We start from the raw sequence: 230,686 nt of genomic DNA on the forward strand, positions 1-230,686 counted from the left end.
GTTGAAACTAAAGAACAGTTAGAAAAGCTTAAAGAGTTAGAATGTGATCAAGTACAAGGCTACTATTATAGCAAACCCATAAAAGCTGTAGATTTTGAAAAATATATAGAAGAGAGCATAAGTAACAAAATGAATAATAGTGAGAAAACTTCTTCAAAGGAATATATTAATTTTTGATATTTATGACGTTAAAAAGTTAATAAAAGGGATGCCATAAATTAGGGCATCCCTTAAAGTGTTATTCAAGTTATATAAATGTGGCAACTGAAAAATATCAGGATGAAGATAGTGATTTATTTAAATTTTGACTAGTTCTTTAAGTATAGTAATGTCTTTTATTAGAATTATTTTATTTTCAAAGATTTCGATTATATTTTGGCTTTGGAAATAAGATAATTTTCGACTAACAGTTTCTCTAGTTACTCCTATGAAATTTGCCATGTCCTCACGGGTTAAGGGAAGAGTAATCTCAATTCCTATATCTGTTTTAATACCAAAGGTACTAGAAAGATTTATAAGAAGTGAAGCAAGTCTCACTTCAACGTCTTTAGTTGTAAGTGTTTGAACTAAATTTTCCAGTGAGGCTATTCTGTCATGAGCATATTCTAAAATTTTTATGCTGATTTCAGGATTGGTTTTAATAAGTATATCAAAATCATCTTTATGTATAATACACATATTTGTGGATTCAAGAGCCATTGCATTAAATTTAAAGATATCATTTTTTAGTAAGTTTAAATCACCTAAAAACTCTCCCTCTTTTAAGATATAAAGGATTTGCTCTTTCCCATCTTTAGTATATGTATAAATTTTAATACTTCCATTGTTTATAATAAACAATTTATCAAATAGTTCTCCTTCGGAAAATATAATATCACCTTTTTCAAAGGATTTTTTTGTAATTAAATTTACTACTTTATTAAGGTCATTATCTGAGAGAGACGCAAATAAAGAAACCTTTTTAGCGCAATATTTATGATTACAAGGACAGCAATTATTGCATAAGTTCATATTACACCTCCATAATTTTGTATAATAAAATTATACAATAATTATAATTAAAGTATAGATTAAAACAAAGTATTAATATTATTATAAATATTAATAAACACAGGAGGATAAATAATATGGCTAATATAGAGAATTTAGAAAGGCAACATGTAGAAATAAAGGATTTATTTTTAAAAATCAAGCAAGGTATTAACTCAAACGACATAAAAGTAAATTTAGATGTCTTAGTAAGAAATATAAATACACTTGCAGGTAAATTAAATATCCACATGAATTCAGAGGATAAATTTTTATATCCAGCATTAATTGAAAGTAAAGATCAACAATTAAAAGAAATTGCTAAACAATACAGTGAGGAAATGGGTCATATTCATGTACAATTTAATAACTATAAAAATAAATTTAATACAAGGAGTAAAATTTTAAGTGATACAGACGGATTTTTAAAAGAAAGTAAGGAGATAATAAAATTATTGGAAAATCGAATTTCTAAAGAAGATATGTATTTATATCCTAAAATGAAATCTGTGTAATAGATAGATGAGATTATAGCTCATTAGTGCATAAAAATTTATAAGGAGTGGTTATTATGATTAATAATTTTAATATATCAGATAAAATAGGAGATATTGTTACTATTTTTCCAGGAGCAAGCAATTTATTCTTAGAGTATAGAATAGATTTTTGTTGCGGAGGAAATAGACCATTAACGGAAGCTATAAAAGAGAAAAATATGGATGAAAATAAAATATTGACTTTGTTAAATCAGAAATATAAAGAATTTCAAGAAAAAAATGAAGAATTTACAGATTGGGCAAAGGAAAAACCAAGTAAGCTTATAGATTATATTGTAGGTACACATCATGCATATTTAAAAGAAGAACTACCTAAAATAAGTGAACTTATATTTAAAATATTAAAAGTACATGGTAAAAATCACGAAGAACTTTTTAAGATTCATAAACTATTTAATACTTTAAGAACAGAACTTGAAGCACATTTAATAAAAGAAGAAGAATTTATATTTCCAATTATAAAAGAATATGAAGTAGAAAAAAATAACCAAAATAAACAAAAGGTGTTAAATCTTTTAAATGAGTTAGAAAAAGAACATACTGGGGCAGGCGATATAATTAAAGAGTTAAGGGAAATAACAGAACATTATAATATGCCAGAGGGTGCTTGTAAAACTTTTGAATTAACCTATAAAAAATTAATGGAGTTGGAACAAGATACATTTCAGCATATCCATCTTGAAAATAATATCTTATTCAAAAATATATAATAGTAGTGACATTTTTAAGACCAGTTATACAGTTACTTAGGGTGGAAAAGTAGAATGGGAACTAAGAATTCCTATTTAGTTAGAGATGGAAAAACTGTATTTATAGATACAGTAGGGCTACCATTTGCATATAAATAAGTTGATTTAAAACAGGAATACTTTCGGTTAAGTATTTCTGTTTTTCTTAGAATATACAGAATAAGGAGTAAAGGATGGATAGATATAAAGATAACAGGGAGTTTTTAAAAGCAAATTTTCAAGTGTTAGATAAAATTCAAACGGATAGTCAGAAGGGTCTGCCATTCCCTCTATTTAAGAATTATATTGTTTAAATCTATTTACATAGGTATAATATTACTATAGAAAAAAGAAAAATAATTGATTTTAACATTAGGAGGAAAAATTATGATTAAATTTGAAGGAGACTTTGAAATTCTTGAAAAAGCAATGGTTATTCAAATAGCAAATGAAATAGGGGAAATAGATGAGGATATTGCTGTTGTGAATGAAGTGCAATATATGTTTTCAAAAGAAGGAAAAGATATTGTGGTAAAGAAGATAAATAAAATATTATAGAAAATAAAGTTCTAAACATAAATCTAATATAAGACTTTAAAAAGTCTTTTTAAAGTCAATCATTGCTTATTAGTAAAGTAGTCTCGTACTTAGGAAATAACCTAGGTACAAGGCTTTTTTTATTTCACTAATAAATTATCTTTATCAGATAAATATTTTAATAAAAAAAAATCAAGCCAATATAAAATTATAATAATGTGATATAATAATTTAAAAGGAAATACGATTACATTAAATAAAATAGTTAATTAGGAGGAGAAGATTAAAATGATAAATTTCAATTTTGAAAACTATACAAAACTTATATTTGGTAAGGATAAAGAATTAACTGTTGGACAAGAGGTTAAGAAATTTTCAAACAAAATACTTATGCATTATGGTGGAGGAAGTATAAAAAATAGTGGGCTATATGAAAAAATAGTTACTTCTTTAAAGGAAGCTAATGTAGAATTTATTGAGCTTTCAGGGGTTAAACCTAACCCTCGGTTATCATTAGTAAGAGAAGGAATTAAACTGGTAAGAGAAAATAAAATAGATTTTATTTTAGCAGTAGGTGGCGGAAGTGTAATAGATTCTGCAAAGGCTATATCTCTTGGAGCAAATTATGATGGAGATGTATGGGACTTATTTGAAAAAGGAAAAAACTTTGAAGGTTCATGTGTACCTTTAGGGGTAGTTTTAACTATACCAGCAGCTGGAAGTGAAACAAGTGGTGGAACTGTTATAACTAATGAAGATGGTGGATATAAAAGATCAACAGGAGATAGAACTATGAGACCACAATTTGCAATAATGAACCCTGAATTAACATATACATTACCAGATTATCAAACAGCTTGTGGAGCTTGTGATATGTTTGCTCATATTTTAGAAAGATATTTTACAAATGTAGAAAATGTAGGCTTAACAGATAGACTTTGTGAAGGCGCTATGAAAAATATAATTGAAAATGCTAAGAAGGTATTAGAAAATGGAAATGATTATGCAGCAAGAGCTGAAATAATGTTATCGGGAACTATTGCTCATAATGATTCTTTAAGTATGGGTAGAATTGGAGATTGGGCAAGCCATGATATAGAACATGAGTTAAGTGGAATATATGATATAGCTCATGGTGCAGGCCTTGCTATAATATTCCCAGCTTGGATGAAATATGTTTATAAGCATGATATAAATAGATTTGCTCAATTTGCAAATAGAGTTTTTGATGTAGAAATAGATCTAAAAGATTTAGAAGGAACTGCATTAAAAGGAATAGAAGCTTTAAAGAATTTCTTTAAAGAAATAGGATTACCAGTTACTTTAGAAGATGCTAATATTTCAGATGATAGATTAGAAGAAATGGCAGAAAAAAGAACTGAAAATGGTACAGTTGGAAACTTTGTTAAGTTAAACAAAGAAGATGTACTTAATATTTATAAATTAGCTATTAAATAATAAGGATACAGTACTATGAAACCCACCACAATACAGAAATGTATTGTGGTGGGTTTTTGTGGTTAAAATAAAATAAGAAACTTTTAAAAAATGACTCTAATCACATTTTTTTAATATCTTTAAAAGTATAATAAAATCATAAGTTAAAAGAGAACAAATAATAAAAAGTATTTAAAACAAATTTGTAAAGCTATAGTGCTTATAAATTTTGATTACTGAGGAGGAAATTATAATATGTTTAATTATATAAAAGATGAAAATAGAGGTTTTAAAAATTTAATAAATGGAGAGTGGATTGATGGTATAAGTTCTAACCTTATAGATGTAAATTCACCACTAGATAATTCATTATTAGGTAGAGTTCCAGCTATGACAAAGGAAGATGTAGATTTAGTAATGAAAACTGCTAAAGAGGCTCAAAAGAAGTGGAATAGCGTAACAATAAGTAAAAGAGCGGAAATATTATATAAGGCAGCAGAGCTTTTATTAGAAAATATAGATGAATTAGCAGAAGTTATGATGATGGAAATTGCGAAAGATAGGAAAAGTTGTAAATCAGAAATATCAAGAACAGCAGATTTTATAAAGTTTACAGCGGATACTGCTAAAAACTTAACTGGTGAAAGTATTCCAGGGGATAGCTTCCCAGGGTTTAAGAATAATAAAATATCAATTGTAAAAAGAGAACCGTTAGGAGTTGTACTTGCTATATCACCATTTAATTATCCTATAAATTTAGCAGCTTCTAAAATAGCACCAGCATTAATGGCAGGAAACTCAGTTGTGTTAAAACCTTCAACACAAGGAAGTTTAAGTGGATTACACTTAGCAAGAATTTTTCAACAAGCAGGAGTTCCAAGTGGAGTATTAAATACAATTACAGGAAGAAGTAGTGAAATTGGAGATTATATTACTACTCATAAAGGAATAAATTTTATAAACTTTACAGGTAGTACAGAAGTAGGGAAAAGAATTTCTAAAATTACTAGTATGGTGCCACTTTTAATGGAGTTAGGTGGTAAGGATGCGGCTATAGTTTTAGAGGATGCTGATTTAGAATTAACTGCAAATAATATTATAGCTGGTGCATATTCATATTCAGGACAAAGATGTACAGCGGTAAAGAGAGTTTTAGTAGTAGATAAATTGGCAGATGAATTAGTAAAGAAATTAAAAGAAAAAATAGAGAAGATTACTGTAGGAAATCCATTAGTAAAGGATGCGGATGTTGTACCACTTATTAGCTCTAAAGCAGCAGATTTTGTTTGTGAGTTAATAGAAGATGCAAGGGAAAAGGGAGCAGATTTAGTTATAGGAGGAAATAGAGAAGGTAACTTAATTTACCCAACACTTTTTGATAATGTAACAACAGATATGAGACTTGCATGGGAGGAACCTTTTGGACCAGTACTTCCAATTATAAGAGTTAAGGATATGGATGAAGCTATAGAAATAGCTAATAGATCAGAATATGGACTTCAAAGTTCAATATTTACAGAAAATATTGATAATGCATTTTATGTAGCAGATAAATTAGAGGTGGGAACAGTTCAAGTAAATAATAAAACTGAAAGAGGTCCAGATCATTTTCCATTCTTAGGAGTAAAATCATCAGGTATGGGAACTCAAGGAATAAGATATTCAATTGAATCTATGTCTAGACCTAAGGCTACTGTAATAAATTTAAGAGAAAGATAAATATTATAGCTTAAATGAATAGAAGATGAAGAACTCCCTTGCAGAGGATGTATAGTTATAAACTACTAATACATACTTTTATAAGGGGGTATTTTTATTTGTAATAAAATAATTTAAAATGAAAGAATTTTATTAGGAAAGCTAAATATCATTGAAATCATAAATAATGAGTTGTATTATTGAATGAAGAATATTAGTATTAAATATTAATACAGATTAATTTAAGGTATTTAAAAAAGTAGACTAGTAAATTGGTCTATTATTTTTTGGCAAGAACCTAAAGTTGTGAAGATTCTAATTTAAGGAGGAAGATATTTTGGAAAATAATTATTGTGGTGAAAGATGTTCAACTAGATTATATGCTCAAGAAATACCAATATTTGATTCGCTTTCCTCTGATGAACTAAATAGAGTAGTAGAGATAAGTCAAGATATGTGTCTAAAAAAAGGAGAAACTTTATTTTTAGAAGGAGATTTAGTTTCTAAACTTTTTATAATAAGTGATGGTATAGTGAAAATAACTAAAAATACAGGAGAAGGTAAAGAACAAATAATTAATGTATTAACGGTTGGAGACTTTTTTGGAGAAAGTAATATATTAGGTAATACAATTGAAAGTAATGTATCTGCAATAACTGTTAAAGATACTCAACTATGTACTATTTCTCGAAAAGATTTAGAAGGTATTTTATATGATAACCCATCAATATGTTTAAAACTTCTAGCTGAATTAAGTAAAAGGTTAGTAGAAGTAGAAAATCTAACTAAAAGTTTATCTAGTAATGATCCAGAAGCAAGAATTGGTTGTATGCTTTTAGAATTTGCAGATAAATATGGAAAAGGAAGCAATGGCAAAATAGAAATAGATTTACCGCTAAATAGAGAAGGAATGGCTAATTATTGTGGTATAGCAAGAGAAACATTAAGTAGAAAGCTAACATATTTAGAGAGAGAAGGAATATTAGAGATTATAGGAACAAAGAAGATTGTAATTAAAAATGTAGAATCATTAGAATTATTAATGATATAAGGGAGCTGTTTTAAATGGATAATTATAATTTTATAAATGACTTGTTTAATAAAATAAATGAAGAAAATAAAAATATATCACCAGCTAATATTATGTTAATTGGAAAAACTGGTGTTGGTAAAAGTACATTGATAAATAATATATTTAGGGAAAACTTAGCTGAAACTGGAATAGGAAAACCAGTTACAAAACATTTGAAGAAAATCACTAAGGAAGGAGTTCCTATAAACTTATATGATAGCAGGGGATTAGAATTAAACCCTCTAGTTCAGAAAAGTGTAAGAGCTGATATTAATGCAGAAATAGATAGAATACATAAAAGTCGTGATATTAATTCTGAAAATCTAATACATATTGTATGGTACTGTATTAATGCAGCTTCAAATAGAATAGAGGAATTTGAAATTGAATGGATAAAGGAGTTATCAGGGAAAATACCAGTAATTATAGTATTAACTCAAAATTTTAGTGATAATGCAAAGGAATTAGAAAAATATATTGATAATATGAATTTAAATATAAGAGGTATACAAAGAATATTAGCTGAACCTATAAAATTTGGAACTATAGAATTACCAAGGAATGGACTAGAAGAGCTAGTAGAAAAGACCTATCAGGTTTTGCCGCAAGGAATAAGACGGGCTTTTAATAATGCCCAGAAGGTAGACTTAAAAAAGAAAGTAGACGAAGCTACAAAATGGGCATTAGGATATATAGGTACTTCATTTGGTATAGGATTTTCACCTATTCCATTTTCAGATTCTGCTATATTAATTCCAGGACAGGTTGGAATGTTAGCACATATAACTACGATTTTTGGTGTTAAAGTGGATAAAGATTTGCTTGTAGCAGTATCATCAGGTGTTGGAGGAATTGCAGGGGCAACGATAGCGGGTAAGACTTTAGTTGCAAATATAATAAAGTTTATACCAGGAGCGGGTACAATAATTGGGGGAGTAATAAGTGGCGGTACAGCAAGCGTATTAACTACTGCATTGGCATTTTCATATATAGAAGTTATGAAAAGAGTAGCAGGAAATCAATATGAAGGCAAAGTAACAAAAAATGAAGAGATATCAGAAATGATGTATAATGAATTGAAAAAACATTTCAAAAATAGAAAATAATTCAAAAAATTAACTGCAATAAATGTATAACTAAACTGGTACCTATAGAATGGACAGTTAGAAAAAAAGTGCTAAACATTTATTTAACTGACTCTATTTTATAGGGTCTTTTTTTATTGTAAAATATTTTAAAGGAGGATTGTAGTTATGGGAAGAATCTATTTTACAGATGAACAATTGAAAGATTTATCAGTAAATCCATTTGTAAAAAAAGCTAGTAATAAAGCTATTACTTATACAGATGAATTTAAGGAGTATTATGTTTCTGAATATAATACCGGGAAAATGCCATTAGAAATACTACGGAATGCAGGATTTGATGTTAAGGCTTTAGGAAAACAGAGAGTTGATAATTTATCGCGCCGATTTCTAAGTATGGGAAAACGACAAGAAGGTTTTAGTGACTTAAGGAAGGAAACCTCTGGACGATTAGCTACAAAACATTTGACACCTGATGAACAAATTACACGTCTCAAACATCAAGTTAGATATCTAAAACAAGAAAATGAGTTTCTAAAAAAAATGAATTTTATAAATCGGGAGGCGCAATGGAAGTTCAAGCTAAAACAGAAGAAAAATTCAAAATAATTCAGCAAATGCTTTCACGGAATAATAATTTATTAAATATTAGTTGGCTCTGTGAATATGCAGGGGTATCTAGATCAGGTTATTATAATTGGTTATCTTCTAAAGATCATAGAAATAAAAAAGAGGAAGAAGATAGAAAAGATTTTGAGATTATATTAGCTGCTTATCAGTTTCGTGGATATGACAAAGGTAAACGTGGTATTTACATGAGGCTTCTAAATACTGGGGTACGTATGAACATCAAGAAAATAAGTAGATTGATGAAAAAATTTAATTTAACATGTCCTATTAGAAAAGCAAACCCGTACCGCCGAATGGCAAAGGCCCTAAAAACTAATAATGTTGCTGAAAATTTATTAAATAGAGAATTCACTAACTATGGGGCAAGAATGGTCTTATTAACAGACATTACATATATATCTTATGCCAATAGTCAAAGAGCATATCTTTCAACTATTCTGGATGCTTATACAAAGCAAATTCTAGCATATGTTCTAAGTGAATCTCTAGAAATAGATTTTGTATTAGAAACTGTACATATACTTATTCGTGAACATGGCATTTCTCTGACAAGCGAAACTCTAATTCACTCAGATCAAGGTTGCCATTATACTAGCGTTAAATTTCAAGAGATTATATCAAAGCAAGAAATTAGACAATCGATGTCTCGAAGAGGTAATTGTTGGGACAATGCCCCACAAGAATCCTTCTTCGGACATATGAAAGATGAAATTCACCTTGGAAAATGCAACACATTTAATCTACTGAAACAAGAAACTGATAATTATATTGATTATTACAATAACAATAGATATCAATGGAATTTGGCCAAGCTATCACCAAATAAATACTACGAATATCTAGAAACCGGTGAATATCCGATTAAAATCTAGCTAAACTAATTTTATATATTAATATAATTTAAAGCACTGGTAAATACCTACAAACGGTATAATACCAGTGCTTTCTTGTCATACATCTTCCATGAAAAATATTCCAATTCATTTTTTAGGCGTTTTTTTCTAACTGTCCTTGACATAGGGACCACTTTAAACCTTTATTGCAGTTTTTTGTTGAAATTAATTGGTATTAAATTTTTATCTAGATCAAAATTTATTTAAAATTTTTACACTTTCCTTTTATAAATATTTTAAACTCATTCACTTGTCCTTCATCTAAGCAATTTTTAAATAGGATAATAAACTGATTGGATTTTGTAAAAATAGCATACACATTAGGAGTTTCTGCAAATCTTACAAATATATCATATTTCATATGGGATTTTGCTCCAGTGTCTAAATTATTTACTATCGCACCTGCTTCATCAAAATATACTCTGTAATTAGTTTCACTTTTACCAACAGTTTCTTTCATTCGTTGCATACATGTGTTGTAAACCTTATTGATAATATAAAAATATTCTGCAATAAAAATACCAGCTACCAAAAAGAATATAACTACACGTACTCTACTTATAAAAATGTTTATTAATCCTAATAGAACGCATATAATAACCATTATTTTAATCAAATTCTTTAATTTAGATGGTACTAAATATTTTTTTAATGACTTTACCAGCTCATCATTGATTATTCCGGTAGTTTCAAACATATAAAATTCTCTCCTTTTAAAAAATTGCTAACTAACTTATAATAATTTACATTTGTTCATTAAATTATGTTATATTAGGTGATAATTATAACATAATTTCCAATAAAATGCATGATTATATAAAGACATTATAATAATATACTGCTTAAATAGTATTTATGAAATTATGAACATGCTAGTTTAGATGAACGTTATATGCAACGATTCAAGCGAATAATTGATAGTAAATAATATGAATAAATAGAAACAAATTAAAAAGGCTTATTGTTATTATGAGATTTTTTAATTTGTTTTTTTAGTGGCTAAGGGACATTCAAAGAGTTTTCAAGAAATAATGGTAAAAAAATATATTCTTGATAGATTACTTAATATATAAAACGAAGTATTAAGTGTAGGATGAAAAAATATACTACGCGCAAGCTTGCATGAAGAGAGGAGATAAAATGAAGATAGTAGAGGAGAACTTTATTTTTGAGATAAAGAAGGGTAATGAAAAAGCTTTAGATTATGTTATAGATAATTATGGTTGGATAATTAAATCTATTGTGCAAAAGCATTTATATAGTCTACAAAGTAGCCAAGATGAATGTATAAACGATATACTTTTAGGAATTTGGACTAATATAGATAAATTTGATGTGGAAAGAAGCGAATTTAAAAATTGGTTAGCAGGAATAGCAAAGTATAAGTCTATAGATTATAAAAGAAAGTATTTAAAGCATTTGGAGTATGACAATATAGATGATTTAAATATAAGCGTTGAAGATAGCATTCATGATGAAATTACAGCTAATGAATTAAATGAAGAAACACAAGAATTGCTTAATTGTTTAAAAAAACAAGATAGAGATTTGTTTTTTAAACTTTATGTTGAGGAGCAGGAAATTGATAATATAACGAAAGAAACAGGTATGAAGAGAGATGTTATTTACAATAGGATATCTAGAGGTAAAAATAAAATTAAGACTTTATTTAAAACTATAGAAAGTAGAGGGTAATAGTATGGATGAAAATATATATGATATTTTAAACAATAGTGATATAAACTTAAAAGATTATAAAAAAGAGGAATTTAATGATATTGAAAAAGGAAAAATGAAAAAAAACTTTAGAAATTCAATAAAGAAAAAGAAGAATTATAAAAAAAGTAAAATAGCAGCTACAGTAGCAATAGGGTTAATGGTGGGGTTGTTTGGTACTAATCCTGGAAATCAAGTGTTAGCTAGTATAAATATAATAGGATCTGACATAGCAAGTAGACTGGGAATTGAAAATGATTTGGAAGAGTATAAAACGGTGGTAGATAAATCGGTAACCAATAAGGGAATAACTATGCAATTAAATGAAGTTGTTTTAGATGGAAATGAGTTAATAGTTTCATCAACATTAAAAAGTAATGATAAAAAGATAGATGTACTTGGAATGATTGCAAGTGGAAAGGTATATATAAATGGAAAATCAGTAGGGTTAGCAGCTGGTGGCGGTAGTAAAAAAATAGATGATTATACTGTGGAGCAGGTTATGACTCATACATTAGATGGAAGTAAGTTTAGTGGAGATTTAGATGTTAAAATTCTGTATACAGATGTAAGGTCGGGGGATTCTACTACAAAAGGTACATGGAAATTTGAATTTAAAACAAATGGTGATGAGTTAGTATTAGATACTCAAATAATTGAGATGGATAATAAATTTATACTTGATAATGGAGAGGTTACTATAAAAAAATATACAAGTAATTCAGTAGGTCAAAAGATTTATTATTCAAAGACATCGAAAGGGAATACCTATGATATAAAATTAGTAGGAACAGATGATTTAGGAAATAAAGTTGAATTTTACAGTAGAAATTCATCTGAGGATAAGGGGATGTTAACTAGATATGATTTAGATGGGCCTCTTTCAACTGAAGCAAAATCTTTAACACTTACTGCTTATGCAGTAGAATTTCCAAAAGAAAGTGGAAGAATGAGTGATGATTTTAAACAGGTTGGGGAATCATTTACAATAGAGTTAAATTAGAATTTGTGGAGATTCAAATATATTGTTATTTGTTTAGAGATGATAAATAGAACTGGATTTATAAAATAAATCAAAAAATGACTATAGCTTTTAAGTAAGGTATAGTTTTTTTTGTTTGTATAAGAGATTAAAGAAAAAGATTTTATGGATATATTTTAAAAAGAAGGAATTTAATATATAAATATGTAAAATAATGCGATATTATGATATAATTACAAAGTCGGGGGTTGAAAAAAATTGATTTAGATTTAAAAAATAATATATAAGGAGATAATAAAATGGATAAATTTACAAAGGTTAAAGCTAGAAAAATAGCGTTAATTGCTCATGATAATATGAAGTTAGATTTAATTAATTGGGCTTATAAAAATAAATGTATATTAGAAAATCATACTTTATGTGGTACTGAGAGTACTGCTATATTGCTTGAAGAGAAAATCGGGTTAGATGTAAAGAAATATGAAAGTGGAATGATGGGGGGGGATCAACAAATTAGTACATGTATAGTTAATGGAGAGGTTGATTTTATGATTTACTTTTGGGATCCATTAACATCACAGCCTCATGATTCGGATATAAAAGCACTGCTTAGAATAGCTGTTTTATATAATATACCAGTAGCTATGAATAAATCTTCAGCAGATTGTATATTAAATTCTAATATTATTAAGTCATACTAGAAGTTTTCAAGGAGGTATTAAATGGAGTGGTTAAACACACATGTAATTTACGTAACAATAATATTGATCAATATAATAATAATATTATATTTGTTAATAGATAGAAAAACTATAGATGATCAAAAAGAAATCCTTAAAACTATAATAAACTCTTCACCAGATATTATTGGGTATAAGGATTCAAAAGGCAAATGGGTTGAAGTTAATAAAACTTTGGAAGATATTATTAATGCAAAAGAGCCTATTATAGGAAAGACTGATTTAGATTTAATGAAACTTATTCCAGATAAAGAAGATGAATTTCGTGTATGTTATGAGACAGATAAAAAAATTTGGGAAAATGGAAATATTAAAATAGTAGAGGAAATTTTTAAACTTAGGGATGGAACATATCAAACTTTTGATGTTATAAAGGTACCTTTATATAATATAGATGGAAGCAGAAAAGGAATAGGGGTAATAGGTAGAGATATAACATATAAGAAAAAATCAGAAGAAAATAAAAGAATTTTAAATGAGTTACAACACTATAATGAAATAAGAACAGAGTTTTTTGCAAATTTATCTCATGAACTAAGAACACCACTTACGTTAATTGTATCTGCTCTTAAATTAGTAGAAATATCAAATAATGATTACAATGAATTATCTAAAAATAAAATTAATAAATATATAAAAACAATAAGACAAAATAGTTTTAGGCTAATAAGGTTAATAAATAATTTAATTGATATAACTAAATCTGAAGATGGATATCTAGAGTTGCAGGTATGCAACCATAATATAGTAAGCATAGTAGAGGATATTACGCTATCAATTAAGGATTTTGCAGAAGAAAAAGAAATTAGCCTTATTTTTGATACTAATATAGAAGAAAAATACACTTTTTGTGATAATGATAAAATAGAGAGAATAATATTAAATTTAATGTCTAATGCAATTAAATTTACACCAAAGGGTGGAGAAATTAAGGTTGAAATAGTGGGGAAAAATAGTGGAATACAAATATCGGTAACAGATACAGGGATAGGAATTCCCTTGGAAAATCAAAAGGATGTATTTGAGAGATTTGTACAAGTTGACAAGTCTTTATCAAGAAGTAATGAAGGTAGTGGAATAGGATTGTCCCTTGTCAAATCTTTTGTAGAAATGCATAATGGGAAAATAATAATAGATAGTAGTTATATAGAGGGGACAAGGTTTGTAATAGACTTACCTTGCAACATTATTTGTGAGGAAGTAGAAAAAAAGTGCTTTAAATCAGAAGATTCTAGAATACAAATAATAAATATAGAATTCTCAGATGTATATTCATGAAAAAGTCATAAAATAAACTTCGAAAGAAATAAAAAAATCAGAGTTATATAACACTATGAATTTTTTTACTTTAATTATTTGGAAAAATTAACAATTTATCAATAAATACCGTTAAAAAATAACAAATGTATAAACTTATACAATAATTACCTCTAATAAGAAAATACATATGTATAAAATAGGAATAATGATGTATAATAGTAAAATAATAGCTTTATATTATAAATGTAAAAAAAGGCAATAAGAGGGGGACGAATTTATGAAGAAAAAATTAATTTCAATACTAACTGTAGCGTTAAGTTGTATGTTAGTGCTTGGAGGCTGTGGTGGAAAGGGCAAAACCACAGAAAAGACACCAGCTGAGGTAAAAAGTGGACCAGTTGAGGGCTATGTTAAGGCAACTGATTCATCTAAAAATGTATCTCTTGCAACAGATAGAAAGGATACTTTAGTAATTGGTATTAATGCACCTGAAGGGATATTTAATCCACTTTATTCAGAATCAGCATATGATATCTATATTATGGAAAGTATGTTTACAGGTATGATAGCACCAGATGAAAAAGGGCTACCGGTAGAAGCTTTAGCTGAAAGTTATAAAATATCAGAGGATGGGAAAACTTATTCATTTAAATTAAGAGACGGATTAAAATTTGATGATGGAACACCATTAACAACTGAAGATGTTGCATTTACTTTTACTGCAGGCTGTGATAAAGAATATGATGGTGTTGCAGATTTTGTAAATACAACAAAAATAAAAGGAGCTAAGGCTTATAAAGAAGGTACTGCATCTACTATAGAAGGTATAAAAGTTGTAGATGATAAAAATATTGAATTTACTTTAGAAGAAGTAAATGCGGATGCCATATATGATTTTACAGCACAAATACTTTCAAAAGCATATTATGGTAAAGGCTACACACAAGGACATCTTAATTATATAAAGGATTTACATGCAAAACCTTTAGGTTGCGGAGCTTATAAATTTGTTGAAAATAAACCGGGTCAAGAAGTTGATTTAGTAGCTAATGAAAATTATTATTTAGGAAAAGTTAAAATTCCTAACTTAATTTACAAAGTAACTTCAGAAACTACTAGAATTCAAATGTTACAAACTGGTGAAATTGATATGGATATGGTTACTGTTAACCAAGATAATGTTGGTAAATTGCAAGAAGCAGGGTTCTTAGATCTTCATGTATTCCCAACTAATGGATATGGATATATTGGTTTTAATATGAAAGATGAAAAATTCACTGACGTTAAAGTAAGACAGGCGTTAACATATGGCTTAAACAGAAAAGAAATTGTTGAAGCTGTTTATGCTGGTGGATATGCAGATGTTATAAATGTGCCACAATCAAAAGAATCATGGGCATATAGTAAACCTAAAAATGACTATGAATTTGACAAAGAAAAAGCTGGTAAGTTATTAGATGAAGCTGGTTGGAAAGTTGGATCTGATGGAATAAGAGAAAAGGATGGAAAAAAATTGGAGATAAAATTCACAGCAAGTACACCAAATGATGTAAATGATGCAATTATACCAGTTGCTCAAGCTAACTACCAAGAAATTGGAATTAAATTTGAAGCAGAACAAATGGACTTTAATGCAGTAAGAGAACAAGTAACTAGTGGTAAAGCACAAATGTTCTTTATGGCTTGGGGCTTAACTCCTAAAATAGATAATACAGGAATACTTGGAACGGGTGGAGCTCAAAATAAAACTGGATATTCAAATCCTGAGCTTGATGCATTGTTCTTAAAGGGATTACAAGAAACAGATACAGAAAAAAGAAAAGCGATATATGCAGATGTTTATGAATTAATAAATAAAGAACTTCCATATATATTTATGTATCAAAGAAGAGATATGTGGGCTGTTAATTCAAGAGTTAAAGGATTTGAAAATCAAATAACTCCGTATAAGAATTTCACATACAGTCTTAACAAGTTAACATTAGAATAATTTTAAAATTAATATGCTCAGCCTTAAGGCTGAGCATATTAAATAAAGGGAGGACAAAAGAATGTTTACCTATATTGGAAGAAGACTTCTTCAAATGATCCCTGTTTTACTTGGGGTTTCTATTATTATATTTGTTGTAATTTCTCTTGCACCGGGGGATTATGTTGATGGTAAGGCTGGGTCAAATATGACTGAAGCTAAAAAAATAGAACTTAGAGAAAGTATGGGACTGGATAAGCCTGTACCACAACGATATATTAGTTGGCTTACAAAATCTTTTTCGGGGGATTTTGGATATTCATTAAAATTCCAACAACCAGTTGTAAAGGTTATAGATACTTATGTTTGGAATTCGTTTATATTAGCAATATCCGCATTTATAGCAAGTATAATAATAGCAGTGCCAATAGGAATAGTATCAGCTACAAAACAATATTCATTTGTTGATGGTTTTTTCACGGTTATAGCACTTATAGGAATATCTTTGCCAGCATTTTTCTTAGCACTTATGCTAATAAAAGTATTAGCCTTTGATTTACCTATATTCCCAGTTGGGGGAATGACAAAAACAGGTAGCTCAACAGTTGGAATTAAACATTTCTTTGATGTTATATATCATATGTTATTACCATTTATAGTTTTGACAGTAGTACAAGTTGGTTCTTTAATGAGATATACAAGAACAAGTATGCTTGAGGTTATAAGACAAGATTATATAAGAACAGCAAGGTCAAAAGGGTTAAAGGAATCTGTAGTAATTTATAAACATGCTTTAAGAAATGCTTTAATACCTATAGTTACAATACTTGGACTTTCACTTCCGGGATTATTTGGGGGAGCAATGATTACAGAAACTATTTTTGCTTGGCCTGGAATTGGAAAAGTTGCTTTTGATTGCTTAAATGCTAGAGATTATCCATTTTTAATGGCTTTTAACATGCTTATGGCCATGCTTACCTTAGCGGGAAGTTTAATTGCAGATATTTCTTATGCTTTAGTTGATCCAAGAATAAGACTGAAGTAAGGGGGAGACAAACATGGATATGAAAAAGAAAAAAAATATATATAAAAAAGAAAATAATGAAGTTGAAAAAATTAAAGTTGAGAAGGTACATTCTCCAGAAATGTTAGTTTTAATGAGAGTTAAAAAAAATAAACTAGCTATGGTGGGCTTTGGAATATTAATAATTATGATTTTATTTTGTGTTGTTGGTCCAATTCTAACACCGTATGAACAAGAAACAATGAATTTTGCTATGAAAAAACAACCACCAAGCTTTGCACATTGGTTTGGTACAGATCTTATAGGTAGAGATATTTTAACAAGGCTTATGTATGCAGGTAGAGTATCTTTATTAGTTGGGTTTGTAGCTGTAATTATTGAAATAGCTATAGGTGGAATACTAGGAGCAATTGCTGGATATTATGGTGGAATTGTAGATAGCATAATAATGAGAATTGTTGATATATTTTTATGCATACCATTTTTACCAATACTTATTATATTAGGAGCAATGCTATCTGATCTAGATGTAGATCCTAATAAAAGAATATTTTTTGTTATGTTTATTATAGGTATATTATCTTGGCCAACAATAGCGAGATTAGTAAGAGGTCAAATATTATCACTTAGAGAACAGGAATTTATGCAAGCAGCAGAAGCTCTTGGGTTAACAGATTCTAGAAAAATATTCAAACATTTATTACCAAATGTGGTGCCTTCTATTATAGTTTCAGCAACACTTGGTATTGGTGGAGCAATAATGACTGAATCTGCATTAAGTTATCTTGGAATGGGAGTTGCACCTCCAAATGCTTCTTGGGGAAACATGATACAATCAGTAAATAATTTTGCAGATTTAATGGAAAGACCTTGGCTTTGGGTACCACCAGGTGTTTGTATTTTCTTAACAGTTATGGCGATTAATCTGTTAGGTGATGGGCTAAGAGATGCTCTTGATCCAAAACTAAAGAAGTAGGGGGTTATAACATGAGTGATTTAATAGAATTTAAAAACTTAAAAACATATTTCTACACTGAAGGTGGCACAGTTAAAGCTGTGAATGATGTAAGTTTTAAAATAAAAAAAGGTGAAGTTGTATGTGTAGTTGGAGAATCTGGATGTGGGAAAAGTGTTACTGCAATGAGTCTTATGAGACTTGTAGCTTCTCCAGGGGAAATAGTAGAGGGCGAAATATTATATGAAAATAAAAATCTTTTAACACTGTCAGATTCGGAAATGCGAGCAATTAGAGGAAATGATATCTCTATGATATTCCAAGAACCTATGACATCTTTAAATCCAGTTTTCACAGTAGGAAAACAAATTATGGAATCTATAATAGTGCATCAAAAATTAAAGAAAAAAGAAGCAAGAAAAGCAGCAATAGATATGATTTCATTAGTAGGAATAGCAGATGCAGAAACTATTGTAGATAGATATCCACATGAACTTAGCGGAGGAATGAAACAAAGAATAATGATAGCTATGGCATTATCTTGCAAGCCTAAAGTGTTAATAGCAGATGAGCCAACTACTGCATTAGATGTTACTATTCAAGCACAAATATTAGATCTTATGAGAGATATAAAAGAAAAGTTTAACACTTCAATAATGTTTATAACTCATGATCTTGGAGTTGTTGCAGAAATGGCAGATTATGTTGTTGTTATGTATGCAGGTAAGGTAATTGAAGAGGGACCGGTGAATGTTATTTTCAAAAATCCAATGCATCCATATACTATAGGGTTATTAAAATCTAAACCAATACTAAATAAAGTTCAAGAAAAATTATACTCAATACAAGGACAAGTACCTAGTCCTATTAATATGCCAGATAATTGCTACTTTAATGAAAGATGTGAATTTTGTTTTGATAAGTGCAAAAGTAGTATGCCAACATTGAAATTAGTAGAAGAGAATCACAAGGTTTCTTGTTTTAAATATAAGGAGGGGAAATAGTTAATGAGCGAAACTATATTAAAAGTAGAAGGACTTAAAAAATATTTTCCTATAAAGGGAGGAATTTTTCAAAGAACAATAGGAAATGTAAAGGCTGTTGATGGAGTATCTTTTGAAATTAACAAAGGAGAAACTTTAGGTATTGTTGGTGAATCTGGCTGTGGAAAAAGCACAACTGGAAGAACAATTTTAAGGCTGCTTGAAAAAACAGAGGGAAGCGTAATATATAAAGGTAGAGATCTTGATGAATTAAGTAAAAAAGAATTAAGACATTTAAGAACTGATATGCAGATAGTCTTTCAAGATCCATATTCATCACTTAACCCAAGGCTTACCCTTGGAGAAAGTATTGGAGAAGCTGCAATACATCATGGTTTAGTTTCAAAAGGCGAATCAAGGGATTTAGTTCTTGAAACTATGAGAATTTGTGGGTTATCAGATTATCAAATAGATAGATATCCTCATGAATTTTCAGGTGGACAAAGACAAAGAATTGGTATAGCAAGAGCTCTTATTTTAAACCCCGGTTTTGTAGTGGCAGATGAACCTGTATCTGCGCTGGATGTATCTATACAAGCTCAAATAATAAATCTTTTATCTGATTTGCAGCAAAAAAAAGAACTTACTTATTTGTTTATATCACATGATTTAGGTGTAGTTGAACATTTAAGTACTAAGGTTGGAGTAATGTATTTAGGTTCTATGGTTGAACTGGCACCTAAAGGAGAAATATATAAAAATCCACTTCATCCTTATACTCAGGCATTATTTTCAGCAATACCGGTACCAGATCCAACTTTAAAAAAGAGTAGAATTATATTGACAGGGGATATTCCAAGCCCTTCAAATCCTCCAAAGGGATGTAAATTCCATACTAGATGCTCTTATGCAAAGGAAATTTGCAAAGAAGAGATTCCAGAATATAAATGTGTAGGTAGTGACCATTTTGTTGCTTGCCATTTAGTATAAAACATAGTTATCACAAAAGAATAACAAGTCAAGATGTTGTTTAGTTTATACCTTGATTTGTTATTTATTTTACAAAGATATTTAGATAATGTGATACATTGTACATAATTAAGGGAGAGGATATAATTGTTTAGGTTTGATGATAAAAAAGAAGAACTAAAAACAAGGCAAAGGGAATTAATGAGAAATGTTAAAATGGGTGAAAAACCTAAATTTAAAGATTTGTTATCTATAATGATTGCTCAGTACGTAATTATTTTACCGGTAGCGTTTATAGGAATTATAATATTCTTTTTAGTGATAAAAGGTATATTATATTTTTGGGGATCATAAGAAATAAAAAATAAAAGTAAAAAATATATTGCTTTATGTAAATAGAATGATATAATTAAGAAATAAGATAGTTGAGCAAAGGCGTTCAATAGTAACCTTTAAGGGGTTCTGTTGCACGCCTTTTTACTATAAAATTTTAAGGGGGATTTATATTATGGCTAAGTATTCAAAGGAAGATATTATAAAATTAGTTGAGGAAAATGGAATTAAGTTTATTAGGCTTCAATTTACAGATATTTTTGGGGCATTAAAAAACATTGCAATAACAGATAAACAATTAGGAAAGGCATTGGATAATCAGTGTATGTTTGATGGATCTTCAATTGAAGGTTTTGCTAGAATTGAAGAATCAGACATGTATCTAAGACCAGATTTAAATAGCTTTGTAATTTTTCCATGGAGACCACAACAAGGAAAAGTTGCAAGATTAATATGTGATGTATATAGACCAGATGGAACTCCATTTGAAGGTGATCCAAGATATATATTGAAAAAAGCTTTAATAGAAGCAGAAAAATTAGGTTATACTATGAATGTAGGACCAGAATGTGAATTCTTCTTATTTAATACTGATGAAAATGGAGAACCAACAACTATAACAAATGATAATGCTGGATATTTTGATTTAAATCCAATAGATTTAGGAGAAAATGCAAGAAGAGATATGTCTCTTATTTTAGAAGAAATGGGATTTGAAATAGAAGCATCTCATCATGAAGTAGCACCAGGACAAAATGAAATAGATTTTAAATATGGGGATGCATTAACTACTGCAGACAATATAATGACTTTCAAATTAGTTGTTAAAACAGTAGCGCAAAGACATGGGTTACATGCAACATTTATGCCAAAACCTGTATTTGGAATAAATGGATCTGGTATGCATATAAATGTTTCATTAAACAAGGATGGGAAAAATGCTTTTGTTGATGTAAATGATGAAAATGGATTAAGCAAAATTGCTTATAATTTCATAGCTGGAATGATGAATAATATAAAAGGTATGTCAGCTATTACAAATCCATTAGTTAATTCATACAAAAGATTAGTACCTGGATATGAGGCACCTGTTTATATAGCTTGGTCTGGAAAAAATAGAAGTCCACTAGTTAGAGTGCCTGCTTCAAGAGGAGCTGGAACTAGAGTGGAACTAAGATGTCCAGATCCTAGTGCAAATCCTTATTTAGTATTAGCTTGTTTATTATCAGCAGGGCTAGAAGCTATAAAAAATAATTCAGTTCCACCAGCTAGTGTTGAAAAAAATATATTTGAAATGACTGAAGCAGAAAGAGAAGCAGATGGAATTGAAAGTTTGCCAGGAACTTTAGAAGAAGCAATTGCATATATGAGAGATAACAAGCTTGTACGTGAAACTTTAGGAGCGCATACTTTTGATAAATATGTAGACGCTAAACAGTCAGAATGGGATGATTATAAAACTAGAGTTCATGAGTGGGAAGTAGAAAAATATTTAAAACAATATTAAGTTTGATTGGATGGGGTTTATATGAGGGCTAATCAAGTTGTGATGGTAGCATTAAATAATTTAGAAAAAGCAGAAAAAATTAGAGATATGCTATGTACCGAAGGCTATGAGGTTGTAGCGGTATGTACATCAGGAAGTGAGTTAATAAGAAGAGCATTAATATATGATGAGTGTTTAATCTTAATAGGCTATAACTTAGTAGATATGAATATAAATGAAGTATATAATGCTTTATCAGAAACCTGTAGCTTCCTTGCACTTGTAAATGAACCATATAAATCTTTTGTACAAGAAAGTACAGATATGTTCTGTATAAGTAATCCAATAAACAAAGTAGTGCTTGGAAATGCAATAGATATGATATTTCAAGGTCAAAAGAAATTGCATAAACTTAAGGAAAAAGTTGAAAGTTTAGAATGTAAAATTGAGGAAAGAAAGAATATAGAAAAAGCAAAAGGAATCCTTATGGAGACAATGGGGTTATCGGAAAATGAAGCCTTTAAATATATTCAAAAAACCAGTATGATGACTGGTCGTAAAATGGATGAAGTAGCTAAGGAAATAATATAACATTAGTTATGATATAATATGAATTAAGATCAATAATACATGTTATTATTGATCTTAATTTATCTTAGGTATCTTCAAAAAAATAAATAGTCAATATTAATAGGATATTTTTTTAGATATCCTATATTTTTAAAATACCCAAATAGGGAAGGGGGATATTATATGAAAAATAATGGGTTATATAACAGTTCTTTTGAGCATGATGCTTGCGGAATTGGAGCAATAGCAAATATTAAAGGCATAAAATCACATAAAGTAATAGAGGATTGTTTAAACATACTAGAAAATTTAGAACATAGAGGTGGTATGGGTGCCGAGGATAATATAGGAGATGGAGCAGGGATATTGTTTCAGATACCACATAGGTTTTTTAAGGAAGAGGGACAAAAACTTGGTATAATTATTCCAGGTGAAGGAGAATATGCTGTTGGTATGTTCTTTTTATCTACTAAAAAAATAATTAGAGATGAGAGTAAAACCTTAGTTGAGGCTATTGTAAGAGAAGAAGGACTAGAATTATTAGCTTGGAGAAAAGTTCCTATAGACAAAAATAATTTAGGACAGGGTGCTATAGATGTTATGCCTTATTTCCTTCAACCAATTATAGGAAAACCAAGTAATATTAATAAAGGTATTGATTTTGAAAGAAAATTATACTTGTTAAGAAGAAGAATAGAAAAGGCAGTAGATAAAAATTCTTATTTAAATAAGGATACTTTCTATATTGCATCTCTTTCCTCAAAAACTATAGTTTATAAAGGAATGCTATTATCTACTCAACTTAGGAGTTTTTATATAGATTTAAAAAGTGCTAAATTAGAATCAGCTATTGCACTTGTGCATTCAAGATATAGTACAAATACTTTCCCAAGTTGGGAAAGAGCACATCCTAATAGATATATGATTCATAATGGAGAAATTAATACCTTAAGAGGTAATGTAAATAGAGTTTATTCAAGAGAAGCCGGGCTTGTTTCTGAAGTTTTAGGAGATGATCTTCAAAAAGTACTTCCAATTATAAATAAAGAAGGTTCAGATTCTGCAATTTTAGATAATACTTTAGAGTTTTTAACTATGAATGGTAGAGACTTAACTAGAGCAGTAATGATGTTAGTTCCAGAACCTTGGGTTAAATCTAAGTCAATGAAACCATCAAGAAAAGCATTTTATGAATATAATGCAACATTAATGGAACCTTGGGATGGACCATCTGCAATAGTATTTACTGACGGTGAAAAACTAGGCGCAGTACTGGATAGAAACGGGCTTAGACCAGCTAGATATTACGTTACAGAAGATGGGCATTTGATTTTAGCATCAGAAGTTGGAGCTTTAGATATAAGAAATGAAGAAATAAAATATAAGGGAAGATTAACCCCAGGTAAAATGTTAATTGTTGATACTAAGACAGGTGAGTTAATTGATGATGAGGAATTAAAAGAAAAGTATGAGTCAGAAAATCCTTATAGTGAGTGGCTAGAAGATGGACTTGTAACTTTGGATAAACTTCCTTGTAATGAAGGTGAAGTATTATCATTAAATAAGGAAAATAGAAGTAGACTTGAAAGAGTATTTGGATATGGTTATGAAGATTTAAAAAACAATATATTGAAAATGGCAGAATCAGCAGAAGAGCCTTTAGTGGCGATGGGTATAGATTCTCCAATTGCAATTTTATCTAAAGATAGTCAACCTCTATTTAACTATTTTAAACAATTATTTGCACAAGTAACTAATCCACCAATAGATGCAATAAGAGAAGAAATAGTTACAGCTACAAATGTTTATTTAGGAACAGAAGGAAATGTATTAAGTGATTCAAAAACTAATTGTAATCAAATTAGATTGGATAATCCAATTATTTCTGATGAAGAATTAGCTAAAATAAAGGGAATAAAAAGAGATGGGTTTAAAGTTAAGGTATTAAAAACATTATTTAATAAAAATAATGGAAAAGATTCTTTAGAAAATTCATTAGAGAAATTATTTATTGAGGCAGATAAAGCCTATGAAGAAGGCTTTAATATATTTATTTTAAGTGATAGGGAAGTAGATGAAGAAAATTTACCAATTCCATCACTATTAGCCCTTGCAGGGTTACATCATCATTTAGTTAAAAAAGGTATGAGAACTAGAGTAGCAATTATAGTAGAAAGTGGAGAACCAAGAGAAATTCATCATTTTGCTACATTGCTAGGATATGGAGCTTGTGCAATTAATCCATATTTAGCATACTCAGCTATAGAGGAATTAATAGAAGTAGAATTATTAGATTTAGATTATAAACAGGGAGTTTATAATTTTAACAAAGCTATATTAAAGGGAATTGTTAAGATATTATCTAAAATGGGTATATCTACAGTTCAATCTTATCAAGGAGCTCAAATGTTTGAAGCTTTAGGAATAAGCACAGAGGTAATAGATAAATACTTTACTAATACTATTACCAGAATTGGAGGAATAGGTTTAAGTGAAATTCAAGATGAATGCTTGAAAAATCATAAAGAAGCCTTTAATAAGCATATTGTTAATTATGACTTTAGTTTAGATTCTCTTGGAACAGATAAAGTTAGAAGTGGAAAAGAAGAACATCTATATAATCCTTTAGTAATTCATAAGTTACAAGAAGCTACAAAAAATGGAGATTATAAGTTGTTTAAGGAATATACTGCTCTTTTAAATAGGGAAGAGAGTCATTTAAACTTAAGAGGGCTTATGGAATTCAACTATACTGATTATGCAGTTTCTTTAGATGAGGTTGAATCGGTTGAATCTATTGTTAAAAGATTTAAAACTGGAGCTATGTCTTATGGATCAATTTCAAAAGAGGCTCATGAAGCATTAGCAATAGCTATGAATAGAATTGGTGGGAAATCTAACACTGGTGAAGGTGGAGAAGATGCTCTTAGATGGATTGCTGATGAAAATGGTGATTTAAGAAGATCATCAATAAAACAAATAGCATCAGGTAGATTTGGAGTAACTTCAGAATATCTAGTTAATGCAGATGAACTTCAAATAAAAGTTGCTCAAGGGGCAAAACCAGGAGAAGGTGGGCAATTGCCTGCAAGTAAGGTATATCCATGGATTGCTAAAACAAGGAAATCAACTGCAGGGGTTGGGCTTATATCACCACCACCACATCATGATATTTATTCAATTGAAGATTTAGCACAATTAATTTATGATCTTAAAAATGCTAATTTAAAGGCAAGAGTGTCTGTTAAACTAGTTTCAGAAACTGGAGTTGGAACAATTGCAGCAGGAGTTGCTAAGGGTGGAGCTGATGTAATTGTAATATCCGGGTATGATGGAGGAACAGGTGCAGCACCAAGAACTTCTGTTAAACATGCAGGAATTCCATGGGAAATTGGCCTTGCAGAAGCTCAACAAACATTAATTATGAATGGGCTAAGGGAAAGGGTTGTACTTGAAACAGATGGTAAACTTATGTCTGGACGGGATGTTGCTATAGCTACATTACTTGGAGCAGAGGAGTTTGCATTTGCAACAGCACCTTTAGTTGCATTAGGTTGTGTAATGATGAGAGTTTGTAATTTAGATACTTGTCCTGTAGGAATAGCTACTCAAAATTCAGAACTTAGAAAAAGATTTAAAGGGAAACCAGAATATGTTGTGAATTTCATGTACTTCGTTGCTGAAGAACTTAGAGAATACATGGCGAAACTTGGATTTAGGAATCTAGATGAAATGGTAGGTAGAATAGATAAACTGAAACAAAAGGAAGATTTATCAGGAAGCAAAATAAGCAAGGTTAATTTAAGTTCAATTTTTAATGAATCACAATTTGAAGGTAGTAAAGGCTTAAGGTTTAATAAAGAGAAAAAATATAATCATAAATTAGATGAAGTTATAGATAGTACTCTTTTCTTATCTAAAGCTAAAACTGCTTTAGATTCTGGAGAAAAAGTGAAGTTTGAAATAGATATAACAAATACAAATAGAACTCTTGGAACAATATTAGGCTCTGAAATAACAAGAATATATAAATCAAATGGTTTAGCAGAAGACACTATTAGAATTAAATGTAATGGTGCAGGTGGTCAAAGCTTTGGGGCGTTTATACCAAGTGGATTAACTCTGCAGGTTGAAGGTGATTCAAATGATTACTTAGGTAAAGGCCTATCAGGTGGAAAAATTATAGTTTATGTTCCAAGTAACTGTAACTTAGTTGCAGAGGAGAATATAATTATAGGAAATGTAGCTCTTTATGGAGCAACTTCAGGAAAAATATTGATAAATGGTATTGCAGGAGAAAGATTTGCTGTAAGAAACTCTGGAGCTATAGCTGTAGTTGAAGGGCTTGGAGATCATGGCCTTGAATATATGACTGGTGGAAAAATTGTTGTACTTGGAGAAGTTGGAGTAAACTTTGCAGCAGGTATGAGTGGTGGAATAGCTTATGTACTTGATGAATTTGATACATTTAAAAATAAGGTAAATGAAGAAATGGTATTTGTAGAAACATTAGAAGAAGATGACGTTAAGAGTCTTAAATGTTTAATTGAAGAGCATGTTAATGAAACAAAATCAGCAAAGGGAACTAGAATATTAGAAAACTTTGATGAGGTAGTACTAAGATTTAAGAAGGTTATTCCTAAAGATTATAAACGTATGATTAAAATACTTGAGCAAAAGCAAAAAGAAGGGTTAGAAGGCGACGTAGCATTACTTGCAGCATTTGTTGAAAAAACTAAAACTAATAAATAAGGAGGCGTTAATTCATGGGTAAAACAACAGGTTTTCTAGAGTTTGAAAGAAGAGAGGGTGAAAGCGAAAAACCTTTAGATAGATTAAAGCATTGGAATGAGTTTAATAGCCTTCTTTCAAAAGGTGAACAAGAAAATCAAGGGGCAAGATGTATGGATTGTGGAGTTCCATTTTGCCAATCAGGAATTATGATTAATGGAATGGCATCGGGATGTCCTATAAATAATTTAATTCCAGAATGGAATGATTTAATATATAGAGGTAAATGGAAACTCGCTTTAAGCAGATTACTTAAGACAAATAATTTTCCAGAGTTTACAGGTAGGGTTTGTCCTGCACCTTGTGAATCTGCCTGCACAGTAGGTATTAATGCCCCTTCGGTTACCATAAAAGAAAATGAGAAATCTATTATAGATAGAGGATTTGAAGAAGGATTAATAAAGGCAAATCCTCCAACTAATAGAACTGGGAAAAAAGTTGCGGTAATAGGATCGGGACCTTCAGGCCTTGCAGCAGCAGATAGTTTAAATAAAAATGGACATTTGGTAACTGTTTTTGAAAGAGATGATAGAATTGGTGGATTGTTAATGTATGGAATACCAAATATGAAACTTGATAAAAGAGTTATAGATAGAAGAGTTAACTTATTAAAAGAAGAAGGTATAGAATTTGCTATAAATACAAATGTAGGGAAGAACTATCCAGTAAGAAAAGTATTAACTGATTATGATGCAGTGGTTTTAGCTACAGGTTCTTCAAAACCAAGGGATTTAAAAGAAGAGGGAAGAGAAATAAAAGGAATCTATTATGCAGTAGATTTCTTAAAGGCTAATACTAAAAGCTTACTTGATTCAAATTTTCAAGATAAAAAATATATAGATGTAAAGGATAAAAAAGTAATTATAATTGGTGGTGGAGACACAGGTACAGATTGTGTTGCAACATCTCTAAGACATGGGGCTACATCAATAATGCAATTAGAAATAATGGATGAAATGCCAAATGAAAGAGCTTTAAATAACCCTTGGCCACAATGGGCAAGAATTTCTAAAACTGATTATGGACAAAAAGAATTTATTGAGTTAAATGGTGAAGATCCTAGAAAATACTGCAAAAGTGTAAAGAAATTTATAGGAGACTCAGAAGGGAATTTAAAGGCTGTAGTAACAGTGAATATGGAATGGAGAAGTGATGATACAGGTAGATTTACTTGCACAGAGGTAGAAGGATCGGAAAAAACAGTAGAAGCCGATATTGTATTACTAGCAATGGGATTTATAGGGACAGAAGATTATATAAAAGATGCTTTTGAAGTTCATTTAGATAATAGAGGAAATATTATTGGTGAATATGGTGATTTTAGAACTAATAGAGAAAAAATATTTACAGCTGGAGATGCAAGGCGTGGTCAATCATTAGTAGTTTGGGCAATTAATGAAGGTCGTGCAGTTGCAGATGTTGTTAATAATTATCTTGAAGAGAATAAGGAAGTGCCAAATAAATAATTAAAGGATTATAAAACAAAAAAAGTGGTGAAAGCCACTTTTTATTTCTAAAATAGTAAATCAGTAGTATAGATATAAGAAAAATGGTAAATTGAAAAGGCGAATGTTAATTTCAAATTTTTATAAAATTTCAGCTATGTAAAGGTTATTGCATAAGTTAAATGAAAAAAATAAACAAATATTCGTTTTTGGGGTTGGAATTTATCTTTAAATGTTGTAATATAGTTCATGGAATTATAATTAAGGTATCTTAAAAAATGCCTAAAACAGGAAAGAGGTAAATAAATGAAAAAATCAGATAAGGCTAATAAAATTTTAGATAATTATTTTGGGTTAACAAAGAATGGCACAAATGTGAAAACAGAAATGCTTGCAGGGCTAACTACATTTATGACAATGGCATATATACTAATAGTTAACCCAGCGATATTATCAGCTGCTGGAATGGATAGTGGAGCGGTATTTACAGCAACAGCTATTTCAGCAGTAATTTCAACTCTTATAATGGGATTATATGCAAAATTACCATTTGCACAAGCTCCAGGAATGGGATTAAATGCATTTTTTGCATTTACCATAGTAGTTACAATGGGATATTCTTTTAAATTTGCATTAACAGCAGTATTTTTAGAGGGTATTATATTTATTTTATTAACTCTATTTAATATTCGTGAAGCAATTGTTGATTCAATCCCTTCAAATATTAAAAAAGCAATATCAGTTGGTATTGGTTTATTAATTGCTCTTATAGGGCTTGAAGGAGCAGGTGTAGTAGTACAAGGCAGTGGAACTATATTAACCCTTGGAGATATAACTAAAGGGCCTGCGTTACTTGCTATAGTTGGTATAATAATTACTGGAATATTAATGGCTATGAATGTTAAAGGTGCATTATTCTTTGGAATGATAGCAACAGCAATTATTGGAATGCCAATGGGAATTACTCCTATGCCACAAAGACTTATGAGTATGCCACCATCAATAGATTCAGTATTTATGAAATTTGAATGGAATAATATTTTCTCTCTAGATATGCTTGTAGTATTATTTACATTACTATTTATGGATATGTTTGATACTATAGGAACTTTAGTTGGAGTTACTACAAAAGCAAAAATGCTTGATGAAAATGGGAAAGTTCCAAACATTAAAAAAGCATTACTTTCAGATGCAATTGGAACAACTGTTGGAGCATGTCTTGGCACAAGCACAGTAAGTACTTTTGTAGAAAGTGCAGCAGGAGTTGCAGAAGGTGGAAGAACAGGGTTAACAGCAGTTTCTACAGCTATAATGTTTGCACTTGCATTATTCTTTGCTCCAGTGTTTGGTATTATAACACCAGCAGTAACAGCTTCGGCATTAGTTTTAGTTGGGTTATTTATGTTAGAACCAATTAAAGAAATAGATCTTACAGATTGGACAGAAGCGCTTCCGGCATTTTTAACAATAATAATGATGCCGCTGTCATATAGTATTTCAGATGGTATTGTATTTGGAGTTGTATCGTATATATTGTTAAAATTATTTACTGGAAAAAGAAAAGACATAAGTATTACTACGGTAATACTAGGGCTTGTATTTATACTTAAATTTATTATTTAGATATTTATTAGAAATTAATAATAATAAAAAATAAAGGGATATATCGAAATTGATTTTAATATATCCAGAAATGAAAAGTGGATTCTTAGGAATCCACTTTTTGCGTATACTTTATTCCTTGGGGTAGATATATGCTTTTTCTATTTAACGTGATAAAGCGGTAAATGTGAATATAATAACAATTTTCGGGACAATATAGCAATATGGTAGAGGCAAGTTAAAAAAAATTAATAATTAATAAAAAAAAATTAAAATAATTAAAAAAATGATAAATAAAGAATAGTCTGACAAAAATGGAAGTTGTCGAAAGGTAAAAAAATTGGTAAAATAAGAATAGAAATAATTTTATATTTATTTACGTAAAAGTAGACTATTAGGAGGAATTATATATGGATGATCAAGCAAAAAAAATTAGGTGGTACAACCTCGCCTTAATGGCCTTCGTATCAGTTTGGGGATTTGGTAATGTTGTTAACAACTTTGCAAATCAAGGATTAACTGTAATTGTATCATGGGTATTAATTATTGCATTATATTTTGTTCCTTATGCATTAATGGTTGGTGAACTTGGATCAACTTTTAAAGATAGTAATGGTGGAGTAAGCTCATGGATAAGAGAAACTATGGGGCCTACACTTGCTTACTTTGCAGGATGGACTTATTGGGTAGTACATGTACCGTATTTAGCACAAAAACCGCAATCGGTTTTAATAGGAATAGGTTGGATTTTCAATCAAAATGGAAATTTGGTAAATGACATGAAACCACTTACAGCTCAGATGATAGCATTAGCTATATTCTTAGGATTCTTATGGATAGCTTCAAGAGGAGTAACTTCACTTAAGAAAATAGGAACAGTTGCAGGAATATCAGTATTTGTTATGTCTATGTTATACATTGTTTTAATGGTAACAGCTCCAGCAATAAGAGGAATAACTCCAGCAACAACTGATATTACATTTAAAACTATAATGCCAGAGTTTAACTTTGCATATTTTACAACACTTTCAATGCTAGTGTTCGCAGTTGGAGGATGTGAAAAAATTTCTCCTTATGTAAACAGTATGAATAAACCAAGTAAAGAATTCCCAAAGGGAATGATAGTTTTAGCAATAATGGTTGCTATTTCAGCATTACTTGGATCAATAGCAATGGGAATGATGTTTGATGCAAATAATATACCAAAAGATTTAATGATGAATGGTCAATATTATGCATTCCAAACACTCGGAGAATATTATGGAGTAGGAAACTTCTTCTTAGTAATTTATGCATTATCTAACGTATTAGCTCAAGTTTCAGCATTAGTATTTTCAATAGATGCGCCTCTAAAGATTTTACTTGGAGATGCAGATAAAAACTTTATACCAGATGGATTAACTAAAGTAAATAAACATGGCGCTCATATTAATGGATATTTAATGACAGCAGTACTTGTTGGTATATTAATAATAGTTCCAGCACTTGGAATTGGTGATATGAATTCACTATTTAAGTGGTTATTAAAACTTAATTCAGTGGTAATGCCATTAAGATATCTTTGGGTGTTCTTAGCATTCGTAATGGTTAAGAAAGCCTCAGATAAATTCCACTCAGATTATAAATTCCTAAAGAATGATAAACTAGCGTTAGGCGTTGGAGTTTGGTGCTTCATATTTACAGCATTTGCTTGTATTATGGGTATGTTCCCAACTGGAATAGAAACATTTACTAAGGAGTGGTGGTTCCAAATAACACTTAATGTTGGAACACCATTTGTATTAGTAGGACTTGGACTTATATTACCACAAATTGCAAAGGGTAATAAACAAGCTTAAGGCATCTTTTTGAAGATACCTAACATAATAAAAGAACTGTTTTTCTTAGGAAGAGCAGTTCTTTTATTATAAAATAACAGAATTTAATCAAAGTTATTAATAAACTCTTAATAAAATATAGTTTATCACTTATTGCATTTTAAAAAATAATGTTGTATAATTGGGGAATAGAAACAAAGGTCCTTAAAACAATAAAATTAAAAAAATGAGTATAGGATGGGAGATTGACTATGAATAATACATTTAAAACAATTATATATATGGTATTAGGATTTATGGTAGTGTCGTTAGTTGCAAGCTTATTTTTAAGCGCTTTACCTTGGATGTTATTAATAGGAGCAATACTTTTCGTGTATTTTAAAATTAAAGGGTATTTTATTCAAAAGAAAAGAGGATATTCAAGTAATAGCTATCAAAAAACATATGATTCAAATGATAAATCACAATATTCAACTGGAAATGTACAGGATGAAGATGAAGTTTCAGATGTTATAGATGTTGATTATAAGGATGTAGAATAAAATATAACAATAAGACATTTGCATTTTTAGAAGCAAATGTCTTATTTGCTTTTCTATATTAAATATTAAAAACTTAATTTTTTTTAAGAAGCTTAAAAATTCAGAATAACAATGTTTTTGAAGATAATTAATGTAATAAATCAATTTAAATGATGAGGTGATAATAATTATGAATTTTAGAAAATTGAAAATATTTTATGAAACTGCTTTATGTTTAAATATGACAAAGGTTGCTAGAGATATGTATATAAGTCAACCATCTATAAGCCAAAGTATTCATGAATTAGAAAATGAAGTTGGAGTAAAACTATTTGATAGAATAGGGAAAAAGTTATTTTTAACAGGTGAAGGAGAGTTGTTTTTAAATTATACAAGAAGAATACTTAATCTTTATGATGAAGGAATGAAAACATTAAATGATTATGCACATAATTCTATAGGTAGAATTACAATAGGGGCTAGTACAACTATTGGAATTTATATTTTGCCAGATATTATAAAATCTTTTTCAGAGAAATATAAGGATATAGAAATATCTATAATAATAGAGAACACTACTAATATTAAAAACTTAATATTACAGAATAAAGTAGATTTTGCATATGTAGAAGGTGAAGTAAAATCAAGAGAAATAAATATAGAAAAAATTTGGGAAGATGAATTAGTATTTATCTGTGGAAATGATCATAAATGGAAAAATATTAACGTAATTAAAGCTGATGACTTAAGTGGTGAAAAGCTAATTATGAGGGAATATGGCAGTGGTAGCAGAGAAATAATAGAAAATTATTTGAAAAGCAAAGAAATTAATTACGATATATTTTTAGAACTTGGAAATACAGAAGCTATAAAGAAGACTGTAGAAGCTAATTTAGGAATAGGGTGTGTTTCTGAGAAATGTATAGAAGAAAAACTTAGATATGGGGATTTAAATTGTTTTAGGTTAGAAGGGAGAAAAATAAAAAGAGAATTGCTCCTTATAACTCATAAGGATAAGTTTATTTCAAATAATATGAAAGAATTTATTGAATTTTCAAAATATAACTAATAAGGTACTTCAAAAAATAATAGCTCAGAATAATGAGCTATTATTTTTTATGCATATAATTAAAAACCTATTGAACATATAAAAAAATGATATTTTACCTTTTAGCAATAAACAAATATAATTAAGTAAGAAAGTGAAAAAGTTCCTTTAGAGATTATATAAGATTTTAATAAAAGTAAAGAGAATACATAGGGACGGTGATTATATGCAAACAAAAATACAAAAGATAGCTCCAGGATTATTTATTTGTTTAATAATTGGAATTATATCAGAAATATTAGGAAAGCAGTTTTCGACTATTGGAGCAGCTACCTTTGCAATATTTATTGGAATATTAGCTGGAAACACTATTTTTCATAAAAAAGTATTTGACTTAGGCACTAAATTTGCAGAAAAAAATTTATTGAATTATTCAATTATTTTAATGGGGGCAAATTTAAATATAATGGAAATAGCAGCATTAGGATTAAATGGAGTAACCTTTATAGTTATTCAAATGACTTTAACAATATTAGTTGCATATTTCATAGGTAGGAAGCTTGGCTTTAACAAGAAGTTTTCGTTGCTAATGGCTTCAGGTAATGCAATATGTGGTTCCTCAGCCATTGGAGCAACAGCTCCAGTTATAGAAGCAGATGAATCAGATAAAGTAATATCTATAACAATAGTAAATGTTGTAGGAACAATATTAATGGTGTTATTACCTTTAATAACATCAGCACTTTATAATAACTCAGTTTTAGAAAGCTCAGCTATGATGGGTGGAGTTTTACAATCTGTTGGACAAGTTATTGGGTCAGCTAAATTCATAGGGGAAGATATAGTTAGGATGGCAACAGTATTTAAAATTATAAGAATTATACTTTTAGTTGCAGTTGTAATTATATTCTCTAAAATAGATGTTAATGAAGATGTGAAAAGTAAAAAAAATAATAGTTCTAAAAATGAAAAAGAAGTTAGTGTTGGCATTCCATGGTATATAACTGGTTTTTTCATAGTTAGTATAATTTACACTTTAGGATTAGTTCCGGGAGTGTTATCATCCTTATTTAAATGGATAAGTGGGAACTTTGAAATTATAGCTCTAGCAGGGATAGGTATGAGAGTTAAGATAAAAGACTTAATAAACGAAGGTCCTATGGCTATGCTTTATGGGGGAATAGTAGCAGTTTGCCAAATAGTATTTGCAATAGTACTTATTAAAATATTAATATAGAAAAAATGTGTATAAGGCAATTTCAAAACAAGAACATGAATGAAAATAAAATAAACTTGCAAAATAAAAGCTAAATCTTAAAAAAAGATTTAGCTTTTATTATTTTATTAAACCATAAAGTGTATAAAAACGGGTTAAGTAATGGGGTATATAGGGCTGGATTAATAAAGATAATATATTTATTAAATTAAAAAATGAATAATATATAAAAAAATAATTCAAAAAGTTATTAAATAGAGAAAATTTTCAATATTTTAAATTGATATTAAATGGCTGATAAGTTATAATGTTGATAATAAATTAAAAAAACAATATTAGGGGGGCATAATTTTGAAAAAGATAAAAATGATTAATCCATTAGTTGAAATGGATGGAGATGAAATGACAAGAATACTATGGGGCATGATTAAGGATGAACTATTAAATCCGTTCATTGATTTGAGGACAGAGTATTATGACTTGGGGCTTGAATATAGAAATGAGACTAATGACAAAGTAACAGTAGAATCAGCAGAAGCAATTAAAAAATATGGGGTAGGAGTAAAGTGTGCAACTATAACTCCAAATGCAGACAGAATGAAAGAATATGATTTAAAAGAAATATGGAAAAGTCCTAATGGGACTATTCGAGCTATTTTAGATGGGACAGTGTTTAGAGCCCCAATTACTGTAGATTCAATTAAACCTTATGTTAGAAATTGGGAAAAGCCTATAACAATTGCAAGACATGCTTATGGTGATATATATAAAGATGTAGAAATGAAAATTGAAGGCAAAGGAAAAGTAGAACTAGTTTTTACACCTGAAAATGGAGAAGAAAAAAGAGAACTAATCCATAACTTTACAGAAAGTGGTGTAGTTCTTGGTATGCATAACTTAAATAAATCTATTGAAAGTTTTGCAAGAAGTTGCTTTAATTTTGCATTAGATATAAAGCAAGATTTATGGTTTGCCACTAAGGATACTATTTCAAAAAAATATGATCACACATTTAAAGATATATTTAATGACATGTATTTAGCAGAATATGATGAAAAATTTAAAAAGATGGGAATTGAATATTTTTATACGTTAATAGATGATGCTGTAGCAAGAGTTATAAAATCAGAAGGTGGAATGATTTGGGCTTGTAAAAATTATGATGGAGATGTTATGAGCGATATGGTAGCAACTGCTTTTGGATCACTTGCAATGATGACATCAGTACTTGTTTCACCAGAAGGGAATTATGAGTACGAAGCAGCGCATGGAACAGTTCAAAGACATTATTATAATCATTTAAAAGGACAAGAAACTTCAACAAATTCAATTGCAACAATATTTGCTTGGTCTGGTGCTTTAAGAAAAAGAGGAGAACTTGATAATCTTAAAGAATTAGTTAACTTTGCAAATAAATTGGAAGAAGCATCTCTTCAAACTATTAATGAAGGTGTAATGACTAAGGATTTAGCATTAATATCATCACTTGAAAATAAAACGATAGCAAATAGTAGTGATTTTATTAAAGCTATAAGAGTTAGGTTAGAGAAGTTAGTATAAGGGAACTTCACATAATATAAAAAAAATTAAAATGAGATTATATTATATTAAAGGACTTTAAATCAAACAATAGATAAAGTTGCCAGCATAAAAAACTAGTTTAAGCTAAAAATACTAAGGTAAGGGACTGAAGAAAAATAGATTAGTTATTTTTTAAAAATCCCTAAGTATTAAAGTTTAAAGGAGTGTTTTAAATGGCTGATAAGGATAAACATAAGAGAAACAAAAAAGTGGGACAAAAGACTAAGGCAGAACTTAGAAAAATGAAAGTAGAAACTGCTGATGAAGTTGGATATTCAAAAGAATCAACTAAACTAGGTAAGGATAAACCAAGAAGTGAAGATGATAAACATAAAGTAACTAAAGCATAAAAATATTAGTATCTAAACCTCACGACTAGCCTTGGGCAAAGACGTGGGGTTTTAAATTTGAAAATATATTAGGCATATTCAAAAAGATAACCTATTAATATTAGTATCGTTTATTATATTAGAGGTTTATATAGAAAATTTAGTTAAAATATGTAATAATCATAATAGGACATGCTAATTAAAATTTTATTTAGGGAGATGAAAGAAATGAGTAAGTTTAAAGAAACAAAAAGTTTTGATTATCCTATTGAAGATGTTTTTAAAGGTTTTATAAAAATTACAAAAAGAGAATTTCCAAAGTTTAATGAGAAAAATCCTATAGGGATTAAACATAGTAGAGTAGTTAAGGATAATGGCAATAGAAAATTAAAAATGTTAATGGAAATAACTAAATTTGAAAAAAATAAGGTTTATGAAATAACAAGTAAAATAAATAATGATAGATATATATCAAGATATACTTTTAATAAAGTAAATGAAGAAAAAACTACGGTTATGCTAGAAGAAGAACAGCATGTTAAAGATTTTATGTCAAAGATTGTAGTTATAATTCAAAGTTTTTTAGGAACAAATAAAATTAAGAAAAAAATAACTAGAATGTCAACTGGAGTTACAGAAGAAATAGAATTAATGAAAAGTAAGATGGAAAAAAATGCGAAGAAATATTAAGGAAGCTTTAAAAAATAACCACTTAGAATTTTTGATTGGTTATTTTTTTAGATACCTAAGATGATTATAAGAATAAGAAAAAGCTAGGGAATTTATTAATTTCCTAGCTTTAGAGAGGTTTAATAATTTTTTTATGTATTAAAAAGCCCAGTTTCCATTTTTAAATATTGTTACAGAATCTTTATTTTTGATAATACCTGTTATTTCTAAATCATCAGTACCTATCATAAAGTCAACATGAATTATAGAATTATTTACATTGTTTTTAGCTAATTCTTCATCAGTCATTTCAGTTCCGCCAGCTAAGCAACAAGGGTAAGCTTTTCCAAAAGCAAAATGACAAGCTGCATTTTCATCAAATAAGGTATTGTAGAATACTATACCTGAGTTTGAAATTGGAGAATCCATAGGCACTAATGCTACTTCACCAAGATATTTTGCACTTTCATCACTATCTAAAAGTTGTTTAAGTACATCGCCCCCTTCCTTAGCACTGAAATCTATAACTTTACCATCCTTAAAAGTAAGTGAAAAGTCATTAATTAAATTTCCACCATAACTTAAGGGTTTTGATGATACAACTGTTCCATTAACACCATCTCTTTTTGGCAGTGTAAATACTTCTTCTGTTGGCATATTTGCATTAAACTCTATGCCGGAAGTGCTTTTCTCACCTCCACCAAGCCATAAATGGCCTGTCGGTAATTCAACAGTTAAATTTGTGCCCTTATTGTTTTTGTAATGTAATGTTTCAAAAGAGTTTTTGTTTAAAAATGATATTTTTTGATTTAGATTTTTATTATGATTAACCCAAGCTTCAACAGGATCTTCGGTATCAACACGAACTACACTGAAAATAACACTCCAAAGCTTTTCCATAGCTTCTTCAATAGTTAACTCGGGGAAAATTTTCGATGCCCAAGCTTCTGAAGGAACTGAAAGTACACACCAACGAACTTTATTAGACATTGCCTTTTTATAATATTCTTTTAATGCTAATTGTTTTGCTTTTTGAGTGGCTGCAATTTTTTCAACTGGAACACCTTTAAAGGCATCTGGGTCAGATGAGGATATTGAAATAAAGTTTGCACCGTCTCTTGCATAGGAATTATAAGATTCAGAAACCCAATTAGGAACATCTGATAAAGTTTCGATTGAACTATTATTTAAAATTATTTTTTGCATTTTTTGATCATTGTAATGAACAACTACATTTTTAGCACCCTCTTTGTAAGCGGCTGTTGCAATGGCTCTTGCAAACTCAGAGCAGTCTATTGGAGAATTAATAACTAAAGTATCATGAGTTTGAATATTAACTCCCATTTTAACAGCTAATGTAGCATATTTTTTTAACATTTGATTTTCACTCATTTAGTTCACCTCTTATTTTTAGTCGCTTTCAAAAAAATAGATTAACTTAATAGTCTATTTTATAAAAAAGTGCCTTTTTTATATAGTATTAATTTTCTCACACTTAATAAAGTGTGTCTAGTAGATCTCAAACATTATTTTCCTTGTATATAGGTATTATTATTAATATAATAGTAATACTTACTTAGAAAGTTTCAAAAAATATTAGTCAGATTATGGCTTGTTATTTTTTGTAAGATACCTTAGAGAATAAGCCATATTAATATTAATACTTAAATTAATATGCAAAAACAAAAGATTAGGAAAGAGGTGTATTGCATGTTTAATTTATTAACTACATTAGTAGATAATAATAGAATATATGGAAAACAAGGAAAGTTAGCTTCTTATATACCATCACTTTTAGAGGCTGACCCAGAACATTTAGGAATATGTATTGTTGAACTAAATAGTGGAAGAGAGTTTCATGCAGGAGATTGTGATACAAAGTTCACTATACAAAGTATTTCAAAAGTGGTAAGTTTGATTTTAGCATTAAGTGATAATGGTAGAGAAAATGTATTTAAAAAAGTTAATGTGGAACCAACGGGGATGGGTTTTAACTCAATAATTAACCTTGAAGTTAGAAATAAAAAGATACCTTACAACCCGATGATAAATGCAGGTGCAATTGTAACTACTTCACTTATTTATGGAGAAAGCAAAGAAGAAAAATTTGAAAGAATAATAGAATTTTTAAGAAGAGCTACAAATAATCAAAACATAAGTATAAATGAAGAAGTTTATGAATGTGAAAAAATTACTGGAGATAGAAATAGATCATTAGCATATTTTATGAAAAGTAATAAGGTTTTAGAGGGTAATGTTGAAGAAATTTTAGACCTTTATTTTAGACAATGTTCAATTGAAGTAACAGCTCGTGATTTAGCTAGATTTGGGGCTGTTCTTGCAAATGATGGGTTAGCTCCTTGGAACGGTCAAAGATTAATGTCTAGGGATGTTTGTAGAATAGCAAAAACTATTATGGTTACTTGTGGAATGTATGATGCCTCAGGAGAATTTGCAGTGAAAGTTGGAATACCAGCAAAATCTGGTGTTGGTGGAGGAATTTTAGCCACAGTACCTAGAAGTTATGGAATTGGAATATATGGACCCTCATTAGATAAAAAGGGAAATAGTATAGCGGGACTTAGACTTATTAAAGATTTATCAGATGAGTTAGATTTAAGTATATTTTAATACTAAAAAGTTAATATTTATTAATGTATATCAAGATAAATAGTAGTGTGGTAGTATTTATTTCATATAACTAAATGAATAATGATTTTTATAGTTATAAATAGTATAATTAAATTAAATACACTAAACATTGGAGGAAAAAATGGAAAGATTACTTATTTTAGATTCGAACAGTCTTTTAAATAGAGCTTTTTTTGCAATCCCACCACTTACAACAAGTGAAGGGGTAAATACAAATGCAGTTTATGGATTTTTCAATATGTTGTTTAAGATTAAGGAAGAATTAAAACCAGATTACATAGTTGCAACTTTTGATAGAAAGGCGCCAACATTTAGACATAAAGAATTTGATGAATATAAAGCTGGAAGAAAAAAAATGGCTCCAGAACTTGCGGAGCAATTTCCATTAGTTAAGGAGATACTTTCATTATTATCCATTACTATTCATGAAATAGATGGATTTGAGGCAGATGATATAATAGGTTCCCTTGCAAAGAATGCAGAGGAAAATGGAATAGAAGTGTTTATAGTAACAGGAGATAAGGATGCTCTTCAATTAGCATCAGAAAATATAAATGTAGTTATAACTAAAAAAGGTGTAAGTGAAACAGCAATTTATGACTACAAAACTTTTGTAGAAGAATTTGGAGTAACACCAAATCAATTTATTGATGTTAAAGGGTTAATGGGTGATAAATCTGATAATATACCAGGAGTTCCAGGAATAGGAGAAAAAACTGCCTTTAAGTTAATTCAAACTTATGGTTCTGTGGAAGAGGTATTAAATAATATAGATAATATTAGTGGTAAAAAACTTAAAGAGAATTTGGAAATTTATAGAGAACAAGCAATTTTCAGTAAAAAGTTAGCTACTATAATGACAGAAGTTCCTATAGATTTTGATTTTGATGAAATTAAAAGTCAACAAGAGTACAATAGGGAAAAACTTATAAAGTTATTATTTAAACTTCAATTAAAAACATTAATACCTAAATTACCAGAATCAAATAAAGAAGAAAAAGAAGAAGTTATTATAGATGTAAAAGAAGTTAACACGCTTCAAGAATTAAATGATGTAATAAATAATTTAAATGAAAGAAGTTACATTACTTATGAAATAAGTAATGCCTCTAAATACTCAGAAATAAACTTAGATAATATGATGATTTATGATGGCGAAATAGTTTCTTCAATTAATATGAAAGAAATAATTGAAGAAAATAAAGATGGAAGCATGCTAGCTTTAAAAAACTTTATGGAAAATGAAAAAATATTTAAAGTAATAAATGATGGTAAAAATTTAGTTACAGTATTAAATAAAATGGGAATAAGCATAAAAAGTTTTGATTTTGATACTGCAATTGCAGCTTATCTTATAGATTCTGCAAAATCAAGTTATCCAATAATAACTCTTGTAAATGAATATCTAGGAGAAGAAATTACAGGAGAAGGTATTTCTTTAAAGGGTAACATTGTAATTAAAATGAAGGACTTATATGAAGTTTTAAAGAATAGGATAAAAGATGAAGATATGGATGAGTTATATTACACAATTGAACATCCATTAATATTTGTTCTGTCATCTATGGAGACTTTAGGATTTAATATTAATAAAAATAAATTAGATGAATTATCTGTTATTTTTAAAGAAGAGATAAAGAGAACAGAAAAAGAAATTTTTGCATTATCAGAGGAAGAGTTTAATATAAGTTCACCAAAACAACTTGCAAAAATATTGTTTGAAAAGTTAGATTTACCTGTAATTAAAAAAACTAAAACTGGATATTCAACAAATGCAGAGGTTTTAGAAAAATTACAGGATAAACATGAAATAATTCCTAAAATAACTTATTATAGAACTATAACAAAATTAAACTCAACATATGTTGAAGGATTAAAAAATGTAATTGATAAAGATGGATGTATACATTCAAGTTTTAATCAAACTGTAACAACTACAGGAAGATTATCAAGTACAGAACCAAACCTTCAAAATATTCCAATTAGACAAGAAATGGGAAGAGAAATTAGAAAAGTATTTATTCCTATGTCAGAGGGGGATATATTATTATCTTGTGATTATTCTCAAATAGAGCTTAGAGTTCTTGCTCATATGGCAGAAGAGACTAATATGATTGATGCTTTTAAACATCATACTGATATTCATACTAAAACTGCTTCAGAAGTGTTTAAAGTGCCTATAAATGAAGTTACATCAATAATGAGAAGCAGAGCAAAAGCTGTTAACTTTGGTATTGTTTATGGAATAAGCGATTTTAGTTTATCACAAGATTTAAAAATAACTAAAAAAGAAGCTTCAGAATATATGGAAATATACTTTGAAAGATATCCGAAAATAAAAGGTTTCTTAGATACAGTAATGGAAGAGGCTAAAGATTTAGGTTATGTTTTAACACTTCTAAACAGAAGAAGATTTATTCCTGAAATAAAATCTTCAAATAGAATAGTTAAGGCTCTTGGAGAAAGGCTTGCAATGAATGCACCAATTCAAGGTAGTGCTGCAGATATAATTAAACTTGCTATGGTTAATGTGTATAACACATTAAATAGTAGAAACTTAAAAAGTACAATGATACTACAGGTTCATGATGAACTTATTTTAAATGTAAAAGCAGATGAACTTGAAGAAGTTAAAAAATTAGTTAAAGAGGAAATGGAAGCGGTACTAAAACTTTCAGTGCCGTTAGATGTAGATATGAATTTAGGAAAAACATGGTATGAAGCTAAATAAGGGGGCTTAATTAGATGATTAAAATAGGGTTAACTGGAGGAATTGGATCAGGTAAAAGTACAGTATCTAAAATATTAAAAGATAATGGGTTTTCTATTATAGATGCAGATATTATAGCAAAAGATGTGCTTTTAAATTTTCCTGAAATTCTTGAAAAAGTTAAAATTGAATTTGGTTCAGGATTTTTTGACTGGAGAGGGGACTTTAGACGTAAGGAATTTGGAAATCATATATTTAGATTCCCAAAGGAAAGAAAAAAATACGAAGCTATAATCATGCCCTATATAAAAAAAGAAATTTATGAGGCGTTAAATAAAGAAAAAAAATTAAAGAAGAAACTAGTTATCTTAGATGCACCAACATTAGTAGAAAATAATTTGCAAGATGAAATGGATTATATAATAGTTGTTTGGGTAGATAATAATACTCAAGTTCAAAGAATAAAGCTTAGAGATAGGCTTTCAAGAGATGAGGCAATAAATAGAATTAATTCTCAATTGTCATTAGATACTAAAAAATCATTTGCAGATATGATTATTGATAATAATAAAGAGTTGGTAGCGACAAAAGAACAAGTAGATGGCTTAGTAGATTTTTTAAAGAAAATTTGTTAGCAAGGAGACGTTATGAAGTTTAGACGAATTTTGATAATTTTAATAGCATTAGTTATAACTTATTTTTCATTAACATTTATAATGAAAGAATATGTTTTCCCTTATAAATACAGTGAATATGTAGATAAATTTAGTGAAGAATATGACATAGATCCATTACTAGTATTATCGGTAATTAAAACAGAAAGTGATTTTAAAGAAGATGCTTTGTCTATTAGAGAGGCAAAAGGTCTTATGCAAATTATGGATAAAACGGGGGAGTGGGCAGGAAAAGAAATAGGAATGAATTATTTTCTTCCTAATATGCTATTTGATCCAAAGATTAATATAAGAATGGGTTGTTGGTATTTAGCAAATTTAGAAAGTGAATTTACAGATTTAGATTTAGTAATAGCAGCTTATAATGGCGGTAGTGGGCATGTGAAGGAGTGGCTGGAAAATAAAGAATATTCTAAGGATGGTAAAAAATTAGATTATATACCTTTTCCAGAAACTAAGAAGTATGTAGATAAGGTGAAAACTAATTATAGTATTTATAAATATCTATATAGTAAAGATTAGGCATGCAAAAAATAGACCTATATAATTTATTAGAAATATTATGAAAAATAAGTCCTGTGGCAATGGCCACAGGATTTATTTTTATAAGGCACTTTAAGATGTACCTTGATCTATTATTTTTGTTAAACATCTAAATTTAATTTGAATATTGCTGTTACCCATTCATTTGTCTGATGCTTTTCTAGTAAAGTAAATCCATAATTTTTAATTTTTTCTTCCATGGAGTCATAGCTCCATGTTACAAGACCAGATACTAGTATTTTACCATTTGATGATAAATGAGATTTTATGAAGTCCATAAACATTATAGTTTCTTCACCGCCAATGTTTATGTATATCCAATCATATTCATCTTTAACAGTAACTTCGTTAGATAAAGCATCACCTACTAAAACTTCTATGTTGTATAACCCATTAAGAGAAGCATTTAATTCAACTTCATCTTTTACATCTCTAATATCTAATGCAGTAACACTAGATGCCCCTACAATAGCTGATGCTATTGATAAGATACCAGAGCCAGTCCCTATATCTAAAACAGTTTTATCATTTAAATTTAAGGTGTTAAGTAATACTTTAAGTATATCTTGAGTAGTTTCATGAAGTCCTGTACCAAAAGCCCCTTGAGGAATAAAACAAATTTTGTTCTTATTTGGGAAGTCTTCAGAAACACCTGCTAAAACCCAATTATCATCTATATGTACAGCTGGAAATTCATAAGTTGAATAATCATAATTTATTTCTTCAATGTTTACAATTTTACTATTAAGTAAAGTAGAAACTTGTGTTTTAAAACCTTCAAGATCCTTAGACTCTCCTTCAAAAGATACCTTAAAATCAATTATTTCATTTTCCTTCTCTAAATAACCATATCCGAAATCATCTGTTGTTATTTCAAGTGGAGTTTCATAAAAAGTATTGAAAATATCATTAATTTGTAGTAATTCTATTTTTTCATCTAATTCATTTGAATTAATTTTATAAGTTAGTACGTACATTTATATCCCCCTTATTAATGCATATAGGTAATATTTAATTTGCTATTATTCATTATAATACAAAAAAAAATTAAGTCAATGGACAACCCTGTTGTTAAGTTAAGGAAACTAAATTCTGGATTTTTTCTTCTTTGAAGGGAAAGATTTTTTACCAGATTTAACAGTTGTATTTGAATTTTTAGGCTTTGTTTTTTTTGAATTTATAGTAGCCTGTTTGTTTATATTATTTGTAGAAGACTTTTCAGTTACATTTTTTATAAGTTTATCTTTGCTCAAAATAGATTTATCTTCTTTTAATTTAGGTTTTGCAACAGAGAAACCAAAGCTTCCAATAGCATTTTTACTCATTGGATAATATTCACCATGACAATAGGTAATTAAATCACCTTTTTCAAAATGTAGTTTTCCCTTTTCGTCCATAAGATTTTCATTAATATGAGATCCTATAACTTCAGCTACAAACATATCATGAGTTCCAAGTGCAGTTATACTTTTAACCTTGCATTCTATTGCAACAGGACATTCATCTATATAAGCTGCATTTACATGAGTTCCTTCTTTCATGGTAAATCCCATTTCTTTAATTTTATCGAATTTTCTACCAGGTTTAACTCCGCAATAATCAACAGCATTAACTATTTTTTGACAAGGCATATTTATTATAAATTCCATACTTTCTTTTATATATTCATAAGATAACCTCTCAGGTCTAATAGATATTGAAACCATAGGTGGTTTTGTACAAATAGTTCCCCCCCAGGCGATGGTAAAAACATTATCTTTTCCTTCTTTATTTCTTGAAGTAATTAAAACAACAGGTACTGGATTTAAAACCACACTACCTTTAAAATCAACTTTATTCATATTATTCTCCTTGCGAGTGAACTAAAATAAAATAACAAGTTAAATATTCTAAGAATATTTTGTGTTAAGTGAAGACCCATAACTCAAAACAAACCCAAATATTACTAGTTATTTTTAAAAGCTCCCTAAGTATATTTAATAAAAATTATATCATAATATGATTATTTTTGTTAGGTATGTTATTATAAATTATTAATTGAATTTTTTATGGAAATTATTGCTTTTTAGATATCTATTAAGTTTTAATATAAAAATACGAAAAATATTTATGATAATATTATAAAAGGGGAGAAATGGTAATGTTAAATAAAGATGGTATTAAGATTAAAAAAGTTAAAAAATTAAAAACTAAGATTTTTTCATTAATGATCATTGTTACATTAATTCCGATTCTACTTATTTACTTTGGTTTATATGCAGTTTTTTCAAAACAAGTTAGTGATGAGTTTATAGTAGAAGGTGATAATTTATCATTAGTAGCTAGTGACAACATAAATAATAAATTGATGGGTATTGAAAGAACACTTAAGGCGTTAGACTCGTATACAACAATTGATAGTGCTAAAAAAATATTGCGAATTTAAAGGATAACAATAAAGATTTACTTAATGGTATATTTGTATCAAATGAAAATAAATTTATTGTGTACCCTGAGGATGATATAAGCAAGGATATAAATTTCACAGAACATGACTGGTATGTTAATGCTGCTAAAGCTCCAGAATCTGTTTATATAAGTGAAGTATATAATGATGTTGTAACAAAAAAGCCAGTTTTAACTATGTCAAAAGCAGTTGTTAAAGATGGACAAGTTAAAGGTGTTGTTTCAGTAGATTTAGATTTAGCTTCTATTTCAGAAGAAATTTCTAAAATAACCTTTAAAAATGGTGGAGGAATAGTTTTATTAGATAAGAATTCGACTGTTATAAGCCATGGAAATAAGGAACTTATTGGTCAAAATTATAAAGATATAAGTTCTACTGGTTTAGAAAATGAAAATAAAGAAAATGGGCTAATGAAGTACTCTGTAGAAAATGAAAAACTTGTAACATATTATACAGATATTACAGAGTTGAAATTAAAAATATTAATTGAAAAAACTAATAAAGATTATAATGAAATATTAAATACAAATAGGTTAACATGTATTATAGCAAGTATTATAGCTCTTATAATAATTATTATACTTGTACAATTATTTTCTAAAGCTATAGATGTGGCAGTGAGGAAAATTAAAGAAGATACATTAAAAGCAGCTAAAGGTGATTTTACAGGAATTCTTGAGGTTAATACTGGTGATGAATTAGAAGAACTTGCGAGTAGCTTTAATGATATGAAAGAAAATGTAGCTGATTTAATAAATGATGCATACGTATCAATTAGTGAGGTTAATTCTTCATCAACAAATTTAGCTACTATGAGCGAAGAAGTAGCAGCGTCTATGGGGCAGGTAGCATCTACAATAGAAGAAATTACAAAAGGAAGTATGCAATCAGCAAGTAGTCTAGAAAATTTATCAACAGATATGGATGAAGTTTCATCATCAATAGATAATATTAACAATGAAATACAACAAGTTAATAATGAAGGTGTAAAGACTAAAGGGTTAAGTGAAGATGGGGTTAAAATAATATCACTGGTTAAGGAAAAATCAAATCAAACTAAAATATCAACTAATAATGTAAATGAAGAAGTTTTACTAGTATCAGTAAGCGTTCAAAAAATAGCTAAAATGAATGAAACTATTGCTCAAATTACAGAACAAACTAATCTTTTAGCGTTAAATGCAGCTATTGAAGCAGCCAGGGCTGGAGAGTCAGGAAGAGGTTTTGCAGTAGTAGCTGATGAAATAAGAAAACTTGCTGAAGAAACATCAAAGTCTGCAAAAGAAATTGATGGAGTTATAAAAGAGGTAATGGATAAGGTTATTATAGCTGTTGAAAGTGTTTCAGAAGCTACAGTATCTGTTATGGAGCAAGAAGAATCAGTTAATAAAGCTGAAGAAATATTTAAAGAAATTATTAGTTCTATATTAACAGTAAGCAATAAGGTCGAAAATATAACAATAGATATTAAGGCTCTTGATAAAGGCAAAGATAATATAATAGAACAAATACACAATTTATCTTCTGTAGGTGAACAAACAGCAGCAGGATCAGAAGAAGTATCAGCATCTTGCGAAGAGGTTGCAACAGCTACAGATGAGATTGCATCAAGTTCTACATTGCTTAAACAATTAGCTGAAATTTTAGAAGAGAAAATTTTACAATTTAAATTTAAAAAATAGATAAAATTTAATTAAGAAATCTTCAAAAAATAAAAAGTGCCCTAGGGCACTTTTTATTTAATATCTATTTCTTTTTCTATTTCGCTTTCTCTTTCTCATATTAATTATTCGTGAAATAAGAAGGAGTAATACTGTTATAATTACTATAATAAGCAATATAGCTAAATAGAAAGTTAAGTTTGATTTTAGTAAGTCTGATGCAGAAACTTTTACAGTTCCTTTAACTTCTTCTGTGTGACCTATTGTTGTAAATGTTAATGGTACTTCGGTGCCACCAGTAACTTGCCAAGCGTTTTTATCTTCAGCTTTATAAGAAATATCAGCTGTTTTATCATTTAAATCATTCTTATAATAATTTACATCTTGAGATAAAACTATTGGAGCAGTAATCTTTTTAGAAGGACCAAAGAATCTAAATAATTTATATTCTAAATCAACAGTTCCAACTTCCTCGTTAGATTTTTTATATATTTCTTTTTGTGCGTCGTAACCGTATTTAGCAATTGCAGAGGTGTCATGAAATACATTCATACCATCAGCCCCATATTCTGATCCTAAAACAACAGTAACTAATTGTCTGCCATCTTGTTCATAGTATCCAACAAAGCAATGACCTGCTAGCTCTTCAGTTCCAGTTTTTCCACCTATATTACCATCTATACCAAGGTTTTTATTTCTAGTTTCAAGGGGTACTGGTGAACCTGTTATATTTATTGAAGCAGGAGTAGTTTTTGGTGCTAGTGTTTCTCTAACCCAATCATTTTTAAATGCTTCTTTTGCTATGACAGCTAAGTCATAAGCTGTTGTATAATTAGCATCTGTAACTTGTTTATTTGGATTTAAGGATTCTAATCCGTTTGGATTAATGAAATTAGTATCTTTTAGCCCAAGTTCTTTCACTCTTTCATTCATTAAAGATACGAAGCTTTCTACATTTCCAGATACTGAGTCTGCAATCATATAAGCAGTATCGTTTGCTGAGTATATAAGAAGTGCTTCCATAACATCATCAGCAGTTAATGTTTCTCCAATATTAATTTTTTTATATTTTGCAAGGTTTACACCACCATCTTGAGTTGCAGCAGATGCTGTAAATGGAATCTTATCTGTCTTTGCTTTGCTTTCTGCAAATAATAATCCTGTTAATAATTTTGTTGTACTTGCAAGAGAACTCTTCACATCTGCATTTTTAGAATAAATAACTTCGCCTGTTCCAAGGTCCATAGTTAGTGCCGACTGACCAGTTACATTTGGAGCGGGCACATTATTCGTTTCTGCAGTAACCTTATTAGCTAGTGGTGCTAATAAAGATATGGAAAGAGCTAGTGCTAATGATTTAAGTATGTTTGTTTTTTTCAAGTTCATCTCCCCATCTCTATATAAAATTTTACGCCCAAAGGGCATATGGTATGTTATAGTATAACACTTACTTTACATAATAACAATATTCATAAGAATCCTATTTTACTTGGTACAGAGCTGAAAGAATCTGACTAGTTATTTTTTGAAAATCTCTTATTTTATTTAAGCTATAAAAGTGGATGAATTTACTATTATATTAAAAGAAATTAAGGGGCAGAATACTAGTATATAAGTAAAGGAAAATAATTATTTGAAAAGGGAGGTTTGAAAATGAAAAAAAACAAGGGATTTTTAGTTATCCTTACATTGGTTTTAATATTAAGTTGCATAATTTCTAAACCAAGTTATGGAGCAGAAATAGGAAAAGATAAAAAAACGGTTTATTTAACTTTTGATGATGGGGAATCTACTGCATTAACAAATGAAATAATTAAAGTTCTTGAGAAAAATAATATAAAAGCTACTTTTTTTGTTGAAGGAAATAATGAGAGAACAAACAGCGGAGTAATAAAAAAAATAAATGAAAGTGGAATGAGTATAATACCACATATAGATACACATGAATATAATAAAATTTATTCTAGCGCTAATAGTTACTTTGATGATTTGAAAAACTGTGAAAATACTATTTTGAGTTTAACTGGAAAATCAAATTCAAAATTTATAAGAATTCCAGGTGGTTCAGATAATACAATAGATAGTCCTAATGTACTAGCTGAAATTAAAAGCAATATAATTAATAGTAATAAATATTATATAGATTGGACAGTAGATACACAAACTACACAAACAAATATAGATTTTATAGAATCTCATATTAGAGAGTGTGGAGGTTTATATAAAGTTGAAGTAGTATTAATGCATGATTTGCAAAATAAAGTAGCAACAGTTAAATCACTTCAAAATACTATAGATTTCTATAAGGAAAAAGGATATGAGTTTAAAAATTTAGATAATATAGAAGAATGTGAAATTAATTATCTTAAAGATATAAGAGTTATTAATAAAAAGTAGAAATTACGGAACTTCAAAAAAATAACTAGTCAAGATGCATTATAAAAAACTCCTCCCTGTAATTTTTAATACAAATTACAGGGAGGAGTTTTTTTATTTAAACGTCACTAAGATACATGAGTAGTCTCTATTTGTTTTTTGATATGCTTAGGAATCTCAAAGAAACAGACCAGAGTCGGACTACTTATTTTTTGAAGATCCATTAAGTCTATTAATCATAACTTCCTTAGCTTTTAACTCTAAAGTGTCATCTAAAGAAGCTAAAGTAACTTCACCATATTTCTTATCTAAAGCGATTTTCAAGAATCTGTCAGCAAGTTCTGGATTCTTTGCTAGTAGAGAACCGTGAAAATATGTGCAAAATGTATTTTTATAAACACAACCTTCGTATCCATCACTACCATTGTTTCCAAAACCATGCAGGCATTTACCAAAAGGCTTTAAGTCATTTATAAAGGTTTTACCAGAATGGTTCTCAAAACCTACATAGGTTTCATTAAACTCCTTGTTAAAGATAACAGTGTTACCTATAAAACGTGTATCTCCAGCTTCTGTATAAATATCTAAAATACTTAAACCTTCAATTTTTTCACCACTTGGTAATGTATAGTATTTACCAAGAAGTTGATAACCGCCACATATTGCAAGCAACATTTTACCTTCTTCAATATATTTTTCGAGTTCGTTTTTTTTATTTGTTTTTAAATCATCAGATACTATTGATTGCTCAAAGTCTTGACCACCACCAAAGAATACTATATCAGTTTCTTCTTTATTAAAGTTATCATTTAACGAAACATCAATTATATTAACTTTTATGCCTCTAGCCAAAGCTCTATGTTTAAGTATTAGTATATTACCAACATCACCATAAACATTAAGAAGATCAGGATATAGGTGACAAATATTTAATTCCATATTAAAACCTCCTTACCAAAGTTTTTTGATATAACCCTTTGAATAAAGGTGTTTTCTAAAGTTAATCATAGCAGTATAAGTTGCTAAAACATAAATTTTATCACTTTTACTAGTTTTGATTTTTTCAGTTAACTCTTCAAAGGTTTCTTCTAATATAAATAGATCAGGATTTAAACCTGCAACTTTTAATCTAACTGCCATATCATAACATCTCATTCCAGAGATAAGAACTTCATTAATATCTAAAGTATGAAGTTTTTCAAAATCAACATCCCATATCCATGATACATCACGGCCATCAGCATAATTATCGTTTAATAGGAATGCTGCTCCAAATGAATCTTTATTTAAACATAGCGTATCTAAAGCTTGATTATATCCAGCAGGATTTTTAACAAGAATAATCTTTACATCCTTACCATCAATATTTAAAATTTCTTGTCTACCAAAGCTTGAACTTTGATTTTCTAAAGATGATTTAATAACACTATCTTTAATTCCAAGTTCTTTTGTAATTGCATAGGCGTTTAATGCATTATATATGTTATAAACTCCTGATTGGCTTATTAAAATTTCTAAATCACCAAATTTTACAGTAGAACTTTCTGGTGTAAGATCTAAAATTTCATCTACAGAATATTTAAGTTCTGCTCTTTTATAACCACAGCCTGGACAATGAAAATCACCTAAATGATTATAAGTAATGTAGTTGTAGCTATATGGAGATTTACAGAACTTGCAAAATTTTGCGTCTGCATTAACTTCTATAGTTTTATTCTCATTTAATATTGCATTGAAGCCATAAAAAACAGTAGGGTTAGGTAATTTTAAATCACCAAGTAAAGATTCGTCACCATTAAGCACAAGAGTAGAAGATGGAACTTTTGGTAGACCTTCTAAAATCTTAGTTAAGGTAGTATAAACTTCACCATATCTGTCAAGTTGATCACGGAATAGATTAGTTACTGTAATAACTTCTGGAGTTATGTGATCTGTAATATATTTTACATTAGCTTCGTCAACTTCAATAATTGCATAAGTATCTTTAACTTTATTAAAGAAACTATAATTATCTATGAAAGTTGTAACAATACCAGAATAAAGGTTAGCACCTGTATTATTTGTAATAACCTTGTGTCCATCCTCTTTTACTATGTTATAAATCATACTTGTAGTTGTAGTTTTACCGTTAGTACCTGTAACTAAAACTACTTTATATCCTTTTGAGACCTTAGCTAATATGTTTTTATCTAGTTTTAATGCAACGTGGCCAGGAAAAGTTGTTCCACCTTTTAGCAAGGTTTTTGTTAGAAAAATTGTAAATTTTGAAACGATAATACTTAAAATTGATTTAATACTAATTGTCTTCACCACCTTAATAGTACTCAACATCTTTAGTTTATTATACAATGCCTAAGATGCCTTCCTAAATATTATCTACAATAATATTTAGTGTTAATCATTTATATAAAATAAAATATAAAATCTAATCAATAGTATATCATAAAGTTTAAAAGTAACCAATTAGCTAATAGTCAAATTTTATTCTTTCAGCTCCATAAATTGACAATGTAAAGCTTTAAGAGCATAATATTGATAATAATATTGATGAATGGAGATGAAGAAATTATGAAACAGTTTAGTTTTATAGATTCAGAAGGGTTAAATATTAGTTGTTATAAGTGGGTTCCAGATAACGAAGAGGTTAAGGGCGTAGTGCAAATTGCTCATGGAATGGCAGAAACAGTATTAAGGTATGATGAATTTGCAAAGAAGATATGCGATGCAGGATATATAGTTTATGCTCATGATCATAGAGGACATGGGGGAACAGCAATATCAAAGGAACTTTTAGGATACATAGCAGAGGTAGATGGGTTCAATTGGATGGTAAAGGATATTAAAGAATTGACAGATATAATAAAAAAAGAAAATCCAGGAAAAAGAGTAATATTATTTGGACACAGTATGGGATCTTTTCTAAGCCAAAGATATGCAGAACTTTATGGAAATGAAATAGATGCACTTATTCTTTCAGGAACTAATGGAAAACCAAAGAATTATACAAAGGTTGGTTTAACTGTTGCAAAAATAGAAATGCAAATAAGAGGAAGAAAAGCGAAAAGTACATTAATGGACAAACTTTCTTTTGGTGATTTTAATAGTAAGTTTAAAAATACAAGAACAGGTTTTGATTGGTTATGTTCAGTTGAAGAAGAAGTGGACAAGTATATAAAGAATGAATATTGTGGATTTATTTGCACTACATCTTTTTACTATGATTTAGTAAAGGGTCTTTGGAAAATTCATGATGAAAAAAACTTGAAGGCAATACCAAAAGAACTTCCAATATATATATTTGCAGGAGATAAAGATCCAGTAGGATATGAAGGAAAAGGAATTGTGAATCTTTATGAAACCTATAAAAGCCTAAATATAAAAGATGTAGAATATAAATTATATAAAGACGGCAGACATGAAATGTTAAATGAACACAATAAACAGGTAGTTATGGATGATGTTATAAAATGGATAGATAAAAAAATTAAGTGGTAGTATTATCTTGTTTTAAGGATAATAGAAGCTGTTGCTGAGCTGCAATAATAAGCATTAAAGATCCTGTTCCTACAAGAAAATTTCCAAGAACATTTATTTCATTAGCATCTTTATCCTTAGAAAGTGAAATAGCTACTGCATTTGATAAAAGTAGTAAATCTTCTGGGCTTAAATTATCTAAACATATCATTAAATAATACACTCCTATTTAAGAAAGAATAATTGTTAAAAGTTCAATTAATATATAATATGATAAGTCTATAGAGATTATGAGTATTTATAATTTGCTACTTATTTATTAGAGGGAATTTAGTTAGCTAGTAAACTATTGCTATAAGAAAATAAATGGTATAATAATATGAAAATAAAATTGATAACATTTTAGTTAGGTAGCCGAAAGAAAATAATAAGTGAAATTTTGAAAATTAGTCATGAAAGTAAATATATTTTGTTAAGTAGAGAGGGAGAACCTATGAGAAGAGTAGAAAAAAAAGATTTTGAAGTTTTATTTAAATGGAGAAATGATGAGGATGTAATAAAGAATTCCAGAGAAGGTAAAGGTAAAAATTTAGAGGAATTTACTAAGTGGTTTGAAAGTGAAATGAATAATAAATTTTCTTATATGTTTATATTAGAAAATAAAAACGAATATATAGGACAAATAAACTTTGAAATAGTAAAAGGGGAAAGTGTTATAAATTACTCAGTGGAAAAGAATTTTAGAAACAGGGGATTTGGAAAGGAACTAGTAAAATATATAGAAGAATTTATATATGATAATTTAGAAGAAGTTAAAAAAATAGCTGCATATATAAATACTAGCAATACTTCATCAATAAAAATTTTTGAAAGCTTAGGATATACTAGAGAAATAGATGGAAAATATTTCGTTAAACTAGTGAAATGATAGGTAGGTATTTATAAAAAAATATTTTGCAAATAAATTAATATTTTTTTGGTAAGATATTATCAAAAACAGGGAAAGATAAAGTATAAAACTAATGACAAAGTTAAATCTAAGTTAAATAAGTTGAAAAATAGTGAATAAATGTTAAATAGTGAGTATAATTAAATCTATTACATTTAGGTATGATAATTTATTTTAAAATATTATTTTGGAGTGATTCTATGAAGTTGGAATGGAAAATGAAAGAAAAGAAATTTAGTGAAGTACAAATACTAGCATTGGGATTTGTTGTATTAATTTTCACAGGAGGGCTAGTATTAACTTTACCTATATCATCTGCAAGTGGAGAATGGACAAATTTTTTAGATTCATTGTTTACGGCTACATCAGCATCTTGTGTTACGGGACTTGTAACGCTAGATACTGGAACCCATTGGAGTTTGTTTGGTCAAACTGTTATAATGCTTCTTATTGAAGTTGGTGGATTAGGGTTCATGTCGTTTGCAACATTTTTTGCTATTTTATTAGGTAAAAGAATTACTTTAAAAAATAGATTAATTATGCAAGAGGCTATGAATACTTTTAGTATTCAAGGACTTGTTAAAATGGTTAAATATGTTTTAATGTTTACATTTGCAATACAATTATTTGGAGCATTACTTTTATCAAGTCAGCTAATACCAGAGTTTGGATTTGCAAAAGGGCTGTTTTATAGTGTGTTTCATTCAATATCAACATTTTGTAATGCAGGTTTTGATTTGTTTGGTAATTTTACTAGCTTAACAGGCTATTATAATAATCCAGTAATTCTATTAACAATTGGTGCTTTAATAGTTATTGGAGGATTAGGATTTACTGTTTTAATTGAAATTTATAATTATAATGGTAAAAAAAAGTTCTCTATACATACTAAAGTAGTTTTATTAATGACTACAATATTAATTGTTGGTGGAGCAATTAGTATATTTTTATTAGAATATACTAATCCAGAAACGCTAGCACCAATGGGATTTAGAGATAAGGTTGTAAACTCAGTTCTTGCTTCAATAACGCCAAGAACTGCTGGGGTTAATAGTATATCAACTGATGGAATGACATTAGGCGGAAAATTTTTAACTATTCTACTTATGTTTATTGGAGGCTCTCCAGGATCAACTGCTGGGGGTTTAAAAACGTCAACATTTGGTATAATAATATTTACAGTTATTTCTGTTGTTAAAGGAAGAGAAGATACAGAAATTTTTGGAAGAAGATTTTCTAAAGAATTAGTATATAAAGCTTTTGCTCTATTATTTATAGGTATGACACTTGTAATGGCAGTAACTATGATGTTAACAATAACAGAACCAGGTGAATCATTTATTTCACTTTTATATGAGGCGACATCTGCTTTTGGAACTGTAGGATTAACAATGGGCGTAACTACAAGATTAAGTAGTGCAGGGAAATGCATAATAATTGTTATGATGTATTTAGGCAGAGTTGGACCACTTACAGTAGCGCTGGCTTTAACACATAAACATAAAAAATCTAGATATAAATATCCAGAAGGAAAAGTACTAATAGGTTAAAAATAGATAAGTGTTTTAAAAAAAATATCTTCAAAAACCGTACACTTAAAATTGTGTGCGGTTTTTTTTATAGTTTAGATAAAATAATAAAAAGGTATAAATGTATAATTTTACAATATGTGTGTAATGAAAAATTAAGTTTGTAGATAAAGAAATGGTTTTCATAATAAAAAAAGGATAAATAATTAATAATTATAAAAAAACCATTAGAAATAATAACCAAAGTTGTGTACAATTAAAGATAGATAAGCAAAATGCAACAAATTATAATTTAAAGAATATATATAGAAGTTATAATGAGTTTTTACAGAAGGAGTAAAAAAGAATGAAATTAATATTAAAATATTTAAAGAAATATAAATTGCTTGTTTTATTAAATGTAATATCAGTATTTGGATTTGCATTAGTTGAACTTGGAATACCAACTATAATGGCTAAGGTAATTGATATAGGAATAGTTAATCAGGATATATCCTATATAAAACGAAGTGGACTTATAATAGTAGTAATTTCGATAGTAGGAGTTATGGGAACCATATTACTTGGATATTGTTCTTCAAAGATTTCTAGTAGTATAACACGGGATATTAGAGATGATATATTTGAAAAAACACAAGAGTTTTCTCATAGTGAATATGATAAATTTGGAATATCATCAATGATTACTAGAACAACTAATGATGCTTTCCAATTATTACAGTTTACAAACACACTTCTAAGATTAGGATTACTTACACCAGTTATGTTTACTGTTAGTTTAGTAATGATTCTTAGAACAAGTTTACCTCTATCTATAGTATTAGCGGTAACAATACCATTTATATTAATTGGGGTAGTAGTTATAGCTAAAATTTCTCATCCATTATCAGAAACACAACAAACAAGTTTAGATAGATTAAACAGAATATCAAGAGAAAATTTAACTGGTATAAGGGTAATTAGGGCCTTTGGAAATGATAATCATGAAAAAGAAAGATTTGCAGAAACTAATAATAATTATACAGATGTTTCTAAAAAGATACATAAACTTATGGCAGTTTCTCAACCAAGTTTCTTTTTCTTGTTAAATTTAGCGATTATAGCTATATTTTGGGTCTCAAGTAAAATGATAAATACAGGAAGTTTACAAGTTGGACAATTAGTTGCATTTATAGAATATTTATTTCATGCAATGTTTTCTATTATGTTGTTTTCAATGGTATTTATTATGTATCCAAAAGCACAGGTTTCAGCTAATAGAATTCAAGAATTGTTAGATGCTAATCCTCTTATTAAGAATCCTAAAAATGGTGTTAAAGATACAAAGATAAAAGGTGAAGTAGAATTTGAAAATGTTACATTTACTTATCCAGATGGGGAAGTACCTGTACTTAAAAATATATCCTTTAAAGCGAAAAAAGGAGAAACAATTGCATTTATAGGAAGTACTGGTAGTGGGAAAAGTACCCTTATTAATTTGATTCCAAGGTTTTATGATGTTACAGAAGGTAGTATCAAAATAGATAAAGTAGATGTTAGGGATTATGACTTGAAATCATTACGTAAAAAGATTGGATTTATACCTCAAAAAACATTGTTATTTGCAGGTAGTATAGGTAACAATATTAAGTTTGGGAAAAGAAGCGCAAGTAAAGAAGAAATGGAGCATTCCGCAAAGGTAGCGCAAGCTTATGACTTTATTACACATAAACCTAAAAGATTTGATGAATTAATAAGTGAAGGTGGAGCTAATGTATCGGGAGGTCAAAAGCAAAGACTTTCTATTGCAAGAGCATTAGTTAGAAGACCAGAAATATATATCTTTGATGATAGTTTTTCGGCCTTAGATTTTAAAACAGATGCAACACTTCGCGCTAAGTTAAAAGAAGAAACATCAAATTCAGTAGTTTTAATAGTTGCTCAAAGAATAGGGTCTATTATGGATGCTGATAAAATTATAGTTTTAAATGAAGGCGAAGTAGTGGGAATAGGTATTCATAAGGAATTATTAAAAACTTGTGAAATATATCATGAAATTGCATCATCTCAACTTACAGAGGAGGAACTTGCACAATGAAAGAAATAAAAAAGACAATAAGAGATCTTGCTCCTTTTGTAAAACCTTATAAAGTACCATTTATGGTTGCTATTTTATTTGTAATAACAGCAGCTGTTTTTACGGCTATCGCACCAAGAACAGAAGGACTTATTATAACTCAACTTACAAAAGATGTACTTAATATTGGAAAAGGGATTGAAGGTGCATCTGTAAACTTTAGTTACATTATAAAAGTATTAATCTTATTATCAGGTGTATATATATTTAGTGCAACATCAACATATATAGCAAGTTTTTTATTAACTAATGCTATTCAAAACACCATGAGAGATTTAAGAAATGCTACTTCAGATAAAATCAGAAGACTTCCAATAAGTTATTTTGATAAAAATAGTTATGGAGATGTATTAAGTCGTATTACAAATGATGTAGATACAATTTCTAATGCGCTTCAACAAAGTTTTGTTCAAGTAGTAAACTCGGTGTTATCTGTAACACTAGCACTTACAATGATGTTTATAATTAATGTAAAAATGGCATTTTTAGCAATGCTTATAATACCAATAAGTTATTTTGTATCTAGATTTATAGTTGGTAAATCACAAAACTTATTTGAAAAACAACAAAAAGCTTTAGGGAAATTAAATGGTAAAGTTCAAGAAATGTACACTGGATTTAACGAAATAAAATTATATGGTAAACAAGAGGATTCTATAAGGGACTTTAAAGAAGTAAATGAAGAACTTCTTGAAAATGGGTTTAAAGCTCAATTTATATCAAGCATAATGTCACCACTAGTATCTCTTGTAAGTTATTTGGGAATTGCAGCAATTGGAGTTGTTGGAGCAATTAATGTTATTGCTGGAACAATTACAGTTGGTAATCTTCAAGCGTTTATACGTTATATATGGCAAATAAATCAACCTCTAAGTCAAGTAACGCAATTATCATCGGCAATACAATCAGCATTTGCAGCAGTTCACCGTGTATTTGAAATATTAGAGGAAGAAGAAGAAACACCAGATAAAGAAAATTCAATTAAACTAGAAAATCCAAAAGGAAATGTTGCTTTTGAACATGTTAAGTTTGGATATGGAGAAGATAAAACTTTAATACATGATTTAAGTGCAGAAGTTAAAAGTGGGCAGATGGTTGCAATAGTTGGGCCAACTGGAGCGGGTAAAACCACACTAATAAATCTATTAATGAGATTCTATGATATTCAAGGCGGAGCTATAAAAATAGATGGAGTAGACACTAGAGATATGACTCGTGAGGGTTTACGATCAATCTTTGGAATGGTTCTTCAAGATACTTGGTTATATAATGGAACCATTCAAGATAATATAGAATACGGTAGATTTGGAGCAGCTAAAGAAGAAATAGTAGCAGCTGCAAAAGTTGCTAATGTTCATCACTTTATCAAAACACTTCCAGATGGATACAATATGTTCCTAAACGAAGAAGCTTCAAATATATCACAAGGAGAAAAACAACTGCTAACAATAGCAAGAGCTATAATATCCGATCCTGCAATACTAATACTAGATGAAGCAACAAGTTCAGTAGATACAAGACTTGAACTACTACTTCAAAAAGCTATGAAAAATATAATGAAAGGCAGAACAAGCTTCGTTATAGCACATAGACTTTCAACAATACGTAATGCAGATTTAATTCTAGTAATGGATGAAGGAAATATTATAGAACAAGGAAACCACGAAGAACTAATGAAAAAAGGTGGTTTCTACGAGAATCTATATAATAGCCAGTTTGGAGATAAAGAAGAAGATTAAGGCATCTCCAAATATATTTAGAAATAAGCCAATGATATAAAAATATCATTGGCTTATTTTATAATATTTTATATAAGGCATAGTAAAATAAATACAAAAGAACTTATAGATAATGATTTTGAGGAAGCATCAGATGTTTTTAAGCTTTATAGGAATGCTTAGAAATAAATATTTAGATAGAGAAGTAGGTCGTGATTATACTTTTAAATCAGTTATATTAGTAGGAGTATATGATGTGAAAACATTAAAATTAAAGCTAAGACAATTAGAAGAATCTAAATATAATTCACCGTGGAATATAGTTATTGATTTTAATGTTGATATGAGCTTTTCGGAAAAGAAATTTCAACAATGTTAGAAGAATATTCAAAAATCAGTAAGATTATATTAGAAGAAAAAAATACTTTGTTTGATTCATTAATAAAAAAACTAGAAAATTATGAAGAATTATATAAGTATATAGAAGATATATTAGGGAAAGGTAGATGTATCAAATAAGATATTTAAAGAATTAATATATAATTATATGGTATCAAAATTAGAAAATACCTATAGCAAAATGGACGGATATAATTTTAAAGATCAGTTTCTACAACCAAATGGAGGCTTAGATATCGAAAAGATACTTAAAAGGTTCCAACAATTTATGAAAGAACAATAATCATTAGATATTAATGATTTAGATAAGGGATATTTAATTGTATTTAATTTCAATAAGGGAAAAGAATTTAAAGAAGAAAGATTACAAGTTAAAGGTAAGGATATTTTTGAGGTTTTTGTTTAAATGGATGTAAGATTTGTTAAAAAGAAAAAAAATTGTTAAAAAAATAACCTTATCTATTGATAATTATTATTAACTAATATATAATTGAATCATAGTAAAAGGATAAGAATTAAATAAGAAATAAGATGCGTTTAGCAAATATTAAATTAAAACTAAAAGGGAGATGAAGGTAATGATAAAAACTAAAACAAATAAAATTTCTATAATTGGTGCAGGGTTTGTAGGATCTGCTACAGCTTTTGCTTTAATGCAAGATGGAATTGCTTCGGAAATTGTTATTGTTGATATAAATAAAGATAAGGCTGAAGGGGAAGCTATGGATTTAGCTCATGGAGCAGCCTTTGTGAAATCAGTTGATATTAAAGCTGGGGATTACGCAGATACTAAAGATTCGGATATTGTAATAATCACTGCAGGTATAGGTCAAAAACCAGGTGAAACAAGGTTAGATATTATAAATAAAAATCTAAAGGTATTTAAATCAATAGTACCTGAAGTTGTTAAATATAGCCCGAATTCTATATTGCTTGTAGTTTCTAACCCTGTAGATATTTTAACTTACATAACTTATAAATTATCGGGTTTCCCTAAGGAAAGAGTTATTGGCTCAGGTACAGTATTAGACACTTCAAGATTAAAATATATGCTATCAGAGCATTTTGATATTGATGCTAGAAATGTACACACTTATATTATTGGTGAACATGGAGATTCCGAAATTACAGCATGGAGTTTAACTAATATTGCAGGTATGGATGCTGATAGTTATTGTCAAACTACTTGCACAAAATGTGATGGTAGCTTTAAAAAGCAAATACCAGAGCAAGTTAAAGATGCTGCTTATGACATAATTAATAGGAAGGGATATACAAATTATGCAATAGCATTAGCTGTTACAAGAATTACAGAAGCAATACTAAGAGATGAAAATTCAATTCTAACAGTTTCATCATTATTTAATGGACAATATGGTATTGAAGATTTATATCTTGCAATTCCTACTATAGTAAACAGAAGCGGTGCAAGAAGAATACTTGATGTTAAATTAGCTAAGGATGAAGAAGAAAAGCTAGTTGAGTCAGCTAAAATACTAAAAGAACATTTATCAAAATCAGAAATCAAATAGAAATCTAAAAACCTAGAAATAATTAAATTTCTAGGTTTTTGATAAATACAGGTAGTTATTTATCAACCTATAAACCAGTACAGAAGCTTTAGTACAGGTTCTTTAAAAGCAAAAACTACTTCTATGAATATTAAGAGTATAACTATAATTTCTAATTCAGTAGCTTTTTTTGAATGACTTAAGTTTGCAAAAACTTCAGTAGTGTTTAAAAGTGCACTAAATTTATCATTAAGATTTTCATATCTATCATTAAGCTCAAAAAGATCCGCAAGATCATCAAAAAGCATCTTTGCTTCTTCATTTTTCCAAGCTACAGCAGGTTTATCAAGTAGCATAATATAAGAAATTGTATTATTTTTAAGAGAAAGTATATGTCCTATTATAGTGGCAGCTTCTCTTTCTTTTATACTTAGCTTTCCCTTTTTTAAAGACTCAGTTACTTTTTCAACTTCATCAAAAATAACATCTATTCTTTTTTCTATGGTTTCAAGCGCTACAGATTTAGCTAAAACTAGGGCAGTAATATCTAAATGATAGACTTCTATATTCTTTAAAAATAAATCGTCATAGGTTAACTCCATTTTTTCTTCTTCGTGGTTTAATAATCTATATTCATCAATACAATTATATTTAATTTCATTATTAACATTTTTAAAGCTACCTTCTATAGCTTTGATAGTTTTTAAAAATGATTCTATTTCCTCGTCACTATAATTAACAAAGACAGCAGAACCAAAATGATAGAGATAAATCACTTGGGTGTCATTGCTTTTTATTATTAAGGGTTCTTCCCATTTTATTTTTTTATTTATATTATAGTGTTTTGATATAACACTTATATTAAATTCACCACAAACAGACATGGCTTTAAAGTTGAAATTACTCATAGTATATCACTCCTAATAATATCTAGTGTTGACTAAGGGACAGAGGTTTATTCGTCATATTTTATTCGTAAAGACCATATTGAAAGATAACAATTCAATATTGGATGAATATAAAATTATGGATTTAAGCATAATGAAAAAAACGGGGTAAATTACCCCGTCAAAAATTTTCTATAAATATTAATAAATAAATGTAGAGATATTTTAAAAAATAATAAGCTAATATACTAAACTTTTGCTTGAGGAGTGAAAACTCTTGTTGCTAATTCATCATCTAACATATAAAGAGCAGCGGGGTTTCCTTCAACTCTCCTAAGTTTCTTGATTAATGAATTAAAAGTATTTTCTTCTTCAACTTGCTCATCTATGAACCATTTTAATAGGCTAATAGTAGAATGTTCTCTTTCATCATTAGCTATATCAGCTAGGTTATAAATCTTTTTAGTTACTATTTGTTCATGCTCATAACCGGTTTGAAAAACATCTAATAGGTTTTCATATTTTATTTGTGGTTGAGGAATAGTTTCAAGTTTAACCTCACCATTTTTTTGGAATATATATTCATAAAATTTTAGGGCGTGGGAAAGTTCTTCTTGAGCTTGAACTCTAAAGAAGTTAGCAAAACCACTTAAGTCAATTGATTCTGTATAAGCAGCCATTGCTAAATAAGTATATGATGAGTAGAATTCAAAGTTAACTTGATCATTTAAAACTTTTAATAAATTTTCACTTAACATAAAGTTTTCCTCCTAAAAGTAAATTAAACTATTGTTAATAACTATTATAAAATTAATAGTTATATAATTTAAATTATTCTATAATAAGTATTAAACAAAAGTCTTTATATAAATATTATAATAGTTGTTATAAAAATAAGCAAATTATGAAAAAAAATAACTATTCTTGAAAGGTATTAACAACTTAATTTTATTTTATAAGGACGTCTTGCTATATTAATAATAAACTAATATTAGAACATTATATATAAGGAAAAATATGATGAAATTATAAAATAATAACTAAACATATATTTACAAACAAGTAAAAAGTATATATACTTAGAAATAAATACAGATATTATAATTAGTTTAATTAAAATTATTTTAATATGTGTATAAGGATAATTATAATATAAAAAGGAGGGAAGGTTACGTATTATAAAAATATTAAATATATTTATATAATCTAAGGGGGAAGTACTAGTGAAAAATAAAAAGACCAAACAAATAAGTTGGCTTTTAGTTTTGTCAATGACTTTTGTAAATGTTTTCTCAACAACTGTTCCAGTTTTTGCAGCAGAGGTTGAAGATGAGGTATTGTTATTTCAAGGTTTTGATGAATTACCTAATGTGCCAGCTGGATGGACTTTGAATTTAGGTTTAACAGGAGATAAGCCTAGTGATAAGCCTTATAATTCTGTTACAGGAGGAAGTGTAAAAGCACCTTCATTAGCTATAAAAGGGACAAAAGCTAATGCAATCATTACTCCAACTATAAAAAATGAAGTTGATAGAAAAGCTTCATTTTGGGTAATGGGAAATCCTACAAACAATACGATACCTATGAGTTCAGTGTTGAAAATTCAGGGAATGACAGAGGGAATGACAGTAGAACAAGGAGAAGATTTAAAGGAAATAATTATTTCTAATAATACTCCACAAAAAATAGAAATAGCTTTCCCTAAAAAATATTCTAAAATGAAATTTTCTTACCAAAAAGTTGGTGGAAACATCGCACTTGATGACTTTAAAGTTGTAACAGCAAAAACATTTGAGGTTGTAGAAGTACAAGCAGTAAAATTAGATAAGACTATTGCAGCAATAGAAGCTGGTCAAGAGTCTTTAATTGGTCGTACGTTAGAGCCTGCCAATACTACTCAAACTTCATTAAAATGGACATCTTCAGACCCAACTGTATTAACTGTTGATAATGGAAAAATAAAGGGAATAAAACCAGGAGAAGCTACAGTTACAGTTGAGTCAATAGATAAGCCTACAGTTAAGGATGAAGTTAAGATTGTAGTTAATAAGGCTCAAGATAAAACAGGTCCAGAGGTTATTGAAAAAGCACCAACTGGAAGTTTGAAAAATATTAAGAGACCTGAAATTAGTGGAAAATTTATTGATGAATCAGGAATTGATTTGAAATCATTAAGTATATTCTTAAATGAAAAGGATATCACTAAGGATTGTACTGTAAATGAAAGTGGATTTAAGTTTTTACCTAAAGAAGACTTAAGTGATGCTAGCCATAAGGTAAGTATTAGGCTTGCAGATAAACTTGGAAATAAAACAGATGATAGTTGGAATTTTAGTTTAGGAATAGAAGGGAAAAATCTTTATTTTGGACAATTACATTCACATACAAACCTTTCAGATGGAACAGGAACAATAGATGAAGCCTATGAGTATGCAAAAAATAATGCTAAGGTAGATTTTTTAGCGGTAACTGATCATTCAAATTGGTTTGATAATGATGTAAAGGCAAATATAAACGATGGATCAGCAAGTGCTAAGTGGACTCAAGGTCAAGAAGCTGCAAAGGCACATACTGAAGATGGAAAATTCATAGGTATTTATGGCTATGAAATGACTTGGTCAAAATCTACTGGTGGATGGGGGCATATGAATACCTTCAATACAAAAGGTTTTGAAACAAGAACTAATAGTAAGATGGACTTAAAAACATATTACGATACTATAGGGAAGGTTCCAGAATCTATAAGCCAATTAAATCATCCTGGAAAAACATTTGGGGATTTTGGAGATTTTGCATTTTATTCAAAAGCAGCAGATAAGGTAGTAACGTTAATAGAAGTTGGTAATGGAGAGGGCCCTATTAGAGGTAGTGGATATTTTCCAAGTTTTGAATATTACACAAGAGCTTTAGATAAAGGCTGGCATGTAGCACCTACAAATAATCAAGATAACCATAAGGGTAGATGGGGAAATGCTAATTCAGCTAAGACTGTAATAGAAGCACCTTCATTAAATAGAGATGATTTATATCAATCAATGAGAGATATGAAGGTTTATGCTACAGAAGATGAAAATCTTAAGATTGATATGACAGTAAATGATAGTCCTATGGGAACTGTTTTAAAAGGAGCAACAAACTTAAACTTTAAAATAAATGCAAAGGATATTGAGGCTAATGATAAAATAGCTAAAATATCTATTATATCAAATGGTGGGGTTGTTGTTACTTCAAAGGAATTTGATACTTCAGATGCAACATGGAACTTTGACTTAAAACCTGAGAATTCTTATTACTATGTAAAGGTTGAAGAAAAGGATAAAGATATAGCTGTAACAGCACCAGTATGGACTGGAGAGAATACAGCAGTTGGGCTTACAACATTAGAGGCTGATTCAGAAAGATCAATATTAAATGAAGAGGTTCAATTAAAAGCATCATTATTTAATAATGATACTAAAGATTATAATGATGTTAAAGTAGAGTATTTCCTATCACAAAATGATAAGGAAGAAAAACTAGGAGACGTAGTTATTGCAAATTTAGGCGCAGGAAAAACTGAATTAGTTAACTACAAATGGACTCCAAACAAAACTGGTGATTATACTATCACAGCAAAAACATCTTTATTAGTAAATGGAGAAACTAAAAACTTTTTACTTAGCACTAAACATTCAGTAGTAAATAGTGCTGATCTTATTAAAGTAATGGTTGATGGTTCAAAACAAAATGACTATGTAGATGGAAAATATAAAAATATGATGACAGGATTTAAATCCATGATAGAAAAAAATGGTGGACAATATCTTTTAAATAAGGATGTAATAACAGAAAAAACATTAGAAAATATTAAGCTTTTTGTTATAACCGATCCACAAGGCACTGAATTTAAAGATAAAACAACAGGTAAAATAACTCTTTCACCACAAAAATATTCTGAAGCTGAAATAAAAGCTATAAAGAATTTTGTTGATAAGGGCGGAAATCTACTTATATCTGGAAAAGCAGATTATGGTGATGGAATAGGAGAATATAGTAATGATAAACAATTAAATCCTATATTAGAAGCCGTAGGTGCAAATTTAAGAATGAATGATGATCAAGTTATAGATGAGGTTACTTTTAGTAATCAAACATTTAGATTAGCATTTACTAAGTTTAATCCAAGTAAATATGGAATAACAAAGGACATACCAGAAGCACAAAAGTATAGTTTTTATAGTGGGTGTTCTGTTATAACAAAGAAAGATGCAGATAAATCAAAGGTTGAATTTTTAGTATCTGGACATGATACTACTAAAAATTCAGATGCAGATAAGGCTGGAGATGCTGAAATCACTGAGCCAGGAAAAGTGAATGTTCTAGGAGCAGAAGAACTTGCAAATGGTTCTAGAATTATGGTTGCGGGATCATCATTCTTCTCAGACTATGAAGTAACTGGTGATGATGTTAATGCAAATGTTAAAATAGCTGAAAACTCATTAAAATGGTTAGCTCCACAAAAAAAGGCTGAAAAGATATCTATAAAACAATTTAGAGATATTGCAGATAAAGAAAAAGGCCAAAAGTACACTATAGAAGGAACTGTAACATCTCAATCAGAGGCTGTTGCACCAAAAAATTCTTTCTTTGAAGTAATATATATTCAAGACGAAACAGCAGGGATAACAGTGTTTGGAGTTTCTAAAACACCGTTACAAGTTGGACAAAAAGTTAGAATTACTGGAATTACGGGATCTTATGAAAACGATTTACAAATAGCTATAGGTAATGAAACTGATGATTTAGAAATAATAGATAATGATATTAAACCAATAGATCCTAAGGTAATGACTACAAAGGATACTATGCTAAAGAGTAATGAAGGGTTATTAGTTAAAACTGTTGGTAAGGTAGAAAAAATTGTAGGTGATAGTCTATATATTAATGATGGTACAGGACTTGCAAGAGTACATCTTAATGGCTATATTTGGGATGGAAAAGATGAAAGTAAAAAGGGTAAATGGGATCAAAATATTAAGGTTGGTGACCAAGTTTCAGCCATTGGATTTGCAGCAGTAGATCCTGAAGGAAATAGAATAAGAGTTAGGAATTCTGGCGAAATAGTTAAGGAAAAGGATACTAAACCAGTTGATCCAACTAAGCCGGTTGATCCAACTAAACCAGTTGATCCAACTAAACCAGTTGATCCAACTAAACCAGTTGATCCAACTAAGCCAGTTGATCCAACTAAACCAGTTGATCCAACTAAGCCAGTTGAGCCAACTAAACCAGTTAATCCAACTAGACCAGTTGAGCCAACTAAACCAGTTGACACAACTAAACAAGGATATAAAGAAACTGTAAGCAATGGAACTAAGATATTAGTAATAAGTAAAATAGATAAAAAAGATGCGGAAAATGTTATAGATTGTAAAGTAGACTCAAATACTGAAGAAGTAGTAGTTGTGATTGAAGATATACAAGCTATAAAAGAAGGAAAAGGATCTATACTAGTTAACATTGGAAATATAGAAATAAATCTTCCATTTGCAACTATTGATAAGGATTTATTAGTTCCAGGATCAAAAGTAATATTGAAAAATAAGGTTATAGATAATCCTGATATAGTTAAAAACTTAAAAGGCGTTAAAAAAGTATATAGCTTTGATCTTGTTATAAAAGATGGAGACAAAGAAACTGCTATTCATAACTTTAAAGATGGATTTGCAGAAATTACAATTGCATTAAGTGATGATGAATTAAAAGGATTAAATAAAGATAATCTTACAGTATTCTATTACAACGAAGAAACTAAGAAATTTGAAATTATGGAAACAAGAGTAGTTGGTAATAAAGTTATATTTAAAACAAATCACTTCTCACAATATGTAATAGCTGAAAAACAAGATGGTAACAGTTTATTACCTATGACAGGAGGAGTAAATACAACTAATATTATTTTATTAGCACTTGCACTTATTGGAATAGGAGCATTTGCTATTAGAAGAAAAAAAATTCAAGTATAAGGGCTCTGAAAGAAAATAACTAAAGTAAATAGAGCAGAAATTTCTGCTCTATTTTTCAAAAATTAAAAGGAGGAAACCATGAAAAACTTAAAGAACTATTTACCAATAATAGTTGTAACAATAGTCTCAGTAATAATTGTAGCTATATCAAGTTCTATATATGATGGTGGATTCTTAAATGATAAGATGAAAAAAAATGTTTCTTATGAAAAAGCTATTGTGAAAAGCATTCAATCTGAAAAAATGCAAAATGATACAAAGCTAGATTATATAGAGGTTGGTACACAAGATATTTCCTTGGAAATTCAAAGTGGAGAATATAAGGGACAAATATATAATGTGAGAAACTCTGTTAGTAGATTATATAATATGAAAGTAAAGAGCGGATCTGAAGTTGTGGTTACTGTAGCTAAGGAAGATGGACAAATTAAAGATATTTCATTGTATACCCATAAAAAAGATACAGTAATGATAACGTTAATAGTTATATTTGCAATTCTAATAGTAGTAATTGGAAAAATGAAGGGATTAAAGTCGTTAGTAGCATTAATATTTACCTTCATAAATATAATTTATCTTATGGTACCATTAATGTTTAGAGGGGTTAGTCCAATATTAGCAGCTATTTTAGTTTCATTAGTGATAACGATTGTTACATTGTATCTTTTGAATGGTAATAGCAAAAAGACATATGGAGCAATTGCTGGAACCATGATTGGTATAATAACAGCTGGGATAATTGCATATATAGCTGGTAACTTATCTAATTTATCAGGTATTAATATGGAAAATACTGAAAATATACTTTATGTAGCAGAAAATTCAGCGTTAAAAGTTAATGGACTTATGTTTGCTGGTATTTTAATTGCGTCACTTGGAGCTATTATGGATGTTGCCATATCTATAGCCTCATCCCTTAGTGAAATATATGAAATAAATTCAAAGCTTACTGCTAAGGATTTATTTAAATCGGGCATGAATATAGGAAAAGATATGCTAGGAACCATGTCAAATACATTAATACTAGCCTTTGCAGGTGGAAGTTTAAGTCTTATTATACTTTTATCTTCTGCAAATATGAATTCACTTCAACTTTTAAATTTAGATGTATTATGTACTGAAGTAATACAAGGGATTAGTGGGAGTATTGGAATAGTTTTAACTGTGCCTTGTACAGCATACATATGTGCAAAACTATTTAAAATATCCTTAAAAAAATAATGAAAATAGAGGTAAAAGATAATAAAGTGATTTTTTCACCTTATTAAAATCTTGAACCTCTATTTTTATGCAGAAAAATAAATATATAAATATTTTTAATTTTATTTCATAGATAATTTGCTATAATTAAAAATGAATAAAATATAATAAGGAATGATTAAATGAGCTTAGAAAAGAAAATTACAAAATTAGTAGTAGGAATATTTATAGCAGTTGTGTTAGTTATAAGTGTTTTTTCACTAGCTGTTATAAATTCTAATTTGACAACTGCATTAAGTAAAAGGCTTACTGATACTGCTTTTGTTATAGCTGCAAATCCAATAATACAGGAAGAACTTTCAAAGGGAACAGATCCTACATATTTAAAAGTGCAAAACTTTGTAGAGAGAATGAGACTAAAGATAGATTTATTATTTATAAGTGTAATAGATATGAATAGCGTTAGATATTCTCATCCTATACCAGATAATATTGGAAGAAAATTTTTAGGTGGGGATGAAAAAAGAGTAATATCAACAGGAGAAGTTTATGTTACAGAGAGTCATGGACATTTAGGAAATTCTATAAGAGCGTTTGCACCAGTATATAAGGATGGGGTACAGGTTGGAGCCGTAGCTGTGGGCATATTAAAAAGAGATTTAAGAGAAGAAGTAAGAGAGTATTTCTTTGAATTAATACCTGTATTTTTAATATCGTTACTTATTATAATATTTTTAGCAAAAAAGCTAGCGAAGAATATTAAAAATGATATTTATGGGTTGGAACCGGAAGATATAGCAATTCAGTTAAGAGAGAAAGAATCTATTATAAATAATATGGAAGAGGGCTTAATAGCAGTAAATAATTTAGGACAAGTAACTGTTATTAATAAAAAGGCTCTTAATATGCTAAGAATAAAAGATGAAAGGGATATAGATGAAAAAATAATTAGTTTATTAAATAAAGCAATTTATAGAAGAAGTAGAATATTTAATAAAGAAATAAGACTTAGTGAAGACATTATTATTATGGCTAATTTTTATAGTATAGTAGGAGAATATGGGACTGTAGTAGGAGCTATTGCCAGTCTTCAGGATTTTACTAAGGTACGTAACATGGCAGAGGAATTGACAGGGGTAAAAGAACTAACATGGAACTTAAGGGCTCAAAATCATGAATTTATGAATAAACTACATACTATTGCAGGGTTAATTCAATTAGAAGAAAATGATAAAGCAATAGAATACATATTTGCAACAACAGAAAAAAGAGGACTGATTACAGATAATTTAAGCAAAATAAAGGAACCATCAATTCAAGGATTATTATTTTCAAAATATAATAGAGCAGATGAAATGAAAATAAAATTTGAGATAGATGAGAAATCCTATTTAAATAACATAAATAATAATGTGAAAGTTCAAGAATTGCTAACGGTTATAGGAAATATTATAGAAAATTCAATTGAAGAACTAAGAGTACAAAATGATGGCTGGATATATTGTGGTATATTTGAGGAAGAGAAAATTAAAATAGTGGTTAAAAATAATGGTAGAAAAATAGATGAAGATACTAAGAAAAAAATATTTGAAAGAGGTTATAGTACGAAGGGTGAAGGTAGAGGGTTTGGATTATATAATATAAAAACTATCGTAAATAATTTAGGCGGAGAGCTTAGATTAACTTCAGATGAAATAACAGTATGGGAAATTATAGTTTAAAGATAGTTAGGGGAGCTGAATGTATGATTAAAGTTATTATAGTAGAAGATGATCCTATGGTAAGAGAAATAAATATTAAGTTTTTAAGTAAGGTAGATGGATTTCAAGTTGTAGGAGAAGCTAGTAATATTGAAGGAGCCAAAAGTATTATTAATAATATAGAAGCAAACTTAATATTATTAGATGTTTTTTTGCCAGATGGAAAAGGTTTGGATTTGTTGAAATGGATTAGACTAAATGAAATACAAGTAGATACAATTTTAGTAACAGCAGATAAGGGAAGAACATCCGTTGATGAGGCCTTTAAATATGGAGCGGTAGATTATCTTATAAAACCATTTAAATATGAAAGATTTAAAGAAGCTTTATCAAAATATAGAGAAAGATTTAATAGATTTAAAAAACTAGATAGTCTAGATCAAGAAATTATAGATGAGTATATTTTTAAAACAGTCCCTGGTAATAAGTTGCAAAAACAGGATGAAGTAGAGATAAATAAGGGCTTGAATATAAAAACATATAATAAAATAGTACAGTTTATGAAAGGTAATAAAGAAGCAAAGTTAACAGCAGAGGAAATTGCAAATGGGAGTGGACTTGCAAGGGTAACAGCAAGACGGTATTTAGAAAAAATGGGAGAAGAGGGAAAAGTAGATATTGTTCAAGAATACGGAAGAATAGGAAGACCCACTAATTTTTATATAATAAAATAAAAATAGATCAGAAATTTAGAGGCCACTGAAAAATTCTTGTTTTTCAGTGGCCTTGAATTTTATTAGTTATTTTTTGAAGCCCTCCTTAGACCAAAAAGACCAAAATAAACAATAAGACCATAATATTGATTGTTTAAAAATTAACGAATATACTATGGGCATAAGCAACAGTATAAAAATTTGGTCTATATGGTCTAAGTCACTTTTGAAAAAATAATATACTGATTTACTAGTATATTATTGTTTTAGAGTGCCTAAAACAAATTAATAATATTAATTAGGAGGATACATTTATGAAAAAGAAAATTTTAGCGTTAGTAATGACAGTTGCAATACTTGTACCAACAGCATTAATTGGTTGTGGTAGCAAGACAGAAACTGCAGATATTGTAATTATAGGAGCAGGTGGTGCTGGTTTATCAGCAGCGGTTCAAGCAAAACAAGATGGATTAGAAAATGTTGTTCTTTTAGAAAAAATGCCGATGGTTGGCGGAAACACTAATAGAGCTACTGGTGGATTAAATGCAGCAGAAACTCCACAACAAAAGGCTAAGAATATAGAAGATTCAGTAGAAGTTATGATAGAAGATACTATGAAGGGTGGATATGAAAAAAATAACCCTGAATTAGTTAAAAAATTAGCTAATGAAGCTAAGGATTCTGTTAAGTGGTTAACAGATTTAGGCGCAGATTTATCAGATGTTGGTAAAATGGCAGGAGCTACAAATTACAGAACTCATAGACCTACAGGTGGGGCTGCAGTAGGAGCACATCTAGTTGATACTTTAAAGATAGCAGCAGAAAAAGAAAATGTAGATTTAAGATTATGGAATGATGCTAAGGAAATAGTTTTAGATAAAGAAGGAAATGTTTCAGGAATCAAAGTAACTAATAAAGATGGTAAAGAATACACTATAAAAACTAAAGCTGTAGTTTTAACAGCTGGTGGGTTCTCAGCTAATCAAGAAATGGTTGTTAAAAACAATCCAGAACTAAAAGGATTTGCAACAACTAACCATAATGGTGCCACTGGTGATGGTATTATTTTAGGAGAAAAAGCAGGTGCTTCACTAGTTGACATGGTAGAAATACAAACTCATCCAACTGTTGTACCAGAAAAGGCAGTAATGGTAACAGAAGCTGTAAGAGGTAATGGTGCAATACTTATAAATAAAGATAGTAAAAGATTCACAAGTGAATTATTAACAAGAGACGTTGTTTCAAAGGCTATATTAGAACAAAAAGATGGCGTAGCATATTTATTCTTTGATGATGGTTTAAGAAAAAGCTTAAAGGCTACAGAAGAATATTTTAATATGGGATTAGTTACAGAGGGGAATACAGTAGAAGAATTAGCAGAAAAATTATCATTAGATAAAGCTACAATGGCTGAAACAGTAAAAAAATATAATGATGCAGTAGTAGCTAAAAATGATTCAGAATTTAAAAGAGATGACCTTCCAAGACAATTAAACGAAGGTAAGGTTTATGCAATACTTGTAACACCAGCAGTTCATCACACAATGGGTGGATTAAAGATAAATACTAATGCAGAAGTATTAAACACAGAAAACAATGTAATTCCAGGATTATTTGCAGCAGGAGAAGTTACTGGAGGCGTACACGGTGGTAACAGATTAGGTGGAAATGCTTTAGCAGATATAGTTACATTTGGTAGAACAGCAGGAAAGAATGCAACAGAATTTGTAAAATAGTAACATTTAAATATTAGAATAGAGATAATATAACTAGGAGTGATTTAATATGAAGAAGATAACTACAATATTAGCAACTATAGCAATATCAGCATCTATGTTAGTTGGATGTGGTGGTGGAAAATATAATGATGGTACTTATACTGGAGAGGGACAAGGTGCTTCAGGGAAAATAAAAGTTGAAGTAACAGTTCAAAAGGGTAAAATAGCAGATATAAAATTAGTTGAACATAATGAAACTAAAACATTAGTTGATGGAGTTAAGGATAACGTAATTCCAGAAATAATAAAAAAACAATCAGTTGAAGGTGTAGAAGCTGTATCAGGAGCTACAAATTCATCAAAGGGAGTAATAGAAGCTGTTAATAAAGCAATAGAAACAGCAGTAAAATAGGGAAAAAAATTTACTATGCCTATAATGGATTTTAAAAAATCTGTTATAGGCATTTTCATATTAATATTTAGTATATATATTAAATATATGATATAATATATATACTAAATATATAAAACAATGGGCAAATTTAGAGAAATCTAGAGGCGCAAAGCTAAAGGGGCTAAGGGATTTAAAACTATGCCAGCCAGTTGCTAAAGGACTTTTTGCAAGGACTTTATAATAGATATAAACCTATGTAAATATGTTTTTAGAATTACCCTTTATTTTTAATAAGGGGTAATTTTTTATTTTTATAAGAGATATATGAGCTTAGTCTTACTTTAGATAATAAATAACTAAAATAAATTATAAATTTTAAGGGGTATGGTATCTAATGAGTAATTTAAGGGGGAGAAAAAAATCAATAATAGTAATATCAATACTTATAATAGTAATATTTAAAGTATTAGTAGCTAGGAACTTTAAGGGTGAAGTAAATAGCGAAGTAATTAAAAATAACTTAAAAATAAGAATAAATGAATGTAAGTTTGTTTATGAGAATATGGAGGAAAGTGAAGAGAAATATAAAAAATTACTTGAAAGAGAGGAAGAATCATTTAAAAAAGGTGTATATTCCTCAGCGTTAGTACAATTTTATATAATGAAAAATGATGATGAAAAAATCATTAAATATGGGAAGGAAGCAGTGGAAAACTATAATAAAGTTAAAGGCGGAGAATATTATTCAATTGATGAGAAAGAAAATTTAGCATGGGCCCTGTTTAAAACAGGTGAATATTCAGAAAGTTTGCAAAAAACAAGTGAATTGCTTCAAATAATTACTTCAAGTGGCAATGAAATTTTAACAACTGATGAACTTAAAGATACAGAAGCACTTGTATATTCAATGCTTTTATGTATATATTCGAAATTGGGAATATTTGATAAAGCAGAACTTTATTATAATAAGCTATGTGAAATAGAATTAACTCCTCAGTTACAAGCTTCAAAAGGCGATAAAATAGCTATGAGTAAAACTATATATGCAGAAGAAATTAGTGATTTAGATTTAATGAAAAAGTATGCAGAAGAATGTTATGAAATACGCTTAATGTATGATAAAGAAAAGGGCAATAAATCAGCAGATTCAGTAATTTTAAATTTAGCAATTGCTAATGTAAAGCTTGGTGAATTTGAAGTAGCTATTAAACAGATAAAAAAATCTGAAGAGTTTTTTATTAGTGTTGGTGATTCTTATGGAATAAGTAACACATATTTTGTTTATGCACAATATTATGCGAAAGTAAACCAAAATGAATTAGCAATAGAATATTATAAAAAAACAATTAACTTATATAATGAATTAGAAGATTATTATAACTTACAACATAGTGTTTATGAATTTATAAAATTTTTAAAAGAGAATGATAAAAAAGAAGACATTAATAAATACTATGAGATTTTTTATGATATATCAAAGAAAATAAGTGAAAGTAAAGATATAAACGAATTATTATCACAAATTATTAATAAAAATTATGAGTTAAATAATAACGCATTAGAGCTTTTAGAGAATGAATCAAAATCAGATAAAAGGAATATAATTATAGGAGGTATAGTGATAATTGTACTTAGTGCAATGGTTATAAGAATGGATTTTCTAATTAAAAAGAAAGATGAAAGTGAAAAGATACTGGAAAAAGTAGCAAATACTGATTATTTAACTGAAATTAATACTAGAGCTTATGGAGAAAAACTTATTTTAGATGAAATAAATAAAAATAACAAATTTTCTATGGCTATAATAGATATAGATAACTTTAAAAATATAAATGATAGCTATGGGCACATTTTTGGAGATGTTATATTAAAAAAAATCGCAAAAAAACTAAAAGAAAGCATAGATAGTAAGGATATTATTGCTAGGTTTGGCGGAGAGGAATTTATAATAGCATTTGTAGGTAAAGATAAGGATGAAGCAAAAGAAATATTAGATGAAATAAGAATAGATGTTAATAACATAATATTTGAACATAATGTGAAGGCTTCATTTAGTGCAGGTATTGAAGAGTGGGATAAAATAAGTTTTGACTCAGTTATAAAAAAAGCAGATGAATTACTTTATAAAGCAAAAAGAGAAGGAAAAAATAAGGTTGTTAATAGATAATTATTATTTATATTGTAATAAAGACTAGAGGAATTATTCTTCTAGTCTTTATTACTTTTTATATATTAAAACTCAGTTATTGTTTATTAATAGGAGGAATAAATAATAATATTTTAAAAAAATTAGAGCGTAATATTACTTATTACTTTAATAAGTAGAAAAATAAATAATTAAACTTTAAAATTAAAGTAAAAATACATTGAAATTAAAGTGATGGGAATGTAAAATAATAGTTGAAAGGTTTACAACAAGGGGGAGTTAATATGAAAAGAAGAAAATGTGAAGACTTATTAGTTCAGTTTAAAGGTGATAATATAAAATTAAAATCGGAAAAATTAAATTTTATAGTTAGTGATAGAAGAGATGTATATAACATAACAGCACCATTTAATATTGATAGTGAAATCGCTATAGCTGGAAGAGTTGAAGCTAGAGATTCTGAACATTCAAGGATAATGTTCTTTAAAGAAGTTGACAAGGCGTGGAGAGTAATTGAAGGAGCTCCAGTTTTTGATTTGCAAGACCCATTTGTAACAAAAATAGGCGGAGAGTTAGTTTTAGGTGGAGTAGAAATTTACGAGACTGGAAATGTAGAAGTGCCAATATGTTATAGAACTGTATTTTTAAAAGGTGAATCCTTAAACACATTAAAAAGATTTGCAGTTGGACCAGATAAAATGAAGGATATAAGATTACTGGAATTACAGGATAAAAGAATATTAGTATTTACAAGACCCCAAGGAGAGATTGGTGGTAGAGGTACCGTAGGTTATTTTATTATAGAAGATTTAAAAGAACTTACAATAGAAAATATAAAAAATGCAAAGCTTTTAGATGATATGTTCTACAAAGAAGAGTGGGGTGGGGCAAATGAACTGCATTTACTTGAAGGCGGTAATATAGGAATTTTGGCTCATATAGCTAAATTTGATGAGGCAGGCAATAGACACTATTATTCATCAGTATTTACATTTAATTATGAAACTTTAGAGTATAGCGAGATGAAATTAATTGCAATAAGAGATAATTTTGAAGCAGGTGCAGCAAAGAGATCAGATTTAATAGATGTAATATTTAGTGGAGGATTAATAAGAATGGAAAATGGACAAGCAGAACTTTACTGCGGAGTAAGTGATGCAGAAGCTCATAAAATATTAATTACAGATCCTTTTAAATTTTAATAAGATAAATAATAAGGGAGGAATTTAAAATGAGAAACAAGAAAATAGTTGCGTTGGGAATGAGTTTCTTAATTGGAACATCGTTATTAGTTGGATGTGGTAGTTCAAATAATGGAGGAAGTTCAAAGGGGAAAGAAGCTGGAACTCTAGTCATTAATGGGGACTATGTAGTTCCACCAGCAGCTCATGGTAATCCGTTTATAGGAGGATTTGTAAATGGAATTGAGCCATATATGCAAGATAACCTGTTTGTATATTCACCATTTCCAACAGGTGAATTTAAATCTCACTTAGGAGAAAGCTATACATTTGAGAATGGAGTTTTAACACTTAATTTAAAAGACGGATTAAGGTGGAGTGATGGAACTCCATTAACTACTAAAGATGTTGAAACTACTTTCTATATGAATATTGGTAGAAGACAAGTTTGGGAATTTTTAGATAATATAGAGATTGTAAATGATACTGTTATGAAGTTTAACTTTAAAACAGAAAGTCCATTAATAGTAAATATGGCTTTTGATATTAAAGTTAATGCACCAACAGCAGTATATGATAAATGGGCAGAAAAATATAAAGAAATAGCAATGACAGGAAGAGAATATCATGAGGAAACATTAACATTCTGGTATTCAGAAGAGTCTAATAAAAAATTGCAAGACCTAAATATTCAATTAGAAGAATTTAAGCCAACAGTAGAAGAAAGTATTTGTTCCGGTCCGTTTAGTGTGAAAACAATTACAACTTCGGAAGCTTTATTAGTTAAAAATGAAAATTATCGTGAAAAATTAGATATTGAAAGATTAAGAATTATGAGAGTAGTTACTCCAGAAACAGCTGCAACAGCTATGTTAGATGGAACATTAGATATTCATAGTGGCGGAATTGTTAGAGATGTAGAAGATCAAATTAAAGAAGGTTTAGAAACATATAAAGCACAATATGTTTCAGAGTTTAGTCAAATGTCAGTTGTGTTTAATACTCAAAAATATCCTGCAAACGTAAAAGAATTTAGGCAAGCTATGGCTTATCTTATTAATAGAAAAGAAATAATGCCATTAACAGAACCTGGGAGCTTACAAAGTGAAACTACATTAACAGGACTTCCAGTTACGCTGCAAGAAAGCTGGGGATTAAGAGATTTTGCTAAAAATGAATTAACAGATTACTCATTTGATCCTAAAAAGGCAGAAGATTTATTAAAATCGATTGGTTGGAAGAAAAATAATGAGGGTACATGGATGAATGAAAAAAATGAAGTTGTAAACTTTGAATTAGCTGTTAATAATGGATGGGGTTCAGCTATGTTACCAGGTGAAGCAATTTCAACAAGAATTAAAGAGTTTGGATTAGATGTACGATTTAAACCAATGGAAGGTTCAGCATTTAACGATTATTTTACTAAAAAAGAGCATACTTTAATTATCGAATTCGCTCCAACAGGAAATGTATTATATGCACATCCATATGGAAGCTATGAAGCAATTTACAGATCAAGGCCATTTTTAATGGGATTAGAACCGAACGAAGATGGAAATATAATTGTTGAATCAGAAGGTGAAAAAGTAAATATAACAAATCTAGTTAAAAAGTTATTTACAGCTAAAGGTGACGAAGTACAAGAAATTACTAAAAAATTAATGAAAATAACTAATGATGAAGCATATTTTATTCCTTATTTAGAAAAAGGATTCCCAATAAGAACTCTAAAAAATAGTGTTACTTTAGGTTTTGAAAATGATGAAGTAATAAAAGATCTTAGATACTCAGGGGTGGGAGAAAACTTATTTGCAACTTTAATAAAAGAAAAGACTATTACTTTAGATAAATAATACCACTTTATGCAAATAATACTCAAGGTGCATTATACATATTATAAGGTACCTTGTTTTTAGGAGGATTCTTATGAAAAAGAAGATTTTAATGTTATGTTTAACTGTTATATTTGCAGTTATAGCAACATTTTTTATAATAGAGCTTATGCCAGGAGATCCTGTAGATGTATTAGCTAGAGAAATGGTTAGTACACAAGGAGTACCTTATGAAGAGGCGTATAAAAGGGCTGTTATGCAGTTGAATTACGATCCTAATATTCCTTTAACTGAAAGAATTTTAGATTTTGGTCAAGGAATAATAAAAGGAGAATTAGGACAATCACTAAAGTTTAAAACAGATGTCAAAGATATAGTAATATCAGCACTCCCGTGGACATTGTTAGTAACTGGTATTTCAACAATACTAGCATTTACAGTAGGTATAAGTATTGGTATGTTTACGGCTTGGAAAAGAAGCAAAAAATTGAATTTACTATTAGATACTTCAGCATCGGTGTTAGGTGCTATACCAGAATATATAGTTGGTTTTTTCTTAATATTAATATTTGCAGTAAATTTAAAAATGCTACCATCTAAAGGTGCATATTCTACAATGGTTGATATTGGATTTAATATGGGATTTGTGGTAGATGTTGCAAAACATGCTATTTTACCAATATTAGCATTTTTTATTGTTAGCGTAGTTAATTGGATAGTAAACATGAGAGCAACAGCAGTTGGAATATTAGGCGAAGATTATATTCAATATGCAAGAGCCAGAGGGATAAGTAAGAGAAAAATAGTTTTCAAATATGTGGGTAGGAATGCAATGCTACCAATGATTACATCATTAGCAAGTACTTTTGGATTATTAGTAGGCGGATCACCTCTTATAGAAAATTTATTTTCTTATCCAGGGGTTGGTTATTACTTAAATAATGCAACTGCAAATAGAGATATTACTTTAATGCAGGGGATGTTCTTTGTAATAATAATAACAGTTATTTTATGTAATTTCTTAGTAGAATTATTATATGGTTTTGTAGACCCTCGTCTAAGAAGAAAGGGGAGATCATAAATGAAAAATAAGTTAAACTCGGCAATGGAAGGAATGGTAAATTTTGCGAGAGTAATATTTACAAATAAACAAGCAACTTTTGGAGCTGTTATATTAACTGTTTTTATACTAATGGCAATATTAGGACCGGTGATGTTAACACCGGATAAGGCTAACTATGCAAATAGATTACAAGGATCTTCGTTACAACATTTGTTAGGTACGGATTTTGCAGGAAAAGATACCTTGAAGCAATTTATATTAGGTTCTAGAGAGGTTTTAACAATAGCTCTTTATGCAGGTGTTTTTACATTAAGTATTGGAATTGTAGTGGGAATTACATCAGGATTGATTGGGGGAATAGTTGATGATGTATTAATGATGATAACTAATGTGGTACAGACAATACCAAATTTCCCAGTATTAATGGTTATGTCATTAATAATAAATACTGATAATGCATTATCTTTTGGGTTGATATTAAGTGTATGGTCTTGGTCGGGTTTAGCAAGAGCAATAAGATCACAAACATTAGCTTTAAGGAATAAAGATTTTATTGAAGCAAGTAGAATTTTAGGTATGAGTAAGGTTTATATTATTGTAAATGATATTTTGCCAAATATTATTTCATATATAGCAGTTAACTTTATTATGATAATGAAATCATCGATACTAGCAAGTGTTGGATTAATGGTATTAGGATTAGCTCCGTTTAAAGGAGAACATTGGGGAATAATGCTAGATATGGCTCTAAATAAAACAGGAGCATTATTTGGTTCAAAAGCAATGATATACTTATTAACACCAATTGTAGGGATTGTTTTATTCCAATTAGGATGTTTTATGTTTAGTAAAGGGTTAGAAGATGCATTTGATCCAAGGGTAAGAACGACTATAGCGAGAAAAAGAAAAATTATAAAAACTAAAGTAATGGAAGCTTAGAGGTGGAAATATGGAAAAGTTATTAGAATGTAAAAATATAACAGTTGAATTTGATGTTAAGTATTTTAATGAAGATAAAATTTTAAAAGCAGTGGATAACGTTAACTTAGATATTTATAAAGGTGAAATGTTAGGGATAATAGGTGAAAGTGGAAGTGGTAAATCAACTTTAGCTTCAGCCATATTAAATTTAGTAAGAGAACCAGGTAGAATATCTACTGGAGAGGTAGTTTACTTTAATGGAGTGAATTTATTATCCCTTTCAGAAAATGAATATAATAAATATAGATGGAAAGATATATCAACAGTATTTCAAGCAGCTCAAAATGCTCTTAATCCAATAATAACTATAAAAGAACATTTTGTTGAAACATATATTACACATGTGCATAAAGTGTCTAATGAAGTTATGATGAAACGCATAAAAGAATTGTTAGACTTTGTTAGATTAGATGAAAAAGTTTTAGACTCATATCCATTTGAATTAAGTGGGGGAATGAAACAACGTGTATTAATAGCCTTAAGCTTATTACTTGAACCAAAGTTAATAATATTAGATGAACCGACTACAGCATTAGATGTAATAACACAGTGGTACATATTAGAGATATTAAGAAAAATAAATAAAGAAAAAGGAATTTCTATAGTATTCCTAACTCATGATATTTCAATAATAGGATCTATGGTTGATAGAATAGCGGTAATGTATGCAGGTGAACTTGTAGAAGTTGGAGATGTTTTAGAAGTATATGAAACACCAAAGCATCCATATACTAAGGCTCTATTATATGCAATACCATCATTACATGATGATATAACTACAAGAAAATCTATAAAAGGTGCTCCTATTAATATGTTAGATTTAAAAAATGAATGTAGATTTAAAAGTAGATGTATTTATATGAACAAAGTTGGATGTAGTGGCACAGATGAGAATAGTAAAGAACTTATAAGGATTAATGATAATCATTATAGTAGATGCAAGTACTGGGAGGAGATTTAAAGTGAGTAGTTTAATAAAAATAGAGGGATTAAGTAAAAGCTTTGGAGAAAAAAAAGAACAAGTTAAAGTACTGAAGGATATTAATTTAGAAATTAAAGAAGGTGAAATATTAGTTGTAGTAGGAGAAAGTGGTTGTGGTAAAACTACGCTTGGAAAGCTTATAGCTGATGTTCATAAACCAACAGAAGGGGAAATATATTATAAAGGATCAGATATAAACAAGCTAAAAAGAGCGGGATATAAAGATTTTAGAATGGCAGTTCAGATGGTACATCAAGATTCCTTTGCAGCATTAAATCCTAATAAAAATATTTTTGAATCATTAAGTGCTCCTATATTAAAGCATAAGATTGCTAAATCAAATCAGGAAGCCTTAGAACTATGTTCAGAATATCTAGAGGAAGTAGGATTAACTCCGGTAGATCAATTTTTATATAAATACCCACATCAATTAAGCGGAGGACAAAGACAAAGAATATTACTTGCAAGAGCGTTGCTGGTAAAACCTAAGCTTATAGTCGCAGACGAGCCAGTATCCATGGTAGATGTATCATTAAGAATTTCATTATTAGATTTAATGGCAAGTGTGAACAAAAAATATGGAGTTTCTTTTGTCTATATAACTCATGATTTAGCTACAGCAAGATACATAGCTAATAATGGGAGAGTTATGGTTATGTATTTAGGGTCAGTTGTAGAATTAAACAATATAAATGATGCAATAACAAATCCGAGACATCCATACTTTAAGGCTTTATTAAAAGCAGTTCCAGTTGCTAATCCAAGAAATAAAAATATGATTGCTAACTTACCATTAAAGACAATGGATATTCCAAATCTTAAAAATCTACCAAATGGATGTAAGTTTAATCCAAGATGCATTTATGCTAATGAATTATGTGAGATAGAAGAACCAACGTTAAGAAAAATTGGAGATGGGTTTGTTGCATGTCATCATGCTGAAACTATTGAAGATGATAAATAAGGAGTGTTAAAGATGAAATTTGCTAAGAGAAGTGAAATGAATCCATTATTAAAGCCAAGTGATGTAAAACCAAGTAGAGATGATTTTAAAGTGGACGGTGTATTTAATTGTGGAGTTTGTAAATATAAGGATGAGTATATTCTGTTGTGTAGAGTTTCAGAGTCCGTAAAAGTAAATACTGAAGATGAAGTCAAAATACCAATAGTAGTTAATAGAGATGGGAAAGATATAATTGAGATTTTTTCTTTTAATAAAAAGGTGGATATTAAGTATGATTATTCAGATTCACGTTCTTTATGGATCGAAGATGAAAAAGGTAGAAAGAAAATAGCATACTTAACTTCATTATCACATATAAGAATTGCAAGGTCTAAAGATGGCGAAAACTTTAAAATAGATAATGAGGCATTTATTAAACCTATAGCGTTAGAAGAGGAATGGGGAATAGAGGATCCAAGAATAACTAAAATAGAAGATATATATTATATAAATTATACATCAGTTACTAGAAATGGGGCAGCAACTTCATTGGTTTCTACAAATGATTTTAAATCTTATGAAAGACATGGAATTATATTTGCTCCTGAAAATAAGGATGTAACTATATTTCCAAAACAGATAAACGGAAAATATATTGCCTTTAATAGGCCGGTTCCATCTGCAATTGGTGGAGCTGATATGTGGCTTGCAGAATCACCTGATTTAGTACATTGGGGAAAACAAAAACATTTTTATGGGGTTTCAAATGAAAATTCATGGGAAAACGGAAGAGTTGGGGGGGGAGCAGTACCTTTCTTAACAGAAAAGGGATGGGTGAAAATTTATCATGCAGCAGATAAAAATGATAGATACTGCCTTGGAGCATTCTTATTGGATAGAGATGATCCAAGTAAAATATTAGCTAAAACTAATAAAGCTATTTTAGAACCAGAGGAAGCTTATGAAAGAGAAGGCTTTTTTGGAAATGTAATCTTTACTTGTGGATGCCTATTTGAAGATGGAATTGTTAAGATATATTATGGAGCAGCAGACGATAAAGTTTGTAGAGCTGATATAAAAATAGAGGATATCTTCACTTTGATGGAGAAATAATACAAAAGGCTATTGGTTAATTATATTAGCTAAGAGCCTTTTGGTATATATTAGGGAGGGAGATTATGTATGGCTAAAATAACAATGAAGGAAATTGCAGATAAGCTTAATATATCAATTAATGCTGTGTCACTTGCTCTTAATAATAAGGCTGGAGTTAGTGAGGAAACAAGGAAATTAGTATTAGGGGTAGCGGAAGAAATTGGATATTTAGAAAAATCATCTAAATTTATTCAATCATATGCTAGTAAAAATATATGTGTATTAATAAGAAAATTATATTTTGAAGATAGTTATTTTTACTCTAAAATAATGATGGGAATAGTAGAGGAATCAAGAAAAAATGGTTATGATATTCTAACTTGTATGATAAATGAAAATGAAAAAAATATTCCTGGTTGTATAGAAAATAAAAAGGTATGTGGAATAATTGTAATTGGAGCAATAGAAGATGAATATTTGGTAACACTTAAGGAATATAGAATACCCGTAGTTTTAGTTGATCATACTTCTCTTTTAGAGAGTACGGATAGTATTTTAACTGATAATAAGCTTGGTAGTTTTAAAATAACAAAACTACTTTTTGATAAGGGATATAGAAATATTGGTTTCTTTGGAGATTTAAATTATTCGTTAAGCATTAAGGAAAGATTTTTTGGGTATCAAGAAGCTATAAAGAAGGCTTTGGAGATTGATATAAATGGTAATAATGCTATCACAGAATACATTGAGGAGCTTTCGATATTATGCAATTTAGAAACTCATATTATAAATCAAGACCATAAAAAAATACAAGAAATTATAAAATCTATGTATAAATTACCAGAAGCCTTTGTATGTTCAAATGATAATGCTGCAATTCTTTTAATTAATTCATTAAAAGAATTAGGCTATGCTATTCCAAAAGATATGGCAATAGTTGGATTTGATGATATAGCACTAAGTTCACTTGTTGTTCCTAAAATAACTACAGTAAGAGTTCAAAAAGATCTTATGGGTAGAAAAGCTGTAAAGAGATTATTGTGGAGATTAGATCATAAAAGTGATCAAAATGAAAATATAGTAATGAGTGTTGATATAGTTGAAAGAGATTCAATTGCTATTAAATAATAGTATAATTAATTTAGGAATTTAAAAAAATAATAGACTGACAAATTAGTCTATTATTTTTTTGAAGATGCTTTAGGTAAAGGAGTTAATAAATATGGATAAAAAGTGGTGGAAGGAAAGTGTATTTTATGAAATATACATGCCAAGCTTTAAGGATGGGAATAATGATGGAATAGGGGATTTTAAAGGTATAACATCTAAGCTTAGCTATTTAAGCGAACTGGGGATTAAAGGAATTTGGCTTACTCCGTTTTATCCATCACCGAAAGTTGATAATGGGTATGATATATCAGATTATTATAATATTGATAAAGACTATGGTACATTAGATGATTTTAAAGAATTTATAAAAAAGGCACACGGTTTAGGGATAAAAGTAATAATTGATATGATTTTAAATCATACATCAAGTGAACATCCGTGGTTTAAAGAATCAAGGAGTTCTAAGGATAATGAGAAAAGAGATTTTTATATATGGAGGAAGGAAAAAATTAATAATTGGGAGTCATTCTTTGGGGGGGAGGCTTGGGAAATTGATGATGTAACAAAGGAATATTACTATCATGCATTTGCTAAGGAACAGGTAGACTTAAATTGGACAAATCCCAATGTTTATAAAGCTATGAAAGATGTACTTAAATATTGGATTGATTTGGGGATAGACGGATTTAGGCTTGATGTAATTAATTTTTTGAAAGTAAATAAGAATTTAAATAAAGATAATCCTTATGATCAAAAAGGTGAACAAATACATATATATGATAAAGACCAAGAAGGTATTATAGAGGTTATAGAAACTCTTGTTAAAGATATAAGGGAAATGAAAGAAGATGTTTTTATTGTAGGTGAAGTTGGGTCAGAAGAATTAAGTGAGTTGAAAAACTATTCGGGAAAGGAATTATTAGATGTTGTATTTAACTTTAATTTAGGAAGTATGAATAAGTTTTCAATAGAAAAGATATATAAAGAAATTAAATTAATGAATATGAAATATGAATCAGATCAAATACCAACAATATTCTTTAATAGTCATGATATGGGACGAAGTACTTCAAGATTTAATAAAAATAAAGAAAGCAAGGGAATAGAGAAGGCTGTGGCAGCATTATTATTAACTTCTTATGGTGTTCCATTTATGTATTTTGGAGAAGAAATAGGAATGCAGGATTTAGTTTGTTTTGATATAAATAAAATGAATGATATTCAAGGTATTACTAAATATAATATAGAAATTTTAAATAAAAAAACAAAAGAAGTAGCTTTAGTAAGTGCCAATAAAAGTTCTAGAGATAAATCTAGGAGTCCCATGCAATGGGATAATTCAAAGTTTTACGGGTTTAGTGATAGTTTACCTTGGATAAATATAGATGATAGAAAAGATGAAGCATCAGTAGAGAATTGCTATAATAGTAAAGGTAGCTTACTAAAGGTGTATCAAGAATTAATCAAAATAAGAAATAATAATCCATGTTTATTATATGGAACGTATAGAAGGATTTCCCTTATAGAGGATGTACTAATTTTAGAGAGAACGCTTAATGCTGAAATTATTAGAATAACAATAAACTTTAGCTCTAATGAATATAAAGAAAGTTTTGTTGGAAAAGTACTATATTGTAGTAAAAGTTACAAAAAAGAGGTAAAATTAAAACAATTTGATTTTTCCATTACAAATATAGCAATAAAATAAGAATTTAATGGGGGTATTTATGAAAATTACTATTGTATACGGAACAAACTATGGTACGTCTGAAAAGGTTGCTAATATTCTTAAAGATAAATTAAAGGGGCAAGTCACTCTTGTAAATATTAAAACCTCACCTAACGTAGATTTAAGTAAAATAGATAAGCTTATAATTGGAGGATCAATTAAAATTGGACAAATACCTAAAGAGTTGAAAAGATGGATAAACAATAATTTATCTGAGATTATAGCTAAAAAACCTTACTTATATATGTGTGCAGGAGAAGAAGATGAGGAAAAGTTAAAAGCAATATGGGAAATGAATTATCCGAAAAAAATATTAGAAAGTGCAGTATGTAAAACCTTTGTTGGAGGAGAGATGGACATTACTAAGTTAAATTTCTTTATGAAGACATTATTGAAAATAGTTAAAGGTAAATTAGAAAGTAGCTCTAATTTAAAAGATGATTCTATAGAAAATTTATCTAATTTAATAAACAGTAAATAGTATTTAGAGGGTCTTAGTCAGACGAAAAAAATAAGAAAAATAAGAATAGGTTTCATAATTAACGGATTAACTATATAATCTTATATATAAATAAAAAAGAGGTGTTTACAATAGTTAAACAATTAGTAACAAATGATATAAAAGAATATTTTTATAGTGTAAATTATCCAAGTTATGAAAAAGATTTATGTAATATAGAAATGAAATCTTTATTTAATAAGATCCCAGAAAATAAATATATTTTCTCGCATCATTATGTGGACCCATCAAGAAGTCCTTTTGTAAAAGAAAGTATATCAGTAATATATTCAGAAGATACATTAGAAGATATAGTGAAAAAAATTGTAGATAATAAATTAGCTTATGATGACTTTAAGGTGTGTTATATAAAAATTGAAGGTGGAGACATTGGATATAAGGAAAGACTTAGGAGTGTACGAGAAATAGGATTAGTTGTTATAGGAGAATCAGAAATGTATAAGCCCAAAGTTACCCTTGGAGTAACTAATGTTGATGGCAAATGGATATTTGGAATATACGAAAAAAATAACTGTGAATGGTATAATCATGAGAAAAAGCCTTATTCATATTCTAATTCATTAACTTTAAGAATGTCTAGATCATTAGTTAACATAGCGGTAGGTAATGATTTAAACTGTAGCATAATTGATCCTTGTTGTGGAATTGGTACAGTCGTTATAGAAGCACTTTCAATGGGACTTAACATTAAAGGTTATGAAATTAATAAAAGTATTTCTAATAATGCTAAGAAAAATTTAGAGTTTCTAAATTTTGAAGAAGTTATAACAACAGGGGACATGCATACTATAGAAGAGAAATTTGATATAGCTATTGTAGATATTCCTTATGGAATATTTACACATACAACCCTTAAAGAGCAGACAGATATTATAAAAACTGCACGAAGAATTGCAGACAAGGTTATTATTGTTACATTTGAAGAAATGGATGATTTAATAATTTCATCTGGATTTAATATTGTTGATAAATGTACGTTAGCTAAGGGAACTTTTATAAGATACATAAATATATGTAATTAGAATAGTGCATTAAAAGTTATTATTACTTTTAATGCACTATTTTTTTATCTAGTATAAGTAGAATATTAAAAATTAAAGTTGAATTTAAGCTGGACTTAAGTTAAAATATCTAAAATGCAATTAAAAAATTACATTTTAGAGTATAGAGAGAGAGGTATGATAAAATGGAAGCGATAAAATGGTTTATTGATGTGTTTATGCATTTAGATATATATTTGGAGGGAATCATAAATACTTATGGAATGTTAACGTATGTATTGTTATTTCTAATAATATTCTGTGAAACAGGATTAGTAATTACTCCTATTTTACCAGGTGATTCTTTAATTTTTGCAGCAGCAGCATTTGCAGGTCTTGGAGTTTTGAACATATTTATCTTAATAGGAGTAGTTGTAGTAGCAGCTATATTAGGAGATGCAGTTAATTATATTATAGGAAATAAATTGGGTGATAAACTGATAAATAATAGAAATAGATTTATTAAAAAATCATATATAGACAAAACACATTCTTTTTATGACAAGTACGGTGGTAAAACAATTATAATTGCAAGGTTTATTCCAATAGTGCGTACTTTTGCACCATTTGTTGCTGGCGTTACTAATATGAAATATAAGGAATTCTTATTATTTAACGCAATTGGTGGTGTGTTTTGGGGGTTATTAGTATCTGGAGTAGGATATTTCTTTGGAAATATTAAATTTGTACAAGAAAACTTTACAATAGTAGTATTGGGAATTATATTTGTATCTATTTTACCAGCTATAGTAGAAGTGGTTAAACATAAGATGTCTAAAAATACTGAAGTTTAAAATTTATATTAATAAGGTAAGAAAACCCCATGTACAAGTAAAGTACACGGGGTTTGTAATATTGATACTAATTTAAGGCATTTACAGAAAAATAAACCAATCCAATTCGACAGTCTATTTGATGCCTTGATTAATTATTTTTCAAGTGCCTTAAATTAAAATAAGCTATTGACATTAACCCTACGTAAAGGGATATAGTTATATTATAAGGAGGTGACAGCGTGGAATATACGGTGCAAAAATTAGGAAAGTTAGCAGGTATTAGTACTAGAACCCTTAGGTATTACCATGAAATAGATATTCTAAGACCAGCAAGAATTAATTCATCAGGATATCGTATTTATGGTCAAGCAGAAGTTGATATGTTGCAGCAAATATTATTTTATAGAGAGCTTGGACTAGGATTAAATGATATAAAAAATATAATAAATGAACCGACCTTTGATGGAGGAAATGCATTAGTAGAACATCGCAGGAAGCTCCTAGAAAAAAGAGAACAATTAGATTTGTTAATAGCTAATGTTGATAAAACTATAGTTTCTCAAAGTGGAGGGATTAATATGAAAAATAAAGAGAAATTTGAGGGATTTAAAGAAAAAATGATTTCGGATAATGAAAAGAAATATGGGAGTGAAATACGTAGCAAATATGGTGATGATGCTGTAAATAAATCAAATCAAAAAATAAAAGGTATGACGCAAGAGCAACATGATGAAGTTACAAGACTTGAAGAGGAGATTACTTTAAATCTTAATGAAGCTTTTAAAACTGGAAATCCAGAGAGTGAAATTGCTCAGAGGGTAGCAGAGCTGCATAAAAAATGGTTGTGTTATTATTGGGGAACTTATAGCAAAGAAGCTCATGCAAATATTGCACAAATGTATGTATGTGATGAAAGGTTTACAGCTTATTATGATAAAGAAAATCCAGGCGCAGCTGAATTTTTAAGAGATACAATTTTAATTTATACAGGAATGAATCAATCATAAATTAATCAAATAAAATAAGGAATATTTATTGTTCCATAAAGGATTGAATTTTTAACATGAGGATAAATAAACTTTTAAGTAATATGGGTTTTTGTTCAAGAAAAGAAGCTAGTAGATTTATTGAAGATAATAGAGTAATAGTAAATGGAGAACTTTGCATACAGGGGCAATGGGTAGAGGAAGATGATGTTGTTTTTATTGATAATGAACTTATTACTCCTAAGGAAAAAATTTATATTGCATTAAATAAACCCGTAGGGATTACTTGTACAGCAGAAAAGACAGTGCAAAATAACATAATTAGTTTTATGAATTATAAGGACTATATATTTCCTGTAGGCAGACTAGATAAAGAATCTCAAGGATTAATATTAATGACAAATGATGGAGACCTAGCAAATAAAATTTTAGAATCAGAAAATGAACATGAAAAAGAATATATAGTAACTGTTAATAAGCCTTTTGATGATGAATTTATAAAAGGAATGGCTGAGGGAGTAAACATTCTTGGAACTTTAACAAGAGTTTGCAAAGTTACTAGAGTTAATGAGGATACTTTTAAAATTATTTTAACGCAAGGACTTAATAAACAAATTCGTAGAATGAGTAAAGTTTTTGGATATACTGTTATAGGTCTTAATCGTATTAGAATTATGAATATAAAAATTAATGGTATAGAAAATGGTAAGTGGAGAAATCTTACAGAGGAAGAAGTATTAGAACTTAGAAAGTGCTAATACAAAGATTTCATTATCTTAAAGGACATGTATCTGTGAGTCAAGTAGCTATTTTTTTTGAAGATTTTTTAATAGGAAATGAAAGTAGCATATCTGAAAAGGTTGAAAATAGAATATCATAAATATGGAATTAGATGAGCTATATATTTTTATAGACTTTTCGATACTGCTACTATGCAATTAAAATAAAAATATAGAAAATATAGGAAATATATTGACAAAATACAATAATATACAATATACTAAGATAGTAGTTTGAAATATAAAAATTACAAAAATAGTAAGGAGGTAGGATTATGTTGGATTTAATGTTTGGAATTAAAAGAACAAACAATAAAAATAAAAAATTATATAATATGAGAAATATTTATAGCCCTATCTCAATAGTAGAGTATAAAGCTAATTAGCTTTAGGTTTTATTATAATTTAGCTTTTGAAAAAACAAAGGTTATGGGCTATTGCTCATGACCTTTTATTATTTTATATTTTAAGATGTATATTAAGTGATTCTTGGCTTTAGATGGAATTTACTTGAAATGAAAATATACTCTTTAATATAGTTTAAGGTCATGGTGAATCCATGACCTTTTTTGATTCTAAGTAGAAAATAGGTTGTTTCAAAAAAATGACTTATAGAAGTAAACAGAATAAAGAGGGGGAAGAACGTATGTTTAGAGTATTAAAATATGTCTTAAGACATAAGGTTAGTTTGATAATTGGAAGCTTATCTATGATATTAATAATTGGGATAGATTTATGTGTACCATATCTTCAAAAAATATTTTTAGATGAAGGTATTACAGGTGGAGATACCACTGTTATTATACCAATTATAGTAGCTTTTTTATTAATATCAATAGTGAAAGCTATACTTGGGTATTTAAAAGAGTATCTTTATGATATTACTAGTAGTGAAGTTCACGCTGAATTAAAGAAAGATATTTTCAACCATATTCAAGGGTTAGAATTTAAATATTTTGATGAAATGAATACTGGAGAGCTAATGACAAGAATTGGGGAAGATGCAGAAAATATATGGCAAACAATTGGATTTGGATTAAGGTTGTTTGTAGAGAATATATTATATTTTGTTTTATCTACAGTAATTCTTTTTTATCTTAATTGGAAATTAGCATTAGCTTGTGTTGTAATTATGATACCAATAGGATTTATTGCAATTAAACTTGAAAAAAAGTTTGGTGAGTGCTATGGAAAAATAAGTGATAAAACAGCAGAAATAAATACTACTGCTCAAGAAAATATAGCAGGGGTTAGGCTAGTTAAAGCCTTTGCAAGAGAAAAACATGAAGTAACAAAGTTTTTGAAAATGAATAGATCTTATTATGATTTAAATATTCAACAAGCAAAGATTGTAGGAAAATATTTTCCACCTATAGAATTTTTAACAAATATATCTCTTGTAATAATGATAATTTTAGGTGGTTATTTTGTAATAAATGAAGAAATTACATTAGGAGTGTTAGTGGCTTTTAGTGGATACATTTGGAACTTAATTTGGCCAATGAGAATGCTTGGATATTTAACAGATATTTTATCAAGAAATTCAGCATCAGCTAAAAAAATATTTGCCATAATAGATAGAGAATCAAAAGTTGTAAGTAAAAAAGATGGATATGAGCCAAAAAGTATTAAAGGTGAAATAGAGTTTAAAAATGTAACATTTAAATATAATGATATAGATGTTCTAAAAGATATAAATCTTATTGTGCCTAGTGGAAGTACAGTGGCTATTATGGGTACAACTGGTTCTGGAAAATCTACTTTGATAAATTTGATTGGAAGGTATTATGATGTATACAAGGGTGAGGTTTTAGTTGATAAGGTAAATGTTAAAGATTATAACTTAAACATGCTAAGAAGCCATATGGCAATTGTTCCTCAAGATACATTTCTTTTCTCAGATTCTATAATAAATAATATTAAATTTAGTAGTGATAAAGCTAGTGAAGAAGATGTGATTAATATTTGCAGAGCAGCTTGTTGTTTAGATTTTATAGAAAATCTTGAAGAGGGTTTTAATTCAGAAATAGGAGAAAGAGGTCTTGGATTATCGGGAGGACAAAAACAAAGAATAGCGATTGCAAGAGCACTGCTTAGAGATGCATCACTGTTAATTTTAGATGATTCAACATCTGCATTAGATACAGAAACGGAACAAGTTCTATTAACTAATTTAAATAATAGAGAAAAGAATTGTACAACATTTATTATAGCTCATAGAATTTCAGCAGTGAAAAATGCGGATATAATAATATATATTGAAGATGGGCAAATAAAGGAAAAAGGGAATCATAAAGAGTTGCTTCAAAAAAAGGGAGCATATTATGATATATATTGTGAACAATTTAAGGATTTTGAGACAATAGAAAAAGAGGTGATATAATGGGTAAAAATACAATGAATTCAGATGAAAAAATCACAAGAAGAAGCAAAGGTGAACTTATAAAAAGGCTTTCAGTATATCTTAAGCCGTATAAATTGAAATCAATAGTAGTAATATTTTTAATGTTATTTGTAATACTTTGTGGAGTAATAAACCCATACTTGTTAAAAATTGCTATAGATAGCAATGTAGCTAATAATGATATAAGAGGACTACTTAAAATTGGGTTCTTATTAGTAGTTATTAATTTAATATCTTGGGTAATTTCAAGAATAAGATGGAAAATGATATCTGAAATAACAAATAATATATTAGTTAATATAAGACATGAACTATATTCGCATATACAAAAACTCTCTTTTGATTTTTTTGATAATAGACCTGTAGGGAAAATATTAGCAAGGGTAGTTGGGGATGTTAATACTCTTAAGAACCTATTTGATCAAAGTATTCAATCTTTAATACCAGAATTATTAAATTTAGTTTTTGTAGCTATAGTAATGCTTATATTAAATGTGAAACTAGCACTTGCTTGTATAACATTACTTCCATTTTTAGCTTTGGCTATGTTTGTAATAGAAACATATTCAAGAAGAAGATGGGAAGTGTATAGAAACAAACGTTCAAATTTAAATGCATTTACTCATGAAGAATTCTCAGGGGTTAAAGTAGTTCAATCTTTTGCTAAAGAAGATTACACAGAAGAAAAATTTGCAGAATTAGTTAAAGATCAACAAAAATCATTTAATAGAGCTGTAAGACTTAATGATTTATTTTGGCCATTAGTTGAATTATCTTGGGGAATGGGAATTGTAATAGTCTTTGCAGTGGGATATAAATTAATTCTTAGTGGAGAAATACAAATAGGTACATTAATTGCATTTTCTATGTACACGGGAATGTTTTGGAGACCTATAATGAATTTATCTAACTTTTATAATACTTTAATAACAAACTTTTCAGCAGCAGATAGAATATTTGATATTTTAGATATAAATCCAGATATTGAGAATGTTGAAGGTGCAGAAAAGATGTCTGAAATTAAAGGGGATGTTGAATTTAAAAATGTAGCTTTTTCTTATAATAAGAATTCAGAAGTTTTAAGAAATATTAACTTTAAAGTTAGTTCAGGGGAAAAGATAGCCTTAGTAGGTAGTACAGGGGCTGGGAAGTCTACAATAGTTTCTTTATTAAGTAGATTTTATGATGTAACTTCTGGTGAAATTTTAGTAGATAATAAAAATATAAAAAATGTTAATTTAGAGTCTTATAGAAGCCAAATGGGAATAATGCTTCAAGATACATTTCTATTTTCATCAACTATTATGGAAAATATAAGATATGGAAGGCTTGATGCTACTGATGAAGAAGTTATTTTAGCGGCAAAAGCCGTGAATGCCCATGAGTTTATAAGTAAATTAGAAAATGGATATAACACTGAGGTTAATGAAAGAGGCTCAAGGTTATCATTAGGTCAAAGACAACTAGTTTCATTTGCTAGAGCACTTTTAGCTAACCCAAGAATATTAATACTTGATGAAGCAACTTCTAATATTGATACTCAAACTGAGAAATTAGTTCAAAGGGGAATAGAGAAATTACTACAAGGGAGAACCTCTTTTGTTATCGCTCATAGATTATCAACTATAAGAGATTGCGATAAAATAATGGTTGTAGAAGATGGTGAAATTGTAGAAGCCGGAAGCCATAATGAATTGTTAGAAAAGAAAGAACTATACTATAATCTTTATATGGCTCAATATAAATTTTTAAATGAAGGAGCTTAAAGTATAGTAAAATAAAGTTTAGCACTCATATTATTTAAATATGAGTGCTTTATTTTTTTAGTTGAGAATAATAAAACAATTGATACATATAATTAAACATAATAAAAAAAATGAAGACTAAGGAGAGATTTTATATGAGTATATATGTATTAATTGATTATGTTGAAGAATGTTTTAATAGAGGTGTTGAGCCAACATTTGAAGGATTACATAACTTTAAAAAAAATAATTATTAATAAATTATAAAAATAAATAGAGTTAAGTCACTTGAAAAAAATAACAAACTAGCAAGTTGGTTTATTATTTTTTCCAATTGCCTAAAATAAAATACCTAAGCCTACTATATTTAATAGTAGGCTTAGGTATTTTTTTATGTTTTAAAATAGTAGTACAAAATATTTCTATTATTTACAAGTAGAATTTAAGGTTATTATAAAGAAAATTAGAGAAAATAGTAATGTATATAAGATATATACGGAAATATATCAAAGAAAACAAGCTATCATAATAGTTGTTTTTAAGAAGAATTAAAGAAAGGAGTATTAATAATATGGGAAAAAAACTTTTTGGCGTTTTACAAAGAATAGGTAAAGCTTTAATGTTACCAGTTGCATTATTACCAGCAGCAGGGCTATTACTTGGGATTGGTACAATGTTTCAAAATCCAGATTTTTTAGTAAGAGTTCCAGCATTGGGAGCAGATTGGTTTCAAACTGTAGCCACAATAATGGCACAATCAGGGGATGTTATTTTTGGTAATCTACCTCTGATTTTTGCAGTTGGCGTAGCTATTGGATTAAGTGATGGAGATGGAGTTGCGGGGCTTGCAGCAATAGTTGGGTTTCTAATTTTAAGTGTAACTATGGGTATAGCGGCAGGTGTTACTGCAGACGTAGTTAAAGGAAACCCAATGTATGCAATGGTACTTGGAATTCCAACACTGCAAACGGGGGTATTTGGTGGTATTATTATAGGTATTATTGCTTCGGCATTATATAAGAGGTTTTATACTATTGAATTACCGGCATTTTTAGGATTCTTTGCAGGTAAAAGATTTGTACCAATTGTAACAGCAGCATCAGCAGTTATATTGGGAGTGGCTATGACATTTATATGGCCACCAATTCAAAATGCATTGTTAGGTTTTTCAAGGAGTATGATAGATACAAATCAAACATTGGCAGCATTTATATTTGGATTAATTGAAAGAGCATTAATTCCATTTGGATTACATCATATTTGGTATAATCCATTCTGGTATCAATTTGGAGAATACACAAATAAGGCAGGACAATTAATTCTTGGAGATCAAAACATATTTATGGCTCAATTAAGGGATGGAGTACCATTTACAGCAGGTACATTTATGACAGGTAAATTCCCTTTTATGATGTTTGGGTTGCCAGCAGCAGCAGCAGCTATGTACAGTGAAGCGAAAACAGAAAATAAAAAAGTTGCAGCTGGAATATTATTCTCAGCAGCATTAACTTCGTTTCTAACAGGAATTACAGAACCGATAGAGTTTGCATTCCTATTTGTTGCACCTTTATTATTTGCAGTTCATTGTGTATTTGCAGGGCTATCATTTATGATAATGCAAATATTAAACGTAAAAATAGGGCTAACTTTCTCCGGAGGTATAATAGATTATGTTCTATTTGGAGTAATTCCAAATAGAACAAGATGGTGGCTTGTTATACCAGTAGGACTTGTATTTGCGGTACTTTATTATTTCGGATTTAGGTTCTTTATTAGGAAGTTCAATTTAGCAACTCCTGGTAGAGAAGATGTATTAGAAGATGATACTATTGAAGATACAATAAAAAATTCTTTAGCAGTTAATGTTCTTGCAGCTTTAGGGGGAAAAGAAAATATTAATAATTTAGACGCTTGCATTACCAGACTTAGAGTTATAGTAAATGATAAGGATAAAGTTAATAAAGATAGGCTTAAAAAACTTGGAGCTGCTGGAGTTATGGAAATTGGGAATAATATTCAAGCGATATTTGGTCCAAAATCAGATATTCTAAAGGGTCAAATTAAGGATGTTATGTCAGGAAAAACACCAGTTATTTTGGCAGAAGATATAGTAACATACAAAGAACAAGCAAATAAAGGACTTGAAAAAATTCCAAGTGATATAATAGCACCTTTAACAGGAAGAATAGTGAAACTAGAAGAAGTTCCAGATAAGGTGTTTGCAGAAAAAATCATGGGTGATGGTTTTGCTATTGAACCAAAAGATAACATAGTAGTGGCACCAGTAGATGGAGAGATAGCGATACTGTTTCCAACAAAACATGCAATTGGTATGGTAACAGCTGAAGGATTAGAACTATTAATTCATGTTGGTATAGATACAGTTAAATTAAATGGAGAAGGATTTAAGGCTTTTGTAAAACAAGGAGATAAAGTAAAAGCTGGAGATAAACTTTTGGAAGTTGATTTTAAGATGATTAAAGAAAAGGTGCCATCTATTATCACTCCAATAGTATTTTCAAATTTAAATGAAAATCAAGTTGTTCAGATAAATTTAGGAGATGTAAAAGCTGGAAAAGATGTGGCATGTATTCTAAGAACTAAAAAGTAGACTAGAGAGACAGGTTATTTTAGAAATTTAAAAAGAATAACAAGTAAATGATTAAATATATTAACATATTAGATTGATATTTTTTTTAATATACCTTATATAATTGAATAAGTAAGTAAGATAGAGTGCTAATTTTATAAATAGCACTCTATTTTTAATTATATATATATATAATTAAAAAAAATGTCGAAAATCTTCATTTTATATAGAAAATAAGGTAAAATATACAATGAGGGGGGAGTTATGGATACAGAATGCGATGGATATAAAATTCATTATCAAGAAAAATGTGAATTTATAAAAAGTATATTTGCCTGGAATTTATTTTTGATAGCTGTTATTATGCTTTTTATAAAAAAATGGGAATTATATAATATGATTCTACAAGTTATAAAGTTGTTAGTTGTTATAACTTTATTAATATTTATAACTCATAGCGATAATATAAATCCAAAACCTATACAAAAAATTGTTAAAATTAATATTATAATAATGATAAGTGTATTTGTGTTGCAACTTGTTCCCTTAGTGGATTTGAACTTAATAAACTATTTATTAAGTTTTTCAGCTGAAAATAATAATGTGGATCAGGGGAGTATTTATATATATATACTTTATTATATATTATCTAAATATAAATATAAAAATAGTAGATCAATTATAATTGAATATAAAATAATTCTAACTATTATAATATTGTTAAATTTATTAAGTAACTTTTGGTTTAAAAATAATATAACTATTTTAATAGTTTATAATGTTATTGTAGAAATAATGTTATTTATGGCCATGAAAAATACTTTTAAAGAGAAATTAATAATAAATAAAAAAATAAATATATTTAAAGTCAATATTATAGTTTGCTTTATTTGCGTTAATGCAATGAAGATATTAAAAGTTTTTAATTTTAATATACTATATTCATTTGTAGAGGCAATAAAATTTGCTGTATTCATAGTATTTATAACAGAAATAATAAATAATATAGCTAAAAATATGTATAGTTTTATTTTTAAAGATATACATAGTATAAATAAAAGATTAGAAGAAATTAATTATGAGATAATAATTAGAAATGAAGAATTAGAAAAATCTGAAATAGAGATGGAGAAAAAGCAAAAAAAATATAGAAATCTTTTAAATTCATTATCTAAAGCTATAATAATAGTAAGTACAGCGAATAATAGAATTATGTATTGTAATGCTGATTTTCAGAAGTTAATAGAGGTTAATAATATTAGAAAGATATTAAATAAAAAAATACAAAATGTTGTTAACCTATATTTTAATTATGAAGATTTAAATAATCTTAATAGAGAGGAGTTGTATTTTGGAAATACCATTTTAAATAGTGGAAAGCAATTAGAAATAAGATTAAGTAATTATAGTAAAAACAAAGAAGAGATTACAATGATTTTTGAAGATATAACGGAAAAAATAAAAATAGAAAAAATCAAAGATGAAATAGAAAGAAAAAAAATTAATGATAATATTAAAAAGAATTTTTTATCAAATGTATCTCATGATTTTAAAATACCAATAAATGTAATATATTCAGCTACACAATTAGAAAATTTACTAATTATAAATAATGATATTGAAGGTGTTAAAAAGTATAACTCAATATCAAAACAAAATTGTTTAACTCTAATAAAGTTAACTAACAATATAATAGATATAAGTAAAATAAGTTCTGAATATGTAAATCCAATACTGACATTAGGAAATATAGTAGAATTCATAGAGGATAGAGTAGCTTCATTAGTAGAATATGCAAAACTAAAAAAAATAAATATTATATTTGATACATATGAAGAGGAAGTATATATGAAATACGATGGAGAACTTATGGAAAGGATAATATTAAATTTAGTTTCAAATGCTATAAAATTCACTCCAGAGCAGGGATATATTAATATATCAGTAAATAATAATGAAAAAAATATATTTATAAGTGTAGAAGACACGGGTAGTGGAATGGATGAAAAGTTTGCAAAACAAGCATTTGATAAATATTCTATGAAACTACAAGCATCATATGCAAATGTGCAAGGGACGGGGGTTGGATTATATGTAGTATATAATTTAGTTAATTTACAAAAAGGAGAAATTTGGGTTGATAGTAAACTTGGAAAGGGAAGTAAATTTACTATGAAATTTTGTAAGGAGTAATTTTATGGAATTACATAAAAAAACTGTGAAAAGGGACAAGGTTTTAGATAAGGGGCTATTAAATAATTTATGGATACTTGTAATTATAATGTTATCGATTGTATATTTTAAAGGAGAATCAAAAAATGATTTTAGTACCTTAATAAAAATAATATGTGCTACATTGGCATTATTGATAAGTATAATAGTTTATTCTAAAATACCTAATATAAAAAATGATTTTGTTAAATATATAGGAATAGGCTTTTTATATTTAGGAATTATTAATTTTGTTGAGATATTTTTAAAGGCAACTAATGTATCATCCAGTCTACAATTAAAAGTAAGCATTACTATTAGTTGGTTTGAGTTTGTAATTATAATATATTCAGTAATATTATATAAAAAAAAATTGGGGTTTTTATTAAGCAATATTATTTTTTTAGGAAGTCTAGTTATATTATTTATACTATCAGACGTTATAATAGAAAAGAAAATCATAGAATATTTAAGTAGTGAATATAGGTATGTAATAATTATATCGATTATATGTTTAACTATAGTTACTATAGGGTTAATATTAAGAGATAAAGATATAATATATAAGGAAGACAAGCGGTGGTTAGTTAAAATAACATTATTTATTCCCGTTTACAATATGAAAAAATGTTTAGGAATTGTTTTAGTTACAGATATAAGTTATCTACAAAATATATGCAGAGTAATAATTTATTGGTTAGCATATAGATATGTAGAAAAAAAGTTGTTAAGTAATAGTTATAGAGAGACTTTAGATAAGCTTATAATTATTCAAAAAACTAGAAAATCTATGAATAATAGCTTAATGAAAAAAGAGAGACGGTTAAGAGAATCTAGAATGAATATTAAAAAGAGTGAACAAAGGTATGAAGAGATAATAGAAAGTATATCTGATGGAATATTAATTTTTGAAAATAATATTTTAATGTATATAAATGAAAATGGACGAGAATATGTATTTAATGAATTAACTGGAGAAGTTATAAAAAAAGAATTAAAATATATATTGAAATTATTAACAAATATAGTGATAGAAGAGCATAAAATAAATGAAGGATTTATTAAGGATTTTATTATTGCAAATAAAGAAAAAGAGGAAATAAATATTACTTTAACCTTGAAAAATACAAGTGATACAGGAAAGGTATTGCTAATTAGTAATACAACGGGATTAGATGAACTGCAACAACTTAGACAAAAGCGAGATAAAGCAAAGGATATGGAAACTATTAAAGATGAATTTTATTCTAATATATCTCATGAATTAAGAACTCCGATTAATGTTATTAATTCAGGGTTGCAATTAAATAATCTAATGCTTAATGATAATAAATTAGAGAAAATGATTCAAAATAATAATATTATTAGACGAAATTGTTTAAGGCTTATAAGGACTGCAAATAATTTTATAGATACTAATAGGATATCAGAAGGTTTTTTGGAACCTAATATAAAAGTATATAATATTGTTGGTATTGTTGAAGCGGTAGTTTTAGCCTGTAATAAATATATGATTTTAATGGATAATAAATTAGTATTTGATACGGATTTAGAAGAGATATACATAGCATGTGATAAGGGACATATTGAAAGAATAATGTTAAATATACTTTCAAATTCTTTAAAATATGGTAAAGTTGGCGGCAATATTGATGTTATAATCAAAAGTGGTAGGCGTGGAGTTAGAATTTTTGTTAGAAACGATGCACCACCAATTCCTGAAGAAAAAAAGAAAATTATTTTTGAAAAATTTACCAAATTAGATAGTTCTTTAGCAAGACCATCAGAGGGAAGTGGACTTGGTTTATACCTTACTAAGAAACTAGTTGAATTAAATGAAGGAACTATACAAATGAATTCCAATGTTAAAAGTGGGAATATGTTTGATATAAGATTTCCTTTTAAATTTTCAGGAGAACCTTGGGAGGTTAAGTTAGATAATAATGAACAAAATTTACAAGAAAAAGTTAATATAGAATTCTCTGACATATATTTCAATTAGGAATAAGGGAGACAAATGAAAATAATAAGACAATATGCATACTCTGCAAAGTGTTAACATATATATGTGTTAAGGTATCTAAAAAACAATTAGTCTATGCCTATGTAAAGGTTATGGTGATAAGGCGTAAGCCAAAACAGACCAAAATATGACTAGTTATTTTTAAAAAGATCCATTGTTGAGGTGAAGTATGAAAAAAGAAAATAAAGATAAAGTAAAAATACCTAAAGTACCAAGGCCCCTTAAGAAAAAAAGAAAGTTTAATATATTTAAAGTAAATGGAGAATTTAAAATAATTCCCCTTTTAATAAATATTTTAATTCCTGTTTTAGGTGGATTTGTTGTAGGATATTTAAATAGGAATACAATAGATACATATGAAATGTTAAAAAAACCATTTTTTACTCCAACAGCAATAGTTTTTCCCATAGTTTGGACAATACTTTATATATTAATGGGAATTGCAGCTTATAGAATATTTATGAGAAACAAGCAAGGAGCAGATGATAAGGGGGGGTATTTCTTTTATTTACTACAGTTAATGATTAATTTTCTGTGGAGCTTTATATTTTTTACATTTAGGTTATATGGAATTTCATTTATAGTACTTATAATTTTACTTGTTCTCATATTAATAACTTTTATAAAGTTTATAAAAGTTGATAAAATAGCAGGACTTTTACTAATACCATATTTAATATGGGTAGCATATGCTGGAGTATTAAACTTTTTTATCTGGGTTCTTAATGAAATGTAGGAAAAAATATAGTATAATAAAGTAAGCCTTCTTTTTAGAAGGTTTATTTTATTGTTCAGAGCGAATGGGGGTAAGTGCTAATGAAAAAAGTTATAATCGCAGAAAAACCTTCTGTTGCCAAAAATATTGCAGATGCTTTTAAAATTAAGAATAGAAAAGATGGATATTTTGAAGGTGAGGAATATTTAATTACTTGGGCCTTTGGTCATTTATTACAATTATTTGATGCTAAAGATTATGATGAAAGTATGAAGGGGTGGAGAATGGATAAGTTTCCATTTATTCCTGAAGACTTTAAATATAAAATAAAGCAAGATAGTAGCAATAGAGCTACTGTAGATAAAGGTGCAGAAAAACAATTAAATATTATAAAAGGGTTAATTGATAGAAATGATGTAGATGGAATAATTTCTGCAACAGATTTTGACCGTGAAGGGCAAGTTATTTCAGATGAATTATTTATACATTATGAAGTAAAGAAACCTATATACAGAATACTTCTTAATGAGTGGACTGAAGATGAGGTTAAAAAGGGCATGGCAAATTTAAAGCCTAATAGTGAAATGCAACCACTTCAAGATGCCGGAATTGGAAGACAATTAGCAGATTGGATTATAGGGATTAATTTAACTTCTGTTGCCACATTAAGATATGGATTTGGAGATAATAAAATAATAAATATTGGAAGAGTTTTGCTTCCAACATTAAAAATTATTTATGATAGAGATAAAGAAATAGAAAATTTTGAAGCAACTACATATTATAAATTATCAGTTAATTTTAAGTCTAAAAGTAATATAGAATTTGAAAGTTTATATTACGAAAAGAATAGTGAAAAATTTGATGAAAAAGAATATCTAACTTTAATTAGCAAGGAGCTAAAAGAAAAAAGCGGAGTAGTCATTGATAAAGAAATAGAAAAAAAGAGAGAATATCCATCAGCACTATTTAACCTTTCAAATTTACAGGGTTACATAACAAGCAAATATAAAGGATGGACTTCAGATAAGGTTCTTAAAGTAGCACAAGTACTATATGAAAAGAAATTTATAACATATCCAAGAACTGCAAGTGTTGTTTTAGATGAGAGTTTAGAAGACAAAGCTAAAAAGGTTTTAAACACCTTAAAGAAGGGGTTACCTTATGAGGATCAAATTAAGTTTGTAAAAACAAAAAGAGTTTTTGATAGTTCTAAGGTTGAGAGTCATAGTGCTATTACTCCAACTTATGTTAAACCAAATAATTTAAGCAAAGAAGAAGATCAAGTATATACTGCTATTAAAAATAGATTTATAATGCAATTTATGCCTGTGGCAGAGTTTGAAGAAACTAAAATAGTATTAAAGGTTCATAATGAAAAAATACCAGGTGAATTTATAGCAAAAGGTAAGGTTCAGATAGTAGAGGGATGGAGAGTAGTTGAAAAAATAGAAACTAAAGATACTATATTACCTTTAGTAGAAAAAAATGAAAGCCTTTTAGTTACAAATAGTAAAGTAAACACAGTAACTAAGAAACCACCTAAAAATCATACTGAAAAAACATTGCTTAGAGTTATGGAAACCTGTGGTAAGAGTTTTAAGGATGGAGAAGATTCAGATTCAGAAGAAATGATGAATGCTATATTAAGTGGATTTAGTATAGGAACTCCAGCAACTAGAGCAGAAACAATAAAGAAACTTAATGATATAGGATATATAAACACAAAAGGGAAAAATTTAATTACTACAGAACTAGGTAGAACAATAGTAGAGATTTTTCCAGCAAAAGAACTTTTAGATTTAGAATATACAGGTAGACTTGAAAAGACATTATCTGATATAGAAAGAGGTAAGTTTAAGAAAGAAGATTTTATGAACTTAATATGTGAATTTACAAGAAGTTCTGTTGAAGCAATAAAAAATGATAATTCACTACTTCATAAATTTAAAGTAGAACTGCCAAAAGGTACAGAAGAAATAGGGAAGTGTCCAATTTGCCAAAATTCTGTTATAGAAGGCGAAAAAAGTTTTGGATGCTCTAATTGGAAAAACGGATGTAAATATACCATTTGGAAAGATGATAAGTATATAACTTCATTTAATAAAACGGTAACCAAAGAAATGGTTGAGTTACTTTTAAAAAATGGAAAAGTAGGATTTAGAAATTTAAAAAGTAAAAAGGGAAATACCTTTAGTGCATATTTTAGGTATGAGAAAAATGAAGAAAGTGGATACTTTAATTGGAAAATAGAATTTATACAATAAAAAAACTTAGGCGCTTGAAAGAAAATATCTAAGTAAGGAATCTGAAAATAAATAAGACTAGAAGTTAGAGAAATCTAACTTCTAGTCTTATTTTTATTCTACAGATTTAGTAGCTTCAACTGATTCTATATTTTCAGTAGAATTAGTAGTTTCAACTGATTGTGTTGCTTGAACAGTTTCAACATATTGAACTGATCCTCCAAATAATTTAATTGGTTTTATTTGAATGTTAAATTCTCTTTCATAAACTCTAATTGCTGCAACTTCTTTGTTGTTTGCGATACAAACACAGCTTCCGAAGCCATAGCCTCTAGCACATCTTCCAGCTCTATGTAGATAATCATTTGCACTAACAGGGAAATCAAGATTAAATACATGAGTAATTCCTGGAATATCTAGACCTCTTGCTGATAAATCAGAAGAAACTAATATTTTAATTCTGCCGGATCTAAAGCTTTCAAGAGCTCTTTGTCTTTCTTCCTTTGAAACATGAGAAGAAATATTAAAAGCTGCTCTATCGTGATAATTTAATTTTTGTGTAACAATTTCTAATTCAGTACTGTTATTAACAAAAACAATTGATTTTTCTGCATTTGCAGCAGCTAGTAACTTTCTAAGTGTATCAAACTTATCTCTTCTATCTGCAACAATATATGCATGATTAATGTTTGGGTTAAGTGATGCTGTGCCTTCAGCTTTAAAAACAGCAGGTTCCTTCATTAATAAAGTAGCTAGCTCTAAAGTCTTTTGGCTTACAGTTGCTGAAAATATCATTAATTGTCTATCTCTCATTGTAGTTTTTATTATATCTTGGATTACTTGAGAATTATTTTTATCAAGTAAATTATCAGCTTCATCTATAACAATAGTTTTAATAGTATGGGCTGTTATTTTTTTCTTTCGTATAAGATCTAAGACTCTACCTGGAGAACCAACAATTATATGAGGTTTAGTATCTCTAATTTTTTTAATTTGTTTATCGATATTTACATCACCAATAATACTTAATGTAGTAACTGGCATCCCTGAGTTTTCTGCAAGTAACTTAACTTCAGCTTCAATTTGCATAACAAGCTCATGAGTTGGAGCTAAAATTAATGCTTGCATTTCTCTTTTTTCTGTATTGACTTTTTCAAATATAGGTGTAAGAAAAGCTAGAGTTTTACCGCTACCTGTATGGGATTCTGCAATAACATCTCTATTTTCTAAAGCAGCTGGAATAGCTAAAGTTTGAATATCTGTTGGGATGGTTATTCCTTGCTTTTCTAATCCGTTTATTAAGTTTTGATTTAAATTTAAATCTTTAAATGAAGTATTCATATATTTCTCCTTTGTTTTGAATTATTATAATACTCATAGTATCTTTAATTATAACCTTAAAAACACCTTTTACGCTAGTTAAAATTTATTTTGCAAAAAAAGGTAAGATGTTCATAAGTTTAAAGCATAAAGGTGCTAAGAATACTGTTGTAAGACCTGCAATGCCAATTGAAAGTGAACTCATTGCACCTTCTGTTTCCCCAAGTTCTAGTGCTTTTGTTGTTCCAACTGCATGAGCGGCAGTACCTATTGAAATACCAACAGCTATTTTGTTTTTAATTTTAAATAGTTTGCAAATTGATGGTCCAACTACTGCACCTACAATACCTGAAATAATAATTGAAAGAACAGTTACAGGAACAAGTCCTCCTAGTTGATTTGTTATTTCTATTCCTATTGGAGTAGTGACGGATTTTGCAAGTAGAGATATTGTTAATATATTTTTAAGTCCGAAAATAAAGCAAAGAAATATTGCAGAGATAATTCCAACTAAGCTTCCTATTAAAACACCTATAATTATAGGTAAAAAATTTTCTTTTAAAAGGTTAATTTGTTTATAAAGTGGAACTGCAAGAATTACTGTAGCAGGTCCTAAAAACATATTAATAAATTTAGCACCACTATTATATTTATCAACATCTACGTTAAATATTACTAGGAAAGTAATTATCATTAAGATAGAAATTAACAATGGATTGAAAAGTGGGAATTTAGTTTTTTTAGAAATATATAAACCACATTCAAAAGCTAATAGGGAAATTACAATTCCGAAGAATAGGTTGTCTGTTAAAATATTCATTAATTATCACTTCTTCCTAATTTAGATTTATTACTACGGTTAACTAGGCATTGAACTATTAATCCTGTAACTGCAATTATAATTGATGTTGAAATAATACAAATAAGCAATATTTGTATTAAACTAGATTTAATAATATCAAAAGATGTTAAAAGACCAACTCCGGCTGGGATAAAGAAAAAAGCAAGGTGATCTAAAAAAAATGATGATATTGTTTCTATTTTTTCAAGTTTAATAATATTACTGCATAATAGTGTTAATAATATAATCATACCTATAATATTACCTGGAACAGGTAAACTTAAACCCTTTGAAATGATTTCTCCTATTAGATAAATAGACAGAATAATAAGTGCTTCTCTAAAAATTTTCATAAAAAATATCCTCCTTAGTATTATATACTAATTTAGCACTTTTTCTTTTAATAGTAAATGATAGATAAATAAATTATGTTAAGTAATCATTTACTATTTATTAAATATTAGAATTGCTTCAAAAAATGAATTTTTAATTAGATAAACATAGTGAAGTTAATAGAAAGTTTATAAAAACACGTACGTTAGATAAAAGTACGTGTTTTTTGCATACTTAAGAATGGACAACGTTTTATATAGCAAATTAGCTTAAATTTATAGTAGTGAGGAAATATCGATTTTTATAACATTTTAAGTAGTAAAAACATAGTATGAGTAATATAAACAATTTATTACACGAAAGTGGTAGGAGGAAAGTGTGAAAAAAAAATTAACTAAAATAACTGCAGTTATAGCGCTTATTGGAGTGTTAACTATGAGCTTTATATCCTGTACTAAAGATAAAAGTGGAGAATTAACGAAGGTTAAGTTAAATGAAGTTGTTCGTTCTGTATTTTATGCTCCAATGTATGCAGCAATAAATAAAGGCTTCTTTGAAGAAGAAGGACTAGAAATTTATCTTTCAACTGGACAGGGTGCTGATAAAACTATGCAACAAGTACTAAGTAAAAATGCAGATATTGGTTTTTGTGGACCAGAACAAGTAATTTATATAAATAATCAAGGTAGAGAAGATTATCCAGTTTTATTTGCAAAGTTAACTCAAAGAGATGGAGCATTTTTAGTTGGAAGAACTGAAGAATCGGATTTTAAATTTGAATCTTTAAAAGGTAAAGAACTAATTGGGGGAAGGCCTGGTGGGATGCCACAAATGTCTTTTGAATATGTATTAAAACAACATGGATTAAATCCCAAAACGGATGTTAACTTAGTTACTAATTTAGATTTTACAGCAACAGCAGGTGCTTTTAAAGCTGGAACTGGCGAATACGTTACTTTGTTTGAGCCTACAGCTTCAATGCTTGAAAAAGAGGGCACTGGTAAAATAGTAGCATCGATTGGAGATGAGGTAGGAGAACTTCCTTATACATGTTTCTTCTCAAGTAAATCTTACATGGATGAAAATCCACAAATAATTGAAAAGTTCACAAAAGCTATTTATAAAGGGCAACAATGGGTTATTGAAAATAGCAACGAAGAAATCGCAGATGCAATAATAGAATATTTCCCGGGAACTGAAAAAGATATTATAGTAAAGGTTATTTCAAATTATAAAGAAATTAATGCATTAGCAACTGAGCCAAGAATTGAAGAAGAAAAAATTAGTAAGTTAATGGATATTATAGAAAGTTATGATGAAAAATTAATTCCAAAAAGACCATCCTTTGAAAAAATAGTTGATAATAGCTTTGCAGATAAAGCTACTAAAAATAAATAATATTAAATTAGGCATTTAAAAAATAATGAGTAAAAATACATGCATATTTTTGAAGGTGCCTTAAGGCTAAGCCTTTCCTACATTAGGGAGATGAAAGAAAATAGATAAGAATCTAATTAGTTGTTTTTTGAATCTCCCTTAGTTACATACAATATAGAAAGGTGGTGTAAAATTTGAGTTTAATAGAAATAGAAAATATTAATTTAATATATCATTCTCTCAAGGGAGAAACAGAAGCAATTAAAAATTTAAGCTTTTCCATTGAAAAAGGGGAATTTGTAAGTATTATAGGTCCATCAGGTTGTGGTAAATCTACTTTGTTAAACATTATAAGTGGTCTTTTAACTCCATCAAGTGGGAAAATAATTTATAATGATGAAAATGTAAAGAATAGATTAGATAAAATGGGATATATGTTTCAAAAGGATTATTTATTTGATTGGTTAACAGTTTGGCAGAATGTTCTACTTGGTCTTAAAATTAAAAAAGTATTAACTAGGGAAAATATAAAGAGGGCAGATGAACTATTAACTAATTATGACTTAGCTAAATTTAAAGGTCATAAGCCAGCAGAATTATCTGGTGGGATGCGGCAAAGAGTAGCTTTAATTAGAACTCTTGCTTTAAACCCAGAAGTATTACTTTTAGATGAGCCTTTTTCAGCTTTAGATTATCAAACTAGACTAAAAGTTTGCGATGAAGTAAGTGAAATTATTAAAAAGGAAGGTAAAACAGCAATAATGGTAACCCATGATTTAGGGGAAGCCATAGCAATATCTAGTAGAGTGATTTGTTTAACAAGTAGACCTGCTGAAATTAAAAAAGACATAGATATAAAATTCGAAAATATAAATGCAACTCCATTTGGAAAAAGGAAAGAGCCTGAGTTTAATAAGTACTTTAATGAACTATGGAAGGAGCTTGATAATTATAATGGGTAAAGAACAAGAAGCTTATATAAAAAGTGTTAAAAGAGAAAAAATAAAACTTACAGTTTTTAGAGTGACTATTTTAGCGGTGTTTATAATTTTATGGGAAGTTGCAGCAAGAACTTCTTTAATAGATCCATTTCTTACTTCAAGTCCTACAAGAATAGTTAATTCATTCATGAAGTTTGCACAAGAAGGAACTATAGTAAATCATATATTGGTTACTTGTTATGAAACTATAATTGGATTTACATTGGGAACAGTACTTGGAACAGGTATAGCTATAGTTTTATGGTCCTGTCCATTTACTGCAAAAGTATTAGATCCATATTTAGTTGTTTTAAATGCATTACCTAAAATAGCACTTGCTCCAATTGTTATATTTTGGGTAGGGAATGGAACAACTGCAATAATTGTTATTACATTATTAATTTCTATAGTAACAACAATTATAAGTATCCTTACTGGGTTTAATGAAGTGGATAAAGGCAAAATATTGTTAATGAAGACTTTTCAAGCAAAAAAATATCAAACATTAAAATATCTTGTAGTTCCAGCAACAATACCTGTTTTAATATCTGCACTTAAAATAAATGTAGGATTATCTTGGGTTGGAGTAATAATGGGGGAATTTTTAGTTGCAAGAGAAGGTCTTGGATTTTTAATTGTGTATGGAGGACAAATATCTCAATTAGATATGGTTATGATGAGCATAGTTATATTATCGTTTATAGCATTTATTATGTATAAGTTAGTTGCAATATTAGAACAAAAGGTAGTAGACAAGAATTGATTAAGAATATTTATTAAAACCATTACAAAACTTATGTTATTTATAGTATAATACTGTATAAGTGGAAATTATACTAATAATATAGGGGAGTGATAGGTATGGGGAAAAAAATTGAGCTGAAGAAGTATCTAACTTTAGATTATATATTTGCAGCAATATGTATTATAGTTTTTGTAATTGAGCCAATTCTTGGTGGGATGTTTATGTGGGGGTATTGGATTTACTTAATGGTAGCACATCGTGATTTCTTATGTGGATTCATGGGTAACCTTGGAGTAAGCAATAATCATCCAAATAAAGCAGTAAGTTGGTACAAAACTGCAGCTAAAGTAACTAATTCAAAAGTGAAATATATAAGAAGTTATGTATATTGCGAAATTAAATATGGTTATGTTGAGGATGCAGATAGAGTTTTAAATAAAATTCTTAAAAGAAGAGAAAAATACAAACCATTTAAGGGACAAGACTTAGTTGACATTCAAATGATTAAATCTTTGATTGAATGGAAAAAAGGTGACGTAACTAAAGCAATTGAAATTTTAGAAGTACCTTTTGAAAAAGATAAAAGTAATACTTTATATACAACAATAGCTTATATGAAGACTATTAAAGGCGATATAGCTGAAAGTTTAGAATTTTCAAAGGAAGCTTATGATAAATTTGAAGAGGATATTCTAGTAAAATCAATTTATGCTATAAATCTTTATAAAAATGGTCAAAAAGAAGATGCAGGAGCTATTTTTGAAGCTTTAGCTAAAGGTCTTTCTAATATTCCGGATACTTTATATTTCTATTCTTTACTGTTAATAGAAAGAGGAGAAAATGAAGAAGCGATTGTAATGCTGAAAAAAGCCATGAGACTACTAAAAACGACTATTATAACAATTGTAGAACCGGAAGATTACGTAGAACTTTTAAAAAAGTTAGAAAATCAAGAAGTTCAGGAAGCTATTCAATTACAAGCTTAATATGATATAAGGGAGCTTGGAAAAAATAACAAGTCAAGATGCGATGTATATTTTATACTACAATAGCAGATTGACTTGTTATTTTTTTGAGAATAAATAGTTTTAATTAAGCCGAGTTTTATGGAGTTATATTAATAAAAATAGTGTTAAATAGTATTTTTTAGTAAATAAGAAAGAAATCATAATTGTAAAAGTAAAATATATTTGATACAATAAATAATTAAGTGAAAGTTTTAAGTAAAATCGAGTAGGGAGCTAAGGAGGTAGGTATGGATAAATTTAAATTAATTATTAAGAGAATAGGGAGTAAGGTAAAAGCATGCTATAATGTGGGTTGTAAGAAATCACCATATATAGAACCGACTTTAATAATATTCGGATCTTTATTAGTAGTGTTAGTTATACTGGTATCAATTAAAGGTGCATTAAATGGAGATGTTACTACTATTGAAGCTAATCAAGCAGAAGTAGCATTTTATAATAATAATTATGAACAAGCTATAATAGAATATGAAAAGTTACAAGAGGGTGAAAAATGGCCATTTTGGCAGGTGAAGATTGCAGAAATACATTCAATTAAAGGTGAAATTGAAAAGTCTAATGAATTATTAAGAAAGGCAACGCTTAAGAGAAATAAAATTTTATCAAGTAAGGATAGAAAAAAGTATGAAACTCAAGATAAAGAATTTATTAATTCTGTAGTATTTACATATTTTATGAATGAAGAATATGAACAAGCATTAAGTCTTGGAGAACAATTTATAAAAGATAATGGAAAAGATAAGACATTAATGAGAACTATGTACACTATTTATATGGTAGATGGACAAAAAGATAAAGCTAAAGAAATGATAGATAATTATGAAGTACATAATGAATCTGCATATGACTTAGCTTTGATAGCTAAAATGAATATGTTAAGTGATAATTGGGATGATGGTTTTAAGTTATTAAATGAAGCTTTTAATAAAGATAAAAATGAAATAAAGGTCTTTGATGTTATAACTCAATTTGCAGCTTATGATAGGGATGGAATATTAACTAAGTTAACAGAACTAGTTAATGATAATCCAGAGGAACTAAGTTATAAAATGTGGTTAGCGAAGGTTTACTCAATGTTACCTGAAACTACAAATCTTGCAAATGATATTATAGAAGAAATTAAAAATGAAGATGTGGGAGAAATTCCACTTAAGGTTATGATGTCAACTGTATATAAAAATACGGGAAATGAATTAGAAGCAAATTCTATTTTAGAAAATATTATAAATAATGATAAAAATTCATATGCTGGTTACCATATTGCTGCATGGCAAAGTTTTGAATCTGAAAACTATGATAAAGCTTTTGAACTTTGTAAAAAGAGTATATTAGCCAATAAAGATTACCCTGATAATTATGGATTTCTAATGCCAAAAATAATGATGGCTAAAGAAAAAAACAAAACATCCGAAGGTTACTTTATAACAGCTCTTCAAAAAGAACCATTTAACTACAATATAATGATTAAAATTGCAGAATATTATGAGGGCAACTCTATAGATAATGAAAAATCCAGAAGATATTATAAGTTAGCAGCAGCAATGAATCCTAATGATTCTGAAATATATTATAATTTAGCAACATTAGATTTGTTAGATAAAAATATAGATAGTGCAATAAAATATTTAAATAAGGCAATAGAAATAAATGGAGCTGTTTCTAAATATCACAGAACACTTGGAACTATCTATCTAAACCAAGGGCAAAATGATAAGGCTATTGAAAGTATAAGAATTGCTTATGGGGAGGATAAAAGTGATGCATTAACTTTAAATAATGCAGGCTGTTATTATATTTCAATAGAAGGGGATATAGAAAGAGGTATGGATAATATCAAAGGTGCTTATGAGGGGATAAATAATAGTATGGATGAAGAAACAAAAAATACAATAATAAAAAATTATCATAAAGCAAAGACTTTATATGATGAATATAACATAGGAAATGAAGCAAAATTAATAGTTCCAGAGTTTTCATTTTTTGATTAGGCAACTGAAATAAAATAACAAGTCAAGAGAGACTAAAACATGACTTGTTATTTTTAGAAAGATATTTTATATTACTTAAGACTTCTATTATTTTAGAAGTCTAAAAAAGGGGAATAAATTTATGAGAAAAAAAGGTAAAGCTTTAAAAATCATTATATTATTAACAATATTAATAATAGTAGGGGTATTTTTTATAAATAATAGAAATAAACCTAAATTGGAAATTAAAGTATGGAATAATATTTATAATGAGAATAATATCAATATGTATTATGGAGAAAAAAAAGATGCTAAAGTAAAGGCATTAGATAATGTTTATAAAGCAAATGAATTAGTATCAACTGAAGAAGGTGAAGTAAGTAAAGTACTAAAGGTTATTGATATTGTAAATACCGTGGTAGAGTTTGATGATGTTTCAGATTCAAAGGGAATTAATGCTTTTGATATATTACAAGAAAAAGCTAAGCTTAAGAAGGTATCACAAAGGGATATGGCAATAATAACTAGAGATTTACTTTTAACAATAGATATAAAAGCTAGAGTTGGAAAATTTGAAAAAGTAAAGAAAGGCTCTGATGAAGAAGCAAGTTATTATGTGGTTGAATACTGGTCTAATGAAAATAGTAAATGGGTAATGATAGACTTTAGGAATAGAGGATATATAGAAAAGGACGGAATACCATGTAGCTCTATAGAAATAATGACAAAACTAGATAAAAGTATGGTATACAAAGGAAATACAAAGAGTAAAGAATACATAAAAGATTTAAAAAAGGTATTAGATACATATACTATAAATATAGATAACTCTATTGAAATGAAAAAAAGCAATAGCTATATTACATATATAAAAGATAAGGGAAATATAAATATAAAATTAAATAATAGCTATATTCCACCAACAATATTTACAGAAAATGAGGAACTGTTTAAAAAAGATCCAATGGATACTAAAATTGGAGTAGATGAAAAAGCATATATTATTTTAATGAAAAAAGAAAATAATAAAGAAGATAGCGAAGTGAAATCTGAAAACTATATTGTTGGTGGGTTTAAAGATGGAAAGATAATGAATAAATACTATATAAGAGAAAATAATGGAGAATTTAAAGAAGTTGAAAAATACTATGAGCTACAATTAGTAAATGGAGCTAATATTATAGAACTATCAATAGATGGAGCAAATATAATAAGCTCTATTGAAATAGAGTATGTAGAAGAAAAAAGTAAATAATGGATGGACAGTATATAATATTAAATGTATAATTATATATGTTTTAAAAATACCTAATTAATTTGAAAGAGAGGTTTTTAATATATGGGATTAGATTTAATTTATATACTTAAAGCTATATTTATAGCTATAGTAGAAGGGTTAACAGAATTTGTACCTGTATCATCAACAGGACATATGATATTATTTGGAAGTTTAATAGGTTTTCATAATGGGGGGCCTGGGGCTCAAGAATTTGCATCTATGTTTGAAGTTGTTATACAATTAGGAGCAATTTTAGCAGTTGTAGTTTTATATTGGAAAAAGCTGAGTGGAGCTATATCTGAATTTTTCATTTTTATATTTACAGGCGGAAAAAAAGGACAAACGGGATTTAAATTTGGAATTAACGTAATAATAGCATCAATGCCAGCACTTATTATGGGATTATTATTTTATAAGTCTATAAAATCACTATTTAAACCTTCAGCGGTAGTTGTTGGGTTTATAGTTGGGGGTATATTATTATTAGTTATAGAAAATAGATTTAGAAATAAAACATCAAAAAGTGGTAAGAAACCGACAGTAGATGTTTTTGATCTAACTCCAATGCAATCTTTAAAAGTTGGATGTTTCCAAGTTTTGGCTATGTGGCCAGGGATGTCAAGAAGTGCTTCAACAATAATGGGAGGATGGATTTCAGGAATATCAACTCCAGTAGCAGCTGAGTTTTCGTTTTTCCTAGCAATACCAGCTATGATAGGTTCGTCAGGTTTAGATTTATTTAAATTTGATTATTCAATTATGAACCCAACTTATGCAGTAGCATTAATTTCAGGTTTTGTAGTTGCATTTATAGTTTCACTTGTAGTTATGGAAATGTTCATAAGCTACTTACAGAAGAAGCCAATGAGAATATTTGCTATTTACAGGATTATTGCAGGTATAGTTTTATTAGGGTTATCACTAACCGGAATAGTAACACTTACAATGTAAGTTATTTTCAAATCACTAAATTATAAATAAGGTTTCGCATTTTATGCGAAACCTTATTTGCTATCTATTGGGCAAATTACCAAAAATTAAAAAAAGATAAATAAAAAGTGGAATCTACTTTTCACTTTTAAATCTTTATGATATCATATATTAGAAGAGTTAATCAAAATTTTTGAAAGCAATTGCATTAGGTTGTCGAAAAATATTATCTTTTAATAGAGAAAATAGACAGAAAATTTAAAAGATAAAATTAATTCGAAAAACTTTTATATTGGGTAAAGGGGGAATTCTGAAATGACACAAAAAATTAAAAAAATAGCCTTATTAACAGGTGGTGGTGACTGTCCAGGACTAAACGCAGTAATTAGAGCAATAACAAAAACAGCAATAGTAAATTATGGCATGGAAGTTATTGGTTATAAATTTGGTTATAGAGGATTATATAATAATGATTATGTTTCTCTAACTCTTGATAGCGTATCTGGAATACTTCATAGAGGTGGAACTATTTTATATAGTTCAAATAAAGATAATTTATTTGATTATCAAGTAGAAGAAAATGGAGTTAAGATTAAGAAAAATGTATCGGATATAGCAGTTGAAAATATGAAAAAAGAAGGCGTTGATGTTTTAATTGTCATAGGCGGAGATGGAACCTTAACTTCGGCTAGAGATTTTGCGCGAATGGGCGTTAAAGTTATAGGGGTCCCTAAAACAATTGATAATGATTTAGCTTCAACAGATGTAACATTTGGATTTAACACAGCAATTGATGTTGCAACAGAAGCTTTAGATAGACTGCATACTACAGCAGAATCACATCATAGAATTATGCTTTGTGAAGTTATGGGAAGAAATGCAGGTTGGATAGCTTTAGAATCAGGTATTGCAGGTGCAGCTAATGTTATTCTTTTACCTGAAATACCATATGATATAAATAAAATTGTAAAAAAAATTAAAGATAGAGAAGACAATGGCAGAGAATTTAGTATAATAGTTGTTTCTGAAGGAGCAAAACCTAAAAATGGGGAAGTTGTAGTTTCTAAAATTGTAGCTGATAGCCCAGATCCAATAAGACTTGGGGGAATAGGTAACAAGCTTGCAGATGACTTAGAAAAATTAATGCCAGAGAAAGAAGTAAGATGTACAGTGCTTGGTCATATCCAAAGAGGTGGAAACACTTCAACCTTTGATAGAATATTATCAACAAGATATGGGGTAGGTGCTGTAGAATTAATAAATGAAGGTAAGTTTGGACAAATGGTTTGTCTAAAGGGAAATGAACTTTCAAGCGATAGTTTAGAAAATGTTATAGGTCAAAAGTCTAAATTAGTTGATCCAGAAGGCGAGTTAGTTAAAATAGCTAAGAAAATAGGAATTTCATTTGCAGATTAATATAATAAATCAAAAGAGAATTACGTTAGTAGTTCTCTTTTTTTTAGGCGTTTGCAAAAAAAACAAGAAGAAAAGGTGATGTGAATGTTGATTTATTATTCTTTTAAGATAACCTAAGTAGAGTGTTAGAAATTATAAAATATAGATTTAAAGTATTAATAAAAAATTTTTGCTAATACTTCAAAATTTTCTGACAATATGATATAATTTAATTACAGAGAGAGTATGAGATAAAAATTGGAGGGTATTATTATGAAAGAAATAAAAAGATACTTAGAATCAAGAATAGGAACTTACGGATTTTTCTTTGAAGATTTAAAGAGTGGCTTTATTTATGGATATAATGAAAACGTTCAAATGGTAGCAGCAGGATGTATGAAATTACCTATATCTATTTCTTTAATAAAAGCTGTTGAAAATGGCAAAGTAGATTTTATGGATAAAATTAAAATTAATGGGGAAGATAAAGTTTACGGAACAGGGATAATTCATGAGTTTAACGAAAGAGAATACACTGTATTTGAACTTTTAGTTGCCATGCTGATTCAAAGTGATAATACCGCTACAAATAAGATTATTGATATAGTTAGTATTAAGCAAATAAATGAAGATCTTAAGGAAATGGGACTTAGGAATACAATTTTAAATAGAAAAACAACTGATGAAAGAAACAATAATAGTGATATTGAAAATATAACTACAGCTAGTGATTTATCGAAAATATGGAGACATTTATATAAGGCTTCATATTTAAATAAAGAAAATAGTGAGATGTTAGTTGATATATTAACAAGACAACAAATTAAAAATAAATTAGCACTTTATATTCCAGATGATTTAAAGTATGAGATTTCAAGTAAAACAGGAGATAAAAAAGGAGTGGAAAATGATACTGCATTAATTAGGCTTTCGAAAGGCACATTTACCTTTAGTGTGTTATCAACTAATATACCAAATAGCGTGTATGGAACTGTTACTCTTGCCAAGTGCGGGAAAATGATGTGGGATAATATAATGAATAATTGGCATTAATTTACATTGACAATAAATGATAGAAATGTTATTCTTACAAAAATAGAATAGCCTTTAAGTTAATACGAGATATTAACAAGGAAGTTACATTAATGAGATACCGTTGTAATTATTATGCCTTCCTTTAAATAGGGAGGCATTTTTTTTATAAATAAAATTAAATCGGGATGTGACTTGTTATTTTTTTAAGCCTTTATACCTTTAAAGTTAACACCGCGATGTTAAAAAGGAGAGATGAAAATGATAAATAAACATTTAATAGACCCAATGGATTTTTCAATTTATGAATTAGATGAAATATTTAAATTGGCGCAGGAAATAATTGCAGAGCCAAAAAGATTCTCGCATATGTGTGATGGGAAAATACTCGCAGCATTATTTTATGAGCCTAGCACAAGAACAAGATTTAGTTTTGAAGCAGCTATGATGAGACTTGGTGGAAATATTCTTGGATTTTCAGAACCAAATTCAAGTTCAGCGTCAAAGGGAGAAACACTAGCAGACACAATTAAAATGGTATCTATATATGCAGATGTAATTGCAATGAGACATCCAAAAGAAGGATCGGCAAGGGTTGCTAGTAAATATTCATCAGTACCAGTTATAAATGCAGGAGATGGTGGACACCAACATCCAACTCAAACATTAACAGACCTATTAACTATAAAAATCTTAAAGAAAAAGTTAACTGGTCATACGATAGGTATTTGTGGAGATTTAAAATATGGTAGAACAGTACATTCCTTAATAAAAGCAATGTCAAGATATGAAAATATAAAATTCATATTAATATCACCAAAAGAATTAAAGATACCAGAGTATATTAAAGAAGAGATATTAAGTAAAAATAACATAGAGTTTAAAGAAGTTGAAAGGCTAGAAGAAGTTATAGGTGAGCTTGATATTTTGTATATGACAAGAATACAAAAAGAAAGGTTCTTTAATGAAGAAGAATACTTAAGACTTAAAGATAGTTATATATTAGACCTGGAAAAAATGAGTGTGGCTAAAGACGATATGATAGTTATGCACCCACTTCCAAGAGTAAATGAAATAGCAATGGAAGTAGATTATGATAGTAGAGCAGCTTATTTTAAACAAGCAGAGTATGGAATGTATGTAAGAATGGCTTTAATAGTAAAACTTCTGGGGGTGATGTAATTGCTAGAAATAACAAGTATAAAAAATGGGTTGGTTATAGATCATATAGAAGCTGGAATGGGAGTTAAAATATTTAGATACTTAAATCTAGATAAAAGGTGTAACCAGGTTGCATTAATAATAAATGCAGAGAGTAAAAGACTTGGAAAAAAGGACATAATAAAAATAGAAGATTGCATGGATATAGATTATACAATACTTAGTCTTTTATCACCAAACATTACTATAAATGAAGTGAGAAATGAAAAAAGAACTAAAAAGATTAAACCTGAGTTGCCAAAGATAGTTGAAAATATTTTGAAATGTAATAATCCAAGATGTATTACAGGGAATGAAAAATATGTGGCACATACATTTAAACTAGTTAATTGTGAAAAAGGTACTTATAGGTGTGAATATTGTGATCATATAATGAAATTATCAGAAGTCATAAGCTAAAGAGGTGTAAAAATGAATTTACTTATTAAAAATGCACAAATTGTAGATTGCATTCAAAATTTCCTTGGAGATATTTATATTGAAAATGGAATAATAAATGAAATAGGAAAATCATTATCTAAAGAAGGGGTAAAAGTTATAGATGCAAAAGGATTAACTTTAATGCCTTCATTTATAGACACACATGCTCATTTTAGAGAACCAGGCTTAACTTATAAGGAAGATATAGAAACAGCATCTAGAGCAGCTTTAAGAGGTGGATATACAGGGGCTTGTTTAATGGCAAATACAGTTCCTATATGTTCAAATAAAGAAGTTCTAGAAAATGTTAGAAATAGAGTGAAGGAATTGAACCTGATAGATGTACACCAATGCATATCTGTAACAAAAGGTTTTGAGGGACGAGATTTAACACATTTAGATCAGTTTAAAGATGACAGAGGAATTAAAGCAATATCAGATGATGGTGTTGGAGTAATGGATTCTGGGATAATGTTTAAAGCAATGGAAAAGGCTAAGGAAAACAATTGGATAATAATGTCTCATGCAGAAGATCATAAATTTTCAAAAATAGATATGAGACTAGCAGAGAATATGATGACACTTAGAGATATAGCTTTAGCAAAGGAAACAGGAGCAAGACTTCATATGTGCCACGTAAGCACAAAAGAAGCAATAGAATATATTACTGAAGCTAAAAAAGAATATCAGAATATTACTTGCGAAGTAACACCACATCATATTTACTTAACCACAAAGGAAAGTAATTATAGAGTGAATCCTCCTATAAGAGAAAGACAAGATGTAGATTCAATAATTAAAGCAATTAAACTTGGGTTTGTAGATTGTATTGGAACAGATCATGCACCACATACAGAGAAAGATAAGGAAAAGGGGTCGCCGGGAATGGTTGGACTTGAAACAGCGTTTCCTATCTGTTATACAGCATTAGTTAAATCAGGTGTAATAAATTTAAATAAATTAAGTGAAATAATGTCTAAGAAGACAGCTGAAATACTCGGAATGAATAAGGGTAAAATTAGTATAGGAATGGATGGGGATTTGGTTCTATTAGATTTAGATAAAAAGATTAAGGTTAATTCATCAAAATTTCATTCCAAGGGAAAAAACACTCCTTTTGAAGGTATGGAATTTTATGGGGAAGTAGTTTCTACAATTAAGGGCGGAAGAATTTTATATAAAAGATAGGAGTGTTTATTATGAAAATAAATATAATTGATAAACTATTTGCTAGAGTTGAAGAAAGAGGGGTGGTATGTCTTGGTCTTGATACAGCACTTGAATACATACCAGCACATGTTTTTGAAGGAAGATGTGAAGAAGAAGCAATATTTCAATTTAATAAAGAAATTATAGATGCAACATTAGATGTAGTAGCTTGTTTCAAAGTTCAAATAGCATATTATGAAGCGTTAGGATTAAAAGGACTTATGGCATATAGTAAAACTTTAGCGTACCTTAGAGAAAAGGACGCTATAATTGTAGCAGATATAAAAAGGGGAGATATTGCAGCAACCGCAACGCAATATGCAAAGGCTCACTTTGAAGGGGATTTTGAAGCAGATTTCATAACATTAAGCCCATATATGGGGATGGATAGTATAGAGCCCTACCTTCCTTATATGGAAACTGGCAGCAAAGGAGTTTTCTCGTTAGTTAGAACTTCAAATAAAGGTGCAGAAGATATAGAAAACTTGGACACAATAGATGGAAGAAAGGTTTATACAATAGTTGGGGATAAGCTTACAGAAATGAGTAAACATATGATTGCAGATTGTGGATATTCACCAATTGGTGGAGTTATAGGATGTACTCATGTTGAGGAAGGCAGAGAAATAAGAAAAAGATTTAATAATATGTTCTTTTTAATACCAGGATACGGAGCTCAAGGTGGAAAAGCTTGCGATGTAGCAATGTATTTAAATAATGGAAATGGTGGAGTAGTAAATTCTTCAAGAGGAATACTTCTAGCTTATAAAAAAGAAGGAAGAGATAAAGAATTTGCTCTTTGTGCAAGAGAAGAATCAATTAGAATGAGAGATGAGATTAAATCAGCAGTTGAATCAATTTCAAGAAATAACTAGAAATTATTAATTGATGTGAAATTTTACACCCCAGGGGTGGTAAAAGGGGGAACTTATAATGATGAACTATAATAAGGCTAGAGTTATTTTAAATCAAGAAATATCAGATGGAATTTTCAAATTAGTAGTTGAAGATAAAAATGAAATTAAAGCAGGACAATTCTATATGTTAAAGATTAATGGATCAACACTTCTTCCAAGACCAATAAGCATATGCGAAAAAGGAATTGAAACAATAACATTCCTTTATGCAGTTGTTGGAAACGGAACTAGAGAATATGCAAAACTTGTAGAAGGTGACTATATTAATTTAATAGGTCCTCTTGGAAATGGATTTAATATAGAAGAAGATTTAGGGAAAGTTGCTTTAGTATGTGGTGGAATTGGTACAGCTCCAATGTTAGAGCTTGCTAAAAAATTAAGAGAGAAAGATAAGAATAGTAAAATAGATCTTTATGCAGGGTTTAGAGATAATATATACTTAATTGATGAAATAAAAGAATATGTAAATAAAGCTTATGTAAGCACGAACACAGGAAAGCATGGACATAAAGGTTTTGTGACAGACTTGTTAAAAGCAGAAGAATACGATACAATCCTTTGCTGTGGACCAGAAGTTATGATGAAGAAAGTAGTTGAAATATGCAAAGAGAAAAATGTTAAAGTATATGTTTCAATGGAAAAACATATGGCTTGTGGAGTTGGAGCTTGTTTAGTATGCACATGTAAAACAAAAGATGGTAATAAGAGAACTTGCAAAGATGGACCTGTATTTGATGGGGCTTATGTAGAATTTTAGGTATATTAATTGAAATGACTAGTTAACATGTAGTTTATTTTGGGCTTTGGGTTGGTATTTTTCAAATGACTTAGGTACAGGAAAGAATCTACCTAGTTATTTTTTCAAACTACCTTAATAAATAGAAGGGGGGCAATTGTTGTGTTAAAAGTAAATATAAATGGCGTATACTTTAAAAATCCGGTAATTGGAGCCTCGGGAACTTTTGGGTTTGGAGCCGAATATAATAAGTTTTATGATGTAGGAATACTTGGAGGAATATCATCAAAAGGGTTAACTTTAAATCAAAGGGATGGTAATGATGGGATAAGAGTTTATGAAACACCATCAGGAATGATGAATTCTGTTGGGCTGCAAAACCCAGGAATTGATGGGTTTATAAAAAATGAACTTCCTAATATGAGAAAGCTTGGAACTAATATAATTGCAAATGTTGGTGGCGGTTGCATTGAAGATTATATAACTGCAATAGAGAAGTTAAGAGGAACAGATATTGATATGATAGAACTTAATATATCATGTCCAAATGTAAAATCGGGTGGAATGGCATTTGGAATAAAAGGTAACGTAGCTTATGATATTGTAAAAGAAATTAAAGCTATGGCAGATAAACCTCTTATGGTTAAGCTTTCACCAAATGCTGAGGATATTGTAAATATGGCATTAATGTGTGAAAAAGCAGGAGCTGATTCCATTTCATTAATAAATACATTAAAAGGTTTTGCAATAGATCCATATAAAAGAAAGCCTATATTCAATAATATTTATGCAGGTCTATCAGGGCCGGCAGTTAAACCAATAGCTTTAAGAATGGTTCATGAAGTAGCAAAAGCTGTTAACATTCCAGTTATAGGGCTAGGTGGAATTTCAACTGGTATAGATGCTATAGAATTTATGATGGCTGGAGCTACTGCAGTGCAAATTGGAACAATAAATTTTTCGAATCCAATGGCAGGAAAAGAAATTATAGCAGAAATGGAAGCTTTCTGTAAATCGCAAGGAATTAAAAATATAAATGAAATAATTGGATGTGTTTAATAGTTATATTTAGGATTATATTAAAAGATAAAGATATTTAAAAAATAACTAGTCAAATATATTATATAGAATATATATATAAATAATTCGAATTTTAGGAGGATATTATTATGGTAGTTGAAATATTAAAAGAGGTGGAAGCATTACTTGAAGGTCACTTCTTATTATCATCAGGAAAACATTCAAATGGATATTGCCAATGTGCAAAGGTTCTACAACATCCAGATAAAGCTGAAAAAGTATTAAGGGTTGTTTGTGAAAAGTTAAAGGATATAGATTTTGATATAGTTGTTGGGCCAGCTATGGGTGGCGTTATAGTGGCTTATGAAGTTGGTAGACAACTTGGAAAACCTGCTATATTCACAGAAAGAGAAAATGGCGTTATGACATTAAGAAGAGGGTTTGAAATAAAACCAGGTCAAAGAGTCATAATAACAGAAGATGTTGTAACTACAGGAAAATCATTTAAAGAAGCTGCAAAGGTTATAGAAGATTTAGGTGGTATTGTAGTAGCTGTAGCATGTTTAGCAGATAGAACACCTGGTAATGTATGTGATTATCCAATGTATAGCTCAGTTAAATTAGAAATAGATACATATGATGCTGATAATTGTGCTTTATGCAAAGAAGGAACTCCATATATTAAACCTGGTAGTAGAAATATTAAATAAGTTAAATTTTAAATTACTTAATAAATAAAAGGTAAGTACATTTTATTATGTACTTACCTTTTATTTTAGGTATTTACTTTTAGCGAGATAGTACATATGGTAGAATAAAATATACATAATTTAAGTGTAAAATTAATATATGTACTATTTAATGGATTTTTTTAATTATATTAATTAAAAAGTGTTTTATAGTATTATAAGTTTAAAAGGTGGAGATTAAAATTAAATTTAAAAATTTAAAACTAAACAGTATTCGTAGTAAATTAGTTATTAGCTTGGTAGGAATTTGTGTGATTCCACTAATGATAACAGGATTTGGGTCATACACTCAGTCAAAATCAATTCTTAGCAAAAAATTGACTGTCACAAGTACACAAACACTTACGGAAATAAATAATGGATTATCTGATTATTTTAATGGATTTTCTAATATGATTTCAATAGCAGCAAATAATTATAATATCGTGAATGTTGATACAGATGATAATATCAAATATATACCTGAAGTATTAAAAGGCTCAAAAGAAAGTAACAAAGATATACTTGCTGTGTATTATGGAAGTGTTTCAGGTAAATATGCTAATTATCCTGTTGAAAAAATGCCTGACAATTTTAAAGCAAATACAAGGCCTTGGTATAAACAAGCTTTAGAGAATAAAGGTAAAGTTGTAATAACTGCTCCGTATAAAGATGTTATAACTGGAAATAATGTTGTTTCATTTATAAAAACGGTAGAAAAAAATGGACAAGTAGTTGGAGTTGTGGGAATGGATTGCACATTAACTACACTTGCAGAGCGAATAGCTACAAAAAAGATAGGTAATACAGGATATGTGTTTATTTCTGATGTATCAGGTAATATTCTAGCTCACCCACAAGAGGAGCTTATTAATACAGATACAGCATCTAAATTATCTTTTTGGGATAAAGCAAAATCACAGGATAGTGGTTTTATTAATTATAATGATGATGGTGAGAAAAAGTTTGGAGTATATGAAACAAATGAATTAACAGGTTGGAAGTTAGTGGCCACATTAGATGAAAGTGAACTATCTAGTGATACAAAGTCTATATTGAAAACAACATTATTAATAATATTAATAATGGGATTAATTTCAGTAGCTTTATCATTGTTATTAAGTAAGGGAATAGCTCATAATATACAAAAATTAAAAGAAGTATTTAATAAGGCTTCAAATGGAGACTTAACGGTGTCTATAACCGCTTCAACAAAAGATGAATTTGAAGATTTAGCTATATCATTTAACTTAATGATAAAAAATATATCAGAGCTTATGCATAGTGTTACAAAGTCATCTAAAACGGTATTAGAAACATCGGAAAATCTTGCAAGTAGGTCACAGGAAGTAACAGCTTCTATAAATGAAGTTGCAAATGCAATAGAACAAGTTGCCATAGGTTCAACTGAGCAGGCTCAAAATGCTCAAAATGGTGCTTCTCAAATGGATGACTTATCAAACAGATTAGATAAAATTAGTATCAACTCTAATGAAATGGACAAAATTTCAAGCAATACTAAAGAATTAGGATCAAAAGGATTATCAATGATAAACACCTTAATTGAGAAATCAAATAAAACTAAGACAGCTACTACAGAAGTTAACGAGATAGTGCAAGATATGAATGAAAGCACTAAGCAAATAAATGAGATATCTGAAACAATAGCCAATATAACAGCGCAAACTAATCTTTTATCATTAAATGCAAGTATTGAATCTGCACGTGCAGGTGAAGCAGGTAGAGGATTTGCTGTAGTTGCAGAAGAGATAAGAAAACTTGCTGACCAATCAAAAATTTCAACAGAAGAAATAAAGATAATTATAGCAAGCATACAGAAAAAATCAGACTTAGCGGTAGAGGCTATTAGATCCACTGAGACTGTAGTGAATGAACAGGACTTAGCTGTAGGTCAAACTCAAGAGATATTTAGTGAGATTTTAAAAGCAATTGAAATAATGATTACTAAAGTTGATGAAGTAAAAATATCTATTATTGATATAAATGAGAAAAAACAATCTACAATATCAGAAATTGAAAATATTTCAGCTATATCTGAAGAAACAGCCGCCTCTTCAGAAGAAGTTAATGCTTCAACAGAAGAAATAACAGCTGCAATGGAAGAGTTTGCAAAAGATTCAAGTGAACTTCAAATATTAGCAGAGAAGTTAGGGACTGAAATAAATAAATTTAAAATTAATTAAGGCACTTGAAAATAAATAATAGACCAAAGATGCGACGAATATTTTGTGTAAGACAAGGAAGTAAATCCGCAGATACTGGGGCTATCTAAGGATTTAATGACGCAGTATTACACAAAATAGGCTAGCATACTGGTTTATTATTTATTTGATTGTGCCTAATATAGGAACAAGAAAGCAAATCCATTTCTTATTTTCCTTAAAAGAGACATCCTAGCAATAATATACTTATACATAATCATATTTAATTACTATAAGTAATTTTAGTAATATATCTTCAAAAAAATAATATTAATATATATTAAAAACTTTATATTAATGATAAAATATTGTAGTATAGTAAGTAGTACAAGTTAAATGATTATGAATATAAGATATTAATTTTATATTTAAATCAATAGGAGGAAAATAAATGAAGGGTAAAAAGAAAATTATAGCATTTACTTTGCTTATAATATCATTACTTATAGCTATAGGGTTTACTATAGTTTCGCTTTTGGACAATAAAGCAAAAGAAGTAAAGGTAGCAAAAAGATTTGTTGAGAAACTTCAAAAAATGGATATTATTGATACGAAATTAAATGTAGAAAAAATAGAATTTAAATCAGTGGATAAAGTAATAAATAAAAATTCTAAAACGCAATATATAGTAGTAGGAGAAAATTTAGGAATAAATTTAGATAGTAAATATGTTGTTACTGGATTTTCTGAAAAAGTGAAAGAAGATATATCTCCGGATTCAATTATTGATAAAGATAATGCGAAAATATTAGCTGAGGAATATGTTAGCAAAATTACTAATGAAAAATTTGAATTTAAGGAAGTAAGAGAAGTTAAAGAGGAAGGAAAAAAGTCTAATACATATACTATAGCTTTTTATAAATATGTTAAAGACTACCCATGTTATGATAACGAAATAGTAGTTAATATTAATAGAACTTCAGGTAAATTACAAAGTTATACAAATCAAAGTATTAATAAAGTTAAATATAATATTAAAAAAAATATTGATTTAGAAGAAGCTAAAAATATTTCAATAGAATATTTTAGTAAATTAAATATTAAATCGCAAATAGTTAAGGAACCATTACTTTCAGTTACATTAAGAGTAGATGGAGAATTTGAATTATCATATGTAGTAGATCTTAATGTTATAACTAATGATGGTAAAATAGACAAGTATAAGTTATTTATAAATGCAGAGTCAGGAGAAGTTGTTAATAGAACATCAGAGTTAATACAAGATTCAACAAGCAATTAAAAAAAGCGCCTAAGCGCTTTTTTTTTTGTTATATTTAATATTTATTCAAATACTTTATCTTGCCATTCTTCAACTTCTGGTCCAAGTTCTGGTATTGATGAAGCGTAGAATATAGGATCTTTTATACCAGATTTTTTTTGCTTATTATAGTCATTAAGAGCCTTGATGGCAATGTTACTAAGTAATACTATGGCTATTAAGTTTGTAATTGCCATAAGCCCCATAAATAAATCAGCTAGGTTCCAAACGATATCCACACTTGCAATTGAACCGAAAAATACCATAAGCCCTACAATAACTCTATAAATTTGCAAATAAATTTTCTTTTTAGTTATAAATTGGATATTACATTCTCCATAGTAGTAGTTACCAACTATTGAGCTAAAGGCAAATAGTAATATACATACGGATATAAATATTCCACCCCATGAACCAACTTGGGAACTTAAGGCTGCTTGAGTAAGTTCAATACCTTTAATTTTACCATCAAGAGGTACACCAGATAATATAATTATAAAAGCAGTACAACTACATATTATTAATGTATCTGTAAATACTCCAAGTGTTTGTATAAAACCTTGTTTAACAGGGTGAGATACTGTAGCTGTTGCTGCTGCATTTGGTGCAGAACCCATACCAGCTTCATTTGAGAATAGACCTCTCTTAATACCCTGCATTAAGGCTGCTCCCATACCACCACCAACTAATTGATTTATGCCAAAAGCATTTTCAAAAATCAATGCTATTACTCTAGGAATTTCAGTAAAGTTTTTAAATACTACAAATAGTGCTACTAAAATATATGCTATAGCCATTATTGGGACTAAAACACTAGAAACTTTAGCAATTCTATTAACTCCACCAAATATAATAAAAAGAGTAAGTGCAGTAATAATTAAACCAATTGAGGTTCTATTTATTCCAAAAGAATCATTAAATGCAAGTGTAATTGTATTTGCTTGAACTGAGTTAAATACAAGTCCAAATGATATTATAATAAGTACAGAGAATAAAACTCCCATCCATCTTTTCTTTAGCCCTTTTTCCATATAGTAAGCAGGACCACCTCTAAAAGAACCGTTATCCTTTACTTTATAGATTTGAGCTAAAGTAGATTCTATAAAACTTGATGCGGCTCCAATTAATGCAATTAACCACATCCAGAAAATTGCTCCAGGACCACCAATAGCAAGGGCGGTAGCAATACCAGCTAAATTACCAGTCCCAACTCTAGAAGCTGTACTAATACAAAAGGCTTCGAAAGATGATATAGAATTTTTATCGGTATCTTTACCTCCTGCATCACCTAATAATCTAAACATCTCTTTAATGTTTCTAAATTGTACAAATTTAGTTCTAAAGGTAAAGTAAATACCTGTTGTTATTAGCATACCTATTAATATATAAGTCCATATAAAATTATTTGCTTCCATAATTAATTTGTTTAAAAAATCCATTATTATCCTCCTTGTTCTTCTTAAGTAAATTATTTCATAATTATACTTTGTATAGTTTACAATAATCATATAATATTTGCAAGTAAAAAAAAACTAGTTTCATATTTTGAAGTTGTCACTTGCTGAATAACTAGTGATAGTATGAAACTAGCTTATATTAAAAGTTGATATATGAATTTTATTATAAGTATTTATGCAATAATAAAGAAGGTAAGAAAAAAATAGAAGCCAAAAGTGAAGTGTAAATTCACTTTTGGCTTCTAAGGGAGTTTCAAAAAATGCTAGGCAGATTATGGTCTGTTTTATTTCAGCAACTTAAGGTGCTAACTACCAGTTACTGTTATAATTTTTTGTTTAGTAATTGTTTTATTCTTACTATCTGTAACAGAGTAGTTAACTTTGTATGAGCCAGGGGCGGTTGTATCAACAGTTCCGCTTATAGTAATCTTACTTGTTAAATCTCCATCTTCTTTATCAGTTGCAGTTACTCCAACTATTGGATCAAAAGTTTCTCCAACTTTAATTGATCTATCAGCAATACCATTAAGTTCTGGCGCTGAGTTCCCATTAGATTGATCAGGTTTTGGAACATCTGGCTTGGGAGCTTCAGGTTTTGGAGCTTCTGATTTTGAATCATCCCTTTGTGTTGGAAGAGTGTATTTATAATCAGAAGCGGCTGAACTAGCATTTGGCTTCCTTATAAATACTCTGTCTTCTATAAGCCACTTTGGAGTATTGTCACTAGCAAGTTTATTGTTGCTTTTATTAACCTTAGCAGTAACATGAATATCACATACTGCAGTTGGTTCAGTTCCAGCTATAAACATTTCAGTGGTTACTCTTCCTCTAGGGTCATGGCTACAAAGATTAGTAGGTTTCTTTCCAGAATCTTTACATACACTTGCAGTAACTATTCCATCTGGTTTTTCTATTTCAGTTACTTCAAGGCCCTCATGGGCTGGAGCCATAATTTGGGCCCATAGCTTACCTGCGGCACTACTATAACCATTCATTTTATATTTATTATCATATCCTACCCATACAGAAGCTGAGTAATAAGGGGTTAGCCCTGAGAACCACCAATCTGTAGTAGAATCAGATGTTCCAGTTTTACCTGAAATAGGCATAGTATTGCTAAATTTAGCAAAGCGTCCATCAGCTTTATCAACTGGTCCTTTTAAAATATCATACATTATATATGCTGCTTGTGGAGAAAATACAGGGATTTGTTCTGAGTTACTTTCAAGTAAAACCTTACCTGTAGAATCTTCTACTTTTGTATAGAATACTGGTTCACTACGATTACCGTTATTTCCAAAGGTTCCAAAAGCAGAGGCTAAGATAAGTGGATTTCCACCATCTAAATCATCAGCTGCATTGTTCTGTTCTCCAAGGGCTAAGGCAGCAATTGAACTAGCAGAGGCTGCATTATATTTTATCCCAAGTTTTTCACCATAGGCAAGGCCCGTTTTTAAACCAATAGTATGTTCTGTAATAACAGAAGCAATATTTTTAGACCAAGTTATAGCATCACGAGAGGAAATAAAACCGTCTAATTTATAATCATAATTATGAGGATCCCATCCTGGCTGATATTGGTTAGCAATAGATGTAGGCAAAGGTGAATCATCTATTGGGGTAGCTGCTGTCATTATTTTAGTGTCGATAGCAGGGCCATAAACAGTTAAAGGCTTAGTGTTAGAAGCTATTGGTCTAAGTGCATCACTAGCTCTGTTTAAAGAGTGCGCTGGCTGAGTGCCTCTGCCACCAATTAATGCTTTAACATAACCAGTTCTATAATCCATAACAACAGCGGATGATTGAAGAAGTGGAACGCCATTTGCATCAAATGCATCAACACCACCATTATCATTATTTGCAATGTTTGATCTTTCGTTTAAAATATTTTGAGTACTATCTTGTAGTTTTTTATCCATAGTTGTATGGATTTTCAAACCACCGTTTAGCATAAGTTTTGAGACTTCATCGTCAGTATATTTATATTTTTGTTTCAAATCTTTTTTGACTTGTTCAACTGCAGGTAAAACAAACCATTCATATTTTAATCTATAATCTACTACAGTTTGTGAGAAAACAAATTTATTTTCATTAACCTCTGCATAAGCAACATTATATTCTTCTAATGTTATAAATTTTAAGTCTCTCATTTTCATAAGAACAGTTTTAGTTCTATCTAAATATTCTACTGGGTCTGCAATATTATTTTCATTATATGCACTATAGAAAGATGGGGCTTGAGTTATACCAGCAATATATGCAGATTCTATTAAAGTTAAATCTTTAGCAGATTTATCAAAGTAATATTTTGCGGCTTCCTCAACACCATAGACTTTTCCACCAAGTGGAATAGTGTTTAAATATTGAGATAAAATTTGATCTTTAGAAAGCTTCTTCTCAAGTTTTAAAGCAAGATAAATTTCTTTAACCTTTCTGTTAATAGATACTTCATTAGTTAAAACAGTATTTTTAATTACTTGTTGAGTAAGCGTTGAAGCTCCGTGAAGATTTTTATTACCATTAACTATATTTATAACATCACGGTAGGCAGCACCTAAAATTCTTTTAATATCGATACCTTTATGTTTATAAAAACGTTCATCTTCAATAGCGATATAAGCATTTTTCAGATTATTTGGCATAGCCGCTATGTCTATTTTGGTTCTTATTTCTTCTGTGGGAAGATTATCAATTAAATTTCCACTACTGTCTAGTAATATAGATTGCTCACTTAAGTTAGCAATAGCATTTACATCAAGTTCAGGAGAAGTTTTTATAATTGCAAAAACATATCCAAGAGCTACAGTAACAGTAAGTATTCCTACTATAAAAATTATCAAAAACATTTTCTTTAGAAATTTCATAAATTTGGATTGTTTTTTATTTTTTTTAGAGCTGGATATATTAGTATTATTTTTTAAGTCAGTTTTTATATTTTTAACATTAGCTTGGCTTTTTTCTTGGTTGAAATTTTTTTTGTCCGCCATTTGTTCCTCCCTTTAAAAAAATAATAAATGGATATAAATATGATATAATATAAAACATTATATCATATTTATATTAAGAGTAAAATAATAACTATTAAAGGTGACTATGAACTATTATACTAAAAAACCTAAAATTCGACTAAAAATTAAACATAAATCTTTTATATTGGTTATTATTACCATTTTGATTCTTTTTAATTCAATTTTATACTTTTTTGATAAAAGTATTTTACCAGCAATATTACAAATTGCTGAAACTAAGATGACATCAGAGGCGACTAAAATTATTAACGAAACTTCTTTGAAAGTCTATTCAAATGATTTTGATTACTCTGACATAATTTTAATAGAAAAGGATAACTTGGGAAATATTACAATGGTGAGAGCTGATACTGTGAAGTTAAATTATTTAGCAGCACAGTTAATGCTAGAAAGTAATAAAAGATTAGAGGAATTAGAAGAGATTGGGATAAAAGTTCCAGTTGGGTATATTACAAAGCAATCAGTAATTTATAATTTGGGACCTAAAGTCACTGTAAGAATGGAACAGATAGGAAATGTTGAAAGTCATTATGAATCTATATTTGAAAGTGCAGGAATAAATCAAACAAGACATAAAATATATTTAAATGTAAAAATGAAGTTGAAAGTTATAGTGCCACTAAATATTAAAGAAATAGAAGTAACATCTCAAATACCAATATCAGAAACAATAATAGTTGGACAAATACCAGATACATCAATTGATTTAGGAAATAATAAAAAATAGAAAACCTAAAAAAGCCTAAGAATTTGAAAAAATAACTAGTTATTTTCTGGTTTATTTTGCGCTATGATTTATCATGGAAACCTGTGAATAGCTAACTATTCACAGGTTTTGGTTCCACACCTAGCAGAAAATATACTCAAAATATTTAATTTGTTATTTTTTTCAGATCCATTAGTTATCTTGCCAGTTAAATACATAAGGGATATTTCTATAGAAACCCTCATAATCTAATCCGTAACCAACTACAAATAAATCTTCAATTTCAAAGCAACAATAGTCAGGTTTTATGTCAACCTTTCTTCTTGAGGGCTTATCCAGTAAAACACAACTCTTAACTGATGCAGCTCCAAGATTTTTAACATGGTTTATAACGTAATCCATAGTTGTACCAGTGTCAACTATATCATCAACTATTAAAACGTCCCATCCTTTAATGTCGTCTGGAATATCATTTATAATTTCTATAGTTCCAGTACTTGTTTCAGAATCGCCATAGCTTGAAGTTGTCATAAATCCAACTTTAGCCTTGCAGTCAAGTTCACGGAATAAATCAGCTCCAAATATAAAGCTTCCTCTTAATAAAGGAAGAACATAAAGTTTTTTACCTTTAAAATCTTCTGTTATAATTTTACCGATTTCTGCAGTTCTAGTTTTGATTTGATCTTCTGTGAAAAGTATATTACGTTTTTTGTTTTCCATAAATTAAACCTCCATTTAGTTTGCCTTATTTACTTTTTTGTATTAATAGTATAAAATTATATGAAAGTTGTCAAGATAAAGATAATGAGGTGAAGTTATGATATATGGAAATGTAGATGGAGTTAAGAATTCATTCTTAGAAGAATTAGAGAATTTATATAAGGTTAAAAATCCAAAAGATGAGATGTGTAGCGTTGAAGTAATTGAAACAATTTCAAGAGTGTCATCAATTATTGAAAGAGAAGTAAGTATTGCTATAGATAGAAGAGGAAAGGTGGTATCAGTAGCTGTTGGAGATTCAACATCAGTTGAAATACCAATGCTTGATATAAGAGAAAAAAGATTATCAGGAGTTAGAATAATACATACCCATCCAAATGGATTTTGTAATTTTTCAGCTTTAGATTTAACAGCTTTAATAAAGCTAAAGTTAGATGCAATAATGGCTATAGGAGTATACAAAGGTAAGATAATAGACTTTGCTGTAGGTATGATAACAATAAATAATGATGTTTTAGATTATGAAGAACAAAGTAATCTTTCAATGGAAGAAGTTTTATCAGAGAATATCATTCATAAGATACAATATATTGAAAGTCTTATAAGAGAAAAAGATATTATAGAAGATGATGGTGAAAGAGCTATTTTAGTTGGTTCAGACACTAAAGAAAGTTTAGAAGAATTAAAAGAATTAACTAAAGCTTGTGAAATACCAGTTTTAGAAATGATATTTCAAAGTAGAAATAAAATTGATCCAGCATTTTATATAGGAAAAGGAAAAGTTTTAGAAATAGCAAGTTTAAGACAAACAGAAAGAGCAAATGTAATTATATTTGATGATGAACTATCAGGGTCACAAGTAAGAAACCTAGAAGCTGCACTTGGAGCTAAGGTAATTGATAGAACTACGTTAATACTTGAGATATTTGCAAGAAGAGCTAAAACAAGAGAAGCTAAAATTCAAGTAGAGCTAGCTCAACTTAAATATAGAATGAGTAGGCTTCAAGGCCTTGGGACAATGCTTTCAAGAACTGGTGGAGGTATTGGAACAAAAGGACCTGGAGAAAAGAAATTAGAGACAGATAGAAGAACTATAAGAGAAACTGTTTATGATTTAAATGATCAGTTAAAGAAAATTAAAAAGGTTAGGGAAACACAAAGAGAAAAAAGAAATAAAGAAAGTATTCCAAGAGTATCACTAGTTGGTTATACTAACTCTGGAAAATCTACTTTAAGAAATAATCTTTGTGATATTGCAGCTCAAAAAGATATTCAAGGAAAAGAAAAGGTATTTGAAGCAGATATGTTATTTGCAACATTAGATACTACAACTAGAGCAATTACATTAAGCAATAAAGGAATAATTACATTAACTGATACAGTTGGTTTTGTTAGAAAGCTTCCTCATGATTTAATAGAAGCATTTAAATCAACATTAGAAGAAGTTATATTCTCAGATCTTTTATGCCATGTTGTAGATACATCTTCAGAATATGCACTAGAACAAATAGAAGCTGTTGAAGGTGTACTTGAAGAACTTGGAACAAAAGAAAAAAAGACAATGTTAGTATTAAATAAAATAGATATAGCTACAGAAGAACAAAAAAAACTTATATACGAAAATGTTAAAGATTATGAAATAATAGAAATATCAGCAATGGAAGGTTGGAATTTAGAAAAGTTATTAAGCTTAATAGAAGAGAACTTACCTTATAAATTTAAAAAATGTGAATATTTAATTCCTTATGATAGAAGTGATATATCTTCTTACCTTCATAGAAATGGAAGAATTTTAGAAGAAGAATATAAAGATAATGGAACTTATATGAAGGTTGAAGTAGATGATGAAATATATAATAAATCAAAGGAATTTGTAACTAATATAATAAATGTATAATTAAATTCAAAAAAAAGACATTAAATAGATTTATGAAAAATCTATTTAATGTCTTTTTAATATTCATATATAATAACTAGTTATTTTGAAAAGTATCTCTAAATCATGGATAGAGGTAGATGTTGAAGGAAATACTATTTTAATGAAGAGGTGATTTATTAAAATGATGAAAAAAATTAAAATTGAAGGTATGAGTACAGGGATTAGCGTAAATAATGTTAAGGATGTTTTAGCATCATTAAATAATTCGGGAAATATACAAGTAAGTTTAGAAGGAAAATATGGAATGGTTGGAACTTTATCTTCAAATCAAGAAATAAAAGAGAAAATTGAATATGAAGGTTACAATGTAGTAAGTATAGAAAATATGTAAACAAAAATTAAATTGGTTATTTAAAGAAACTCCCTTATGAAAAAGCACAGAATAAAATAATTCTGTGCTTTTTTTAGTCGTATTCTAAATCATAAATAAGTTTTAATATTTAAGAATATAATAAATAGTGGAAGATTAGTGAAAAAGTATGTATAATTGTAATAATACAATTAGTGTAAGGGAGGATTCTGAATGGCAAGAGCTATAATAGATTATCAAAAGGCATTTTTGGAAATTACTGAGGGACTAAAGAAAAACAGTAATATATTAGCTATATTTATTTTTGGAAGTATGGTGACTGGAGATTTGTGGGAAGGCTCAGATATAGATTTGTTTGTAATTTGTAATGATGAATTTCATGAAGTAAGAGATGTTTACACAGAAATTTTAACAATTCCAGTTCATTCAAAGTTTATAAGTAAAAGATCTTTTATAGAAGCATATAAAGGTGAGGGTATAAAGGGGACAATAAAGAATACATTAATATCATCTAAATTAATATTCTCAAAAGATGATGATATTTCAAATATAGATAGCAATACGCGTTATTCAATAAATCTAGATAGAAAAAAATGGAATTTGGTTTACCTAGGTAATTTACTTAAGGACATAGGGGTATGCAAAAAATATTTGCATAATGGCGGGATTTATACCTCTTATGAAGTTTTAATAAGGGTTCTAGATAATTTCTCAAAGCTTTATTTAAATATGAAAGGATACATAGTTAGTAAAGATTCATTAAAGATGGCTTGCAATTTAAGTGATAGTTTTGAGAGTTTAATAGGCGAATTGTTTACAAGTCCGGTAAATAAAGAAATGATTGAAAAAGCATTAGTGTTTATAGAAAATTATTTAAATTACACTATAAAGGATACTGTAGATCCACTTTCAGAATTTTTAGAATCTAAGGAGGAATATTTAAGTTCTTATGAAATTGAAAGAGATGATTTATTTGTTAATTTTAATATAAAAATTGAGTATATATTAAAATATTTATATAAAAAAGATTTAGTAAATAGAGAATTTAGAGATTTTAAAGATCCTTTTGGCAATAAATTAAGTGAAGAAAGTGTATATTCATATAAAGGTTTTTAGTGATTTGAAAACCTTAAAATATTTTTTGAAAAGTGAATTGATTAATTTGTATGGGGTGAATTGATGGAAGAAAAATTTTTAATAACCTTTGAAGAAGAAGTTCCTAAATATATTCAAATTGCAAATAATATAAAAAAACTAATAGATAATAAAGAGATAAAAGATGGTGAAAAATTACCAACTATAAGAGCATTAGCAAAAGTTATAGGGGTGAATAATGTTACTATTGTTAATACTTATAAAAAATTAAAGAATGAGGGGTATGCCTTTCAGAAGGTAGGATCAGGAACCTTTGCAAAAAGAAAGGATATAGTCCCTATATTCAATAGGGAATACTCTAAATATTTTAAAAAGATAAAACAAGATGAACTTTTTAATATAATAGATTTTGCAGGAGAAACTCAATCAGAAGTATATTTTCCTATAGAGGAGTTTAAATCAATTATAAATATGGTTTTAGATAGGGATGGAGCAAATGCTTTAATAATGCAGGAACCTCTTGGATATGAGGAACTTAGAAAAACCATAAATAAAGAATTTTGGAAAAATAGACTTAGTATTGAGAACATACTAATAGTGTCAGGAGCTCAACAAGGAATAGATATTGCGTCAAAAGCAATAATTAATATTAATGATAATGTAATTGTTGAAAAACCAACCTATGGGGGAGCACTTTCGGTTTTTAAGTGGAGAAGAGCAAATATATTTGAAGTGAATCTCGAAGAAGATGGAATAGATATTGTTGCCTTTGAGGAAATTTTAAAGAAGAATAAGATAAGATGCTTTTATACTATGAGTTATTTCCATAACCCAACAGGGATAAGCTATAGTAAAGAAAAGAAGTTAAAACTTTTAGAGTTAGCAGAAAAATATGATTTTTATATTATAGAAGATGATTATCTTTCAGAGCTGATTTATGAAAGCGAAATAGTTCATGAGCCTTTTAAAAAACTTGATAAAAATGATAGAGTACTTTATATTAAGAGTTTTTCTAAAATATTTTTGCCAGGAATAAGACTTGGGTATATAATTACACCAGATATTTTTAGAGAGTCACTTCAAAATTCAAAAATAAATACAGATATTGCAACTTCAACACTAATGCAAAGAGCATTAGAACTTTATATTAAAGAAGGTTACTTTAAAGGCCATATTGGCTTTTTAAAAGATGAATATAAAAAAAGATATGAATTAATGGGAGAGTTAATTAAACAGGAATTAGGAGAGTTTGTAAGGTTTATTGATCCTAAAGGTGGGCTAAATTTTTATCTTTCATTAAAAGAAAAAAATATAACCTCTAAAAGCTTATTTTACAAATTAAAAAGCAAAGGTGTTTATATCACCCCAGGGGTAATATTTTATAGGTATCCAAAAGATGGTGATTATTCATTTAGAATAGGGTTTGCTCAAGTAAATGAGGAGAAAATAAAGCAAGGGATAAATTTAATTAGAGAGGAGTTAAGTTAAGTGGCTTATCTAACTATAAGAGAATTTGGAGAAGATGAATTTATAGAAAAGAAATCTCGGTTTATAGGATATGCAAAGAGGTGTGAAACTGAAGACGAGGCAAAAGCTTTTGTTGCAGAAATAAAGAGTAAACATAAGCAAGCAAGACATAACTGCTTTGCATATACAGTAGGTGAAAATATGGGCATTCAAAGATATAGTGATGATGGCGAACCTCAAGGAACAGCAGGAATACCAATACTAGAAGTTATGAAAAAAAGTAATGTTACAGATTGTGCAATAGTAGTAACTAGATATTATGGCGGAATACTTCTTGGAACAGGAGGACTTACAAGAGCTTACACTAAAGGATCATCTATTGCACTAAAAGCTGGTGGAGTAGTTGAAAAAATAGATGGAGCAAGGCTTTCATTCCATATGGAATATGATATGCTTGGGAAAATACAATATATTTGTGGTCAAAACCTTTGGCATATAGAGGAAGTAGAATACTCAGATAAAGTAATAGTACATGTTTTAGCAGAAGAAAACCAAATAGAAGAAATAGAAAAAAAGATGATAGAAGTTTCAAGTGGTAAAATAGAAACTAGTAAAAGTGAAGAGGGGATATATTTTAAAGAAGAAAATAGATTATTTAAAGGGATATAGAGTATAAGGAACATTTAAAAAAATAAGTAGTCAGATTCTTTAAGATGCCTAATTGAAAACTGTAAACGGTTATGTTATAATTTTATATATTAATTAGAATATATAATTATATATTTAGAGTGGGGATTTAGCTCCTTTAGGAGTGAATAAAAATTTATATTAAATGTTGGGAGGGCGTACAAATGTCAGGACATTCAAAATGGAAAAACATTGCAGGCAAAAAAGGTAAAGCAGATGCTCAAAGAGGGAAAATATTTACTAAAATAGGTAGAGAAATAATTGTTGCAGCTAAAAGTGGGGGCCCTCAGCCAGAGGATAATCCACGTTTAAGAGATGCAATTTCAAAGGCAAAATCAGCTAATATGCCAAATGATAATATAGAAAGAGCAATTAAGAAAGCAACTGGAGAACTAGCTAATGTTGATTATCTTGAAATAGTATATGAAGGGTATGGACCAGCAGGAATTGCAGTTATAGTTGAAACTTTAACTGATAACAAAAACAGATCAGCAGGTAGTGTAAGAAATGCATTTACAAAAGGTTTTGGAAATATGGGAACGCCAGGTTGCGTAAGTTTTATGTTCCAAGAAAAAGGACAAATTATTATAGAAAAAGAAGATAAAGATGAAGATGAATTAATGATGCTTGCCTTAGATTCAGGAGCAGAAGACTTTGAATCAGAAGATGAAGTATTTATAGTAACAACTTCACCAGAAGATTTTGGAGCAGTAAGAGAAGCCTTAGAAGGTGCTGGAATACAGTTCCTTGAAGCGTCAGTAACAAAAATTCCAGACGTTATGACTGAAATAGATGAAGAGGCAGCTAAGAAATTTCAAAAGATGTTAAATTTACTTGATGAGGATGAGGATGTTCAAGAAGTTTATCATAATGCTGAATTCCCTGAAGGTTGGGATGAGTAAGAAGTAACACTTGAGGTCAAAATATCTTAAAACCACAATGGAGTATTTTACTTTATTGTGGTTTTTTATTGTAGCACCAAAATAGAAAAAAGAATCTGTAACTTAATGAGTTACAGATTCTTTTTGTTTTTTATGTATGTAGTAATGAATTTAAATCATTTGTTATAAGTGATAATTCTTCTATGAAATTTTTAGCGTCTTTAGTATCAACTAAGTAGTTTTCTACTGTTGCATAAGTTTCCTCAGAATTTGCAAGAGTTTCTTCAGAAACAGCAGATAAATTAATTATTGATTTAGTAATTTCTTCATTAGATTTTAATGTGCTATTAATCTTATTATTTATTAAATTGATATTATCACTTAAGCTATCTAATGTTGATGATAACATATTTATTTTATTTTCAGTAGCACCTATAAGTGATACTGATTCGGTATTGGTTTTTGATAATGAATCTATTTCATTAAATACAAAGTCTACCTCTTTGTCTAGTTGAATTAAAATATTGCTAATATCAATAGTAGATTCTTTGCTTTGATCCGCTAACTTCCGTATTTCAGAGGCAACTATGGAAAAACCTCTACCAGCCTCACCTGCTCTTGCCGCTTCAATAGCCGCGTTTAATGATAAAAGATTAGTTTTTTCTGAAATAGATGAAATTATAGATATAATACCTAACACTTCTTTAGATTTATCCTTTAAATTCTGGAAAACATAAGTTAAAGAATTGTTTTTTTCATTAACCTCATTAGATTTTTTGGATAAAATTGTAATGGTTTCTAATGTGTTATTAAAGATTTCTTTACTTTGCATTGAATAATTTTTAATATCATTTGATAAGGTAGCAGTTTCATTAATCTGATTTTGTATTGAATCTGAGGATTTTTTTTGGTTATCAATATTGCCAGCAGTAGATTCACAGCCATTAGAAATTTCACTAATAGCAAGATGTATAGTAGCAGAACTAGATTCAATAGAATTAATAGAGTTACTTAAACATTCAGTATTAGTATTTAAAAGTTCAACAGCTCTTTGAATTTCAAAGAAAGTTTTTTCTTGTTCAATTTTTGCAATGGTTACTTTTTCTGATTCTATATTAACAGAAGTTCTAATGCTTTCAGAGAATTTTGTTACGCTATATACAGTATATATAACAAGTAAAACTACAACTGTTTCCAAAAAAATCATAGAAGAATTATCTTTATTTATATGGGTTATTGTCCAAATACTTATTAAGATTAGTGTTCCTATCGACATTCTTCTTTGAAAATTTAAATCTAAGTAAGTACTTGAAATTATTAATAGTGGGGCTATAAGTAATGGTGCAATAATTGTGTTTGAATAAAATAATAGTATTGAATATGCAATAGCAAAAGGAGTAGCGCATATACGACGTATAAAAATATTGCTTTCATCCTGTTTATGTTTAATAGTTGAAATTATAACTGGAATAATCATAAGAAAAATTGCTGAAATACCAGGTTCTATGGATATTGTGACTCTTTTAAGCATGCTTAATAAACCTATTGTATATGTAATAGCTAATATCCAAGAAAGTTTTATAAAGTTTTTATTTGTTTTAATTAATATAATTTGTTCGTTCATAATTTACCTCCAATATTTTAGATATTAATACTTTCGATAGGAATAGCCAAAACTTTATGGCTTATAAGAATTAAATAAATAATGACTAAAAAGTGGTAAAAACATAGCAATAGTAGGAGGGAAAAGATTAATATTTCAATTTAATGTCAGTATATATATTTACACCGGAATAGATTAAAAGTATAATTAGAATATATTAGTACAATTAGGAGGAGTTATGAAAGGCTTAATTAAAATTATAATTTTTATAATAGTAATAGTAATAGTATTTATAGGGATTTTTATGAAGAGTACATCTAAAAATTCTACTTATGCTAATGAGAAAGAAACACAAGCTGAGAAAGATAAAAATACTAAAGAAGATAATATAAAAGATCAAGAAAACGAAGCTAATAAAGAAGCCATGAAGATAGCGGAAATAAATAAAGAAGCTATGAATAAAAAAGAGAAAATTAAGTATGTAAATCTAACTCCGGGAGAAGTCTATATACCAATTCTTATGTATCATTCTATTTCAGATAGTGATAGTAAAAATAATTTATTGATCCCAGTAGCGCAATTTACTGCGGAAATGAGTTGGTTAAAAAAAGAAGGCTTTACACCTATGTTAATGGGTGAGGTTATTTCAGCTTTGAAAAGTGGAAAGGTACCTAAAAGACCAGTTGCGATTACCTTTGATGATGGATATGCAGATAATTATACAGCTGGGTATAAAGCTTTAATTGATAATAATATGAAAGCTACATTTTTTATAATAACTGATACAACAGATGTTGATTCTTCGTATATGAGCTCGGTAATGCTTAAAGAAATGGCTAGCAAAGGTATGGGAATAGAAAATCATACATCAAAACATATGGAGTTAAATAAATTAAGTAGAGCTGATAAAGTAAATATTATTAAAGCAGGAAAGGATTCCTTAAAAGCAAAGTGTGGGGTAGATAGTAAATATCTTTGTTACCCTGTTGGGAGATATGATGATGAAACAATACAGGTGGCAAAGGAATTAGGGCTAGAAGGTGCAGTGACAACAGAGGGTGGGCTGGCTAATATTAAAAATGGTGAGTTTGCATTAAAAAGAATAAGAATGTCACCTATGAAATTAGAAAATTTTAAAGCTATATTTGAAAGTTTTATGACAAATAATTAAGGGATATTCAAAAAAAATAATAAGCCAATACAATAGTTTGTTTTTTTCTTGATTTATTATTTTTTTAGATAAAGGAGAATTTAATTATGAATAATAATTTATTGAAAATAGAGAACCTAAAGACTATGGTAGAGGAAAAAGAAATATTAAAGGGATTAAACCTTGAAATAAATAAAGGCGAAATACATGTAATAATGGAACCAAATGGAGCAGGAAAGTCAACACTAGCAAATGCTCTAATGGCTCATCCAAGATATAGACAAGTTAATAGAGAAATTATATTTGATGGAGAAAATATAAATAATCTTAAAAATGATGAAAGAGCAAGACGTGAATTGTTTTTATCTTTCCAATACCCAGAAGAAATACCTGGGATAACTGTTGAAAATTTTTGAAAAACTGCAAAAAATTTAATTGATGGAAACTTACTTAAGTTTTTAAAATTCAGTAAAGACTTAAAACCAAATATGGAAGATTTAAAAATTAATACAGAATATGAAAAAAGATATTTAAATGTAGGTTCCTCAGGTGGAGAAAAAAAGAAAAATGAAATACTACAAATGCTTATGTTAAAACCTAAACTTGCAATATTAGATGAAACGGATTCGGGTTTAGACGTAGATGCTATAAAAATAGTTTCACAAGGAATTAAGATGTTTTCAAATGAAGAAACAGCGGTACTTATTATTACTCATAATACAAAAATATTAGAAAACTTAAAGCTAGATTATGTTCATATTTTAGTAGATGGGAAAATGGTTAAAACTAGTAATAGCACATTAGAAACTGAAATAGAAGAAAGTGGATATGAATCTTATAAAAATAATTAATTTATATAATTGGAGGTGAAGAAGTATGGAAATGAAAAAAAAAGACTAATGTTGATGAAGATTATGATGTCCAAGAAGTTTATCATAATGCATAATTCCCAGAAGGCTTTGATGAATAATCCTCTTAAATTAAGTAAAGTTTTATTAATTATGGATACCTTCTTATCAATTTAAATATTGATAAGAAGGTATTTTTATTATAAAAAATAATTGGTTATTAACAAAAATTAAATTACATAATCATAATTTTGTGTAACAAAATTATGATTATGTAATATTATATATTAAGACAAAATATTAATCTAAATGCATAAGGAGAGATTTTAATATGGAAGAAAATATGAAAAGAAATGGGTGTAGAGATCATCAAGGTCCAAATCTTTGTGATAGAAAAGTTAAAGAATGTGATATAGAAAGTATTTGTTGTGATGATTTTGTTAAGGAACAATTTAGTTTAAGAACAATAGCTACAAATACTGTTGTAATAGCTTATCAATCAACTGGTGGTAATATTGCACGTGGAACAGTAAAAGTACAAAATTTATCATCAAATACTTCTATAAATTTTACAGTAGCTGGTCCAAGCACCATAAATATAGTTGTAGCACCAAACCAAGAAGCTGCAATTACTGCAGCTGATTTAACTTCAGTAAGAGTTCAATCAATTGTACCAGGTAGTTTAGCGGGAGTAAAACTTTGCTTTGATTTACAAGTAGCTTCCCTTGGAGATTAATGAATCTATATAAAATTTAATATTATTCTGGGCAGAGCTTTCATCTCTGCCTTTTATATTAAGATATATATTAAACCTATTAATGAATTTAAATCATTTGTAAGTGTTACTAATTTATCTATATGACTTTTATATTTCTTATGTATTACTGTAGATATTATAAGCGGAGTAAACATAAGTAAGCCTACGAAAATTCCAGGTATTAAGGCAATAGTACCATTTCTAAGCATTAATTAAAATTATAATTTTTTTAACAATGATAGTGTTATTATCTGGGAGGATATTTATGAAGGTTACCTCTAAAAACTCTACTTACTATGCTAATGGAGGATGTTGTTAAGTCTTTAAAGACCGGAAATATACCTAAAAGACCAGTAGCTATTACTTTTGATGACGGTTATGCAGATAATTATACAGCTGGATTTAAAGCTTTAATGAATAATAATATGAAAGCTACATTTTTTATAATTACAGATAAAACAGATGTAGACTCATGGTATATGAATTCAACTATGCTTAAAGAAATGTTAAGCAAGGGTATGGGAATAGAAAATCATACATCAAAACATCAAGAATTAAATAAATTAAGTAGGGATAATGAAAGTAAGTATTATTAAAGAAGGAAAAGATTTTCTAAAAGGAAAATGTGGTGTACATAGTAAATATCTTTGTTATACTGTTGGGAGATATGATGATGAAACAATACAGGTGGCAAAGGAATTAGGACTAGAAGGCGCAGTTGCAACAGAATGTGGATTAGCTAATATAAAAACAGGCGAATTTAAATTAAAAAGAATAAGAATGTCTCCAATGGAAATAGAGAATTTTAAGGAGATATTTAAAAGTTTTATGCTCTAAGGAACATACTGAAAAGTAGAATTATCGGATAGATGATAGAAGAATTTAATAGTAGATTTAAATACCTCCAATTATTAGAGCCACTAATAATTGGAGGTATTTTTAATATTTATAAATATTGAAAACTAATTAGTAAATATATACCTATTATTCGATGAAATTATAAATACTTTAGTGGTTGTAATTAATATAATAGTAGTTTTATAGAAAAACACAAATAATTAATAGCTATCACTTAATAATAATTATTTTTGTTTAAAATCATTAAAATAATACTTTACTTAATCCTTAGTATTATGCTAAGATATAAATAAAGAAAGCCGAGTGAAGTAGTCGGGATAGTTTTAGATAAGGGAGCGATTAATTATGAATAATAATTTATTAAAAATAGAGAACTTAAAAACAAAGGTAGAGGAAAAAGAAATATTAAAGGGGTTAAACCTTGAAATAAATAAAGGCGAAATACATGTAATAATGGGACCAAATGGAGCAGGAAAGTCAACCTTAGCAAATGCTCTAATGGCTCATCCAAGATATAGACAAGTTAATGGAGAAATTATATTTGATGGAGAAAATATAAATAATCTTAAAACTGATGAAAGAGCAAGACGTGGATTATTTTTATCTTTCCAATATCCAGAAGAAATACCTGGAATTACAGTGGAGAACTTTTTAAAAACTGCTAAAAATTCAATTGATGGAAATTTACTTAAGTTCTTAAAATTCAGTAAAGATTTAAAAACAAATATGGAAGATTTAAAAATTAATACAGAATATGCAAAGAGATACTTAAATGTAGGTTTCTCAGGTGGAGAAAAGAAGAAAAATGAAATACTGCAAATGCTTATGTTAAAACCTAAACTTGCAATATTAGATGAAACAGATTCAGGATTAGATGTAGATGCTATTAAAATAGTTTCACAAGGTATTAAAATATTTTCAAATGAAGAAACAGCTGTATTAATTATTACTCATAATACAAAAATATTAGAAAACTTAAAGCCAGACTATGTTCATATTTTAGTAGATGGAAAAATAGTTAAAACTGGAGGTAGTACATTAGCAGATGAAATAGAAAAAAATGGATACGAATCATATAAAAATAATTAATTTATAAATTGGAGGTGAAAAAGTATGGAAATGAAAAAAAGAACAGAAGTTGATGAAATGGATAGAGGTATATATGACGTTAAAAATGAAGATACCTTTAGTTTTAAAACTGAAAAGGGATTAAATAAAGAAACTGTAGAAACTATATCTAAGGAGAAAAATGAACCTTTATGGATGAGAGAATTTAGATTAAAGTCCTTAGAAGTTTATAATAAAATAGCAATGCCATCATGGGGTCCAAATTTAGATGATCTTGATATGGATAATATAGTAACTTACGTACGGCCTAAAACAAAATTAGCTGAAAAATGGGATGATGTTCCAGATGATATAAAGAAAACTTTTGATCTACTTGGAATACCAGAAGCTGAAAAGAAATCTTTAGCAGGTGTTGGAGCTCAATACGATTCAGAGGTAGTTTATCATAGTATAAGAGAAGATTTAGTTAAACAAGGTGTAATATATACTGATATGGAAAGTGCGGTAAGAGATTATGAAGATATTGTAAAAGAATATTTTATGAAATGTGTTACACCAAATGATCATAAATTTGCAGCCCTGCATGGAGCAGTTTGGTCTGGAGGATCATTTGTATATATCCCTAAAGGTGTTGAAGTGGATATTCCTTTGCAATCATACTTTAGATTAAATTCACCAGGAGCTGGACAATTTGAACATACACTAATAATAGTAGACGAAGGAGCTAAACTTCACTTTATAGAAGGATGCTCTGCACCAAAATATAACACTACAAATTTACATGCCGGATGCGTTGAGCTTTTTGTAAAAGAAGGAGCAACTTTAAGATATAGTACAATAGAAAACTGGTCTAAAAATATGATGAATTTAAATACTAAAAGAGCTTTAGTAGATAAAAATGCAACAATAGAGTGGGTGTCAGGTTCATTTGGATCTAAAGTATCCATGTTATACCCAATGAGCATATTAAGAGGCGAAGGGGCTAGAGTTGAATTTACAGGAGTTTCTTTTGCAGGAAGTGGACAAAACTTAGATACAGGAGCAAAGGTTATTCATGCAGCACCTTATACTTCTTCAACAATTAATTCAAAATCAATTTCAAAAAATGGTGGAAAAGCAACTTATAGAGGTGTGGTTAAAGTAAATCCAAATGCTCATCACTCAAAATCTATGGTTTCTTGCGAATCTTTAATGCTTGATAATATATCATCATCAGATACAATACCAGTTATTGATTTAATGAATGATAATATTGAAATTGGACATGAAGCTAAAATAGGAAGAATTAGTGATGATGCTATTTTCTATTTAATGACTAGAGGAATAAGCGAAGAAGAAGCAAAATCTATGATGGTAAGAGGGTTTGTTGAACCTATATCAAAGGAATTACCATTAGAATATGCAGTAGAAATGAACAATTTAATTAAACTTGAATTAGAAGGAAGTATAGGATAGGGGTGAAGGATATGAATAAGATACAATTTAATAATTTAAATAAAACTCCTGTAAGAACAAAATCATGGCTTAAAGTAAATGATGTAAGCCTTGGTGATTATGAAATGCCGGAAATAAAAGCTTTTAACAATGTGGAGTTTATTAATGCAGATTCAAAGGTCGTTAGTATAGAAAAATTAAAAAGAGAAGATATATTTCCTTTAAATAAAAAATTTATCTATGGGGCAAGTGAAGAACTTGTAAACCAAGGAGAAAAGGAATTTAATGAAGGATATTTAATAAAGATAGAAAAGAACTCAAAGGTTATTGAACCTATAATAATTGAATTTAATATGGATAGTGAAAATAAAACTTTAGTTGATAATATAATTATTGTAGCAGAAGAAAATTCTAAAAGTAAAATAGTTCTTAAATATAAATCAATGGATAATAGCGAAGGATATCATAATGGAGTTTGCAAAATATTTGCTGAAAATAACAGTGAAGTACAAGTTATTAAGGTTAATTTACTAAATAAAAGTAGTGCTAATTTTGATTCGACTTTAGCAGATATAAGCTATGGAGGTTTAGTTGATTTTGTATCTATAGATCTTGGTGGAAAATATAGTGTAACAAATTATCATGGAGATTTAATTGAAGAAAACGCAAAATCTACATTATCTTCAATATATTTAGGTGAAGATAAAAAAGTTATAGATATGAATTATGTTATGACTCATAGAGGGAGAAGAACTAATTCAGAAATAATAACTAAAGGTGCTTTAAATCATGAAGCTAGCAAAATATTTAGAGGAACTTTAGATTTTAAAAAAGGAGCATCTAAAAGTGTTGGGGCAGAAGATGAATATTGCATGATGCTGTCACCTAAGGTTAAAGCAAAGGCATTACCATTATTACTTTGCGCAGAAGACGATGTTTCAGGACAACATGCTGCATCTTCAGGAAAAATAGATGAGGATAAACTTTTCTACTTAATGACAAGAGGAATAAGCTATGATGATGCAAGAAGAGTAATAATTGAAGCTTCATTTAATCCTATAATAGATAAAATAAAAGATGACTGTATTAAAGATGAAATACTAATTGAAATTAAGGAGAGGTTAGCAAATGGAAACTAGAGATTACTCCAAAGATTTCAAAACTTTAAATATAGAAGTAAATGGGAATAGATTAGTTTATTTAGATAGTGCAGCAACAACTCAAAAACCAAATGTAGTTATAGAAGCTATTAAAAATTATTATGAAAATATTAATGCAAACCCTCATAGAGGAGCTTATTATTTAAGTGTTGAAGCTACAAAAGCTTATGAAGAATCAAGAGAAACTGTTAAGTGTTTTATTAATGCGAAAACTTCAAAAGAAGTAATTTTCACTAAAAATGCAACAGAAGCCTTTAATCTTTTAGCTTTTTCATATGGAATGGATAGTGTTAAGGCTGGAGATGAAATTGTTATATCTATTGCAGAGCATCATTCAAACCTTATACCCTGGCAACGAGTTGCAAAAGCTAAAGGTGCAACACTTAAATATATGTACACAAATGAATTTGGAGAATTAACACTTGATGAAATTAAAAGCAAAATTACTGAGAAAACAAAAATAGTAAGTGTAGCTCAAGTATCCAATGCTTTAGGAACAATAAATAACATAAAAGAAATTATAGATTATGCACATTCAAAGGGTTCTATAGTTATAGTAGATGCAGCTCAAAGTATCCCACATATGAAAGTAGATGTACAAGAGTTAGATGTAGATTTCTTAGTGTTTTCTGGACACAAACTTTTAGCACCAATGGGAATTGGAGTGCTATTTGGAAAAGAAGAATTACTACAAAAAATGCCGCCATTTATGTTAGGTGGAGATATGGTTGAATATGTATATGAGCAAGAAGCGACTTTTGATGAGTTACCTTTTAAATTTGAAGGTGGAACCCAAAATGTTGAAGCTGCAATTGGGCTTAAAGTAGCTATAGATTATTTAGAAGAAATAGGTATGGAAACTATTGCTAAAATAGAAAAAGAACTTATGACTTATGCTATGGATGAAATTAAAAAGCTTCCTTATGTAACAGTTTATGGGCCAAGTAAAATAGAAAATAGAAGTGGAGTAATATCCTTTGAAATAGAGGGAGTTCACCCACATGATGTTGCATCAATATTTGATAGTCATGGAGTAGCAATTAGAGCTGGAAATCATTGTGCTCAACCTCTTATGAGATATATGGGTATAAATTCAACTTGTAGAGCTAGTTTTTATCTTTATAATAAAAAAGAAGATGTAGACAAATTAATAGAAGTAATAAAAAGTACCTATAATATGTTTTCAAAATGGAGGTAAGTTAAATGGATTTAAATTCAATATACACAGAACTTATAATGGAGCACAGTTCATCAAAGCATAATAGAAGAAGCTTAGAGAATCCAAATGTATGTGAAAAAGGTCATAATCCAAGTTGTGGAGATGAGATATCATTAGAATTAAAATTTAATGGAGATATTATCGAGGATATGGCATTTACAGGCCAAGGTTGTGCTATATCACAAGCATCAACATCTATTATGATAGATTTAATAAAGGGAAAAAATAAAGAAGAAGCAATGAAACTAGTAGAAACTTTTATTGGAATGATAAAAAGAGAAATAACAGATGATGAGACGCTGGAAGTTTTAGAAGATGCATTTGTATTTAAAAATATATCAAATATGCCAGCTAGAGTTAAATGTGCAGTAATTGCATGGCATACTTTAAAAGAAGCTATTAAATAAGTTTAGAATGCTTTCAATGTAGATATACTCATGAATGAGTAACTATATTGAAAGCATTTTTTTTTGTAGCATAATAAGAAGAAAAAATATAAATATAAACATAAAGAGAAAAAATAAGAAAATATTAAGAAATTGTTAAGGATATATTTGGATAAATACTTTATAATATACATATAAAGTTAAAAAAATGTAACTTAGGGGGATTAAAAGTGAAGAAATTTATTGAAAAAAATTTATTTACTGCTTTAACATTAATTTTAGCCTTGGCTTTAGTTTTTCCAGCCTTAAATGTTAGTGCAAAAAATAAAGAGATAGGAAAATATGAAGTTAAAGTTAGTTATGGTATTGATGGAAAATATAGAGCTATGAAATTTGTACCAGTTACTGTTGACATGAAAAGTTTAGAAAAAGATTTTAAAGGTGAGATAGAAATAAGAGTGCCTAGTAGACTTCCAGGATCATATGATTCATATAGCAGGTCAGTAAATATAGCTAAAGGTGAAAGTGGCCAGGCAATAATTCCAGTTAGGATGCCTGAAACTGACAGTAAATTTACAGTGAATATTATGGAAGATGGTAAAAGTGTCTTAGAACAAAAAATAATTTTTTCAAATGGTAGAGTAAGCGAAGGGAATTTATTTGCAGGCGTGCTTACAGATGATTTTACTTCTCTTGGATATTTAAGTTATGTTAATTATGGTGATATACAAAGTGGGAGAACCGGTGCTTTAGATACGGTTAAGTTAGATATTGATAACATAGGGGATAATCATTTAAATATAGATGGGTTAGATTTAATATTTATTAATAATTTTAATATGGGTAATTTTAGTGAGGAAAATTATAAAAGTTTAAATGCTTGGGTAAATAAAGGTGGAACTTTAATTATTGGTGCTGGTGTTAATGAAAGCAAGACAGTTAAAATAATTGATAAATCTTTACTGGAGATTAAATCAAATGGAACTTCAAATAAAAGTGTAAAACTAGTAAATGACAGCTTGGATTTAACATTATCAAGTTTAGAAATTAAAAATTCAAAGGTTAAGATTGGAAGTCAAGGACAGGAACTAGTTTACTCTGTAGAAAAGGGAAAAGGAGAAATATTAGTTACTACTTTTGATTTAGGAACAGAACCTTTAATATCTTCAAAAGATGCATCAGAAATCTGGAATAAGCTTTTAGTTAGTAGTTTTGGTGATATGAGAGATAAATATAAGAATGGTGGTATGAACTACAATTATCAAACAGAAAATTTAATTAAAAATATTCCAGTAGATAAAGTGGTAAATGTTTTGACTTTAGCTATAATAATTGCAATATATGCTTTAACTATTGGAATAGTTCTATATATAGTACTTAAAAAAATGAAAAAGAGAGATTTGATTTGGGTGGCAGTTCCAACACTTGCAGTAGGATTCGCTCTAGTTATATATTTAACTGGAAGTTCTACAAGAGTTAATGATTTAATAGTTAATCAAGTAAATATTATTGATATAAATAAAGATGGAAAAGGTCAAGTGAAGGGATGTGTAGGGGTTGGAACTAAATATAAAGATGATGTCACTATAGAAAAGCCACAAAATATAGTAATGAATTTTATGGATGCTAGTAATGGTTATTATGGAATGCCAGAAGAACAAGTGTTAGATAAATTAAGAGTTAAAACTGCGTATAAAAATAATAATTCCTACTTTGAATTCAAAGATAGTAATGCTCTTGAAATGAAACAATTTGAAATATCTGGGAAAGAAGAAATTTTACCAAAAATAGAATCTACCTTTAATTATGATGGTGGAAACCTAAATGGAAAAATTAAAAATAATTTAGATAGTAATATAAATAAATTAATACTAGTATCAGGAGAAAATGTTTGGGATTTGGGAACTGTAAAAAAAGGTGAAGAATTAAGTATAGATAAATTGGAAATATCTAAAGCGTCAGGAGTTAGTATGTATGGAGATGAACTCGCAAGCAAATATGTAGATGTAAAGTATAATAAAAAAGGTGATGTTAGATCAGAAGAATTTAAAAATATTACTAGGTATGGAAATGTACTTCAAATGTTAAGTAGTGAAATTATATTTAATGCGGAATCTAAATTAATAGCAATAACAGATATGGAAGTAGATTATGGAATTGAGTTTGGTAAAAAGACTTTATCTAAGTATGATACTACAGTTTTAGTGCAGGGGTCAGAAATCGATTTTAAAGATAAGGATGGAAATACAAATTTCCCTCAAGGGTATTTTAAAGGTGTAGTTGAAAGTACTGCAGGAAGTGCTAATGAAGATAAGCATAGTGGACTGATTTATGGTGATGGTGAAATGATTTATAGTTTTAAAGTAAATGATGAAACTACAATTTTAAATATAAATGTTAATAAATCAGAAAGTAGATATGGAAATCAAGGAAATAAAGGTAGTGCAGAATATTATGTTTATAATTATAAAAACAGTGAGTATGAAAAAATTGCCTTGGATTCTTCAAAGGAAATTACTTTATCAAATGAAATAGATTACTCAGTTGATAATAAAATAAAAGTAAAGGTAGTTCTTAAGGATGCTACAGAAGGCCAAATTCCTAAGTTAACTATTAAGGGGAAGGTGAAATAATGCTAGTTATTAAAGATCTTGAAAAGTCTTATGGTAAATTTAAGGCTCTAAATAAATTGAATTTAGAAATTAAAAAAGGCGAAATATTTGGGTTTATAGGTCCAAATGGGGCTGGGAAAAGTACAACAATGAAAATAATATCAGGATTACTTTCACCAGATAGTGGCGAAGTTTATGTAGATGGCATTGATGCTATTAAGAATAATAAAGCTTTAAAAGATAAAATAGGATATATGCCAGATTTTTTTGGTGTATATGACAATTTAAAAGCTATAGAGTATTTAGAGTTCTATGCCTCTATTTATGGAATTGTAGGCATTGATGCGAGAAAACTTGGAATGGATTTATTAGAACTTGTAAACCTTCAAGATAAATATGATTGCAATGTTGATGGGTTATCAAGAGGAATGAAGCAAAGGCTATGTTTAGCTAGATGCTTAGTGCACAATCCTGAACTTCTAATATTAGATGAACCAGCATCGGGTATGGATCCAAGAGCGAGATTTGAAATGAAGGGAATTCTTAAAAATCTTAAAGACATGGGGAAAACAATAATAGTTTCATCTCATATACTTCCAGAACTTGGTGAAATTTGTACTAATATTGGAATAGTTAAAAATGGAACAGTGGTATGTCATGGAACTGTTGATGAAATAATGTCAAGAGCAGCAGGCTTATCTCCATATATTATTACAGTTATGGATAATGTAGAAAAAGCTATTGAATCATTAAGAGAAATTCCAGAAGTTGGAGAAATTTCAGTGGATGGAAATAAAATAACTGCAAATATATCTGGTGGAGATAAAGAAGGAAAAGACCTTTTAAAAGCTTTAGTTCTTAAAGATGTATCTGTAATAGGCTATGCTAGGGCAGTTGGAAACCTAGAGGATGTATTTATTCAAATAACTGAAGATGATAATAATTAAAGGGGTGAAAAATTATGAGAATAAATCCAGTTTTAAGAAATGAAAGTAAACTAGCAGCTAGGACTCCAAAGTTTACAATATTACTATTTATATATATAGCTATATTATCAGCAGGGGTATTAGTGTTTTATAACTTATATTCAGAAACATTTTATGCAAATGGATTAGATTTACAAAGTTCGGTAATGCTATATTTTGGAATGGCTATTGGGCAAGCAGTATTATTAATGTTTATAGTACCTGCATTAACATCGACAGCTATATGTTCAGAAAGAGAAAAACAAACTTTAGATATGCTATTATCAAGTAAACTAACACCGTTTCAAATAATAATTGGTAAACTATCATCATCTTCAATTAAGGTAATAATGCTTATAATATGCACTATGCCTATTTATGTAGTTTGCGGATTAACAGGTGGAATAAGAATATCTAATATAATACAATTAATAATGTTCTTTGCAGTGACTACAATTTTTGTGGGTTCGATTGGTGTATTTATATCAACCTACACAAAAACTTCAAAAGTTGCAACAGCCTTAACTTATGCATTAGTGTTATTTATATTTATAGGAACATTAATAATTGCATTTATAATTTTAATGGTTGAAGGAATGAAAGGTAATGGAGCAGATCCAGGGATACCATGGATAGTTTACTTAAGTCCTGCAACAGGGTTTATGAGTATGCTTAGTAATCAAGTTGGTATGGTAGGCCAAATGGGTTATATGGTGCCTAGTATGGATATTTCAAAATATGCAGAATATATATCAATAGCAATTCAATTAGGATTAAGTGTTGTATTTATATATTTATCAGTAATTAAACTAAATCCATTAAATACAAAAAGAAATTTAAAGATTTTTAAAAGAAAAAAATCATAAAGGGGTAAGAGTATGAATTCTTTAGATAAAGCTATTTCAAGTTTTGTAGATAAGGCATCTAAAAGAATAAAGGTAAATTTCTTACTGAATTTGAGCATAGTGGGATTAAAACTCCTACTATGCTTAAGTCTTTGTTTATTATTAATTTCATTATTTATTACAATTCCATATATAGAGGAAATTTTAATAATAATAGTTGTAATTGGAATGATTGCTACTTTGATTTATGGGTTTATTAAAGCACCAAATAAAAGTAGAGTTGCATTAATTGTAGATTCAAAAGGGCTAAAGGAAAGGGTTACTACTTCCTTAGAATTAATTGGAGAAGAGGATAATATTTCAGTGGCTCAAAAAGAAGATACGATAAATGCTATTAAAAACTATAATTTGAAAGATAATCTAAAAATAAAATCTGATAGAAAACAGCTATATTTAATAGTTGGATTAATTGCTATGTGTTTTATGACTTCAATAATACCTACAGTAGCAAAAAAAAATGCAGATAATATTAAAGAATTTAATAAATATAAAAGTGAAGTTGTTAAAAAAATAGATAAAGAAATGAAAGAAGTAGATAAACTTGAAAATCTTGATGAAGAGGAAAAGAAAGAGATTAAAAAGATTTTAGAAGATGCTAAAAAGGAATTAAAAGAGGGCACTAAAAAAGCAGAGCTTAATAAAACTTTAGAAAGATTAGAGAAGAAATTAGATGATAAAAAAGAAAAAGTAAAAAGTGAGGAAGGAAAAAAATCATTAGATGAAGTTAAGAAGAATTTATTAGAGGATTTTAATAAAAAGAAAGAAGAAGAAGCAAAAAAAGATTTAAATAAAATAGTAAATGAGTTAACTAAAAAGGAAGAAAGTAAAAAATTAGCAGAAGCTTTAATGTCTGATAATAAAGATGAGATTGCAAAGGCTTTAGGTGAAATGAAAAAGTCACTATCTAAAATGAGTAGCGCACAAAAAAGTAAATTATCTAATTCATTAAAAAATGCCGCTCAAAACATGTCAGATGAAGATTTGGCAAAAGCTTTAGAAGAAGCTTCAGATTCAGTTTTGGATGGAGACCTTAATGAGGAAGATTTAGAAAAAGCATTAGCTTCACTTAAGAAAAGTTCGCAAAAAGGGAAAAAGCCTGCTGAAGGTAAACAACCAGGAGCAGGAGCAGGAGCAGGCGAGGGTGAAGGAAGTGGTTCGGGTCAAGGCAAAGGTCAAGGTCAAGGAAGTGGAGCAGGTGGAGGCTGGAATACTGGAAGTACAAATGGCACAGAAAAAGAGTCTGAGAAAAAAAGTGGAGAACAGATTTTTATTCCAGGTAGAGATGTGGGAACTGATGGTAATTTAACAGGAAATAAAAATGAAAATGGTGACACTCAGCAGGTTGAAACTAAAACTGGATTAAACTTAGATGGGTCAAAAGCAAATTATGATAAAGTTATTGGTGACTATACAAATAGTGCATTAGAAGGTGCAAATAATAGTAATTTGCCAGAAAGTTTAAAAGACTTAATAAAAGAGTATTTTGAAGGGTTGAATTAGTGCTTGTGTTTAGATCTCACATATAGAATATAAAAAAATACTGACTTGTTATTTAGATTTACAAGAGATATTAGATGGGAGGAATAATAATGGATATAAATGAAAACATGTTAAAAGAAGTTGCAGAAAAAATAAGGAAATGTGAAGAGGAAATTGGAAAAGGAATTATAGGACAAAAAGAGGTTATAAGAAATGTTTTAGTTGCAATTTTTGCAGATGGAAATGTTCTTTTAGAAGGTATGCCTGGAATGGGTAAAACACAGCTTGTTAAAACTATAGGACGTGTTTTAAACCTTGATTTTGCAAGAATTCAATTTACACCAGATTTAATGCCTGCAGATGTTGTTGGAACAAATTTAGTAGTTAAAGAAAATAATAATACTGTATTTAAATTTGAGAAGGGACCTATATTTACAAATCTTTTACTTGCAGATGAAATAAATAGAGCAACTCCAAAAACACAATCTGCTCTTTTGGAAGCTATGGGAGAAAAAACAGTAACAGTTGGAAAAACAACTTATGAAATGTCAAAACCATTTATGGTTCTTGCAACTCAAAATCCAATAGAACAAGAGGGGACATATCCCTTACCGGAAGCTCAATTAGATAGATTTTTATTTAAAATAAATGTGGATTTCCCAAATTTAAATGAGCTTAAAGCTATTATGGATTTAACTTTAAGTAATAACAAAGTTGAAATAAAGAACGTTTTAGAAGGTAGTGAAATTTTAGAAATTAGAGAAATAATTAGAGAAGTTAAAATCGCAGATGCTGTTAAAGAGTTTGCACTTAAATTAATTCTTGGAACTCACCCTGAAATAGAAGATGGACATGACCTTGCAAAACAATATGTGGAAGCTGGAGCAAGCCCAAGAGCGGCACAAGGAATAATAAGTGGAGCTAAAGTTTTAGCAGTTATGGATGGTAGGTTTAATGTTTCTTTTGATGACATAAAAGCACTTTCATACCCAATTTTAAAACATAGAATAATACTAAATTTTGATGCAATAACAGAAGGTATAACAGAGGAAAGTATTATAGATAAAATACTAGAAGACTTAAAGGTTGTGTAAAAAATGAGTGTGAAAATATTTAATGAGGACTTCTTTAAAAAGCTAAACAAAATTAATATGCATATTAATTTTAAACTTTCAAGTGGAACCCAGGGAGGAAGAAAATCTAAAGCTAAAGGAGTTTCTGTTGAATTTTCAGATTATAGAGAATATGCAGCTGGTGACGATTTTAGAAGAATTGATTGGAATGCCTATGGAAGGTTTGATAAGTTTTTTATAAAGGTATTTATGGAAGAGAGAGAAGGTGTGTTTAATTTCTTTATAGATAAAAGTAAATCTATGGATTATGGTGAAGTAAACAAAAAAGATACAGCACTAAAAGTAGTTGGAGCTTTAAGTTATATTGCACTAAATAATTTAGATAGAGTAAATATAAATACAATGGAAAGTGGGACTGTTAAATCTTTAAAAAGTGCTACAGGAAATAAGGGGTTTCAAAGAATATTAAAAGAACTAGAGTCTATGGAATTTGATGGATCTACAGATTTATCTCAAAGTATTAAAAAAAGAAATTTAAACTCAAGAGGAATATCAATTGTAGTTTCAGATTTTCTAAATAATAATGGACTAGAAACTTTAGAAGAGGGACTTAAATATTTAGCTTTTAAAAAGCAAGAAATTATATTAGTTCAAATATTAGCAGAAGAAGAGATAAACCCACAGTTTAATAATGAAATAACATTTATAGATTCTGAAACTAATGAAAACTTAAAAATGAGTTTAACACCAAGTATAATTAAAGATTACAAAAATTCTTTAAAGAAATATAACAAAGAAATAGAATCTTTAGTGAAAAAATATGGGGGAAAGCTTATAAGTGTAAGCTCATCTAAATCTATAGAAGAAATAATATTAAATGATTTTAGCAAAAAAAGAGTACTTTATTAGGGGAGGAATTGATTTATGGGATTTACAAGTCTTTGGCCATTATTTTTATTAATAACAGTTCCTCTACTTATAATGCTTTATATATTGAAGAGGAAATATAAAGAAGAAGTTATATCTTCATCTTTATTATGGAAAGAAGTTTATAAAAACACTAGAGCCACTACACCTTGGGAAAAGTTTAGAAAAAATATAATGTTTTTATTGCAATTATTAATATTACTACTAATAATATTTGCATTAATGAAACCATTTTTAAAGTTTGGTGGAGAAAGTTATAAAAATGTAATTATAGTTCTAGATAACACTGCAAGTATGAGTACAATTTATAATGAAAAAACTAGACTTGAAAATGGTAAAGATTTAGCAAAAGAATTTTTAAATTCTGCAAAAGATGGGACAAATGCTTATATAGTTAACTTTGATGGAAGTGGAAATTTATTATTAAGCGGAGAACCTAGCAAAGATATATCCACTGAAACGATTAATAAAATAACACAAAGTTATGGTTCTGGTGATATAAATGATGTTGTATCTTTAGTTAAGGCTGTTGGAGAAGGTATTGGAGAAGAATACGAAACATTAATATTTACAGATAAAGATGTTAGCTTAGGTGATGTAAATGGGAAGGTAGTTTCGCTGGGGAACATTGGAAGCAATGGATCTGTAGATAATATATCACATAAAGTTATTGGAGAAAACATGAAAATTATAGCTACAGTTTCAAATAGAGGAACTGGAAGTTATGAAGGAGATTTTTCACTTTATAATGGAGATGATCTAATAAAGGTTGAAACTTTATCTTTAGCAGAAGGTGAAAAGAAAACTTTAAGTTTTGAGTTAGAACAATTTAAAGGAGAATATTTAAAGGGAGAGCTTTCAAGAAAAGATATAAATTTAGAAGATAATTTATATTATCATGTTATAGGTAATACAAAAATAAAAAGAGTATTAATCGTAACTACAGAAAATGTATTTTTAGAAAAAGCTTTTGGTAGCATTCAAAATACAGAAGTATTTAAAACTAATGATGTATCAAACTTAAGTGAGGGAGATAATTACGATCTTTATGTATTTGATAATGTTAAACCAGAGGTGATGCCAAGCAAAGGAAGTATCTTATTTATTAATCCAACTTCAAATAATTTTTTCAAGGTTTTAGAAGGTGGAGAAATAGGAGAGGCAACAGCAGTGCCGGGAGAATTATCAAGTTACTTAGAATCAATAAAATTCACATTATCTAAATATGGTAAATTAGAAGTACCTTATTGGGGTAGAGGATTTTTATCTGTAGATGAAAGTGCAATTGGATTTAAAGGCGAATTTGAAGGAAGACAAATAGCAGCATTAACCTTTGATCTTCATAATAGTGATTTAGCTTTAAAAAAAGAGTTCCCAATTTTAATATATGAATTAGGAGAAGATTTAATTTCCAGTGGAATGCTTTATAAAAGTAATTTTAAATGTGGCGAAAAAGTTGTAGCTAAGGGACGTTCTTTAGATGAAGAACTTAAAGTAACTTATCCAAATGGAGAAGTATTAGCCATAAAATCTGGAGATGAAATAAAAGAAGAAAAGAATTTAGGATTATATAAATTAAACTTAGGGGAAGAAAAAGAATTGTTTTCAGTAAACTTCCCAAGTGAAAAAGAAAGTAATACAAATTCGGAAGTAGCAGGTGAAACAGAAAGCTTAAGTAAGGTAAAGGGTGACTTAAAAAGAGGAATAAACATTGAACCTTTTATAATACTTTTAGCAATGTTGATAGTAGGTTATGAATGGGTTATGTATAAAAGAGGAAATTAGGAGGTAGGTTATATGAATTTAGAAATAGGAAACTTATATGCTTTAATATTAATTCCGATAATTTTTGCCTTTATGTATTCTACCTTTAAGAAACATAAACCAGCAAGCAAAAATGACTGGGTAATATTAATAAGCAGAATAATAATATTTACACTTTTAGTAGGCGCTTTTACAAATATTAGTTTAAATTTTAAGGGAAGAAATGTTTCAACAGTATTTATATTAGATGTATCAGAAAGTATGGGAGATTTTAAGGAATCGGGAGAGTTATTTATAAATAATGCCTTAAAAGAAATACCAAAGGGAAATAAATCAGGAGTTGTTATTTTTGGAGATAACTCTAAAATAGATAAAGTTTTAAATAAGAAAAAAGAATACAAATCAATAAATGAAAACCCAGTAGTTAGTGCAACTAATATACAAGAGGCTGTAGAATCGTCATTAGCTTTATTTAAAAAAGGAACTTCAAAAAGAATAGTTTTAATAACTGATGGTGAAGAAAATCAAGGGGACATTTTAAAAGCTATTCCTCTTATAAATGAACAAAATATAGATTTTAAAATAAATAAAGTAACTACTAAAGCTGGAGATGAAGTTTACGTTGATAATGTAAAAGTTCCAGATAATATTTCAGTTGGAGAGGAATTTTCAGTTCAAATAGATCTGCAATCAAATTATGCAGCAAAGGCAAAACTTATACTGTTTTCAGGAAGAGATAAAGTAGGAGAACAGGATGTTCAAATACAAAAAGGTAAAAATGCTTTTGTATTTAAAGATAAGCAAACAAGTGGAGGCTTTAAAGGATATAGGGTTTTAATCGAAGCTGAAGGTGATACTTCGAAAATAAATAATGAATTTAGTGCTTTTACTAATGTAGTAGATAAGCCTACAATTTTATTAATTAACGGAAAGCTTGGAGAATCAGAAGCTTTAGAAAAAATTCTAAGTGAAGCTGGAGCAAATGTAAAGAAAATAGGGTCAAAGTCAGCACCAATGAAGTTAAATGAATTTTTAGAGTATAAAACAATTATTTTAAATAATGTTCATAAAGATGATTTGAATAATGGATTTATGGATAATGTAGAAACTTATGTTAAAGATTATGGTGGGGGGGTTGTATCCTTTGGTGGAGAAGAAGCTTATGCACTTGGAGGTTATAAAGATACCTCATTAGAAAAAGTTTTACCAGTCAATATGGATAAAACAGGAAAAAATGAAGTCCCAGGAATAAGTTTAAACTTAATTATTGATAAATCAGGAAGCATGAGTGGAGAAGCTGGCGGTGTAAGTAAATTAACACTTGCAAAAGAAGCTGCAATGAAAGCTTTAGAAAATTTAAGAGAAGTTGATGAAATATCTCTTATAGCATTTGATGATACATTTGAAGAAGTTGTACCACTTCAAAAAGTAGGAGATAAAAATGCTATAAAAGAAAAAATATCAGGAATTCAAATAAGAGGAGGTACATCTATATATCCAGCTTTAGATGCAGGCTATAAGATTCAAAAAGAAAGTAATGCGAAAATTAAGCATACAATTCTTTTAACAGATGGAGAAGATGGAATGCCATATGCAGCTTATGCAGAACTTTTAGCTGGGTTTAATTCAAGTAATATAACACTTTCAACAGTAGCAGTAGGAGAAGGTGCAAACCAAACACTTTTAGGAGACCTTGCAACTGTAGGAAAAGGGAGAAGTTATTATACAGATATGTACACTGATATTCCTAGAATATTTGCAAAAGAAGTACTACTATCTGCAGGTACTTATATAATAAATGAAGAATTTACACCAAGTATTTTAAGTAACCATGAAATTTTGTCGGGAGTAAAAACTTCAGAAGGAATCCCAAGCTTATTTGGATATATAGGAACATCAATAAAAGAAGATGCTATAGAAATATTAAGATCAAATCATGATGAGCCAATACTCGCTGCAAGGCAATATGGTCTTGGAAAAACAGTATCTTGGACATCCGATATAAGTGGACAATGGAGTAGAAACTACTTAACTTGGGAGTATGGAGCTCAATTAGTTAAGAACATGATTTTCTATACAATACCACAATATGGAGAAGAGGGAAGACTTAGTGTAACACAAGAAGGAAATGAAGCGAAAGTTGAGTTCTACAATGATAAAATTAGTAAAGATGCTAAAGTTAAGGGTTTATACAATGGAGAAAATGATAAAAAAGGAGACTTTGAATTAACGCAAACACAGCCAGGTAAATTTGAAGCAAATATTCCATTAGAAGATTTAGGATTTTATAATTTTAGCATAAGAGAAGAAGAAGAGGGTACAGTTAAAAACAACTATAAAGGGGGATTTGCACTTCAATACTCACAAGAATTTAAATTTAATAACAATGTACAAAAACTAGATACTGTAGTAAAAGAAACAAAAGGGTCATTTATAAACAAACCAGAAGAAGTGTTTACAGGAGATTTAGAAAAAGAATATAATAAAATTAACACAGTAACACCACTTCTAGTAATTAGCATTATTTTATTTATGTTAGATATAGCTTATAGAAGATTGAATTTAGACTTTAGCAAATACTTTAGAAATAGAAAGAAAAACAAATCTAAAGTTTATAAAGAGAAGACTAAGAAAAAAAGCATGAATAAAGAAGCAAGTATAAATGAAGATTTAAAGATAAAAACTGAAGAGGCTATAGACTTAGAAGTTAATGAGCATACGCCTAGAAAAAATAATAAAAAATATAAGAAGCAAGATAATAATGTAACTATAGATAGTGAGAAAATTGGAAAGAAAGAGACACTAAATACAGGAATGCTTTTAAAGAAAAAGAGTGATAGAAAAAAAATATAAGGGAGGGAGTGAGCTGAAAGAAAATAGCGAGTCAAAGATTTTGACTTGCTATTTTAAAAAAGCTCTATTATATGACTATAAAAAAAATATCCTTATTAATTATTTTTTCAATAATTATATTGAATATAGCTGGTTGTAGTAGTAAAAGTTCTAATGACTTATCTAAAAATGAAGAAAATATTCAAGAAGAGCAAAAGGTTGTAGAGGAAATACCAGAAGTAATAACTTCATTTGTGGCTCTTGGCAAAATATATACTTCAAGCAAAAATTTAAGTGAAGTTAAAGCAAATACAGATATTTATGATGATCAACTTTCAAAATCATATGTTCCTGGGGAATATAAAGAATTAGATTTTGCTAATGATTTATTATATGCTTATGTAAATCAAAATCAAGAAATTTATAATAACTTAATATCCTTTGATGAAAAAAGTGAATCAGGAATAGCACCTATAACAGCAGAGGATAAAATTAAATTGCAAAGTGATTTGAAATATTTAAGAGAGCAAATGAAACTATTAGATGGTGAAACTATGGTATTAAAATTAGATAAGGTAACTTATAGGGGAAAAAGTTCTAAAACAAATAAGGGAGCATCCTTTAAAATAAGAGTTGCAATATCAGCTGCTGGTGATTATAGCGCTGCTTGGAATTCATATAACGTTGAAGTATATGAAGAGGGAAACAAGTTAGTCGCTCACTTATTTTAGAACGTTATTTAATTAGAGATTTTAAAGAATATTACTAGTTATTTTTAAAAAGCTTTCTTAATAACAAATTATTTGGAAAAAATTAAAAGTAGAATTTTATATCAGAAAAATTCAAAAGATAATATTTCTACATATTGTAACAAATGGTATAATATAAAGAAAGAAAGTAAAGAGGAGCATATAGTTTATGAAAAATGAGGATTTACCTGTTGGATTATTTAATGGAACAGTCGCTACTACAAATGGATTATATAGTATAAAAGATATAGATCTTGATACTGCTAAAAGATATATAAAACAAAAGGGTTTCATATCAGCAATTGGTCATGAAGCTACGGCAGAAATTATGTCGGATTTATTTGGAATGAATATTCCAATGAATAGAATTCAATTTCATCAACAAATAGGACAGATTGGCATTGTTTTTAAATTAAATGAAAGACCGCCTGAAGGAGAAGTATTAGATAGAGCAGAGCTTGAACGAGTAGGCTATTGCTTGAAGATTATGGAAAGATTTGAATAAGCAGATAATTAAACATAAAAAACAACCTTCAATATAATAACTGAAGGCTGTTTTTATGTGTGAAAATTTATTTGTTAGTGATTAAATAAATATATTATTTAAGGTAGATATTGAACTTCAATTTTATATACTTTACTTGTTTCTTTAGAAATAAAAATAGATATTTCTTGTAGAACAGTTTTAGTATAAGTATAAGAAATATAGCTTGGATCATCTTCTTTAACAACTTCTAAATTAGAGAAAGCAGATTCCACATCCTGCTGAGTAGAACCAACTTTTATACCTTTAGGCAATTCTATAGGCAATTTAGTATCAGTGTCATTTGAAATAAAAGATGTGACTAAACAGTTTTTATAACTAGTTGAAGTATCTAGTTCATTATATAAATTCGTATCTAATGAAATATTACCTTTTCTTAAGATAAACCCAAAGGCTGTATCTTTAGCATCTATTTTTTCGTAAGGAGCACTCTCAATTACCCAACCATCTTTTTCAAGTTCAGCAAATGGAACAGGTACATTATATAAAACACCATCGTATTTAACATTAAAACTTAGTAAATCATCAGTTAGTTCCTTAGGAACTTTATAGGTTGATGATTTACTAATTGATTCATTAGAATTAGCAGATTCAGATGAATTAGTTTTATCTGGTGAATCATTAAAATTTCTTAAATCAATTTGTGAAACCTTGTTTGTTTCAATATCTATCATGATATCAATAGTTTTATAAGTATTAACTTCGTAAGTGAACTTTGTATAAAGTTCAGATTCATAAGAATCAGTAGGTTCTCCGTATGCTGAAAGCACCTCTTCTTTTGAGCTTCCTAAAGTTATGCCTTTAGGTAAAACTAGTTTTAATCCATTTTCTGCATAATATTCATCTATAGCAATACCACCAACTATACATTTATCAGCTGATTGTACGTTTTCGCTAGAGTTAAATATATATGAATTTATTTCTTTATCTCCATTTTTCAGTATTGTTCCTAATGTGTGTTGAGAAGGTTCTAGATTAATTAAGTCAGCTTCTTTAATTACCCAACCGTTTTTTTCTAATTCTGAAAATGCAATAGGTAGATTATAATCTACACCATTTAATACTATTTCAAAACTATATAAATCATCTGATTTTGGTGAAGATATTTTATCCGAATTGACATCTTCTTGAATAAGTTTTTTATCTTGAATATCTTTATTAGTTTCGCCTTTAGAACATGAAAATAGTGATACGCTAGTAACTAAGCATAATATTAATAATAATTTTTTCATTTTATTCTCCTTTTATAGTTCTAATAATTTTTATTAAATAGAATTAATTTATATATGTATATAGTTGCTTAAGAAATATATCCAACAGATATTAACATAAAATAGGTAAACAATACAATGTTTTTAAATAAAAGGGAGTAATAGAGGTGAAATTTACTCCTATATTTTTTATGGCTCACTTAAATATATGAAGTAATTAATTTTTTTAAAAAACTTTATAAACTTTTTTAGTTACTAATAATAAATTTTAATTTTTATAATTAGTATTATTTATGTTGTTGTAAATAATATAATTTTAATTGTATTATTTAGTTATATTATTTACTTTCTTGTTTTGAAAACACCCTCAATGTGTTTTCAAAATACCCCTTGTTTATTTTCATAATAATTAATTTAACTTTACATAATACTTAAATTTAATAAGCCAAAAAAATATATAACCTATATTTATTTCTTCTACGACCTTGGATGTCGCTGGTTTTAAAAGCAAACGTATTTTCAGTTAAGAGTAACTGCGACTTGGTGGAAATAGTAAGAAACAAATAACACTTTAATAATATCCACATGCTATATTTTACATAAATTCAAATGTTTTTAATGCGAGTGCATCTTTTTTAGAGCGTCTTGTTTAATAGAAATTGCTTTTATTTCCTTAATAATAAAGAAGATTTTATGTATTTAGCACAGTCTAAAAAGATATTTTAAAGAAGTAATTATCTAAAATATGAATAGGAAATATTACATCTTGAGAAAATTATATTCAGCTATAAGTAAATATAGTATTTACAGTAGCATAGTTTATAATGTATAATCAATATAGGCTGAATTCAGCAAACAAAAGTTGTGAATTAGATAATGATTTACGCTAATGTAGGGAGGGATATAGAATGTCAGAAATTAAAGTTGGAGCAAATGAAACAATAGAAAGTGCATTAAGAAGATTCAAGAAAAACTGTGCAATGACAGGAATTCTTGCTGATTTTAAGAAAAATGAGCACTATGAAAAGCCAAGTGTTAAAAAGAAAAAGAAATCAGAAGCTGCTAGAAAAAGAAAGTTTAAATAGTAGTTGGCTATAGAAAACTAAAGCTATACAAAAAAGGGTGTCGATTTTATCGACACCCTTTTGTATTTTTAAATATGTTAGCTAAAGGTATGGATAAGATATATATATTTCAGAAATATTAGATTATAGTATAGTTATTTAGTTATTTAGTTATTATATAAGTCAGAGCAATATAGAATGGTTCAATAAATTCACAAATATTGTATTGAAAGTAAGGGTAGAGTATAATTAGAGTAAATGAACCATCAAATAAGCCAGAGCATAGCATGATAATAAAAGAAAATTAAAAATAATAGGCTAATATTGAGGGTGTAAAAGGGGTTTTAAAATGAGTAAAAGTGTTATAGTTTATAAATCTAAGTATGGTAGTACAAAAGTTTATGCTCAGTGGATAGCTAAGAAATTAGAAGCTGATATTTATGAGGTTAATGAAGTTAAAGTGGATAAACTACTAGAATATAATAATATTATATTTGGAGGCGGTCTTTATGCTGGGGGCATAGGTGGCTCAGCCATAATTTCTAAGAATTTTCATAAGTTGAAAAATAAAAATATTATTGTATTTACAGTTGGATTATCACCTACTGAAGATAAGAGTATTTTTAAACCGGCAATAGATAAAAATTTTTCTGCAGATATACAAAGAGAAATTACTTTTTTTCACTTAAGAGGTCGAATTGATTATAAAAAGTTAAGTTTAATACACAGAGTAATGATGGCAATGCTAAAGTTAGGAATTGCTAAAAAGAAACCAGAAGAACTATCAGATGATGATAAGCTTATGTTAAAAACATATGGTGATAAAATTGATTTTATTAATATAAATACGGCTACAAAAATAATAGAATATGTAAAAAATATAAAATAAAGTAACTTTTAACAAGGAAAAAGTGATGAGCTTAAAATTAAATCATAGTTAATTTGCTCATTTTATCCATTAGATATTTTAAAGAAAAAGTTTGAATTATGTAAAGTATTGGTAATTGAATTGTAATAATAAAATTGAAGGGTGATTATGAATAGATATATAAAGCATAAGAGAAACTATAATAATAGATAATATGTAAAGAAAGAAGGTTGTCTTTTATGGATGATATAATGAAGGATGCATATAAAATAGCTGACAGATATGAGGTTATTCTTAAAGGAAATATAAAGATAAATGGTGATGTTAATTGTTTAGTATTTGCACATTACTGTGAAGATACATTATTTTACAAACATTTATTTAAAGTATCCAAAGATATTTTAAAGGTTAATAGAAAATCTAAAAACAACCTTAAGGAAATAAAAGAGTTAATAAAAATATCAGGATATAAAAAGGTTTGGACTAAAGGCGTCTTTTCAGTTTACGGTGACCTACGTCCTTTAGCAGTTGAAGCTAAATTGGGAACGTGGGGAAACAATGGGATTATTGAAAATGAAGAATATGGATCTAATTTTCTGATATCTGCTATATTTTATAAGTAGACTTATATGAGATGTAGTTAATTAATTGAGCAAACGTATCATTCAAGCTATATTATTTACGCTCTTGTTTTCATAATACCTGAATTTGATTAACATTTATAGAATAGGTCATAAATATTCCCTATATTAATATTTTATGTTAATATATAATTGTAAAGGTTTTCCAATTATATTATTATATTTAGGGAGGTATGAGTAGGGATGGATGAAGAAAAAGGGGAATATAAAGAAAGTGCACAGGCAGTACAAAATAAAAGGAAACTAGTTAAAGTAGTTGTGATAGTAAATAGTGTTTTACTTATAGCTGTTATAGGATTTTTTGCTTATAATTTATTTAATAAAAATTTTGGGTCTGTAAATGAGGCTGCCAAAGAAACGTTAAGTGAAATTAAAGATATAGAAAGTAAGGAAGAACAAAAACAGATTGTTAAAGATTATGATTTTGTACATCAGATGAGTAACAATTTAATTGTTTCATCTGATGGAGTTAAATGGGGACAACAAGCGGTAACTTTAGAAAATATTGATTTAGGAATTGAGATGTTGAAAAATGATTCATATATAGTTTCAGAATTAAATAGGTGGAAAAAAGGAGAATTTAAAAATTCTGTTGAAATACATAATTATTGTTGGAGAATTCTTGAAGGAAATGTAGGGAAAGCAAAAGGTCTTTCTCAAGAAGGCATTGATGTAGCCTTAAAAGCTATAAAAAAAGAATAAATAGGAAATTATAATAGAGAGTATATGAGAGTATTATGAAGTAAAGATAATATAGTTATTTTATATAGATATATATGCTTATAAATGAATGTAGCCATAATGTATATATACCCATATAATTATATTAAAGTTAAAATCTATGATAAGAGATAGTAGTTAATGGAGTTTAGTTCCAGCGAATTTGGGTAGGTGTGAGCCAAATACTGTAGCCATTAATGAATGGGTCTTTGAGATGATATTCCGAAAATTTTGTAGGGATATACGGAAAGTCTACCGTTAAAAGGACAGGATATCGATTTTAAAAAGTCTGTATCTTATTGAGAATATGTACATGGGTGGCATAACGAAATTTTACATTTCGTCCTATAAAGGGCGAGGTGTTTTTTATTGTTTAAAAATGCTTAGTTATGCTATAAAAAATTAATGTATATATATAATATGGGTGGCAACACGAGTCATTTCGTCCCATTATCTAATGCATAGCTATTGGATAATGGGTTGGAGTGGCTTTTTTTTCGCATTAAATGGTTAGTTTGAAGATCCTGTAGAGTAAAATAAAAAAATTAATTAAGAAAGTGAGGAAAATAATATGAATGGAAAATTTAATGGGTTTGGTGGACAATATGTACCAGAAAAACTAATGAATGCATTAATAGAATTAGAAAAAGAATTTTATAAAGCTAGCAAAGATGAGGTGTTTATGGAAGAATACAGATATTATCTTAAGGATTATGTAGGGAGACCAACATCTTTATATTATGCGGATAATATGAGTAAAACCCTAGGTTGTGCAAAGATATATTTAAAAAGAGAAGATTTAAATCATACAGGAGCTCATAAAATAAATAATGCATTAGGACAAGTGTTATTAGCAAAAAGAATGGGTAAAAAGAAAATAATAGCAGAAACAGGAGCAGGTCAACATGGAGTAGCAACTGCAACAGTAGCTGCAAAGTTTAATATGCAATGCGAAGTTTTTATGGGAGAAGAGGACATGCATAGACAGTCTCTTAATGTTAAGAAAATGGAAATGCTAGGAGCTAAGGTTACAGCAGTTACAAGTGGTTCAAAAACTTTAAGTAATGCTGTAGACGAAGCCATAAGCAGTTGGGTTGCAAATGTGGAAGATGCTTTTTATATAATTGGATCAGTAGTTGGGCCGCATCCGTATCCGACAATGGTTAGAGATTTTCAAAGAGTAATAGGAGATGAAGCAAGAAAACAAGTTTTAGATAGAGAGGGGAGATTGCCTGATTATATATTAGCTCCAGTTGGTGGTGGAAGTAATTCAATGGGAATATTTTATCCATTTATAGAAGATAAAAATGTGAAATTAATTGGAGTTGAAGCTGGGGGGCTTGGGGTTGAAACAGCTTATCATGCAGCAACTATGGAAAAGGGCAAAAAAGGAATAATTCATGGAATGATGACTTATGTGTTAAGAGATGAAGCTGGAGACGTATTACCAGTGTATTCAATATCAGCTGGTCTTGATTATCCAGGAGTTGGACCAGAACATGCTTATTTAAGAGATGTAAGTAGAACGAGCTATGTATCTATAACAGATAAAGAAGCAATAGAAGGATTTCATTTCATAACAAAAGAGGAGGGCATAATCCCAGCTTTAGAATCAGCGCATGCAATAGCTTATGCTATGAAGTTAGCACCTATTTTAGATAAGGATAAAATTATTATTGTGAATTTATCAGGTCGTGGAGATAAAGATATGGACACTATAATTGAATTCGATAAATTATCTTCAAATAATGATTAATCAAAATGAACAACAGATTATAAAATTATTTTGTAGGTAATTAATATAAAATACCAAGTTTAGGACTACTAAACTTGGTATTTTGTTTATTATAATAAATGAATTATTATTTATAAGCATTTTTTATAATTTCTATTGTTTCATCTAAAGATAAAGTATATCTATCTAAAGTGAAAAGTCCACCCATTGTATTTCTTGCATTTTCAGCTATTTTAGGTATTTCATCTTCTTTAATTCCAAAGTCAGACATTTTTAAAGCTTCAACATTACAATTTTTTATTAATTTTTTCAAAGCGATAATAAATGAATGGGGACGTTTGTGTTCAGGTAATGAATCTACGTCTTCCCCCATTGCTTTAGCCATATCAATAAATTTTTCAGCAACTTTATCTTCGAAGAAGCTATAATAACTCTCGCATAGCATAATAAGCCCCGCTCCATGAGGCAATTCTGGATGATAAGCACTTAATGCATGCTCCATAGAATGTTCAGATGTACAACTAGAGGTGGATTCTACCATTCCGGATAGGGTATTCGCTAAGGCTACATTTGTACGAGCGGTTATGTTTTCACCATTTTTAACAGCTTTGGATAAGTTTTGTGAAATTAATTCAATACTTTTTAATGCAAATATATCACTTAAAGGAGTCGATATATTTGCTATATATCCTTCGGTTGCATGGAATAATGCATCAAAACCTTGGTAAGCAGTTAAATGTGGAGGAATAGAAGTCATAAGCTCAGGATCAACTATGGATAAAATAGGGAATGTATCTTCGATTCCAAAGCCTATTTTTTCATTAGTATCTTCTTTAGTTATAACGGTCCAAGGATCAGCTTCAGTGCCAGTACCGGCAGTTGTAGTAATTGCAACTATAGGTAAGGCTTTCTTAGAAACAGTCTTATTACCTCCGCTACCACCGGAAATATAATCCCAATAATTGCCTGGGTTTGTAGCCATTACAGCAATGCTTTTAGCAGCGTCTATACTACTACCACCACCAAGTCCAACTACAAAATCGCAGCATTCCCTTTTAGCCATGGAAGCGCCCTCCATTACACTTAATAAGACAGGGTTTGGGAGTATTTTATCAAAGACTAAGCTTTGAACACCATTTTCTTTAAGTAAACATTGAACTTTATCTAAATAACCATATTTTCTCATGGAATTACCGCCAGAAATTACGATTAGTGCCTTGGTGCCAGGTAATTTTACCTTTGATAATTCATTTAGTTTACCAGGACCAAAAAGTATTTTTGTAGGAATAAAATATTGAAAATCCATTGATATACCTCCATGTATTTATTTTTTAGAATTAATCCTATATAAATTAGTTTAGACTAAAAAGTAGAATATTATAATCAATAAGGTTATAAAAATAAAAATACCCATTAACTTTTATTAATTTAAAAAGTTAATGGGTATTTATTAAGACAGTTTAAAAATAACAATACAATAGCTAGTCTATTTTAAATGTTGACTTGTTATTTTTTGAATCTCTAATAATCTTTATAATCTTTGTGTTCTTCTTTTTCTAGCTTTTTTTCTTTGCATCTGTTTACAATAGTCGAAATTAATAAACAAATTGATCCTAAAATAATGATTGCATAGATTAAAATAATAAGGAGTATAATAAAAAACATGTGAGGAACAACTACTCGATTACAACGGCAGTACCGTAAGCAACCATTTCACAAGATCCAGGTGTGATGGAAGATGACATAAGTCTCATTGCAACAATGGCATTTGCACCTTTTGCAGTAGCATCATCAACCATTCTTCCAATAGCAATTTGCCTAGCTTCAGTTAGCATTTCAGTGTAGCCAGTCATTTCTCCTCCAACAAGGTTTTTAAAACTAGCACCGATATCTTTCCCTATATGTTTACACCTAACAGTACCACCTTTTACAAGTCCCTTAACTTCTATAATTTCCTTTCCGGGAAAAGTTTCAGTAGTTAAAATTAACATAATATACCTCCTAAAATTTGTATGTTTAAATATTATCATAATAAAACTTGAAATTCAATTAAATTTCAAGTTTTACAGTATATTTGTTTGAAAGAAATATAGCAGTTTATTAAGTTTGCTACATATTATTATAGAAGTTCTATTACAATAAATAGTAAAGGGTATTGAAAAAAATGTATAGAATATTAAAAATTACAAAGAATAAACAATAAAGAATAAAAGTATGGTTTAATAGGGGATTTATATTAAATTATTGAATAACTGATAAAAAACACAATATATATTTTAAATTATGACAATTTATGATATATTAAATACTATATAATTTAGGCATATTAAAATAAAATTTTACTTAGGATGAGGAGGAAATGTACATGAAAAAAAATGAATATGGTTTATTTACTACCGTAGGTATGATTGTAGGAGTTGTTATTGGATCAGGAATATTTTTTAAGAGTGATAACATACTTGTCGCAACAAATGGAAGTATAGCACTTGGTGTGCTATTATTTTGTATTGCTGCAATCGGAATTGTATTTGGAAGTCTTACAATTTCAGAACTTGCAGCAAGAAGCAGTAAAGCTGGTGGGATAATAACATATGCAGAAGAATCATATAATAAATCTATTGCATGTGCACTTGGGTGGTTTCATACTTTTTTATATTATCCAACTATAATTGCAGTAATTTCTTGGGTTTCAGGAATATATATATGCATGTTATTTGGATTTAATAGTACACTAGAGATGCAAATTTTAATTGGATTATTTATAATGACTATTACATATATAATGAATATATTATCAGCAAAGCTTGGTGGGATTTTTCAAAATGCATCAACTATAATTAAAATAATTCCATTAATAGTAATCGCAATTGCAGGAACATTATTTGGAGAGACAAGTACAGTTATACTAAGTGATATAACTAGTATGAAATCATTTGGATGGATAGCAGCTATAGCTCCAATCGCATTTTCATTTGATGGATGGATAATGGCAACATCAATAGGTCATGAAGTTAAAGATTCTAAAAGAAACTTACCGAAAGCACTAGTTATGGCGCCTTTATTTATACTTGCAATTTATTTATTATATTTTGTAGGGATTAGTATGTATATTGGAACAGAAACTATAATGAACCTTGGAGATGCTCATGTAGCATTAGTGGCAAATAATTTATTTGGACCATTTGGTGCTAAGATAATACTTACATTTGTAGTTATATCAATACTTGGAGCAGTTAATGGTGTTATAATGGGACACACTAGATTACCATATTCTTTAGCAATTAGAGGTATGTTCCCTAAATATAAAACATTTTCGAAAGTAAATGATAAGATTGGAATGCCTGTACAATCTTCTATTATTGCATTTTTAATATCATTAATTTGGTTATTAGCCCATTATATAATTTTAAAATCAAAAATACTTAATAACTCAGATATATCAGAAATATCAATTACAATTAATTATTTATTATACATAATTTTATATTTTAAGGTGTTTAAAATGGGTATAAGCGGTGAAATTAAAGGCCTATGGAGAGGAAAGCTAAATCCGATTTTAGCAACCGTTGGTTCATTAATAATTTTAGCTGGAAGTATCCAAAATTCATTGTTTTGGGTTTATGCAAGTATATCACTAAGTGTACTTATTGCAGCTATTCTATTTTGGAAATATCAAGAAAAGGATATAAATATAGAATAATAAAAAAAGGTTGACAACAATTTAGTATCATGATAAAATATATTTTGTTAAGAGGAAACACAGCCGTTTCTCACCTTACGGCATTATGCTTAGTTAGGTAATTATTTTAAAATGTAACTGAATTAATTTCAGTTAAATATAGAATAATGGGGACGGCGGAAGCTGTCCCCATTATGTTGTGTTTTTATTTAAAAAATTTATGGAGGTGGAACATATTAGTAAAAAATTTATTTGTAACGATGACATAAGAGAGAGAGAAATTAGAGTTATAGGTCATGATGGAAGCCAATTAGGAATAATGGCAACTAATGATGCTCAAGAAATTGCAGATGAAAAAGACTGTGATTTGGTAATGATTTCTCCAACTGCTAAACCGCCAGTATGTAGAATAATGGATTTAGGTAAGCATATCTATGAGCAAGCAAAGAAAGACAAAGACGCAAAGAAAAGTCAAAAAGTAGTTGTTCTTAAAGAAATCAGATGTAGTCTGAATATTGAAGAAAACGACATTACTATTAAGGCTAAAAATGCTAGAAAATTCCTACTAGATGGGGATAAGGTTAAAATCACTGTTAGGTTCAAAGGTAGAGAAGCTACACTTGGCCATATGGGTAAAAAAATTCTTGAAAACTTCTTTGAAAAGTTAGAAGATATTTGCATAATTGAAAAATATCCAAGACAAGAAGGTAGAAACATGACAATGATTGTAGGCCCTAAAAAAGCATAATCTGAGAGGAGGATTATTATCATGCCAAAAATGAAAACGCACAAAGGTGCAGCAAAAAGATTTAAGAAAACAGGTACAGGTAGACTTAAGAGAGCTAAAGCTTTCAAGAGCCATATCTTAACTAAGAAAAGTTCAAAGAGAAAGAGAAACTTAAGAAAATCTGCTTTAGTTTCAACAACTCAAGAAAAAACAATGAAGAAATTATTACCATATCTATAAAATAGATATGTATATAGGAGGAATTGAAACATGGCAAGAGTTAAAAGAGCCGTCAACAGTCGTAAAAACCATAAAAAGGTTTTAAAAGCTGCAAAAGGTTATTATGGTGGAAAAAGTAGACTATTCAAAACTGCTAATGAATCAGTAATTAGAGCTTTAAGAAACGCATACGTGGGTAGAAGATTAAAGAAGAGAGATTTCAGAAGTTTATGGATAGCTAGAATAAACGCTGCTACAAGAATTAATGATCTTTCATACTCAAAATTCATGAACGGAATGAAGTTAGCTAATATAGATATCAACAGAAAAATGTTATCAGAAATAGCTATAAATGATCCAAAGGCATTTGCTGACTTAGTAGAAGTTGCAAAAAGCCACATAAGTAAATAACATATTAATGTCACCGAAAGGTGGCATTTTTTTGCGTTTGAAATTATTTATATATTTCCATAAAAAACTATGTACATATTTTCCAAAATAGGATATAATATTTTATAGGTAGTATCGGAGTGCGATATAACGTATAACGATGTTGTGTGTGAGGTGATGTTATGTCAAAGGAAGCTATACAGTTTCTGCCATTAACTGAAACAACTTATTTAATTTTATGTTCGCTAAGTAGGCCTTTACATGGGTATGGCATTATGCAACAGGTTTCTGATGTTACAGAAGGAAGAATTCTACTTGCACCTGGAACTCTTTATGGTGCATTAAGTAAATTAAGCAAGGATAATTTAATTTCAACTGTGAGCTCAGTAATAGATGAGGATAAAAAGAAAAACTATATTTTAAGTACTTTAGGTAGTGAAGTAGTTAAATTAGAATTAGTGAGATTGGAGAAACTTTTAAGAGAGTCTAAAATATTATTGGGGGTAAATGAAAGTGAGTGATTTAAAAAGAGTTTTTAAATTATTTTATATTTTTGACATTCACAAAGAAGAAGAATGGCTAAATGAAATGGTAAATAAGGGGCTTCATTTTAAAAATGTAAAGTTCTTATGCTTATATACCTTTAAAAAAGATACATGTGAAGATGTAATATACAGAATAGATTTTAAAGAAAAAATATATGATAAAGAGGAATATTATAAGCTTTATAGAGAATATGGATTTGAATATATAAGCAAGATGAGGTATTTCAACTACTTTAAATACACCGGTGAAAAAGAAAATTACAAGAGTATAGAATTGTATAATAATCCTACAGAAGAACTAAAATGGCTAAAAAAATATCATTATTTGATTTTAGGTTGCTTTATGTTCGAACTTGTAATTCTAACAAATATGATTATAGGAAAGCTTAATGATAATTCTATATCTATTTTCCCAATATTATTAATTGGATTGTTTTGTATATTAATTTTGTTTACAACTACTAAATTTTCACTATCAATTAATAGACTAAAAAAAATTGTAAAAAAAACAGGCGAAGCAGAATACTAATAAAACAATTCAATAATGGATGTATTAAAATGTGAAATTGAAGTGCACTCTACATTGAATTGGATTAGTTTAAATATATTAATAAATGAGGGGGATAAAAATGGCTTTAACAGTTACAAATTTAAATAAAAATTACGGAGAAAATAAAGTTGTAGATAAATTAAGTTTTTCAATTGATAAACCAGGAGTTTTTGGGTTACTTGGAACTAATGGTGCAGGTAAGACAACTACTATCCGTATGATACTTGGAATGATTAATAAAGATGGGGGAACAGTTACGTGGAATGGAGAAAATTACACTCCTAATACAGTTTCAACAGGATATCTTGCAGAGGAACGTGGAATTTATGCTAAATTCTCAATTATAGATCAGTTGGTTTATTTTGGAGAACTTAAAGGGATGTCTAAGGCTGATGCTATAAAAAGTATTGATTATTGGCTTGAAAGATTAGAAGCAACGGAGTATAAAAATAAAAAAGCAGACCAACTATCAAAAGGAAATCAACAAAAAATACAATTTATTGCAGCCCTTATTTCTAATCCATCATTATTAATTTTAGATGAGCCATTAAGTGGATTGGATCCTGTTAATACAGATCTTTTTAAAGAAGTTATTAAAGAGCAGATTGGTAAGGGTAAATATATTATAATGTCTAGCCATCAAATGAATACAATAGAAGAGTTTTGCGAAAATCTTTTAATATTAAATAAAGGAAAAACAATATTACAAGGTAATCTAAAAGAGATTAAAAAAGGCTATGGAAGAAACAGGTTATTAGTTAGATGTGATGAAGATATTAAACATTTAATAAAGGAATGTAATATGGAAATTGAAAGTGAAAATGCTGAGGAAATAAATTTAATGGTGAAAAGCCAAGAGGAAGTTAATAGGTTATTAAAAAGAATAACTGATGAAAATATATCTCTTGTAAAATTTGAATTAAGAGAGCCAAGTTTACATGAAATATTCATAGAAAAGGTTGGTGGACAATAATGGATTTGAGAAAATTTTGGAAAGTTGTTAAGTTTACAATAACGCAGCAAGTAAAAGGGAAATCTTTTAAAGTATCAACAATTATTATTTTATTAGCAGTAGCTATTATGACGTCTTTAGTTAATATTATTCCAGCTATACAAGACAAAAAAGCTAATAATAAAGAAATTGTTAATAGTGAAGAAACAGAATTTAAAATTAATACTGCATATTATAATGATAATTCAGGATTAAATATAGATATTTCAAATGATATTAAAAATTCTTTTAAAGATTTAGACCTTGTAAATACATCAGATAGTAAGGAAATTGCAAGCAAAAAGCTTAAAGATACTGAAGAAAATATGGTATATATTTTTGTATCTAAAGGTGAACTTGGATATTCAGTAGAACTTCTAAAGCCTGGTAATGATAAAATTGTAAAGGCTGATGCTAAAGTGCTAGTAGAGGCAGTTTCATCTTCTTTAGATGCTGGTAGATTAATAGGAGCAGGTGTAAACCCTGAAGCATTGCAAAATGTTATGGCATCGATTGGAACTGATATTTTAGAGGCTAAAGATGCAACAATTACAATGGAAGAAAGAATAATGAAGACTATATTACCAATGGTTGCGTGCTTTTTATTATTCTATATTATCTACTTTTATGGATATTGGGTTGCAAATTCAATAGTAGCAGAAAAAACATCAAGAGTAATGGAACTTTTGCTTACATCAACAAAAGCTATGGAACTTTTGGTAGGGAAATGTGTAGGAATGGGATTGTTAGCAATTTCACAATTTGCAACTATAATATTAACAGTGATTCTATCGTTAAAAATAAGTGGGCAACTTGCACAAAAATTAATTTTTGAGGGTGCAAAAGCTATAGATATTACAGGTATAATAGCTAAAATACCACTTATGCAAATGATAGCTGTTATAGTATTCTTTATACTAGGATATGTATTATATTCAATTTTAAATGCATTAGTTGGGGCTACGGTTAGTAAGTTAGAAGATTTACAGATGGCCATGATGCCTGTAACTTTAGTTGGTATATTTGGTTTTTACTTAGCGTATGCAGCGGTAATAGCACATGGTAGTAAAGCTGTTGCAACAGCAGCTGCATATATACCTTTTTCATCACCATTTTATATTCCATCAGCAATTTTAGCTGGTAATGCAGAAATGTCACAAATAATAATTGGATTAATAATATTAATAGTTACAATTGTGTTATTAATGTTATTTACAGTAAGAGTATATTCAGTAGTGATATTGCACACAGGAAATAGAGTAAAAATAAAAGATTTAATATCAATTTTTACAAAAGAACAATAAGATATAAATTTAATAATATTTATATTGTAAAAGAATATAATAAATATAAAATCTCTGGAACGTAATGTTATCTAGGGTAAAATATTTATAATCAAACTACTAAAAAGGTATTACATTTTAATATGTAGTACCTTTTTTATTGTTGTTATGTATAAATATCTATGGTGTTATACATAATAATATAATCAAACTATAAGTACAGGAGGATATATATGAAGTATGTTCAGGTATCTTCAAAAACATATAGGGATAATACAGGAAGGAGCATAGACGTTCCTACTCTTCTAGTTGAGTATAATGGAGAGATAATACTTTTTGAACAATTACACAGATATCAAATAAAGAATCGTAGTAAAAGCAGAACTTGGCATAAGAAGTTAGTGCAAGCTGTTGGACTATTGCTTGATTATATGGAAGCTAATCAGAAATGTTATTCTTCTGCAAAAGAATTCTTTGATACATTTACGGAGTCTGTTTATTCAGGAACAATAAATGAAGAAGGTTTAGACCCTTCGGGACTTTATTGGTTACCTAAAAGAGTTAAAACAGCAAATATGCTTTTATATGCTTTAGATGGGTTATCAGATTGGTTATATGAAGAATATGGAGCTGTTCAATTAAACCCATGGAGAAAAGCAACAAGATATGAAGAACGACTTAACTGGATGGCACAGATCAACAAAAGTCAGAATTCATTTCTAGGGCATTTAGATGATGTTCATGAAATGTCTGAAACTGTAAAATCAGTTCGCAATGCTGTTAGAAGAAGAAAACCACACTCATCAAAAGGGGATACAAAAGACTTCCCTGAAAATAAAATACATGAGCTACTATGGGAAGGGTTTAAGAATACAAGAAAGAACTATGAATTAGACCTTGTTGACCGCTATAAATGGCGTGATATTGCCATTACTATACTGATGCATGGCGGTGGACTTAGACATAGCGAAGTATTTCATTTATGGGTGCAGGATGTATTCCTTGACCCTGAAGACCCAAATCTTGCTGTGGTAAGAATCTATCACCCAAGCGAAGGAAAAGCCCCGCAGGATTTCAAGAGCCCTACTACTGGTAAATATATAACAGACAGAGAAAGCTATTTGCTATTAAAATATGGTTTGCTTCCACGCAATATGTATTCCGCACAGGGTAAACGATTTGCAGGGTGGAAAGAGCCAAGACTTGATAACGATGAAGATAAATACATGCATGTTTACTGGTTGTCAAAGGAATGGGGATACATCTTTATGTATGCATGGAAAATGTATATGGCAAAAAGGTTAAGAGATGGCATTAAGGATACTCACCCATTTGCCTTTGTCTCACATTCGCCTAAAACACTAGGAGAAATGATGTCACTTAGGAGTCAGAGGGAGTCTCACGAAAAAGCGGTTGAAAAGATTGATTTGATAGTCGGAAAGAACTATGGCACTACTTTACACGGACATAGACACGCATATGGTCAAAGACTTAAAAATGCCAATATAGATGACCGCATCAAGCAAGTTGCCATGCACCACAAATCCATAGAGTCTCATAAAGTATACACAGAGCCAACAGTTGCAGATGTTACAGCTTCACTAAATAATGCCACTACATCTTTGGATAATGGTTGTGTACTTCCAATGCAGACTGAGATTGATGCATGGATGAATGAAGAAACTAAACAGCAGAATAGATACAGATATAGGAGAAAATAAATGGGAAGAAAAACTTATGATAATTTATTCAAGTATAAAATGATTGAGGAACTTTGCAATGGGAAATCACCCACTGAGATTGAGCGAGAATATGATGTTAAAAATTGTACTGTCATAAAATGGATCCGAGATTTCATTGAAAACGGAGCTTTTAATGATAATGCATTATCGCCAAAAGAAAATCTGAGGCTTGAACACTTAAAGGAAAAAACAAAGAAAAGAGAACTTGAGTTAAGACAGCATGGAACTAGCACGGGTGAAAGTCTTGAATGGCTTTTAGAATATGATTTTGAATTAAAGGAATGGAAAGAATATGCCGAGGAATGGATAAAAACGGTTGTAAGAAGTAAAGATGTAGCACTTGCAAGTCTATCAAACTTCTTTAAGAAATATGCTGTTCCCTATAACATCACTAGGTCTGTGCAGGAGTTCATTTCAAGAGAATATGACTCCAAAAATTTTTACGAGATTATTTATGGGGAAGCAGGCTCACAATCCTCTGCTTTAAAAAGAGCAAAAAAGATTATTGCTTTCATTGACTGGGTCATTGAGGAGAAGTTTTCAGTTGAAGATGATTTAGGAAACAAACTTACTCCAGCAGAATTTGAAAATCCTCTAACAAAATATTTACCAGACTCTGTAAAATCATCTCAACGTAATGAATCAGATAAGAATGTATTGCCTTATAAATATATTAAAGACCTTCGTAATATACTCGGCCCTCTAAATGCAACCTGCTTTAAAGACTTGAAATTTGCACAAGATGCATGCGATTCAAAATCAGGTGGTGATTGGTTCATTGTTGATAAGTCTGTTATTGATAAAAATGATCCAGACTGTGTTTACAGATTCAGAAAAACTTCCAAGTATGAAAAGACAATTAAAGGGCTTTCTGATGAAGTATATGAGATGTGGTTTCCTGGGACTACTGTGGCACTTTTGACAAAACTCCTTCTTCCTTTGAGAACTTATCAGGTACGTATGCTTGACAGTGGAGAAATGGATACTTATAAGCATGTGCAGACTATGCGAAATGTGGCTGGAGAATGGATTAAGAATGAGTCACATTTAAGTCGGGGTACAGAAAGAAATCCTTTTGAAAGAGGAGTTCTTCGTAAATTCAAAGACAAAACAACACAGCTTGAAATGACAGGTTTTTTTATCAATACGAATAAAACAGCAGACATCAACAAAGAGGAATCCGATAAAGGTTATGACATTCCTTGGCAGTACGAAGAAGCACAATACTGGCTTGCAAAGCTTAGGGACTGGCAGATGAAGTACAATCCTATTTCTCAACCTGCAAAATGGACAGAAATGACAGCAAATCACTTAGGAAGCTCAAAAGATGTGAGGATTTTAAAACAAATGGGGAAAATCACATTTCTTTTCAGAAATCCAAATTCAATAGGACAGGAACACTTGCCAATAGTAGTAAAAGGATTGGACACTTTTTGGTATAAGACACTTCAAAAGCTTGAGGAGCAGCTTAAAGAAAATGCATCATCCGAAGAAGAAAGAACATTAAAATTTGTGCATCCAGACAGTAACAAAAAGACTTATTATCCCCTTCATTCACTCAGGGTATCACTTATAACTGCCTATGCTCTTGAAGGTGGAGTTCCAATGCCTATTCTTTCAAAGGCTATCGCAGGTCACGCAAGACTCATTATGACTCTTTATTATACAAAAGCAGGTATTTCATATGTTACAGATACAATGAATCAGGCTGAAAAGAGCATCCTTGAAAATGATAAAGAAGCTTTTAATAGATTTATTAGAGATGCAAAGTATGAACAGTTAGAAACAAGTGTAGCTGCCAATGACCCAATAGCTTATCAGGCGGTAATCAATGCTCAAAAATCAGGTGCAAGTATTGTTATAAGTGATAAAGGAATTTGTCCTAAAGGCTGTTTTGGATGCGATTCAGGTGGCACATATGTTAATGATGATACGGATAAACTCACTTACGGTATTGTTCCAGGTTTTCCAGAGCAGAACTGTGTCAGATGTAGATGGTTCGTAACTAGTCCCGCTTTTCTTCCAGGCTTAGTGCATCATTTTAATACCATAGGCTACAATATGGGAGAAACAGGAAAACGAGTGATTAAATATCAGCATGATATAGAACTTTTAGAGAATGAAAAATATGAATGTGAACTTAATGGAACCATATTTACAAAACATCATGAATTGCTTAAATATGAGCAGTTCTATGCACAGGAGATACAGAAGAATGATAAGCTAGCAAACGATTATAATGCCACTCTTCGTCTTATTGATAAGAGCATGAAGATAATCAAAGAACCTTCTTCTAATGATGGATTTCAGCTTGTTACTGTAGGTTCTATATCAGATGTTGAAATTTCTATTAATAACGTTGAACATAAACTTGAACAGCTTCAAATCATCTGTAATGGGGCGGAACTGTTTCCTGAAACAGATGCAAGCAAGGCAGTTCTTCAAAGGTCTCAAATCATAGATTTAACATTTAAAAATAACAATAAAATGCCCGTTATGTTCTCATTAACAGAAGAAGAACAGCTTATTGCAGGAAATCAATTCATGAGGCTTTTGATTAGTCGTGCAGGTAGTTTAAAAGATGCTATTCCTTATGCAATCGGGCGTAAGGAACTTGAAGAAATCGGGTTTGAGAATGAGTTTGTTGATGAACTTAAATCTGTGACTATAAATAGTAATGTATTAATATTAGATAATTCTACTATTGATGAAGAATAATTTATGTATTGGAGGATATATGATAGAAATGCATCCAGATGAACTGTTCTCAAAGTTTTACGAGAACGCTTCCACAAGGAAAAAGAAAACACTAGAACTCATACATAACGCCTGTAAAAAACAGTCTGAGTCTGACATAAAAGATTTTTCCATTGGCACTATAGCCAAACTGATAGCAGATGATGGCGGTCTAAGTGAACAGGCACTTAGAAACAAAAATGCCGAAGATTACAGAGTTTTGATAAGCCAGTGGGCTGAATACTATAAAGCTACCACTAAAAAGCCTAAAAAAGAAAAGACATCAACAGTAAACGATGATATCTTAGCAAGTATCTCCGAACCAACAACAAAGGCACTGGTTGGTATGCTTATGTCAGAGAATAAAAAGCTCAAAAGAGAAAACTCTCTGCTTAAGGAACAAACAACCTTAACGATTGATATGCGTCCTATAAACGATATAAGCAGAAATAAGGATGTTGTTATAGTGGAGCCTTCTTACAATCTAACAGATACCGAAGTAGATGCTCTGAGAAATGCCATATCAAACGAATTTATGAACCATCAAGGATGGACTACCGATAATTATGGCAGAGTAAAAGAAAACGGCATTCAGGTATATAAGGCAGGATATGTAACTGCCATTCAAAAAATTCTTAATGAAATATAAAAATTTACATAGCCTTGAATCCTTTTTAAAAAGGGTTTAGGCTATTTTTTTCATTAAAAAAAACATAAAATTCACACATTAAGAATATAAATATTATCTATACCTCAATGATAATTTATTGTTTATCAAATTCATCTAATGATTTCTCTTTCCTAACATAGTTATACAGGGTGTTTTTACTGATACCACACATAGTACATATATCATTAATGCTTAACTTCTTATCCTCATAAAGGATCAACGCTCTTTGTATGTTGACATTATCCACTTTAGGTCTACCACCAACCTTGCCACGCTTCCTAGCTGATTCTAAGCCCTCTTTTGTCCTGGAGGATATTAATTCCCTTTCAAGCTGACTTAACCCACTCATAACCGTTAATAAGAATGTAGAGTATGGATTGCTATTTGTTGTATCTAACCATGTATCTTTTAAGCTTTTTATCGAAGCTCCTTTTTCTTTTATTTCATCAACCAAACCTAGCAAATCCTTGCTACTCCTTGATATTCTTGTTATATCAACAACAACTACAATATCATTACTTTCAAGTTCTTCTAGCATCTTTTTAAGCATGGGTCTATCCTTTGATGTGCCAGAGTATTTTTCAACATACATATTTCTTTTAGGTATTCCATATTCTTTTAATTGATCTACTTGCCTATCTAAATTTTGGTCTTTTTTGCTAACTCTAGCATAACCAATCAATGCCATAAATTCAGCCTCCTATTACAAAATAAAAGTACAAATAACCATTGTTTTGCTAGGTATTTGTACTATATTTATTGTACTTCTTTTTCTACTTTTCTATCCACCTAAATACTAGGCTGAGCTAATATTGTTACTACCAATCATTAAAGTACAAAAAACGAACGTTTATGGCACCAAAGAGAAAAATAAAAACAAGAGAATTATACTCTTGCTATAGCATATTAATTTTTATGAATGTAATCTTTTGCAAACAAGGAAGATGTTCTACACATTTATGCTTATATGCATATTTATATTTTGTATTTTGTAACTTAGTATATCTATTTCGCACAAATTGTATATAAAATCAGTAAGTTAATAGCCATTCTCTTAAAGAGAATGGCAAAAATATAAATATTTTATTTTAGAACACTATTTTACTGATGGTGCATAACATGTATTAGTTAGATTTTAAATTTAACTATAATTTAAAGGAGATTGATAAAATGTCTTGTAATAAAAACAATTGTATTAGAATGGTATTTTCTATGACAAATGAAATAAATAACAGTGTTGTTGCTTTTATTCGCGATAACATGGGAACTTTATCTTGTCCAAAAGCTTTTAGAACAGGCGGAAATGGGACAGGCTTGCAACAAGCAGATCCTCTTGGCTCTCAAGGATCAATTGCTTTATCCTCTAACGGTAAATTTCTCTTTGTGGTTAACGCTGGCAGTAATAATATAAGTAGTTTTCGCGTATTTCAAGGTGGCCTTTCTCTTATTGAAGTAGTCCCATCAGGTGGTATTTTTCCTAACAGTTTAACTATAAATAACCACAATCTTTATGTAACAAATTCCGGTAACCAACCTCAATTTGCCGCTAATGTTACTGGATTTCATATTGATTCTGATGGGCATCTTTGTTTTATAAACGGCTCTCAAAGACCTTTGAGTTCCAGTAATGCTCAATCAAGATGTATTGTTTCAAGTCCTTGTAATAATAAACTTGTTGTAAGTGAAGCTGTTACAAATAATCTCAGTGTTTACAACGTAGATTGCTATGGAAGGCTAACTGGTCCAACTGTAACTCCTTCTAATGGTGTAGGTCCTTTTGGCTCAGCTTATCTTAATAATAATCTTCTGGTAGTTAGTGAAGTAGGTACAAATGCATTATCTTCATATAGGGTTATGAATAATGGAGATCTTGATGTTATTAGTGGTTCTGTCTTAAATAATCAAGCAGCCACTTGTTGGGTTTCAGTTGATCCTGATGAGCATTATGCTTATACCTCTAACGCTGGTAATGGAACAATAACTCAATATCGTATTATGCATGGAGGAATTCTTACTGTTGTAGAAACTATACCAAGTACACCTAATACAACAGGAACTCCAATTGATAGTAGAATAGATATGTGTGGCAGAAACTTTTATGTTTTAAATGGTAGAGAAGGCTCAATCAGTGTGTTTAAAATTGATAATAATGGGCATTTAGTTCTATTACAGATTTACAGAGATACAAAATTACCACAAATTGGTGCACAAGGAATGGCAGTACTCTAAATATCAATAAATTATGATTTTTAAATGCATGTATAGTTTGAAGATAGTAAGATACAAATTAAGTATTAAAATGTTCATTTTTTGTAAGTATATTAATACTAGGAACAATTTTTTAAATTTAACCTCATTAAGTTGATATAGTTAAAAAAGTTAGTGTATTATCTACTTAATGAGGTGATTTTTGATTAAACAATAAAAACATTTAGGGGTAGCATACGCAAAAATGATATTTCGTACGCTAAGAGAAATATCACTCCAAAAAAGTAATTATTTTACTTTTAGAGTTAGTAGAATAGATTTTTTGAAAATTTAAAGTTTTATTGGCCAATGTAATCTTTTAGTTAAAATCATACATTCGTAAAAACAGCATAAAGCGTTGATATATAAAGGCTTATAGTAGATTCAACTAAAGCCTTTTTTCTTATTATGTATTTGAATGTATTGTTTCGTATGCTATATTGTAAATATAGTACATTAAATTTGTGACCTTTAGGACACTTTTTAGGAGTGAATTTATGATAGTAGAACCCATAAACGATAAAAAGAAGATAAATGATTTTCTTACTTTTCTAAAAGGAAAGAATGAAAGGGACTGGCTTATGGCCAAGTTCCGGTTAAACACTGGACTTAGAATAAGCGATGTAGTTAAGGTGAAGGTAAGTGATATTCTAACGGAAAAGTTTAATTTCAAAGATTATTTTGTGCTGCAGGAGCAAAAGACAAATAAAGAAAAGAAGATAAAGCTAAATGACAGCATTAAAACAGCGTTAAACACCTATATAAAACAAAATAAGCTTGGACATAATAATTATATCTTTAGAAGTAGAAAGGGCTTAAATAAGCATATAACTGTTACACAAGCCTATAGATTATTAAAAAATGCAGCTGTAAGCATAGGTATAGAAAATTTTGGTACCCATTCTTTAAGAAAGACCTGGGGTTATTGGACCTACAAAGTAAGTAGATATAATATAGGGTTAATTATGGACACATTCAATCACAGTAGCCAGAAGATCACATTAAGATACATAGGAATAGATCAGGGGGCTAAGGATGAACTTTATAGCTTAGTTCAATTTTAACAAAGGAGTAATTTTTATATGATTTTAAACAGAAGAGAGTTGCTTACTCAGCAACAAAGAGAAGAACTTGTAAGTATTCCATTTGAAAAAGATGAACATCAAATGAGTGTATTTTATATGTTATCAATTGATGATATTGAAATAATAAATAACCACAGAAAAGATTTTAACAAATTAGGATTTGCTCTGCAACTAGCTTTGCTTAGATATCCAGGCTGTTCTATATCTAACATAAAAAATATTCCTTATTCAATTGTTAAATATATTGCGGATCAATTAGATTTAGAGCCTGAGGTATTTAATTTGTATGCTGAAAGGGATACTACAAAACGAGAACACTTAGAAGAAATATGCATTGAATATGGATAAAAAAATTTCTCAAAGGATGAAGATAAATTCCTATTTGAGGAAATCTTAAATTATGCTATGGAAAATGATAATTCAACTTTTCTCATAAAAAAGGCTTTAGAAATATTAAAGAAAGCTAAAATAATTTTTCCTGCTATGATAACTATAGAAAGTATTGTTTGGTTTGCTCGTGAAAATGCTGATAACATTACATTTAAATCTTTAACAGAAAATATGACCTTAGAGCAAAAAATCGTCTTGATACTATACTAACGCCAATGAATGATACGATAACAACATATTTATCATGGATAAAAAGTGCTCCATTAAATCCTTCGTCCAAAACATTTAAAGAAATAATTGAAAGAATAAACTACATAAAAAGTCTTCAAATAAATATTGATATAAAATTAATACATCCAAACAAATTACGCTATCTATCGAGACTTGGGTATAAATATGATGCATATGCATTACGGCGTTTTGAGGAAATTAAGAGATATTCGATACTGGTAGTTTTTCTAACTGATTTAAATGGAGAATTAATTGATCAAGCTATTCAAGTACACTCAAAGCTTATGATTTCACTACATTCTAAAGGATTAAAGCTTAGGGATGAACTAAATGTAAAAAGTTCAAAATCCGCAAATGAAATAATGCAGCTTCATGTTAAACTTGTAAAAGCTATAGATACTGCCCTTTCAGAAAAGAAAGATATTTCAAAAGAGTTAGAAAATCTAGGAAAATGGGAAATATTCAAAGAATATGCATATAGTGCTGAAAAAATAATACGTCCATTGAATAACGATTATCTTGATTTGCTAGATAGTAGTTTTGGTAATTTAAGAAAATACTCTCCAATTCTCTTTAAAAATTTAGAATTTCATCCATCAAATAATTCTACAGCCTTAATAAATGCTGTTAATGTCATAAAAGATATGAATGATAACAACAAACGGAAAATTCCTGACGATGCTCCTATAGAGTTTATTTCAAAACGCTGGAAAAATCATGTATGTAATGAAGATGGCACAATAAATAAACGGTATTACGAAATGGCAGTTCTTACAGAATTAAATAATGCAATTCATTCGGGTGACATATGGATCAGTGATAGTAAGCGGCATAAAAATATAAACGAATATCTTATTAGCGATGAAGACTGGAAGAGTTCCTGCTTAAAGAATGAAGCAGGTATTTCTGTAAGTTTATCAATAGATGAATATTTAAAAGAACGACAAGAAACGTTATTAGACAAGTTACAATATGTATCAAAAAATGTTAAAAATCTTGAAGATGTAAGTATTGATGGAGGTAAAATTTCACTAAAAAGATTGGAAAAAAATGTTTCAGAAGAATCTGAAAAGTTTAATTCTATGATTTATGGAATGATTCCTAAAATAAGTCTTCCTGAATTGCTTTTAGAGGTCTCAGAATGGACTCATTTCGAACAGCATTTAACCCATGCTACAGATAAGCCTCCTAAAAATGATGAAATACCTATATTGATGGCAGCAATAATGGCTCTTGGTACAAATATAGGAGTTCAAAAAATGGCAGATTCAACATCATATATTACCTATGCTCAAATGGCAAATATATCAGAATGGAGACTCCATGATGATGCTTTAAAAAAAGCACAAGCTACTCTTGTAAACTACCAACACCATCTTGACCTATCACAGTATTTTGGAGATGGCACCACTTCATCCTCAGATGGTATGCGTGTTGAAGTTGGAGTTTCCTCAATTTATGCTGATAAGAATCCACACTATGGAATAGGCAAGGGACTTACTATGTATCGTCATGTAAGTAACCAATATTCTGCTTATAGTATAGATGTAATTACTACTAATTCAAGGAATTCGCTATACTTGCTTGATGGTATATTGGGACATGAATCTGAGCTTCAAATAGAGGAACATTATACTGATACAGCTGGATACACAGATCAAGTATTCGGATTATTTCATTTATTTGGAATTAGATTTGCTCCAAGAATAAGAGATTTATCAGAATGTGTTTTGTTTTTATTTAATGATACTGAGGAGTTCTATAAAACGATTAAAGATATTGTTAAAGGGCGTATAAATGTTAAATCAATAACTGATGATTATGAATCTGTATTAAAATTAGCTCATTCAATATTTATAGGTAAAGTTTCAGCATCCTTAATCCTAGAAAAATTAGGTTCCTACTCAAGAAAAAATAGTATGGCAAAAGCTTTAAGGGAAATGGGTAAAATAGAAAAAACAATGTTTATATTGGAATATATATCGGATAAAAACTTTAGAAGACGCATTCAAAGAGGACTAAATAAAGGAGAAGCTATGAATGCCCTGGCAAGAGCTATTTTCTTTGGTAAATTTGGAGAATTTAGAAGAAGAGCTTTACAAGAACAACTGCAAAGTGCCAGTGCTTTAAATATTATAATCAATGCAATAACAATTTGGAATTGTGTTTATTTAAATAAAGCTATTGATCATCTAAAGTGTAATAGCGGATTTGACGAAAGTCTCTTAAATAATATATCACCACTTGGATGGAAGCATATAAATTTTTTAGGCGAGTATAAATTTAATTTAAATCAAAATGGAAACTTAAAGGAACTAAATCTTTAAATAAAGCACTTTAAACCCTAAAATATTGCATTTATGGGGCTGCATTTCTCTTAGCGTACGAAATATCATTTTCGCGTACGCTACCCCATTATCTCGAAAAAAGATTGAGTTAATGGATGTATTTTAATGCTAGAAATAAAAAAAGTTTGATTGTAAAGTTTGATTATATATAATCAAACTCAAAGCCTTTAAATATAAGATGTAAATTTATTTGATTATACTTTTTACCCTATATTACCTAAAGTTCCGGAGATTTTTTCTGCGTATTAATATAATAGTAATCAGTGATTTTACTTTTGAAAAAATTGTAATAAATATTAAAAATAATGTTATAATTATTATATAATGTGAAATTAAGTAATAAATAAATTAATGATTGGGGTTAAATAATGAATTTTAAAATTTTAAAAGATAAAAACTTTTCACTTTTAATGTTTGGGAAAATAACATCACTAGTAGGTAGTTCAATGCAGACATTTGCATTATCCCTATTTGTCCTTGCAACAACAGGGTCAGCTACAAAATTTGCATCAATACTTGCAGTTACAATGATTCCACAGTTAATACTTGGGCCATTTGCAGGCGTTTTTGTTGATTGGTTTGATAGAAAGAAAATAATAATTAGCCTAGACATATTAAGTGGTGTGGTAGTATCAATTTTTGCAGTAATATATTTTATAACTGGACAAATGCCAATAGGATATATTTATATTTTAGCAATAACTCTTTCACTTATTTCAACACTATTTCAACCAACTATCCAAACAATTATTCCAACAATAACTAAAAAAGATGATTTAATAGAAGTGAATTCAATAAATTCACTTATAATGTCTCTTGGAAATGTGTTAGCACCATTGCTTGCGGGGATACTTTATGGGCTAGTTGGATTAAAAATTATATTTGTTATAAATGCAATAAGTTTCTTTGTTTCAGCATTCTCAGAGTGCTTCCTAAAAATTCCGAAAACAAACAACATGAAAGAGAAACCATCGTTGAACTTGTTTTGGAAAGATTTTTCTGATGGAATAAAGTTTTCAGTAAAAAACAAATCTATTTTAGCAATAACAACTTTAGCTATGATGCTAAATTTTGCACTTGGGTCTTTTACAATAGGTACAGTATATATATGTAAAAGGATTTTAGTAGTTTCAGACTTTCAATTCGGATTAGCAGAATCAGTTGGTGTAGTAGCAATGATTATAGCAAGTTTTACAACGAGTTATTTGGGAAAAAAGTATTCAGTGGGAAAGAATATTTATCAAAGCCTGTTAGCAGTAGGAATAATAACTACACTTTTTTCAGTGGTAATCTTTGGTCCATTTAAAGATAGCTTTGCAAGTAACCTTCCACCATATAGTCTTCTTCTGGTAATAATATCTTTATTATGTTTATTTATTGGAATAGCAAATATATTTATAGGAACACTTTTTCAAAAAATTGTACCACTAGATTACATGGGGAGGGTTGGAACAGTTTTAGGAACTATTTCTATGGCGGCAATACCTCTTAGTAGTATGATTTTTGGAATATTATTTGATATAATGCCAGCAACTATAATATTCCCGATATCAGGAATTATGGTTATAATACCGGTATTGTTATATAAAAAAGTTTTGTTATCAGTAGAAACTGGAAAATGTGAAGATAAAGAAATAGAGGGGGTTATTGGGTAAGGAATTAAGCACTGTAAGGAGGAGTTTGATGATTGAAAATATTATATTTTCAAAAATTATAGTAGATGATTATGAAAAATTAACTGATATTATGACTAGGGCTTTTAATGAGGATACAAGTATGCATACAAAGCTAAAAGAAGATGGACCAAAAGGTTATAATGATGGAAGCTTAATTAAGAAATTAAATGAAAATATTAAAAATACTAGTATGGAAATACTTTATAAAAATGAAGTTGTAGGTGCTTATACAATTTATGAAGAGGATAATGAGATATTTTATTTAGATATGTTATTTATAGATCCTAATTATAAAAATAAAAGTTTAGGTAAGTTAACATGGCAACATGTTGAGGAGACTTATAGAACGGCTAAAAAATGGAGCGTTGAAACACCTGAATACTCAAAGCGGAATCATTATTTTTATAGTGAAAAATGTAGCTTTATATTAACTGGAGAAAAAACATATGGAGATGGAGAAAAATCATATGTTTTTGAAAAACAATTTTAATATCAGTTAAAAAATCGCAAATATTATTTGAAAAATACTTTATACCAATGCATCTAGATATTGTTCCAAGATTTAAAATTATTAACTCTAAAATATCTATGAGTGAACTGAGCAACCAAATAAAAAAGTGGGTGATTTAATATGAAGAAAAATATAAATGTTATATTCTTTGACTTGTTCTTTACACTTGTAACACCAAAATATAATGATTTAAGAAATGAAAATGATGTGCTAAAAATAACAAGAGAGGAGTGGGAAATCCATGCAGAAGATAATGAATTATATGAAAAAAGAGCAATAGGTAAAGAAAAAATTCCTATAAAGATAATTGAAAGTATTATTAAAAAAATGGGAATGAAAGTTAGTGACTGTGATAAAAATGAAGTTTTAAGATTAAGAGAAGAGAGATTTAAAAAATCTATAATTGAAGTAGATTTTAGTATTATTGATGTTCTTTTAAATTTAAAGAAAAATGGGAAAAAGGTATGTTTGATAAGTAATGCAGATATAATTGATGTAAAGCATTGGGAAAACTCACCACTATATAACTTATTTGACGGCGCAATATTTTCATATGAAGTAGGATATATAAAACCTCAAATTGAAATTTATAATATCGCACTTAACAGAATGAAAGCCAAACCAGAAGAATGTATTTTTATTGGAGATGGTGGTTCTGATGAATTAAAAGGTGCAAAAGAGTTAGGTATAAAGACTATATTGACAAGTTATTTATTAAAAAGGAATGAAAAACAACTTAACACACTAAAGAAATTTGCAGATTACTATATTGAAGATTTCCAAGAAATTAAAAATTTATTGATTTAACAAAATGATAATAAAAATATATAGGTAATGAGCAAGAGTCGTATTCTACGTAATGTTTTAGAAGCTTTATTTGATAGAATAGCTATTTTAAAAGGTGGAAAAATTTTAGGGTTATTAATTTAAAATACATCAAAGTTAACTGACACTAGGAATATTTTTAAATTCGTTGATATGGGGACAATTTATTATTGTACAAGAATTCATATGTGGGATAAAAGTAACAACGAAAATAATACCAAAAGTTATTGCATCAATTGGGGTTGGGATTCTTTATAGTATAACAGGTAATATTATAGTTCCAATGATTGCACCTGGATTAGAAATACGGCTTGATCACTGGATAAAACAGAATTTTAGCTAAGTAAAACAGTCTGTTAAATGGAGGAAAAATAGAAATGGATATGATTGAGAATATAAAAGAAGATATTAAAATAAGATGTGAAGGTCCAAATGTTTTTTTGGTATTGGGAGTTATGAGCATGTTGAAAGTGTAGCAAATAATGCTGTTGAACTTGTCAACATATATCAAGCAGATGTTGAAATATGTGAGGTTGCAGGGTGGTTACATGATATAGCTTCAATTACAGATTACAAGATGTACGAAAATCATCATATACATGGTGAAAATATGGCTGAGGAAATCCTAAAATCATATAATTACCCAGAAGATAAAATTGAGTTAGTTAAATTGTACATATTGAATCACCGTGGAAGTGTATTAAAAGAAAAAACAACTAAGGAAGAAATATGCGTTAGTGATGCTGATGCCATTTCTCATTATGATACATTGCCATCACTATTTTATTTGGCATTTGTTCAAAGAAAGCTGAATATTGATGATGGAGTGGAGTTTGTTAAAAGTAAACTTGAAAGAAGCTATAATAAAATGTCTCAAGAAAGCAAGGAATATTATAAAACTAAAAAAGATTTGGTTCAATCTATCTTAAGCTAATGAGCAATATTTTCTAGAACATATATATAGTAAGAACTAGGGCTGGAAAATTCAGAAAAATATTATAAAGGAAATGGTGAAGTATGAAAGAATTTGATATGTTAAAATTTGAGTTATTAGAAGAGAAGGATATAGAAATATTAACACCAATTATGGAGAAATCTTTTGATGAAGATGCAAGAATACATCTTAATGAGCCAAAAGGTGGACCACCAGGGTATGATAATGGTGATTTTCTGCGAGAATATGGATTAAGTAAAGAGTCTACTTCATACAAAATATCATTAGATGGACAGGCGATAGGTTGCATAATATTATGGATAAATAATGAAACTAAAATTAATTTTTTAGGCAATATTTTTATTGATGTGAGTCTTCAAAATAAGGGGATTGGAAAAAGAGTTTGGAGATTTATAGAAGAAGAATATCCAAATACAATTAAATGGTGTACAGATACTCCAGGTTTCTCAAAAAGGAACCATAATTTTTATGTGAACAAGTGTGGGTTTCATATTGTAAGAATTGAAAATCCTATGGATAAATATGAATGTAGTTATATTATGGAGAAGGAAATTAATCCAAAATATTAAAAAATATGGTTAATAAATAGTTTAAGGTACACGATATATAGGAGTGATTATCATGAAAAATAAAGGATATCTAATATTTGGAGTTTCGTTAAGCATAGTATCCTTAATATTAGTATTTATAGGAGCTATATTAAATATAGTAGTATGTATTATAAGCTTGATTTGTCTTTTTATTGGGATATTAATAGTTATGCATTGGAGTACTGTTGGTTATATGTGGGTCTGTGACAAGTGTGGAGAAAAATTTAGAATAACACTAAAAGAAAATATTATAGGGGTTAATTCTGGAGTTAATTATAAAAATTTATATTGCCCTAAATGTAATAAGAAAACCATGTGTAAGGGGATAGTATATAAGAATTAATAAAAAATACTAGGATAGATAGTATGTTGATTTAAAAAAATTATCTGAATGATATTAATTATAATGTAGAATAGGCGGAGCGTAGAGATGGATAATTGGTTTACTATTGAAAAAATTGATGATATGACATTTGCCATAAGTGAATATGGACATTGGGAAAAAGTACACTCCTATCTTTTAATTGGAACTAAATATGCACTTTTAATAGACACTGGGTTAGGTATAGGAAATATAAAAAATGAAGTTGATAAATTAACTAGTCTACCAGTTAAAGTCATTACTACTCATTGTCACTGGGATCATATAGGCGGGCATAAATATTTTAAAGATATTTATATACATGAGGATGATGCAGAGTGGCTTAAAAGAGGGCTACCAATACCAATTGAAGTAATAAGAAATAGCATAGTTAAGGAGCCGTTTAGTAAAGAAACACCTGAAAAGTTTGATATAAAAAAATATACCGTTTATAAAGATGAATCAACGAAAATATTGAAGGATAATTATATTATAGATATTGGTTCAAGAAAAGTAAAAGTATTACATACTCCAGGACATTCACCAGGGCATATTTGTCTCTTTGAGGAAGAAAAAGGTTACTTATACACTGGGGATTTAATATATCTAGGAACACTTTATGCATTTTATCCAAGTACAAATCCTATAGAATTTAAAAAATCTATAGAGAAAATATGTTGCTTGAATAATATAACAAAAATTTTACCAGGTCATAATGAGTTAGACTTAAAGTTAGATATTATAAGGCAAATTCAAAATTCGTTTATATTAATAGAAAAAAATAATTTATTAGAACATGGCAGTGGAACTTTTGATTTTGGAGATTTTAGAATACAATTATAGAGGATATAGGAGGATGAGGTTATATTGGTATATTACTTAAGGTTTTAATTAGTTAGGGATTGTTAGAAAATTTATAATGAGAGGGGATGTATTATGAAAACTTTAGTAATATATAAATCACAAACGGGTTTTACAAAGAAATATGCGAAGTGGATTGCAGAAGGCTTAACAGCCGATATTATTAATGTATCTGAAATGAATAATGATAGGCTACAAAACTACGATACCATTATTTATGGAGGGGGATTATATGCTGGTGGCATAAGTGGAATAAAAGCTATAACTAAAAATATTGATAAAATTAAGGATAAAAGAATTATAGTTTTTGCTACAGGAGTATGTCCAGGAAGAGATGAAGAGTTAGAACAAGTAAAAAAAACAAACTTTACTGAGTATCAAGAAAGATATATTAAGTTCTTCTATTTACGAGGAGGATTTAATTATCAAAAACTTAATGTTATTAATAAGATACTTATGTCATTACTAAAATTGAAATTGAAGACTAAAAAGGATTTAACTCCTGACGAACGTGGAATGTTAGCAGTATATGATAAGCCTATTGATTTCACAAATAAGAAAAATATATGCAAATTAATTGACTATGTTACTTTGGATTCTTAATACATCACTCAGTAGCCTTTAATTTAATACAAATGGACTTTTCAAAAAATTAGTAAACTGTGCTTAAATTTAAAAGTACAGTTTATTAATTTTTATCTGCTAAAAGTATTATTAGCTACTGAGGGTAGGTTGTTTAAATTATATTAATTGGATATAATTGAACTACTCTCTACTTTAGAAGTAGGAGTTTATCAAAAGTAAAGAGGAATTCAGAATTTAGCACGGAATAGTTAAAAATTAATAGAAAAATTAGTATTTTTAAAAAAATGTATAATATATAGAAATTTATATTGATAATATGGAGGGAACTATGGAAAAGGTAATGATAAAAAATTGTAAAGTTGAATCAGATAAATTACAGAATATAATTTCAATTGGTGTATTTGGAAGCTATCATGAAAATTGCTTTAATAAAGATCGAAGTGATATAGATATTATGGTTCTTTCATCGATAGAATTAGAATTAGATGATGAATTTGAAATAGAAGATTACTTGCAAGTTATATTATCAGAATACTTTTGCCATGATAATATACATTATACTTTTATAAGTGGATTTAGTTATCCATTTAGCGAGTTGTTTATAATAAGTAAGGATAAAATAATTTTTAAAGAGGAAGATTATTTAGAATATGTACTGGGATATTCGTCTTTTAAAAGAGATCGGGAAAATCTTGAAATAATAAGAGAACAAAACTTAAAGGATTTGGAGGGTTATAGAAATGGTATATTATAAATATAAAAAGGAAAAGTTAGAAGAAAAGTTCTTGGAAAGTAAGGTGTTTCTAGAGAAAATTAGAGAATGTATAAAGAGGAACATTGATGGTGAGGATGATATAATTGATGAAGCTATGATATCATATTTTAATTCTTTTTGTGAATTTATAATTGATATGTGTGAAACTTATTTAGTTTCAACAGAAAACTATGTTCCAAATAAATCAGGTCCAGATATTATAGAATTATCAAGTGATTTTGGATTTATTTCCTGTAAAGATTCAAAAAAACTACAAAATATAGTAAAGTTAAGAAATAGATATACTCATGATTATTATCAAAGAAAACTAGCGAGGGAAAGAATTTTAAAGTTATGTAGAACAGATTTAACAACACTAGAGATGTTTTTAGAGATTTCATCTGAGAAAATAATATTAGTTTTGGGATAAAGTTTGAATTAACCCGCTGAAAAAAGCAGTTAAATTTATATAGAATTATTTTAAAAGGGAGGTGTGAAATGATAAGAAGCACTATATACACAATGATTGCAATTTTTATTGCTTTATTACTAAAAGGGATTACTTACGAAGTTGGAGGTTTTAATTTTGCTAATGCACCATTATTTTCTTTGTATTTTGTATATGATTGTATTATTTTAGTTGCTTATGGGGTAACAATTGAATATGTTATACAAAAAATAAGGGCTAATAAAGATAAAAAACGACGAAAGGATGGATAAAATGACAACTAGACCTATATTAAGCAGTAGGTTAGATAGTGAGACATTTAAAGCATATTATTATTTAAAAGAAGAGTTGGTGTTGTTTTGTAAAGAAGTAGGACTGCAATCAACTGGAGGGAAAGAGTCATTAACAGAACGAATTTATTGCTTTTTGGATACTGGTAAAAAATTAAGGGTTACAAATAATAAGAAAGTAACAGTTGATATTGGTAAAATCACATTGGAGAGTGTTATTGAAGAAAATTTTGTATGTTCAGAGAAACATAGAGCTTTCTTTAAAGAGGTTATTGGAAGTGGATTTTCATTTAATGTGATATTTCAAAAATGGTTAAAATCTAATACAGGAAAAACATATTCAAGAGCTGTGGATGCCTACTATAATATACAAGAGGAAAAGAAAGTAGTGGCAACAAAAATTGACAGTCAATTTGAATATAACACTTATATTAGAGATTTTTTTAATGATAATAAAGGAAAATTATTATCAGATGCTATTAAATGTTGGAAATATAAAAAGAGGTTACAAGGGCATAATAGATATGAGACAAAAGATTTATTAGTATTGGATTTAGACATTATAAAATAAATAATCAAGGATAATAGGCTGCTATTTATTTTATGATGCCTTATTTTAGTGATATAGAAAAAATAGATATATAGGAGGAGTTCTAATGATAGTTTTTGCACATAGAGGGGCAAGTTCAGATTATCCTGAAAACACAATTTTAGCTTTTGAAAAAGCAATAGAAATAGGGGCTACTGGTTTAGAACTTGATGTTCACAAAAGTCGCGATAATAAATTAGTTATAATTCATGATGAGGACATTGAACGTACTTTTAAGGGAAAAGGACAAGTTTGTAATTTTACATTAAAAGAGCTTAGAAAATTTAAAAATAGAAAAGTTATGTTTAGTGAAAATAGTAAATGTGGAATTCCAACATTAGAAGAGGTTCTTGAATTAATTAAGGATGAAATAGAAATAGTACTTAATATAGAGTTGAAAACAGATGTTATTAGCTATAATGAAATTGAAGATGATGTAATAAAATTAGTAGAAAAATATAATATGGAAAATAGGATTATATTATCTAGTTTTAATCATGAATCAATTAGAAAGTGTAAACAAATAAATCATAATATAAAAACTGGAATGTTATATTATGAGGTTTGTGATGCAATAAAAATGGCGAAAAAAATTAATGCAGACGCAATTCATCCAAATGCACAATTAGTTACAAAAGAACTTATTGAGGAATGTCATAAAAACAACATAAAAGTTAACTCATATACTGTTAATTCACCTATTGCTATGAGAAAGTTTGTGGAGTGGAACATAGATGGCATGTTTACAGATTCTCCAGAACTTTTACTAGAAGTTGTAGAATAAATCTAAATAAACAAATAAAGCACTAGTAGAACTTAATTATACCTAAGTATTAGGGTGGTTATTTTATACTAGTGCTTTTATTAGTTCTCTAATGTTTTTTTTGAGTTCCCTAAGTTCTTGAATCAAATTTATTAGAACATTTTTTACATGTTACTACAATCTTTCCTCTTTTCCTTGGTAATCTTAGTTTCTGCTTACAGCTTGGACATTTGATTATTTTATATTTCCTCTTTTGAGCCATAGAAAGTTTAATTTGATTAATAGCTACTGATAAACTATTTAAATCTAGGTTTGGTACAGAACTAGGTAATTTTTTTCCAAATTTACCTAAAAGTTTATTTGCATAGCTAGTAAATTTATTAAGTTCCATTTTTCTTCTATAAATATCTTTAGAAAAAGCTCTATAAATAGCGAAAAATAAAAGTGCTAATCCTAGATATTTAGTAAAATCCCAAATGCTAAATATACTACTTAGCAATATTAGGAAAACTGAAAACATATCAAAACCATATGTGTTTTTAAAGAAATTCATATTATCACTCCTCATCTATTCATCTTTGTGTTTAATAATATTATAACGGACAATTAAGAAAGTGTATAGAAGATAAATATTAATTGTTTATGTCAACTTTTTTGTAAATAAGCATAGGATAAATAAAGAAATAAAAGTAGGTGATAAAATATTGGGTATAAAAGAAATGATGATAAAAAGATTTTTAAGATTCAAAATAATTAGAGATCTCCCAGGTCAATTAGTAATAAGGTTTGACAATAATACAAACATACAAAGTGAGGGTGAACAGTATGAAAGTCTATTAGTTAAAGGGGTAAAACTATTAGATGGAATAAATGATTTGCAGTTTGACTATAGTAGAAATCTCATTGGCATAAGCTATGATATAAAAAAATTACAAACAAAAAAGGTATTAGCTTGGATACAAATTATAATGGATACGCTAGTAGACAATTTTAGTTTTATAAAAGATAATTGGGAAAGAAATTCAAACGTAGTTGTGAATAAAATTGAAAGTCAATTAAAAACTAAGAAACAAAACCTGTATAAATAGATTGACAGATATATGAAATTAAGATATTATAAAATAAATACATTGAAGAAGGAAAGTAATTATTGTTTAAGATTACAGAGAAGAAGATTAGCTGAGAGCTTCTATCAAGAATATTAATGAAGTGCCCTTTGGAGTAGGATGTTCGAAATTTTTAGTAGAGCATTTGCGGATCGCCGCTTACAGCGAAATGGTATGTTTGTACCAATATTCAATGGGATAATTTTATCCCGCATAGAGTGGAATAACGAAGTTTAGCTTTGTCTCTTTTAATAGAGGCAGAGCTTTTTTTATTTACACAAATTTCAAAAGAGGAGTGAGAGCATGGATTGGAGTTTTATTATTAAAAATGTACCTATATATATTGAGGCAACTATTTTAACGCTAACATTAGCAGCCCTTGGAATAATATTGTCAATAGTTATTGGGGTAATATGCAGTAATATAATTTATTTTAAAGTTAGGGTTTTGGGAGTGTTAGCAAAGGGATATATAGAAGTTTCAAGAAATACGCCATTATTAATTCAATTATTCTTTTTATATTATGGGTTAACTAAGCTTGGAGTGAAAATTACAGGATTTACCTGTGGAGTTATAGGACTATCATTTTTAGGCGGAAGTTATATGGCAGAAAGTTTTAGGGGAGGGCTTGAGGCAGTACCTAAATCACAAATAGAATCAGGGATAAGTTTAGGATTATCAAAGTTTCAAGTTTTTAGATATATAATAATTCCACAAGCTTTTTCAATAGCAATACCTTCAATAGGAGCAAATTGTTTATTTTTGTTAAAAGAAACTTCCATAGTTGGTGCTATAGCAATAGCAGATTTAATGTTTGTAGCTAAGGATTTAATAGGAATGTATTATAAAACAAAAGAAGCTCTATTTATGCTAGTTATTGCATATTTAATAATTTTATTGCCAATGTCTATATTAATAACTTGGCTAGAGAGGAGGTCAAGAAATGCTGAATACGGATTATAGAGTTATATTTGAAGGAAATAATTTAATGAGATTACTTGAAGGGTTATTTGTAACAGCGAGAATAGCTTTTATATCAGTAATAATTGCTTGTATTTTAGGCTTAGTATTTGGAGTAGTAATGACATCAAAATCTAAAGTAGTTAAGATTATTTCAAAAATATACCTAGAAACAATTAGAATAATACCAATTTTAGTTTGGTTATTTATAGTTTACTTTGGAGTTGCTAGTGCTTTTAATCTTAATTTAAATGGCGAGGTAGTTTCTATAGTAGTATTCTCTCTATGGGGAATAGCTGAAATGGGAGATATAGTTAGAGGTGCAATAACATCAATACCAAAACACCAAGAAGAAGCAGCTCTTGCACTTGGATTAAATAAAATTAATATTTATATATATGTGTTAATACCACAAGCGGTTAGACGGATTATTCCAGGGGGCATTAATTTAGCTACTAGAATGATAAAGACAACTTCATTAGTAGTATTAATTGGAGTTGTAGAAGTAGTTAAAGTTGGTCAACAAATAATAGAGGTTTCATTATTAAAAGCACCAACAGCATCATTTTGGGTATATGGATTTATATTTATACTTTACTTTATAATATGTTATCCACTTTCGGCTTTATCTAGAAAACTAGAGCAAAAGTGGGTAGGGTAATTAGCAAAATTGGGAGGAATAGTTATGGAAAACGAGATTTTATTAAAAATAGATAATTTGAAAAAAAATTACGATAATATTACAGCTTTAGAAGATATTAATTTAGAAGTTCATAAAGGAGAGGTTTTAGTAATACTTGGACCTTCAGGTTGTGGTAAAAGTACCTTTTTAAGATGCTTAAATGGTTTAGAAGAAATAAAGGAAGGAACTATAACTTTTGGAAACAAAGGAATAATAGGAAAAGATGTTAAATGGGAAGAGGTTAGAGGGGAAATAGGAATGGTATTTCAAAGCTATGAATTATTTCCACATATGAATGTTATAGATAATATTTTACTTGGGCCTATGAAAGCTCAAAAGAGAGATAAAAAAGAAGTAGAAAAGCAAGGCGAGGAGCTATTAAAAAGAATAGGACTAGAAGATAGAAAAAAATCTTTTCCAAGACAATTATCTGGAGGACAAAAACAAAGAATAGCTATAGTACGAGCCTTGTGTATGAACCCTAAGGTAATGTTGTTTGATGAAATTACAGCAGCCTTAGATCCGGAAATGGTAAGAGAAGTATTAGATGTAATGCTTGAACTTGCAAAGAATGGTATGACTATGATTATAGTTACTCATGAAATGCAATTTGCTAAAGAAGTAGCAGATAGAATTGTATTTATGGATAAAGGGAAAATATGCGAAATATCAAATCCAAATGAGTTTTTTGAAAATCCAAAATCAGAAAGAGCAAAACAATTTCTAAATATATTTAAATATAAGGTATAAAATAAGTAAATACAATCCGTCTAGAATATGCTAGACGAGATATTATAAGGGGGAAAATAAAATGAAATTAATTAAAAAAGTATCATCATTATTAGTAATATTAACAGTTGGAGTTGGGGTTTTTGTAGGATGTGGAAATAAAAGTTCTGAAAAAAGTGCAATAGATATTATTAAAGAACGTGGAACAATTAAAGTTGGAGTATTTAGTGATAAGCCACCTTTTGGATACGTAGATGCTAATGGGGAAAATCAAGGTTATGATGTGTTTATAGCTAAAAAATTAGCGAAAGATTTACTTGGAGATGAATCAAAGGTAGAATTTGTGCTTGTAGAAGCTGCGAGTAGAGTAGAGTTTTTGCAATCAAATAAGGTTGATTTAATATTAGCAAACTTCACAGTGACTCCAGAAAGACGTGAAGTAGTAGATTTTGCAAATCCTTATATGAAGGTTGCATTAGGAATTGTATCACAAGATGGAACAAAAGTAACTTCAATAGACCAATTGAAGGGGCAAAAAGTTATAGTTAATAAGGGAACAACAGCTGATGCATACTTTACAAAAAACTATCCAGATATAGAATTAGTAAAGTTTGACCATAACACAGAAGCTTTTGAAGCATTAAAAGATAATAGGGGAGCTGCGCTAGCTCATGATAATACATTATTGTTTGCATGGGCAAGAGAAAATGCAGGATATACAGTTGGAATATCATCATTAGGAGAGGAAGATACAATAGCGCCAGCTGTTAAAAAAGGAAATGAAGAATTATTACAATGGGTAAATGCAGAAATAAAATCATTAGGGCAAAATGGTACTATAAGAGAAGCTTATAATGAAACCTTATTACCAGCCTATGGAGATACAGTGAAAATAGAAGATGTAATAATAGAGTAATTATAGTAGAGAAGTTTTATTAATAATTAATATGGAATATTTTTAATAATTAATAAATTAGTATATAATGATAGTAGAAAAGTTTCAAATGATTAAGGGAAATTTAAATAAATAGAAAGTTAGTATATTTATTTGAATTTCCCTAAACTAAAGAAATAACTATGGAATGGAGATTTTAATTATGGAAAGACAAGATGTTAAAATTAAAAATATTACTACTATTGCAGATACACCTTATTTAAAGATGTATAATGCAGAATATACTAATAAGTTTGGGGCTACTAAGAATTGGTCTATTGCATCTAGAAAGCCTTTAGAAACTATTGAAAATATATTTTTTAATGGTGAAGAAGGTAAAATAGATGCTGTTATAATAGTAGCAACTCATATAGATGAAAATAAATTAGTGGTGATAAAGCAATTTAGGGTTCCTCTAAATGATTATGTTTACGAAATTCCAGCAGGGCTTATAGATGCTGGTGAAGAGTTTGAAACAACTGTAAGACGTGAATTAAAAGAGGAAACAGGTCTTGATTTAGTCAAAATTGATTATGAAAAAACTAAATCAAAGTTATATATATCAACAGGAATGACAGATGAATCAGTAGCATTAGTTTATTGCGATTGTAATGGAGAAATATCTGATGATGACTTAGAAGATGATGAGGATATTGAAGTTAAGTTAGTTTCTAAGGAAGAGGCTAAAGAAATAATAGCATCAAGTGAAAAAATAGATATTAAAGCATTGCTTGTAATACAAAATTTTCTTGCTATATAGTTTTTAAAAAACCTTCAACTTGGAGGTTTTTTTTCTTAAAATAAAATTAATGAACTTTGAAAAAGAAAGTCTTAGAAATTTTAGAAGAGATATGAATATTTAATATAAGTTGTGGAAAGATATTAAATATAAAAAAATAATTATATGAATGATAGCTATTTACAAATAATGATTATTATTTTATAATAAAATTACAAACTAACTAATGATTGGAGATAAAATAATGAGTAATGATAAAGTAGTATGTATTTGCAAAAATATAACAGAAGGAATTATAATTGAATCGATAAAAAGTGGTGCTAAATCTTTAGACCAAGTTAAAGAAAAGACAGGGGCAGCTACTGGTGGATGTAAAGGTGCAAGATGTGGAAAGAGAATAATTGAATTAATACAAGAAAATAAATAATTTAAAAAGCTCTTATAAGTAAAATGTAAAAAACTAGTAGAATCATCCTTTACTAGTTTTTTTTGTATATATATTTATATTTTAAAAAAGAAATATTAAAAAATAACAAGCTAATTTGATGGTCTATTTAAACTATAGTTACTCAATTAAAAGCATTATTTTACTTTATGAAAAAAATATATTATATTATAGATATCAATAAGAGAGCTTCAAAAAATAACTAGTTATTTTCTTTTAGCTCTATAAAAATTAATAGTACATAAGAATAGGAGCATTTTAATGAGAAAATTTAAAAAAGTATATATAGAAATAACAAATATATGTAACTTGAATTGTAATTTTTGTCCTAAAACAGGAAGAAAGTTAGAATTTATGGAGGAAGAAGCATTTGAACATGTTTTAAAAAGTGTAAAACCATATACAGATCATATATATTTTCATTTAATGGGAGAACCTTTATTAAATCCAAAGTTAGGAAGGTTTTTAGAAATAAGTAATGAATATGGGTTAAAGGTTAATATAACAACTAATGGAACTTTAATAAAAAATGCGAGGGAGGTATTACTATCGTCACCTGCATTAAGGCAGGTAAATATGTCACTTCATAGCTTTGAAGCTAATGAAGATGATGTTGATTTTGATGAATACATAGATAATATTATTGAATTTGTAAAAGAAGCAAGAGATAATACTAATATAATTACATCTATGAGACTATGGAATTTAGATACAAGACATAAGGCTAGTAATTCATTAAATAAAAATATATTTAAAATACTAGAAGAAAAATTTGAACTTAATTATGATTTAAAAGAGACTTTTACAGAAAAGAATAGCACAAAACTATTTAAAGACGTATATTTAAGTATGGCAGAAAAATTTGAATGGCCAAACATAAATATTGCCCCTTCAAATGAAAGAATGTTTTGTTATGGGCTAAGAGACCAATTTGGAATATTAGTTGATGGAACAGTTGTACCTTGTTGCTTAGATAGTGAAGGAAATATGAATCTTGGGAATATATTTGAAACAGAATTAGAAGAAATATTAGAATCTAAAAGAGCTAGTGATATATATGATGGTTTCTCAAGAAGAACAGCAGTAGAAGATCTATGCAAAACTTGTGGATATGTAAATAAGAAAAGATAAGGCATTTTCAAAAAAATAATAAGCCGATATGTAGAACCCATTGACTTGTTATTTTTGCAAATGACTAAAAAGGAGTTATAAATGCAGTTATTCGTATCAGATTTAGATGGAACATTATTAAATACAGATAGAGAAATATCAGTATACTCTAAAAATGAATTAAACAAGTTAATAGACAGAGGTGTTAATTTTACAATAGCAACAGCAAGAACACCTGCAACAGTAGTCGATATATTAGAAGGACTTAATCTTAAGCTTCCGATTACCCTTATGAATGGAGTTTTGATTTATAATGTAAATGCTAGAAAGTACATAGACATTAAAGAAATAGAAAAACATTTAGTTGAAGATATAATTAATATATTTGAAGAGTTTAATAAGCAAGTATTTATTTATGCAATAAAAAACAATCATTTATTTGTATATCACAAAGAACTTATTAATAAATATGAACAAAAATACTTTGATGAGAGGTGCAATAAATCATTAAAAACTTTTGTGAAAGTTGATAGCTATAAAGATGCGTTAAAAGATTCTAAAGTAATTAATTTTGTAATTTTAGATGATTTTAATAGAGTTAACAAAATTCATGACAAAGTAAGTAATATAAAAGGACTAATTGCAGAATATCACAAAGATATATACGGGGAAGGTCATTATTTTTATGAAGTATATAGCGATAAAGCATCTAAAGCAAATGGTGTTAAATACTTGCAAAGATATGTAGATAGCAAAGAAATTATATCATTTGGAGACAATTTAAATGATATTCCTATGTTTGAGATTTCAACAGAATGTTATGCTATGGGAAATGCAGTAGAGAAATTAAAGGGAATTGCAACAGCTACTATAGGTGATAATAATAGCGATTCAGTTGCAATATTTATAAAAGATAGAATTTTAAAAAAATAGAAAATAAAAAGATAGGTAGATAACTATATATTAGATGGAGGAAAAAATGAAATATATTTATAATTTAGCTTTCAAAATGGCAGTATCAGCTACGATAGCATTAATAATAGCTGAATTGTTAAATTTAGATTATGCAACAGTAGCAGCAGTGATTGCAATTTTGAGCATTCAAGATACTAGAAAAAAAGCCTTGGTTATTGGTAAAAATAGAGTTTTAGCATGTTTAATAGGACTAGCACTATCAATAATTATATACAACTTTATAGGTCATAATTCAATAGGGTTTGGAGTATTTTTAATAATATTTATACCATTAACTTCAAAATTAAAAGTAGAAGAGGGTATGATAGCTACTGTAGTATTATCAACTCACCTTTTAGTAGCGAGTAATATTACTTTAATTATGTTGAAAAACGAACTGCTTTTAATGTTTATTGGGATAGGTATAGCATCAATAGCTAATTTATTTATGCCATCTCTTGAAGATAGTTTTAAAGATGATAGAGAACAAATTGAAAATAGTTTTAGGATTATAATTTCAAGAATGAGTAAATCTTTAATTACTCATTCAGTAGATATTTACGAACAAAAACTAATGGATGAAATAGAAGAAAATCTTAAAGAAAGTAAAAATAGAGCTTATAAAATTGTTAACAACAATTTCTTTAATAGAAGTTCATATTATATAGATTATATAAATATGAGAATAAATCAATTTGATATAATTAAAAAAATGAGAATTCATTTTGAAAAATTTTATATGTCATTTGAACAAACAAAATTAATAGCTGAGTTTACAAATAATGTAGCAGAGAATATAACAGAAGATAATGACTGTAAGGAACTTATGAAAAAGGTTTTACTACTAAGAGAAGAATTTAAGGGAATGGAACTTCCTAAATCTAGAGATGAATTTGAAAATAGAGCGCAATTGTTACAATTCTTAAATGATATTGAAGAGTTCCTAAACCTGAAAAGAAACTTTGCAATAACTTATATAGACAATGAAAATAAGACTTTAGAATAGTGATTTTTACTACTCTAAAGCCTTTTTATTATATTTAAGTATAGTGTATTTTAGTTAGCTTGGGGGTCAACAGCTGAATCCTTAGAAGCTAAGGATTTAAACCAATCACCTATGCCACTTAAGAAATCACCAATACCATCTAGTGCTTTTTGAAAAAAACCACTGTCAGATAGCTGGGTACCTGCTTTATCAAGTGCAGTAGATAGTTGATCAGTAAGATTGTTAAGAGTATCTTTTACTTTACTATAATCTATATTAAGATCTTTTATATCTACCATTAAATTTGTAACATTCTCTTTTTGAGTATCAGATAAAGGGATTTTATAATCTTTAGTAACATCCTGTACTATAGAAGAAACTTCTTCTTCGGTTTTAGGAGCCTTTTTAATTACTGCTGTTTTAACATCGTTAATTACTGCAGCAGCTTCATCAAAACCTATTTCATCAGCTAAAGTAGAGGTAGTTTCAATTTCTTTTTGAGCTGTTTTCTTATTTTTTAAAGATAATTCTTTTCCTTGAATAGCTTCAAAGCCTTTTAATATACCTGATAGGGCAGAAGTACCAGTTACCGGGAAAGGAGAACTAGCTTTAACTTCAGCATTAGTAACACCAGAGGTCAAAAGAGCGTTTGAAAGCATTAAACCTGTTACTTCAGTTAGGTTTTTAGCATCAACTACAATTCCATTATCATTTTTCAATTTTACATAAGAAGAAGAATAGCAACCTCCTTGATAATTAGATTTATCATTAGGATCTAATCCAAGTTGTTTTATAATATCTTCGTTAGTTATTCTATCTATGCTTACGTTATCAGAAGAAACACCAAATCCCTTTAACATTTCTTGCTCTTGAGCATCTGTTAAGTCAGTTCCAAAAGTTACTCTTTCTTTATTTTCAGCTTGTACATTTAAGGTAAAACCAGAAAAAATAAAAATAAAAAGAGTAAGTGTTGATATAATTCGCTTTTTCATATAAAAATTCTCCTTTTAAAAGTTAGGCATTTTTTGAAGATGCCTTATAATTATATTGTACTTTAATATTATTAATTAAACTACTCAAATATTATAGTTTTAAGAATAAATTAAGAAATTCTTATAATGGTGAAATAAAATATAATTTAGTTATAATTATTGTTATTAAATGGTAAAATATAAAGAGAATAATTAAGAGGAGTGGTTTATTATTAATAATTATGATGAGAAGCTTCAAGAGAATAAAAATAAAATAATGGAAAATATAGAATACGGCAGAAGTGTTGGAATTAATAAAATATCAGCAATTTTTGCTATAGAAGATGAAGATAAAGAAGCTTTAGAGAAAGAATTAATAAATTGGTTAATATTAGAAGGCTACAAAGTTTCATTGATTCAAGATGAAATGAAGATATTAGTTATAGAATTAACATGATGTAGACTTTGAAATTTTTTTTGAAGTGACTATTTACACTACAATAGGTAGTAATAGGATACAGTGTAAGTTTATAATGGATATGTGTAAATGTACTACGGATTAAGGTGGATAAAGTAGAGAATAATAAGGTTATAAAGGAACATCAAAAAACAATATGAAAAGTAGGTGAAGATTAATGGAGAAAAAATATGTAAAGAAAAGTAAAGAAAAATTAAAAGAAGAACTTTTAAAAATTGAATATAAGGTAACACAAGAAAGTTTTACAGAACCACCTTTTGATAATAAATATTGGAATTCTTTCGAAGAAGGATTATATGTAGATATCACTACAGGTGAACCTTTATTTATCTCCACTGATAAATTCGAATCTGGTTGTGGATGGCCTTCATTTTCAAAACCAATTGAAAAAACAGCAGTTAAAGAAAAGAGAGATACAAGCTTTGGAATCCATAGAACAGAGGTAAGAGGTAGAAACTCTGAAAGTCATTTAGGACATGTGTTTTGTGATGGACCAGAAGAATTGGGAGGTTTAAGATATTGTATAAATTCTGCAGCATTAAGATTTATACATTTTGAAAATTTAGAAGAAGAAGGATATGAAAAATACTTAGAATTATTTGGGGTTTTGGACGTTTGAAGAAGAGGTTATGCTTGTAGCATAACCTCTTTATTTATGTGTTTGAAAAAATAACAAATCAAGGTGAAATCTATATTTTTAAAGACCACTTACATATAATTTAGAAAATCTGAATATTCAACTTGAATAATATCATGTTTATTTGTATTTTGTACATTAGGAACATGATCAGGATTTTCTGATTTTTCTATAGGAATAGTTAAAATAAATGATGTTCCTTCATTTATTTTGCTTTCTACTTTAATTGTACCATTATGCATTTCAATCATAGATTTACAAAGAGCGAGCCCTATACCACTACCTTCGCTTTTGTTATAGGTAGGGCCATCTACTTGTCTAAATCTCTTGAAAATAATATCAAATTGATCTTCTGCAATTCCAATACCTGTATCAGTAATAATAACAGTAACACAAGTTATATTATCTAAAACAGTAACTGTAATTGTTCCACTTGGAGGTGTAAATTTTAAAGCATTAGATAATAGGTTAAGAATTATACGTTCTATTTTATCGCTATCAACAGGTAAAATTATTTCTTCCACATTTGTATCAAAAATTAAATTTATTTCTTTTTTTTCAGCATAGGCAACTGAACTTAATGTTACTTCTTCAATAACCTCAACAATATTAATTGAAGTTTTATTTATTGTAAAATAGCCAGAATCTATTTTTGTGATATCAATTATATTATTAACAAGTCGCAGAAGTCTAAAACTATTACCTTTTAAATATTTAGTTTTTTCTTTTGCTCTATCGCTGTTGTATATTATTTCTCCATTCTCAGAATAAACATCAAATAATTGTATAGTACTTATTATTATATTAAGGGGAGTTCTTAGTTCGTGAGATACATTTGCAATAAAATTAGTTTTAATAAAATCTAGTTTTTGTCGTTCTTTAAGAGCTTTTCTTTTAAAACAATTTATAACTATACAAATAATTAATAGAAAGAATGTAATAATAGCTACAAAAGATAAAATTCGAATTTTTCTTTTGCTATAGTTAGACTCGGTATTACCTGTATTATAGTAAACTGTTTTATAAAATTTGTTAGGGAACTTATATAAAGATTGGAGTTCTTCGTTGATAAAGAGTATAGGCCCTTTATTAACTGGATTAATGCCTAAAGTACTTATTGATAGAGTACCCTTTAATATGCTAGATGCATAATCTCCAAGTTTAGTGCCAATAGAAAAACCATCATACATATAAGCTCCAATATTAAATCTAGTGCCAAAGGTTTTAAAGCCTCCATAAGTTGGATTAGATGTTTTAGAAAAAATTTTTTCAAGTGAACCATAAGGTGTACTATATCTACCTAAATCGTTTTCTGAATACTTTAACCTTATAGGCGAATAAACTATGTTAAGAGAGTGTTCCTTTGTTAAAGGTGGAATTGAATCATAAGATTGACCTGCATCTACAACATTATAATATAAAGTGTTATTTGGATCAGATAATTTTTTGTTTATATATTCTTCTATTTTATCAAAAAAATAAGTATCTCTTATAGCTTTACTTATTAAAAAATTTATTTGAGTAGTATCCTTATGTTGAATAAGTATAGTATCTAAAAATTCTTCTAAGTTATAAGGCGCAAAAATACCGCCCATATTAGGGCCTATAGGAATAGGATTATCTCCTTCATATCCAAATAAAATTGGGGTAGAGCCAAAGAGCTCAACACCATATTTTTCAAAGAAAGAAGCGGAGTTAGCATCTAGGCAAACGACTAATTTTATATTGTTTTTACTATCTCTAATTAAAGCTTTAATATTTGCTATGATTTCATCATCAGATAAACCTATTGTACTATTTTCGAAAATTTTATAGTTAGGTAAATTATCTTCAATAGATAAACTAAGACCTTCAAATAAAGAACTATGAAAATCAGTCTTATTACATGAATTCATAACAAGAATATTATTGGATGGAATTGCATCAGATACATATTTATTATTATATAAATTAGTATTAGCAAATGATGATATATTAAATGAAAAAGTAATTAAAATTGATAAACAAAATATTAGTAAAAGCTTCTTTATATTAATCATAATTCCTCCGAATGAAATAGTATATAGATATGATATAATTTAAACAACCGAATGTCAATAAATAGATAAAAAACCCTAAATTTGAAATAATATAGAATGGAAATATTCTTAAATTAAAAATGTTTAATCTACTTGATAAAAAATATCCCAAAAAAAAACAAAGAACAAAATTTAATATAGTTTAATCCTTTTAAGTGGTGTAAAATAATATTAATATAATTTAGTCATTTTAAAAAATAAGAAATCAGGTTTAGATATATATTTTTAAAAATGTCTTAAGGTTAGGGAGTGAGGAAAGTGGTTAATATAATGACAGGTAAATATTGATAATTATGATAAATGGAGCTTTTGGAGTAGGCAAAACCTCTGTTGGCAAAAAGTTAATTGATAAAATACCAAATAGTATGATTTATGATCCTGAAGAAGTTGGTTTTATGCTGAAAAATATTATTATAGATAATGTAAAAAAAGACAAAGAATTAACTGATGACTTTCAAGATTTAGAAATATGGAGGAAATTAGTTGTTGAGATAGGTGGAGAATTAATACTTAAATATAAGAAGAACTTAATAGTTCCAATGACAATAAGGAAAAAAGAATATTTAAATTATATATATAATGGATTTAAAGCCTTAGATGGTCAAGTGTACCATTATTGCTTAACAGCATCGTTAGATGAAGTGTATAAAAGACTTTTAAATCGAGGAGATAATATAGGCTCATGGCCATATAAACAAGGTGAAAGTTGTGTTGAATTATTTAAAGAAAGTTTTTTCAAACATCATATTAATACAGAAAATAAGAGCATTGATGAAGTAGTAGAAATAATATTACAGAAAACATCACAGTTTACAGATAAATATTTTTTAGATGAGTTTTTAGGAGAAAGAACTTATACAATAAAAGCTGATAATTTAGATTTAACAGCACTAAATTCAGCTCATCAAAGAATAAAGAATATAGTGAGGAAAAAACCTTGTTGTGAAGTCATAATAAAAATTAATCCTTTAATTATTCAACAACAATTAGATATAGGAGATTTAAATAAATATTTACAATATACAAAATATATACAAAGTGATCACGTTGAAGTTAATAAATTAATAAAAAAAATAATAAAAGATGAAAAGCAGGAAAATATCATTGTTAAGAAAGCATTGAATTTTACAAGAAATATAAAAAATAATGAAGACTTGCTTAAAAGAATCCATAATGGGGAAACTTTTGGAGAAAGTGTAACAGAAACAATAAGAAAGGGAACGGGAACCTGCTTTGAATGTACAAATGTTTTTATTGCTATAATGAGAAATATTGGTATTCCGTGCAAGTTTATTCTAGGTAAAATATCAGCGGAAAACTATCATTCATGGGCAGAAGTATTTATTGAGGAGCAAGGGTGGATTCCTGTTGAAACTCAAAACTATACGAATGATGATATAGAAAATTGGTATTTGGGAATAACGAATAAACATGTTAAAATATTTGAAGGATTAGATTATGATGATATAAATATTAGAATAAATGATATGCAAATAGAAATCAAATCAATAGGGCAGATTTAATTTTAAAGGAATTTTTAAAAATCATAGTCCATTATCAAAGTAATACTTGTAGACTGAACATATGAAAAAAGTGTTTAGTCTATGAGTTTTTTTATGTTCTTTTTTTTAGAAAATTGAAATAATAATAGTGTAAGAAGTTATTATTTTCTAAAAGTGCTATACTAAATATAGAACTTTCAAGGTATTGTAGAGAAAATGGATTATGAGCTGAAGAAGTCAATAAGATTAAAATCAATAAAATTGAGTAATCACAAGCTTTAAAGAGTTACTGTGAGAGCTAAATGTGTTATGGGGGAGAAAATAATATGAAAGTAGTAATTATGACGGATTCTTGTTGTGATTTACCAATAAGTTTTGTAAGAGAAAATAAGATTGAGGTAATGCCTTTAATAGTTAACATAAAAGGAGAAGATATTCCTGATGATTTAGGCGAAACATTAGAGAATAAGGAGTTCTATAATGCACTAAGGGGGGGAGAACTAACATCTACAGCTTGCGCAAATACTTTTGAATATATTAAAAGTTTTAAAAAACATGTAGAAAAAGGTGACGCAGTTATTTATATAGGTTTTTCATCTAGATTAAGTGGATGTATAAATAGCGCTAGTGTTGCAAGAGAGACAGTTCTAGAAGAATATAAAGATGCGGATATTACCGTAATAGATTCCAAAAGCGCATCATTAGGTCTTGGATTAATTGTACATTATGGATGCAATTTATTAAATAGAGGATATACAAAAGAAAAAATAGTAGAATGGATTGAAGAAAATAAACTTAAAGTTAATCATTGGTTTACAGTTGATGATTTAAATCATTTAAAGAGGGGTGGAAGAGTTTCTCAAACAGCAGCAACAGTTGGAACTGTTTTGCACATAAAGCCTATAATGAATGTAAATAATGATGGAAAGCTTATTCCTATTTCAAAAGTTAAAGGGCGAAAAAAATCGATTAGAACTTTAGCTGAGATAGTTAAAGAAAGAATTATAGAGTCAGAAAAGCAAGTAATATTTATAAGTCATGGAGATTGTATTGAAGAGGCTGAACATTTAAAGAACTTATTATTAGAAGAAAATAAAGTTAAAGATATTATTATTAATCCTGTAGGACCTGTTATAGGTTCACATTCAGGACCTGGAACTTTAGCTGTGTTCTTTATTGGAGAAGAAAGATAGTTATTTTTTTGAAGATGCCTTGAGAGATAAAAAAGTTATTATAAGAGAAATCTTATAATAACTTTTTTTATTTATACTGATTAAAAAGACTATGAAAGGGAAGAATATGGATAAGGAGTGATGGAAATGAATAGTATAGAAAATAATAACAACAATAATAATGAAAAAAAACCAGTAGATAAAAATAGAATGGCAAAAGTGTTATCAGCTATAGCTTTTTTAGCAATACTTTTTTGTGGAACTTATTTTATCACTGATTATTTTAATAGTCCAAGTAAAACAAGTGCTGAAGATGATGAAAGTGGAAAGGTTGTTCTTAATCAAACACCTCAAGCTTTAAAAGACGATACAATAGTTATATTAAAAACTAAAGATAATATTGATAGTGAAAAAAAAATATCTGAATTAAAAGCTGAATTAGGATTAACTGGTGAAGTTACAAAGGAATCTTTAGCGAAAGCTTTAAAAACTAAAGGATATAGCGGTGGTGAAATAAACGAAGATAAACTAGTTTTTAATAGACAAAGTGAACATGTTTTAATTCCAAATAAATTTTATTTAGGTGAAAAGGATGGGATGCTAGCTATATTTAAAACAGATGAGAATGGTAAGCCAAATGATATTTATGTGGGTGAAGCTCCTATAAATATTCTTCCAGAAGTAAATCAGCAATCATTAAGAAATTTTGAAAAATATTATGATACTGAAGAAGAAGCACATATGAGGTTAACCGCATATACATCATAGAAAAAGGTTTGAATTCAGTATAAATGAAGATGTACAAATTCAATATAATAAAGAAACAGAGGAATCTAATGTTAAAAGTAGAATTCTCTGTTTTTGTCATATTTAAGGTATAAATATTTTAAGTTAGTAATATTAATTTTTACCAAGTTACATTTGGAGTAAACTAAAAGAAAAAAGGGAATAAATAAAATGTAAAAAGATTTCATTTATTGAGGAGGAATTATTATGAGCCTAAGTCCATATAATGAATTTATTTTAGTTATGCCAAGTGGAGCCGCAAAAGGGTTTAATGATTTAGATTTAGCGAAAGCATGTATAAATCTATATTATGAAAATAAAATTAAAGAGTATTCTAAGGAAGAAGAATATAATGATTCACAAGAAATGGTTGGTGAAACTAGGTTAAACATTTGTCAACACTTAGGAGTGGAGGAAGGCGAATGTATAGTTTATTATTTAGAAGATTTTTTAGAGAAGCTAAGAGAAGAATTGGTTTTTGATGAAGAAAAAGAAGAAGTTATATCTAAACTATTAAAAGAAAAAATAGATTTTAATATATATAATTTAGGATTAGATGTAATTTTACATGATGTGAAAACTGTTGATATGATAGAACCTTTTGGAGAAATGTAAAAGTGAAATTATGATTAATGGATTTGAAAGAAAATAACAAGACAGCTTGACTTGTTATTTTTTTCTTTTTCTTTAAATCACTAATTTTGTAATGGTTGAATTATTTGGGGTATAATGATAAAATATAGTGTAGATTTACTTTGAACAGTGGAGGAAAAATAGTATGTATGAATATATAAAAGGAAAGTATATAGGTATAAATAAAGATTATGTAATTGTTGAAAATAATAGATTTGGATATAAAATTTTTACTTCAGGAGCAACAATGTCCTCCATGCCTAAAATTGGAGAAGATGTTTTATTATATCTTGAACAAATAGTAAGAGAAGATTTTATAGGTCTTTATGGGTTTGATTCAAAAGAGGAACTTCAGATGTTTAAAATGCTTATAGGGATTAATGGGGTTGGAGCTAAAGCAACTTTATCATTATTATCAATAAGTAGAATAAATAATTTAAAATATTCAATACTGATGGGTGATGAAAAACATCTTTGCAGAGCTCCAGGAATAGGAAAGAAAACAGCTGGTAGAATTATTTTAGAGCTTAAAGATAAATTAAAACCAGATGAATTAGTTGAAGGCGTGGAAGGCTTTGAGAATATAGATGCAAGTTATGCAAGCGTTATAAGCGAAGTTTTAGGAGCATTACTTGCACTTGGATATTCAGAAAAAGAAGCAGAAAATGCTTTAAAGAAGGTTGATAAGACTGAAACATTGGAGAGTATGATTAAAAGTTGTCTTAAAGTTTTAATGGGATAGGGGTGAGTTATGGAACGAATTATAACCCAATCAGAAATACTAGATGATGTAAATAATGAATTAAGTTTAAGACCTCAGAGATTAAGTGAATATATAGGACAAGATAAAGTTAAAGAAAGATTGAATATATTTATACAAGCTGCAAAAACAAGGGGAGAAGCTTTAGATCATGCCCTTTTATATGGACCACCAGGCCTTGGGAAAACAACTCTTGCAAATATTATCGCAAAAGAAATGGGTGGAGAACTTAAAATAACCTCAGGGCCTGCAATCGAAAGAGCAGGAGATTTAGCAGCTATACTTACAACGTTAAAAGATAATGATGTTTTATTTATAGATGAAATTCATAGGTTAAACAGAAGTATTGAAGAAATACTATATCCTGCAATGGAAGATTATGTGCTAGATATAGTTATTGGTAAAGGTGCAGCAGCTAAATCTATTAGATTAGACCTATCAAAGTTTACTTTAATAGGGGCAACTACTAGAATTGGAATGTTAACAGCCCCTTTAAGAGATAGATTTGGCGTTTTATGTGATATGCAATACTATACAGATGATCAATTAAAAGAAATAATTATTAGATCTTCATTTGTTCTAGGATGTGATATTACAGAAGAGGGTGCTATTGAAATAGCAAGAAGATCAAGAGGAACTCCAAGAATTGCAAATAGACTTCTAAAAAGAGTGAGGGATTATGCTCAAGTTTATTCAGAGTCATTAATTAGCTTTAAAGAAGCAAAAGCAGCTTTAGAAATGCTAGAAGTTGATGCAGAGGGATTTGATAGAGTTGATAATAAAATTTTAGAATCTATTATAGATAATTTCAATGGAGGTCCTGTTGGGATAGAAACATTATCTTATTTTATAGGCGAGGAACTGGGAACTCTAGAGGATGTTTATGAGCCGTATCTTCTTCAAAAAGGTTTTATAATAAGAACATCAAGAGGGAGAGTGGCAACAGATAAGGCTTATGAGCATTTAGGAAAAATAAAAAGTAAAAAGATAGAAACACAAGAAAACTTTTTTGAAAGTTAGGAGAGAGTAAATATGAAAGTAAGCGATTTTGATTTTGAGCTACCTCAAGAATTAATAGCTCAACATCCATTAGAAAAAAGAGATTCTTCAAGATTAATGGTTTTAGATAAAAAGACTGGAGAGTTAAATCATAAAAGTTTCCATGATATTTTAGAATATTTAGGTTGTGGAGATACTCTAGTATTAAATAATACTAGAGTAATGCCGGCAAGATTAATAGGCGAAAAGGAAGAAACAGGTTCCAAAATAGAATTTCTTCTTCTGAAAAGAATAGAAGGAGATAAATGGGAATGTCTTGCAAAGCCAGGTAAGAGAGCTAAAATAGGGCAAAGGTTCATATTTGGAGATGGCAAGCTTAAATGCGTGGTTGTAGATATAGTTGAAGAAGGAAATAGAATAATAGAATTTTCTTATGAGGGTATATTTGAACAAGTTTTAGATGAACTTGGGGAAATGCCACTTCCTCCATATATAACAGAGAGGCTAGAGGATAGAGAAAGATATCAAACTGTTTATTCTAAAGAAGAGGGATCAGCGGCTGCGCCAACAGCTGGGTTACACTTTACCCAGGAACTATTAAAAGAAATTAAAGCTAAAGGTGTTAATATAGCTTATTTAACACTGCATGTAGGTCTTGGAACTTTTAGACCAGTAAAGGTTGAAAGTACAGATGATCATGTAATGCATTCAGAATTTTATTCCTTAACAAAAGAAGATGCTGATTTAATTAATGATACAAAAAGAAAAGGAAATAGAGTTATTTCTGTTGGGACAACTTCTACAAGAACATTAGAAACTATTGGTGACGAAAATGGATTTGTAAAAGAAGATAGTGGATGGACTAATATATTTATATATCCAGGTTATAAATTTAAAGTAATAGATGCACTAATTACAAATTTCCATTTGCCAGAATCAACATTAATAATGTTAGTTTCTGCATTGTCAACTAAGGAAAATGTTATGAATGCATATAATGAAGCAGTAAAGGAAAAATATAGATTCTTCTCTTTTGGAGATTCAATGTTTATACAATAGTTAATCATCTGAAAAAATAATAGACCAATTTTCTAGTCTATTATTTTTTCAAGTGCTAAAATACAAAAGGAAGTGAAGTTTTTGAGTAAAAAGAGATATACATTATTAAAAAAAGAAGGAAAAGCAAGAAGAGGTAGATTTGAAACACCTCATGGAACTATAGAAACACCAGTATTTATGAATGTTGGTACACTGGCAGTTATAAAAGGTGCGGTATCATCAATGGATTTAAAGGAAATAGGATGCCAAGTTGAACTTTCAAATACTTATCATCTTCATTTAAGACCATCAGATGAAGTTGTTTATAAGCTAGGTGGATTACATAAATTTATGAATTGGGATAGACCAATATTAACAGATTCAGGTGGATTCCAAGTTTTCTCACTTGCAGGAATGAGAAAGATAAAAGAAGAAGGTGTTTATTTCTCATCTCATATAGATGGTAGGAAAATATTTATGGGACCAGAAGAAAGTATGCAAATACAAAGTAATTTAGCATCAAGTATAGCTATGGCTTTTGATGAGTGTATTCCAAATCCATCAACTAGAGATTATGTAGAAAAATCAGTAGAAAGAACTACAAGATGGCTTGAAAGATGTAAAGTGGAAATAGATAGATTAAACGAACTTCCACAAACTATAAATAAAGAACAAATGCTATTTGGGATCAACCAAGGTGGATGTTATGATGATATAAGGATAGAACATGCTAAAACTATTACTAAAATGGATTTAGATGGGTATGCAATTGGAGGCCTTGCAGTTGGTGAAACACACGAAGAAATGTACAAAGTAATTGATGCTGTTGTACCGCATCTTCCAGAAGATAAACCAATATATTTAATGGGTGTTGGTCTTCCAAGTAATATTTTAGAAGCTGTTGAAAGAGGTGTAGATTTCTTTGACTGTGTATTACCTGCAAGAAACGGAAGGCATGGGCAGGTATTCACTAAGAATGGAAAAATAAACTTAAGGAACGCTAAATTTCAATTAGATGCAACTCCTATAGATGAAGGTTGTGAATGCCCTGCATGTAAGCACTATACAAGAGCTTACATAAGACATATGTTTGTAGCAAAAGAAATGCTTGCAATGAGACTATGTGTTCTGCATAACTTATATTTCTATAACAAATTAATGGAAGATATAAGAGCGGCTTTAGATAATGGTTGCTTTAAGCAATTTAAGGCGCAAAAATTAAAAGAATGGGATGGCAGAGCTTAAGGAATTTGAAAGTAAGTTCTATTGTTTAAAATAATTGACAATACTATGTAAGTAATATAACATTAATTAAGCATTGTAAAATAAGGAATTTGAAAAAACTAGTCAAAGATTCTTAATGATCTTTGGACTAAACAAGGAAGGGAAGGGTTCATATATGGATTTAAAGTTAATAACAACCTTTGTACCAATTGTATTAATGTTCGGGCTTATGTATTTATTACTTATACTACCTGAAAAAAAGAGAACAAAAAAATATAATGAAATGATGTCATCATTAAAAGTTAATGATGAAGTTTTAACAAGAGGCGGAATAATGGGTAGAATAGTAACTTGTGAAGAGACTTATTTTGTTATAGAAACAAGTACAGCAAGAACAAAATTAAAGATTTCAAAGAATGGAATAGCAAGTAAAATAAATAAAGATGTAGAATAAGAATAATACCTCTAGATACCTCATAAAATGAAGTGTCGGGGGTGTTTTTTTATGGAAATAAAAGATTTTTCAAAAAATATTATTAAAGGAGTGCTATATGCACTTGTTATATCAATTGTATTTAATTTAATATTTTCTATTGTTATGACTAAAGTTGATTTTAGTGAAACTGTATTAAATGTAATTTACGTTGTAATATCATGTGTAGCTTTAGTTATCGGAGCAATTGTTGCAGCAAAATCTCAAGGTAGTAAAGGGTGGATGATTGGGCTCACAGTTGGAACTATTTATTACATAGCTTTATACCTAATATATATTCTTTTTGGTGGGGAGGCTCATCTTGGTATGTATGAATTCTATAGATTTCTAATGTCTATAGGGGTTGGAACTTTAGCTGGTATGCTTGGTATTAATTTATAATTTAGACATCTTAAAAAAATAAGAAGTTAAGAACTTGAAAATTAAGTTCTTAACTTCTTATTTTTTAGGCCTTTTTTTAGAAATATGTGTATAGGTTGCGATAATACTACAATAAAATTTTTAATTTTTACAATGAGTATTGAAATTAGTTAACATAAGTAATATAATTTATAGTGAAAACGTAACAGAGGGGGAAGACAATGAAAGCACAAAGCAAACATAAACATAAACGTAAAAGCGCAATAATATTTATACTATGTGTCGTTGCTATATTTTCATTAGCATTTATAGGCTTCAAGGGGTTTAAAATAGCAGGATATGAGTTCAAATCATTTGATAAGGTAATAACAAAGGGCTTGGATCTTCAAGGTGGAGTTTCTGTACTTATGGAAATTAAAGATGAAGATGTGAAAAAAGAAGATTTAGAAAAGACAAGACAATTGTTAGCGCTTAGAGTTAACAAGCTTGGAGTATCAGAAACAACTGTTACAACAGAAGGTCAAAAAAGAATAAGAGTAGATATTCCAGGAGCTTTCGATTCAAGTGATATAGTTAAGAATTTAACTAAATCCGGAAAATTAGAATTTAAAGATTCAGAAGGTAGTGTTGTTTTAGAAGGTAAAGATGTATCAAAAGCAACAGCTATATTAGATAATCAAACAAATAAACCTGTTATATCTTTAGAATTAAATGATGACGGAAAAGGAAAGTTTGCAGAAGCAACAGGAAATAATATAGGAAAGAAAATTACAATATTTATGGATGAAGACGAAATATCAAGTCCAGTAGTTGAATCAAAAATTGCAGATGGAAAAGCGATTATATCAGGAAGTGAAAATCTTAAAGAGGCTCAAAATACAGCAAGCCTTATTAATTCAGGAGCACTTCCAGTTGCCCTAGAATCTGTATCAGTTAAAAATGTAGGAGCTCAGCTTGGTGCAGAAGCATTACCAAATGCATTGAAAGCAGGTGCTGTAGGTATAGCACTAATCTTCATGTTTATGATAGCGTATTACAGAGTACCAGGATTAATAGCAAGTATTGCATTAGTAGCATATGTTACTTTAGTATTATTAATATTTGTAGAAGTAGGGGCAACACTAACATTACCAGGTATTGCAGGGTTCTTGTTAACCATTGGTATGGCAGTAGATGCGAATGTATTAATATTTGAAAGAACCAAAGAAGAATTATCTAAAGGTATATCAATAAAAAGTGCAATTAAAAAAGGTTTTGAAAATGCAGCATCATCAATTATAGATTCAAATGTAACTACAATAATAGCAGCACTTGTTTTATATTTTGTAGGAACAGGAGCAGTTAAAGGTTTCGCAGCAACTTTAATGATAGGTGTATTTGTAAGTATGTTTACAGCGTTAGTAATTACAAAAAAACTAATTAACTTATCAGTTGAAATGGGATTCTTAAAAAATATTTCTCAATTTAGAGTTAAAGGGGGATCTAAAGATGCTTAGAATAATAGAAAAGACTAAAATATGGTTTGCATTCTCCCTTATAATTATAGTAATAGGACTAGGATTTATTTTTACTAGAGGTCTTAACTTTGGAATAGACTTTAAGGGCGGTACACAAGTTGTAGTGGAAATGGAAAAAGACTTTGATAAAGAAGAAGCTGATGTAATAGTTAAAAAATATGCAGAAGATGCATCAACTAATAAAATAGAAAAAACTCAATATGAAATAAAATCTAAAGATTTACCAACAGAAAAGGTTTCAGAATTATTTTCAGAATTAAAAAAGACTTATAATTTAGAAGGAACTACACCACTTTCAGAAGGTTCAATTGGTGCATCAGTTGGTAAGGAATTAACTAGAAATTCATTAGTTGCACTAGGAATAGCATGTATAGCTATGCTAATATATATTCAAATTAGATTTGAAATGAATTATGGTATTGCTGCACTTGTAGCATTAGTACATGATGTGTTAATTACATTAAGCGTATTTGCCATATTTTATATTCCAGTTAATACACCATTTATAGCAGCTATATTAACTATAATTGGTTATTCAATAAACGATACTATAGTTATTTTTGATAGAATGAGAGAAAATTCTAAAAATATGAGAAGATCTACGCCAGAAGTAATTGCTAACGTAAGTTTAACTCAAACAATGGGCCGATCAATTAATACTACATTAACAACATTATTTTCTATAGTAGCTGTTAATATATTTGTGCCTACAGTAAGAGAATTCTCATTCCCATTAGTTATAGGTATTGCCTTTGGAGCATATTCTTCAATATTTATTGCATCACCAGTATGGGTTATTTTAAAGAAAAAAGTAAAAAAGAAAAATGTGGTTGAAACAGCTTAATGTAGATAAGGGAGCTAAAAGTTGTGAAGTTCCCCTAATTAAAAGAAGATATTTTAAGCTTGGAAGCTCGCTATAATGTTAAACCTCCATAATAATTTGGAGGTTTACTATTTTTCTAAAGAAAACATTTGAAAGATGTAACTTTATACATTATAATATACCTGTTTTCTTATTTTATGGAGGAGTTTATCATGCGCAAGTTTTGGGAGAGTATTTATAGTCCAAATTATATAACCGGATATAATCCCTTTATACTTAAGGGGATGAACAAAGCAATTGAACGTATGGTAAAAGCAATAAATAACAGAGAAAAAATAGTTATTTATGGTGTGCCTGACGTAGATGGAATATGTGCAATATCGTCATTAATTTTAGTTTTAAGGTATTTAAATGCAGATATAGAATACATAATTCATGATAATAGCCAAAAAAACTCTGGAATAACGTCTAAAGATATAATTAATAATGTTGATTTTTTAGGGGGCCAGCTTTTAATTACCCTAGGAATAGGCCTTAGTTCCATAGAAGAGGAGTCTCTTTGCAACGAACTTGGTATAGAATTAATGGTTTTGGATAATAAAAATATTAAAGAAAATCATAATTACATATATATAAATCCAAATCAAAAGGGTTGCCAATACAGATATAAAAATTTATCAGTAAGTGGTTTAACTTTTAAACTAATGCAAGCAATTGCAATATACTATAATATTAAAAGTATTAACAAATACTTGGATTTAATATTAATAGGAGCACAGTGGGCAGAGGTTCCTTTAAAAGGTGAAAATGGAGTTATATTAAAAGAAGGCAGAAAGTTTTTAATAAATACAAATAATTATGGTTTAAGAGCAATAATGGAATATTACTCTATAATAGAAATGGATAATGAATGTATATTAAAGATAATTGAGGTTATTACACCTATAATTAATGCAGTCAGAATGATGGATAATGCTCGTATTATTATTGAATTATTAACTACTGATAAAAAAGAAAGAGCAGAGCAAATAACGAAATATTTAAACCAATCAAAGATAACTATATAATTTAATTATATAGTTTCTAATTTCTAATAGATGGAGGAATTAATATGGATTTAAAAGATAAGATAAGAATAATTGATGGGTTTCCAAAACCAGGAATAAGCTTTAAAGATATTAGTACTGTAATTGCTGATGGAGAGGCTTTAAGATATTCTATAGATGAAATAGTTAAACACTTACAGGACAAAAAAATTGATTTAATAGTTGGACCAGAAGCGAGAGGGTTTATTTATGGAGTGCCAGTTGCTTATGCAATGGGAATTGGATTTGTTCCAGTAAGAAAGCCAGGTAAGTTACCAGGTGAAACAGTTTCAGTAAAATATGAACTTGAGTACGGCAGCGATGAATTACAAATACACAAAGATGCAATTAAAAAAGGTCAAAGAGTTGCTATTGTAGATGATTTGTTAGCAACTGGTGGAACAATAGAAGCTGTGGCGAGACTTGTTGAAATGGTTGGAGGAGAAGTTGTTACATTAGATTTCGCAATAGAATTAACAGAGTTAAATGGAAGAGGAAAGCTTGGAAGTTATGAAATAATGTCATTAGTACAATATGATATCTAATATTAGACATTTTTTAATAAAAAATCCTAAGAATCTTTCAGTTGTTATTTTTTAAGGATGACTTATTGAAAATACTAACTAAATAGGATATAATTAAGGAAAATGGCTGGTTTTTTAACCAGCCTTTGATTTTAGAATTTTAATGTATCCAAAGGAGAGTAGTCCATAATGATAGAGAACCTGCTTGAAAAAATAAAAGAAAATTGTAACAATGTTGATATTAGTGTTGTTAAGAGTGCCTGTGACCTGGCAACGGAAGCTCATAATGAGCAAAGGCGTGAATCAGGAGAACCTTATGTTATACATCCAATAGATGTTGCCACCATACTCGCAGAAATGGGTATGGATACTAGTACGATAGTAGCAGGGTTACTACATGATGTTATTGAGGACACTCACTATACTTATGAAGACATAAGTGAAATGTTTAATGAAGAAGTAGCTAATCTAGTTCAAGGTGTTACAAAGCTTGGAGAGATAGAATATAAGACAAAAGAAGAACAACAAGCGGATAATGTGAGGAAAATGCTTCTTGCTATGGCTAAAGATATAAGAGTTATTATTATTAAGCTAGCAGATAGATTACATAATATGAGAACACTTAAATTTATGACCGAAGAAAAGCAAAAGCAAAAGGCGAAGGAAACATTAGATATTTATGCGCCGCTGGCACATAGACTTGGGATGTCTAGAATTAAATGGGAACTTGAAGATCTTTCTTTTAGATATTTACATGAAGAAGAATATTATGATTTAGTAAAACAAATAGCAGAAAAAAGAGTAGAAAGAGAAAGTTACATAGAAGATATTACAAAAGATTTATACAATAGATTAGAAGATTCAGGAGTAGATTCGGACATAGAAGGAAGACCAAAGCATTTTTATAGTATTTACAAAAAGATGGTTAGTAAAAATAAGAGCATAGAACAAATATTTGATTTAACTGCAATAAGAATTTTAGTTAATTCAGTAAAGGATTGTTATGGTGTGTTAGGTATTGTACATACAATTTACAAACCTATTCCTGGACGATTTAAAGATTATATTGCTATGCCAAAACAAAATATGTACCAATCATTGCACACTACTGTTATAGGGCCACAAGGAAAAACTTTTGAAATACAAATAAGAACCTTTGAAATGCATAAAACAGCTGAGTATGGTATTGCAGCCCATTGGAAGTATAAAGAAGGTGATACTCATGAGGATAAAGATAAAGATAAGGGCTTTGGAAATAAACTCGTTTGGCTTAGAGATATGCTTGAATGGCAAAAAGAAACCTCAGATGCAGAGGAGTTTATAGAAGGATTTAAAATAGATTTATTCACAGATGAGATTTTCTTATTTACTCCTAAAGGGGTTGTCTTAAATCTGCCAAATGGAGGAACTCCAATTGACTTTGCATATATAATACATACTGATGTAGGAAATAGATGTGTTGGAGCAAAGGTTAATGGGAAAATAGTTCCCTTAGACTATAAACTTAAAACTGGTGAAATAGTTGAAATTTTAACAGCGAAAACAGCAAAAGGTCCTAATATGGATTGGTTAAATATTGCGAAGAGTAATCAAGCTAAAAGTAAAATTAGACAATGGTTTAAAAAGCTTAAAAAGGAAGAAAATCTTTGCAAGGGTAAAGAAATTTTTGAAAAAGAGCTTAAAAAGCAAGGTGTAATTTATTCGGAAATTTCAAAAGGCGAAGTTTATGAGAGAATAATAAAAAGAAATAACATTCATAGTATGGATGATTTATATTCAACAATAGGAGTTGGATTATTATCTGCATCAACTTATATTTCAAAATTGAAAGAAGATAATATAGTTGAAAAAGAAAAGCCAACGCAAGAAGAAGTAATTAAAACTATTGATGAACATATATCAAAAAATGAAAAAGATACTAAAACTAACAATTATGGTATTACAGTTAAAGGACTAAATAACCTTATGGTTAGATTTGCAAGGTGTTGCAATCCAGTACCAGGTGATAATATAGAAGGTTATATTACAAAAGGTCGAGGAATATCTGTTCATAGAAAAGATTGTAGTAACCTTAAAGCCTTAATTGAATATGATAAGGAAAAAGTTGTAGATGTATCTTGGGGAACACAACAAGGCGCAGGGTATGTAGCTGAAATACAAGTTGAAGCAGAAGATAGAATGGGAATATTATCTGATATTATGATGATAATAACAGAGACAAAGCTACATTTAAATGCTTTAAATGCAAAATCATCAAAGGGAAATATTGCAGTTGTAAATATAAAGATTAAAATAAATACTGTAGAGCAACTTAAAGAAATTATTAAAAAAATAAGAAGATTAAATGGTGTCATAGATGTTTATAGAATGAACAATTAGATATTGAAAGTAAGAAGACTTTTAATTTTAGGAGGATATTATGATTATAAAGGTAATACCAGCAGGCCCACTACAGACTAATTGTTATATAGTAATGGATGAAAAAGTAAAAGAAGCTATAGTTTTAGATCCAGGTCAAGATCCAGATTTGATAATTAGAGAAATAGAGTCTCTTAATTGTAAAGTTTCAGCTATTTTATTAACTCATGCTCATGCAGATCATGATGATGGCGTTGTTGATGTTAAAAATAAATATAATGTGCCAGTTTATATGAATAGAGAAGAAGAAAAATATATGGATTTAGATAGTTCTGTATATGGCAAATTACCTAAAATATATGATTTTATAGAAGATGGAGATATATTAAAGGTTGGAGACCTGGATATTAAGTGTATCCATACTCCAGGTCACACTAAAGGTGGGATGTGCTTCTTAATAGAAGACAAAGTCTTTACAGGTGATACTTTATTCCAAGGTTCTATTGGAAGAACAGATTTTATAGGTGGAGATTTTGACGAAATAATAAAAAGTATAAATGAAAAGCTTCTTATTCTTGAAAATAATGTAGAAGTTTATCCAGGTCATGGACCAAAATCTACAATAATATTTGAAAGAACGAGAAATCCTTTCCTAGCATAAGGAGAAAAAATGGAAATTAAAATTACTTTAAATGATTTAAAATATAGATATGATGTATATCAAATGTTTAATATTTATTATCCACTTCATGAATTGAAATTTTTAGAGGATGGAGAATACTTTGTAAATATAAATAAAGAAACAATAGATTTTAGATATAAAGATTTATATAGTGAAGTTAAAATTAGTGAAAACTTAAAAGAAGATATAAAAAAGTTGATTTTTTTAAGCTTAAGAAATATTACAGGGGATCAATACCCATGGGGAATACTTGTGGGGATAAGACCTTCTAAAATTGCACTTAAGTACTTAGAAGAGGGCAAAACAGAAGAAGAAATAGTAGATTTATTTAATAATAAACATTTAGCTTCAGAAGAAAAGGCAAAACTTTGCATTGAAGTTGCTAAAGCTGAAGAGCATTTTGTAAATAGAGATGAAAAGAGTATTGCAATTTATATTGGAATGGCATTTTGTCCAACAAGATGTTTTTATTGTTCATTTGCAGCTAACCCAATAGGGGGAAATAAAAAGCTAGTTAATCCATACTTAGAAGCTTTAATTTATGAAATTAAAGAAATTAAAAAATATGTAGACGAGAGAAATCTTAAAATTGAAAGTGTTTATTTTGGAGGGGGAACTCCAACTGCTGTGAACAATGAAGAGTTCGAAAATATTATGAATGAAATTTTTAATGCTTTTGTTAAGGATAGAAATCTTTTAGAATTTACAGTAGAATGTGGTAGACCAGATAGTATAAGTAGAGAAAAGCTTCTTTCTATGAAAAAGTATAACACTACGAGAATAAGCATTAACCCTCAAACAATGAAAGATGAAACATTATCTATGATAGGAAGAGGACATAATTCGCAAGATGTTATAGATAAGTTTAATTTAGCTAGGGAACTTGGATTTAATGATATTAATATGGACATGATTA

At 28.7% G+C, this 230,686-nt stretch carries 204 protein-coding genes, 3 pseudogenes, 1 riboswitch and 2 other annotated features (2 of these 210 cut by a window edge); of the genes and pseudogenes, 182 read left to right on the forward strand and 25 right to left on the reverse strand.

Features of this window, described 5'->3' with window-relative positions; translation table 11 throughout:
- Positions 1–177, forward strand: the 3' portion of a protein-coding gene (locus tag J1C67_RS12840; protein ID WP_167867502.1) for a putative bifunctional diguanylate cyclase/phosphodiesterase. It extends 2,202 nt beyond the left edge of the window; the window shows 177 of its 2,379 coding nt (coding positions 2,203–2,379); its start codon lies beyond the left edge, outside the window; its stop codon occupies positions 175–177.
- Between the two features lie 120 nt (positions 178–297).
- Here J1C67_RS12840 and J1C67_RS12845 read toward each other — a convergent pair whose 3' ends face one another.
- Positions 298–1,011: a Crp/Fnr family transcriptional regulator gene (locus tag J1C67_RS12845; protein WP_167867503.1), complete on the reverse strand. Its 714-nt coding sequence runs from the start codon at positions 1,009–1,011 to the stop codon at positions 298–300.
- 116 nt (positions 1,012–1,127) lie between these two features.
- Here J1C67_RS12845 and J1C67_RS12850 point away from each other — a divergent pair, with 116 nt between their 5' ends.
- From J1C67_RS12850 to J1C67_RS12890, 9 genes are all read left to right on the forward strand, one after another.
- The gene (locus J1C67_RS12850) at positions 1,128–1,544 is read left to right on the forward strand and encodes a hemerythrin domain-containing protein (protein WP_167867504.1); all 417 of its coding nucleotides are present in this window, start codon (positions 1,128–1,130) and stop codon (positions 1,542–1,544) included.
- 56 nt (positions 1,545–1,600) lie between these two features.
- Positions 1,601–2,296: an iron-sulfur cluster repair di-iron protein gene (gene ric / locus J1C67_RS12855; RefSeq protein WP_167867505.1), complete on the forward strand. Its 696-nt coding sequence runs from the start codon at positions 1,601–1,603 to the stop codon at positions 2,294–2,296.
- 405 nt (positions 2,297–2,701) lie between these two features.
- On the forward strand, positions 2,702–2,872 hold the full coding sequence (locus tag J1C67_RS12860) for a hypothetical protein (protein ID WP_167867506.1): 171 nt from the start codon (positions 2,702–2,704) through the stop codon (positions 2,870–2,872).
- A gap of 267 nt (positions 2,873–3,139) precedes the next feature.
- Complete coding sequence (locus J1C67_RS12865) at positions 3,140–4,309, forward strand: iron-containing alcohol dehydrogenase (RefSeq protein WP_167867507.1); 1,170 nt, start codon at positions 3,140–3,142, stop codon at positions 4,307–4,309.
- 234 nt (positions 4,310–4,543) lie between these two features.
- The gene (locus J1C67_RS12870; protein WP_167867508.1) at positions 4,544–6,007 is read left to right on the forward strand and encodes an NADP-dependent glyceraldehyde-3-phosphate dehydrogenase; all 1,464 of its coding nucleotides are present in this window, start codon (positions 4,544–4,546) and stop codon (positions 6,005–6,007) included.
- 316 nt (positions 6,008–6,323) lie between these two features.
- Positions 6,324–7,037: a Crp/Fnr family transcriptional regulator gene (locus tag J1C67_RS12875; RefSeq protein ID WP_167867509.1), complete on the forward strand. Its 714-nt coding sequence runs from the start codon at positions 6,324–6,326 to the stop codon at positions 7,035–7,037.
- A gap of 14 nt (positions 7,038–7,051) precedes the next feature.
- Complete coding sequence (locus J1C67_RS12880) at positions 7,052–8,164, forward strand: GTPase (RefSeq protein WP_167867510.1); 1,113 nt, start codon at positions 7,052–7,054, stop codon at positions 8,162–8,164.
- 147 nt (positions 8,165–8,311) lie between these two features.
- Complete coding sequence (locus J1C67_RS12885; protein ID WP_167867717.1) at positions 8,312–8,752, forward strand: HTH domain-containing protein; 441 nt, start codon at positions 8,312–8,314, stop codon at positions 8,750–8,752.
- Positions 8,713–9,645 (forward strand): IS3 family transposase, encoded by a 933-nt coding sequence (locus J1C67_RS12890; RefSeq protein ID WP_207253499.1) that lies wholly within the window; start codon positions 8,713–8,715, stop codon positions 9,643–9,645. The genes J1C67_RS12885 and J1C67_RS12890 overlap by 40 nt, the downstream gene beginning before the upstream one ends.
- 220 nt (positions 9,646–9,865) lie before the next feature.
- Here the strand turns inward: J1C67_RS12890 and J1C67_RS12895 are convergent, their stop codons facing one another.
- A complete protein-coding gene (locus J1C67_RS12895) occupies positions 9,866–10,363 on the reverse strand; it encodes a YcxB family protein (RefSeq protein WP_167867163.1) in 498 nt (165 codons plus the stop codon).
- 443 nt (positions 10,364–10,806) lie between these two features.
- Here J1C67_RS12895 and J1C67_RS12900 point away from each other — a divergent pair, with 443 nt between their 5' ends.
- The 22 genes from J1C67_RS12900 to J1C67_RS13005 all read left to right on the forward strand — a co-directional run bounded on the left by J1C67_RS12900 (position 10,807) and on the right by J1C67_RS13005 (position 37,693).
- Positions 10,807–11,361 (forward strand): sigma-70 family RNA polymerase sigma factor, encoded by a 555-nt coding sequence (locus tag J1C67_RS12900; RefSeq protein WP_167867162.1) that lies wholly within the window; start codon positions 10,807–10,809, stop codon positions 11,359–11,361.
- Between the two features lie 4 nt (positions 11,362–11,365).
- Positions 11,366–12,385: a DUF4179 domain-containing protein gene (locus J1C67_RS12905; RefSeq protein WP_167867161.1), complete on the forward strand. Its 1,020-nt coding sequence runs from the start codon at positions 11,366–11,368 to the stop codon at positions 12,383–12,385.
- Between the two features lie 278 nt (positions 12,386–12,663).
- On the forward strand, positions 12,664–13,065 hold the full coding sequence (locus J1C67_RS12910; protein ID WP_167867160.1) for a methylglyoxal synthase: 402 nt from the start codon (positions 12,664–12,666) through the stop codon (positions 13,063–13,065).
- A gap of 21 nt (positions 13,066–13,086) precedes the next feature.
- Entirely contained in the window at positions 13,087–14,382 is a 1,296-nt protein-coding gene (locus J1C67_RS12915; RefSeq protein WP_167867159.1) for a sensor histidine kinase, read from the forward strand.
- A gap of 259 nt (positions 14,383–14,641) precedes the next feature.
- Entirely contained in the window at positions 14,642–16,354 is a 1,713-nt protein-coding gene (locus J1C67_RS12920) for an ABC transporter substrate-binding protein (RefSeq protein WP_167867158.1), read from the forward strand.
- Between the two features lie 61 nt (positions 16,355–16,415).
- Entirely contained in the window at positions 16,416–17,378 is a 963-nt protein-coding gene (locus J1C67_RS12925) for an ABC transporter permease (RefSeq protein ID WP_167867157.1), read from the forward strand.
- A gap of 13 nt (positions 17,379–17,391) precedes the next feature.
- The gene (gene opp4C / locus J1C67_RS12930) at positions 17,392–18,333 is read left to right on the forward strand and encodes an oligopeptide ABC transporter permease (protein ID WP_243176822.1); all 942 of its coding nucleotides are present in this window, start codon (positions 17,392–17,394) and stop codon (positions 18,331–18,333) included.
- A gap of 11 nt (positions 18,334–18,344) precedes the next feature.
- Positions 18,345–19,316, forward strand: coding sequence for an ABC transporter ATP-binding protein (locus J1C67_RS12935; RefSeq protein ID WP_089965316.1), 972 nt, complete (start codon positions 18,345–18,347; stop codon positions 19,314–19,316).
- Positions 19,317–19,319: 3 nt separating this feature from the next.
- Positions 19,320–20,285, forward strand: coding sequence for an ABC transporter ATP-binding protein (locus J1C67_RS12940; protein ID WP_167867156.1), 966 nt, complete (start codon positions 19,320–19,322; stop codon positions 20,283–20,285).
- A 126-nt stretch (positions 20,286–20,411) separates the two neighbouring features.
- Positions 20,412–20,618, forward strand: a complete 207-nt coding sequence (locus J1C67_RS12945) for a hypothetical protein (protein WP_089965320.1) — start codon at positions 20,412–20,414, stop codon at positions 20,616–20,618.
- A gap of 154 nt (positions 20,619–20,772) precedes the next feature.
- On the forward strand, positions 20,773–22,104 hold the full coding sequence (gene glnA / locus J1C67_RS12950; RefSeq protein ID WP_167867155.1) for a type I glutamate--ammonia ligase: 1,332 nt from the start codon (positions 20,773–20,775) through the stop codon (positions 22,102–22,104).
- A gap of 21 nt (positions 22,105–22,125) precedes the next feature.
- Positions 22,126–22,674 (forward strand): ANTAR domain-containing response regulator, encoded by a 549-nt coding sequence (locus tag J1C67_RS12955; protein WP_167867154.1) that lies wholly within the window; start codon positions 22,126–22,128, stop codon positions 22,672–22,674.
- Positions 22,675–22,836: 162 nt separating this feature from the next.
- On the forward strand, positions 22,837–27,405 hold the full coding sequence (gene gltB / locus J1C67_RS12960) for a glutamate synthase large subunit (RefSeq protein WP_167867153.1): 4,569 nt from the start codon (positions 22,837–22,839) through the stop codon (positions 27,403–27,405).
- A gap of 14 nt (positions 27,406–27,419) precedes the next feature.
- Positions 27,420–28,910: a glutamate synthase subunit beta gene (locus J1C67_RS12965; protein ID WP_089965328.1), complete on the forward strand. Its 1,491-nt coding sequence runs from the start codon at positions 27,420–27,422 to the stop codon at positions 28,908–28,910.
- A gap of 366 nt (positions 28,911–29,276) precedes the next feature.
- Complete coding sequence (locus J1C67_RS12970; RefSeq protein WP_423738894.1) at positions 29,277–30,512, forward strand: NCS2 family permease; 1,236 nt, start codon at positions 29,277–29,279, stop codon at positions 30,510–30,512.
- 389 nt (positions 30,513–30,901) lie between these two features.
- A complete protein-coding gene (locus J1C67_RS12975) occupies positions 30,902–32,329 on the forward strand; it encodes an amino acid permease (protein WP_167867151.1) in 1,428 nt (475 codons plus the stop codon).
- A gap of 230 nt (positions 32,330–32,559) precedes the next feature.
- Complete coding sequence (locus J1C67_RS12980; RefSeq protein WP_167867150.1) at positions 32,560–32,850, forward strand: hypothetical protein; 291 nt, start codon at positions 32,560–32,562, stop codon at positions 32,848–32,850.
- A gap of 169 nt (positions 32,851–33,019) precedes the next feature.
- Positions 33,020–33,898, forward strand: coding sequence for a LysR family transcriptional regulator (locus J1C67_RS12985; protein WP_167867149.1), 879 nt, complete (start codon positions 33,020–33,022; stop codon positions 33,896–33,898).
- Positions 33,899–34,103: 205 nt separating this feature from the next.
- Positions 34,104–35,114: a YeiH family protein gene (locus J1C67_RS12990; protein WP_167867148.1), complete on the forward strand. Its 1,011-nt coding sequence runs from the start codon at positions 34,104–34,106 to the stop codon at positions 35,112–35,114.
- A gap of 330 nt (positions 35,115–35,444) precedes the next feature.
- On the forward strand, positions 35,445–36,653 hold the full coding sequence (locus J1C67_RS12995) for an NADP-dependent isocitrate dehydrogenase (RefSeq protein WP_167867147.1): 1,209 nt from the start codon (positions 35,445–35,447) through the stop codon (positions 36,651–36,653).
- A 194-nt stretch (positions 36,654–36,847) separates the two neighbouring features.
- Complete coding sequence (locus J1C67_RS13000; RefSeq protein ID WP_167867146.1) at positions 36,848–37,024, forward strand: small, acid-soluble spore protein, alpha/beta type; 177 nt, start codon at positions 36,848–36,850, stop codon at positions 37,022–37,024.
- A 207-nt stretch (positions 37,025–37,231) separates the two neighbouring features.
- Positions 37,232–37,693 (forward strand): DUF3284 domain-containing protein, encoded by a 462-nt coding sequence (locus tag J1C67_RS13005; RefSeq protein WP_167867145.1) that lies wholly within the window; start codon positions 37,232–37,234, stop codon positions 37,691–37,693.
- Between the two features lie 138 nt (positions 37,694–37,831).
- Here the strand turns inward: J1C67_RS13005 and J1C67_RS13010 are convergent, their stop codons facing one another.
- A complete protein-coding gene (locus J1C67_RS13010) occupies positions 37,832–39,064 on the reverse strand; it encodes an aminopeptidase (protein ID WP_167867144.1) in 1,233 nt (410 codons plus the stop codon).
- Between the two features lie 318 nt (positions 39,065–39,382).
- On the opposite strand from J1C67_RS13010, the gene glsA reads away from it, so the two are divergent.
- The 4 genes from glsA to J1C67_RS13030 all read left to right on the forward strand — a co-directional run bounded on the left by glsA (position 39,383) and on the right by J1C67_RS13030 (position 44,230).
- Positions 39,383–40,303 carry a glutaminase A gene (gene glsA / locus J1C67_RS13015; protein ID WP_167867143.1) on the forward strand — a complete coding sequence of 307 codons (921 nt, stop codon included), beginning with the start codon at positions 39,383–39,385 and terminating at the stop codon, positions 40,301–40,303.
- Between the two features lie 142 nt (positions 40,304–40,445).
- Positions 40,446–43,055 (forward strand): DNA polymerase I, encoded by a 2,610-nt coding sequence (gene polA, locus J1C67_RS13020; protein WP_167867142.1) that lies wholly within the window; start codon positions 40,446–40,448, stop codon positions 43,053–43,055.
- A 14-nt stretch (positions 43,056–43,069) separates the two neighbouring features.
- Complete coding sequence (gene coaE / locus J1C67_RS13025; protein WP_167867141.1) at positions 43,070–43,669, forward strand: dephospho-CoA kinase; 600 nt, start codon at positions 43,070–43,072, stop codon at positions 43,667–43,669.
- A gap of 12 nt (positions 43,670–43,681) precedes the next feature.
- Positions 43,682–44,230 (forward strand): lytic transglycosylase domain-containing protein, encoded by a 549-nt coding sequence (locus J1C67_RS13030; protein WP_167867140.1) that lies wholly within the window; start codon positions 43,682–43,684, stop codon positions 44,228–44,230.
- 122 nt (positions 44,231–44,352) lie between these two features.
- On the opposite strand, the gene J1C67_RS13035 is transcribed toward J1C67_RS13030, so the two are convergent.
- Positions 44,353–45,228: a 50S ribosomal protein L11 methyltransferase gene (locus J1C67_RS13035; RefSeq protein ID WP_167867139.1), complete on the reverse strand. Its 876-nt coding sequence runs from the start codon at positions 45,226–45,228 to the stop codon at positions 44,353–44,355.
- A 108-nt stretch (positions 45,229–45,336) separates the two neighbouring features.
- Positions 45,337–46,092: a flavin reductase family protein gene (locus J1C67_RS13040; RefSeq protein ID WP_167867138.1), complete on the reverse strand. Its 756-nt coding sequence runs from the start codon at positions 46,090–46,092 to the stop codon at positions 45,337–45,339.
- Positions 46,093–46,391: 299 nt separating this feature from the next.
- On the opposite strand from J1C67_RS13040, the gene J1C67_RS13045 reads away from it, so the two are divergent.
- Positions 46,392–46,676 carry a hypothetical protein gene (locus J1C67_RS13045; RefSeq protein ID WP_167867137.1) on the forward strand — a complete coding sequence of 95 codons (285 nt, stop codon included), beginning with the start codon at positions 46,392–46,394 and terminating at the stop codon, positions 46,674–46,676.
- Positions 46,664–48,379 (forward strand): methyl-accepting chemotaxis protein, encoded by a 1,716-nt coding sequence (locus J1C67_RS13050; protein ID WP_280526561.1) that lies wholly within the window; start codon positions 46,664–46,666, stop codon positions 48,377–48,379. Before J1C67_RS13045 ends, J1C67_RS13050 begins: the two co-directional genes overlap by 13 nt.
- 57 nt (positions 48,380–48,436) lie before the next feature.
- On the opposite strand, the gene J1C67_RS13055 is transcribed toward J1C67_RS13050, so the two are convergent.
- On the reverse strand, positions 48,437–49,738 hold the full coding sequence (locus J1C67_RS13055) for a D-alanyl-D-alanine carboxypeptidase family protein (protein ID WP_167867135.1): 1,302 nt from the start codon (positions 49,736–49,738) through the stop codon (positions 48,437–48,439).
- Positions 49,739–50,011: 273 nt separating this feature from the next.
- On the opposite strand from J1C67_RS13055, the gene J1C67_RS13060 reads away from it, so the two are divergent.
- A complete protein-coding gene (locus tag J1C67_RS13060) occupies positions 50,012–50,755 on the forward strand; it encodes a polysaccharide deacetylase family protein (RefSeq protein ID WP_167867134.1) in 744 nt (247 codons plus the stop codon).
- A gap of 180 nt (positions 50,756–50,935) precedes the next feature.
- Here J1C67_RS13060 and J1C67_RS13065 read toward each other — a convergent pair whose 3' ends face one another.
- Positions 50,936–51,673: a type 1 glutamine amidotransferase gene (locus J1C67_RS13065; RefSeq protein ID WP_089965372.1), complete on the reverse strand. Its 738-nt coding sequence runs from the start codon at positions 51,671–51,673 to the stop codon at positions 50,936–50,938.
- 12 nt (positions 51,674–51,685) lie between these two features.
- Positions 51,686–53,044: a Mur ligase family protein gene (locus J1C67_RS13070; protein WP_089966500.1), complete on the reverse strand. Its 1,359-nt coding sequence runs from the start codon at positions 53,042–53,044 to the stop codon at positions 51,686–51,688.
- A gap of 258 nt (positions 53,045–53,302) precedes the next feature.
- Between J1C67_RS13070 and J1C67_RS13075 the strand changes: the two genes are divergently transcribed.
- Positions 53,303–54,229 (forward strand): alpha/beta hydrolase, encoded by a 927-nt coding sequence (locus J1C67_RS13075; protein ID WP_167867171.1) that lies wholly within the window; start codon positions 53,303–53,305, stop codon positions 54,227–54,229.
- Here J1C67_RS13075 and J1C67_RS13080 read toward each other — a convergent pair.
- Positions 54,219–54,419, reverse strand: coding sequence for a hypothetical protein (locus tag J1C67_RS13080; protein WP_089965374.1), 201 nt, complete (start codon positions 54,417–54,419; stop codon positions 54,219–54,221). The genes J1C67_RS13075 and J1C67_RS13080 overlap by 11 nt on opposite strands.
- Before the next feature lie 282 nt (positions 54,420–54,701).
- On the opposite strand from J1C67_RS13080, the gene J1C67_RS13085 reads away from it, so the two are divergent.
- From J1C67_RS13085 to J1C67_RS13115, 6 genes and pseudogenes are all read left to right on the forward strand, one after another.
- Positions 54,702–55,136: a GNAT family N-acetyltransferase gene (locus J1C67_RS13085; RefSeq protein WP_167867133.1), complete on the forward strand. Its 435-nt coding sequence runs from the start codon at positions 54,702–54,704 to the stop codon at positions 55,134–55,136.
- A 221-nt stretch (positions 55,137–55,357) separates the two neighbouring features.
- The gene (locus J1C67_RS13090) at positions 55,358–56,707 is read left to right on the forward strand and encodes a TrkH family potassium uptake protein (protein ID WP_089965379.1); all 1,350 of its coding nucleotides are present in this window, start codon (positions 55,358–55,360) and stop codon (positions 56,705–56,707) included.
- A gap of 325 nt (positions 56,708–57,032) precedes the next feature.
- A complete protein-coding gene (locus J1C67_RS13095; protein ID WP_167867132.1) occupies positions 57,033–58,763 on the forward strand; it encodes an ABC transporter ATP-binding protein in 1,731 nt (576 codons plus the stop codon).
- Complete coding sequence (locus J1C67_RS13100; protein WP_167867131.1) at positions 58,760–60,541, forward strand: ABC transporter ATP-binding protein; 1,782 nt, start codon at positions 58,760–58,762, stop codon at positions 60,539–60,541. Before J1C67_RS13095 ends, J1C67_RS13100 begins: the two co-directional genes overlap by 4 nt.
- 127 nt (positions 60,542–60,668) lie before the next feature.
- Positions 60,669–61,121, forward strand: a pseudogene (locus tag J1C67_RS19975) (AAA family ATPase); the annotation flags it as partial.
- A gap of 376 nt (positions 61,122–61,497) precedes the next feature.
- Positions 61,498–62,451, forward strand: coding sequence for an L-lactate dehydrogenase (locus tag J1C67_RS13115; RefSeq protein ID WP_089965390.1), 954 nt, complete (start codon positions 61,498–61,500; stop codon positions 62,449–62,451).
- Positions 62,452–62,513: 62 nt separating this feature from the next.
- Here J1C67_RS13115 and J1C67_RS13120 read toward each other — a convergent pair whose 3' ends face one another.
- The gene (locus J1C67_RS13120) at positions 62,514–63,338 is read right to left on the reverse strand and encodes an RMD1 family protein (protein ID WP_167867130.1); all 825 of its coding nucleotides are present in this window, start codon (positions 63,336–63,338) and stop codon (positions 62,514–62,516) included.
- A gap of 227 nt (positions 63,339–63,565) precedes the next feature.
- A complete protein-coding gene (locus J1C67_RS13125; protein WP_167867129.1) occupies positions 63,566–64,075 on the reverse strand; it encodes a ferritin in 510 nt (169 codons plus the stop codon).
- A 465-nt stretch (positions 64,076–64,540) separates the two neighbouring features.
- On the opposite strand from J1C67_RS13125, the gene J1C67_RS19725 reads away from it, so the two are divergent.
- The 28 genes from J1C67_RS19725 (at position 64,541) to J1C67_RS13265 (ending at position 106,165) form a co-directional block, all read left to right on the forward strand.
- Positions 64,541–69,322, forward strand: coding sequence for a CehA/McbA family metallohydrolase (locus J1C67_RS19725; RefSeq protein WP_167867128.1), 4,782 nt, complete (start codon positions 64,541–64,543; stop codon positions 69,320–69,322).
- A 78-nt stretch (positions 69,323–69,400) separates the two neighbouring features.
- The gene (locus tag J1C67_RS13135) at positions 69,401–70,543 is read left to right on the forward strand and encodes a YibE/F family protein (RefSeq protein ID WP_089965401.1); all 1,143 of its coding nucleotides are present in this window, start codon (positions 69,401–69,403) and stop codon (positions 70,541–70,543) included.
- Positions 70,544–70,704: 161 nt separating this feature from the next.
- Entirely contained in the window at positions 70,705–72,243 is a 1,539-nt protein-coding gene (locus tag J1C67_RS13140; protein WP_167867127.1) for an ATP-binding protein, read from the forward strand.
- Between the two features lie 23 nt (positions 72,244–72,266).
- Entirely contained in the window at positions 72,267–72,956 is a 690-nt protein-coding gene (locus J1C67_RS13145) for a response regulator (RefSeq protein ID WP_167867126.1), read from the forward strand.
- Positions 72,957–73,249: 293 nt separating this feature from the next.
- Positions 73,250–74,671, forward strand: a complete 1,422-nt coding sequence (locus J1C67_RS13150) for a flavocytochrome c (RefSeq protein WP_167867125.1) — start codon at positions 73,250–73,252, stop codon at positions 74,669–74,671.
- A gap of 49 nt (positions 74,672–74,720) precedes the next feature.
- On the forward strand, positions 74,721–75,065 hold the full coding sequence (locus J1C67_RS13155; RefSeq protein ID WP_089965407.1) for an FMN-binding protein: 345 nt from the start codon (positions 74,721–74,723) through the stop codon (positions 75,063–75,065).
- 113 nt (positions 75,066–75,178) lie between these two features.
- Positions 75,179–75,264: riboswitch (cyclic di-GMP riboswitch) on the forward strand.
- A gap of 177 nt (positions 75,265–75,441) precedes the next feature.
- Positions 75,442–77,214, forward strand: coding sequence for a tetratricopeptide repeat-containing diguanylate cyclase (locus J1C67_RS13160; protein WP_167867124.1), 1,773 nt, complete (start codon positions 75,442–75,444; stop codon positions 77,212–77,214).
- Between the two features lie 263 nt (positions 77,215–77,477).
- Positions 77,478–78,395 (forward strand): DUF1861 family protein, encoded by a 918-nt coding sequence (locus tag J1C67_RS13165; protein ID WP_167867123.1) that lies wholly within the window; start codon positions 77,478–77,480, stop codon positions 78,393–78,395.
- Positions 78,396–78,424: 29 nt separating this feature from the next.
- Entirely contained in the window at positions 78,425–80,227 is a 1,803-nt protein-coding gene (locus tag J1C67_RS13170) for an ABC transporter substrate-binding protein (RefSeq protein ID WP_167867122.1), read from the forward strand.
- Between the two features lie 73 nt (positions 80,228–80,300).
- Positions 80,301–81,287, forward strand: a complete 987-nt coding sequence (locus J1C67_RS13175) for an ABC transporter permease (RefSeq protein WP_185169188.1) — start codon at positions 80,301–80,303, stop codon at positions 81,285–81,287.
- Complete coding sequence (locus J1C67_RS13180) at positions 81,288–82,208, forward strand: ABC transporter permease (protein WP_207253509.1); 921 nt, start codon at positions 81,288–81,290, stop codon at positions 82,206–82,208.
- Between the two features lie 10 nt (positions 82,209–82,218).
- The gene (locus J1C67_RS13185; RefSeq protein WP_167867121.1) at positions 82,219–83,211 is read left to right on the forward strand and encodes an ABC transporter ATP-binding protein; all 993 of its coding nucleotides are present in this window, start codon (positions 82,219–82,221) and stop codon (positions 83,209–83,211) included.
- 1 nt (position 83,212) lies between these two features.
- Positions 83,213–84,196: an ABC transporter ATP-binding protein gene (locus tag J1C67_RS13190; RefSeq protein ID WP_244980249.1), complete on the forward strand. Its 984-nt coding sequence runs from the start codon at positions 83,213–83,215 to the stop codon at positions 84,194–84,196.
- Positions 84,197–84,208: 12 nt separating this feature from the next.
- Complete coding sequence (locus J1C67_RS13195) at positions 84,209–85,288, forward strand: glycoside hydrolase family 130 protein (protein WP_167867119.1); 1,080 nt, start codon at positions 84,209–84,211, stop codon at positions 85,286–85,288.
- 69 nt (positions 85,289–85,357) lie between these two features.
- On the forward strand, positions 85,358–86,398 hold the full coding sequence (locus tag J1C67_RS13200; RefSeq protein WP_167867118.1) for a LacI family DNA-binding transcriptional regulator: 1,041 nt from the start codon (positions 85,358–85,360) through the stop codon (positions 86,396–86,398).
- Between the two features lie 94 nt (positions 86,399–86,492).
- Positions 86,493–88,088, forward strand: a complete 1,596-nt coding sequence (locus tag J1C67_RS13205) for an alpha-glucosidase (protein WP_167867117.1) — start codon at positions 86,493–86,495, stop codon at positions 88,086–88,088.
- Between the two features lie 19 nt (positions 88,089–88,107).
- Positions 88,108–88,590, forward strand: coding sequence for a flavodoxin domain-containing protein (locus J1C67_RS13210; protein WP_167867116.1), 483 nt, complete (start codon positions 88,108–88,110; stop codon positions 88,588–88,590).
- 101 nt (positions 88,591–88,691) lie between these two features.
- On the forward strand, positions 88,692–89,651 hold the full coding sequence (locus tag J1C67_RS13215; RefSeq protein ID WP_244980250.1) for a TRM11 family SAM-dependent methyltransferase: 960 nt from the start codon (positions 88,692–88,694) through the stop codon (positions 89,649–89,651).
- 164 nt (positions 89,652–89,815) lie between these two features.
- Complete coding sequence (locus J1C67_RS13220) at positions 89,816–90,463, forward strand: DedA family protein (RefSeq protein WP_167867115.1); 648 nt, start codon at positions 89,816–89,818, stop codon at positions 90,461–90,463.
- Between the two features lie 221 nt (positions 90,464–90,684).
- The gene (locus J1C67_RS13225; RefSeq protein WP_167867114.1) at positions 90,685–91,452 is read left to right on the forward strand and encodes a MerR family transcriptional regulator; all 768 of its coding nucleotides are present in this window, start codon (positions 90,685–90,687) and stop codon (positions 91,450–91,452) included.
- Positions 91,453–91,508: 56 nt separating this feature from the next.
- Entirely contained in the window at positions 91,509–92,189 is a 681-nt protein-coding gene (locus J1C67_RS13230) for a pseudouridine synthase (RefSeq protein ID WP_167867113.1), read from the forward strand.
- 667 nt (positions 92,190–92,856) lie between these two features.
- Positions 92,857–94,593 carry an ABC transporter ATP-binding protein gene (locus J1C67_RS13235; protein ID WP_167867112.1) on the forward strand — a complete coding sequence of 579 codons (1,737 nt, stop codon included), beginning with the start codon at positions 92,857–92,859 and terminating at the stop codon, positions 94,591–94,593.
- Positions 94,593–96,380 carry an ABC transporter ATP-binding protein gene (locus J1C67_RS13240; RefSeq protein WP_167867111.1) on the forward strand — a complete coding sequence of 596 codons (1,788 nt, stop codon included), beginning with the start codon at positions 94,593–94,595 and terminating at the stop codon, positions 96,378–96,380. Before J1C67_RS13235 ends, J1C67_RS13240 begins: the two co-directional genes overlap by 1 nt.
- Before the next feature lie 550 nt (positions 96,381–96,930).
- A complete protein-coding gene (ptsG, locus tag J1C67_RS13245) occupies positions 96,931–98,970 on the forward strand; it encodes a glucose-specific PTS transporter subunit IIBC (RefSeq protein WP_167867110.1) in 2,040 nt (679 codons plus the stop codon).
- Positions 98,971–99,213: 243 nt separating this feature from the next.
- Positions 99,214–101,142 (forward strand): sensor histidine kinase, encoded by a 1,929-nt coding sequence (locus J1C67_RS13250; RefSeq protein WP_089965428.1) that lies wholly within the window; start codon positions 99,214–99,216, stop codon positions 101,140–101,142.
- Between the two features lie 4 nt (positions 101,143–101,146).
- On the forward strand, positions 101,147–103,162 hold the full coding sequence (locus J1C67_RS13255) for a sensor histidine kinase (protein ID WP_167867109.1): 2,016 nt from the start codon (positions 101,147–101,149) through the stop codon (positions 103,160–103,162).
- A 190-nt stretch (positions 103,163–103,352) separates the two neighbouring features.
- A complete protein-coding gene (locus tag J1C67_RS13260; protein ID WP_167867108.1) occupies positions 103,353–103,919 on the forward strand; it encodes a TspO/MBR family protein in 567 nt (188 codons plus the stop codon).
- A gap of 80 nt (positions 103,920–103,999) precedes the next feature.
- On the forward strand, positions 104,000–106,165 hold the full coding sequence (locus tag J1C67_RS13265) for a type IA DNA topoisomerase (RefSeq protein ID WP_167867107.1): 2,166 nt from the start codon (positions 104,000–104,002) through the stop codon (positions 106,163–106,165).
- Between the two features lie 93 nt (positions 106,166–106,258).
- Here J1C67_RS13265 and J1C67_RS13270 read toward each other — a convergent pair whose 3' ends face one another.
- From J1C67_RS13270 to J1C67_RS13280, 3 genes are all read right to left on the reverse strand, one after another.
- Positions 106,259–107,485, reverse strand: coding sequence for a DEAD/DEAH box helicase (locus J1C67_RS13270; protein WP_167867106.1), 1,227 nt, complete (start codon positions 107,483–107,485; stop codon positions 106,259–106,261).
- Positions 107,486–107,570: 85 nt separating this feature from the next.
- A complete protein-coding gene (locus J1C67_RS13275; RefSeq protein WP_089965442.1) occupies positions 107,571–108,284 on the reverse strand; it encodes an LrgB family protein in 714 nt (237 codons plus the stop codon).
- Positions 108,284–108,658, reverse strand: coding sequence for a CidA/LrgA family protein (locus tag J1C67_RS13280; RefSeq protein WP_089965444.1), 375 nt, complete (start codon positions 108,656–108,658; stop codon positions 108,284–108,286). The genes J1C67_RS13275 and J1C67_RS13280 overlap by 1 nt, the downstream gene beginning before the upstream one ends.
- Before the next feature lie 415 nt (positions 108,659–109,073).
- Between J1C67_RS13280 and J1C67_RS13285 the strand changes: the two genes are divergently transcribed.
- From J1C67_RS13285 to J1C67_RS13370, 18 genes are all read left to right on the forward strand, one after another.
- A complete protein-coding gene (locus J1C67_RS13285; RefSeq protein WP_167867166.1) occupies positions 109,074–110,036 on the forward strand; it encodes an ABC transporter substrate-binding protein in 963 nt (320 codons plus the stop codon).
- Positions 110,037–110,209: 173 nt separating this feature from the next.
- Positions 110,210–110,977, forward strand: coding sequence for an ABC transporter ATP-binding protein (locus J1C67_RS13290; RefSeq protein WP_089965447.1), 768 nt, complete (start codon positions 110,210–110,212; stop codon positions 110,975–110,977).
- Positions 110,970–111,758, forward strand: a complete 789-nt coding sequence (locus tag J1C67_RS13295) for an ABC transporter permease (protein ID WP_089965449.1) — start codon at positions 110,970–110,972, stop codon at positions 111,756–111,758. Before J1C67_RS13290 ends, J1C67_RS13295 begins: the two co-directional genes overlap by 8 nt.
- 98 nt (positions 111,759–111,856) lie before the next feature.
- Positions 111,857–112,726, forward strand: coding sequence for a tetratricopeptide repeat protein (locus J1C67_RS13300; protein WP_167867105.1), 870 nt, complete (start codon positions 111,857–111,859; stop codon positions 112,724–112,726).
- Between the two features lie 269 nt (positions 112,727–112,995).
- Positions 112,996–114,756: a tetratricopeptide repeat protein gene (locus J1C67_RS13305; protein WP_167867104.1), complete on the forward strand. Its 1,761-nt coding sequence runs from the start codon at positions 112,996–112,998 to the stop codon at positions 114,754–114,756.
- Positions 114,757–114,877: 121 nt separating this feature from the next.
- Positions 114,878–115,990: a hypothetical protein gene (locus tag J1C67_RS13310; protein WP_167867103.1), complete on the forward strand. Its 1,113-nt coding sequence runs from the start codon at positions 114,878–114,880 to the stop codon at positions 115,988–115,990.
- Between the two features lie 84 nt (positions 115,991–116,074).
- The gene (locus J1C67_RS13315) at positions 116,075–116,965 is read left to right on the forward strand and encodes an undecaprenyl-diphosphate phosphatase (protein ID WP_167867102.1); all 891 of its coding nucleotides are present in this window, start codon (positions 116,075–116,077) and stop codon (positions 116,963–116,965) included.
- Between the two features lie 294 nt (positions 116,966–117,259).
- Positions 117,260–118,360 carry a 6-phosphofructokinase gene (locus tag J1C67_RS13320; protein WP_089965461.1) on the forward strand — a complete coding sequence of 367 codons (1,101 nt, stop codon included), beginning with the start codon at positions 117,260–117,262 and terminating at the stop codon, positions 118,358–118,360.
- Positions 118,361–118,612: 252 nt separating this feature from the next.
- Positions 118,613–119,392, forward strand: a complete 780-nt coding sequence (locus J1C67_RS13325) for a serine hydrolase (protein ID WP_167867101.1) — start codon at positions 118,613–118,615, stop codon at positions 119,390–119,392.
- A gap of 234 nt (positions 119,393–119,626) precedes the next feature.
- Positions 119,627–120,553 carry an aspartate carbamoyltransferase gene (gene pyrB / locus J1C67_RS13330; RefSeq protein ID WP_167867100.1) on the forward strand — a complete coding sequence of 309 codons (927 nt, stop codon included), beginning with the start codon at positions 119,627–119,629 and terminating at the stop codon, positions 120,551–120,553.
- A complete protein-coding gene (locus J1C67_RS13335; RefSeq protein ID WP_167867099.1) occupies positions 120,554–120,991 on the forward strand; it encodes an aspartate carbamoyltransferase regulatory subunit in 438 nt (145 codons plus the stop codon).
- Positions 120,992–121,003: 12 nt separating this feature from the next.
- Positions 121,004–122,200, forward strand: a complete 1,197-nt coding sequence (locus J1C67_RS13340) for a dihydroorotase (RefSeq protein ID WP_167867098.1) — start codon at positions 121,004–121,006, stop codon at positions 122,198–122,200.
- An 11-nt stretch (positions 122,201–122,211) separates the two neighbouring features.
- Positions 122,212–123,096 carry an orotidine-5'-phosphate decarboxylase gene (gene pyrF, locus J1C67_RS13345; protein WP_167867097.1) on the forward strand — a complete coding sequence of 295 codons (885 nt, stop codon included), beginning with the start codon at positions 122,212–122,214 and terminating at the stop codon, positions 123,094–123,096.
- A gap of 61 nt (positions 123,097–123,157) precedes the next feature.
- Positions 123,158–123,895, forward strand: a complete 738-nt coding sequence (locus J1C67_RS13350) for a dihydroorotate dehydrogenase electron transfer subunit (RefSeq protein WP_167867165.1) — start codon at positions 123,158–123,160, stop codon at positions 123,893–123,895.
- Between the two features lie 141 nt (positions 123,896–124,036).
- Positions 124,037–124,933, forward strand: coding sequence for a dihydroorotate dehydrogenase (locus J1C67_RS13355; RefSeq protein ID WP_167867096.1), 897 nt, complete (start codon positions 124,037–124,039; stop codon positions 124,931–124,933).
- A 110-nt stretch (positions 124,934–125,043) separates the two neighbouring features.
- Entirely contained in the window at positions 125,044–125,604 is a 561-nt protein-coding gene (gene pyrE, locus J1C67_RS13360) for an orotate phosphoribosyltransferase (RefSeq protein WP_089965475.1), read from the forward strand.
- Between the two features lie 221 nt (positions 125,605–125,825).
- Positions 125,826–127,826 (forward strand): methyl-accepting chemotaxis protein, encoded by a 2,001-nt coding sequence (locus J1C67_RS13365; RefSeq protein ID WP_167867164.1) that lies wholly within the window; start codon positions 125,826–125,828, stop codon positions 127,824–127,826.
- A 409-nt stretch (positions 127,827–128,235) separates the two neighbouring features.
- Positions 128,236–129,084, forward strand: coding sequence for a YcdB/YcdC domain-containing protein (locus tag J1C67_RS13370; protein WP_167867095.1), 849 nt, complete (start codon positions 128,236–128,238; stop codon positions 129,082–129,084).
- Positions 129,085–129,125: 41 nt separating this feature from the next.
- Here J1C67_RS13370 and J1C67_RS13375 read toward each other — a convergent pair whose 3' ends face one another.
- Both J1C67_RS13375 and J1C67_RS13380 read right to left on the reverse strand, forming a co-directional pair.
- A complete protein-coding gene (locus J1C67_RS13375) occupies positions 129,126–130,541 on the reverse strand; it encodes an alanine/glycine:cation symporter family protein (protein ID WP_089965477.1) in 1,416 nt (471 codons plus the stop codon).
- Positions 130,542–130,864: 323 nt separating this feature from the next.
- Positions 130,865–133,546 carry a transglycosylase domain-containing protein gene (locus tag J1C67_RS13380; RefSeq protein ID WP_167867094.1) on the reverse strand — a complete coding sequence of 894 codons (2,682 nt, stop codon included), beginning with the start codon at positions 133,544–133,546 and terminating at the stop codon, positions 130,865–130,867.
- Positions 133,547–133,652: 106 nt separating this feature from the next.
- Between J1C67_RS13380 and yunB the strand changes: the two genes are divergently transcribed.
- A complete protein-coding gene (gene yunB / locus J1C67_RS13385; RefSeq protein WP_167867093.1) occupies positions 133,653–134,315 on the forward strand; it encodes a sporulation protein YunB in 663 nt (220 codons plus the stop codon).
- A gap of 171 nt (positions 134,316–134,486) precedes the next feature.
- Here the strand turns inward: yunB and hpt are convergent, their stop codons facing one another.
- Entirely contained in the window at positions 134,487–135,014 is a 528-nt protein-coding gene (gene hpt, locus J1C67_RS13390; protein WP_089965484.1) for a hypoxanthine phosphoribosyltransferase, read from the reverse strand.
- Positions 135,015–135,111: 97 nt separating this feature from the next.
- Between hpt and hflX the strand changes: the two genes are divergently transcribed.
- From hflX to J1C67_RS13420, 6 genes are all read left to right on the forward strand, one after another.
- Positions 135,112–136,911, forward strand: a complete 1,800-nt coding sequence (hflX, locus tag J1C67_RS13395) for a GTPase HflX (RefSeq protein ID WP_089965487.1) — start codon at positions 135,112–135,114, stop codon at positions 136,909–136,911.
- Positions 136,912–137,074: 163 nt separating this feature from the next.
- Positions 137,075–137,284 carry a heavy-metal-associated domain-containing protein gene (locus J1C67_RS13400; RefSeq protein WP_089965490.1) on the forward strand — a complete coding sequence of 70 codons (210 nt, stop codon included), beginning with the start codon at positions 137,075–137,077 and terminating at the stop codon, positions 137,282–137,284.
- 192 nt (positions 137,285–137,476) lie between these two features.
- The gene (locus tag J1C67_RS13405; protein WP_089965492.1) at positions 137,477–138,379 is read left to right on the forward strand and encodes a nucleotidyltransferase domain-containing protein; all 903 of its coding nucleotides are present in this window, start codon (positions 137,477–137,479) and stop codon (positions 138,377–138,379) included.
- A gap of 63 nt (positions 138,380–138,442) precedes the next feature.
- Complete coding sequence (locus J1C67_RS13410) at positions 138,443–139,846, forward strand: aminotransferase-like domain-containing protein (RefSeq protein ID WP_167867092.1); 1,404 nt, start codon at positions 138,443–138,445, stop codon at positions 139,844–139,846.
- Complete coding sequence (locus J1C67_RS13415; protein WP_167867091.1) at positions 139,847–140,494, forward strand: YigZ family protein; 648 nt, start codon at positions 139,847–139,849, stop codon at positions 140,492–140,494. It begins immediately after the preceding gene.
- A 182-nt stretch (positions 140,495–140,676) separates the two neighbouring features.
- Positions 140,677–141,414: a YebC/PmpR family DNA-binding transcriptional regulator gene (locus J1C67_RS13420; RefSeq protein WP_089965499.1), complete on the forward strand. Its 738-nt coding sequence runs from the start codon at positions 140,677–140,679 to the stop codon at positions 141,412–141,414.
- A 130-nt stretch (positions 141,415–141,544) separates the two neighbouring features.
- Here the strand turns inward: J1C67_RS13420 and J1C67_RS13425 are convergent, their stop codons facing one another.
- Positions 141,545–143,017 (reverse strand): methyl-accepting chemotaxis protein, encoded by a 1,473-nt coding sequence (locus J1C67_RS13425; RefSeq protein ID WP_167867090.1) that lies wholly within the window; start codon positions 143,015–143,017, stop codon positions 141,545–141,547.
- A 217-nt stretch (positions 143,018–143,234) separates the two neighbouring features.
- Here J1C67_RS13425 and J1C67_RS13430 point away from each other — a divergent pair, with 217 nt between their 5' ends.
- From J1C67_RS13430 to J1C67_RS13525, 20 genes and pseudogenes are all read left to right on the forward strand, one after another.
- The gene (locus tag J1C67_RS13430; RefSeq protein WP_167867089.1) at positions 143,235–144,167 is read left to right on the forward strand and encodes a polysaccharide deacetylase family protein; all 933 of its coding nucleotides are present in this window, start codon (positions 143,235–143,237) and stop codon (positions 144,165–144,167) included.
- 86 nt (positions 144,168–144,253) lie between these two features.
- Positions 144,254–144,997: pseudogene (gene sufC / locus J1C67_RS13435) on the forward strand (Fe-S cluster assembly ATPase SufC).
- Between the two features lie 328 nt (positions 144,998–145,325).
- On the forward strand, positions 145,326–145,730 hold the full coding sequence (locus J1C67_RS13440; protein ID WP_167867088.1) for an S-Ena type endospore appendage: 405 nt from the start codon (positions 145,326–145,328) through the stop codon (positions 145,728–145,730).
- A gap of 317 nt (positions 145,731–146,047) precedes the next feature.
- On the forward strand, positions 146,048–146,347 hold the full coding sequence (locus J1C67_RS13445; RefSeq protein ID WP_167867087.1) for a polysaccharide deacetylase family protein: 300 nt from the start codon (positions 146,048–146,050) through the stop codon (positions 146,345–146,347).
- On the forward strand, positions 146,328–146,588 hold the full coding sequence (locus J1C67_RS13450; protein ID WP_167867086.1) for a polysaccharide deacetylase family protein: 261 nt from the start codon (positions 146,328–146,330) through the stop codon (positions 146,586–146,588). Before J1C67_RS13445 ends, J1C67_RS13450 begins: the two co-directional genes overlap by 20 nt.
- A 366-nt stretch (positions 146,589–146,954) precedes the next feature.
- A complete protein-coding gene (gene sufC / locus J1C67_RS13455) occupies positions 146,955–147,698 on the forward strand; it encodes a Fe-S cluster assembly ATPase SufC (RefSeq protein WP_167867085.1) in 744 nt (247 codons plus the stop codon).
- A gap of 24 nt (positions 147,699–147,722) precedes the next feature.
- Positions 147,723–149,132 (forward strand): Fe-S cluster assembly protein SufB, encoded by a 1,410-nt coding sequence (sufB, locus tag J1C67_RS13460; protein WP_167867084.1) that lies wholly within the window; start codon positions 147,723–147,725, stop codon positions 149,130–149,132.
- 11 nt (positions 149,133–149,143) lie between these two features.
- The gene (gene sufD, locus J1C67_RS13465) at positions 149,144–150,250 is read left to right on the forward strand and encodes a Fe-S cluster assembly protein SufD (protein WP_167867083.1); all 1,107 of its coding nucleotides are present in this window, start codon (positions 149,144–149,146) and stop codon (positions 150,248–150,250) included.
- Complete coding sequence (locus J1C67_RS13470) at positions 150,240–151,469, forward strand: cysteine desulfurase (protein ID WP_167867082.1); 1,230 nt, start codon at positions 150,240–150,242, stop codon at positions 151,467–151,469. The genes sufD and J1C67_RS13470 overlap by 11 nt, the downstream gene beginning before the upstream one ends.
- 5 nt (positions 151,470–151,474) lie before the next feature.
- Positions 151,475–151,897: a Fe-S cluster assembly sulfur transfer protein SufU gene (gene sufU / locus J1C67_RS13475; protein WP_089965511.1), complete on the forward strand. Its 423-nt coding sequence runs from the start codon at positions 151,475–151,477 to the stop codon at positions 151,895–151,897.
- A gap of 209 nt (positions 151,898–152,106) precedes the next feature.
- Positions 152,107–154,509 (forward strand): hypothetical protein, encoded by a 2,403-nt coding sequence (locus J1C67_RS13480; protein WP_089965513.1) that lies wholly within the window; start codon positions 152,107–152,109, stop codon positions 154,507–154,509.
- A complete protein-coding gene (locus tag J1C67_RS13485) occupies positions 154,509–155,435 on the forward strand; it encodes an ABC transporter ATP-binding protein (protein WP_089965515.1) in 927 nt (308 codons plus the stop codon). Before J1C67_RS13480 ends, J1C67_RS13485 begins: the two co-directional genes overlap by 1 nt.
- Positions 155,436–155,449: 14 nt before the next feature.
- Positions 155,450–156,319 (forward strand): ABC transporter permease, encoded by an 870-nt coding sequence (locus J1C67_RS13490; protein ID WP_089965518.1) that lies wholly within the window; start codon positions 155,450–155,452, stop codon positions 156,317–156,319.
- A gap of 12 nt (positions 156,320–156,331) precedes the next feature.
- Positions 156,332–157,858, forward strand: coding sequence for a pectinesterase (locus J1C67_RS13495; protein WP_167867081.1), 1,527 nt, complete (start codon positions 156,332–156,334; stop codon positions 157,856–157,858).
- Between the two features lie 89 nt (positions 157,859–157,947).
- Complete coding sequence (locus tag J1C67_RS13500; RefSeq protein ID WP_089965523.1) at positions 157,948–158,931, forward strand: AAA family ATPase; 984 nt, start codon at positions 157,948–157,950, stop codon at positions 158,929–158,931.
- A 3-nt stretch (positions 158,932–158,934) separates the two neighbouring features.
- On the forward strand, positions 158,935–159,819 hold the full coding sequence (locus J1C67_RS13505; RefSeq protein ID WP_089965525.1) for a DUF58 domain-containing protein: 885 nt from the start codon (positions 158,935–158,937) through the stop codon (positions 159,817–159,819).
- Positions 159,820–159,834: 15 nt separating this feature from the next.
- The gene (locus J1C67_RS13510) at positions 159,835–161,622 is read left to right on the forward strand and encodes a vWA domain-containing protein (RefSeq protein WP_167867080.1); all 1,788 of its coding nucleotides are present in this window, start codon (positions 159,835–159,837) and stop codon (positions 161,620–161,622) included.
- A 12-nt stretch (positions 161,623–161,634) separates the two neighbouring features.
- Positions 161,635–164,454 carry a VWA domain-containing protein gene (locus J1C67_RS13515; RefSeq protein WP_167867079.1) on the forward strand — a complete coding sequence of 940 codons (2,820 nt, stop codon included), beginning with the start codon at positions 161,635–161,637 and terminating at the stop codon, positions 164,452–164,454.
- Between the two features lie 71 nt (positions 164,455–164,525).
- Entirely contained in the window at positions 164,526–165,164 is a 639-nt protein-coding gene (locus J1C67_RS13520) for a hypothetical protein (protein WP_089965533.1), read from the forward strand.
- Between the two features lie 187 nt (positions 165,165–165,351).
- Positions 165,352–165,687: a YddF family protein gene (locus tag J1C67_RS13525; RefSeq protein WP_089965535.1), complete on the forward strand. Its 336-nt coding sequence runs from the start codon at positions 165,352–165,354 to the stop codon at positions 165,685–165,687.
- 98 nt (positions 165,688–165,785) lie between these two features.
- Here the strand turns inward: J1C67_RS13525 and J1C67_RS13530 are convergent, their stop codons facing one another.
- Complete coding sequence (locus tag J1C67_RS13530) at positions 165,786–166,958, reverse strand: hypothetical protein (RefSeq protein ID WP_089965537.1); 1,173 nt, start codon at positions 166,956–166,958, stop codon at positions 165,786–165,788.
- Between the two features lie 887 nt (positions 166,959–167,845).
- On the opposite strand from J1C67_RS13530, the gene rpsU reads away from it, so the two are divergent.
- The 5 genes from rpsU to trpB all read left to right on the forward strand — a co-directional run bounded on the left by rpsU (position 167,846) and on the right by trpB (position 171,986).
- Entirely contained in the window at positions 167,846–168,022 is a 177-nt protein-coding gene (gene rpsU, locus J1C67_RS13535; RefSeq protein WP_089965540.1) for a 30S ribosomal protein S21, read from the forward strand.
- Positions 168,023–168,350: 328 nt separating this feature from the next.
- Positions 168,351–168,890, forward strand: a complete 540-nt coding sequence (locus J1C67_RS13540) for a flavodoxin domain-containing protein (protein WP_167867078.1) — start codon at positions 168,351–168,353, stop codon at positions 168,888–168,890.
- Positions 168,891–169,108: 218 nt separating this feature from the next.
- The gene (locus tag J1C67_RS13545) at positions 169,109–169,492 is read left to right on the forward strand and encodes a hypothetical protein (RefSeq protein ID WP_089965546.1); all 384 of its coding nucleotides are present in this window, start codon (positions 169,109–169,111) and stop codon (positions 169,490–169,492) included.
- A gap of 201 nt (positions 169,493–169,693) precedes the next feature.
- Positions 169,694–170,212 (forward strand): DUF6241 domain-containing protein, encoded by a 519-nt coding sequence (locus J1C67_RS13550; RefSeq protein WP_167867077.1) that lies wholly within the window; start codon positions 169,694–169,696, stop codon positions 170,210–170,212.
- A 130-nt stretch (positions 170,213–170,342) separates the two neighbouring features.
- Positions 170,343–170,581 (forward strand) — a binding site (T-box leader).
- Positions 170,582–170,801: 220 nt separating this feature from the next.
- Positions 170,802–171,986 (forward strand): tryptophan synthase subunit beta, encoded by a 1,185-nt coding sequence (gene trpB / locus J1C67_RS13555; RefSeq protein WP_167867076.1) that lies wholly within the window; start codon positions 170,802–170,804, stop codon positions 171,984–171,986.
- A 106-nt stretch (positions 171,987–172,092) separates the two neighbouring features.
- Here trpB and J1C67_RS13560 read toward each other — a convergent pair whose 3' ends face one another.
- Both J1C67_RS13560 and J1C67_RS13565 read right to left on the reverse strand, forming a co-directional pair.
- Positions 172,093–173,271 carry an iron-containing alcohol dehydrogenase gene (locus tag J1C67_RS13560; protein ID WP_167867075.1) on the reverse strand — a complete coding sequence of 393 codons (1,179 nt, stop codon included), beginning with the start codon at positions 173,269–173,271 and terminating at the stop codon, positions 172,093–172,095.
- Positions 173,272–173,641: 370 nt separating this feature from the next.
- Positions 173,642–173,956, reverse strand: a complete 315-nt coding sequence (locus tag J1C67_RS13565; RefSeq protein ID WP_089965555.1) for a heavy metal-binding domain-containing protein — start codon at positions 173,954–173,956, stop codon at positions 173,642–173,644.
- Positions 173,957–174,330: 374 nt separating this feature from the next.
- On the opposite strand from J1C67_RS13565, the gene J1C67_RS13570 reads away from it, so the two are divergent.
- From J1C67_RS13570 to gmtX, 11 genes are all read left to right on the forward strand, one after another.
- Positions 174,331–175,665: an APC family permease gene (locus tag J1C67_RS13570; RefSeq protein ID WP_167867074.1), complete on the forward strand. Its 1,335-nt coding sequence runs from the start codon at positions 174,331–174,333 to the stop codon at positions 175,663–175,665.
- A gap of 205 nt (positions 175,666–175,870) precedes the next feature.
- Positions 175,871–176,392, forward strand: coding sequence for a translation initiation factor IF-3 (gene infC / locus J1C67_RS13575; protein ID WP_089966514.1), 522 nt, complete (start codon positions 175,871–175,873; stop codon positions 176,390–176,392).
- 21 nt (positions 176,393–176,413) lie between these two features.
- Positions 176,414–176,611, forward strand: coding sequence for a 50S ribosomal protein L35 (rpmI, locus tag J1C67_RS13580; protein ID WP_089965560.1), 198 nt, complete (start codon positions 176,414–176,416; stop codon positions 176,609–176,611).
- A 30-nt stretch (positions 176,612–176,641) separates the two neighbouring features.
- Positions 176,642–177,001 carry a 50S ribosomal protein L20 gene (gene rplT, locus J1C67_RS13585; RefSeq protein ID WP_089971157.1) on the forward strand — a complete coding sequence of 120 codons (360 nt, stop codon included), beginning with the start codon at positions 176,642–176,644 and terminating at the stop codon, positions 176,999–177,001.
- Positions 177,002–177,162: 161 nt separating this feature from the next.
- Positions 177,163–177,501, forward strand: a complete 339-nt coding sequence (locus J1C67_RS13590; RefSeq protein WP_167867706.1) for a PadR family transcriptional regulator — start codon at positions 177,163–177,165, stop codon at positions 177,499–177,501.
- Positions 177,494–178,054 carry a DUF2812 domain-containing protein gene (locus J1C67_RS13595; protein WP_167867705.1) on the forward strand — a complete coding sequence of 187 codons (561 nt, stop codon included), beginning with the start codon at positions 177,494–177,496 and terminating at the stop codon, positions 178,052–178,054. The genes J1C67_RS13590 and J1C67_RS13595 overlap by 8 nt, the downstream gene beginning before the upstream one ends.
- A gap of 100 nt (positions 178,055–178,154) precedes the next feature.
- A complete protein-coding gene (locus J1C67_RS13600; RefSeq protein ID WP_167867704.1) occupies positions 178,155–179,048 on the forward strand; it encodes an ABC transporter ATP-binding protein in 894 nt (297 codons plus the stop codon).
- On the forward strand, positions 179,048–180,370 hold the full coding sequence (locus J1C67_RS13605; RefSeq protein WP_167867703.1) for an ABC transporter permease: 1,323 nt from the start codon (positions 179,048–179,050) through the stop codon (positions 180,368–180,370). The genes J1C67_RS13600 and J1C67_RS13605 overlap by 1 nt, the downstream gene beginning before the upstream one ends.
- Before the next feature lie 212 nt (positions 180,371–180,582).
- Positions 180,583–182,070 (forward strand): gamma-mobile-trio recombinase GmtY, encoded by a 1,488-nt coding sequence (gene gmtY, locus J1C67_RS13610; protein WP_207253511.1) that lies wholly within the window; start codon positions 180,583–180,585, stop codon positions 182,068–182,070.
- Positions 182,071–184,809, forward strand: a complete 2,739-nt coding sequence (gene gmtZ, locus J1C67_RS13615; protein WP_207253512.1) for a gamma-mobile-trio integrase GmtZ — start codon at positions 182,071–182,073, stop codon at positions 184,807–184,809.
- A gap of 19 nt (positions 184,810–184,828) precedes the next feature.
- Positions 184,829–185,476 carry a gamma-mobile-trio protein GmtX gene (gene gmtX, locus J1C67_RS13620; protein ID WP_207253513.1) on the forward strand — a complete coding sequence of 216 codons (648 nt, stop codon included), beginning with the start codon at positions 184,829–184,831 and terminating at the stop codon, positions 185,474–185,476.
- Between the two features lie 115 nt (positions 185,477–185,591).
- Here the strand turns inward: gmtX and J1C67_RS13625 are convergent, their stop codons facing one another.
- Positions 185,592–186,185, reverse strand: a complete 594-nt coding sequence (locus J1C67_RS13625; protein ID WP_207253514.1) for a recombinase family protein — start codon at positions 186,183–186,185, stop codon at positions 185,592–185,594.
- Between the two features lie 482 nt (positions 186,186–186,667).
- On the opposite strand from J1C67_RS13625, the gene J1C67_RS13630 reads away from it, so the two are divergent.
- The 18 genes and pseudogenes from J1C67_RS13630 to J1C67_RS13720 all read left to right on the forward strand — a co-directional run bounded on the left by J1C67_RS13630 (position 186,668) and on the right by J1C67_RS13720 (position 201,027).
- Positions 186,668–187,726, forward strand: coding sequence for a lactonase family protein (locus tag J1C67_RS13630; RefSeq protein ID WP_167867328.1), 1,059 nt, complete (start codon positions 186,668–186,670; stop codon positions 187,724–187,726).
- Between the two features lie 515 nt (positions 187,727–188,241).
- Positions 188,242–188,808, forward strand: coding sequence for a tyrosine-type recombinase/integrase (locus J1C67_RS13635; RefSeq protein ID WP_167867327.1), 567 nt, complete (start codon positions 188,242–188,244; stop codon positions 188,806–188,808).
- A gap of 18 nt (positions 188,809–188,826) precedes the next feature.
- Positions 188,827–189,429, forward strand: a pseudogene (locus J1C67_RS19800) (DUF4158 domain-containing protein).
- A 5-nt stretch (positions 189,430–189,434) separates the two neighbouring features.
- Positions 189,435–191,777 carry a Tn3 family transposase gene (locus J1C67_RS13650; RefSeq protein WP_207253604.1) on the forward strand — a complete coding sequence of 781 codons (2,343 nt, stop codon included), beginning with the start codon at positions 189,435–189,437 and terminating at the stop codon, positions 191,775–191,777.
- 389 nt (positions 191,778–192,166) lie between these two features.
- Complete coding sequence (locus J1C67_RS13655) at positions 192,167–193,453, forward strand: MFS transporter (RefSeq protein WP_167867326.1); 1,287 nt, start codon at positions 192,167–192,169, stop codon at positions 193,451–193,453.
- A gap of 28 nt (positions 193,454–193,481) precedes the next feature.
- Positions 193,482–193,964: a GNAT family N-acetyltransferase gene (locus tag J1C67_RS13660; protein WP_167867325.1), complete on the forward strand. Its 483-nt coding sequence runs from the start codon at positions 193,482–193,484 to the stop codon at positions 193,962–193,964.
- Positions 193,965–194,105: 141 nt separating this feature from the next.
- Complete coding sequence (locus J1C67_RS13665; protein ID WP_167867324.1) at positions 194,106–194,792, forward strand: HAD family hydrolase; 687 nt, start codon at positions 194,106–194,108, stop codon at positions 194,790–194,792.
- A gap of 166 nt (positions 194,793–194,958) precedes the next feature.
- The gene (locus J1C67_RS13670) at positions 194,959–195,153 is read left to right on the forward strand and encodes a hypothetical protein (protein WP_167867323.1); all 195 of its coding nucleotides are present in this window, start codon (positions 194,959–194,961) and stop codon (positions 195,151–195,153) included.
- 159 nt (positions 195,154–195,312) lie between these two features.
- A complete protein-coding gene (locus J1C67_RS13675) occupies positions 195,313–195,744 on the forward strand; it encodes an HD domain-containing protein (RefSeq protein WP_244980284.1) in 432 nt (143 codons plus the stop codon).
- 83 nt (positions 195,745–195,827) lie between these two features.
- Complete coding sequence (locus J1C67_RS13680) at positions 195,828–196,334, forward strand: GNAT family N-acetyltransferase (RefSeq protein WP_167867322.1); 507 nt, start codon at positions 195,828–195,830, stop codon at positions 196,332–196,334.
- Positions 196,335–196,386: 52 nt separating this feature from the next.
- Positions 196,387–196,698 (forward strand): hypothetical protein, encoded by a 312-nt coding sequence (locus tag J1C67_RS13685; RefSeq protein WP_167867321.1) that lies wholly within the window; start codon positions 196,387–196,389, stop codon positions 196,696–196,698.
- 87 nt (positions 196,699–196,785) lie between these two features.
- On the forward strand, positions 196,786–197,559 hold the full coding sequence (locus J1C67_RS13690) for an MBL fold metallo-hydrolase (RefSeq protein ID WP_167867320.1): 774 nt from the start codon (positions 196,786–196,788) through the stop codon (positions 197,557–197,559).
- Positions 197,560–197,652: 93 nt separating this feature from the next.
- Positions 197,653–198,180, forward strand: coding sequence for a flavodoxin domain-containing protein (locus J1C67_RS13695; RefSeq protein WP_167867319.1), 528 nt, complete (start codon positions 197,653–197,655; stop codon positions 198,178–198,180).
- Positions 198,181–198,490: 310 nt separating this feature from the next.
- The gene (locus tag J1C67_RS13700; RefSeq protein ID WP_167867318.1) at positions 198,491–198,916 is read left to right on the forward strand and encodes a nucleotidyltransferase domain-containing protein; all 426 of its coding nucleotides are present in this window, start codon (positions 198,491–198,493) and stop codon (positions 198,914–198,916) included.
- The gene (locus J1C67_RS13705) at positions 198,903–199,346 is read left to right on the forward strand and encodes a HepT-like ribonuclease domain-containing protein (protein WP_167867317.1); all 444 of its coding nucleotides are present in this window, start codon (positions 198,903–198,905) and stop codon (positions 199,344–199,346) included. The genes J1C67_RS13700 and J1C67_RS13705 overlap by 14 nt, the downstream gene beginning before the upstream one ends.
- Positions 199,347–199,414: 68 nt before the next feature.
- Positions 199,415–199,636 carry a hypothetical protein gene (locus J1C67_RS13710; RefSeq protein ID WP_167867316.1) on the forward strand — a complete coding sequence of 74 codons (222 nt, stop codon included), beginning with the start codon at positions 199,415–199,417 and terminating at the stop codon, positions 199,634–199,636.
- A 1-nt stretch (position 199,637) separates the two neighbouring features.
- Positions 199,638–200,225 carry a DUF6434 domain-containing protein gene (locus J1C67_RS13715; RefSeq protein ID WP_167867331.1) on the forward strand — a complete coding sequence of 196 codons (588 nt, stop codon included), beginning with the start codon at positions 199,638–199,640 and terminating at the stop codon, positions 200,223–200,225.
- A gap of 85 nt (positions 200,226–200,310) precedes the next feature.
- Positions 200,311–201,027 (forward strand): glycerophosphodiester phosphodiesterase, encoded by a 717-nt coding sequence (locus J1C67_RS13720; protein ID WP_167867315.1) that lies wholly within the window; start codon positions 200,311–200,313, stop codon positions 201,025–201,027.
- A gap of 109 nt (positions 201,028–201,136) precedes the next feature.
- Here the strand turns inward: J1C67_RS13720 and J1C67_RS13725 are convergent, their stop codons facing one another.
- Positions 201,137–201,559 (reverse strand): zinc ribbon domain-containing protein, encoded by a 423-nt coding sequence (locus tag J1C67_RS13725; RefSeq protein WP_089971215.1) that lies wholly within the window; start codon positions 201,557–201,559, stop codon positions 201,137–201,139.
- A gap of 151 nt (positions 201,560–201,710) precedes the next feature.
- Here J1C67_RS13725 and J1C67_RS13730 point away from each other — a divergent pair, with 151 nt between their 5' ends.
- The 10 genes from J1C67_RS13730 (at position 201,711) to J1C67_RS13775 (ending at position 209,671) form a co-directional block, all read left to right on the forward strand.
- Positions 201,711–202,094 carry a hypothetical protein gene (locus tag J1C67_RS13730; RefSeq protein ID WP_089971218.1) on the forward strand — a complete coding sequence of 128 codons (384 nt, stop codon included), beginning with the start codon at positions 201,711–201,713 and terminating at the stop codon, positions 202,092–202,094.
- A 33-nt stretch (positions 202,095–202,127) separates the two neighbouring features.
- Positions 202,128–202,362, forward strand: a binding site (T-box leader).
- Positions 202,363–202,415: 53 nt separating this feature from the next.
- Positions 202,416–203,075, forward strand: a complete 660-nt coding sequence (locus J1C67_RS13735; protein ID WP_167867314.1) for an amino acid ABC transporter permease — start codon at positions 202,416–202,418, stop codon at positions 203,073–203,075.
- A complete protein-coding gene (locus J1C67_RS13740; protein WP_089971224.1) occupies positions 203,056–203,733 on the forward strand; it encodes an amino acid ABC transporter permease in 678 nt (225 codons plus the stop codon). The genes J1C67_RS13735 and J1C67_RS13740 overlap by 20 nt, the downstream gene beginning before the upstream one ends.
- Before the next feature lie 24 nt (positions 203,734–203,757).
- Entirely contained in the window at positions 203,758–204,504 is a 747-nt protein-coding gene (locus tag J1C67_RS13745) for an amino acid ABC transporter ATP-binding protein (protein ID WP_089971227.1), read from the forward strand.
- A gap of 61 nt (positions 204,505–204,565) precedes the next feature.
- Positions 204,566–205,399, forward strand: coding sequence for a cysteine ABC transporter substrate-binding protein (locus J1C67_RS13750; RefSeq protein ID WP_089971229.1), 834 nt, complete (start codon positions 204,566–204,568; stop codon positions 205,397–205,399).
- Between the two features lie 181 nt (positions 205,400–205,580).
- A complete protein-coding gene (locus J1C67_RS13755; RefSeq protein ID WP_242873991.1) occupies positions 205,581–206,177 on the forward strand; it encodes an NUDIX domain-containing protein in 597 nt (198 codons plus the stop codon).
- 223 nt (positions 206,178–206,400) lie between these two features.
- The gene (locus tag J1C67_RS13760; protein WP_089971235.1) at positions 206,401–206,583 is read left to right on the forward strand and encodes a (2Fe-2S)-binding protein; all 183 of its coding nucleotides are present in this window, start codon (positions 206,401–206,403) and stop codon (positions 206,581–206,583) included.
- Positions 206,584–206,862: 279 nt separating this feature from the next.
- Positions 206,863–207,732 (forward strand): radical SAM/SPASM domain-containing protein, encoded by an 870-nt coding sequence (locus J1C67_RS13765; RefSeq protein WP_167867313.1) that lies wholly within the window; start codon positions 206,863–206,865, stop codon positions 207,730–207,732.
- An 81-nt stretch (positions 207,733–207,813) separates the two neighbouring features.
- A complete protein-coding gene (locus J1C67_RS13770) occupies positions 207,814–208,644 on the forward strand; it encodes an HAD family hydrolase (protein WP_167867312.1) in 831 nt (276 codons plus the stop codon).
- Positions 208,645–208,690: 46 nt separating this feature from the next.
- Positions 208,691–209,671, forward strand: a complete 981-nt coding sequence (locus J1C67_RS13775; RefSeq protein WP_167867311.1) for an aromatic acid exporter family protein — start codon at positions 208,691–208,693, stop codon at positions 209,669–209,671.
- Between the two features lie 50 nt (positions 209,672–209,721).
- On the opposite strand, the gene J1C67_RS13780 is transcribed toward J1C67_RS13775, so the two are convergent.
- The gene (locus J1C67_RS13780) at positions 209,722–210,642 is read right to left on the reverse strand and encodes a DUF1002 domain-containing protein (RefSeq protein ID WP_167867310.1); all 921 of its coding nucleotides are present in this window, start codon (positions 210,640–210,642) and stop codon (positions 209,722–209,724) included.
- 256 nt (positions 210,643–210,898) lie between these two features.
- Here J1C67_RS13780 and J1C67_RS13785 point away from each other — a divergent pair, with 256 nt between their 5' ends.
- Both J1C67_RS13785 and msrB read left to right on the forward strand, forming a co-directional pair.
- Entirely contained in the window at positions 210,899–211,078 is a 180-nt protein-coding gene (locus J1C67_RS13785; protein WP_207713944.1) for a hypothetical protein, read from the forward strand.
- Positions 211,079–211,256: 178 nt separating this feature from the next.
- A complete protein-coding gene (gene msrB / locus J1C67_RS13790; RefSeq protein WP_089971249.1) occupies positions 211,257–211,718 on the forward strand; it encodes a peptide-methionine (R)-S-oxide reductase MsrB in 462 nt (153 codons plus the stop codon).
- A gap of 89 nt (positions 211,719–211,807) precedes the next feature.
- On the opposite strand, the gene J1C67_RS13795 is transcribed toward msrB, so the two are convergent.
- Positions 211,808–213,775, reverse strand: coding sequence for a sensor histidine kinase (locus J1C67_RS13795; protein WP_167867309.1), 1,968 nt, complete (start codon positions 213,773–213,775; stop codon positions 211,808–211,810).
- 332 nt (positions 213,776–214,107) lie between these two features.
- Here J1C67_RS13795 and J1C67_RS13800 point away from each other — a divergent pair, with 332 nt between their 5' ends.
- The 17 genes from J1C67_RS13800 to J1C67_RS13880 form a co-directional block, all read left to right on the forward strand.
- A complete protein-coding gene (locus tag J1C67_RS13800; protein ID WP_243176842.1) occupies positions 214,108–215,337 on the forward strand; it encodes a transglutaminase domain-containing protein in 1,230 nt (409 codons plus the stop codon).
- Positions 215,338–215,642: 305 nt separating this feature from the next.
- Positions 215,643–216,509 (forward strand): DegV family protein, encoded by an 867-nt coding sequence (locus J1C67_RS13805; RefSeq protein WP_167867307.1) that lies wholly within the window; start codon positions 215,643–215,645, stop codon positions 216,507–216,509.
- Between the two features lie 126 nt (positions 216,510–216,635).
- Positions 216,636–217,256 carry a hypothetical protein gene (locus J1C67_RS13810; RefSeq protein WP_167867306.1) on the forward strand — a complete coding sequence of 207 codons (621 nt, stop codon included), beginning with the start codon at positions 216,636–216,638 and terminating at the stop codon, positions 217,254–217,256.
- 225 nt (positions 217,257–217,481) lie between these two features.
- Positions 217,482–217,889 carry a hypothetical protein gene (locus tag J1C67_RS13815; protein ID WP_089971261.1) on the forward strand — a complete coding sequence of 136 codons (408 nt, stop codon included), beginning with the start codon at positions 217,482–217,484 and terminating at the stop codon, positions 217,887–217,889.
- Between the two features lie 163 nt (positions 217,890–218,052).
- Positions 218,053–218,649, forward strand: coding sequence for a Holliday junction branch migration protein RuvA (gene ruvA, locus J1C67_RS13820; RefSeq protein WP_167867305.1), 597 nt, complete (start codon positions 218,053–218,055; stop codon positions 218,647–218,649).
- Between the two features lie 9 nt (positions 218,650–218,658).
- The gene (ruvB, locus tag J1C67_RS13825) at positions 218,659–219,687 is read left to right on the forward strand and encodes a Holliday junction branch migration DNA helicase RuvB (RefSeq protein WP_089971269.1); all 1,029 of its coding nucleotides are present in this window, start codon (positions 218,659–218,661) and stop codon (positions 219,685–219,687) included.
- A gap of 12 nt (positions 219,688–219,699) precedes the next feature.
- Positions 219,700–220,725, forward strand: coding sequence for a tRNA preQ1(34) S-adenosylmethionine ribosyltransferase-isomerase QueA (queA, locus tag J1C67_RS13830; RefSeq protein WP_167867304.1), 1,026 nt, complete (start codon positions 219,700–219,702; stop codon positions 220,723–220,725).
- Between the two features lie 81 nt (positions 220,726–220,806).
- On the forward strand, positions 220,807–221,949 hold the full coding sequence (tgt, locus tag J1C67_RS13835; protein WP_167867303.1) for a tRNA guanosine(34) transglycosylase Tgt: 1,143 nt from the start codon (positions 220,807–220,809) through the stop codon (positions 221,947–221,949).
- A 154-nt stretch (positions 221,950–222,103) separates the two neighbouring features.
- Positions 222,104–222,382 carry a preprotein translocase subunit YajC gene (gene yajC / locus J1C67_RS13840; protein WP_089971277.1) on the forward strand — a complete coding sequence of 93 codons (279 nt, stop codon included), beginning with the start codon at positions 222,104–222,106 and terminating at the stop codon, positions 222,380–222,382.
- Positions 222,383–222,433: 51 nt separating this feature from the next.
- Positions 222,434–222,802 (forward strand): TIGR04086 family membrane protein, encoded by a 369-nt coding sequence (locus J1C67_RS13845; RefSeq protein ID WP_089971281.1) that lies wholly within the window; start codon positions 222,434–222,436, stop codon positions 222,800–222,802.
- A 200-nt stretch (positions 222,803–223,002) separates the two neighbouring features.
- Positions 223,003–224,277 (forward strand): protein translocase subunit SecD, encoded by a 1,275-nt coding sequence (secD, locus tag J1C67_RS13850; RefSeq protein ID WP_167867302.1) that lies wholly within the window; start codon positions 223,003–223,005, stop codon positions 224,275–224,277.
- A complete protein-coding gene (gene secF, locus J1C67_RS13855) occupies positions 224,270–225,142 on the forward strand; it encodes a protein translocase subunit SecF (protein WP_167867301.1) in 873 nt (290 codons plus the stop codon). The genes secD and secF overlap by 8 nt, the downstream gene beginning before the upstream one ends.
- A 191-nt stretch (positions 225,143–225,333) precedes the next feature.
- Positions 225,334–226,188, forward strand: coding sequence for a DHH family phosphoesterase (locus J1C67_RS13860; RefSeq protein ID WP_089971290.1), 855 nt, complete (start codon positions 225,334–225,336; stop codon positions 226,186–226,188).
- 44 nt (positions 226,189–226,232) lie between these two features.
- Positions 226,233–226,751 carry an adenine phosphoribosyltransferase gene (locus tag J1C67_RS13865; RefSeq protein ID WP_089971303.1) on the forward strand — a complete coding sequence of 173 codons (519 nt, stop codon included), beginning with the start codon at positions 226,233–226,235 and terminating at the stop codon, positions 226,749–226,751.
- A gap of 168 nt (positions 226,752–226,919) precedes the next feature.
- The gene (locus tag J1C67_RS13870) at positions 226,920–229,109 is read left to right on the forward strand and encodes a RelA/SpoT family protein (protein WP_089971306.1); all 2,190 of its coding nucleotides are present in this window, start codon (positions 226,920–226,922) and stop codon (positions 229,107–229,109) included.
- A gap of 40 nt (positions 229,110–229,149) precedes the next feature.
- Positions 229,150–229,749 carry an MBL fold metallo-hydrolase gene (locus J1C67_RS13875; RefSeq protein WP_167867300.1) on the forward strand — a complete coding sequence of 200 codons (600 nt, stop codon included), beginning with the start codon at positions 229,150–229,152 and terminating at the stop codon, positions 229,747–229,749.
- Positions 229,750–229,758: 9 nt separating this feature from the next.
- A protein-coding gene (locus tag J1C67_RS13880) for a coproporphyrinogen III oxidase (RefSeq protein WP_167867299.1) crosses the window boundary here: on the forward strand, positions 229,759–230,686 show its 5' portion. It continues 497 nt past the right edge of the window; 928 of the gene's 1,425 nt are visible here — the first part of the coding sequence; it begins with the start codon at positions 229,759–229,761; its stop codon lies off the right edge, out of view.

The organism is Clostridium gasigenes, from assembly GCF_017348895.1.
Taxonomy (GTDB): domain Bacteria; phylum Bacillota; class Clostridia; order Clostridiales; family Clostridiaceae; genus Clostridium; species Clostridium gasigenes.

What these genes read in the sequence shown, in the direction of transcription:
- J1C67_RS13420 (WP_089965499.1), top strand. Translation starts at nt 140,677, where the DNA reads ATGTCAGGACATTCAAAATGGAAAAACATTGCAGGCAAAAAAGGTAAA.
- J1C67_RS13200 (WP_167867118.1), top strand. Translation starts at nt 85,358, where the DNA reads ATGGCTAAAATAACAATGAAGGAAATTGCAGATAAGCTTAATATATCA.
- J1C67_RS13710 (WP_167867316.1), top strand. Translation starts at nt 199,415, where the DNA reads ATGATAAGAAGCACTATATACACAATGATTGCAATTTTTATTGCTTTA.
- J1C67_RS13805 (WP_167867307.1), top strand. Translation starts at nt 215,643, where the DNA reads ATGAAAGTAGTAATTATGACGGATTCTTGTTGTGATTTACCAATAAGT.
- J1C67_RS13135 (WP_089965401.1), top strand. Translation starts at nt 69,401, where the DNA reads ATGAAAAACTTAAAGAACTATTTACCAATAATAGTTGTAACAATAGTC.
- J1C67_RS12935 (WP_089965316.1), top strand. Translation starts at nt 18,345, where the DNA reads ATGAGTGATTTAATAGAATTTAAAAACTTAAAAACATATTTCTACACT.
- J1C67_RS13170 (WP_167867122.1), top strand. Translation starts at nt 78,425, where the DNA reads ATGAGAAACAAGAAAATAGTTGCGTTGGGAATGAGTTTCTTAATTGGA.
- J1C67_RS13655 (WP_167867326.1), top strand. Translation starts at nt 192,167, where the DNA reads ATGAATTTTAAAATTTTAAAAGATAAAAACTTTTCACTTTTAATGTTT.
- J1C67_RS13425 (WP_167867090.1), bottom strand. Translation starts at nt 143,017, where the DNA reads ATGAACGAACAAATTATATTAATTAAAACAAATAAAAACTTTATAAAA.
- J1C67_RS13155 (WP_089965407.1), top strand. Translation starts at nt 74,721, where the DNA reads ATGAAGAAGATAACTACAATATTAGCAACTATAGCAATATCAGCATCT.
- glsA (WP_167867143.1), top strand. Translation starts at nt 39,383, where the DNA reads ATGTTTAATTTATTAACTACATTAGTAGATAATAATAGAATATATGGA.
- gmtY (WP_207253511.1), top strand. Translation starts at nt 180,583, where the DNA reads ATGAAGTATGTTCAGGTATCTTCAAAAACATATAGGGATAATACAGGA.
- J1C67_RS13260 (WP_167867108.1), top strand. Translation starts at nt 103,353, where the DNA reads ATGAAAAAAGAAAATAAAGATAAAGTAAAAATACCTAAAGTACCAAGG.
- secF (WP_167867301.1), top strand. Translation starts at nt 224,270, where the DNA reads ATGCTTAGAATAATAGAAAAGACTAAAATATGGTTTGCATTCTCCCTT.
- J1C67_RS12900 (WP_167867162.1), top strand. Translation starts at nt 10,807, where the DNA reads ATGAAGATAGTAGAGGAGAACTTTATTTTTGAGATAAAGAAGGGTAAT.
- J1C67_RS13250 (WP_089965428.1), top strand. Translation starts at nt 99,214, where the DNA reads ATGGATACAGAATGCGATGGATATAAAATTCATTATCAAGAAAAATGT.
- J1C67_RS12985 (WP_167867149.1), top strand. Translation starts at nt 33,020, where the DNA reads ATGAATTTTAGAAAATTGAAAATATTTTATGAAACTGCTTTATGTTTA.
- J1C67_RS13765 (WP_167867313.1), top strand. Translation starts at nt 206,863, where the DNA reads ATGAGAAAATTTAAAAAAGTATATATAGAAATAACAAATATATGTAAC.
- J1C67_RS13725 (WP_089971215.1), bottom strand. Translation starts at nt 201,559, where the DNA reads ATGAATTTCTTTAAAAACACATATGGTTTTGATATGTTTTCAGTTTTC.
- J1C67_RS13145 (WP_167867126.1), top strand. Translation starts at nt 72,267, where the DNA reads ATGATTAAAGTTATTATAGTAGAAGATGATCCTATGGTAAGAGAAATA.
- trpB (WP_167867076.1), top strand. Translation starts at nt 170,802, where the DNA reads ATGAATGGAAAATTTAATGGGTTTGGTGGACAATATGTACCAGAAAAA.
- J1C67_RS13590 (WP_167867706.1), top strand. Translation starts at nt 177,163, where the DNA reads ATGTCAAAGGAAGCTATACAGTTTCTGCCATTAACTGAAACAACTTAT.
- J1C67_RS13630 (WP_167867328.1), top strand. Translation starts at nt 186,668, where the DNA reads ATGTCTTGTAATAAAAACAATTGTATTAGAATGGTATTTTCTATGACA.
- J1C67_RS13370 (WP_167867095.1), top strand. Translation starts at nt 128,236, where the DNA reads ATGAAGGGTAAAAAGAAAATTATAGCATTTACTTTGCTTATAATATCA.
- J1C67_RS12890 (WP_207253499.1), top strand. Translation starts at nt 8,713, where the DNA reads ATGGAAGTTCAAGCTAAAACAGAAGAAAAATTCAAAATAATTCAGCAA.
- J1C67_RS13565 (WP_089965555.1), bottom strand. Translation starts at nt 173,956, where the DNA reads ATGTTAATTTTAACTACTGAAACTTTTCCCGGAAAGGAAATTATAGAA.
- J1C67_RS12905 (WP_167867161.1), top strand. Translation starts at nt 11,366, where the DNA reads ATGGATGAAAATATATATGATATTTTAAACAATAGTGATATAAACTTA.
- J1C67_RS13075 (WP_167867171.1), top strand. Translation starts at nt 53,303, where the DNA reads ATGAAACAGTTTAGTTTTATAGATTCAGAAGGGTTAAATATTAGTTGT.
- J1C67_RS13315 (WP_167867102.1), top strand. Translation starts at nt 116,075, where the DNA reads ATGGGATTAGATTTAATTTATATACTTAAAGCTATATTTATAGCTATA.
- J1C67_RS13800 (WP_243176842.1), top strand. Translation starts at nt 214,108, where the DNA reads ATGATAAATGGAGCTTTTGGAGTAGGCAAAACCTCTGTTGGCAAAAAG.
- J1C67_RS13510 (WP_167867080.1), top strand. Translation starts at nt 159,835, where the DNA reads ATGGGATTTACAAGTCTTTGGCCATTATTTTTATTAATAACAGTTCCT.
- J1C67_RS13195 (WP_167867119.1), top strand. Translation starts at nt 84,209, where the DNA reads ATGAAATTTGCTAAGAGAAGTGAAATGAATCCATTATTAAAGCCAAGT.
- J1C67_RS13160 (WP_167867124.1), top strand. Translation starts at nt 75,442, where the DNA reads ATGAGTAATTTAAGGGGGAGAAAAAAATCAATAATAGTAATATCAATA.
- J1C67_RS12880 (WP_167867510.1), top strand. Translation starts at nt 7,052, where the DNA reads ATGGATAATTATAATTTTATAAATGACTTGTTTAATAAAATAAATGAA.
- J1C67_RS13300 (WP_167867105.1), top strand. Translation starts at nt 111,857, where the DNA reads ATGGGGAAAAAAATTGAGCTGAAGAAGTATCTAACTTTAGATTATATA.
- J1C67_RS13650 (WP_207253604.1), top strand. Translation starts at nt 189,435, where the DNA reads ATGAATGATACGATAACAACATATTTATCATGGATAAAAAGTGCTCCA.
- J1C67_RS12920 (WP_167867158.1), top strand. Translation starts at nt 14,642, where the DNA reads ATGAAGAAAAAATTAATTTCAATACTAACTGTAGCGTTAAGTTGTATG.
- J1C67_RS13045 (WP_167867137.1), top strand. Translation starts at nt 46,392, where the DNA reads ATGTTAAATAAAGATGGTATTAAGATTAAAAAAGTTAAAAAATTAAAA.
- sufD (WP_167867083.1), top strand. Translation starts at nt 149,144, where the DNA reads ATGAATAAGATACAATTTAATAATTTAAATAAAACTCCTGTAAGAACA.
- J1C67_RS13275 (WP_089965442.1), bottom strand. Translation starts at nt 108,284, where the DNA reads ATGAATATTTTAACAGACAACCTATTCTTCGGAATTGTAATTTCCCTA.
- J1C67_RS13035 (WP_167867139.1), bottom strand. Translation starts at nt 45,228, where the DNA reads ATGTACGTACTAACTTATAAAATTAATTCAAATGAATTAGATGAAAAA.
- J1C67_RS13120 (WP_167867130.1), bottom strand. Translation starts at nt 63,338, where the DNA reads ATGAGTAATTTCAACTTTAAAGCCATGTCTGTTTGTGGTGAATTTAAT.
- J1C67_RS13325 (WP_167867101.1), top strand. Translation starts at nt 118,613, where the DNA reads ATGAAAGAAATAAAAAGATACTTAGAATCAAGAATAGGAACTTACGGA.
- hflX (WP_089965487.1), top strand. Translation starts at nt 135,112, where the DNA reads ATGATATATGGAAATGTAGATGGAGTTAAGAATTCATTCTTAGAAGAA.
- ric (WP_167867505.1), top strand. Translation starts at nt 1,601, where the DNA reads ATGATTAATAATTTTAATATATCAGATAAAATAGGAGATATTGTTACT.
- J1C67_RS12915 (WP_167867159.1), top strand. Translation starts at nt 13,087, where the DNA reads ATGGAGTGGTTAAACACACATGTAATTTACGTAACAATAATATTGATC.
- J1C67_RS13265 (WP_167867107.1), top strand. Translation starts at nt 104,000, where the DNA reads ATGAAAAAAGTTATAATCGCAGAAAAACCTTCTGTTGCCAAAAATATT.
- J1C67_RS13780 (WP_167867310.1), bottom strand. Translation starts at nt 210,642, where the DNA reads ATGAAAAAGCGAATTATATCAACACTTACTCTTTTTATTTTTATTTTT.
- msrB (WP_089971249.1), top strand. Translation starts at nt 211,257, where the DNA reads ATGGAGAAAAAATATGTAAAGAAAAGTAAAGAAAAATTAAAAGAAGAA.
- J1C67_RS13445 (WP_167867087.1), top strand. Translation starts at nt 146,048, where the DNA reads ATGCTAATGGAGGATGTTGTTAAGTCTTTAAAGACCGGAAATATACCT.
- J1C67_RS13735 (WP_167867314.1), top strand. Translation starts at nt 202,416, where the DNA reads ATGGATTGGAGTTTTATTATTAAAAATGTACCTATATATATTGAGGCA.
- J1C67_RS13560 (WP_167867075.1), bottom strand. Translation starts at nt 173,271, where the DNA reads ATGGATTTTCAATATTTTATTCCTACAAAAATACTTTTTGGTCCTGGT.
- rpmI (WP_089965560.1), top strand. Translation starts at nt 176,414, where the DNA reads ATGCCAAAAATGAAAACGCACAAAGGTGCAGCAAAAAGATTTAAGAAA.
- J1C67_RS13095 (WP_167867132.1), top strand. Translation starts at nt 57,033, where the DNA reads ATGAAATTAATATTAAAATATTTAAAGAAATATAAATTGCTTGTTTTA.
- J1C67_RS13875 (WP_167867300.1), top strand. Translation starts at nt 229,150, where the DNA reads ATGATTATAAAGGTAATACCAGCAGGCCCACTACAGACTAATTGTTAT.
- J1C67_RS13030 (WP_167867140.1), top strand. Translation starts at nt 43,682, where the DNA reads ATGAAGTTTAGACGAATTTTGATAATTTTAATAGCATTAGTTATAACT.
- J1C67_RS13870 (WP_089971306.1), top strand. Translation starts at nt 226,920, where the DNA reads ATGATAGAGAACCTGCTTGAAAAAATAAAAGAAAATTGTAACAATGTT.
- J1C67_RS13750 (WP_089971229.1), top strand. Translation starts at nt 204,566, where the DNA reads ATGAAATTAATTAAAAAAGTATCATCATTATTAGTAATATTAACAGTT.
- ruvA (WP_167867305.1), top strand. Translation starts at nt 218,053, where the DNA reads ATGTATGAATATATAAAAGGAAAGTATATAGGTATAAATAAAGATTAT.
- J1C67_RS13755 (WP_242873991.1), top strand. Translation starts at nt 205,581, where the DNA reads ATGGAAAGACAAGATGTTAAAATTAAAAATATTACTACTATTGCAGAT.
- ruvB (WP_089971269.1), top strand. Translation starts at nt 218,659, where the DNA reads ATGGAACGAATTATAACCCAATCAGAAATACTAGATGATGTAAATAAT.
- J1C67_RS13490 (WP_089965518.1), top strand. Translation starts at nt 155,450, where the DNA reads ATGAGAATAAATCCAGTTTTAAGAAATGAAAGTAAACTAGCAGCTAGG.
- rpsU (WP_089965540.1), top strand. Translation starts at nt 167,846, where the DNA reads ATGTCAGAAATTAAAGTTGGAGCAAATGAAACAATAGAAAGTGCATTA.
- J1C67_RS13635 (WP_167867327.1), top strand. Translation starts at nt 188,242, where the DNA reads ATGATAGTAGAACCCATAAACGATAAAAAGAAGATAAATGATTTTCTT.
- yajC (WP_089971277.1), top strand. Translation starts at nt 222,104, where the DNA reads ATGGATTTAAAGTTAATAACAACCTTTGTACCAATTGTATTAATGTTC.
- J1C67_RS13310 (WP_167867103.1), top strand. Translation starts at nt 114,878, where the DNA reads ATGAGAAAAAAAGGTAAAGCTTTAAAAATCATTATATTATTAACAATA.
- J1C67_RS12870 (WP_167867508.1), top strand. Translation starts at nt 4,544, where the DNA reads ATGTTTAATTATATAAAAGATGAAAATAGAGGTTTTAAAAATTTAATA.
- J1C67_RS13715 (WP_167867331.1), top strand. Translation starts at nt 199,638, where the DNA reads ATGACAACTAGACCTATATTAAGCAGTAGGTTAGATAGTGAGACATTT.
- polA (WP_167867142.1), top strand. Translation starts at nt 40,446, where the DNA reads ATGGAAAGATTACTTATTTTAGATTCGAACAGTCTTTTAAATAGAGCT.
- J1C67_RS13810 (WP_167867306.1), top strand. Translation starts at nt 216,636, where the DNA reads ATGAATAGTATAGAAAATAATAACAACAATAATAATGAAAAAAAACCA.
- J1C67_RS13500 (WP_089965523.1), top strand. Translation starts at nt 157,948, where the DNA reads ATGGATATAAATGAAAACATGTTAAAAGAAGTTGCAGAAAAAATAAGG.
- J1C67_RS13165 (WP_167867123.1), top strand. Translation starts at nt 77,478, where the DNA reads ATGAAAAGAAGAAAATGTGAAGACTTATTAGTTCAGTTTAAAGGTGAT.
- pyrB (WP_167867100.1), top strand. Translation starts at nt 119,627, where the DNA reads ATGAAAATGATAAATAAACATTTAATAGACCCAATGGATTTTTCAATT.
- J1C67_RS13100 (WP_167867131.1), top strand. Translation starts at nt 58,760, where the DNA reads ATGAAAGAAATAAAAAAGACAATAAGAGATCTTGCTCCTTTTGTAAAA.
- J1C67_RS13005 (WP_167867145.1), top strand. Translation starts at nt 37,232, where the DNA reads ATGAGTAAGTTTAAAGAAACAAAAAGTTTTGATTATCCTATTGAAGAT.
- queA (WP_167867304.1), top strand. Translation starts at nt 219,700, where the DNA reads ATGAAAGTAAGCGATTTTGATTTTGAGCTACCTCAAGAATTAATAGCT.
- J1C67_RS13400 (WP_089965490.1), top strand. Translation starts at nt 137,075, where the DNA reads ATGATGAAAAAAATTAAAATTGAAGGTATGAGTACAGGGATTAGCGTA.
- J1C67_RS13270 (WP_167867106.1), bottom strand. Translation starts at nt 107,485, where the DNA reads ATGAATACTTCATTTAAAGATTTAAATTTAAATCAAAACTTAATAAAC.
- J1C67_RS13380 (WP_167867094.1), bottom strand. Translation starts at nt 133,546, where the DNA reads ATGGCGGACAAAAAAAATTTCAACCAAGAAAAAAGCCAAGCTAATGTT.
- J1C67_RS13815 (WP_089971261.1), top strand. Translation starts at nt 217,482, where the DNA reads ATGAGCCTAAGTCCATATAATGAATTTATTTTAGTTATGCCAAGTGGA.
- J1C67_RS13745 (WP_089971227.1), top strand. Translation starts at nt 203,758, where the DNA reads ATGGAAAACGAGATTTTATTAAAAATAGATAATTTGAAAAAAAATTAC.
- J1C67_RS12910 (WP_167867160.1), top strand. Translation starts at nt 12,664, where the DNA reads ATGGATAAATTTACAAAGGTTAAAGCTAGAAAAATAGCGTTAATTGCT.
- J1C67_RS13485 (WP_089965515.1), top strand. Translation starts at nt 154,509, where the DNA reads ATGCTAGTTATTAAAGATCTTGAAAAGTCTTATGGTAAATTTAAGGCT.
- gmtX (WP_207253513.1), top strand. Translation starts at nt 184,829, where the DNA reads ATGATAGAAATGCATCCAGATGAACTGTTCTCAAAGTTTTACGAGAAC.
- coaE (WP_167867141.1), top strand. Translation starts at nt 43,070, where the DNA reads ATGATTAAAATAGGGTTAACTGGAGGAATTGGATCAGGTAAAAGTACA.
- yunB (WP_167867093.1), top strand. Translation starts at nt 133,653, where the DNA reads ATGAACTATTATACTAAAAAACCTAAAATTCGACTAAAAATTAAACAT.
- J1C67_RS13770 (WP_167867312.1), top strand. Translation starts at nt 207,814, where the DNA reads ATGCAGTTATTCGTATCAGATTTAGATGGAACATTATTAAATACAGAT.
- J1C67_RS13220 (WP_167867115.1), top strand. Translation starts at nt 89,816, where the DNA reads ATGGAAGCGATAAAATGGTTTATTGATGTGTTTATGCATTTAGATATA.
- J1C67_RS13680 (WP_167867322.1), top strand. Translation starts at nt 195,828, where the DNA reads ATGAAAGAATTTGATATGTTAAAATTTGAGTTATTAGAAGAGAAGGAT.
- J1C67_RS13865 (WP_089971303.1), top strand. Translation starts at nt 226,233, where the DNA reads ATGGATTTAAAAGATAAGATAAGAATAATTGATGGGTTTCCAAAACCA.
- ptsG (WP_167867110.1), top strand. Translation starts at nt 96,931, where the DNA reads ATGGGAAAAAAACTTTTTGGCGTTTTACAAAGAATAGGTAAAGCTTTA.
- J1C67_RS12940 (WP_167867156.1), top strand. Translation starts at nt 19,320, where the DNA reads ATGAGCGAAACTATATTAAAAGTAGAAGGACTTAAAAAATATTTTCCT.
- J1C67_RS13690 (WP_167867320.1), top strand. Translation starts at nt 196,786, where the DNA reads ATGGATAATTGGTTTACTATTGAAAAAATTGATGATATGACATTTGCC.
- J1C67_RS13305 (WP_167867104.1), top strand. Translation starts at nt 112,996, where the DNA reads ATGGATAAATTTAAATTAATTATTAAGAGAATAGGGAGTAAGGTAAAA.
- J1C67_RS13230 (WP_167867113.1), top strand. Translation starts at nt 91,509, where the DNA reads ATGAGGATAAATAAACTTTTAAGTAATATGGGTTTTTGTTCAAGAAAA.
- J1C67_RS13000 (WP_167867146.1), top strand. Translation starts at nt 36,848, where the DNA reads ATGGCTGATAAGGATAAACATAAGAGAAACAAAAAAGTGGGACAAAAG.
- J1C67_RS12925 (WP_167867157.1), top strand. Translation starts at nt 16,416, where the DNA reads ATGTTTACCTATATTGGAAGAAGACTTCTTCAAATGATCCCTGTTTTA.
- J1C67_RS13090 (WP_089965379.1), top strand. Translation starts at nt 55,358, where the DNA reads ATGAAGTTGGAATGGAAAATGAAAGAAAAGAAATTTAGTGAAGTACAA.
- J1C67_RS13625 (WP_207253514.1), bottom strand. Translation starts at nt 186,185, where the DNA reads ATGGCATTGATTGGTTATGCTAGAGTTAGCAAAAAAGACCAAAATTTA.
- pyrF (WP_167867097.1), top strand. Translation starts at nt 122,212, where the DNA reads ATGAAAATAAATATAATTGATAAACTATTTGCTAGAGTTGAAGAAAGA.
- J1C67_RS12865 (WP_167867507.1), top strand. Translation starts at nt 3,140, where the DNA reads ATGATAAATTTCAATTTTGAAAACTATACAAAACTTATATTTGGTAAG.
- J1C67_RS13240 (WP_167867111.1), top strand. Translation starts at nt 94,593, where the DNA reads ATGGGTAAAAATACAATGAATTCAGATGAAAAAATCACAAGAAGAAGC.
- J1C67_RS13350 (WP_167867165.1), top strand. Translation starts at nt 123,158, where the DNA reads ATGAACTATAATAAGGCTAGAGTTATTTTAAATCAAGAAATATCAGAT.
- J1C67_RS12965 (WP_089965328.1), top strand. Translation starts at nt 27,420, where the DNA reads ATGGGTAAAACAACAGGTTTTCTAGAGTTTGAAAGAAGAGAGGGTGAA.
- J1C67_RS13405 (WP_089965492.1), top strand. Translation starts at nt 137,477, where the DNA reads ATGGCAAGAGCTATAATAGATTATCAAAAGGCATTTTTGGAAATTACT.
- J1C67_RS13530 (WP_089965537.1), bottom strand. Translation starts at nt 166,958, where the DNA reads ATGAAAAAATTATTATTAATATTATGCTTAGTTACTAGCGTATCACTA.
- sufC (WP_167867085.1), top strand. Translation starts at nt 146,955, where the DNA reads ATGAATAATAATTTATTAAAAATAGAGAACTTAAAAACAAAGGTAGAG.
- J1C67_RS13125 (WP_167867129.1), bottom strand. Translation starts at nt 64,075, where the DNA reads ATGTTAAGTGAAAATTTATTAAAAGTTTTAAATGATCAAGTTAACTTT.
- J1C67_RS12955 (WP_167867154.1), top strand. Translation starts at nt 22,126, where the DNA reads ATGAGGGCTAATCAAGTTGTGATGGTAGCATTAAATAATTTAGAAAAA.
- J1C67_RS13505 (WP_089965525.1), top strand. Translation starts at nt 158,935, where the DNA reads ATGAGTGTGAAAATATTTAATGAGGACTTCTTTAAAAAGCTAAACAAA.
- J1C67_RS13065 (WP_089965372.1), bottom strand. Translation starts at nt 51,673, where the DNA reads ATGGAATTAAATATTTGTCACCTATATCCTGATCTTCTTAATGTTTAT.
- rplT (WP_089971157.1), top strand. Translation starts at nt 176,642, where the DNA reads ATGGCAAGAGTTAAAAGAGCCGTCAACAGTCGTAAAAACCATAAAAAG.
- J1C67_RS12975 (WP_167867151.1), top strand. Translation starts at nt 30,902, where the DNA reads ATGGATGATCAAGCAAAAAAAATTAGGTGGTACAACCTCGCCTTAATG.
- J1C67_RS13495 (WP_167867081.1), top strand. Translation starts at nt 156,332, where the DNA reads ATGAATTCTTTAGATAAAGCTATTTCAAGTTTTGTAGATAAGGCATCT.
- J1C67_RS13440 (WP_167867088.1), top strand. Translation starts at nt 145,326, where the DNA reads ATGGAAGAAAATATGAAAAGAAATGGGTGTAGAGATCATCAAGGTCCA.
- J1C67_RS13180 (WP_207253509.1), top strand. Translation starts at nt 81,288, where the DNA reads ATGAAAAATAAGTTAAACTCGGCAATGGAAGGAATGGTAAATTTTGCG.
- J1C67_RS13040 (WP_167867138.1), bottom strand. Translation starts at nt 46,092, where the DNA reads ATGAATAAAGTTGATTTTAAAGGTAGTGTGGTTTTAAATCCAGTACCT.
- J1C67_RS13775 (WP_167867311.1), top strand. Translation starts at nt 208,691, where the DNA reads ATGAAATATATTTATAATTTAGCTTTCAAAATGGCAGTATCAGCTACG.
- J1C67_RS13080 (WP_089965374.1), bottom strand. Translation starts at nt 54,419, where the DNA reads ATGATATGTTTAGATAATTTAAGCCCAGAAGATTTACTACTTTTATCA.
- J1C67_RS13410 (WP_167867092.1), top strand. Translation starts at nt 138,443, where the DNA reads ATGGAAGAAAAATTTTTAATAACCTTTGAAGAAGAAGTTCCTAAATAT.
- J1C67_RS13845 (WP_089971281.1), top strand. Translation starts at nt 222,434, where the DNA reads ATGGAAATAAAAGATTTTTCAAAAAATATTATTAAAGGAGTGCTATAT.
- J1C67_RS13115 (WP_089965390.1), top strand. Translation starts at nt 61,498, where the DNA reads ATGATAAAAACTAAAACAAATAAAATTTCTATAATTGGTGCAGGGTTT.
- J1C67_RS12970 (WP_423738894.1), top strand. Translation starts at nt 29,277, where the DNA reads ATGCTTGCAGGGCTAACTACATTTATGACAATGGCATATATACTAATA.
- J1C67_RS13695 (WP_167867319.1), top strand. Translation starts at nt 197,653, where the DNA reads ATGAAAACTTTAGTAATATATAAATCACAAACGGGTTTTACAAAGAAA.
- J1C67_RS13060 (WP_167867134.1), top strand. Translation starts at nt 50,012, where the DNA reads ATGAAAAAAAACAAGGGATTTTTAGTTATCCTTACATTGGTTTTAATA.
- J1C67_RS12850 (WP_167867504.1), top strand. Translation starts at nt 1,128, where the DNA reads ATGGCTAATATAGAGAATTTAGAAAGGCAACATGTAGAAATAAAGGAT.
- J1C67_RS13255 (WP_167867109.1), top strand. Translation starts at nt 101,147, where the DNA reads ATGGAATTACATAAAAAAACTGTGAAAAGGGACAAGGTTTTAGATAAG.
- J1C67_RS13450 (WP_167867086.1), top strand. Translation starts at nt 146,328, where the DNA reads ATGAAAGTAAGTATTATTAAAGAAGGAAAAGATTTTCTAAAAGGAAAA.
- J1C67_RS13320 (WP_089965461.1), top strand. Translation starts at nt 117,260, where the DNA reads ATGACACAAAAAATTAAAAAAATAGCCTTATTAACAGGTGGTGGTGAC.
- J1C67_RS13570 (WP_167867074.1), top strand. Translation starts at nt 174,331, where the DNA reads ATGAAAAAAAATGAATATGGTTTATTTACTACCGTAGGTATGATTGTA.
- J1C67_RS13205 (WP_167867117.1), top strand. Translation starts at nt 86,493, where the DNA reads ATGGATAAAAAGTGGTGGAAGGAAAGTGTATTTTATGAAATATACATG.
- sufB (WP_167867084.1), top strand. Translation starts at nt 147,723, where the DNA reads ATGGAAATGAAAAAAAGAACAGAAGTTGATGAAATGGATAGAGGTATA.
- J1C67_RS13285 (WP_167867166.1), top strand. Translation starts at nt 109,074, where the DNA reads ATGAGCTTTATATCCTGTACTAAAGATAAAAGTGGAGAATTAACGAAG.
- J1C67_RS13685 (WP_167867321.1), top strand. Translation starts at nt 196,387, where the DNA reads ATGAAAAATAAAGGATATCTAATATTTGGAGTTTCGTTAAGCATAGTA.
- pyrE (WP_089965475.1), top strand. Translation starts at nt 125,044, where the DNA reads ATGGTAGTTGAAATATTAAAAGAGGTGGAAGCATTACTTGAAGGTCAC.
- J1C67_RS13700 (WP_167867318.1), top strand. Translation starts at nt 198,491, where the DNA reads ATGGAAAAGGTAATGATAAAAAATTGTAAAGTTGAATCAGATAAATTA.
- J1C67_RS13540 (WP_167867078.1), top strand. Translation starts at nt 168,351, where the DNA reads ATGAGTAAAAGTGTTATAGTTTATAAATCTAAGTATGGTAGTACAAAA.
- J1C67_RS13795 (WP_167867309.1), bottom strand. Translation starts at nt 213,775, where the DNA reads ATGATTAATATAAAGAAGCTTTTACTAATATTTTGTTTATCAATTTTA.
- J1C67_RS13085 (WP_167867133.1), top strand. Translation starts at nt 54,702, where the DNA reads ATGAGAAGAGTAGAAAAAAAAGATTTTGAAGTTTTATTTAAATGGAGA.
- J1C67_RS13605 (WP_167867703.1), top strand. Translation starts at nt 179,048, where the DNA reads ATGGATTTGAGAAAATTTTGGAAAGTTGTTAAGTTTACAATAACGCAG.
- J1C67_RS13010 (WP_167867144.1), bottom strand. Translation starts at nt 39,064, where the DNA reads ATGAGTGAAAATCAAATGTTAAAAAAATATGCTACATTAGCTGTTAAA.
- J1C67_RS12860 (WP_167867506.1), top strand. Translation starts at nt 2,702, where the DNA reads ATGATTAAATTTGAAGGAGACTTTGAAATTCTTGAAAAAGCAATGGTT.
- J1C67_RS13600 (WP_167867704.1), top strand. Translation starts at nt 178,155, where the DNA reads ATGGCTTTAACAGTTACAAATTTAAATAAAAATTACGGAGAAAATAAA.
- J1C67_RS13210 (WP_167867116.1), top strand. Translation starts at nt 88,108, where the DNA reads ATGAAAATTACTATTGTATACGGAACAAACTATGGTACGTCTGAAAAG.
- gmtZ (WP_207253512.1), top strand. Translation starts at nt 182,071, where the DNA reads ATGGGAAGAAAAACTTATGATAATTTATTCAAGTATAAAATGATTGAG.
- J1C67_RS13340 (WP_167867098.1), top strand. Translation starts at nt 121,004, where the DNA reads ATGAATTTACTTATTAAAAATGCACAAATTGTAGATTGCATTCAAAAT.
- J1C67_RS12895 (WP_167867163.1), bottom strand. Translation starts at nt 10,363, where the DNA reads ATGTTTGAAACTACCGGAATAATCAATGATGAGCTGGTAAAGTCATTA.
- gltB (WP_167867153.1), top strand. Translation starts at nt 22,837, where the DNA reads ATGAAAAATAATGGGTTATATAACAGTTCTTTTGAGCATGATGCTTGC.
- J1C67_RS13785 (WP_207713944.1), top strand. Translation starts at nt 210,899, where the DNA reads ATGGAAAATATAGAATACGGCAGAAGTGTTGGAATTAATAAAATATCA.
- J1C67_RS12885 (WP_167867717.1), top strand. Translation starts at nt 8,312, where the DNA reads ATGGGAAGAATCTATTTTACAGATGAACAATTGAAAGATTTATCAGTA.
- J1C67_RS13760 (WP_089971235.1), top strand. Translation starts at nt 206,401, where the DNA reads ATGAGTAATGATAAAGTAGTATGTATTTGCAAAAATATAACAGAAGGA.
- J1C67_RS13720 (WP_167867315.1), top strand. Translation starts at nt 200,311, where the DNA reads ATGATAGTTTTTGCACATAGAGGGGCAAGTTCAGATTATCCTGAAAAC.
- J1C67_RS13175 (WP_185169188.1), top strand. Translation starts at nt 80,301, where the DNA reads ATGAAAAAGAAGATTTTAATGTTATGTTTAACTGTTATATTTGCAGTT.
- J1C67_RS13665 (WP_167867324.1), top strand. Translation starts at nt 194,106, where the DNA reads ATGAAGAAAAATATAAATGTTATATTCTTTGACTTGTTCTTTACACTT.
- J1C67_RS13430 (WP_167867089.1), top strand. Translation starts at nt 143,235, where the DNA reads ATGAAAGGCTTAATTAAAATTATAATTTTTATAATAGTAATAGTAATA.
- J1C67_RS13470 (WP_167867082.1), top strand. Translation starts at nt 150,240, where the DNA reads ATGGAAACTAGAGATTACTCCAAAGATTTCAAAACTTTAAATATAGAA.
- J1C67_RS12845 (WP_167867503.1), bottom strand. Translation starts at nt 1,011, where the DNA reads ATGAACTTATGCAATAATTGCTGTCCTTGTAATCATAAATATTGCGCT.
- J1C67_RS12990 (WP_167867148.1), top strand. Translation starts at nt 34,104, where the DNA reads ATGCAAACAAAAATACAAAAGATAGCTCCAGGATTATTTATTTGTTTA.
- J1C67_RS13520 (WP_089965533.1), top strand. Translation starts at nt 164,526, where the DNA reads ATGACTATAAAAAAAATATCCTTATTAATTATTTTTTCAATAATTATA.
- J1C67_RS13515 (WP_167867079.1), top strand. Translation starts at nt 161,635, where the DNA reads ATGAATTTAGAAATAGGAAACTTATATGCTTTAATATTAATTCCGATA.
- J1C67_RS13150 (WP_167867125.1), top strand. Translation starts at nt 73,250, where the DNA reads ATGAAAAAGAAAATTTTAGCGTTAGTAATGACAGTTGCAATACTTGTA.
- J1C67_RS13140 (WP_167867127.1), top strand. Translation starts at nt 70,705, where the DNA reads ATGAGCTTAGAAAAGAAAATTACAAAATTAGTAGTAGGAATATTTATA.
- secD (WP_167867302.1), top strand. Translation starts at nt 223,003, where the DNA reads ATGAAAGCACAAAGCAAACATAAACATAAACGTAAAAGCGCAATAATA.
- sufU (WP_089965511.1), top strand. Translation starts at nt 151,475, where the DNA reads ATGGATTTAAATTCAATATACACAGAACTTATAATGGAGCACAGTTCA.
- J1C67_RS13280 (WP_089965444.1), bottom strand. Translation starts at nt 108,658, where the DNA reads ATGAAAATTTTTAGAGAAGCACTTATTATTCTGTCTATTTATCTAATA.
- J1C67_RS13545 (WP_089965546.1), top strand. Translation starts at nt 169,109, where the DNA reads ATGGATGATATAATGAAGGATGCATATAAAATAGCTGACAGATATGAG.
- opp4C (WP_243176822.1), top strand. Translation starts at nt 17,392, where the DNA reads ATGGATATGAAAAAGAAAAAAAATATATATAAAAAAGAAAATAATGAA.
- J1C67_RS13295 (WP_089965449.1), top strand. Translation starts at nt 110,970, where the DNA reads ATGGGTAAAGAACAAGAAGCTTATATAAAAAGTGTTAAAAGAGAAAAA.
- J1C67_RS13705 (WP_167867317.1), top strand. Translation starts at nt 198,903, where the DNA reads ATGGTATATTATAAATATAAAAAGGAAAAGTTAGAAGAAAAGTTCTTG.
- J1C67_RS13525 (WP_089965535.1), top strand. Translation starts at nt 165,352, where the DNA reads ATGAAAAATGAGGATTTACCTGTTGGATTATTTAATGGAACAGTCGCT.
- J1C67_RS13185 (WP_167867121.1), top strand. Translation starts at nt 82,219, where the DNA reads ATGGAAAAGTTATTAGAATGTAAAAATATAACAGTTGAATTTGATGTT.
- J1C67_RS13660 (WP_167867325.1), top strand. Translation starts at nt 193,482, where the DNA reads ATGATTGAAAATATTATATTTTCAAAAATTATAGTAGATGATTATGAA.
- J1C67_RS13550 (WP_167867077.1), top strand. Translation starts at nt 169,694, where the DNA reads ATGGATGAAGAAAAAGGGGAATATAAAGAAAGTGCACAGGCAGTACAA.
- J1C67_RS13375 (WP_089965477.1), bottom strand. Translation starts at nt 130,541, where the DNA reads ATGGATTTTTTAAACAAATTAATTATGGAAGCAAATAATTTTATATGG.
- glnA (WP_167867155.1), top strand. Translation starts at nt 20,773, where the DNA reads ATGGCTAAGTATTCAAAGGAAGATATTATAAAATTAGTTGAGGAAAAT.
- J1C67_RS12980 (WP_167867150.1), top strand. Translation starts at nt 32,560, where the DNA reads ATGAATAATACATTTAAAACAATTATATATATGGTATTAGGATTTATG.
- J1C67_RS13235 (WP_167867112.1), top strand. Translation starts at nt 92,857, where the DNA reads ATGTTTAGAGTATTAAAATATGTCTTAAGACATAAGGTTAGTTTGATA.
- J1C67_RS13740 (WP_089971224.1), top strand. Translation starts at nt 203,056, where the DNA reads ATGCTGAATACGGATTATAGAGTTATATTTGAAGGAAATAATTTAATG.
- J1C67_RS13860 (WP_089971290.1), top strand. Translation starts at nt 225,334, where the DNA reads ATGCGCAAGTTTTGGGAGAGTATTTATAGTCCAAATTATATAACCGGA.
- hpt (WP_089965484.1), bottom strand. Translation starts at nt 135,014, where the DNA reads ATGGAAAACAAAAAACGTAATATACTTTTCACAGAAGATCAAATCAAA.